This window comes from Sulfurisphaera javensis (assembly GCF_041154675.1).
GTDB classification, from domain to species: Archaea; Thermoproteota; Thermoprotei_A; order Sulfolobales; family Sulfolobaceae; genus Sulfurisphaera; species Sulfurisphaera javensis.
Genome location: NZ_AP031322.1, coordinates 1,720,055 through 1,950,740 on the forward strand (window position 1 = coordinate 1,720,055; position 230,686 = coordinate 1,950,740).

At 31.4% G+C, this 230,686-nt stretch carries 237 protein-coding genes, 4 tRNA genes and 2 pseudogenes (2 of these 243 cut by a window edge); 117 read left to right on the plus strand and 126 right to left on the minus strand.

Going from position 1 to position 230,686, the window contains the following annotated elements:
* Positions 1-355, plus strand: partial view of a right-handed parallel beta-helix repeat-containing protein gene (locus ACAM25_RS09570; protein ID WP_369609503.1) — the 3' portion only. The gene continues 581 nt to the left of window position 1, outside the view; the window shows 355 of its 936 coding nt (coding positions 582-936); its start codon lies beyond the left edge, outside the window; it ends in the stop codon at positions 353-355.
* Here ACAM25_RS09570 and ACAM25_RS09575 read toward each other — a convergent pair.
* Positions 332-565: a HypC/HybG/HupF family hydrogenase formation chaperone gene (locus ACAM25_RS09575; RefSeq protein ID WP_369609504.1), complete on the minus strand. Its 234-nt coding sequence runs from the start codon at positions 563-565 to the stop codon at positions 332-334. The genes ACAM25_RS09570 and ACAM25_RS09575 overlap by 24 nt on opposite strands.
* Positions 566-608: 43 nt before the next feature.
* Between ACAM25_RS09575 and ACAM25_RS09580 the strand changes: the two genes are divergently transcribed.
* Positions 609-1,775 carry a nickel-dependent hydrogenase large subunit gene (locus ACAM25_RS09580; RefSeq protein ID WP_369609505.1) on the plus strand — a complete coding sequence of 389 codons (1,167 nt, stop codon included), beginning with the start codon at positions 609-611 and terminating at the stop codon, positions 1,773-1,775.
* Here ACAM25_RS09580 and hypF read toward each other — a convergent pair.
* Positions 1,772-3,994, minus strand: coding sequence for a carbamoyltransferase HypF (gene hypF, locus ACAM25_RS09585; RefSeq protein ID WP_369609506.1), 2,223 nt, complete (start codon positions 3,992-3,994; stop codon positions 1,772-1,774). The two genes, ACAM25_RS09580 and hypF, sit on opposite strands and share 4 nt — an antisense overlap.
* A 160-nt stretch (positions 3,995-4,154) precedes the next feature.
* Here hypF and ACAM25_RS09590 point away from each other — a divergent pair, with 160 nt between their 5' ends.
* A complete protein-coding gene (locus tag ACAM25_RS09590; protein ID WP_369609507.1) occupies positions 4,155-4,667 on the plus strand; it encodes a hypothetical protein in 513 nt (170 codons plus the stop codon).
* Here ACAM25_RS09590 and ACAM25_RS09595 read toward each other — a convergent pair.
* The 4 genes from ACAM25_RS09595 to ACAM25_RS09610 form a co-directional block, all read right to left on the minus strand.
* Positions 4,659-5,015, minus strand: a complete 357-nt coding sequence (locus tag ACAM25_RS09595; protein ID WP_369609508.1) for a winged helix-turn-helix transcriptional regulator — start codon at positions 5,013-5,015, stop codon at positions 4,659-4,661. The genes ACAM25_RS09590 and ACAM25_RS09595 overlap by 9 nt on opposite strands.
* A 20-nt stretch (positions 5,016-5,035) precedes the next feature.
* The gene (locus tag ACAM25_RS09600; protein WP_369609509.1) at positions 5,036-6,547 is read right to left on the minus strand and encodes a nickel-dependent hydrogenase large subunit; all 1,512 of its coding nucleotides are present in this window, start codon (positions 6,545-6,547) and stop codon (positions 5,036-5,038) included.
* Positions 6,540-6,989, minus strand: a complete 450-nt coding sequence (locus ACAM25_RS09605) for a hypothetical protein (RefSeq protein ID WP_369609510.1) — start codon at positions 6,987-6,989, stop codon at positions 6,540-6,542. Before ACAM25_RS09605 ends, ACAM25_RS09600 begins: the two co-directional genes overlap by 8 nt.
* 126 nt (positions 6,990-7,115) lie before the next feature.
* Positions 7,116-7,514 carry a hypothetical protein gene (locus tag ACAM25_RS09610; protein ID WP_369609511.1) on the minus strand — a complete coding sequence of 133 codons (399 nt, stop codon included), beginning with the start codon at positions 7,512-7,514 and terminating at the stop codon, positions 7,116-7,118.
* A 44-nt stretch (positions 7,515-7,558) separates the two neighbouring features.
* Between ACAM25_RS09610 and ACAM25_RS09615 the strand changes: the two genes are divergently transcribed.
* The 8 genes from ACAM25_RS09615 (at position 7,559) to ACAM25_RS09650 (ending at position 12,181) form a co-directional block, all read left to right on the plus strand.
* Entirely contained in the window at positions 7,559-8,086 is a 528-nt protein-coding gene (locus ACAM25_RS09615; protein WP_369609512.1) for a CPBP family intramembrane glutamic endopeptidase, read from the plus strand.
* 90 nt (positions 8,087-8,176) lie between these two features.
* Positions 8,177-9,232 carry a hydrogenase expression/formation protein HypE gene (gene hypE / locus ACAM25_RS09620; RefSeq protein WP_369609513.1) on the plus strand — a complete coding sequence of 352 codons (1,056 nt, stop codon included), beginning with the start codon at positions 8,177-8,179 and terminating at the stop codon, positions 9,230-9,232.
* Positions 9,233-9,244: 12 nt separating this feature from the next.
* A complete protein-coding gene (locus ACAM25_RS09625) occupies positions 9,245-9,499 on the plus strand; it encodes a hypothetical protein (protein ID WP_369609514.1) in 255 nt (84 codons plus the stop codon).
* Position 9,500: 1 nt separating this feature from the next.
* Positions 9,501-9,779 (plus strand): HypC/HybG/HupF family hydrogenase formation chaperone, encoded by a 279-nt coding sequence (locus ACAM25_RS09630; RefSeq protein WP_369609515.1) that lies wholly within the window; start codon positions 9,501-9,503, stop codon positions 9,777-9,779.
* Positions 9,772-10,902 carry a hydrogenase formation protein HypD gene (gene hypD / locus ACAM25_RS09635; protein ID WP_369609516.1) on the plus strand — a complete coding sequence of 377 codons (1,131 nt, stop codon included), beginning with the start codon at positions 9,772-9,774 and terminating at the stop codon, positions 10,900-10,902. The genes ACAM25_RS09630 and hypD overlap by 8 nt, the downstream gene beginning before the upstream one ends.
* On the plus strand, positions 10,899-11,630 hold the full coding sequence (locus tag ACAM25_RS09640) for a class II aldolase/adducin family protein (protein WP_369609517.1): 732 nt from the start codon (positions 10,899-10,901) through the stop codon (positions 11,628-11,630). The genes hypD and ACAM25_RS09640 overlap by 4 nt, the downstream gene beginning before the upstream one ends.
* Positions 11,602-11,907, plus strand: coding sequence for a hypothetical protein (locus ACAM25_RS09645; RefSeq protein ID WP_369609518.1), 306 nt, complete (start codon positions 11,602-11,604; stop codon positions 11,905-11,907). Before ACAM25_RS09640 ends, ACAM25_RS09645 begins: the two co-directional genes overlap by 29 nt.
* On the plus strand, positions 11,870-12,181 hold the full coding sequence (locus ACAM25_RS09650; RefSeq protein ID WP_369609519.1) for a hypothetical protein: 312 nt from the start codon (positions 11,870-11,872) through the stop codon (positions 12,179-12,181). Before ACAM25_RS09645 ends, ACAM25_RS09650 begins: the two co-directional genes overlap by 38 nt.
* Here ACAM25_RS09650 and ACAM25_RS09655 read toward each other — a convergent pair.
* The 4 genes from ACAM25_RS09655 to ACAM25_RS09670 are packed head-to-tail and all read right to left on the minus strand — an operon-like array spanning position 12,159 to position 14,900.
* Positions 12,159-12,389 (minus strand): HypC/HybG/HupF family hydrogenase formation chaperone, encoded by a 231-nt coding sequence (locus tag ACAM25_RS09655; RefSeq protein WP_369609520.1) that lies wholly within the window; start codon positions 12,387-12,389, stop codon positions 12,159-12,161. The genes ACAM25_RS09650 and ACAM25_RS09655 overlap by 23 nt on opposite strands.
* 5 nt (positions 12,390-12,394) lie before the next feature.
* Entirely contained in the window at positions 12,395-12,883 is a 489-nt protein-coding gene (locus tag ACAM25_RS09660) for a hydrogenase maturation protease (RefSeq protein ID WP_369609521.1), read from the minus strand.
* Complete coding sequence (locus ACAM25_RS09665; RefSeq protein WP_369609522.1) at positions 12,880-14,403, minus strand: nickel-dependent hydrogenase large subunit; 1,524 nt, start codon at positions 14,401-14,403, stop codon at positions 12,880-12,882. The genes ACAM25_RS09660 and ACAM25_RS09665 overlap by 4 nt, the downstream gene beginning before the upstream one ends.
* A 2-nt stretch (positions 14,404-14,405) precedes the next feature.
* Entirely contained in the window at positions 14,406-14,900 is a 495-nt protein-coding gene (locus ACAM25_RS09670; RefSeq protein ID WP_369609523.1) for a Ni,Fe-hydrogenase I small subunit, read from the minus strand.
* A gap of 409 nt (positions 14,901-15,309) precedes the next feature.
* Here ACAM25_RS09670 and ACAM25_RS09675 point away from each other — a divergent pair, with 409 nt between their 5' ends.
* From ACAM25_RS09675 to ACAM25_RS09690, 4 genes are all read left to right on the plus strand, one after another.
* Entirely contained in the window at positions 15,310-15,741 is a 432-nt protein-coding gene (locus ACAM25_RS09675; RefSeq protein WP_369609524.1) for a HEPN domain-containing protein, read from the plus strand.
* A complete protein-coding gene (locus ACAM25_RS09680) occupies positions 15,719-16,069 on the plus strand; it encodes a nucleotidyltransferase domain-containing protein (RefSeq protein WP_369609525.1) in 351 nt (116 codons plus the stop codon). The genes ACAM25_RS09675 and ACAM25_RS09680 overlap by 23 nt, the downstream gene beginning before the upstream one ends.
* 813 nt (positions 16,070-16,882) lie before the next feature.
* Positions 16,883-17,587 carry a hypothetical protein gene (locus tag ACAM25_RS09685; protein ID WP_369609526.1) on the plus strand — a complete coding sequence of 235 codons (705 nt, stop codon included), beginning with the start codon at positions 16,883-16,885 and terminating at the stop codon, positions 17,585-17,587.
* Between the two features lie 1,536 nt (positions 17,588-19,123).
* Positions 19,124-21,172, plus strand: coding sequence for a thermopsin family protease (locus ACAM25_RS09690; RefSeq protein ID WP_369609527.1), 2,049 nt, complete (start codon positions 19,124-19,126; stop codon positions 21,170-21,172).
* Positions 21,173-21,576: 404 nt separating this feature from the next.
* Here the strand turns inward: ACAM25_RS09690 and ACAM25_RS09695 are convergent, their stop codons facing one another.
* The 8 genes from ACAM25_RS09695 to ACAM25_RS09730 form a co-directional block, all read right to left on the minus strand.
* Positions 21,577-21,786 carry a hypothetical protein gene (locus tag ACAM25_RS09695; RefSeq protein ID WP_369609528.1) on the minus strand — a complete coding sequence of 70 codons (210 nt, stop codon included), beginning with the start codon at positions 21,784-21,786 and terminating at the stop codon, positions 21,577-21,579.
* Positions 21,761-22,117, minus strand: a complete 357-nt coding sequence (locus tag ACAM25_RS09700; RefSeq protein ID WP_369609529.1) for a hypothetical protein — start codon at positions 22,115-22,117, stop codon at positions 21,761-21,763. Before ACAM25_RS09700 ends, ACAM25_RS09695 begins: the two co-directional genes overlap by 26 nt.
* 84 nt (positions 22,118-22,201) lie before the next feature.
* On the minus strand, positions 22,202-22,498 hold the full coding sequence (locus ACAM25_RS09705; RefSeq protein ID WP_369609530.1) for a hypothetical protein: 297 nt from the start codon (positions 22,496-22,498) through the stop codon (positions 22,202-22,204).
* Between the two features lie 148 nt (positions 22,499-22,646).
* Positions 22,647-23,180, minus strand: coding sequence for a hypothetical protein (locus ACAM25_RS09710; RefSeq protein WP_369609531.1), 534 nt, complete (start codon positions 23,178-23,180; stop codon positions 22,647-22,649).
* A complete protein-coding gene (locus ACAM25_RS09715) occupies positions 23,162-24,727 on the minus strand; it encodes a phospholipase C (RefSeq protein WP_369609532.1) in 1,566 nt (521 codons plus the stop codon). Before ACAM25_RS09715 ends, ACAM25_RS09710 begins: the two co-directional genes overlap by 19 nt.
* Before the next feature lie 45 nt (positions 24,728-24,772).
* A complete protein-coding gene (locus tag ACAM25_RS09720) occupies positions 24,773-25,759 on the minus strand; it encodes an energy-coupling factor transporter transmembrane protein EcfT (RefSeq protein ID WP_369609533.1) in 987 nt (328 codons plus the stop codon).
* Positions 25,734-27,299, minus strand: a complete 1,566-nt coding sequence (locus ACAM25_RS09725) for an ABC transporter ATP-binding protein (RefSeq protein WP_369609534.1) — start codon at positions 27,297-27,299, stop codon at positions 25,734-25,736. The genes ACAM25_RS09720 and ACAM25_RS09725 overlap by 26 nt, the downstream gene beginning before the upstream one ends.
* A 10-nt stretch (positions 27,300-27,309) precedes the next feature.
* Positions 27,310-28,047, minus strand: a complete 738-nt coding sequence (locus ACAM25_RS09730) for a hypothetical protein (RefSeq protein ID WP_369611656.1) — start codon at positions 28,045-28,047, stop codon at positions 27,310-27,312.
* A 310-nt stretch (positions 28,048-28,357) separates the two neighbouring features.
* Between ACAM25_RS09730 and ACAM25_RS09735 the strand changes: the two genes are divergently transcribed.
* A complete protein-coding gene (locus tag ACAM25_RS09735; RefSeq protein WP_369609535.1) occupies positions 28,358-28,813 on the plus strand; it encodes a helix-turn-helix domain-containing protein in 456 nt (151 codons plus the stop codon).
* 339 nt (positions 28,814-29,152) lie between these two features.
* Here the strand turns inward: ACAM25_RS09735 and ACAM25_RS09740 are convergent, their stop codons facing one another.
* Positions 29,153-29,731 carry a TenA family transcriptional regulator gene (locus ACAM25_RS09740; RefSeq protein WP_369609536.1) on the minus strand — a complete coding sequence of 193 codons (579 nt, stop codon included), beginning with the start codon at positions 29,729-29,731 and terminating at the stop codon, positions 29,153-29,155.
* 93 nt (positions 29,732-29,824) lie between these two features.
* Here ACAM25_RS09740 and ACAM25_RS09745 point away from each other — a divergent pair, with 93 nt between their 5' ends.
* The 3 genes from ACAM25_RS09745 to ACAM25_RS09755 all read left to right on the plus strand — a co-directional run bounded on the left by ACAM25_RS09745 (position 29,825) and on the right by ACAM25_RS09755 (position 32,181).
* Positions 29,825-31,081 carry a hypothetical protein gene (locus tag ACAM25_RS09745; RefSeq protein ID WP_369609537.1) on the plus strand — a complete coding sequence of 419 codons (1,257 nt, stop codon included), beginning with the start codon at positions 29,825-29,827 and terminating at the stop codon, positions 31,079-31,081.
* A 291-nt stretch (positions 31,082-31,372) separates the two neighbouring features.
* Positions 31,373-31,771 (plus strand): nucleotidyltransferase family protein, encoded by a 399-nt coding sequence (locus ACAM25_RS09750; protein ID WP_369609538.1) that lies wholly within the window; start codon positions 31,373-31,375, stop codon positions 31,769-31,771.
* Positions 31,765-32,181 (plus strand): DUF86 domain-containing protein, encoded by a 417-nt coding sequence (locus tag ACAM25_RS09755; RefSeq protein ID WP_369609539.1) that lies wholly within the window; start codon positions 31,765-31,767, stop codon positions 32,179-32,181. Before ACAM25_RS09750 ends, ACAM25_RS09755 begins: the two co-directional genes overlap by 7 nt.
* Positions 32,182-33,040: 859 nt before the next feature.
* On the opposite strand, the gene ACAM25_RS09760 is transcribed toward ACAM25_RS09755, so the two are convergent.
* The 3 genes from ACAM25_RS09760 to ACAM25_RS09770 form a co-directional block, all read right to left on the minus strand.
* A complete protein-coding gene (locus ACAM25_RS09760; protein ID WP_369609540.1) occupies positions 33,041-34,171 on the minus strand; it encodes an arginine deiminase family protein in 1,131 nt (376 codons plus the stop codon).
* Between the two features lie 61 nt (positions 34,172-34,232).
* A complete protein-coding gene (locus ACAM25_RS09765) occupies positions 34,233-35,777 on the minus strand; it encodes an APC family permease (protein ID WP_369609541.1) in 1,545 nt (514 codons plus the stop codon).
* A gap of 226 nt (positions 35,778-36,003) precedes the next feature.
* A complete protein-coding gene (locus tag ACAM25_RS09770) occupies positions 36,004-36,984 on the minus strand; it encodes a metallophosphoesterase (RefSeq protein ID WP_369609542.1) in 981 nt (326 codons plus the stop codon).
* Between the two features lie 340 nt (positions 36,985-37,324).
* Between ACAM25_RS09770 and ACAM25_RS09775 the strand changes: the two genes are divergently transcribed.
* The 6 genes from ACAM25_RS09775 to ACAM25_RS09800 are packed head-to-tail and all read left to right on the plus strand — an operon-like array spanning position 37,325 to position 41,928.
* A complete protein-coding gene (locus ACAM25_RS09775) occupies positions 37,325-37,984 on the plus strand; it encodes an urease subunit gamma (protein ID WP_369609543.1) in 660 nt (219 codons plus the stop codon).
* Positions 37,981-39,654, plus strand: coding sequence for an urease subunit alpha (ureC, locus tag ACAM25_RS09780; protein WP_369609544.1), 1,674 nt, complete (start codon positions 37,981-37,983; stop codon positions 39,652-39,654). Before ACAM25_RS09775 ends, ureC begins: the two co-directional genes overlap by 4 nt.
* A gap of 11 nt (positions 39,655-39,665) precedes the next feature.
* A complete protein-coding gene (locus tag ACAM25_RS09785) occupies positions 39,666-40,145 on the plus strand; it encodes a hypothetical protein (protein ID WP_369609545.1) in 480 nt (159 codons plus the stop codon).
* Entirely contained in the window at positions 40,132-40,728 is a 597-nt protein-coding gene (locus tag ACAM25_RS09790; protein WP_369609546.1) for an urease accessory protein UreF, read from the plus strand. The genes ACAM25_RS09785 and ACAM25_RS09790 overlap by 14 nt, the downstream gene beginning before the upstream one ends.
* On the plus strand, positions 40,725-41,354 hold the full coding sequence (gene ureG, locus ACAM25_RS09795; RefSeq protein ID WP_369609547.1) for an urease accessory protein UreG: 630 nt from the start codon (positions 40,725-40,727) through the stop codon (positions 41,352-41,354). The genes ACAM25_RS09790 and ureG overlap by 4 nt, the downstream gene beginning before the upstream one ends.
* Complete coding sequence (locus ACAM25_RS09800; RefSeq protein ID WP_369609548.1) at positions 41,332-41,928, plus strand: urease accessory protein UreD; 597 nt, start codon at positions 41,332-41,334, stop codon at positions 41,926-41,928. The genes ureG and ACAM25_RS09800 overlap by 23 nt, the downstream gene beginning before the upstream one ends.
* Here ACAM25_RS09800 and cynS read toward each other — a convergent pair whose 3' ends face one another.
* The 4 genes from cynS to ACAM25_RS09820 all read right to left on the minus strand — a co-directional run bounded on the left by cynS (position 41,929) and on the right by ACAM25_RS09820 (position 45,802).
* Complete coding sequence (gene cynS / locus ACAM25_RS09805) at positions 41,929-42,375, minus strand: cyanase (protein ID WP_369609549.1); 447 nt, start codon at positions 42,373-42,375, stop codon at positions 41,929-41,931.
* A gap of 47 nt (positions 42,376-42,422) precedes the next feature.
* Positions 42,423-42,875 carry an Lrp/AsnC family transcriptional regulator gene (locus tag ACAM25_RS09810; protein ID WP_369609550.1) on the minus strand — a complete coding sequence of 151 codons (453 nt, stop codon included), beginning with the start codon at positions 42,873-42,875 and terminating at the stop codon, positions 42,423-42,425.
* A 350-nt stretch (positions 42,876-43,225) separates the two neighbouring features.
* Positions 43,226-44,452, minus strand: a complete 1,227-nt coding sequence (locus tag ACAM25_RS09815; RefSeq protein WP_369609551.1) for an MFS transporter — start codon at positions 44,450-44,452, stop codon at positions 43,226-43,228.
* A gap of 24 nt (positions 44,453-44,476) precedes the next feature.
* On the minus strand, positions 44,477-45,802 hold the full coding sequence (locus ACAM25_RS09820) for an aspartate aminotransferase family protein (protein ID WP_369609552.1): 1,326 nt from the start codon (positions 45,800-45,802) through the stop codon (positions 44,477-44,479).
* A gap of 155 nt (positions 45,803-45,957) precedes the next feature.
* On the opposite strand from ACAM25_RS09820, the gene ACAM25_RS09825 reads away from it, so the two are divergent.
* Together ACAM25_RS09825 and ACAM25_RS09830 are read left to right on the plus strand one after the other, a co-directional pair.
* A complete protein-coding gene (locus ACAM25_RS09825) occupies positions 45,958-46,677 on the plus strand; it encodes an FAD-binding oxidoreductase (protein WP_369609553.1) in 720 nt (239 codons plus the stop codon).
* Between the two features lie 221 nt (positions 46,678-46,898).
* Complete coding sequence (locus tag ACAM25_RS09830) at positions 46,899-47,156, plus strand: hypothetical protein (protein WP_369609554.1); 258 nt, start codon at positions 46,899-46,901, stop codon at positions 47,154-47,156.
* 344 nt (positions 47,157-47,500) lie between these two features.
* On the opposite strand, the gene ACAM25_RS09835 is transcribed toward ACAM25_RS09830, so the two are convergent.
* Positions 47,501-48,160, minus strand: coding sequence for a hypothetical protein (locus tag ACAM25_RS09835; protein ID WP_369609555.1), 660 nt, complete (start codon positions 48,158-48,160; stop codon positions 47,501-47,503).
* Positions 48,161-48,385: 225 nt separating this feature from the next.
* Between ACAM25_RS09835 and ACAM25_RS09840 the strand changes: the two genes are divergently transcribed.
* On the plus strand, positions 48,386-49,990 hold the full coding sequence (locus ACAM25_RS09840) for an APC family permease (protein WP_369609556.1): 1,605 nt from the start codon (positions 48,386-48,388) through the stop codon (positions 49,988-49,990).
* Between the two features lie 122 nt (positions 49,991-50,112).
* The gene (locus tag ACAM25_RS09845) at positions 50,113-51,294 is read left to right on the plus strand and encodes an MFS transporter (RefSeq protein WP_369609557.1); all 1,182 of its coding nucleotides are present in this window, start codon (positions 50,113-50,115) and stop codon (positions 51,292-51,294) included.
* A 174-nt stretch (positions 51,295-51,468) separates the two neighbouring features.
* On the opposite strand, the gene ACAM25_RS09850 is transcribed toward ACAM25_RS09845, so the two are convergent.
* The gene (locus ACAM25_RS09850; protein WP_369609558.1) at positions 51,469-52,752 is read right to left on the minus strand and encodes an MFS transporter; all 1,284 of its coding nucleotides are present in this window, start codon (positions 52,750-52,752) and stop codon (positions 51,469-51,471) included.
* A 255-nt stretch (positions 52,753-53,007) separates the two neighbouring features.
* Positions 53,008-54,480 carry an NCS1 family nucleobase:cation symporter-1 gene (locus ACAM25_RS09855; protein WP_369609559.1) on the minus strand — a complete coding sequence of 491 codons (1,473 nt, stop codon included), beginning with the start codon at positions 54,478-54,480 and terminating at the stop codon, positions 53,008-53,010.
* Positions 54,481-54,748: 268 nt separating this feature from the next.
* Between ACAM25_RS09855 and ACAM25_RS09860 the strand changes: the two genes are divergently transcribed.
* From ACAM25_RS09860 to ACAM25_RS09870, 3 genes are all read left to right on the plus strand, one after another.
* On the plus strand, positions 54,749-55,474 hold the full coding sequence (locus tag ACAM25_RS09860; protein ID WP_369609560.1) for a polysaccharide deacetylase family protein: 726 nt from the start codon (positions 54,749-54,751) through the stop codon (positions 55,472-55,474).
* Positions 55,475-55,878: 404 nt separating this feature from the next.
* Positions 55,879-56,055, plus strand: a complete 177-nt coding sequence (locus tag ACAM25_RS09865) for a hypothetical protein (RefSeq protein WP_369609561.1) — start codon at positions 55,879-55,881, stop codon at positions 56,053-56,055.
* 120 nt (positions 56,056-56,175) lie between these two features.
* Complete coding sequence (locus tag ACAM25_RS09870; RefSeq protein ID WP_369611657.1) at positions 56,176-56,571, plus strand: hypothetical protein; 396 nt, start codon at positions 56,176-56,178, stop codon at positions 56,569-56,571.
* A gap of 450 nt (positions 56,572-57,021) precedes the next feature.
* On the opposite strand, the gene hydA is transcribed toward ACAM25_RS09870, so the two are convergent.
* Positions 57,022-58,416 (minus strand): dihydropyrimidinase, encoded by a 1,395-nt coding sequence (gene hydA / locus ACAM25_RS09875; RefSeq protein ID WP_369609562.1) that lies wholly within the window; start codon positions 58,414-58,416, stop codon positions 57,022-57,024.
* 182 nt (positions 58,417-58,598) lie between these two features.
* Here hydA and preA point away from each other — a divergent pair, with 182 nt between their 5' ends.
* Genes preA through ACAM25_RS09890 form a run of 3 tightly spaced genes read left to right on the plus strand, consistent with a single transcriptional unit; the run spans position 58,599 to position 61,866 of the window.
* The gene (gene preA / locus ACAM25_RS09880) at positions 58,599-59,648 is read left to right on the plus strand and encodes an NAD-dependent dihydropyrimidine dehydrogenase subunit PreA (protein WP_369609563.1); all 1,050 of its coding nucleotides are present in this window, start codon (positions 58,599-58,601) and stop codon (positions 59,646-59,648) included.
* Entirely contained in the window at positions 59,641-60,477 is an 837-nt protein-coding gene (locus tag ACAM25_RS09885; protein WP_369609564.1) for a carbon-nitrogen hydrolase family protein, read from the plus strand. Before preA ends, ACAM25_RS09885 begins: the two co-directional genes overlap by 8 nt.
* A complete protein-coding gene (locus ACAM25_RS09890; protein ID WP_369609565.1) occupies positions 60,478-61,866 on the plus strand; it encodes a cytosine permease in 1,389 nt (462 codons plus the stop codon). It begins immediately after the preceding gene.
* Positions 61,867-61,874: 8 nt separating this feature from the next.
* Here ACAM25_RS09890 and ACAM25_RS09895 read toward each other — a convergent pair whose 3' ends face one another.
* Positions 61,875-63,098 (minus strand): M20 family metallopeptidase, encoded by a 1,224-nt coding sequence (locus tag ACAM25_RS09895; protein ID WP_369609566.1) that lies wholly within the window; start codon positions 63,096-63,098, stop codon positions 61,875-61,877.
* Between the two features lie 70 nt (positions 63,099-63,168).
* Between ACAM25_RS09895 and ACAM25_RS09900 the strand changes: the two genes are divergently transcribed.
* From ACAM25_RS09900 to ACAM25_RS09910, 3 genes are all read left to right on the plus strand, one after another.
* Complete coding sequence (locus ACAM25_RS09900) at positions 63,169-64,242, plus strand: PLP-dependent aminotransferase family protein (RefSeq protein WP_369609567.1); 1,074 nt, start codon at positions 63,169-63,171, stop codon at positions 64,240-64,242.
* Between the two features lie 140 nt (positions 64,243-64,382).
* Positions 64,383-66,239, plus strand: a complete 1,857-nt coding sequence (locus ACAM25_RS09905) for an APC family permease (RefSeq protein WP_369609568.1) — start codon at positions 64,383-64,385, stop codon at positions 66,237-66,239.
* A 93-nt stretch (positions 66,240-66,332) separates the two neighbouring features.
* Positions 66,333-67,880, plus strand: a complete 1,548-nt coding sequence (locus ACAM25_RS09910) for an amino acid permease (RefSeq protein ID WP_369609569.1) — start codon at positions 66,333-66,335, stop codon at positions 67,878-67,880.
* Position 67,881: 1 nt separating this feature from the next.
* Here ACAM25_RS09910 and ACAM25_RS09915 read toward each other — a convergent pair whose 3' ends face one another.
* Entirely contained in the window at positions 67,882-69,174 is a 1,293-nt protein-coding gene (locus ACAM25_RS09915) for an aspartate aminotransferase family protein (RefSeq protein ID WP_369609570.1), read from the minus strand.
* Between the two features lie 163 nt (positions 69,175-69,337).
* The gene (locus ACAM25_RS09920) at positions 69,338-70,933 is read right to left on the minus strand and encodes an APC family permease (RefSeq protein WP_369609571.1); all 1,596 of its coding nucleotides are present in this window, start codon (positions 70,931-70,933) and stop codon (positions 69,338-69,340) included.
* A gap of 122 nt (positions 70,934-71,055) precedes the next feature.
* Here ACAM25_RS09920 and speB point away from each other — a divergent pair, with 122 nt between their 5' ends.
* From speB to ACAM25_RS09935, 3 genes are all read left to right on the plus strand, one after another.
* A complete protein-coding gene (gene speB / locus ACAM25_RS09925) occupies positions 71,056-71,967 on the plus strand; it encodes an agmatinase (protein WP_369609572.1) in 912 nt (303 codons plus the stop codon).
* 59 nt (positions 71,968-72,026) lie between these two features.
* Complete coding sequence (locus ACAM25_RS09930) at positions 72,027-73,577, plus strand: APC family permease (protein ID WP_369609573.1); 1,551 nt, start codon at positions 72,027-72,029, stop codon at positions 73,575-73,577.
* A 289-nt stretch (positions 73,578-73,866) separates the two neighbouring features.
* Positions 73,867-75,210, plus strand: coding sequence for an aspartate aminotransferase family protein (locus ACAM25_RS09935; RefSeq protein ID WP_369609574.1), 1,344 nt, complete (start codon positions 73,867-73,869; stop codon positions 75,208-75,210).
* On the opposite strand, the gene ACAM25_RS09940 is transcribed toward ACAM25_RS09935, so the two are convergent.
* The 11 genes from ACAM25_RS09940 to ACAM25_RS09990 all read right to left on the minus strand — a co-directional run bounded on the left by ACAM25_RS09940 (position 75,207) and on the right by ACAM25_RS09990 (position 88,806).
* Positions 75,207-76,532, minus strand: a complete 1,326-nt coding sequence (locus ACAM25_RS09940; RefSeq protein WP_369609575.1) for an aspartate aminotransferase family protein — start codon at positions 76,530-76,532, stop codon at positions 75,207-75,209. The two genes, ACAM25_RS09935 and ACAM25_RS09940, sit on opposite strands and share 4 nt — an antisense overlap.
* Before the next feature lie 43 nt (positions 76,533-76,575).
* On the minus strand, positions 76,576-77,874 hold the full coding sequence (locus ACAM25_RS09945) for a nitrate/nitrite transporter (RefSeq protein ID WP_369609576.1): 1,299 nt from the start codon (positions 77,872-77,874) through the stop codon (positions 76,576-76,578).
* On the minus strand, positions 77,861-79,231 hold the full coding sequence (locus ACAM25_RS09950; RefSeq protein WP_369609577.1) for a hypothetical protein: 1,371 nt from the start codon (positions 79,229-79,231) through the stop codon (positions 77,861-77,863). The genes ACAM25_RS09945 and ACAM25_RS09950 overlap by 14 nt, the downstream gene beginning before the upstream one ends.
* Positions 79,232-79,313: 82 nt before the next feature.
* Positions 79,314-81,242: a molybdopterin oxidoreductase family protein gene (locus ACAM25_RS09955; RefSeq protein ID WP_369611658.1), complete on the minus strand. Its 1,929-nt coding sequence runs from the start codon at positions 81,240-81,242 to the stop codon at positions 79,314-79,316.
* 28 nt (positions 81,243-81,270) lie between these two features.
* Positions 81,271-81,717, minus strand: a complete 447-nt coding sequence (locus ACAM25_RS09960) for a globin domain-containing protein (protein WP_369609578.1) — start codon at positions 81,715-81,717, stop codon at positions 81,271-81,273.
* 99 nt (positions 81,718-81,816) lie between these two features.
* On the minus strand, positions 81,817-83,019 hold the full coding sequence (locus ACAM25_RS09965; RefSeq protein ID WP_369609579.1) for an FAD-binding oxidoreductase: 1,203 nt from the start codon (positions 83,017-83,019) through the stop codon (positions 81,817-81,819).
* Positions 83,000-83,650 (minus strand): hypothetical protein, encoded by a 651-nt coding sequence (locus ACAM25_RS09970; protein ID WP_369609580.1) that lies wholly within the window; start codon positions 83,648-83,650, stop codon positions 83,000-83,002. Before ACAM25_RS09970 ends, ACAM25_RS09965 begins: the two co-directional genes overlap by 20 nt.
* Complete coding sequence (locus ACAM25_RS09975; protein ID WP_369609581.1) at positions 83,637-84,701, minus strand: saccharopine dehydrogenase C-terminal domain-containing protein; 1,065 nt, start codon at positions 84,699-84,701, stop codon at positions 83,637-83,639. The genes ACAM25_RS09970 and ACAM25_RS09975 overlap by 14 nt, the downstream gene beginning before the upstream one ends.
* A 197-nt stretch (positions 84,702-84,898) precedes the next feature.
* Positions 84,899-86,146 carry an amidohydrolase family protein gene (locus tag ACAM25_RS09980; protein WP_369609582.1) on the minus strand — a complete coding sequence of 416 codons (1,248 nt, stop codon included), beginning with the start codon at positions 86,144-86,146 and terminating at the stop codon, positions 84,899-84,901.
* A complete protein-coding gene (locus ACAM25_RS09985; protein WP_369609583.1) occupies positions 86,136-87,353 on the minus strand; it encodes an amidohydrolase family protein in 1,218 nt (405 codons plus the stop codon). Before ACAM25_RS09985 ends, ACAM25_RS09980 begins: the two co-directional genes overlap by 11 nt.
* Before the next feature lie 4 nt (positions 87,354-87,357).
* Positions 87,358-88,806, minus strand: a complete 1,449-nt coding sequence (locus ACAM25_RS09990; RefSeq protein ID WP_369609584.1) for a cytosine permease — start codon at positions 88,804-88,806, stop codon at positions 87,358-87,360.
* A gap of 266 nt (positions 88,807-89,072) precedes the next feature.
* On the opposite strand from ACAM25_RS09990, the gene ACAM25_RS09995 reads away from it, so the two are divergent.
* The 4 genes from ACAM25_RS09995 (at position 89,073) to ACAM25_RS10010 (ending at position 93,767) form a co-directional block, all read left to right on the plus strand.
* Positions 89,073-90,317 carry an FAD-binding oxidoreductase gene (locus ACAM25_RS09995; protein WP_369609585.1) on the plus strand — a complete coding sequence of 415 codons (1,245 nt, stop codon included), beginning with the start codon at positions 89,073-89,075 and terminating at the stop codon, positions 90,315-90,317.
* 134 nt (positions 90,318-90,451) lie between these two features.
* Positions 90,452-91,390: a Rieske 2Fe-2S domain-containing protein gene (locus ACAM25_RS10000; RefSeq protein WP_369609586.1), complete on the plus strand. Its 939-nt coding sequence runs from the start codon at positions 90,452-90,454 to the stop codon at positions 91,388-91,390.
* A complete protein-coding gene (locus ACAM25_RS10005; RefSeq protein WP_369609587.1) occupies positions 91,390-92,631 on the plus strand; it encodes an amidohydrolase family protein in 1,242 nt (413 codons plus the stop codon). The genes ACAM25_RS10000 and ACAM25_RS10005 overlap by 1 nt, the downstream gene beginning before the upstream one ends.
* Before the next feature lie 17 nt (positions 92,632-92,648).
* A complete protein-coding gene (locus ACAM25_RS10010; RefSeq protein WP_369609588.1) occupies positions 92,649-93,767 on the plus strand; it encodes an FAD-dependent oxidoreductase in 1,119 nt (372 codons plus the stop codon).
* On the opposite strand, the gene ACAM25_RS10015 is transcribed toward ACAM25_RS10010, so the two are convergent.
* The 7 genes from ACAM25_RS10015 to ACAM25_RS10045 form a co-directional block, all read right to left on the minus strand.
* Positions 93,764-94,558: a carbon-nitrogen hydrolase family protein gene (locus ACAM25_RS10015; protein ID WP_369609589.1), complete on the minus strand. Its 795-nt coding sequence runs from the start codon at positions 94,556-94,558 to the stop codon at positions 93,764-93,766. The genes ACAM25_RS10010 and ACAM25_RS10015 overlap by 4 nt on opposite strands.
* Positions 94,559-94,589: 31 nt before the next feature.
* A complete protein-coding gene (locus tag ACAM25_RS10020; protein WP_369609590.1) occupies positions 94,590-96,185 on the minus strand; it encodes an APC family permease in 1,596 nt (531 codons plus the stop codon).
* A 59-nt stretch (positions 96,186-96,244) separates the two neighbouring features.
* A complete protein-coding gene (locus ACAM25_RS10025) occupies positions 96,245-96,709 on the minus strand; it encodes a hypothetical protein (RefSeq protein WP_369609591.1) in 465 nt (154 codons plus the stop codon).
* A 1-nt stretch (position 96,710) separates the two neighbouring features.
* The gene (locus ACAM25_RS10030; protein ID WP_369609592.1) at positions 96,711-97,661 is read right to left on the minus strand and encodes a metallophosphoesterase; all 951 of its coding nucleotides are present in this window, start codon (positions 97,659-97,661) and stop codon (positions 96,711-96,713) included.
* Between the two features lie 75 nt (positions 97,662-97,736).
* Positions 97,737-98,795, minus strand: a complete 1,059-nt coding sequence (locus ACAM25_RS10035; protein ID WP_369609593.1) for an amidohydrolase family protein — start codon at positions 98,793-98,795, stop codon at positions 97,737-97,739.
* 1 nt (position 98,796) lies between these two features.
* Positions 98,797-100,707 (minus strand): xanthine dehydrogenase family protein molybdopterin-binding subunit, encoded by a 1,911-nt coding sequence (locus tag ACAM25_RS10040; RefSeq protein WP_369609594.1) that lies wholly within the window; start codon positions 100,705-100,707, stop codon positions 98,797-98,799.
* A 95-nt stretch (positions 100,708-100,802) separates the two neighbouring features.
* A complete protein-coding gene (locus tag ACAM25_RS10045; protein ID WP_369609595.1) occupies positions 100,803-102,320 on the minus strand; it encodes an APC family permease in 1,518 nt (505 codons plus the stop codon).
* 105 nt (positions 102,321-102,425) lie between these two features.
* Between ACAM25_RS10045 and ACAM25_RS10050 the strand changes: the two genes are divergently transcribed.
* The gene (locus ACAM25_RS10050) at positions 102,426-103,739 is read left to right on the plus strand and encodes an amidohydrolase family protein (RefSeq protein WP_369609596.1); all 1,314 of its coding nucleotides are present in this window, start codon (positions 102,426-102,428) and stop codon (positions 103,737-103,739) included.
* Between the two features lie 318 nt (positions 103,740-104,057).
* On the opposite strand, the gene ACAM25_RS10055 is transcribed toward ACAM25_RS10050, so the two are convergent.
* From ACAM25_RS10055 to ACAM25_RS10065, 3 genes are all read right to left on the minus strand, one after another.
* Positions 104,058-105,416: an AAA family ATPase gene (locus ACAM25_RS10055; protein ID WP_369609597.1), complete on the minus strand. Its 1,359-nt coding sequence runs from the start codon at positions 105,414-105,416 to the stop codon at positions 104,058-104,060.
* Positions 105,391-105,927, minus strand: coding sequence for a plasmid protein (locus ACAM25_RS10060; protein ID WP_369609598.1), 537 nt, complete (start codon positions 105,925-105,927; stop codon positions 105,391-105,393). Before ACAM25_RS10060 ends, ACAM25_RS10055 begins: the two co-directional genes overlap by 26 nt.
* 91 nt (positions 105,928-106,018) lie before the next feature.
* A complete protein-coding gene (locus ACAM25_RS10065; RefSeq protein WP_369609599.1) occupies positions 106,019-106,270 on the minus strand; it encodes a hypothetical protein in 252 nt (83 codons plus the stop codon).
* A 138-nt stretch (positions 106,271-106,408) separates the two neighbouring features.
* On the opposite strand from ACAM25_RS10065, the gene ACAM25_RS10070 reads away from it, so the two are divergent.
* Genes ACAM25_RS10070 through ACAM25_RS10080 form a run of 3 tightly spaced genes read left to right on the plus strand, consistent with a single transcriptional unit; the run spans position 106,409 to position 108,702 of the window.
* The gene (locus ACAM25_RS10070; protein ID WP_369611659.1) at positions 106,409-107,008 is read left to right on the plus strand and encodes a molybdopterin-dependent oxidoreductase; all 600 of its coding nucleotides are present in this window, start codon (positions 106,409-106,411) and stop codon (positions 107,006-107,008) included.
* A complete protein-coding gene (locus ACAM25_RS10075; RefSeq protein WP_369611660.1) occupies positions 106,995-107,468 on the plus strand; it encodes a hypothetical protein in 474 nt (157 codons plus the stop codon). Before ACAM25_RS10070 ends, ACAM25_RS10075 begins: the two co-directional genes overlap by 14 nt.
* A 55-nt stretch (positions 107,469-107,523) precedes the next feature.
* Positions 107,524-108,702, plus strand: coding sequence for a DNA double-strand break repair nuclease NurA (locus ACAM25_RS10080; RefSeq protein ID WP_369609600.1), 1,179 nt, complete (start codon positions 107,524-107,526; stop codon positions 108,700-108,702).
* Here the strand turns inward: ACAM25_RS10080 and ACAM25_RS10085 are convergent.
* Complete coding sequence (locus tag ACAM25_RS10085) at positions 108,659-110,491, minus strand: DUF87 domain-containing protein (RefSeq protein ID WP_369609601.1); 1,833 nt, start codon at positions 110,489-110,491, stop codon at positions 108,659-108,661. The genes ACAM25_RS10080 and ACAM25_RS10085 overlap by 44 nt on opposite strands.
* 315 nt (positions 110,492-110,806) lie before the next feature.
* Between ACAM25_RS10085 and ACAM25_RS10090 the strand changes: the two genes are divergently transcribed.
* Complete coding sequence (locus tag ACAM25_RS10090) at positions 110,807-112,816, plus strand: serine/threonine-protein kinase (protein WP_369609602.1); 2,010 nt, start codon at positions 110,807-110,809, stop codon at positions 112,814-112,816.
* 33 nt (positions 112,817-112,849) lie between these two features.
* Here the strand turns inward: ACAM25_RS10090 and tenA are convergent, their stop codons facing one another.
* Positions 112,850-113,500, minus strand: a complete 651-nt coding sequence (tenA, locus tag ACAM25_RS10095; protein WP_369609603.1) for a thiaminase II — start codon at positions 113,498-113,500, stop codon at positions 112,850-112,852.
* Positions 113,501-113,991: 491 nt separating this feature from the next.
* Between tenA and ACAM25_RS10100 the strand changes: the two genes are divergently transcribed.
* Entirely contained in the window at positions 113,992-115,413 is a 1,422-nt protein-coding gene (locus ACAM25_RS10100) for an MFS transporter (protein WP_369609604.1), read from the plus strand.
* Positions 115,414-115,514: 101 nt separating this feature from the next.
* Here the strand turns inward: ACAM25_RS10100 and ACAM25_RS10105 are convergent, their stop codons facing one another.
* From ACAM25_RS10105 to ACAM25_RS10125, 5 genes are all read right to left on the minus strand, one after another.
* Positions 115,515-115,697: a hypothetical protein gene (locus tag ACAM25_RS10105; protein WP_369609605.1), complete on the minus strand. Its 183-nt coding sequence runs from the start codon at positions 115,695-115,697 to the stop codon at positions 115,515-115,517.
* Positions 115,698-115,901: 204 nt separating this feature from the next.
* Positions 115,902-116,036, minus strand: a complete 135-nt coding sequence (locus ACAM25_RS10110) for a hypothetical protein (protein ID WP_369609606.1) — start codon at positions 116,034-116,036, stop codon at positions 115,902-115,904.
* A gap of 70 nt (positions 116,037-116,106) precedes the next feature.
* Complete coding sequence (locus ACAM25_RS10115; protein WP_369609607.1) at positions 116,107-116,970, minus strand: hypothetical protein; 864 nt, start codon at positions 116,968-116,970, stop codon at positions 116,107-116,109.
* 14 nt (positions 116,971-116,984) lie between these two features.
* A complete protein-coding gene (locus ACAM25_RS10120) occupies positions 116,985-117,167 on the minus strand; it encodes a hypothetical protein (RefSeq protein WP_369609608.1) in 183 nt (60 codons plus the stop codon).
* 572 nt (positions 117,168-117,739) lie between these two features.
* On the minus strand, positions 117,740-118,297 hold the full coding sequence (locus ACAM25_RS10125; protein ID WP_369609609.1) for a hypothetical protein: 558 nt from the start codon (positions 118,295-118,297) through the stop codon (positions 117,740-117,742).
* Between the two features lie 174 nt (positions 118,298-118,471).
* Between ACAM25_RS10125 and ACAM25_RS10130 the strand changes: the two genes are divergently transcribed.
* The gene (locus ACAM25_RS10130) at positions 118,472-120,100 is read left to right on the plus strand and encodes a glycosyltransferase 87 family protein (protein WP_369609610.1); all 1,629 of its coding nucleotides are present in this window, start codon (positions 118,472-118,474) and stop codon (positions 120,098-120,100) included.
* On the opposite strand, the gene ACAM25_RS10135 is transcribed toward ACAM25_RS10130, so the two are convergent.
* The gene (locus ACAM25_RS10135; protein WP_369609611.1) at positions 120,087-121,733 is read right to left on the minus strand and encodes a hypothetical protein; all 1,647 of its coding nucleotides are present in this window, start codon (positions 121,731-121,733) and stop codon (positions 120,087-120,089) included. The genes ACAM25_RS10130 and ACAM25_RS10135 overlap by 14 nt on opposite strands.
* A gap of 175 nt (positions 121,734-121,908) precedes the next feature.
* On the opposite strand from ACAM25_RS10135, the gene ACAM25_RS10140 reads away from it, so the two are divergent.
* Positions 121,909-122,046: a hypothetical protein gene (locus ACAM25_RS10140; RefSeq protein ID WP_369609612.1), complete on the plus strand. Its 138-nt coding sequence runs from the start codon at positions 121,909-121,911 to the stop codon at positions 122,044-122,046.
* A 181-nt stretch (positions 122,047-122,227) separates the two neighbouring features.
* On the opposite strand, the gene ACAM25_RS10145 is transcribed toward ACAM25_RS10140, so the two are convergent.
* The gene (locus tag ACAM25_RS10145) at positions 122,228-122,800 is read right to left on the minus strand and encodes a hypothetical protein (protein WP_369609613.1); all 573 of its coding nucleotides are present in this window, start codon (positions 122,798-122,800) and stop codon (positions 122,228-122,230) included.
* Positions 122,801-122,977: 177 nt separating this feature from the next.
* On the opposite strand from ACAM25_RS10145, the gene ACAM25_RS10150 reads away from it, so the two are divergent.
* Positions 122,978-123,337 (plus strand): hypothetical protein, encoded by a 360-nt coding sequence (locus ACAM25_RS10150; protein WP_369609614.1) that lies wholly within the window; start codon positions 122,978-122,980, stop codon positions 123,335-123,337.
* A complete protein-coding gene (locus ACAM25_RS10155) occupies positions 123,307-123,693 on the plus strand; it encodes a clan AA aspartic protease (RefSeq protein ID WP_369609615.1) in 387 nt (128 codons plus the stop codon). The genes ACAM25_RS10150 and ACAM25_RS10155 overlap by 31 nt, the downstream gene beginning before the upstream one ends.
* A 23-nt stretch (positions 123,694-123,716) precedes the next feature.
* Here the strand turns inward: ACAM25_RS10155 and ACAM25_RS10160 are convergent, their stop codons facing one another.
* From ACAM25_RS10160 to ACAM25_RS10185, 6 genes and pseudogenes are all read right to left on the minus strand, one after another.
* A complete protein-coding gene (locus ACAM25_RS10160) occupies positions 123,717-124,499 on the minus strand; it encodes an aldose 1-epimerase (RefSeq protein WP_369609616.1) in 783 nt (260 codons plus the stop codon).
* Positions 124,500-124,530: 31 nt separating this feature from the next.
* Positions 124,531-124,971: an STK_08120 family protein gene (locus tag ACAM25_RS10165; RefSeq protein WP_369609617.1), complete on the minus strand. Its 441-nt coding sequence runs from the start codon at positions 124,969-124,971 to the stop codon at positions 124,531-124,533.
* Between the two features lie 67 nt (positions 124,972-125,038).
* Positions 125,039-125,454 (minus strand): annotated as a pseudogene (locus ACAM25_RS10170) (type II toxin-antitoxin system VapC family toxin).
* On the minus strand, positions 125,441-125,695 hold the full coding sequence (locus ACAM25_RS10175) for a VapB-type antitoxin (protein ID WP_369609618.1): 255 nt from the start codon (positions 125,693-125,695) through the stop codon (positions 125,441-125,443). The pseudogene ACAM25_RS10170 and the gene ACAM25_RS10175 overlap by 14 nt, the downstream one beginning before the upstream one ends.
* Before the next feature lie 125 nt (positions 125,696-125,820).
* The gene (locus ACAM25_RS10180) at positions 125,821-126,165 is read right to left on the minus strand and encodes a nucleotidyltransferase domain-containing protein (RefSeq protein ID WP_369609619.1); all 345 of its coding nucleotides are present in this window, start codon (positions 126,163-126,165) and stop codon (positions 125,821-125,823) included.
* The gene (locus tag ACAM25_RS10185; protein WP_369609620.1) at positions 126,143-126,574 is read right to left on the minus strand and encodes a HEPN domain-containing protein; all 432 of its coding nucleotides are present in this window, start codon (positions 126,572-126,574) and stop codon (positions 126,143-126,145) included. The genes ACAM25_RS10180 and ACAM25_RS10185 overlap by 23 nt, the downstream gene beginning before the upstream one ends.
* 92 nt (positions 126,575-126,666) lie before the next feature.
* On the opposite strand from ACAM25_RS10185, the gene ACAM25_RS10190 reads away from it, so the two are divergent.
* The 7 genes from ACAM25_RS10190 to ACAM25_RS10220 all read left to right on the plus strand — a co-directional run bounded on the left by ACAM25_RS10190 (position 126,667) and on the right by ACAM25_RS10220 (position 132,897).
* Positions 126,667-127,671 (plus strand): hypothetical protein, encoded by a 1,005-nt coding sequence (locus ACAM25_RS10190; RefSeq protein WP_369609621.1) that lies wholly within the window; start codon positions 126,667-126,669, stop codon positions 127,669-127,671.
* A gap of 105 nt (positions 127,672-127,776) precedes the next feature.
* The gene (locus ACAM25_RS10195) at positions 127,777-129,021 is read left to right on the plus strand and encodes an AAA family ATPase (protein ID WP_369609622.1); all 1,245 of its coding nucleotides are present in this window, start codon (positions 127,777-127,779) and stop codon (positions 129,019-129,021) included.
* A 583-nt stretch (positions 129,022-129,604) separates the two neighbouring features.
* Positions 129,605-130,753, plus strand: coding sequence for an AAA family ATPase (locus tag ACAM25_RS10200; protein WP_369609623.1), 1,149 nt, complete (start codon positions 129,605-129,607; stop codon positions 130,751-130,753).
* Between the two features lie 5 nt (positions 130,754-130,758).
* A complete protein-coding gene (locus ACAM25_RS10205; RefSeq protein WP_369609624.1) occupies positions 130,759-131,130 on the plus strand; it encodes a hypothetical protein in 372 nt (123 codons plus the stop codon).
* A 61-nt stretch (positions 131,131-131,191) separates the two neighbouring features.
* The gene (locus ACAM25_RS10210; protein ID WP_369609625.1) at positions 131,192-131,611 is read left to right on the plus strand and encodes a hypothetical protein; all 420 of its coding nucleotides are present in this window, start codon (positions 131,192-131,194) and stop codon (positions 131,609-131,611) included.
* Positions 131,612-131,735: 124 nt separating this feature from the next.
* The gene (locus tag ACAM25_RS10215; protein WP_369609626.1) at positions 131,736-131,906 is read left to right on the plus strand and encodes a hypothetical protein; all 171 of its coding nucleotides are present in this window, start codon (positions 131,736-131,738) and stop codon (positions 131,904-131,906) included.
* Positions 131,884-132,897 carry a hypothetical protein gene (locus ACAM25_RS10220; protein ID WP_369609627.1) on the plus strand — a complete coding sequence of 338 codons (1,014 nt, stop codon included), beginning with the start codon at positions 131,884-131,886 and terminating at the stop codon, positions 132,895-132,897. Before ACAM25_RS10215 ends, ACAM25_RS10220 begins: the two co-directional genes overlap by 23 nt.
* A 533-nt stretch (positions 132,898-133,430) precedes the next feature.
* Here the strand turns inward: ACAM25_RS10220 and ACAM25_RS10225 are convergent.
* The 5 genes from ACAM25_RS10225 to ACAM25_RS10245 form a co-directional block, all read right to left on the minus strand.
* Entirely contained in the window at positions 133,431-133,706 is a 276-nt protein-coding gene (locus ACAM25_RS10225) for a hypothetical protein (protein ID WP_369609628.1), read from the minus strand.
* 7 nt (positions 133,707-133,713) lie between these two features.
* Entirely contained in the window at positions 133,714-134,103 is a 390-nt protein-coding gene (locus tag ACAM25_RS10230; protein WP_369609629.1) for a hypothetical protein, read from the minus strand.
* Positions 134,096-134,362, minus strand: a complete 267-nt coding sequence (locus ACAM25_RS10235; protein ID WP_369609630.1) for a hypothetical protein — start codon at positions 134,360-134,362, stop codon at positions 134,096-134,098. The genes ACAM25_RS10230 and ACAM25_RS10235 overlap by 8 nt, the downstream gene beginning before the upstream one ends.
* Positions 134,363-134,573: 211 nt before the next feature.
* A complete protein-coding gene (locus ACAM25_RS10240; RefSeq protein ID WP_369609631.1) occupies positions 134,574-135,098 on the minus strand; it encodes a hypothetical protein in 525 nt (174 codons plus the stop codon).
* Between the two features lie 98 nt (positions 135,099-135,196).
* Positions 135,197-135,355, minus strand: a complete 159-nt coding sequence (locus tag ACAM25_RS10245) for a hypothetical protein (RefSeq protein ID WP_369609632.1) — start codon at positions 135,353-135,355, stop codon at positions 135,197-135,199.
* Positions 135,356-135,509: 154 nt separating this feature from the next.
* Here ACAM25_RS10245 and ACAM25_RS10250 point away from each other — a divergent pair, with 154 nt between their 5' ends.
* The 3 genes from ACAM25_RS10250 (at position 135,510) to ACAM25_RS10260 (ending at position 138,753) form a co-directional block, all read left to right on the plus strand.
* Positions 135,510-136,148, plus strand: a complete 639-nt coding sequence (locus tag ACAM25_RS10250) for a hypothetical protein (protein ID WP_369609633.1) — start codon at positions 135,510-135,512, stop codon at positions 136,146-136,148.
* Positions 136,148-137,800 carry a hypothetical protein gene (locus ACAM25_RS10255; protein WP_369609634.1) on the plus strand — a complete coding sequence of 551 codons (1,653 nt, stop codon included), beginning with the start codon at positions 136,148-136,150 and terminating at the stop codon, positions 137,798-137,800. Before ACAM25_RS10250 ends, ACAM25_RS10255 begins: the two co-directional genes overlap by 1 nt.
* 575 nt (positions 137,801-138,375) lie before the next feature.
* Positions 138,376-138,753, plus strand: coding sequence for a cupin domain-containing protein (locus ACAM25_RS10260; protein ID WP_369609635.1), 378 nt, complete (start codon positions 138,376-138,378; stop codon positions 138,751-138,753).
* A 1-nt stretch (position 138,754) separates the two neighbouring features.
* On the opposite strand, the gene ACAM25_RS10265 is transcribed toward ACAM25_RS10260, so the two are convergent.
* On the minus strand, positions 138,755-139,144 hold the full coding sequence (locus tag ACAM25_RS10265) for a hypothetical protein (protein ID WP_369609636.1): 390 nt from the start codon (positions 139,142-139,144) through the stop codon (positions 138,755-138,757).
* A 112-nt stretch (positions 139,145-139,256) separates the two neighbouring features.
* Between ACAM25_RS10265 and ACAM25_RS10270 the strand changes: the two genes are divergently transcribed.
* A complete protein-coding gene (locus tag ACAM25_RS10270; protein ID WP_369609637.1) occupies positions 139,257-139,469 on the plus strand; it encodes a sulfocyanin in 213 nt (70 codons plus the stop codon).
* Between the two features lie 37 nt (positions 139,470-139,506).
* Here the strand turns inward: ACAM25_RS10270 and ACAM25_RS10275 are convergent.
* A pseudogene (locus tag ACAM25_RS10275) lies at positions 139,507-139,937 on the minus strand (type II toxin-antitoxin system VapC family toxin).
* A gap of 592 nt (positions 139,938-140,529) precedes the next feature.
* On the opposite strand from ACAM25_RS10275, the gene ACAM25_RS10280 reads away from it, so the two are divergent.
* Positions 140,530-141,138, plus strand: a complete 609-nt coding sequence (locus tag ACAM25_RS10280; protein ID WP_369609638.1) for a trimeric intracellular cation channel family protein — start codon at positions 140,530-140,532, stop codon at positions 141,136-141,138.
* A 26-nt stretch (positions 141,139-141,164) separates the two neighbouring features.
* On the opposite strand, the gene ACAM25_RS10285 is transcribed toward ACAM25_RS10280, so the two are convergent.
* Entirely contained in the window at positions 141,165-141,464 is a 300-nt protein-coding gene (locus ACAM25_RS10285) for a DUF4898 domain-containing protein (protein ID WP_369609639.1), read from the minus strand.
* Between the two features lie 216 nt (positions 141,465-141,680).
* Here ACAM25_RS10285 and ACAM25_RS10290 point away from each other — a divergent pair, with 216 nt between their 5' ends.
* From ACAM25_RS10290 to ACAM25_RS10300, 3 genes are all read left to right on the plus strand, one after another.
* Complete coding sequence (locus tag ACAM25_RS10290) at positions 141,681-143,222, plus strand: APC family permease (RefSeq protein WP_369609640.1); 1,542 nt, start codon at positions 141,681-141,683, stop codon at positions 143,220-143,222.
* A gap of 80 nt (positions 143,223-143,302) precedes the next feature.
* Positions 143,303-143,932 (plus strand): hypothetical protein, encoded by a 630-nt coding sequence (locus tag ACAM25_RS10295; protein ID WP_369609641.1) that lies wholly within the window; start codon positions 143,303-143,305, stop codon positions 143,930-143,932.
* A 77-nt stretch (positions 143,933-144,009) separates the two neighbouring features.
* Complete coding sequence (locus tag ACAM25_RS10300) at positions 144,010-144,762, plus strand: P-loop NTPase (RefSeq protein ID WP_369609642.1); 753 nt, start codon at positions 144,010-144,012, stop codon at positions 144,760-144,762.
* Positions 144,763-144,869: 107 nt separating this feature from the next.
* On the opposite strand, the gene ACAM25_RS10305 is transcribed toward ACAM25_RS10300, so the two are convergent.
* A complete protein-coding gene (locus ACAM25_RS10305; RefSeq protein WP_369609643.1) occupies positions 144,870-145,163 on the minus strand; it encodes a hypothetical protein in 294 nt (97 codons plus the stop codon).
* Positions 145,164-145,321: 158 nt separating this feature from the next.
* On the opposite strand from ACAM25_RS10305, the gene ACAM25_RS10310 reads away from it, so the two are divergent.
* Positions 145,322-146,071 carry a tetratricopeptide repeat protein gene (locus ACAM25_RS10310; protein WP_369609644.1) on the plus strand — a complete coding sequence of 250 codons (750 nt, stop codon included), beginning with the start codon at positions 145,322-145,324 and terminating at the stop codon, positions 146,069-146,071.
* 35 nt (positions 146,072-146,106) lie between these two features.
* A complete protein-coding gene (locus tag ACAM25_RS10315; RefSeq protein WP_369609645.1) occupies positions 146,107-146,697 on the plus strand; it encodes a hypothetical protein in 591 nt (196 codons plus the stop codon).
* On the opposite strand, the gene ACAM25_RS10320 is transcribed toward ACAM25_RS10315, so the two are convergent.
* The gene (locus ACAM25_RS10320) at positions 146,637-147,008 is read right to left on the minus strand and encodes a GIY-YIG nuclease family protein (protein WP_369609646.1); all 372 of its coding nucleotides are present in this window, start codon (positions 147,006-147,008) and stop codon (positions 146,637-146,639) included. The genes ACAM25_RS10315 and ACAM25_RS10320 overlap by 61 nt on opposite strands.
* Positions 147,009-147,098: 90 nt before the next feature.
* On the opposite strand from ACAM25_RS10320, the gene ACAM25_RS10325 reads away from it, so the two are divergent.
* Positions 147,099-147,422, plus strand: coding sequence for a helix-turn-helix domain-containing protein (locus ACAM25_RS10325; protein ID WP_369609647.1), 324 nt, complete (start codon positions 147,099-147,101; stop codon positions 147,420-147,422).
* Here the strand turns inward: ACAM25_RS10325 and ACAM25_RS10330 are convergent.
* Genes ACAM25_RS10330 through ACAM25_RS10340 form a run of 3 tightly spaced genes read right to left on the minus strand, consistent with a single transcriptional unit; the run spans position 147,414 to position 148,907 of the window.
* Complete coding sequence (locus tag ACAM25_RS10330; protein WP_369609648.1) at positions 147,414-147,971, minus strand: hypothetical protein; 558 nt, start codon at positions 147,969-147,971, stop codon at positions 147,414-147,416. The two genes, ACAM25_RS10325 and ACAM25_RS10330, sit on opposite strands and share 9 nt — an antisense overlap.
* The gene (locus ACAM25_RS10335; protein WP_369609649.1) at positions 147,971-148,255 is read right to left on the minus strand and encodes a winged helix-turn-helix domain-containing protein; all 285 of its coding nucleotides are present in this window, start codon (positions 148,253-148,255) and stop codon (positions 147,971-147,973) included. Before ACAM25_RS10335 ends, ACAM25_RS10330 begins: the two co-directional genes overlap by 1 nt.
* A 34-nt stretch (positions 148,256-148,289) precedes the next feature.
* The gene (locus ACAM25_RS10340) at positions 148,290-148,907 is read right to left on the minus strand and encodes a hypothetical protein (protein WP_369609650.1); all 618 of its coding nucleotides are present in this window, start codon (positions 148,905-148,907) and stop codon (positions 148,290-148,292) included.
* A gap of 38 nt (positions 148,908-148,945) precedes the next feature.
* On the opposite strand from ACAM25_RS10340, the gene ACAM25_RS10345 reads away from it, so the two are divergent.
* Together ACAM25_RS10345 and mvaD are read left to right on the plus strand one after the other, a co-directional pair.
* Positions 148,946-149,890 carry a phosphomevalonate kinase gene (locus tag ACAM25_RS10345; protein ID WP_369609651.1) on the plus strand — a complete coding sequence of 315 codons (945 nt, stop codon included), beginning with the start codon at positions 148,946-148,948 and terminating at the stop codon, positions 149,888-149,890.
* Positions 149,880-150,857: a diphosphomevalonate decarboxylase gene (gene mvaD / locus ACAM25_RS10350; RefSeq protein WP_369609652.1), complete on the plus strand. Its 978-nt coding sequence runs from the start codon at positions 149,880-149,882 to the stop codon at positions 150,855-150,857. Before ACAM25_RS10345 ends, mvaD begins: the two co-directional genes overlap by 11 nt.
* Here the strand turns inward: mvaD and ACAM25_RS10355 are convergent.
* Positions 150,844-152,040: an HD domain-containing protein gene (locus ACAM25_RS10355; protein WP_369609653.1), complete on the minus strand. Its 1,197-nt coding sequence runs from the start codon at positions 152,038-152,040 to the stop codon at positions 150,844-150,846. The genes mvaD and ACAM25_RS10355 overlap by 14 nt on opposite strands.
* Positions 152,040-152,753 (minus strand): purine-nucleoside phosphorylase, encoded by a 714-nt coding sequence (locus ACAM25_RS10360; protein ID WP_369609654.1) that lies wholly within the window; start codon positions 152,751-152,753, stop codon positions 152,040-152,042. The genes ACAM25_RS10355 and ACAM25_RS10360 overlap by 1 nt, the downstream gene beginning before the upstream one ends.
* 144 nt (positions 152,754-152,897) lie before the next feature.
* On the opposite strand from ACAM25_RS10360, the gene ACAM25_RS10365 reads away from it, so the two are divergent.
* Complete coding sequence (locus ACAM25_RS10365) at positions 152,898-153,098, plus strand: hypothetical protein (RefSeq protein ID WP_369609655.1); 201 nt, start codon at positions 152,898-152,900, stop codon at positions 153,096-153,098.
* Positions 153,099-153,126: 28 nt separating this feature from the next.
* Here ACAM25_RS10365 and ACAM25_RS10370 read toward each other — a convergent pair whose 3' ends face one another.
* Positions 153,127-154,437, minus strand: a complete 1,311-nt coding sequence (locus ACAM25_RS10370) for a glycosyltransferase family 4 protein (protein ID WP_369609656.1) — start codon at positions 154,435-154,437, stop codon at positions 153,127-153,129.
* Between the two features lie 51 nt (positions 154,438-154,488).
* On the opposite strand from ACAM25_RS10370, the gene treH2 reads away from it, so the two are divergent.
* Complete coding sequence (gene treH2, locus ACAM25_RS10375) at positions 154,489-156,258, plus strand: alpha,alpha-trehalase TreH2 (RefSeq protein ID WP_369609657.1); 1,770 nt, start codon at positions 154,489-154,491, stop codon at positions 156,256-156,258.
* The gene (locus ACAM25_RS10380; RefSeq protein ID WP_369609658.1) at positions 156,230-156,760 is read left to right on the plus strand and encodes a hypothetical protein; all 531 of its coding nucleotides are present in this window, start codon (positions 156,230-156,232) and stop codon (positions 156,758-156,760) included. Before treH2 ends, ACAM25_RS10380 begins: the two co-directional genes overlap by 29 nt.
* Here ACAM25_RS10380 and ACAM25_RS10385 read toward each other — a convergent pair.
* Positions 156,750-157,922, minus strand: coding sequence for an FAD-dependent oxidoreductase (locus ACAM25_RS10385; RefSeq protein ID WP_369609659.1), 1,173 nt, complete (start codon positions 157,920-157,922; stop codon positions 156,750-156,752). The two genes, ACAM25_RS10380 and ACAM25_RS10385, sit on opposite strands and share 11 nt — an antisense overlap.
* A 349-nt stretch (positions 157,923-158,271) precedes the next feature.
* Between ACAM25_RS10385 and ACAM25_RS10390 the strand changes: the two genes are divergently transcribed.
* Positions 158,272-159,795, plus strand: coding sequence for an APC family permease (locus tag ACAM25_RS10390; RefSeq protein WP_369609660.1), 1,524 nt, complete (start codon positions 158,272-158,274; stop codon positions 159,793-159,795).
* Between the two features lie 178 nt (positions 159,796-159,973).
* The gene (locus ACAM25_RS10395) at positions 159,974-160,117 is read left to right on the plus strand and encodes a hypothetical protein (protein WP_369609661.1); all 144 of its coding nucleotides are present in this window, start codon (positions 159,974-159,976) and stop codon (positions 160,115-160,117) included.
* A 321-nt stretch (positions 160,118-160,438) separates the two neighbouring features.
* On the opposite strand, the gene ACAM25_RS10400 is transcribed toward ACAM25_RS10395, so the two are convergent.
* A tRNA-Thr gene (locus tag ACAM25_RS10400) sits at positions 160,439-160,532 on the minus strand.
* 122 nt (positions 160,533-160,654) lie between these two features.
* On the opposite strand from ACAM25_RS10400, the gene ACAM25_RS10405 reads away from it, so the two are divergent.
* Complete coding sequence (locus ACAM25_RS10405) at positions 160,655-160,849, plus strand: hypothetical protein (protein ID WP_369609662.1); 195 nt, start codon at positions 160,655-160,657, stop codon at positions 160,847-160,849.
* Here the strand turns inward: ACAM25_RS10405 and ACAM25_RS10410 are convergent.
* The 3 genes from ACAM25_RS10410 to thrS are packed head-to-tail and all read right to left on the minus strand — an operon-like array spanning position 160,836 to position 163,668.
* Positions 160,836-161,522 carry an NDP-sugar synthase gene (locus ACAM25_RS10410; protein ID WP_369609663.1) on the minus strand — a complete coding sequence of 229 codons (687 nt, stop codon included), beginning with the start codon at positions 161,520-161,522 and terminating at the stop codon, positions 160,836-160,838. The genes ACAM25_RS10405 and ACAM25_RS10410 overlap by 14 nt on opposite strands.
* A 53-nt stretch (positions 161,523-161,575) precedes the next feature.
* Positions 161,576-162,049, minus strand: a complete 474-nt coding sequence (locus ACAM25_RS10415) for a methylated-DNA--[protein]-cysteine S-methyltransferase (protein WP_369609664.1) — start codon at positions 162,047-162,049, stop codon at positions 161,576-161,578.
* Positions 162,046-163,668, minus strand: a complete 1,623-nt coding sequence (thrS, locus tag ACAM25_RS10420; protein ID WP_369609665.1) for a threonine--tRNA ligase — start codon at positions 163,666-163,668, stop codon at positions 162,046-162,048. The genes ACAM25_RS10415 and thrS overlap by 4 nt, the downstream gene beginning before the upstream one ends.
* A 37-nt stretch (positions 163,669-163,705) precedes the next feature.
* Between thrS and ACAM25_RS10425 the strand changes: the two genes are divergently transcribed.
* The 4 genes from ACAM25_RS10425 to sucD are packed head-to-tail and all read left to right on the plus strand — an operon-like array spanning position 163,706 to position 167,236.
* Positions 163,706-164,665, plus strand: coding sequence for a glycosyltransferase (locus ACAM25_RS10425; RefSeq protein ID WP_369609666.1), 960 nt, complete (start codon positions 163,706-163,708; stop codon positions 164,663-164,665).
* A 23-nt stretch (positions 164,666-164,688) separates the two neighbouring features.
* The gene (locus ACAM25_RS10430) at positions 164,689-165,384 is read left to right on the plus strand and encodes an endonuclease III domain-containing protein (RefSeq protein ID WP_369609667.1); all 696 of its coding nucleotides are present in this window, start codon (positions 164,689-164,691) and stop codon (positions 165,382-165,384) included.
* Positions 165,381-166,394, plus strand: a complete 1,014-nt coding sequence (locus ACAM25_RS10435; protein WP_369609668.1) for an ATP-grasp domain-containing protein — start codon at positions 165,381-165,383, stop codon at positions 166,392-166,394. The genes ACAM25_RS10430 and ACAM25_RS10435 overlap by 4 nt, the downstream gene beginning before the upstream one ends.
* Positions 166,391-167,236: a succinate--CoA ligase subunit alpha gene (gene sucD, locus ACAM25_RS10440; protein WP_369611661.1), complete on the plus strand. Its 846-nt coding sequence runs from the start codon at positions 166,391-166,393 to the stop codon at positions 167,234-167,236. Before ACAM25_RS10435 ends, sucD begins: the two co-directional genes overlap by 4 nt.
* On the opposite strand, the gene ACAM25_RS10445 is transcribed toward sucD, so the two are convergent.
* Positions 167,214-168,257 carry a hypothetical protein gene (locus ACAM25_RS10445; RefSeq protein WP_369609669.1) on the minus strand — a complete coding sequence of 348 codons (1,044 nt, stop codon included), beginning with the start codon at positions 168,255-168,257 and terminating at the stop codon, positions 167,214-167,216. The genes sucD and ACAM25_RS10445 overlap by 23 nt on opposite strands.
* 40 nt (positions 168,258-168,297) lie before the next feature.
* A tRNA-Ile gene (locus ACAM25_RS10450) sits at positions 168,298-168,386 on the minus strand.
* Positions 168,387-168,505: 119 nt separating this feature from the next.
* Between ACAM25_RS10450 and ACAM25_RS10455 the strand changes: the two genes are divergently transcribed.
* Both ACAM25_RS10455 and ACAM25_RS10460 read left to right on the plus strand, forming a co-directional pair.
* Positions 168,506-168,910, plus strand: coding sequence for a HEPN domain-containing protein (locus ACAM25_RS10455; protein WP_369609670.1), 405 nt, complete (start codon positions 168,506-168,508; stop codon positions 168,908-168,910).
* A complete protein-coding gene (locus tag ACAM25_RS10460) occupies positions 168,882-169,286 on the plus strand; it encodes a nucleotidyltransferase domain-containing protein (RefSeq protein WP_369609671.1) in 405 nt (134 codons plus the stop codon). The genes ACAM25_RS10455 and ACAM25_RS10460 overlap by 29 nt, the downstream gene beginning before the upstream one ends.
* Before the next feature lie 270 nt (positions 169,287-169,556).
* On the opposite strand, the gene ACAM25_RS10465 is transcribed toward ACAM25_RS10460, so the two are convergent.
* The gene (locus tag ACAM25_RS10465) at positions 169,557-170,684 is read right to left on the minus strand and encodes a hypothetical protein (RefSeq protein ID WP_369609672.1); all 1,128 of its coding nucleotides are present in this window, start codon (positions 170,682-170,684) and stop codon (positions 169,557-169,559) included.
* Positions 170,685-171,328: 644 nt separating this feature from the next.
* Between ACAM25_RS10465 and ACAM25_RS10470 the strand changes: the two genes are divergently transcribed.
* From ACAM25_RS10470 to ACAM25_RS10485, 4 genes are all read left to right on the plus strand, one after another.
* The gene (locus ACAM25_RS10470; RefSeq protein WP_369609673.1) at positions 171,329-171,481 is read left to right on the plus strand and encodes a hypothetical protein; all 153 of its coding nucleotides are present in this window, start codon (positions 171,329-171,331) and stop codon (positions 171,479-171,481) included.
* A gap of 152 nt (positions 171,482-171,633) precedes the next feature.
* Complete coding sequence (locus ACAM25_RS10475) at positions 171,634-171,771, plus strand: hypothetical protein (protein ID WP_369609674.1); 138 nt, start codon at positions 171,634-171,636, stop codon at positions 171,769-171,771.
* A 272-nt stretch (positions 171,772-172,043) separates the two neighbouring features.
* Positions 172,044-172,117 (plus strand) — tRNA-Ala (locus ACAM25_RS10480).
* Between the two features lie 110 nt (positions 172,118-172,227).
* Positions 172,228-174,546, plus strand: a complete 2,319-nt coding sequence (locus ACAM25_RS10485; protein ID WP_369609675.1) for an STT3 domain-containing protein — start codon at positions 172,228-172,230, stop codon at positions 174,544-174,546.
* Here ACAM25_RS10485 and ACAM25_RS10490 read toward each other — a convergent pair.
* From ACAM25_RS10490 to ACAM25_RS10525, 8 genes are read right to left on the minus strand one after another with little or no spacing between them, the layout of a single operon-like run.
* The gene (locus ACAM25_RS10490) at positions 174,543-174,713 is read right to left on the minus strand and encodes an RNA-protein complex protein Nop10 (protein WP_369609676.1); all 171 of its coding nucleotides are present in this window, start codon (positions 174,711-174,713) and stop codon (positions 174,543-174,545) included. The two genes, ACAM25_RS10485 and ACAM25_RS10490, sit on opposite strands and share 4 nt — an antisense overlap.
* Entirely contained in the window at positions 174,710-175,501 is a 792-nt protein-coding gene (locus tag ACAM25_RS10495) for a translation initiation factor IF-2 subunit alpha (protein ID WP_369609677.1), read from the minus strand. Before ACAM25_RS10495 ends, ACAM25_RS10490 begins: the two co-directional genes overlap by 4 nt.
* A 1-nt stretch (position 175,502) precedes the next feature.
* Positions 175,503-175,703, minus strand: a complete 201-nt coding sequence (locus tag ACAM25_RS10500; protein WP_369609678.1) for a 30S ribosomal protein S27e — start codon at positions 175,701-175,703, stop codon at positions 175,503-175,505.
* Positions 175,700-175,987, minus strand: coding sequence for a 50S ribosomal protein L44e (locus tag ACAM25_RS10505; RefSeq protein WP_156014437.1), 288 nt, complete (start codon positions 175,985-175,987; stop codon positions 175,700-175,702). The genes ACAM25_RS10500 and ACAM25_RS10505 overlap by 4 nt, the downstream gene beginning before the upstream one ends.
* On the minus strand, positions 175,984-176,424 hold the full coding sequence (locus tag ACAM25_RS10510) for a hypothetical protein (protein WP_369609679.1): 441 nt from the start codon (positions 176,422-176,424) through the stop codon (positions 175,984-175,986). The genes ACAM25_RS10505 and ACAM25_RS10510 overlap by 4 nt, the downstream gene beginning before the upstream one ends.
* Positions 176,414-177,385, minus strand: a complete 972-nt coding sequence (priS, locus tag ACAM25_RS10515; protein ID WP_369609680.1) for a DNA primase small subunit PriS — start codon at positions 177,383-177,385, stop codon at positions 176,414-176,416. The genes ACAM25_RS10510 and priS overlap by 11 nt, the downstream gene beginning before the upstream one ends.
* Positions 177,351-178,091, minus strand: coding sequence for a DNA polymerase sliding clamp (locus ACAM25_RS10520; RefSeq protein ID WP_369609681.1), 741 nt, complete (start codon positions 178,089-178,091; stop codon positions 177,351-177,353). The genes priS and ACAM25_RS10520 overlap by 35 nt, the downstream gene beginning before the upstream one ends.
* 26 nt (positions 178,092-178,117) lie before the next feature.
* Positions 178,118-178,882: an ATP/GTP-binding protein gene (locus tag ACAM25_RS10525; protein WP_369609682.1), complete on the minus strand. Its 765-nt coding sequence runs from the start codon at positions 178,880-178,882 to the stop codon at positions 178,118-178,120.
* Between the two features lie 49 nt (positions 178,883-178,931).
* Between ACAM25_RS10525 and ACAM25_RS10530 the strand changes: the two genes are divergently transcribed.
* From ACAM25_RS10530 to rnz, 3 genes are read left to right on the plus strand one after another with little or no spacing between them, the layout of a single operon-like run.
* On the plus strand, positions 178,932-179,807 hold the full coding sequence (locus ACAM25_RS10530; protein ID WP_369609683.1) for a ribose-phosphate diphosphokinase: 876 nt from the start codon (positions 178,932-178,934) through the stop codon (positions 179,805-179,807).
* Positions 179,804-180,724 carry a TRM11 family methyltransferase gene (locus ACAM25_RS10535; RefSeq protein WP_369609684.1) on the plus strand — a complete coding sequence of 307 codons (921 nt, stop codon included), beginning with the start codon at positions 179,804-179,806 and terminating at the stop codon, positions 180,722-180,724. Before ACAM25_RS10530 ends, ACAM25_RS10535 begins: the two co-directional genes overlap by 4 nt.
* Entirely contained in the window at positions 180,721-181,605 is an 885-nt protein-coding gene (gene rnz, locus ACAM25_RS10540) for a ribonuclease Z (RefSeq protein WP_369609685.1), read from the plus strand. Before ACAM25_RS10535 ends, rnz begins: the two co-directional genes overlap by 4 nt.
* On the opposite strand, the gene ACAM25_RS10545 is transcribed toward rnz, so the two are convergent.
* Both ACAM25_RS10545 and ACAM25_RS10550 read right to left on the minus strand, forming a co-directional pair.
* On the minus strand, positions 181,583-182,023 hold the full coding sequence (locus ACAM25_RS10545) for an RNA-binding domain-containing protein (protein WP_369609686.1): 441 nt from the start codon (positions 182,021-182,023) through the stop codon (positions 181,583-181,585). The genes rnz and ACAM25_RS10545 overlap by 23 nt on opposite strands.
* The gene (locus tag ACAM25_RS10550) at positions 182,020-182,547 is read right to left on the minus strand and encodes a nucleoside monophosphate kinase (protein ID WP_369611662.1); all 528 of its coding nucleotides are present in this window, start codon (positions 182,545-182,547) and stop codon (positions 182,020-182,022) included. Before ACAM25_RS10550 ends, ACAM25_RS10545 begins: the two co-directional genes overlap by 4 nt.
* A gap of 42 nt (positions 182,548-182,589) precedes the next feature.
* Here ACAM25_RS10550 and thpR point away from each other — a divergent pair, with 42 nt between their 5' ends.
* The 5 genes from thpR (at position 182,590) to ACAM25_RS10575 (ending at position 185,766) form a co-directional block, all read left to right on the plus strand.
* Complete coding sequence (gene thpR / locus ACAM25_RS10555; protein WP_369611663.1) at positions 182,590-183,186, plus strand: RNA 2',3'-cyclic phosphodiesterase; 597 nt, start codon at positions 182,590-182,592, stop codon at positions 183,184-183,186.
* Positions 183,134-184,375 carry a CCA tRNA nucleotidyltransferase gene (cca, locus tag ACAM25_RS10560; protein WP_369609687.1) on the plus strand — a complete coding sequence of 414 codons (1,242 nt, stop codon included), beginning with the start codon at positions 183,134-183,136 and terminating at the stop codon, positions 184,373-184,375. The genes thpR and cca overlap by 53 nt, the downstream gene beginning before the upstream one ends.
* Positions 184,363-184,965, plus strand: coding sequence for a serine/threonine protein kinase (locus ACAM25_RS10565; protein WP_369611664.1), 603 nt, complete (start codon positions 184,363-184,365; stop codon positions 184,963-184,965). Before cca ends, ACAM25_RS10565 begins: the two co-directional genes overlap by 13 nt.
* A gap of 198 nt (positions 184,966-185,163) precedes the next feature.
* Entirely contained in the window at positions 185,164-185,334 is a 171-nt protein-coding gene (locus tag ACAM25_RS10570; RefSeq protein WP_369609688.1) for a hypothetical protein, read from the plus strand.
* Between the two features lie 335 nt (positions 185,335-185,669).
* Positions 185,670-185,766: transfer RNA gene (locus tag ACAM25_RS10575), tRNA-Pro, on the plus strand.
* A gap of 47 nt (positions 185,767-185,813) precedes the next feature.
* Here ACAM25_RS10575 and ACAM25_RS10580 read toward each other — a convergent pair.
* The 6 genes from ACAM25_RS10580 to ACAM25_RS10605 form a co-directional block, all read right to left on the minus strand.
* Complete coding sequence (locus ACAM25_RS10580) at positions 185,814-187,883, minus strand: kelch repeat-containing protein (protein WP_369609689.1); 2,070 nt, start codon at positions 187,881-187,883, stop codon at positions 185,814-185,816.
* 115 nt (positions 187,884-187,998) lie between these two features.
* Positions 187,999-188,736 carry an SDR family NAD(P)-dependent oxidoreductase gene (locus ACAM25_RS10585; RefSeq protein ID WP_369609690.1) on the minus strand — a complete coding sequence of 246 codons (738 nt, stop codon included), beginning with the start codon at positions 188,734-188,736 and terminating at the stop codon, positions 187,999-188,001.
* A gap of 41 nt (positions 188,737-188,777) precedes the next feature.
* Positions 188,778-189,461, minus strand: a complete 684-nt coding sequence (locus tag ACAM25_RS10590) for a TatD family hydrolase (RefSeq protein WP_369609691.1) — start codon at positions 189,459-189,461, stop codon at positions 188,778-188,780.
* 24 nt (positions 189,462-189,485) lie between these two features.
* The gene (locus ACAM25_RS10595; RefSeq protein ID WP_369609692.1) at positions 189,486-189,896 is read right to left on the minus strand and encodes a hypothetical protein; all 411 of its coding nucleotides are present in this window, start codon (positions 189,894-189,896) and stop codon (positions 189,486-189,488) included.
* A gap of 77 nt (positions 189,897-189,973) precedes the next feature.
* A complete protein-coding gene (locus tag ACAM25_RS10600) occupies positions 189,974-191,131 on the minus strand; it encodes an MFS transporter (protein ID WP_369609693.1) in 1,158 nt (385 codons plus the stop codon).
* A gap of 92 nt (positions 191,132-191,223) precedes the next feature.
* Positions 191,224-191,970 carry an SDR family oxidoreductase gene (locus ACAM25_RS10605; RefSeq protein WP_369609694.1) on the minus strand — a complete coding sequence of 249 codons (747 nt, stop codon included), beginning with the start codon at positions 191,968-191,970 and terminating at the stop codon, positions 191,224-191,226.
* Between the two features lie 79 nt (positions 191,971-192,049).
* Between ACAM25_RS10605 and ACAM25_RS10610 the strand changes: the two genes are divergently transcribed.
* The 3 genes from ACAM25_RS10610 to ACAM25_RS10620 are packed head-to-tail and all read left to right on the plus strand — an operon-like array spanning position 192,050 to position 193,551.
* The gene (locus ACAM25_RS10610; protein WP_369609695.1) at positions 192,050-192,499 is read left to right on the plus strand and encodes a hypothetical protein; all 450 of its coding nucleotides are present in this window, start codon (positions 192,050-192,052) and stop codon (positions 192,497-192,499) included.
* 24 nt (positions 192,500-192,523) lie between these two features.
* Positions 192,524-192,919 (plus strand): hypothetical protein, encoded by a 396-nt coding sequence (locus tag ACAM25_RS10615; RefSeq protein ID WP_369609696.1) that lies wholly within the window; start codon positions 192,524-192,526, stop codon positions 192,917-192,919.
* Positions 192,916-193,551, plus strand: coding sequence for a hypothetical protein (locus ACAM25_RS10620; protein WP_369609697.1), 636 nt, complete (start codon positions 192,916-192,918; stop codon positions 193,549-193,551). The genes ACAM25_RS10615 and ACAM25_RS10620 overlap by 4 nt, the downstream gene beginning before the upstream one ends.
* On the opposite strand, the gene ACAM25_RS10625 is transcribed toward ACAM25_RS10620, so the two are convergent.
* Genes ACAM25_RS10625 through ACAM25_RS10645 form a run of 5 tightly spaced genes read right to left on the minus strand, consistent with a single transcriptional unit; the run spans position 193,534 to position 201,319 of the window.
* A complete protein-coding gene (locus ACAM25_RS10625) occupies positions 193,534-195,648 on the minus strand; it encodes a malto-oligosyltrehalose synthase (RefSeq protein ID WP_369609698.1) in 2,115 nt (704 codons plus the stop codon). The genes ACAM25_RS10620 and ACAM25_RS10625 overlap by 18 nt on opposite strands.
* Positions 195,649-197,796 (minus strand): glycogen debranching protein GlgX, encoded by a 2,148-nt coding sequence (gene glgX / locus ACAM25_RS10630; RefSeq protein ID WP_369609699.1) that lies wholly within the window; start codon positions 197,794-197,796, stop codon positions 195,649-195,651. It lies immediately after the preceding gene.
* A gap of 31 nt (positions 197,797-197,827) precedes the next feature.
* The gene (gene treZ, locus ACAM25_RS10635) at positions 197,828-199,495 is read right to left on the minus strand and encodes a malto-oligosyltrehalose trehalohydrolase (protein WP_369609700.1); all 1,668 of its coding nucleotides are present in this window, start codon (positions 199,493-199,495) and stop codon (positions 197,828-197,830) included.
* Positions 199,482-200,054 carry a hypothetical protein gene (locus ACAM25_RS10640; RefSeq protein WP_369609701.1) on the minus strand — a complete coding sequence of 191 codons (573 nt, stop codon included), beginning with the start codon at positions 200,052-200,054 and terminating at the stop codon, positions 199,482-199,484. The genes treZ and ACAM25_RS10640 overlap by 14 nt, the downstream gene beginning before the upstream one ends.
* On the minus strand, positions 200,051-201,319 hold the full coding sequence (locus ACAM25_RS10645; protein ID WP_369609702.1) for a hypothetical protein: 1,269 nt from the start codon (positions 201,317-201,319) through the stop codon (positions 200,051-200,053). Before ACAM25_RS10645 ends, ACAM25_RS10640 begins: the two co-directional genes overlap by 4 nt.
* A 34-nt stretch (positions 201,320-201,353) precedes the next feature.
* Between ACAM25_RS10645 and ACAM25_RS10650 the strand changes: the two genes are divergently transcribed.
* From ACAM25_RS10650 to crn1, 3 genes are read left to right on the plus strand one after another with little or no spacing between them, the layout of a single operon-like run.
* The gene (locus tag ACAM25_RS10650; protein ID WP_369609703.1) at positions 201,354-201,728 is read left to right on the plus strand and encodes a putative metallopeptidase; all 375 of its coding nucleotides are present in this window, start codon (positions 201,354-201,356) and stop codon (positions 201,726-201,728) included.
* A 24-nt stretch (positions 201,729-201,752) separates the two neighbouring features.
* A complete protein-coding gene (locus tag ACAM25_RS10655; RefSeq protein WP_369609704.1) occupies positions 201,753-202,841 on the plus strand; it encodes an S-methyl-5-thioribose-1-phosphate isomerase in 1,089 nt (362 codons plus the stop codon).
* 29 nt (positions 202,842-202,870) lie between these two features.
* Entirely contained in the window at positions 202,871-203,422 is a 552-nt protein-coding gene (crn1, locus tag ACAM25_RS10660) for a CRISPR-associated ring nuclease Crn1 (RefSeq protein ID WP_369609705.1), read from the plus strand.
* Here crn1 and ACAM25_RS10665 read toward each other — a convergent pair.
* Both ACAM25_RS10665 and ACAM25_RS10670 read right to left on the minus strand, forming a co-directional pair.
* Positions 203,411-204,310, minus strand: a complete 900-nt coding sequence (locus ACAM25_RS10665) for a S1C family serine protease (RefSeq protein ID WP_369609706.1) — start codon at positions 204,308-204,310, stop codon at positions 203,411-203,413. The two genes, crn1 and ACAM25_RS10665, sit on opposite strands and share 12 nt — an antisense overlap.
* Positions 204,311-204,347: 37 nt before the next feature.
* Positions 204,348-205,058: a hypothetical protein gene (locus ACAM25_RS10670; protein WP_369609707.1), complete on the minus strand. Its 711-nt coding sequence runs from the start codon at positions 205,056-205,058 to the stop codon at positions 204,348-204,350.
* Positions 205,059-205,155: 97 nt separating this feature from the next.
* Between ACAM25_RS10670 and ACAM25_RS10675 the strand changes: the two genes are divergently transcribed.
* Both ACAM25_RS10675 and ACAM25_RS10680 read left to right on the plus strand, forming a co-directional pair.
* Positions 205,156-206,241: an acyl-CoA dehydrogenase family protein gene (locus ACAM25_RS10675; RefSeq protein ID WP_369609708.1), complete on the plus strand. Its 1,086-nt coding sequence runs from the start codon at positions 205,156-205,158 to the stop codon at positions 206,239-206,241.
* Complete coding sequence (locus ACAM25_RS10680; RefSeq protein WP_369609709.1) at positions 206,241-206,657, plus strand: hypothetical protein; 417 nt, start codon at positions 206,241-206,243, stop codon at positions 206,655-206,657. Before ACAM25_RS10675 ends, ACAM25_RS10680 begins: the two co-directional genes overlap by 1 nt.
* Here ACAM25_RS10680 and ACAM25_RS10685 read toward each other — a convergent pair.
* Positions 206,647-207,999 carry an ATP-binding protein gene (locus ACAM25_RS10685; protein WP_369609710.1) on the minus strand — a complete coding sequence of 451 codons (1,353 nt, stop codon included), beginning with the start codon at positions 207,997-207,999 and terminating at the stop codon, positions 206,647-206,649. The genes ACAM25_RS10680 and ACAM25_RS10685 overlap by 11 nt on opposite strands.
* Before the next feature lie 4 nt (positions 208,000-208,003).
* Positions 208,004-208,501: a hypothetical protein gene (locus ACAM25_RS10690; protein WP_369609711.1), complete on the minus strand. Its 498-nt coding sequence runs from the start codon at positions 208,499-208,501 to the stop codon at positions 208,004-208,006.
* An 83-nt stretch (positions 208,502-208,584) separates the two neighbouring features.
* On the opposite strand from ACAM25_RS10690, the gene ACAM25_RS10695 reads away from it, so the two are divergent.
* Positions 208,585-209,448: a zinc ribbon domain-containing protein gene (locus tag ACAM25_RS10695; RefSeq protein WP_369609712.1), complete on the plus strand. Its 864-nt coding sequence runs from the start codon at positions 208,585-208,587 to the stop codon at positions 209,446-209,448.
* Here the strand turns inward: ACAM25_RS10695 and ACAM25_RS10700 are convergent.
* Complete coding sequence (locus ACAM25_RS10700; RefSeq protein WP_369609713.1) at positions 209,441-210,889, minus strand: sugar porter family MFS transporter; 1,449 nt, start codon at positions 210,887-210,889, stop codon at positions 209,441-209,443. The two genes, ACAM25_RS10695 and ACAM25_RS10700, sit on opposite strands and share 8 nt — an antisense overlap.
* Positions 210,890-211,263: 374 nt before the next feature.
* A complete protein-coding gene (locus ACAM25_RS10705; protein WP_369609714.1) occupies positions 211,264-211,923 on the minus strand; it encodes a hypothetical protein in 660 nt (219 codons plus the stop codon).
* Between the two features lie 174 nt (positions 211,924-212,097).
* Between ACAM25_RS10705 and ACAM25_RS10710 the strand changes: the two genes are divergently transcribed.
* On the plus strand, positions 212,098-213,033 hold the full coding sequence (locus ACAM25_RS10710) for a sulfur oxygenase reductase family protein (RefSeq protein ID WP_369609715.1): 936 nt from the start codon (positions 212,098-212,100) through the stop codon (positions 213,031-213,033).
* A 228-nt stretch (positions 213,034-213,261) separates the two neighbouring features.
* Here the strand turns inward: ACAM25_RS10710 and ACAM25_RS10715 are convergent, their stop codons facing one another.
* Both ACAM25_RS10715 and ACAM25_RS10720 read right to left on the minus strand, forming a co-directional pair.
* Positions 213,262-214,722, minus strand: coding sequence for an MFS transporter (locus ACAM25_RS10715; protein ID WP_369609716.1), 1,461 nt, complete (start codon positions 214,720-214,722; stop codon positions 213,262-213,264).
* 308 nt (positions 214,723-215,030) lie between these two features.
* On the minus strand, positions 215,031-215,483 hold the full coding sequence (locus ACAM25_RS10720) for a hypothetical protein (protein WP_369609717.1): 453 nt from the start codon (positions 215,481-215,483) through the stop codon (positions 215,031-215,033).
* Positions 215,484-215,810: 327 nt separating this feature from the next.
* Between ACAM25_RS10720 and ACAM25_RS10725 the strand changes: the two genes are divergently transcribed.
* Positions 215,811-216,497, plus strand: coding sequence for an ABC transporter ATP-binding protein (locus tag ACAM25_RS10725; RefSeq protein WP_369609718.1), 687 nt, complete (start codon positions 215,811-215,813; stop codon positions 216,495-216,497).
* Here ACAM25_RS10725 and ACAM25_RS10730 read toward each other — a convergent pair.
* The 4 genes from ACAM25_RS10730 to ACAM25_RS10745 form a co-directional block, all read right to left on the minus strand.
* The gene (locus ACAM25_RS10730; RefSeq protein WP_369609719.1) at positions 216,490-217,623 is read right to left on the minus strand and encodes an ABC transporter permease; all 1,134 of its coding nucleotides are present in this window, start codon (positions 217,621-217,623) and stop codon (positions 216,490-216,492) included. The two genes, ACAM25_RS10725 and ACAM25_RS10730, sit on opposite strands and share 8 nt — an antisense overlap.
* The gene (locus ACAM25_RS10735) at positions 217,623-218,789 is read right to left on the minus strand and encodes an ABC transporter permease (protein WP_369609720.1); all 1,167 of its coding nucleotides are present in this window, start codon (positions 218,787-218,789) and stop codon (positions 217,623-217,625) included. The genes ACAM25_RS10730 and ACAM25_RS10735 overlap by 1 nt, the downstream gene beginning before the upstream one ends.
* Positions 218,786-221,239 carry a hypothetical protein gene (locus tag ACAM25_RS10740; protein ID WP_369609721.1) on the minus strand — a complete coding sequence of 818 codons (2,454 nt, stop codon included), beginning with the start codon at positions 221,237-221,239 and terminating at the stop codon, positions 218,786-218,788. Before ACAM25_RS10740 ends, ACAM25_RS10735 begins: the two co-directional genes overlap by 4 nt.
* Before the next feature lie 369 nt (positions 221,240-221,608).
* The gene (locus ACAM25_RS10745) at positions 221,609-223,198 is read right to left on the minus strand and encodes a hypothetical protein (RefSeq protein WP_369609722.1); all 1,590 of its coding nucleotides are present in this window, start codon (positions 223,196-223,198) and stop codon (positions 221,609-221,611) included.
* A 478-nt stretch (positions 223,199-223,676) separates the two neighbouring features.
* On the opposite strand from ACAM25_RS10745, the gene ACAM25_RS10750 reads away from it, so the two are divergent.
* The 7 genes from ACAM25_RS10750 to ACAM25_RS10780 all read left to right on the plus strand — a co-directional run.
* Complete coding sequence (locus ACAM25_RS10750) at positions 223,677-225,128, plus strand: hypothetical protein (RefSeq protein WP_369609723.1); 1,452 nt, start codon at positions 223,677-223,679, stop codon at positions 225,126-225,128.
* A gap of 975 nt (positions 225,129-226,103) precedes the next feature.
* Entirely contained in the window at positions 226,104-226,508 is a 405-nt protein-coding gene (locus ACAM25_RS10755; protein ID WP_369609724.1) for a hypothetical protein, read from the plus strand.
* Positions 226,499-227,326: a hypothetical protein gene (locus tag ACAM25_RS10760; protein WP_369609725.1), complete on the plus strand. Its 828-nt coding sequence runs from the start codon at positions 226,499-226,501 to the stop codon at positions 227,324-227,326. Before ACAM25_RS10755 ends, ACAM25_RS10760 begins: the two co-directional genes overlap by 10 nt.
* Positions 227,323-228,156, plus strand: a complete 834-nt coding sequence (locus ACAM25_RS10765) for an ATP-binding cassette domain-containing protein (RefSeq protein ID WP_369609726.1) — start codon at positions 227,323-227,325, stop codon at positions 228,154-228,156. The genes ACAM25_RS10760 and ACAM25_RS10765 overlap by 4 nt, the downstream gene beginning before the upstream one ends.
* Positions 228,143-228,745, plus strand: a complete 603-nt coding sequence (locus tag ACAM25_RS10770; protein WP_369609727.1) for a hypothetical protein — start codon at positions 228,143-228,145, stop codon at positions 228,743-228,745. The genes ACAM25_RS10765 and ACAM25_RS10770 overlap by 14 nt, the downstream gene beginning before the upstream one ends.
* A 544-nt stretch (positions 228,746-229,289) precedes the next feature.
* Positions 229,290-230,324: an ATP-binding protein gene (locus ACAM25_RS10775; protein WP_369611665.1), complete on the plus strand. Its 1,035-nt coding sequence runs from the start codon at positions 229,290-229,292 to the stop codon at positions 230,322-230,324.
* Positions 230,325-230,402: 78 nt separating this feature from the next.
* Positions 230,403-230,686: the 5' portion of an SPFH domain-containing protein gene (locus ACAM25_RS10780; protein WP_369609728.1), read on the plus strand. It continues 235 nt past the right edge of the window; only the first 284 of its 519 coding nucleotides appear in the window; it begins with the start codon at positions 230,403-230,405; its stop codon lies beyond the right edge, outside the window.

The following is a 230,686-nucleotide window of genomic DNA, read 5'->3' on the forward strand; positions in this document are numbered from 1 at the left end:
TATAATCCTTATCCTTTCAAATATAATTAAATATGATCTAGTTGGCGTTTATATAGGAGATGGTTTAGAAAACTTTAGCTTGATAAATAATATAATTCAAAACTCTAGGTTTTTTGGCATTTTAATTAAATATTATCCTGAAGAATTTGAATATGAAGAGAATAGTTTTCTTAATAATACAGCTAATCTTTTTTATGAGTATAATAGTACTTTACCTAAACAACAAGTTATAGGAGCAGTTCCTCCAACTACTACATCAGAAGAAATAAACAGGACTAATTATCTTTATTATTTTTTAGTTATAGTTCCAGTATCTCTCATCATAGCATATCTACTGAGGAGGAGAAGAAAGTAATTCCCTCATTTCTTTTTCATATTTAATCATCTCAAGGTATTCTTTCTCACTAATTTTACTTACAATCATACCATAGCTTACTACTACATAATCTCCTTCCTTTATGTCATCCTCATTATTTATAACTGGTTCTACTATACCATTTCCATAATCAACAAATGCAATCATTCCCTCAATTTGTACAACTTTCGCAGGTAAACTTATGCACATAAAATAATAATATTTTTTATACTTTTAAATCTTCATATATTTTATGAGTTTATATGATTTAGAGATTATTGACCTTGATGTCTTCGTTAAAGAGGGAAAAGTAGTTAAAGCAAAATGTTCTGGTAATAAAATTAGAGGATTTGAGAAGTCTTTTATAGGAAAGGAAGCTAAAATATTTTATGAAATTTTACCTAGAGTTTTAGCAACGTGTAGTCAATCCCACTTATATGTATATCTACAACCTCATATGAATACTCCAATAACTGAAATACTTATGACCCTCGAAATAGTTGATAGCCATTTAAAGCATCCCTATGCCTATTGGTTTCCTCATTTAATAAAAGATGAGCAGTTCTCTTTTCCATCCGGTGATAAATTTAAAAGAGTTAGTTTAATTTCAAGAAAGATAAAAGAATTAATGGAAAAGATAGGAGGAAGATGGCCTCATATTGACTATATAAAAGAAAATAAAGAGATAAGATTAAGAAAAGATGATATAAAAGATATTACAAGTTTCATAGAGAATGAATTATTGGGAATGAGTATTGAAGATTTTTTAAGCGTAAAAAACATAGAGGATTTTTCTGGCGATATGAAGTTATTGATTGAAAAAGGAATTGAAGCATTAGACTGGAATACTGGTCTTAGAGATCATTTAGTCGTAGGATATCCATTTTCTGGTAATTTTGATTATAATAAAATAGAGGATAAAGGTATTGAAGTACTCTATGATGGTAAAAAAGTAGAAGTAGGGCCTTTGGCTCAAGCATTAACTTTTGATCAACTAGTTAAAAATTATTTTAATAAATATGGACCTTCTCCTCTTTTAAGAGAAATATCTAGAGTGAAAGTCCTTGCAAAATTATTAAATAATATTAGAGATACTGAGTTAAAAAGTGAGAAATTCGAACCTCAAGACGGACATTTTATTTCATTTGCTGAATCAATAAGAGGGTCACTAATTCATGATTACATAATAAAAGATGGTAAGATTTTATCGTATAAAATTATTCAACCAACAACATTTATAGCATCACCTAATGGTGCTTTAGAAAAATCAGTGGTAGGATTACATATTAAAAATCCTAAAGATCCAGTTGAATTAGCATTAACTGTTTCTTCATTGGATACATGCTTCGTAACAAGAGTTAAAGTATTTGATGATAATAATAATCTATTAACAACAAAAAGAATTGGAGGTTTTTGCTAAATAAATGTTGCATAATATGCCTGGCCAAGAGCTATTCCACCGTCACCAGCTGGTACCCTTTTTGGAGTTATTATTTCTACTCCTTCAGAGTTCTCTATCATCCCTTTCAATATATATTCATTAACTGCAGCACCTCCCGAAACTAAAATTCTTTCGGGGTTAAGTTTTAATGCAGCTTTTACTAAACTTTTACCAAGCTTATATTGGACTGTAATAGCTAAATCATTTAGAGGTTTATCTCTGTTTTCGAGTAACCATTTAAAAATTAATGTTGTGTCTATCTCTTCCCCTACAATAGGGATTTCAAGATCTAATATTTTTCCTCCTCTAGCTACTGCTTCTAATTTCATTGCTGGCTCACCTTCATAAGTTCTATGGTCACACACGCCAAGAAATGCTGATACAGAGTCTAATACTCTACCAGTACTTGAAGTAAATATAGTAGCTTTTTTAGATAATTTTTCAAGGATATTTAGTTCCCTTTCATCTAATTTAACAATATTTTTTATTTCTTCCCAATCCATAAATGTTGATAAAAATAAAGCTAGCATCCTCCTAGGTTTAATTGCATTTATATCTCCACCTATATAAGGAACATATTTTAAGTGATATTTTCTCTCATATTTTTCTCCACTAAATTTAATTATTTCTCCTCCCCATCCGTTTCCGTCATCGCCATAACCTATTCCATCTATAGCAATTCCTACACCATCTTCATAACCATAATCTGCAGCAACGCTTAGTATGTGAGCATAATGATGCTGTACTTGAATTAACTCTGCAGAGAACTTTTCAGCCAACTTGGAAGCTAAATAAGTACTTTGATATGCTGGATTCTTATCAGCTACCACAACCTTAGGTCTTATGTTATACCAAGAAATTAGTAAATTTAAATATTTATCTAGATCATTTAAAGTTTCTAATTCATCTGTATCTCCTATGTATTGTGTTAGAACTACTTTATTATTAAAAGCTATTGAACCAGCATTCTGTAACTCGGCTCCTACAGTAACTACTGGTTCCTTAACATATCTCTTTAACTTTATCCACGTTGGTGCATAGCCCCTACTCCTCCTTAATAAAATTGGCCTTCCAGCAGAGACTCTTACAACACTATCATCAACTCTATTTACGATCTTTCTATTATGATATAACACATAGTCAACTATTCCCTTTAGTTTCTCTCTAACACAGTTTTCATCTATACACATTGGAAATCCATGTTTATTACCACTAGTCATAATTAGTAAATGAGTTTTTACTTCATTTAGTAAGAGATAATGAAGAGGAGTGTAGTACAAGAAGAACCCTTCTTTATCTAAACCTGGAGAGATATATTTAGATAATTCGTAAGGATCTTTTTTATTAAGGAGAACTATTGGTCTTTGAGGAGATAAAAGTAAATCTTTCTCAATAGGTGATATGATAGCATATTTTTCCACTATAGGTAAATCTAATGCCATTACTGCAAATGGCTGTTGTGGTCTGTTTTTTCTTTCCCTTAATTTTAATACAACATCGTCATTAAATGGATCCGCAGAAATATGAAAACCTCCAATACCTTTGATTGCTACAATGTATCCCTCCATAAGTAGTTTCGCTGTAGTAACTATTGGATCTCCTTCTAATCTTTCTCCATCTATTGTTTCTAAAAACAATGAAGGTCCACATTTTGGACAACTAATTCCTTGAGCGTCAAATCTTCTTTCATCAGATGGATTATAATATTCAGCCTTACAATCTTCACATAAAGGAAAATCATTCATCGCTGTATTTTCTCTATCATAAGGAAGCTTATATATCATTGAAAATCTAGGTCCACAATAAGCACAGCTATTAAAAGGATATCTATATCTTCTATTTTTTGGATTAAGCACTTCTCTCATACATTCCTCGCATACAGAAAAATCTGGTGGAATCTCACTTGGTTCTTTGATTTCACTTCCACTAGGTAAAATTTTAAAGTCAGAAAAAAGTTTAATATCTGATTCTTCTATTTCGATATTTTCTATTTTCGCTGTTGGAGGCAACTTAGAAAATAATAATTTAATGAAATATGCTATTTCTTCTCTTTCACCTTCGATGTGTACTTCAACTTCACTACCACCCATATTTTTTACATATCCTTTTACATTAGATTTTATAGCTATTCTATATATGAATGGCCTAAATCCTACTCCTTGTACTATACCACTTATAATTATCCTATAAGCTTCCATATTTTATCATATAACAAGGGTGATATATAACTTTAAATAACAATAATGAATTTCATAAAACTTCTAAAAAATTACTTATAATTTAATACTTTTATCATTTTAAATTGCAAAAAGTATCATATAATCAAATTTATATTTTGAAGAAATATACATTGTATCTATGAAAGAAAACAATTATGAGGAAGATGAGGAGTATAAAGAGGGAATTAAGAAATTAGCAGAAATTGTTATTTATTTAAATAGTAGTGGCATCCTTGATTCAATACTTGACTTACTGAAATCTGGTAAATTACTTAAAATAATTAGATCTCCTACATTTAGGGCAGTAATAGAACTATTAGGAGACTTGCAACAAATGATTGATTCTGGAGAAGTGAATCCGGACGATTTTATTAATGGCATAATAGCTATTGCTAAACATTTAGATAAGATAGGTAAAATAGTTAGTACTTTAGAAAAACATGGAATACTTGATGTAATGACCAATGGATTATCAAAAGCAGCTGAAAAAATTGTTAAAGAAAATAGTGAATCTAATATTGTACAATTATTAGCTTCTTTTGATGACCCAGATGTAAAGATGACACTCGCTTATCTTCAGTATATGTTAAAAGAACTAGGAAAATCTACTCGGCCTTTAATAGAGAAAAATAATAATGGAAGCTCAACATAAATATGCGTCCTTGTTATTATCAAGTAAGTTTATTAAACTGATTAATATCTGAAGAGCATTCTTTACTGCCTTTCCTTCGGTAGTTATTGAATAGTAAACCTTTATAGGTTCTGAGGAATCCACTTCTCTTTTAACTAACTTAGCTTTCTCTAACTCCTTTAATCTTATTGATAAGGTCCTTTGAGTTAAACCTTTAATCTTCCTTTGAATCTCATTAAATCTCATTTTTCCATATTTATCTAAAATAACTAAAATTGCGTACGTATATTTTTTCATTATTAATTCCAGTAATTTAGAAGAATATAAAAAACATAATTCTTTATCTTCAGCTATGCAACATTCAACCATAACAAAATATTTGAAAATTACTAAATAAGCTTTAGCATGTGCACATTACATACCATACAAGCATCATGAGACCTAACTATATGATAAACCTCAATTGGATTATCTACATTAGAAACTTCAGTACCTATTAAAGCTAAAGGTAAATGACTCTTATTACCTAAAGGATCCTCTGGACCCATGTTAATTTGAGTAGGAGTCACAATTTGATAATTTAAGATCTTACCACCTTTAATTACTATCCAATGACCTAATGCACCTCTTGGAGCTTCAACTAACCCATATCCTTTTCCTTCAATAACATCGTTCGGTTTCTTATAAGTAGGCTTACCGAACTTAAAATTATTTAACTCATTAATCATAAGTTCATTATAAATTATTATTCTTATTATCCTGGCAATTATTCTTGAAAGTACACTTGGACCAATCTTATCGACCATATCAAAGACTATAGGATTTTTTGAAATAGTTAACATTGCTAATGCGCCAACTTCTGGTGCCAATAACTTACCATCATATTTATATCTAAAGCACTTAGTCAATGAATATTTTCTTTTATCATCTGTTAAGTTGGGATTTGTCTCACCTTGAAAAGGATGTAAACCAATATTATCTCCTAAAGTATATGTGTAATATGAAGAATTAACGAATTCTAGTATATTCTCTTGATTAAATTCCTTAAATTCCTTCTCTTTTACAAAGAAAATACCAGGTTTAAAATATTTCTTCCTTGGAACTCCTACATATTCTTCTGATGGTAAATGACCATAACTGAGGAAAATTCCAGAACCATATCCCAATTTATGCCAATTAGCTTCTAATCCAAATTCGATTATTTTTGATAAGTCTCCTTGTTTATAATCTTCAGCCCATTGTAATAAGTCTTTATAACTTTTAACGGTGCTCATAAATTGCTCTACTGGTCCTCCTAAGATAGTTTTTTCTAAATAATTTTGTTTAATATTTATCAATATTGATATTGCTTTATTTATCTCATTAGGTAAAGGATCTGATGTGACCCCTCCAGGAATTATAGCTGAACCATGAGGCCATTGACCTCCAAAAATAGCATAAACTTCAGTATACTTTTTTGACCATCTAAAACATTCTTTGTATGATGAACCATTAATAGGGGCCCATCTCTTTAAAGCTTCATCAAAAATCGCATAATCTTGGTATTTTCTGTTCACAACATCAATTAAAAACATAAAATAAGTATGCCTTAAATCATTTTGACAACTTTCAGCCATACTCAATACATTTCTTATCCTTACAGCATTTTCTGGGACTTCAGCATTATAAATCATATCTAATGCTGAGGCTGATGCATATAAATGAGAGGCTCCACATATACCACAGACTCTTGGGGTTATAACTAAAGCGTCTAAAGGATTTTTACCTTTAAGAATTATTTCTATACCTCTAAATAATCTTGAGATTATTTTAGCATCAACAACTTTATTCTTTTCAAACTTTACCTCAACATCTAAATCTCCTTCAACTCTATTAAATGGAGAAATAATTTTATTACTCAAGCCACTCCACCTTTTCATCTTTCTTGTACAAAGGTTTCACTAAGAAATTAGGCGCAGAAGCTCTAGCTATAGCTGAGTAAGTAGTATAAGCACCTCTACTCACTCCTAAGGGTAACCTCTTCGGTAAACCACTTCTGTTTTTTTCAGTTACGAAAAAGTTAAATGTAGGGAAATCAAACTCTGTACACCCAAAACATGGAGTACCAACTCTAGTCTTACTACTCTGATTATTCCAGAGAATTATATTACATGGACTTTTAGTGAATGAACCCCTACAACCTAAGTCAAAATATAAACATCCTTCTCTATGTCCGAACTCTTTTAAAGATATTTTATATGAGAAGTATAAACTCCTTGGACAACCAAATTGTGTAGTTGTACTATAAATTATTTTTAATCTTTGGTACTCATCTAAATCCTCTTCAGATAAGCTATCTGTCAATATTTTAGATAATGTTGTAGTAATCCACTCTGGATGAGCTGGACATCCAGGAATATTTATTACTGGAAAATTCTTTCTAGATCTGTAATCTTTCCCTAAAAATCCTCCTTTTTCTTTTTTATGAAATTATAAACCAGTAGATTCTGTTGGATTTGGCTCAGAAGCCGGAACACCACCAAAACTTGCACAATCTCCAACAGCTACAACATAATTTGCTACTTTCGAAATCTCATAAACCCAGTCCTTCATAGGCTTTCCAGCAAAAATATTAAACTTTCCAGTACCATTTGGACCTAAAACTACAGTACCTTCAAATATAAATACGTCTAACTGAATTTTCTCTTTAATAATTTGTTGCAAAATTTCTCTTACTTTATCACCAGTTTCTAAAGATAATGATGGATGCCATAATAACTTTGCATTATACATTTCGAAGAACTCTAATACATCTGGATTTTCTGCATTAAGAAATGAAAGTGTGTTACCACCACATGCTCCTCCTTGAAGCCATAAAATTGTTCTCATTATTTAACTTTATATAATTAAAGTATAAAACTTTATATATATATATGAAAATAGAGGAATTATTTGCAGGAATTATACTTCCTCTTATCGTTATACCAGAAGAATTTTTTGTTTACTCTGTCATACATAATTTTACAGCAATTTACGTTGTTGGTATAATAGTAATTATAGGTGAAATAATATCTGCATTTCTGGCTAAAATTCTGACTAAGAAAAAATTAAAAATAGAAATTAACAAAGGCCTAGTCTTTCTAGTCCTTATAATACCTTTATCATTTTTCCCCGGGTTAACACAAACTTCTTCCCCTTCTTTTTATACTATCTTAATACCGGCTGGAATTGTTGGAGGTATTTGTGAAGAAATAATTTACAGAGGTTATGTTTTATCTGATACAACTAGTATATTTATCCAAGGAATTTTATGGGGGATTCTTCATATATTTGACGGTTTACTATTCTTCCTATGGACAATTGTTATAGGTATAATTTTTGGTTTCATAGCTAAACGATATGGAATTTTACCTACAATGTTAATTCATGTAATTTCAAATATTCTTCGAATTTTATTGTAATTTTATTTTATATTATTTATTTTAAATTTTCAATATTTTAAATTTTGAAGGGAAATCTTTAATATATGCTAAATCAACTTTAATATTGATATGAGTGATCCAAAAAGTGTGATAACTCTCTTACATGGTGCTGGAGGAGCTTATATGCATAATCTCATTAAAGAGTATTTTTTAAAGCTTGATGACAACTTTGGAGAAGTCGGTTTAGGTGTGTTAGATGACGCAGCAGTAATAAACGGAATAGTGTTCACAACTGACTCATATACAGTAAGGCCTATATTCTTTAGAGGTGGAGATATTGGAAGATTAGCTGTCAGCGGAACTGTTAATGATATAGCAATGATGGGAGGAGATCCTATAGCTTTAAGTTTAGCAGTTGTTATAGAAGAGGGTTTCTCCAAATCGGACTTAGCAAAGATTGTGGAAAGTATTAAAAGAACATGTGAAGAAGCTAACGTTCATATAGTAACTGGGGATACTAAAGTTATGGAAAGGAACTCACTTGATAAAATAGTAATAAACACTGGTGGTATTGGTATTGCTTCAGAGGAGTTAAAACATAACTTTAATGTGTTAAGAAAAAGTAGGGAAGTAAAATATGAATGGCTAGTTCCAATGAATATTAGAGATGGCGACAAAATAATCGTATCCGGGACAATAGGCGATCATGCAATAGCAATACTATCATCAAGAGAAGGTGTAGAATTCGAATCCAATATCCAATCAGATGTTATGCCTTTAAACAAAATGATGAAAAAAGTTTTAGAGGTAGGTGGAATAGCAGATGCAAAAGATCCTACGAGAGGAGGATTAGCCGATTTATTAAATGATTGGGCCGAAAAGTCAGGCTTAGGTATATATATAAAGGAGAGTGAGATACCAGTTAAAGAAGAAGTAAGTAGTGCGATTGAGTTTTTAGGATTGGATTTGTTAGAACTTGGAAATGAAGGAAAAGCTGTTTTGGCTGTATCACCAGAAATGGCTAGAGATGTATTAGAGACTTTACATAGCACACCATGGGGTAAAGATGCCTCAATAATTGGGGAAGTAAGAAAAGATATTGAAGGTGTGATATTAGAAACTGTTGTAGGGGGGAAGAGATTAGTAACAAGACCAACTGGAGACCCCGTGCCTAGAATATGTTAAATGGTGAGTAAAGTGGGAAAACTTGTATGTTTAATATGTGAACATGAAGAGGAAGTACCTAAACATTGTGGAGTTGAAATGGATTATATTCTAAAAGGAAATTTTAGAAAAATAGAGTATTTAAAATGTAAGATCTGTGGAGTAGAAAGGGAAGTCCCTAGGCATTGTGGTGTTCCTATGCTCTATATTGACGAAGATTATTTCCCTGTAAGTAAGTTAACTAAATCAGAAATAGAGGAGATGAAAAAGCTTTATTCAGGTGAGTGAAATGTGTGTAGCCTATCCTGGGAAAGTAATTGAAATACATGGTGAATTTGCAAAAGTAGATTTCGGTGCGGGAACAATTAGAGATAATATACTCATAAGTCTAGTTAATGTTAAAGTTGGTGATTATGTTCTAGTTCATGCTGGATATGCTATTCAAGTAGTGGATGAAGATGAAGCAAGAAAGACTATTGAGATGTGGGAGGAGATGACTAAAGAATTAGATGAGGAACAGAAGAAAAAAGATTTATATGAAGCTATAGGTAGTGGTGCAAATGAGTGAGAGACTACCACAAATTTTAAAATATTATAGAAATCCGACACTTGCCAAAAGCATAACAGAAAAAATTAACGAATTAGCAAAGAAAATTGAGGAAAATATATCAATTATGCACGTTTGTGGTTCACACGAATGGACCATAACACATTACGGTATTAGAGCATTATTGCCAGATAATGTTCAAGTAAGAGCAGGACCGGGATGTCCAGTATGTATAACTCCAGCAAAAGATATTGATGATGCAGTAAAGTTAGCATTAGACGGAATTGTTGTGATGACATATGGAGATATGAGCAGATCTAAAGGAACTAAAATGAGTTTACAAGATGCAAAAGCTTTAGGTGCTGACGTTAGAGTAGTTTATGGTGTACAAGATGCTGTACAAATGGCAAGAAAAGAACCAAATAAAGATTTTGTATTCTTTGCTGTAGGAATGGATACTACAGCACCAGCAACTGCTTATGAAATACTCTCTGGCGTTCCACCTAATTTAAGCTTCTTGGTATCTTATAGATATACTCCATCAATACAAGGTTCTGTGATGGAATCTAACGTTTTAGGAATTGACGCTTTTATCTCCGCTGGCCATTCAGCTACAATTACTGGAATGAAACCGTATTACGAATACTTCTTAAGAACAAAAAAACCGGTAGTATTTTCAGGCTTTGAACCACTAGATATATTGCTTTCTGTTTATATGTTACTAAAGCAAATTTATGAGAATAAACCTAAACTTGAAAACGAATATACAAGGGCTGTAACATGGGAAGGAAATGTAAAAGCACAAAATGCAATGGAAAAAGTGTTTGAACTTGAAGACGGTTATGTAAGAGGAGTAGCTGTATTTCCAAAAGCTGGATTTAGGCTTAAAGATGAGTTTAAACATGCAGATACAAGGGAGAAATATGGCTTAAAGAAAGGGATTTCGACAGAAGATGAATATGTTACCGGGGCAAGATGCGGAGAAGTTGTCATGGGACTTATAGATCCGCCAGAATGTCCATTATATATGACTGTTTGTAAACCAGATGATCCTAAAGGAGCACCTATGGTATCTCAAGAAGGTACATGTTGGATTTGGGCACATCACAAAATAACTAACCTTGTGCCTAAGTGTAAGAGGTGACAAAAATAGTCTACATGATTGGTAATACATATTGTAAATTATGCCAAACAAATGAACAACAATTAAAGGAAGAGCTTGTTAAAACTGTAAAAGCATTTTATTATAAAGGATTAGTAACAAATGCTGGTGGAAATCAGAGTGCTAGATTACCCGGAAGTAACAAAGTTTGGCTAACTCCTTCTGGCTATCCCAGAATGAGTTTGTCTCCAGAAGATTTAATAGCAGTTGATCTTGAAGGAAATGTTATAGAAGGAGATTTAAAACCCTCTATTGAAGTTTATGCTCATCTAGAAGTTTATAAGAGAAGACCAGATGTAAATGCAGTAATTCACGCACATGTACCTTATGTAATGGGAGCAACAATATCTGGATTTTTGGAAATAACCCATGGAGAAGCGGCAGCAATATTAGGGGAAGTAAAGATTATCCCATACTATCACCCAGGGACTAAGGAGTTAGCTAAAGCTGTAGGCGAAGCATTTCAGGGTACAGGAATGAAGGTACCCAGAGTAGTAATAACATTAAACCACGGTGCGTTTTCAGCTGGAGCATGTATTCATGAGGCTAGAGCTTTTATGGAAATTTTAGATGAGTGGGCTAGGTTTAATATTGCAGCTAAGGCGTTAGGAGGAATAAAACATAAATTAACGTTAATCGACTTAAGAAAACCAGGAGCAGGGTACATTAGGGCGGTAAAATTTGGAGGAAGAGCAGGTAAAGTGTCTTGAGAATTTAAAGAATGTAATAGAACCAGAAACTGGGTTACCAATAACAGAGTTAGGACTTGTGAGAATTGCAAAAGAAAATGGAGAATTAGTTATAACTTATATACCAATTTCAGCTTACTCTCCTCAAATCTTAGTCATTTCTGTTGGAATTCAATTAGTAAAAGAATGCAATGCTAAGGTTAAAATAGAGAATTATTATTTAGAAGAAGAAATAAATAAAAGACTGGAGGAACTAAGGAATGAACTCTCACGTGTACTTAGCAAAACATCTTCTTGAATTATCAAAAAACTCAAGTGATAATATAATTAAGCTTCAAGCACTTCTTAGATGCGTAGAGGAGTTAGCTATATATAAGTACAAAATTGATGATTCTATGGAAAATTATCAGAAAATAACAATAAATTTCATTAAAAATGATAAGGAATTATATGATTTATATTCTATTGTTCTCGATCTAATATTTTACTATTTATTGGGAGGAGAAAATATTAATGTTAGTGAAATAGAGGAAAAAATAAATGAGAAGATCAATCAGATAAAAGAGATTTAATCTTATCTTTCAAATCTTCTTCTATCTCATTAGGATTTAGAACTTTGATTGCATATCCAGCATGAACTAAAACATAATCACCAACTTTAGCATTAACTAGAGAGATCTTAACCCCTCTTATTATTCCGTTAAAATCAACTTTAGCCTCATCACCTTTAATTTCTATTATACGTCCAACATATGCCATATCATAAGGATCATATTCCATACTTTCTATTTATCTTCCAAAATATTTAGACATTTCTCTTTTACCAGTTTTTCAATATCTGAAACCTCTAAATTTATTTTTACACCAAATTTCTCCATAAAAAGTTTAAATATAGGAAATAATTTTACCATTCTATTTATACATTCTTCCGATAATCTAAAGTTAATATCTACAATATATGGCTTACAAGCAACTACATAAAATTTTTTATCCTCATATAGTTTTAAGACTAGATTTAATCCTAAATCATGTAATGAAAAATCATAATCTGAACTCCTTTTCACCTCATATATCCCATACTCTGAATCAATATTAGCTATATCTAAAAGGACTACTATATCATATTTATTTATATCAATATTAAGTAAATTTGATGTATCAAGATCTATTACCTCAGCTCCTAGTGTGTTATCTTTAATAATTTCAGCTAAACAAGAACCAAAACCATCATCTCCCATCAACCTATTTCCAACACCTACAATAGCCACTTTCATAATAATTTCTCTAATATATGGTCTTTAGTAATTATATGAACTGCGCATGCTGAACAAGGATCAAAACTTCTAATAATTCTTAAAGCATCTAAGCCACTAACCTTTTCAACCTCTTCAGTAACCTTTTGTCCTATTATGCTCTCTTCTACTGGGCCACCATTACTACTAAAGTTCCTATCCGTGGGAGTAATTATTTGATATCGAGATATAATCCCATCCTTTTGAAGTATCCAATGAGCATTTCCACCTCTAGGAGCATCATGAGCCCCAACAGCTAAATTAGTCCCTTTACCTTTATATTGATTAATTTCCTTACTCTCCTCTAAATTCATAATATAGTCGTAAAGTAAACCTACAGTAAACATTCTTGCAAAAAGCCTTTCTACTACATCATTGGCTATATAATCCCATTCATAGTTAAATGCCTTTGGCTTTCCCCTTTGTAATCGATATGAGTAAAGCCTGGCAATATCACCAGTAGTAGGCATAAACTCCTCTGAAGAGAAAACTTGTTTGACAGTAAATAAATAATTACCAGACAATTGCTTTAATTTAGTCTCTTTATTCCATGGATGATGCAAATCAACCTTATTTCCTAAAGGATCTTCAGATACTGTTTGCTCCCAATTGTCATAGGCAGTTCCTTCAGTGTAAACTCTCACACCCAAAAGAATATCAATTAAATTTCTACTTAGAAGCTCTCCTTTACGTATTAACGCTGGAGGAATAAATCTCTTTATACCCCAATTATTCATATCTTCATAATTAGCATTATAATCATGTGAATCTAAGAGTCCGTAAGTTATGAAATTTGCACCTAGATCTTTATAAATATTTTTATAAAATTCTCTTAATTCCGCAGTTACATAGAATAACTTTTCTATATCCTTCTCTATTTCTTTAAGTCCTTGCTTAATCTTTGTAATAACATCTTTATCCCTAATCTCAATACCTCCGACTTTTAAAGAAAGTGGTTGAGGATATCTTAACCATATTAATGTTGCTAAGTCCCTTAATTTCGTTGATATCTTTAGTGCCGTTTTGTAAATTTCCCCTTTGTAATATAAATTATCCATTATGTCTGAAACTTTAGTATATCCATGAATATCACGATATATACTATAAGTATTCAAAGCTTTTTCAAATTGAGACGGAGTAAAAGATGCAACTATAGGTGAAGAGAAATCAATACCTTCAAATATAAACGCAACAGTCACATTATTATACATAATATCTGCTAAAGCATAGGCAACATTTCTTAAATCAATCACACCAGAAGAAGGGTAAATACCAGAAGCCATTTCTAAAGCTTCAATGGAAACTAAAGTATGAGTAGCACCACAAACACCACATATTTTCCCAGCAATATTAGGTGCTAAGTTCAGCTTCTTATTCTTTAAAAGTAACTCAAATCCTCTGAACATTGTTATTTTAACTTTGGCAAAAGTATAATATCCATTCTCTATCTTGGTTTCAATTCCTAAATGACCTTCAACTCTAGTAATTGGCTCTATCTTCATTGCTAACCACCAGAAGTTAAAGCATAGTAAATTGCTGCAATCATCATTTTATCCGAAGCTGGACAACCAGGCACTTCATAAACTCTTTTACCTAAAAATTCGCTTACTCCTACGTAACCTAATTCCCTTATAATTCCCCCATTTACAGCACAAGAACCTACAGCAACAATTGCCTTAGCTTTTTCAGCTAATTTTTTGATTAACTCATTACAAGTCATATCTCCAACATAACAAAGTCCATCTTTATCCTTTGGAATCGCTCCTTCTATCACTAGAACAAAATCTTTTTGTGAAAGAATTTCGTCTAAGTATTCCTTCCCACATTTCTCTTCACAAATGTTAGAGTAAAGTTTGAACGGAGAAGAATGAAAGAAAAGATTTTCCAAAGACTTACAGCCACTTTTCAGTATATTTACACTTTCACCAGAACATGATTGAGCCTCAATCCAAACTATATTACTCTTTAATACTTTCTCTAACGCTTCACAATAATCCATAATAACTTTTTTACATAAAAAAATATATGTTTTTCTGAAGACTTTCATCTAGGTATCAGATAAGCATATATTGTATTTAAAAAGAACAAAGAAAAGAAAAATAATTAATGATTAGAGATGATAATAAATATAAACATAGAAAAATTTCAGCACTTTACTAACTCTTTTCTCTATAAATAGAATAACAGAAATCATTAGCAGAATAAATGAAACTGTAAGAAGAAATAGAAACAACATATACAGAGAAGTAATGTTAGTATTAAGACTTCTCTTTTATTTAGTTAACATTAAATAAATCGTTTTTAACCTACATGTATGGATCTTATTTATTTGATCTTATGAAGAGATAAACTTATTTTGCGTCAATAACTAGGATAAAAATATAATCTGAAACATTACATTTCTCTCCATGAGTGGTTATAAAGTACAAATAATGAAGAAAACTGCCTTACAGTTTTTGAAAGATGCAAAGAGAGACTTAGAGGAAGGAGGTTATAATAATGCAATATTTTATACTGAGGAAGCAGTTCAATTATACATAAAGGCTGTGCTATTTGAGCTTTTTGCTACTGAAATTAGATCTCATGACTTACGTTCTCTACTTTCTTCTCTTTCCTTAAGCTTAGAGGAAAGTGGATATACAAGATTTTCCCAAGAAATTAAGGATTTGACACGAATTTACAGAAACGCTTTAATAGACCTTGAGGATGCATATATTGATAGTAGATATGGAGGGATAGAATATAGTAAAGAACAAGTGGAAGAGTTAATTGAAATTGCCGAAAAGATTATTAATAAACTGGAGGAAATAAGCAAAAATGTCAAGCTGGGTAAAGAATAAATTTAAGCACTTAGCCAGATGGAGAGAATATGCTGAAATGATTTTACGCTCAGCTAAGGAATTTGATAACAACGTTAAGGTTTACGTCTTTGGTGGAGTAGCTGAGGATAGAGTAACAGTGCTTAGTGATATTGACATATTACTTCTCTTTCCTGGAAAGCTGACAGATAAGGAAATAATAGAACTTAGGAGAAACATATTTTTAAACGCTGTAGATAAATACGGTTTACCCTTTGATGCCCCAGTTGAACTTCATGTTGTTGATGAGGAAAGAGCTAAGGAGTATTTTAGAATAGCTAAAAAAATGATTTTAATTACTCAAGATTAGTAAGTGTATCCATAACGTTCAGTAATAAATCTTTCGTCAAAAATTTTGGATACTTATATAAGTATAATCGTTAAGGTATAAATTATTTCTATAACTTTTCAACATACTTTCATTTTAGTCTTGTCTTTATATAGAGATTCTAATGCTCTGAATTTATACGACACTATGACAGTTTGAAGTGCATATCAAAAATACAAGGTCGATAATGCTATTTTAGTCTTAACTGGGAACGGTCTAAAATCACTTCTTTTCTAAAGATCATCTCTTTGAACTTATCATGTTCATCTTTCCTTAAATAAACTTCCCTTTCATTACATTCCTTAGATTGTCAGATGAATATCAAGACATATTAATGTTATACGGAGTTACTATAAAGCTCTATTGTAAAATTACCAAGAAGATATTTATAAAAAATACCTAAGTAAGTATATAGTTTTATCCTTAATAAGTTCTCTTTAAGGTTTATCTTCTCTTGGATATAAATCAGTAAAGAATTGAATTTCTTAATAGAATAAAAATCAATGATATAATAAAGGATAAGAGTAATTTTATTTATCTTCTTAATATAATTAGTATTACATTTGCTATTATAATTAACAACTAAGATAAGTATATTTCTTACTTATTCATTAACATTTTTAAAGCTACATATATAATTTCTATCATGGGATTAAATTTAACTGTTTCAGATATGAAAATTCTTGCTTATGTATTGCACAAAATCAATACTGATGGAGAAGTAAAATTAGATAGTTGAAAGAGAAGTTTAAAAGCAAGTCTCCCCAAAAGATCGAGAATCTAATTAAGGAGTGTATGGAAGCTAATGGGACTGTAAAAATTGAGGATGGAAAGATTAGAAAAGGCTCAGTTTTCGAAAGGTATGAGAATAGGAAAATAGGATATTATTTTTCATATAATATATCCTTTGTTGTTGATGTTTCAATCTCTCCAGAAGGTAATGTGGGTAAAAGTTATGACGTAATTGGAATACCAGTTCATTCAACTACAAAGCTTATTGCAGTAGAAACTCTATATTATAATAAAGAAATTAAAGAAGTTCTAGCTAGATGTAAAAAGATAAAAATATTAGATCCATTTAATTTAGGTATTCCTAATGTTGATTGTGAGGTAAGTAAGGATAAAGATTCTATCAAAGTTATATACTATCCTAATCCTCCTCTTCAACCTGGGCATATAATAAAATGGGGAGCATACTTCTGGCACAAAGGAGTATACTATAATAAATTAGAAGAAATTTTAAATGAACAGGGTGTGGATTATGAGGGATCGGGTGCAGCAATATCTGATCCAACTTATTATTTAAAAATTAGAGTAGAACTTCCATGGACACCAACTTGGGTTGATGCAAATGAAGCTACGATATTACCCGTAAATAGGTTAAGTCTTGACAACATAAAAGCTAAGCATAATTTTACTCAACGGGGAAACATACTTATTCTTGAGGTTATAAATCCAGAATTTTTACCGTATATTATCAGATGGAGACCTCCCTCATAGTCATTTTGTGAAAATCCTAATGAAGAGTTAATAATTATTTAACTAGTAGTGTTTATAGTCTGATGAGTAGTGATATAAAGAAAGCAAGAGAATTAATTAATCGAGCCAAATTGATGAACCGGATACTCCTAAAGAGCTTGAGGAGATAATAATTAAAGCTTAATCCAAATGATAGACCAACAGCTTATAAAATTAAGCTAAAAGATGCAAACAACACTCAACTTCCAACATAAAATTAAAAGTTAGTATGAAAAATATTAAATTTGAAAGTTTTTATTTCAATCTACTATTTAGAAATTAGAACTTAATTTATCTAAAATTTGAATTTATTTTAAATTTATGTACAGCTTTACTTTGTTAATTTTAAAACTCTATGCATACATAAATTTAAAACATTAAAAGTACATAGGACTTTCTCAAAAAATTATGAGGATTTTAAAATTACATTTACTATAGACATTACACTATTTAGTGAATTAGCCCTACATTGCCCAATAATTTATTGACGAACTACCATCAGTAGTTATTATAAATTCACCATTATATAAGATGTTCCTCCAGAATTATATGAACTTTTAAATAATCATAATTTAATATAAGTTATTTCTTTCTCTTCTTCTACATTTATTATAGTAAAGAATTGAAAAGTGATAGTGTTAATGTAGAAGCTGATGTAATATATGAAGAGGAAAAAAGATAGCTGAGATGCGTAAAGTCTACTAATCTACTAGCGAGGAAAACAAGATCCCGGAAAAATAATACAACTCTTTGATGCACTTGAGCAAAAAGTAGAGCTCATGTTAAATCATATTAAATCTAATACACTAATTTTAGATGAGTCTTTATGTAGAATTATTTTACGAAATAGGTTACTCTTATCTCGGTATTATGATTGAACAAAACCCCATCTAGTTAGCTTAAATACAAGAAATTAACAAAGTACGTATAATACATAACTTAACTAACACATCAGGATTTTATAAGTTAAGACTTCTCTCTTTTTAGGAGTAAAGACTAAACAAATAGTTTGCTAGACTATAACAACGAACTACTAATCATTTCTTATAAGGCAAAGTTAGCTACATACGACAAAAGATTGAGAAAAATAGCAATAAGCAAGAAAATTGAGGTCATTCCTTGATTAATTAAAAGAGGTATCTTCTGTCTCTGTTATTGGCCAGCATGAATATCTTGAGGGTCTTTTCATAAAATCAGATAAAGGCAGCCTATTTAGTCACTCATAAGTTGAAAACTAAAATAATAAGTCAACATGTACATTTATTTCTAACAGTCAAATTTATTAACTCACTATAATTTCATCTTTACTAGATCTAGTTCTAAAATAGTTTTTCACATTCAATTATCATGATTTCAAAGAAAACATTATGTCATTTTTCATGAGGTATAATGTGAATAGGATTTATTCTAAGGAATATTTAACGTGAATAAAGATAAACCCCAAGAAATAGACGCATTTAAAAGCAATACCTAGAAAGAGATAGAAAGGTTTTTAAAAAGCCTTCCAGCTTTTCACTTATGCGATGGTTAATCCTCATCATGTTAGGCCTAGTCTCTGTAGTAACCTATGCATCATATCCAACCGGAATATCAGCCCATAATGGACCAATATTTACTAATGCTGTACTAGGATTTGTTGCAATTCAAAGTTTGCTTGCATATAATTCGTCATTCACATCCTGTCCCTACGGTGCGTCTGTCCAGTTGAATGTAGTATTACAAGTAAATACAACAAGCGGAACATACTATTATTGGTTGCAAGATGTTGGATCTTTTTTAACAAATATGTCAGAAATGAACTTCTGTGATAATGTATGGAACTCTACTGCACCTTACGCAAACATAACACAAATTCAAGGATATGGAAGTATATATCAGGCCACTTATAATGTAAATGGAGGTCACATAAATGTATCATTCTACGCGTATGGGACTAATTTCATATATTATGAGCCACTTTATTCGTTCTACTTACTTATAAACGAATCATATAACTCCTCTGGCGTAAAAGTTAGTTTCGGATACTTGATATTAACCAATGATAGTAAACCAATCCCACCACAATTAGTCATTTACGATAATGTTTTCATCCCAGTAAAAGGAATAACTTCAGCATCAATCATTATAAACGATTCGTATACTCCTTGGGGAGGTCTAAAAGATGCAGAACTTGTTTGGGGTGGATATGCTGGCGGTGAGCATACTACTTTCCTAAATATGTCTTCATGGTTAGCTTTGTATTACAACGAAAATAATCAGTGGCGCTCGTTCAATTTAGTTTATACATATGGAAATGACACTGCGGAATCTGCAGATAACTTGCACGTTACTATTTCACACGGCTTTGCTTATGTAACTACCGGTACACCTAATCCTACAAGTTTCACTGTTAACTTTGTTCCTCCATACTTAACATATGTTAACATTACCTCACCAGTTCCGTTTTACATTAATGGAACCTTAGTAAATAAAACGACAATTGCTGGATATGTTGATGAACCAATAACTATACAGTTTATCAAGAACTATACAGCAAACTCTTCAGCATTTGCAATATTAAGTGGACCACAAACATTTACAATTTATCCTTCTGATTTACTTCCGACTCAATACTACATAAAGGCCAATTACACTTGGTATTACTTAGTCAACGTTTACACGCCAGTACCAGTTAAAGCACTTGTTAACGGAATAAAAGAGCAACTTAAATCTGGTTACTATCCAGAGGGCACAATAATAGAAATATATAATCAAACTTACTATTATTCACCCACGCACAGAGTAATAATAACTCCCAAAACAATAACTATTAACTCACCTACTAACATCACAGTTACTGGAACAACTCAATATTATGTAAATGTTTCGTCGCCAGTACCAGTTTACGCTCTTGTTAACGGTAGTAATGAGACACTAACATCTGGTTGGTTTAATGCAAATACAACCATTCAGATCTTTAATCAAACTTACTATTATTCATCCACTCACAGATTCATAGTTAAGCCAATGACCGTTACTGTTACATCACCTACAAATATTACTATTACTGGAGTAACACAGTATTATCTGAATGTATCATCACCAATACCTATTTACGCATTAGTTGACGGTAAGAACGAAACATTAAACTCTGGATGGTATAACGCAAACACGTCAATTAACGTAGAAAACATAACATATTATCCGGAAAATGGCGAAAGATATGTAATAGTTTCAGTCTCACCGTCTTTTACATTTACTTTTAACTCGTCAATATCACTTAACGTGAAAGTTGTCAAGCAATACTTAGTTACAATCCAGTCCTCATACCCAGTAACAATTAATGGTGTTACAACTAATCAAGAATGGGTAAATGCTGGGTCAGCCATAACTCTAAACGCTAACTTGCCATTTTACTTGACAGGAAGTTTCACTGGAACTGAAAATGTCCCATTAGGAGGAAGCATAGTTGTAAATCAACCAGTAAATGAGACACTTACCGCTTCAGTAAGCATTGAATTCATCGCCCTTATTCTGGTTATAGTCCTTGTAGTGATAGGTGCTGTTGTTTTGGCAAAGAAAAAGTAATGAAAAACTTTTCAGTTTTTAAGTTAATGCATATCTTTTTTCATCAGTCTTGGCTACATTAACGAAAAGGCACTGAAATTAAAGAACCCAATGAGGACTAAGAATATTTCGTTAGGCACTTTCAGAAACACTAGAATTGATATAACCCCTCCAAGTGTTGAAATTGCGTAAATTATTCTCCTTCCAACCCTATCAGAGAGCAACCTAAGTAATGGTTGTCCTATTATTGCAGCAGCTAAAGCTTATTACTTCACCTAATTGTACGTTGTAGGAATACCCATAATTCTCAACAAGTAGTGTTGGTAAGAACTAAGATATTCCTTGCCCAAATATACTTCTTAATAAGGAAATAACTATGAGGAGAATAATTACGCCAAGCGTTGCCCTACTCATTTGGGAATTTGCTAGTTTCTTGGGATCAGCCCCTCTTCAAGAATTTTCACTTTTAGCATAAAAGAAGGTAAAGCTGCTATAACTGATACAATTCCTAAAATTATTGACGCTAAGCACATGTCGTTATGGAGAATTGCAAACAATATCAACGTTAATGTTAGGTAAATTGCCCTTCCTAAGCTTCCCATTGAGCCGTTAAATACCAATATAAGGACCACCATAACCACTAATAGCCTCCCAACTAGCTTCACCTTCTAATTCAGTATATAAAGATAACAACTGATAATTATCGTATTTATTTACGTTATTGCTTACTTGTATAAAATTGAGTGGTACTGAAATATTTACGAAATAAATGCCAAAATATTCAGGCAAATATTGTACTCCATCAGCATAAAATGGTGGTAGTGATTTGTTATATACAGTTATTATATTCATTTTATAAGCATAAACTGGCCTACTACCAGCTGATGAATTAACAAAATATGCATTTCTCTTGCTTGCCAATTTCATAATTTCTTGGTTTATTGCTGTATTATTTATCTTTATCATTTTTGGTATAACATTTATTACACCAACAATTTGTATACCAACATTGTTTATAATCCAAGATCGATTGTATTCGATTTCTTCAGCCTAGAAATAAGTCTTATTTCCGTTGATATAAGTAGCTATGACTAATAAAGAAGTGTTAACTTTGCCTAACCAAGGTTTCCATGGAGATATGTAAGGTTTAATCTCTGAGAAAGAGATTTTAAAAGAATTAGTATAAGACTGTGTTAAGAATTTAACCGTGTGAGGTAAATTAACAAAGACTGTAATCAATGTAGGAGTTAAAGTACCATCAACGTAGGATTTAATAATAAATGAGGGGTCTGATGATTTAAAGTATTCAACATAACCATCACTTGTAGTATAATAGCTAAACAACACGGGGTGAAATAAATAAAATATACCAAAAGAAGAGTAAGTAAAACAAGAAAAGTAATTAATAAACTGAAGCTTTTGTTATTAACTCTAAACTTCACATTCTTTCTTTCTCTATTCTTATATTTAAAATTGTCCAATATATTCTCTTTTTTCAAATGATGCCACTAGTTAAAATAATAAATGCCACAGTATATAGTATTCCTACAGCAATATACTTCATAATTTTCCTTGATATTTTTAGAACTATCTCCTTAAAGATTATCAAAGACCAAATAAAACCGATTAAACCACCAACAATACCCATATAACTTCCAGTCATAATCCAGGAACTAACTGAAAATAAATCAACTTCGATTCCCTCAGCAATTATCCCTAAAAATGAAGTAAGAAAAGCAGTTTTAGGTTCTGGATAATCATCTTTGTATAAGAAAAATGTAGCCAGAGAAATGAAGATAAAGCCTAACAAAAGCTTAAGAAAATATTCGCTAGTATCAGATATTAAAATTGGTAGTATCAGATACGTAGAATAGAGCATTAAAACTACTGCAATAACCCCAGAAAGAGCACCTATATTTGCCATTCTCTTATCTTTAATTGAACTTAAAGCCCAAAACATTGACATTTCAAATCCTTCAAAACTGCAAGGTAAAAAAGAGGAAATAAAAGCTACCTCTGACGTATCCATCTCGATCTACCTTTCCTTAAATAAATTACACTAGAAGCTAAGAAACCAATTAGTGAAGAATACATATAATATTCAGCTATGAATGAGTAAACATTGTAAACGTTATTGTAATATGCTGATATTCCCAAACTAACTAGGAAAAGCAAAATTGAAGGTATTATAAGCCTTGTTCTCTTGATTCCAGCAAACAGAAGAATCAAGGCTAAAAGCTCCACTGGAAATAAGAAGCTCATAGCTGGTGCTGGGTAAACTTGAGCATAAGATTTATAATCATTAGGAACCTTAGCAATATAACCATAATGAACAGGATATTGTAATTTCAAAGGATAGCTCCAGTTTTCTGGAGTTAAAATTATTGGAGGCCTTGGTGAGGAGGAAAAGTTAAACGCTTGTAAAAGACCTTGAACATCGCTATTTTCAACATAAGATGTTAGCCATGGTAGATGCCAATTATAATCTATGAAAGCTAACAAAGTATAACCACTTAACGTATAGTTATCTATCCATCCCTCTTTAGCATAAGGAGAAATTATTAACAATGGAATTCTTTGACCTAAACCATAATAGTTAATTGATGGAGGTGTAATACTATCATAATATCCTCCACCCTCATCAAAAGTTATGAAAATCACGGTAGAATTCCAATAAGGACTTTCCATAACGGCATTTATAACCTTAACTAACTCTACTTCTCCAGCAGTGATATTGTAAGGAGGATGCATATCGTAATAGTCATCACCACAACCAATGAACATAACCCAACTTACTGCAGGTAAATTACCATGCTTTAAATCATAATAAAAGTCATTAAGTGAATGGACATTATTCAAAGGCATTCCTATAAATGCATTTAAAGGCCATGGTGTACCTCCATAGTAATCATATACAAAATAACCCCAACTTATATTATGTGAGGAAAGTTGATAGAAAATGGTTTCATTATAAGGAATTACCTCAGAAGCTTCATCGCTGTAAAAGTTTGGAGGAAAGCCAGTCAAATAAGCAACTCTATTTGGTTCAGTTAACCCTAAGACTGGGGCAAAGTAGTTATCAGCTAAAACGTATTCTTCTGCATAGTCCCATAATATCCAGGCTTGTTGGTAAGAGAAGTAAGCCATTGATTGTGGACCAGAATAATAGACGAAACCTAATGGCTTACCAAACCAATAATCACCATGATATGCACTCCACCCTTCATAGGGATCTACAGTATCATATGCATTAGCATAATATGGATGTGAAACACCAGCAAAAGGTAGCCAAGGAATATTTGGAACACTAATCCACGTTAATGTACCGTCTTTACTTTCTTCTAACTGAGTATAATTTTGATAAAGCCCTTCAGGCCACATTACTGAAAGTGTAATGTTATTTACTATAGGAGGCCATCCAAAAGGATATGTTCCAAATAAGTTATCGAAAGAGTGATTCTCTTCGATAATAATTATTACATGCTTTATTGGTGTTGCTGTTTCTGCATGGCTAATATTTACTGTTGGAAGGAGAAAAAGAAAGGTTAGGAGTAAAGTAATTATCATTCTTTTCATATATCATCACTATAGAAATTAAATTTTAGTTTAAAAAATTGTGTTTCATAAACCAACATAGGGTATACTTCTACCAAAACCTACCATATTAGTAACTATTGCAAGAATTATTAGAGAAATTATTACTCCAAACATTATATAATCATATTTTGTTATAGGTGGTTCTTTATACAAAGTCCTACTTTGATATGCCCTAAATGCTCTTGTATCAGCTGATATTGCTAAACTCTTAGCTCCCCTAAATAGATAAACCATAGTTGGAACAATTGCCATAATTCCACCATATATTAAATAAAAAGTTCTTATCACTCTAGGTTTTCCATAACCTAATCCCCTTAACATTTGCATTTTTATTGAAGTATCCAAAAGTTCAAAAATCTTAGGAATAGTCTTAAAACCGACCATTAGAGAGAAAGTTATTGCTAAAGGCACTTTAATTTTAGTAAATGATCTGAATAAGTCAGACACAGAAGTAGTTACTACAAGGAGGAGAGCAGCAACTAAAGTTGCAGTTACTCTAAAGGCGGTTTGTACACCATATATTAAAGCTTGTAAAGTTAAATCTGGTACATAACCCATTGCTGAGAAGTAACTTGGCCAAACCCATACAACTATTGGTTGCTGATTTGGGAAAACTTGTTGAAGAATATAAGGAGGAGTATAAGGAGCTATAGCCCATGTTGAGCCTACTAATGAGGAAATTGTTAACATCACTACATAACCAAACTTCTTTAAACCGTTATTGAGAGTCAAATAGAGAGGAAGGATTGTTAAAGTAAGTAAAGCTCCTATCCACCAAATAGTTACTGAAGCCACTATCATTACTACGATTCCAAAAGCTATTTTCGTTATTGGGTTTACCTTATAAAGAAATGTTGTTCCCTTTTCATACTTAGTAAGCTCTACAAACCCTTTTAAGCCAATAAGCCAGAAAATCAGTAAAACCGGTAACGCTACTCCAAATAAGACTAAATACCAACTAATAATATTTTGGAGTAAAGGATTTTCATATAAAGAAGTTAATAGAGCCATATTTACTCACCAAGTACTCTGTTGGAGGATGAATACCTAAATCTTCCCTTACAAATATTTCTTCAGGTTTACCTTCAGCTATTATCTTTCCTTCATTCATAACTAAAACCTTGTCACAGAATTTATCTACAAAACGAGAATCATGAGTAACTATAAGAAAAGTGAAACCTTTATCTCTTAGGTTTTGAACTTCTTTTCCTAACATGTATCTATGATACCAATCTTGACCGCTAGTTGGTTCATCCATTAATATTATATCAGCACCAGATGCAATAACTGAAGCCATAGCTACTCTCCTCCTTTGACCCATAGAAAGCAAAAGTGGATCTTCTTTCCTTATTTCGTATAAGGAAAACATTTTTAGTATTTCCTCTAATCTCTCTTTAGAGTACATCTTTCTACTTTTCATTGGGAAAGATACTTCATCCTCAACAGTTCTTTTAACTAACATTACGTCAAAGTTTTGAGGCAAATATGCAATATACATTCCTCTATCCATGATACTAGCTTTTGACAAGTCCTTACCCTTAACAACCAGTTTAGCCTCATTGCCTAACTTTCTATCATCTAATATACCCATTATTGCCTTTAATAATGTTGATTTTCCAGCTCCGTTATTTCCCATAAGAGCAACAATTTCCCCTTTCTTAAGTTTAATTTCAGAATCAACTAGAACTTTTCCACTTCTCTTAACCCAAACTTTAACCTTAGCATAAAGAATTTCTTCTTCTCCTTCTTTTCTAGCTGGAGGAGAGTACTTATAATTATCCAAAGAACCATATTTCTTCATATAAAGATAGTACTCTGGGATTTCAACTCCGGCTTCACTTAAGATATCAGATTTTTCAACTAATTCATCTTTCAGAACATCAAAAACTATCTTGCCTTTATCAACTAAAATCACTCTATCTATAAAAGGTAAAACTCTTTCTAATTTATGTTCAACTATAATTAATGTCCTTCTCTCCTGTCTGAAAAACTTTATTAAATTAAATATTTGGGCTGTTCCCTTAGGATCAATATTTGATGTTGGCTCATCTAAAATTAAAGCCTTAGGTTCCATTGCTAAGACAGAAGCAATAATAGTTCTCTGTATTTCGCCACCAGAAAGAGTTAGCGTATCTCTATCAAGCAAATGATAAACCCCAGCAATTTTTGCAGAATTTTCAACTCTTTTTCTTATTTCCTCCTTAGGAAGCATTAAATTCTCAGGTCCAAAAGCGATCTCATCTTCAACAGAATAATTAAATGATTGCATCTCCGGGTCTTGCAATACTGTGCCTATATATTTGGAAAGTTCAAAAATAGGAGTTTTCCTAGGATCTTTACCAAAAACACTTATCTCTCCTTTAACATCAGCCAAAATCATATTTGGGATTACTCCATTAAGAACATTAACTAAAGTTGATTTTCCAGAACCCGACTTACCAACAATAAGTATTGATTCTCCTTCCTCAATTATTAATTCATCAACAGTTAATGATGGATTTAGCCTACCTTGATAGGTTACTTTTAAGTCCTTAACTTCAATACTACCCATTTATTACACCTTAATGCCCTACAGCCTTCACAATTCTTAAAGCTAGTATACTAGCAATTATTCCAAACACAACATCTCCCGGAATAAATGCTTCAAGATGAAATGTAATTTTTGCCCAGTTTGGTGCATAAGCGTAAATAAATGGTCCTATAAAGCCATCGTAAAATATTGGATCTGGAATTGCCCACAAAAATCCTAAAATTCCTCCTTCAACTACAGCAAGAACTGTAGTTAACATAGTAGCTCTTTGTATATTATCACCATTTCCTTTAGGAACGTATCCTATTCCAAATAATTTACCTCCAGTTATAGCAATCATTATATCTACAAAAAGACCGTAAGTCAATGATTCATATATGAAAAACATTGGTTCTCCTCCAAAACCATAATGGAATATATCACTAAGAAGATCAAAGATAAATAATGTTAGCATTCCGCTTCCAACTTTTCTCACTAGTGCCGCTACAATAAATACTATTACCATTCTGCCCCAAAATCCAACACCTATAAACGGTGTACTTGGTAAGAATCTACCTATAAATGAACCAATGTAAAATTCCCAGACTACAGCAAATGCAGCACCTATTCCAATGTAGACTAAATCTAAAGTGGTAAATGCTTTTAGTCCTCCACTTTTCTTTCCATAATAAAAGGCAAAGAGTAATGCTAAAGCAAAGTAAATAACTACTATTTCCCAAGGTATTTCTCCTGGTTCATTAACTGCCCCAGTAATTCCATTAAATCCCATCTTTAACCACACGTTATTTTAATTTATCCATTATATAATAATTTCGTATATACTCTATATACATTGTTAAATTCAACATAGATCTAAATAAACTATATATAACTATATATGTTGTTCTGTATGAAGAGATTTTAACAAAATTTATCATTATAAATATTATACAAATTGTAGTTTTAAAATACTTTTACCCATTAGGGAGATTTATACTTTTAAAAATGTAGAATAGTATAATATTTATATTGTTTATATTTAAAATTATAATTATCAAGCGGAGAAAGAAATTTAAGTAAGCAATGAAAGATAAGAAAATATGGATAAAATAGATATACCAAAAGAGCTCAAACCTCTAAGCTTCGTATACGACTTAAATGAAAGAGAGCTTGAAATTTTTCTTTACTTAGCTAAATCAAAGAAGGAACTAAACGCTGATGAAATATCAGAAGCATTAGACATAAGTAGATCTTGCATAATGGGATATATTAAAAAATTAGAAAATAAAGGGTTATTACTAAAGAAGAGAGACGTAAGAATTACTAGAAGAGGTAAACCACAATACGTATATTTCGTAGATAATAAAAAAGTAAAAGAAAAAATCCTTGAAGATATTATAGAGTTAACTTATGAATTAAGGAAATCACTAGCGAATTATATAGATCTTAAAGATCGAATAGCAATGGCTTGGCCTAGTAAAAATAATAATGAAAACGGTAACTTACCTAAAAGAACTAAAAGTACAACTGCTGTAGAACAAAATAATGAAGCATAATTTAATCTCTTCACACGATAATCACTGTATATCCAATAATATTCAAAACTTAAACCTATTAAACCTGCAATTAAAATCAAATAACCTACTAAAAAGAGAGGATAAAACACATAAGATAGTACTATTAAAGGAGAACCAATAATTATAAGAAAAGATGATAAATAACCAACTTTATGGCCAGCACTAAGTCTTAGAAATCCTTGTCTGAAACTAATTCCAGCTAAAACAGTAAGAAGCATTGAAACAACTAACAAGACGTTTATATAACTAGATAAGCCAAAAAGCACAGCAAAGGCAAATAGGAATAAAGCCCCCCTGCTAATATATTTAAAGCCTACATTATAAACTCCCTTTTTCCTCGACATTTTTCAAACCCTCCCAGAATTGTAACTCATAATATTGAATCATTTTTGCTATTTGAAAATATCTACTATTATCATACCTTTTCATTATCTCCTCAGCCTTATTTTCATCCACACTTACATTAGCAAATAACTCCAAAAATCTTACATCATATTTTCCCTTAAATCTGTCAGCTAACCTTTTACAATTATAAGCCCAAATTGGCAAATTGACAACTAAAGCTAAAACTTGCTCACCTGGATTTGCATAGTTTGCTAGCCATGAAAGATAATGAGTATAAGACACAACTAAAGGGATAGGCTCTCTTTTCTTCTCTGCTACTTCCCTCAAGATCTTTAACCCCTCATAATCGCCTTGCATTGCATTAATAAAAAAGTCCAATTCATCTTGTTCTTTTGCTCTTGAAACCATAATTGCTAAGGATCTTAAATCATGATTAACTATATACCACTGTTGATCGTAAAATAACTTAAGAGTTTCAACAGAATTGAAGAGTTGATGAGAGTAAATAAGCGAATTAACATCTGATATTTCCTTTCTTATCTCGTTTAACATAATTTATTATACTCTTTCTATTTTTAAAAATTTTATTAAGCAAAATCACATAATGAGTTCAAATATTTTTACCCCCGACTCTGAAATGTACTTATGAAAGTTCTGATAGTCACATTTTGGGACCATATAAATTTTGCTAATAGTAAATTTACTGTCTTTGATGAAAAAGGAGAGATAACATCAGTTACCTATGAAGGAATTAATGAAACTTTTGCTGAAGCTGACTTTTTAAAAGAAAACAAAGTGGATGTAAAAATTTCAGCATTTTTACCTACAACGCTTTCATACATTTTAAACGATCCTCCTCCAGATTATACTCAATTAGTAAGTGTTCTGGAAAGTGAAGTCAAAAATACTGTGCCTAAAGTCGATTACATACATATTCTTCCATCTGAAGGAGAGTTCAAAAATCATTTTCACAAAGAGAGACTAGGTAATTTTCACTTTTTCTTTTACAATAAACTTTATGAAGATTTAGTAAAAGAAACTCCTGATGTAATACTTTTAGACTTAAGTAGAGCTTTCTCTTATTTTCAAGCTTATGCTACATCAGCTACTCAGTTAGCAGTAGAAAATTATGTAATAACTACTAACAAAAGAGATACATTACTAATTGAATTCACTAACGTAAATAATATTCTCACTCCTCTTTTCATTAAAGATTTTAAGAAAATAGACTTTTATAATTATTTAACTAAAAATATTAAATTATCTACAGCGAAAGGCTTTAGCACGCAAGGTAAATCAGAATTATATGGTATTGGAAAATCTCTAGAATTAGGTTTTCCATTAGCGTTATTTTACCTTCTTAAGAACGTAGAGAAACTTATTTCACCAGAAGAATTCGAAAAAATGATTTTGAACTCAATCAAAGTTAACAAAAGTGAGAAATACGAAGTTATTGCTGATTTTGAGGCTCACGTTACGGCTCCTTATTATTTCATTGGATATCACTTTGTAAATCAATATAGAAAATTAGCAGAAGAAGAAGTTACAATAGATCTTTTAGAGAAATTTTACGAATTATTTAATGAGCCACAAAGGAATCTGATTTCTAGAGAAATCCAGATACTTAAAGACCTCAGCAAAATACCTAAAGAAGAGGGAGAGTATTTACTTGATTATTTAATAAAGTTAGGAAACACTAGGCTCATAGATTGGCTAAAAGGTGAGATAAATGAAGAAGAAAGAGAAGAATGTGAAATAAATGAGAAAGAAATGTATTCACATGCTGGTTTAGGTAGGAAATTTACTAAAATAGAAGTAAAAGAGGGAAAGATTGTTGTTAAATATACTGAAAGCTGTTTAGATGAAATACTTAGTTGGGTAAAAAATATCGGAAAAGAATAACTTTTTCTGAATATAATTTTATATTATAAACACTACAATTTTATAACTTTGTGCTCGAAAAATCAATTACTAAACCCTTCCAGTAGTTAGGCTAAAGCCTTAACAACTTCTTCAGCAACTTTATCTAAAGCTTGAATAGCACCACCCTTGTTTATATATTCTTCACATCCCTTTCAGCTAACTCAATTCTCTTGAAATAGCAGAGAGTAACAGTTCCCCAACGTCAATAACCTTTTTAATCAGCTCTTCCATATAAAGATAAACTAATAATCTACCTTGATGATTTTATTTGTGTTTAAACTTTCAGAAGTTTACGACAAATTAAAGAAGTTTAATTGGAGTGATTATAACATTTATTATGCAGTTTTATTTGGTTCTCTCGCTAAGAAAGGCGAAGGGAATGATATTGATATCGCAGTTGAATTTAAAAATACAGACCTTGAAGCTTACACAAACCTCTTTATCTCTCTAACTGATTATTTACAGACAGAAAAAGTAGATTTAGTAATGGTTACTGACGATACAAGTTGTTATTTAGTTCATGAAATATTTAATGACTCTCTAATCCTCTATTTAGAGAATTACGATAGAATACATAGAAAGGCTTCAATTTGTGAGGATTTCCTTATTGACGCTAGAAAACTAAATTTAATAGATAATGCTGGAAAAGTCCTACTAAGAAAATGGTAGTTCTTGATAAACTTCTTTTAATCATTGAGGACATTGTTCAAAAGTTAGATGAATTAGTAAATGAAGGATATGATATAAACGATTGGAGAGACCAAATGGCAATTCTTCATGCCCTTCAAGTTGAAGCACAAGCAATGATCGACTTATGTGAGAGATTATTATCTAATATGGGAGAAACAAGTGAGGGATATAAGGATTCCATTAAGAAATTAAGAGAAAAGGGAATCTTAACGAGCGAAGAAGAAAAATTTTTGTTAAGTGTAATTGGATTTAGAAATATTGTAGTACATGAATATGCTGAGATAAACTTTGATTTCGTAGAAAAGATACTTTCAAGGAAGGACTATAAGAAGATTCTTGAAATAGCTATGAAAATTAAGGAGAGAGCTAAAGAATATTGGGATCCTTAACATTAAGCTAAAGTGAGCTCATTAATTAACTTTCTAATTTCTCGTAGAAGATTTTTCATATCTTTCTCTCTTTATAACATTCTTAACATATTTAATTAATCTTAACTGGCTGGTAACATTAAAGTTTTTTATGATCTACCTTGATTACAATAGGGAAAACAAATTATGAAAATTGAAAAGATAATTGTTTATTTAATATTCATTATAGTTTACCCAGCTTCATCATATTTATCAATCTATTTCTCTTAAGTATATTGAATCTGTACCAATTGTGACCAGGGGATATCCTCACAGCAATATTTCAAATAGACAAAGTATTAATGAAAAATATGTATCTAAAATAATGGAAAGTAACCATCAATTCAGCTATTTTTTATTTATATATAAGTTTCTGAAATAAAACATTTTTACTAATAACACTAGAAATTTTTATTCACGTTAATTTAGCTACCTTACTTAGTGACTTTTTAGGCTAACAAGAAAGAATTACGCATATTAGCAAGAAATTTAATAATATTAATCTGAACAGTTTATAGTTAAATAAAATTTTATCCATAGAACTTATTCTTTAATTGACTAATTAATTAGTTGTGCTAAGCCGACTTAAAGCTTTAGTTAGAAATTATTAAAAATAGAAAGCTATAGTAAAACCTGTAAAATCCTTATATATATTATCTTAGTTCGAAGTTTAATATAACGATATAACAATTCGAAATTACATTAGTTCATTGTTAGCTCTGAAAGCCCTAATTATATTTAGACCTTAATCTGCAATTTATCCTTATAAGAGTAGATTATTAAAGCTCCTATCGAGATAAACCAATAAAAAGGGACATAGATTTAAAAAGGAAATAAAGAGCTACACTTTTATCAAAGGCAATGTCATACACCTTGGCCCACTTCTTTCACCACCTTCTTTAATTATCTCATTACCCTTGAAAGTTATTACTTTAATTCCAACCTCGGCTAACAGTTTGTTAGTTATCCTATTATGCTCATAAGCTATTATCGTATTCTTATCTACAACTATTATATTACTAGCTAATAACCAATGTTCACGTTCTTCAGAATAATATTCTGCATTACCAATTGGTACGACTTTTAAATCCCTAGCTAGATAATCCTTTAACACTTCCCTTAAAGGTCTTTGATCTCTAACAGTCTCTCCACCCTTATAAATGAAAACTTTCATCTTGTCTAAATACGACTGATAATAAATTATAACGTCTTTTGCAGGTATACCCATTACAGTATCCAAATGACCAATTCCCTTATTAGGATGAAGCTCTGGAGTTTCCAATCGAACGAGTATAGCCTCATCTAATACTCCTTCAGCCTTAAGCTTTGGCAAAACATCATTAACTCCTAGTGCACTAGATCTAGTACCAAAACCCATTAATAGTTTCCCATAACCTATAGGCATAAAATCTCCACCCTCAAAATATCCTTTCTCAGCCTTAACTACTTTCTCCGGTTTCAGTATTTTTACGTAAACCTCTGGTTCTCTTCTTCTAGACTCCCATCTCATTTTACCTTGTACATATACATTTCCCATTACCATTCCAGGATCTCTGGTGAACATTATGTTTACTAATGGTTTTACACATAAGTCTTGAGGATCACCAACAATATAATTCCTTAAAATTCCTTTTTCTTTAGCCTCTGTAACTGTTAACCCAGAGATTAATATATCTGCTAATTCGTCTCTAGTTATAGAAGATGTATCTAATAAGCAGTCAGATACTAATAATTCTAGCAGTTCATCTTTACTTAATTTCTTTATTTCCTCCCTTAAATCTATAACCTCTGCACCAGCTTCCTTTAACTTTATTTTAAATTCATTATGCTCTCTCCTTAACTCTTCTAAGTCTGGGATTTCAGCATATTGTAATTCATATAATGTATATGGAGTTAATCTTTCTTTTTCCTTTGAAGGTGTAGCTACAGCTACCTTTTTGAGGGGTGAGAATTCGGCTTCTAATAAGACCATAATATAATATTTGAAAAGAAAAATAAATATCTTTCGGATATTAAAGGAAGAGGAAAAAGATTTACTCTGGAGGAATTTCTTTGAAAGTTAAGTTTATATCAATTCCTTCTTTGCTTAATCTATATTGTCTCATAACGTAATATATTACTATACCAGCAATAAACGGAGAAGCTATTAATGCCCAAGTCTCAGCATTCATTACAATTCCTAAGTATATAGTAGAGAAACCGAACCAGTAGTATGCATAAATGGAGAGCACTATAAGATCTATTATACTTAAAGCTAAAATTAGCTTTTGGTTACCAACAAGTTTCTGAACATCTTTCCTAAACACTGACACAATAGATGCGATAACGACAATAATGAAACCAAAGAGTAAAGCCATAGCATCAGCAGTATCCATACCATAGAAGAATGCAGAACTCAATGGGGTAACAGTAATTATTACTAAGCTAGAGATCGTTATTATCTCATCTATTAAGTGAGCAACAACTGGAGAGTGGAACTTCTCACTTACATAGGAAACTATTGTTGGTAATGCCTTATCAAAAGCAACAGCCATAAAATATCTAGAGACAAATAATGCCACAGCGAACATTATTGCAATATACCAGAAGTAAGAACTTATTACTAAGAATAAATCTAAAGGTAAATTATTTGTTGCTAATACCACATCATAAGTTGGATTTAATAAACTTGAAGCACCAGCAATTCCAGCTCCTATGAAGAATTTAGTTCCTAAACTGCTTAAGCTCATTCCTATGAAGTATGTTATTAATATGCCAGAAACAACTAAAGCCATCAAAACACCACGAGAAAATGCTTTACTACCACCTTTAACTTCTCCAGCAACAGATGTAGCACCATTAACAAAAGGTAAGAAAGATGCAGTAAATACCATTAATCCTATGGTAGCTAAACCTACGTTAGAAAATAATGGAGTAGCTTTGCTAGCCTCACTAACTATTTGAGAATAAGTATAACCAGATAAGGATATTACAGAAGGAGATACAGTAGTCATTAATGCCCCAGTTAATATGTAACTAACTAAAGCAATTATTGTAACTCCTCCCATAATGCTATTTACATATTTAGGTGCGAATATATTTAATAAGATAACAATTGTGAAAGTTACTGCACCTACTAATAGTATTTCTACTGGAGAGGATAGAAAAGAAGCTATAGATGAATACACACCACCATACTTAACTCCTAAAGCGGCAAAACCTACCTGAAGTTGCCCAACACTATCATAAACTATTGCAGCATCAAATATCATCTGTGAAATTCCAAAAACTAAACCAACACCTACACCTATAGCTGGATGAAGCGATCTGCTTGCAAAAACATAATCTGCAGCAGTCCTTTGATATGTTTGACTTATTTTAGTCCATAAAAAAGAGTGTGGAAGCAAAACTATCCAGCTTAGTAATGCTGCTAGTAAAGCTAAACCATTTGGTGAGACGTAAAGCCCAGATAAAAAAGAGACTGGAAGTACATAAAAAGCTATAAATCCCATTGATATGAACATGGCTGTTAACCAACTTATTTCCCTTACTAAACCAGAGGATTCCCTTGCGAATAATTTACTTTTTTCTTTCTCCATATGAGAATCTAACTTAAAACAGTATAAAAATATTCTTCATAACTATCATTGAAACTTTTCATTTTTAAAAAAGAAATTTTAAAACATGTTAAAAAGAGGAGGAAGAAAGTAGATGACAAATTATGATAACTTTTATCAATTTAAATAAAACTGATAAGACAAAAATAAAATTTGTATATCATAATTATCAATTGAAAGAGAAGAAAGCGTTTAAATAAATAAAAAATTATCCAGTTATGAACTGATGAGCTTTTATCTTATTTCCTTCAACTAATATGTAAAGACCATGAAATACGCCAGCCGAGTATTCACTTCCCGGATTAAATACTAGAGTCCCAGCCACTTTATCAAATGCTTTTGATTCATGTATATGCCCATGTACCCCCATAAGTGGTTTATATTCTTCAATTATTTTTCTAACACTTTGAGAACCCACATGTGTCATAACTATATCTCCTCCTTTTACGACTGGTTTCAAGTTTTTATCTAACAAAGGAGCATTATCTAAGTTAGTTCCATAGGGCGGAGCATGAGTATTTAATATCACTTTAGATGGATCAGAGACTTTGTTCATAATCTCTTTCAAATCTTTATAAATCTCTTCCTCATTTTTCTCCCTATAAGTATTCCAAGGGGTAGGATTAACATAACCATAAGATATCATTTCTAAATCCCCAATTGGTATAATAAATCCCTCAGTCCGTTTAAATATTGACTCTTCTGGAACTATATCAAACATGTACATAGGATCATCATTACCTAGGTTAAAGTATATTGGGATTTTAGTATCCTTATATCTTTCTTCAGCTAACTGTATCCATTCCTTTAATCTTTCTTGAATAGCATTCTTAAAAGCCTCATCTACTTTCCTCTTATCTTGAACCATCTCATCATATTCTTTTTTATCAACAATAACGTAATAATTGCCATTAGCCTTAATTTGTTTAATTACAGTCTCTAATCCTTCCTTACCAACTTGAGTACTATCAACCTCATATTTTCCATTTCCTATATCAATTATAGGAATTAAAGCCTTTCCGGCCAAATCACCACCTATTATCATAACATCTGCCTTTATCATCTTACCAACATTTAAAAACTTTCTAAAAGCAACATCCGATGCATGAAGATCGCTTGTAAACAAAATCTTTAATTGGCTTTTCTTATTATCAACTCCTTCTGGTTGCTTTCTCTTGAACAGACCCATACATAACAATCAATTATTGAAGTATATAAGTTTGAATTTAAATAATCGCCAGCTATAACCTATTAAGAGCTACAAACTTTACATTTTCTCATAATAATTAAAAATGATAGATTCCATTAATGTTCATCTATTCACTCTATTCATTAAACTATGTTTAAATTCTCTTCCTTAAATTTATCCAATTTTAATTCATTGAAAAAGTTTCATTATTAACGATTTAAAATTATCATTATATAACGTTCTTTGATCATTTTAGTATTTAAAAAAGTGAAAAGTGTTTATCATTTTACGAAAAAGATTTAAATATCAATTTACAATATTCACGTCTGTGATATGAAAAATGTTTCTAACGCCAAGGGAACAAGAAAAATTGCTAATTTCATGGGCAGCCGAATTAGCTAGAAGAAGAAGAGCAAAAGGTTTAAAACTTAATTACCCAGAAGCAATGGCAATTATAATTGATTATATTCTAGAAAAAGCCAGAGAAGGAGCTAAAATGGAGGATATAATAAAAGGAGCTCAAGAGTTATTAACAGAAGAAGATGTAATGGAAGGAGTACCAGAATTATTAGATATTGTTCAAGTAGAAGCAACTTTCCCGGACGGTACTAAATTAGTTACAGTAAGGAATCCGATAAAGAGTAATAAAAAAGTTCTCAACACGTACGTAATAAAAGAAGGAGAAATTGAGATAAAAGGAGACGAAATAGAACTTGAAGTAACAAACACTGGAGATAGACCAATACAAGTAGGATCTCACTTCCATTTCTTTGAAGTAAATAAAGCATTAAAGTTTGATAGGGAAAAAGCTTTTGGATATAGATTAGCGATACCAGCTGGCACAGCAGTTAGATTTGAACCTGGACAAACAAAAGTAGTTAGATTAAGGAAAATTGGAGGAGGAAGAAGAGTAGTAGGATTAAACGGTTTAACTGAAGGTTCTTTAGATCATAATAAAGATCAAGCTTTAAAAAGAGCTAAGGAGAGGGGTTTTGCTTGAAAATATCTAGGGAAAGGTATTTTGAACTTTATGGACCAACCGAAGGAGATAAGGTAAGACTAGGAGATACAAACTTATACATAACAATAGAGAAGGATTTGATAGCTAAAGGTGATGAATTAGTTTTTGGTGCTGGAAAAACAGCTAGAGATGGTTTAGGACTATTACCAAATGTGAAAGAAGAAGAAGCAATGGATGTAATTATAACCAATGTAATTATCTTAGACCCTCTCTTAGGGGTAATTAAAGCTGATATTGGTATAAAAGATAGTATAATCGTTGGAATAGGACACGGAGGAAATCCATTTACTATGGATGGGGTGGATTTTGTTTTAGGCTCTTCTACAGAGGTTATTTCTGGAGAGGGATTAATAGCAACACCAGGATTTATAGATACTCACATACACTGGGTTGCACCACAACAAATTTTTGACGCCTTATCAGCTGGATTCACAACTTTAATTGGAGGTGGTACTGGGCCAGCCGAAGGAACAAAAGCTGTTACAGCAACTCCGGGTAGTTGGAATTTAAAAATAGTTGCTGAAGGTCTAGATCCATTCCCGGTTAACTTTGCGTTAACAGCTAAGGCATCATCAAGTAGGATTACAATGGAGGAAGTAGTAAGGAATGGTGCCTCTGGATTTAAAATCCATGAAGATTGGGGTGCTATGCCAAGAGTAATAGATGAGACCTTGACAGTTGCTGATGAGTATGATGTACAAGTAACTATACATACTGATACTGCAAATGAAAGTGGTTATTTAGAAGATACATTAAATGCAATTAACGGCAGGACTATTCATGCCTATCATGTAGAAGGAGCTGGTGGTGGTCACGCCCCAGACATAATAAGAATATGTGCTGAGCCAAACGTTTTACCTTCATCGACTAATCCAACTAAACCTTATACAATTCACACTTATGAAGAACATTTAGAAATGTTAATGGCAGTTCATCATTTAAATCCCAAAGTGCCAGAGGATGTTGCTTATGCTGAGTCAAGAATAAGGGAAGAGACTATGATGGCTGAAGATTACTTGCATGATTTAGGAGCAATAAGTATGATGTCTTCAGACTCTCAAGCTATGGGAAGAGTTGGTGAAACTGGAATCAGGACATTTCAGCTTGCTCATAAAATGAAGGATTTAGGATTAATTCAAATGAGTGATAATGAAAGAGTCTTGCGCTATTTAGCTAAAATAACAATAAACCCAGCGATAACTCAAGGGATATCAGATTACGTTGGAACATTAGCCCCAGGTCATATTGCTGATATTGTATTGTGGGATCCAAGATTTTTCCCTGTAAAGCCTTACATGGTAATAAAAGGAGGGGCAATAGCTTGGGCATTGATGGGAGAAACTAACGCTTCAATAGCTTATGCACAACCAGTAGTTTACAAACCAATGTTTGGTTACTATTCAGCTAAAGAAGTTTCCTTCTTCTTCTCAGCAAAAGATGGAGTTGAGTCATTATCAAAAGTAGTTAAAAGGAGAGTTTTACCAGTTAAGAATACTAGACACCTCACTAAGAAAGATATGAAGTATAATGATGCTTTACCAAAAATTGAAGTTAACCCAGACACATATGAAGTTAAAATAAATGGAATAGTACCTAAAGTTCCACCTTCTAAATCGCTTCCTTTAACACAGTTATACTTCATGTTTTAGGTGAGATAAAAATGCAATTAGTAAAGAAATTAGGAAAAGAGGAAGAAGTAAAGGAGATAATTGAAAAAGCTAAAAAGATGGGAGTATTTAGAATAGTTGAAGTTAGTAATGAATGTTTAGAAAAACAAAGGTGTAGGGGTAAAAGTGATAAAGGTGAAGAAGTAATAATAAATATGAAAGGTGTTTTAATTTCGGATGGAGATGTATTTCAGGCAGATAACGGTTATATTGTACTTCTTAAAGAAAGAGAAGAAAAAACATTAGAGTTTGAAATTAACGATTACACTTCATTTCTCCTAGGTTATATTATAGGTAATTATCATATGAAAGTAATGGTTAAAGGAAATAAGGTTTATATACTGGCTGAGTTAGGAGAAGAGTACTTGACACAAAGGTTTAAGAACTTTAATCCAGTTGTGAAAAGAGTTAAGTTTAATCCAAATGTTGAAATGCCAGTACAACCTGTGGTGATAGATTTTGCTAACACCTAAAATTTTCCAAATATTTGACAGTGCCTTACCTATAGGTTCATTTAATTACTCTTACGGAGTTGAAGAAGCTTACATGAGAGGGTTTGAAATTAAATCATTTATTAAAGATATCTTCTTTAACGTTATATTAAAAGGTGATGTTGCAATAATAGACCTTGCCTATGAGAAACCAGAGGAAGCTGATGAAATAGTTTATGCCTCAAAATTACCTAAAGAGTTAAAAGAGGCTAGTATAAACATGGGGATCTCGTTAGCCAGATTAGAATTATGTGATGATGATTACATAGAAAAAGTTAACAGAGGGGAAGGGATAGGAACTTATCCAGTAATAATAGCTAGATGTTGCAAGGCTTTAGGGATTAAAGCTGAAGATTGCAAAGCTGGATTAGCATATGCAGAACTTTCCCAATTAGTTTTTAGTGCTGTAAGGTTAAGGGCAATTGACTTTATTGAAGGACAAAAACTCATTTCTGAAATCTTATCTGAATATAAAGATGAGAAAGATTTTTCTCCCTTTAGCCCAATCTTGGATATACTTTCCAAACTTCATGAAGAAAGGGAGCCAAAGGTGTTCATGTCATGATCAGGATCGGAGTTTTAGGTCCAGTTGGATCTGGTAAAACCACATTAATAGAATTTTTAACAGAATATTTAGTGAGGAAGGAGGGATTATCAGTAGGAATAATAACCAATGATGTAGTTTCCTCTCACGATGCGCTAAGAATATATCAAAACTTAGTTTTAAAACAAAGACTTATCCCTAAAGAAAACGTTATAGGAATTGTTACTGGTGGTTGTCCTCATACTGCAATAAGAGAAGATCCCTCAACAAACTTAAGGGCATTAGAGACTTTAATGAAGAGGACCAGTCTTGACGTTGTGTTTATAGAAAGTGGAGGAGATAACGTTATGTCAACTTTCAGTCCTTTGTTGGCAGATTATACAATCTTCGTCTTAGACACTGCGGCAGGAGATAAATATCCTGGAAAGGGAGGTTTAGGAATACAAGAAAGTGACTTATTAGTAATAAATAAGATAGATTTAGCTCCATTCGTAGGTGCAGATCTAGAGAAAATGAAAAAGGATGCTGAAAAGATAAGGAAAGATAAGCCTACAGTATTTGTGAGCCTAAAGACCGGTGATGGTTTAGACGATCTAATAAAAATCATAAGGAGTGAATTAGAGCTTGAGGGGCTTATTAGAAGTTAAAGGAGAGATTATAAGAAGGAAAGGTCCATTATCTTATCTTGAAACTAATGGGATTGGAATAATTACAAACCCTTCAGAAGTTTTAGCAAACGATGACGAAATAGAGATACTCATTGAAAAGGAGAGTGCAAAAATAACTGACCAAGCTTACACAAAAATTCTTTCTAAGAGTAACGTAAAGATAAATATTAAAATCTCTTCTCAAATCCTCTTTTACTTTCCTCACCCTGTAATCTTTTATGATAAAGCAAAAGCTAATATTTTAACTGAAATTGAAATTAGTAAACATGGTAAAATAGTTGAAGCTTACGTTTTGGGAAGAAAGTTTCATAAAGAGACTTTCAAAGATGGAGAAATAACTTCAGTTACAAAGATTTATTACAAAGGAAAATTGTTAATATACGACGTTTTTAAAGTGATAAACGAAAATTATAAAAGCAAAAACATTATGGGAAGTGAAGCTTTATTAACAGTTTACGAAATAAAGGATGGAGAATACGATTTTCAAAGATATAGTACTACTACGGAAAAAATAGATACCTTATGGAGGAGTCTTACTGGTATCTGGTTTTGATTACCATTTAGAATAATATAGCCATTTTCCATTAAAAGTCAAAACCATTCTTGGATAGTTATTTTCTATCACCTTGTCAACAAATATCTTCACATCTATCATGCTCATTATTCCGTCTCCGAAAATCTCGTGTGCGACATCTTTTATAACTGGACCATAAAGTAGTACTCCTTCATAAAGTCTATAAATAAAAGGGTCAGTTGGTGGCCATGGTTGTGCTGGAGTCCTCATAGGGGCATCTAATAATACTGGTTTCATTTCTTTAGGTAAATCCAGTAAACTAATTATTTTTTCTGCCTCCTCTTCTGTTGCTTGAGCATAGCCGTAAAGTAACATTGCTGAATATACTTTATCCCTTCCTAAATATTTCCCTATCTCCTCCCATGTTAACCCTTTTTCCCTTTTCTTCTTTAAAGCTATTTCCCTTAATTCTTTCTTATCTATCATTTAGATATAAATCGAGAAGGAAATATATAAACCTTTAACTAATCACGTTAAAAAATAACTATGTTGGGAGACTCCTTTATTATCTTAACTACGACTTGCGTAGATGTCCTTTCAACTTCTGGTATACTCATAACTTTCTCTAGAAATTTTTCCATAAATTCTTCTCTATTTTTATACCTAGCCATGACTATAAAATCGTTCTCTCCTAAGACAAAATAAACTCCCCAAACTCCCGGAATTTGAGCTAACTTATTACCTAATTCAACATGATAATTTTTTCCATACTTCGCTTTTACAGAAGATATAATTATATAGTCTAAGTTTAGAGAAGCTGGATCTATATGAGCATAATAACCCTTTATAATCCCTTCTCTTTCCATTTTCTTTATCCTATAAGCAACAGTAGATTTTGGAATTTTTAACTCTCTAGCTATTTCATCCAATGAATATTTTGCATCTGTTTGAAGTATCTTTAAAATCTTAAGATCAAACTCATCCATAAGTTATATATAACAAACAATATTATAAGCCTTAACTTAAACATTATCCAAGATCTTTAATAGATTATAATAAAAAGTCATAATTTGTCCATATTAAAAATAGTACAATGATTAACTTAAACGGTAAAATACCAGCTCCTATGATTTTAAAATAGCCTCTTTAAACTTGAGACTTAAAGTAAAAATTGTTAAACTAGCTGAAAAGAAGGATTTCTTATTCTTAAATACTATAAAGGAGAAGGAAAAGATAAGTATGTTTTTCGAAGAATCGAAGATTTAGTTTAATAATTGCAGTTAAGAATCTTAGGATGAACTTTCTTAATTTATATTGAAGAAAAAAGCTAATAATATTATTTGCTAATTATTTTCCTTTCCTTAACGTTAATCAATCCTATAAATGTGATAATTATCGTTACTATTGCAAAAACAGGATATAACACATAACTTATTGAGCCTAAAAAGTCAGAAACGTAACTAGCTGGACCACCAATAAAAGAATTACCGAACTGGTAACCAGAAGAGGAACCGGAGTACCTTACCTTTGTAGGAAACATTTCAGATAATAATGAAGCTAAAGGAGAATAGCCTAAACCATGAGCAACACCATAAGAAGCTATTAACCAAATTATAGCATCAGATTTTATGTAAAATGAGGGATAAAGTAAAACTAAGCCTAAGAGATTAGACACAAAGAGAAGAAGTTTAATACTCAAAAAGTCAGAAAGATAGCCACCAATAAATACAAACACTAAATCAAAGAACCCCATTAATATTGTTGCTAAAAACCCTTGCTGTGGCGTTATTACATTATGCTCTTCCATGACACTTGGGACTAAAATCGCACCAACATAGAATATAGTTCCCAGAGAACCAGCAAAAAATGTTCCTAAAATAACTTCTTTCCAATATGATTTAAATAGGTCTTTTGCGGGAAATTTCGAAATTTCGTTCCTTTTTAAAGCTTCTTGAAATTCTTTAGTCTCTTCAATTTTAAATCTAATGAATAGACCAACAGCAGTCATAAGAAATGATAAGAGAAATGGAATCCTCCAACCAACAGAATACATAAACGATGTTGTAGTTAAAGAAGAAATTATCAAAAAGACTAAACTACCTAATATTAAACCAATTCCAACAGTCGACTGAACGAAACTTACCCAAATCCTCTTTTCAGTATTTTCAGTAATTAAAAGTACTGCTCCTCCCCACTCTCCACCTAAACCAAAACCCAAAATTAGTCTTAAAATAACTAATAAAATAACAGTTACTATACCTAATTGAGCATAAGTAGGTAAAACACCAACTAGTCCAGATGAAATTCCAGATGCTAAAAGTGTAAATAGTAACATTGTCTTTCTTCCAATTTTATCGCCATAGTGACCAAAAACTAATGCACCTACTGGTCTAGTTACGAAACCTAATGCAAAAACTAAGAATGTATTTAATAAAGCTATAGTCTTATTGGTTGACGGAAAAAGTTCAGATGCAATGTAAATACTGCCAGTACCAAAAATGAAAATATCATACCATTCAATTATTGTCCCAATCATTGAAGCAAAAACTACTCCTCTTCTCATAACATAAAATATCAATAAAACTTTTTAAACGTTATTTAATATGTCTTTCAATATCTCTATTCCAGTAAACAATAATTTTTCTGGGATCGTTAATGGTGGCATTAATCTAATTACATTGTCCCACCTACCAGCCTTATAAACTAATAAACCTCTCTTCAAACTCTCCTCAATAGCCTTTTTGACACCCTCACTTAAGGGGTCCTTATTGCCCTTTACTAACTCAATACCAATCATAAAACCTAAACCCCTAATATCACCAACATGAGGATTGCTGATTTCCTCTTTCAACTCACTCAACACCTTCTCACCCAACCTTTGAACCCTTGAAAGAATATCAAACCTCTCAATGAATTCTAAAGTAGCTAAACCAGCTGCTAAACCTAAAGGATTACCCCTATAAGTTCCTAAATGAAAACCAATTGGTAGTTTATCAAAATCCTCCCTATAGGCAACCATTGATAATGGAATTCCCTCACCAATAGATTTGGAAATACAGACAATATCTGGAGTTATGCCTTCCCATTGATAAGCCCACATTTTCCCTGTCCTACCAACACCAGTCTGAACCTCGTCAACGATAAGAGGAATAGAATACTTATCAGCAATTTCCCTTAAGCCTTTAAGAAAACCTCTCGGTGGAATAACATAACCGCCCTCACCTTGGACGGGCTCTACTAATATACCAGCTACCTCACCACCTAAATAGGCTGGGTTTGATATTGCATAATCAATTAGAGAGAGTATATCATTAACGCAATCCTTAAAGGGACATCTGTAAGGATAAGGATAAGGAAATTTTGCGACAAAGGAATCGAAAATTGGATTAAATTCCTTAAACCTATTAGCACCAGTAAAACCTAAAGTGCCAGAAGTTATACCATGATAAGAGCCTTCAAAAGCTATTATAACTTTCCTCTTAGTAACCCACCTAGCTATCTTAACACCAGCTTCAACAGCATCAGCACCTGTAGTAGTAAAGAGAAGTTTTGCTTTAAACCCAAGTGTTGAGAGAAGTTTTTTAGCAAACATAACTCTAATTTCTGTAGGTATTTCAAGAGTATGCCAAACCTTATTTAGTTGCGTCTCTACATATTTCTTTATATAGGGATTATTATGACCAAGATTAACTACGGATATTCCAGTAACCATATCAATATAAACATTGCCATCAACATCAACTATTGTTGATCCCTGAGCTTTATCAATCGCTATTTTAAAATATTTAGGATAGTTTAGTGCTGATGTTTCGTACACTTCTTGTTGTTTTAAAATTGCTAATGATTTTGGGCCTGGAGGTGTAATTAAGATCTTAGGAGCATCTAATATACTGCCATCTAAATTATCTTCCATAATTTGATGTATTTCTTACTACTTATATTTCTTTTTCCTTTTACTTATTCTTACTATTAAATATGAAATAGATAACGCAAAAACTAAAACCACTATAGTAGCTATTAATTGAGGTAAAATCATAAATTTATATCCCTCTTCAGAGATATATAACTATGCTTTTTGACTATTTTGAAAAAGAAGGAATACTATATACTACTGAATACGAGATAGTTAAAGAAAAATCAAAAGACTGGAGTTTTACCTCACCAATTTTAAGAAAGATAAACAAAGTTGCAGATGCAGTAGTTTTTCCCAGAAGTGAAGAAGATATAATAAAAATTGTTGAGTTTGCAATTGAAAACCACATTCCTTTGATCCCAAGAGGTTCTGGCTATGGAACAGTTGGTGGTTTAATACCTTTAAAAGGTGGGATAATAGTAGATATGAGTGGATTATCCGGAATAATAGAAGAGGATGAAGATACAATAACAGTTTATTCTGGGACTAAGTTTTATGAAAAAGGTAAATTGATATTTAACCCTAGAGTTTACCCTACAATTTATCAAAAAGCAAGTATAGGTGGTTATTTCTCTGGGGGCTCTTGGGGAATAGGATCTTTTATGTTTGGTCCTAATTGGGATCAGGTTGTTGAAATTAAAATGGTAAATCCTAGAGCAAAAATAATAAGTCTAAAAGGTGGTGATATCAAAATTGCAGCACATGCAGAAGGAACTACAGGTATAGTCACTAGATTAAAAATTTTGAAGTTAAATGAAAGTTTTATACCACAGCTTTTACTTTTTGACACATTTTCTGAGGCAATTAAGTTTATACAAAAAATTTACGATACACTACCAGAAGTTTATCACATAACCTTAAGGTCACAGAAATAACTCACTTAACAAAGGAAATAACTGGTTTTGACACTGATAAGTGGAGTGTTTTAGTTGTTGCAAAAGAAAAATTCGATAACTCTATTGATGGTTCTATTCTGTGGAATAAAAGAAATGTTTTCTTCGCTGGCGTTTATGCAAACTTAACTTTAAAAATTAATAACCTCTATTATACCCAGTATCATATAGAAGTTAATAAGCTTGAGGAGACCTTAGCAAAGGTGAGAGAATACAACGTAATAACTGAGGCAGAGTTTGCGAATGATGGAAAGGCTCACACATATTTTATGGTATTCGACGAGAAAACTTTTTACAAAGTTGAATCAATCTTAGGCAAGACATCTTTTGATCTTCATTCCTTGCAAATAAATAAAAGATTAGAAAGACAGCATCTACAAAAAATCGTGATGTATAAAAAAGCATATGATAAGGAAGATTTGTTTAACCCTGGCAAAATTAATATAGAAAGACTTCTTTAAATATAGAATTTAACTCATTGTCTTTACTTAATTTTTTATATACCAATCTAATTACTTCTAATTTACATCGAGTTTTCAACTTAGAATTTTCATGTTGTAGCGTAATTTATACCAATTTTTCTTATTTATATGTAATTAATATTAGAAACTCTAATTGAATAATTGACAAAATAACAATAGATTACCATATGTAGTAACTACTAAGATTGTCTAGTTACTAGCAATTTAATAAATTACTTAAATATGCTTAATTTACTCACTAAAAGCAAACATTAATTTATGTAAAAAGTTATAGAAAGATAATTACATGTATTTAATTTTATAAATAATTAATTAAAATTTTATTATATTAATGTTAACGAATCAAAACCATTTTTCACATATTTAATTTTTCTTAATGCCATAAATAAACTAGCTAGATTTGTTGATATAACTGGTATCCCAAAAACTCTAGGTAATGTCTTCACAGCTTTATAAGTTATCAAATTACTTCCATAAATATATATTGCTTCAGAATCCTTACTTACTCTACTTTTAAGTAACGCTATTGATATAGTTTTGTAGTCAACATTTTTTAGCCCTATTTTATCATTAATATTTAGATAGGTATATCCTGTTACGCTAATACCGTTAACTGTAAGATATTCTACTTCTTCAAGTGCTCTCTCAACTGTATAAGGTGTGAAGAGCCAAATCTTACTTATCCCTAATTCCTTGAAAAGTTCTAACGCAGATTCTTCTGCCAAAACATAAGGTTTCTCAAACTGCTCAAGAACTTGCCTTATATCTGAAGAGATGTTATGGACCTCGTAATCTTCTTGATATACAAAAATGTCAACCAGCGATTCTAACTTAGAAGCTTCCTTGTATAACTCATCTTTTAAATTAGCTATTTTACTTATTCTAGCAGTATGAATCGCCAACCCTTTAGGTGCCATTTTCCAAAAATCATATTCACTGCCACCATCTATATCTGATATTAATAGTCCTATTCTTTTTAACATAAGTCTACATTTTAGTGAATAATTTAAAAACTTTTACCTAATGATAACTTAAAAATTTTCAATGCTAAGGTTGTAATTTATAACATTTTAATCACGAATAATAAAATAATTTTACAAAAAAGAAAGAAAGATAAAGATTAACTAAAATTTTAAGATACTATTGAGTAAACATTGTTTAATCAAAGCTATAAAACATTTTTTAATAAGTTTACTCACCCTTAATGTATGCAAGAAAAAAAGAAAGCTTTCGTTAGGGAATCCTCTGGACTAGTAAGAGAAATGGATGCCAAAGACGCATTCTCAATGAACTTCTCATACTTAGGACCAGCAGCTGGTGTTGCATATCCATTAAGTTTTGCCTCAACATTAATTGGGGCTAGTTGGATATTAGCTGGGTTTTTAGGAGCATTATTAATGTTACCAGTAGCAATAATGTATTACTTCCTTTCAAAATACATACCAAGATCTGCTGGTGACTATATATACATATCAAGAACATTAGGACCTAGAATTGGGTTTATTCAAGCACTATCAAATATATTCATTTTTGCTAGCGGTGTACCAATTTTAGCTCAGCTTGAATTACCATTAGTTGTAGAACCCTCATTACAAATTCTTGGAGTAACATTTCATGATTCTTCATTAATCTCATTTGCTAATAATTTCTCATTCAGTAATGAAACTTCCCCCGTATTCTTTGCAAGTACGCTTATAATTATTGCCTTAGTTACACTAGTAGTAATAGCTAGAACTAAATACTTTGCTAGAATCATAACCATCTTAACAGCCATCCAGATTTTAGGTACTATAGCAATGATTATAGGCTTAATAATAGTTGGCCCTTCCTACTCATCGATATTTACAAAAGTTTCTGGATCCTTTGGTGGTCCGTCCTACTCGCACTTAGAATCTCTATGTACAATACCTACTAGTGGAATTAATCCATTAACTACTATAGTATTAATGTCAGCAATAACATCATTTCTCTTTTTATATAATAATGCCCCAACTTATTTTAGTGGTGAAATAAAGAGAGCTGAAAAAGGTGGTTTATTTTATGGTATCATTGTCTCATATATCGTAACTGCTATTATGGCTTTAGCACTTCTTGCTGAATTACAAAACTTCATTGGTGAGAAGTTTTATGATTACACTTCCTTTAACGGTTGGGATTACTCAAATGGATCTGGAATTCCTATAGCAACAACATCAATATTAGCTTATGTATCTATCCCCTTCTTAAATAATCCAGCATTAATAATACTTTTCGTAGCCAGTGCAATTACCTGGTATATCTTGTATGCTATAATTAATTTAGCTATACCAACTAGAACATTATTTGCAATATCCTTTGATTGGTTAGCTCCCACATTTTTCACTAAAGTTCATGAGAAGTTCAGAACCCCTATTTATGCAACACTTTTCATTACCGGATTAAACGTAATTTTTGATATTCTTGAAATATATTTAGGTTTCAGTGAAAGCGCTATTACTACTGTAATTGTTTTCATGCTTTACCAATACTTCTTGGCTGCAATAGCTGCAGTAGTTATTGCCAAAAAGAAACTTTATGGGATAAATGACAACAGAATAGGAATACTTGGAATAATTTCAGCAATAGTACTCATTATTCCGGCTTTCTTCCTTATTTATTATGGTATAATATCTAGTAGCTTCGCATCATTAGTATTTCCTAATCTAACTCTTAATTTAGGAATAATAATTGGTGTACCAATAGTAGCTTTAGTATTATTTGAAGTAATAAGAAGAATAAGAGAGAAACAAGGAATAGACTTATCATTAACGTTCAGTGAAATACCACCAGAGTGAAACTAACTAAAGGCAAGCATAGTATATTTTGTCAATAATAAAATTCTAAATATATAGATTTTTCTCTTTTTTACGAATTTATAAGGATTAACTTTTTAAAATTAGAAAAGAGATTACTGATTATGAAAGATTATATACATGCAGTTACATCCTCTACATTAGCATGGGCAGGGAACATTTACGATTTAGTATTAATAACTTACACATACCCATTTCTTCACAAATTCTTTGGATTAACATACTTTGAACTCACATTGCTCTTTTCATTAGGTTTAATAGGTAGAGTTATAGGAGCATCAATTTTCGGAAAATTAGCTGATAAAAAGGGAAGGAAAATTGTTTCCTTAATTGGAACGGCTGGTTATAGTTCATTTCAGGCACTTTTCACATTCTCATCAGCATTTGTGTTGATGGCTTTATTTAGAACTATAGAGGGAATATTCATGGGTGCACAATGGACTGCTGGAACTGTATTAGCTGTTGAAAAAGCTCCTAAAGAGAAAATACAATTTGTTAACAGCATAGTTCAAGCTGGTTATGCATTAGGTTATGCATTAACTGGGGTAAGTTATTATTTCCTTTCTTCTTCCCTAAACTCAATAACTGGTTATTACATTTTCATGCTTACTGGTTCAATTCCTTTAGCTTTAGTCCCTTACATTTACTTTAAAGTTACTGAAAGTTTTAAGCCAGTTGCAAGACAAAAAGTGAGAGTTAGTGAATATAAGGACTATTTTATTAAAGCATCTTTAGCAATGTCCGGAATGTTTATAGCTTATTTATCAGTTTTTAGTATTTATCCAGATTTTGCTTATGCTGAGCATTTTCCACCATCATTTATAGGAATTTTAATGGCAATAGCTAACATAATTCAAGCTTTATCTTACATTTTCTTTGGAAGGATTTCAAGTTATGTAAGTCCCTTTAAATTAATTTACACGGGAATTATAGGATTGCTTATTGCAGTATTTTTAGCAATGCCGTTGTTTTCCTCCTTTTATATAATTCCATCAATGTCGGCTGGAGTATTTTTATATGCATTTTCAGTAGGTTTTTGGCCATTAATTTCTGGTATTGTAGCTAGTAGTGTGCCAACTGAAATTAGGGCATTCTTAACTGGGACTAGTTATAATATTGGTGCAGTATCTGGTGGTGTTATTTCAGCTATCATAGGGGAAATAATAGTTTTATACGGTATGGGAAGATTACCATATTTCGTTGATCTCATAAACTTTGCTTCTTTAGCTGTAGTTTTCATTTCAATGTATACTTGGCCTAGAAGAATAGCAGTAAAAGAAAGTTAAACTAAATGTGAGAATGACTCTTTCTTTGTTTTATGCTATATACTTATTGCCTTATATCTAAAGAGAGAATGAGTTAAAAAGAAAATGGACCTTGAGAAAATTAATTTAGATACTGAGAGACCTTTCTAGACGAAGCATAAATTGAAATAAAAACTACTTTTTTCTCATACTATCCTAATGTTCAACTTTTTCCTGCCCTTCAAAGACAGTTCCTTTAGTCTCTTTATAAATTAAATACGCGACTAAAGTTGCAATCATTCCTCCAATTCCCCAAAATACTGGAGCAAGTTTATAACCAGTTACGTAAATTAAGTAGGTTGCTATAAATGGCGTAGTGCCTCCAAATACCGCAACACCTACGTGATAATCAAATGACACAGCGGTATACCTAACTTTTGTGGGAAATAGCTCAGTTAATGCAGTAGCATATGAGCCGGTTCCAAATGAACCAACTATAGCAACTAATGTTTGTGCTAATACTATCAATAAGAACTGACCAGTGGATATTAAATAGAAATAGGGATATACGAGAATTAGCAGACCCACTGCAGCAGTAATCATCATCGGCTTTCTCCCTACCTTGTCAGCAATCCTAGCAAAAACGAGTATAGATATAGCCTCAACTACATAACCTATTGTCAACGCTAGGGACACTGTCTTAGCTGAAACACCTATAATTGTCTCTAAATATGAAGTAGCAAAAACACTGGTAGCATATGTTAATGTTGTTCCTCCAACTATAAATCCTAAACCTAACAATATTCTTCTCCAGTGGGTTTTAAACGCCTCAACTAATGGAACTCTGGATATTTGACCATTATCTTTAATTCTCTTAAATACTGGAGATTCCTTTATCCTTAGTCTTATTATTACTCCAATTACTGCTATAAAGGCACCTATAACGAACAGAAGTCTCCATCCGATTGACGAGAATGTAGGAGGTGCCATAATACTGCTAAAGACGAATATTAGCCCAGTAGCCATTAATGGTCCGATTCCCTGTGCCATTTGAGCGATTCCTACATACAAAGCTCTGTTAGTTGGTTTAGCAAACTCTGCAGCTAACGTTATTCCTCCACCAAATTCTCCCCCTAGTGAAAAACCCTGGAGTAGCCTGAGTATAGTTAGTAATATAGGTGCTAAAATACCCAATGCAGCATATCCTGGTAACAGACCAGTAAACAAAGATGATAACCCCATCAATGTCATAGTTATTATTAATGTATATTTTCTACCTATCTTATCTCCTAGATGACCGAAAACTATAGCTCCTAAAGGTCTTCCGGCGAAACCGGTAGCAAATACTGCTAATGTGTCTAATAGAGAAACTAATTTATTGTGGGAAGGAAAGAAAAGTTCAGCTAAAATACCTGATAAAAAACCAAAAATTAGAAAGTCATAAAATTCAAATGCTATTCCTATCATAGCAGCTATTGAAACTTTAATTTCCTCTTTCATATTATTTTTCTTTATTTTGAACCTTTATTTATATTTTATAAATGGGAGATTGAATGGATTTCTGATTTACTCACAGGAACTTTAGATAAGGTTCAATTTACCAAGTTATAAGGAGGTTATTTCTCTATATAAGAAGTTAAATTTTTTCCAATATATTAGTCATACTTAACTTATGTATATATGTAAAATGATAATTAACACGTGTAAAGCGATAAATTAGAAAAAATTAGTAACTTTAAGTGAACATATATCTGTCTACTTCCACTTCTTTTCGAAAATTATGTATATTATCATGCTTATAAATACAGCTAAATACCAGCCATAGTCATACAAGAAGCTAAGTGCTGGTATTAAAAATCCAATAACTGGCAATAAGAAGCCTATAGCCATAGCCAATAAGGCTTTAAACTTATAACCGTCTGTGTACCAATATTTTCCTCTTGGCATAAACAAGTCTACTAGGCTTATATTAGTTTTTCTTAATATCCAATAGTCAGCAATCATTATACCAGCTATTGAACCTAATCCAGATCCTATTATTCCTAATATATCAAAAATTGTTCCAGCGTTGTTATACCACAACCATGGAACATATAAGAAACTGATTAGTGCAGCTATTATTGAAGCCTTACTCCAGGTTGATATCTTCTTTGGAAATAGACTAATTAAGTCATATACTGGTGATACAATATTTGCGGCCACATTTACAGATATTGTAGCTATTACTAAACTAGCACCAACTAATAAGGAAAGATATGGGTTTTTTGTAAATAAGTACATGATATTTACTGGATTAACATAATTAATTGCTTGTGACGATGGGATATGATATAAGTAAATCATTGTTGATACTATACCTATAGCTATGAACGAGAATAAGGTAACAACTATTGGTAAACCTATTGCTTGTCCAATAAATTGATCTTTCTGAGATTTAGAGAATCTTGTAAAATCGGGTATGTTTAATACTAATGTTGCCCAAACTCCAGCCATTGAGGAAATAGCTAACATAATGTTTGACACAGAAGGTGTTTCTGTACCGCTAATAGAGAATAATGGACCAAATCCGTGGGCCACAGATACTGCATAAGCAAATAAACCGCCTAAAGTTGCAACAATTAAAGGACCTGCTACTAGTTCAAAATCCTTAACTTCACCCATACCCTTAAATAATACTACAACGTTTAGCACCCAAAAGATAAACATTGAAATAGCAACATTTTCTGGCATCCCTAACACATTAGCAGTTAATGAGTTCCATGGAGGATAAAATATGCCTATGACAGCGTTAATTAACGTACCACCAACATATGTTTGCACGGCAAACCAGAATAGTGCTACAATCGCTCTCATAATAACTGGTACCCTTGCCCCTTTTATTCCAAACATTGGTCTAACTGAAGTAGGATATGGAATACCCCATTTAGCCCCAATATGTCCATTCAAATATAAGGCAATAAGTAATGTGCCATAAGCAAATCCTATTATAAAGAGGGCTAAAGGGGCACCAAATTCAAAAGTCAATAAGCCGGCTAATTCAAACGCTACTACGTTATGAGACATTCCAGCCCATATTGTAGTGTAGTTTATCCAATTCCATGTTTTTACTCCTTTAGATAATGGTGCTATGTTAGGATTATAAAAAGTGTCTGGAACAGTATGTACACCTTGCCCATATTCATTAACATCTAGCTTTATATTCCCACTACTTATTTTACTTTCTTCCATATTTTAGAGCTTAATTAAATAGTATTTAAACTTTATATGATAATAGTTTGCATATCGTTCAAAAATTTAATAAATGATAGCCTTTTATGTTAATTTATTTGAACGATATATTCTAAGCTTATATGATGAAAACAAAGTATTTTTATCTTAAAAATTCTAATTATTGATATTATTTAGTTTGTTTATAATTATCTTCATGTATTAGTTTGAACTATATTCAACACATAAATAAAAAAGACTTAAATATAGTACATTAACAGAATTGATTATGATATATGTAAGTGTGACAGTAGATGTAGACGCAATGGCCGGATGGATAGGAAGTTATGGAGGAGAAAATTCTCTTTGTGACTTATCAAGAGGAGAGTTTGCAGGTAAAATAGGTGTAAAAAGACTCGTATCTCTATTTAAAGAAACAAAAATAAAAGCTACATGGTTTATTCCAGGTCACTCTATAGAAACTTTTAAGAACGAAATATATGAAGCTGCGCATGAGGAACACGAAATTGGTACACATGGATATTCTCATGAAAACCCATTAAGATTAACGAAAGAAAAAGAAAAGAAAATATTTATAAAAAATATAAGATTAATAAAAGAGATTACTGGAAAAGAACCTAAGGGAAATAGACAACCGTGGTGGGATATGGCACCATGGACCGTTGAAAATTTAGAAGAATTAGGATTCACATACGATAGTAGTTTAATGGGGGATGAATTTCATCCTTATTATTTGCGTAAAGGAGATAAATGGTATCCAATAGATTACTCTAAGGATCCAGATGAATGGATGAAACCATATGAATTTGGTAAGCCTACTAAAATAATTGAATTTCCAGTATCATGGTATCTAGATGATTTACCTCCTCAGTTATTCATGAAACATCCATATTATAATTATGGATGGACACATCAGATATTGTATATAATGTACTATTTAGAGAACATTTTGATTACTTATATGAAATCGAGAAAAATGGTATACTTACGTTAACAATTCATCCAGATGTAACTGGAAGAGTACAAGGAATAAGACGTTTCAGAGAATTAATTTATTATATAAAATCAAAGCCAGGAGTTGAGTTTATTACTTTAGAGGAAGCAGCCGAATTATTTAAAAGAGGTGAACTAATTTAAGATTAGACAGTTTTCAAAAATAAAAGAGTAAGTTATTTTAACTAATAAATTATTATTTAAAAAGATCAACTAACATAAGATGATTGTTAATAAGTTAGATTAGATTTTTAGTTTATTTCAAAATATAAAGGCATTAAAACTTTAAGAGTTATTAATTATCTTTTTACATTAGATAAAAATATCATTATTAACTGCTTAATTATATATTGTACAATAAACTGTAATAAACATTTATAAACAATACAATAAATTCATGTATCTATGATAAAAAGAATAGGATTAATTGTAGTAGATAATAATGGTGGAAGTGAATACGATTTTTGGAAAATGGCACAAAAAGGCGTAGGTATCTATACAGCGAGAATGAAAATGAAAAAGAGCATCTCTTCTAATCTTCATGAACCCGCAAATATTAAAGAATTCAAGAGAGATTTATAGGAAGAAGTTTCTAAGATAAGTGCATTAGTAGATGTTATTGTATATCAAAGAACTTACGGAACTCATAAAAATATCAAAGTAATAAAAGAGATATTAGGACTATTCAAAAAACTTTATGTTATAGCTGAGGAGTCTGCCGTAGAATTACTAAAAGAATTAGGAATGAGAAAAATCTGGGTGTTTACTCCTTATAAGTTGGAGAGAACATTAGAGGAAGTAGAATATCTTACCGAAAAGGGTTTTGAAGTTACTGGCTATACATACTTAGGCTTCAGTAATGGACTAGAATATACTAATGTTGATTATAAAACAATTTATTTAGCCTTACTTAAAAGTAAAGTGAGTAAAGATTCTGAGATTATCTATCTACACTGTACTAATATAATAACTTATAAAGCGATAAAGTATTTGCCTAAAACATTTGGCATTCCGGTAATATCTGAAAATTCTGCCAGCTTGTATATGACATTAAAGAAATTAGGCTTAACTGTAAGAAAAGAAAATATATTAGTTTAATTCAATTTTATCAAACTAATTATATTTCAATGATATATCGTATGTAGGTTTTAAAATTTATCAGAAACAATCAGATTAATATATTTGATTTTTTATAAAATAATTAATGAAACATAGATTTAAATTTATAAAAATTATTAATGCTAAAAATATTGACTATTATTTTCATAATGGTAATTGATTACTATAAGAGTATTGTCTAAATAGATAGAGGGAAGATTTTGACAATTATCAAAAGCTACTATTATTGTGGAAATATAATTATTGAATTACAGATTTATTAATAGCATAGATATCGAATGTTGTGTATTATGCAACATTAGCTTGCTTGGCATAGTTATATTCAGTTGTGAGAAATGTAAAAATAGGTGGCAAATATGGACTTGACATTATGAGAAAATTCAAATATAATAAATCCTTTTCATAAAATAAACATAGAAAAAGGAAAAATCATACCATAACTGGTGTCTTACCTGGTATATACGTTCCACTACCTTTCTTAGCTATTACTTGACCCTCTTCGTACACTATTTCTCCTCTCCTTATCGTCATTATATTCCATCCTTCGACCTCAACATCATCATAAATACTATAATTAATATTGCTATGGAGTACATCAGCTGATAATTTAACCCTCCTATTAGGATCTATTACAGCGAAATCTGCATCAGCACCCGGCATTATACTACCTTTCCTTGGATATAATCCAAATAACCTTGCTGGATTATATGAAGTAACTTCTATAAATCTTTCCATACTTATTATTCCTCTCTTTACTCCAAAGTAAAATAGTAATGGTAATATAGTTTCAGTACCTGGTACACCATTAGGAATTTCATGGAAAGGTGGTACATCATCCTTATACCTCTTTTTCTGTGCATCTGAATAAACGCAATGATCACTACCTACAGTGTATATATCCCCAGAGGCTAATCTCATCCATAACTTAGTTCTTTGTTCATCACTTCTCAATGGTGGACTCATTACAAATCTATAACCGTCTGGTCTTTTTAAATACTCTGTGTTTAGCATTAGATAATGAGGAGCTGTCTCATTAAAGAATTTAAATCCTTCTTTTCTATATGACGTTATTATGTCCACTGCTTCTCCCGTAGATGTGTGAACTATATACATTTTTACATGTTTACCTACTAAGCTTGCAATTGAAGCAATTCTATTTGTTGCTTCTATTTCTAAAATATCTGGCCTTGAATAGTAATGATATACAGATTCAACTTTGCCTTCTCTAATAAATTCTTGAATAAGTTCGTTTATTATTTCACCATTTTCGGCATGAATTCCAATTACTCCTCCATAATCAGATATTTTTTTAATTAATTGATATAGTTCAGAATCATTAAGCATAAACTCATTTTTATAAGCCATAAATAACTTGAAACTTACTACTCCCTTAGCAATCATGTCTGGAATATCTTCAAGTATCTTAGGACTTATTTCTCTAATTATACTATGTAAACTGTAATCAGATATAACCTTTGGATCAGCTTTTTTCCTCCACATTTCATAAGCTTCTCCAAGACTAGAACCTTTAGGTGGTGTAATAAAATCTACAATGGTAGTTACTCCTCCAGCTATAGATGCTTTAGTACCATAATAGAAGTCATCTGCTGTAACTTCACTCATGAACGGGAATTCCATATGAGTATGTCCATCTATTAATCCCGGTATAACATATTTACCAGATAAGTTAACAACCTTATCCGCTTGGTCTTGTATATCTCCGCTTATCTTTGTTATTTTTCCATCTTTTATTGCCACGTCACCTTCAAAAGGTCCTGCTACTGAGAATAGTTTTACATTTTTTAAGATTAAGTCGTATCCCATATATTCTCCTTTTCCTACTCATTTTAAAAATATTGATCACATTACAATTGAACATAATTTAAATTAAGATAAAGAATTATTTGGATCATAGGAAAAACTTTTAGTTTCTTAAATCTGAAATTGAACTTTGTACATATTAATACTGAGTAATAATTATAAATTGTACAACAGAAATAGTTGATATGGTAGATATATCAACTAAATTAGCAGATGTAGAGTTTCCAAATCCTTTTTTAGTTGGTTCTGGACCCACATCTGGGAATCCTCAAAAGATAATATCAGCATATAAGGCAGGCTGGGGAGGAGTTGTACTTAAAACAATTGGTGATAGCATTGTAAGGAAATCAGTTAGACCCATGTATGCATCTTTAAAAAGAGATAAAGAAATTATTGCATTTGAAAACCTTGAGTTAATTACTGAAGATCCTCTAGAAACATGGGACAAATATATGAGAGTAATTAAAAGTGAAGTTAAAATACCAATAATTGCTAGCATAATGGGTGGCCCAGATTATTCTGAATGGGTTAAGTTAGCAAGATGGGTAGAAGATAGAGGGGCTGATATAATAGAATTAAATTTTGGATGCCCACATGGAGAACCAGAAAGAAGAACTGGTGCATTTATCGGTCAACATGCTGATTTAGTATACAAGTATACTAAAGAAGTTGTAAGTTCCGTTAGTATTCCAGTTATAGTTAAATTAACACCTAATGTAACTGATATTACAGAAATAGCTAAAGCTGCTAGGGATGCAGGAGCAAAAGGTGTAACAGCAATAAATACAGTATATGGAGTCATTGATGTTGATATAGAGACAGCACAACCATTACCTAGCGTCAATGGATATTCTACATACGGCGGAATATCCGGACCAGCTATAAAACCTATAGGATTAGGAGCAGTATCTAGGATTTACAATAGATTAAAACCTTATGGAATTAGTGGTGTTGGAGGTATATTTGATTGGAAGGATGCAGTACAATATATAATGATGGGGGCAAATAACGTTCAAGTAGTAACTTATACAATGCTTAGGGGATTTGAATTTGTTAAAGAGTGGAAAAAGAGTTTGGAAGAGTTTATGACTAGAAAAGAATATTCTACTATCCAAGATATGATAGGAATTGCTTCCGAAAAAATGAAATCTTATGAGTACCTCGAAAAAGTTACTAGAAGAAGAACTACAGTAGATGAGGAAATAGAAAGTATTAGGGGTGAAATTTATGGTTAAGATCGGAATGATCCAAATGGGTAGTGTTGAATCTAAGAAAGCTAATATTGAGAAAGCATTAGAATTAGCAAAAAAAGCTATTAAAGATGGAGCTGAATTGATTGTTTACAATGAATTATTTACTACACAATATTTTGCTGCAACAGAAGATCCAAAGTTCTTTGAATTAGCTGAACCAGACGATGGACCTACTGTAAGAACATTTTTAGAATTTTCAAAACAATTCAAAGTAGGAATGGTTATTACGTTTTTTGAAGAAGACAAAAAGATTAGGGGGACATATTATGATACATCAGTATTTATTAAGGATGGAACTTACTTAGGAAAATATAGAAAGATTCATTTACCTCAATTACCTGGGTATTATGAGAAATTCTATTTTAAACCAGGCAAAGGATATCCTGTATTTGACTTTGGAGAATATAAAGTTGGAGGTATTATTTGTTACGATAGACACTTCCCGGAAGGCGTTAGAATACTTACACTAAAGGGTGCTGATATAATTACAATACCTACAACTACAAACTTCTACCCAGAGACTTGGGAATTAGAATTAAGGGCTCATGCAGCATTTAATACAGTTTATGTTGTTGGAGTTAATAGGACTGCAGAATATTTCCAAGGTAGGGAAATAGATTATTATGGAAAGAGTCTAGTAGCTGATCCAATGGGTAGAATAGTTAAGGAGATGAACTCTGATGAAGGATATGAAGTAGTTGATGTTGACTTAGATTTTATAAGACAAAGGAGAATTAAAGCCCCATTCTTAAAAGATAGAATACCAGAAAACTACAGCGAAATTTCAACAATTCATATTGAGGAGGTATAAGTGAATAGGGATAAGTTAGAAGAAGTAGGGCAAGAAGAAGTATATATGGAGAAAACTAAGTTTGAAATTATAGGCGTAAAGCCAATACCTAGGAAATATAGGTATATGAATTCATCAAAGATATTCATTTTTTGGGCTATGGCGAGTGCTTCAGCTACAACTCCACTAATTGGTTATTTACTTGATAGTTTAGGTCTCATAGATATTCTCATTGCATTTACTATTTCATTACTAATCGGTTTAATTCCGGCTGGTCTTTTTTCAGAAATGGGCAGGCAATTTCCAGTTCCAGCTTTAGTTGTCTCAAGAAAGACTTATGGTTATCTAACCTCAAATGCGTTGTCTTTCCTTTACACGATAGTTAATGTAGGATGGTTTGGATTAAATGATACTACTGGAGGACTTATAGTTGCTTCATTAACACATACAAATCCAATACCTTGGTATATATTTTTTGGGATTATTCAAATTCTCTTAGTTTTATACGGAGCTAGACTTTTAGATTATTTTTATAGATATACTGCAATTATCCTTATTATAAGTTACTCCATTTTAACCTATTTTCTCTTTGCATACTATAAAATTAACATAAGTGAGATACTTTACCCAACTAGTAATGTAAATTGGGGTTTAACAATAAGCTTAGTTTTATCATTCTCAATCTTATCGTGGACTTACAAAATATCAACAGCAACAAGATTTGCAAAACCTTATGAAGAAAGTAAAAGAGCGTCCTATTTCATTGCAGCTCCTTTAGGTATTATGGTCCCAGTATATCTTATGGGAGTTCTAGGGTTAATATCACAAGATATTACTGGAAATTGGAATTTACCAGCTGTGACGTTTCCAGTAAGTAGTACTGTACTATCAGTAATCGTAGTATTTGCGTCTGTGGGTGCTTCATTAGCTATTTTACATACAAATGCTATGAACCTGTATCCAGCTGTAGCAGATATACTTACTGCATTACAGCCAGCACTTAGAAACCTTGAAAAGATATCTCAACCGATATCTACAGTAATTTTGGGCGTAGGTGGCGTAGTCGCTGCAATAATGGGTATATTACAAAATGCAACTAATTTCCTCCTCTTTGTAGGCGATATAATCTTTCCTTATACTTTCATAGTTTTAATAGATTGGTATTTAAGAATGAGACACCAAATGATTAGTGGGAAATTAAAGATAACAGACTTTTACACAATATCTAAGAGTATTAAAGATAACTTTAATGTTTATGCCGTAATAGCTACAATTATAGGGACAGTATTAAATGTTATTACAATACTGAATCTTACTACACTTTATAACTACTTTCCACAAAATCTCTTTGGATCTTTAATAAGTGCTCTTATATATTATTTATTTATAAAATTAAAGTTAGTAAAGTGAAAAAATCTTCATATTTTTCCTAGTTCTAATAATACTAATGCTAGAACTTTAATAGAGTCATAAAAGTCTTTTAACTCCACATACTCATCTGTAGCATGGGCTTGTTCAATCTTTCCTGGACCATAATTTATTGAAACTATACCTTCCTTAACAGTAAACCTAATGTCAAAAGTCCCTGGAGATAGAACTAGTTCCGGTTCTTTACCTCTAACTTCCTTAACCTTCTCTTTGAATATCTTATATATTTTGTCATTTACGTTTGATGCAATTGTATCTATTGCATAAAACTCATCATAATCGTACCTTATCCCAGTCCTTTTATTAACATCATCTAAAACGTGAAGAATTTTATCTCTAACATCATCAAGTCTCTCTTCTGGTACTAATCTTCTTACAATAGTAAACTCACAGTAATCAGCTACAATATTCATCCAAGAACCACATTTTATTGTTCCAACTAAAATAGAAGGCTTTTTAGCAACTGAAGGAATTATATTATACGAGGAAGTTATATCTGGTACTGAATTATACAACTCATTTATAATTTGTACTGAAGCTTTTACAGCATCAACACCTAATTGTGGCAATCCCCCATGGCTCTTTTTACCATAAACCTTTATTATTGCCCATAATGCTCCTCTATGGCCATAACAAACATTATCTGGACCAGTTGGTTCAGTAAAAATTGTATAATTTACGTTCTTAAGAACACCTTTTTCCATAAGATAATAAGCTCCAGCATTTATATTCCCTACTGTCTCTTCATCTGGAACGAAAGTCTGAATTATTTGTAAAGATGAAGGTAGTAATTTTTCTCTTCTTAAAAGTTCAACAGCATATAACTGTGCAACTAAGCCAGATTTCATATCGGCAGATCCTCTACCATACAATTTTCCGTCCTTTATTACACCCTCATAAGGGTTAACACTCCAACCTTCACCAGCTGGAACAACATCATAATGGGCATTAAACGCAATTTTTACATTTCCATTACCTAAATATCCAACTAAATTTGGTCTATTACCTTTACCAAACTTAACTAACCTTTTTAACTCTTCTTCTGATGGATAAAATATTTCAGTTTTATATTCAAACTCTTCCATTTTACTTTTTATTACTTCAACTATTTTATCATAATTAAGCCCAGGAGGGTTTTCAGTAGGTATTCTTATAATTTCTTTTAGAAAGTGTAAGGCTTCTTCTTTTATCTCATTTAAAGTTTCATCAATCATGAAAAATAATAACAAATATCGAAATATAAATCTAGCTTAGACTTAAATGTTCGATCTTCATTATACTGTTATGGAAATAAATTTTAATTGGGGAATTCCAGATCCCTCAACTTTCGTATGGAAAGAAATCGTTGAAATAACGAAATATGTACTTGAAACACAACATGAGAAAGCATTACAATATGCTCCAGCTCAAGGAATTGAAGAGGTGAGATATGAAATATCAAAATTTTTAATTAAAAGGGGTTTCTCATTAGACGAAGATTATATACTTTTAACCAATGGCGCTAAGGAAGGAATATTTATTCTTTCTGAAGTTTTTTCAAATGTTGTATCAGAGGAGCCAACTTATCAAGGATTTATCAGTACGATGAAATATAAAGGAATAAACGTTTACCCTATTCCTTGGGATAATGAAGGACCTAGAATTGATTTATTAGAAAAGATTGTAAAAGAAAAATCTATAAAATATTTCTACGTTACTCCAGTTAATAATCCAATGGGAAGAGTAATGTCAATGGAGAGACGTAAACAACTCCTTGAACTTGCAAGTCAATTTGATTTTAAAATAATTGAAGATGATATTTATGGTTTTTACGTTTATGATTCTCCACCTTTACCAGCTATAAAGTCATTAGATAAAGAGGGAAGAGTAATATACATTTCAAGCTTTAGTAAAATTATTTCTCCCGGGCTTAGAATAGGTTTTATTGCACATGAGGAAATAGAGAAAATGGTTAAAATAAAGAATGAAATAAATCATCAAGTTTCTTCTCTTGATCAATTTATAGTAGGGGAAATTCTTAAGAGAGAATTAATAGATAATATCATAAATTATGCTAGAGTGCTTTACAAGAAAAAAAGGGATATTATGGTTCAGTCAATAAAGGAGTATTTTCCTCAAAGTGTTGAATGTACCTATCCGCAAGGGGGATTTTTCATGTTATGCGAAAATAGTAAGTTGGACTCTTTGTTACTTCTTAAAGAGGCAAACAGAAGAGGTGTAAAGTTTGTTCCTGGTACAGAATTTTATTATTCAGAAAAGGGAAAAGGTTCATTTAGGCTTAGTTTTAGTTATGAGAATAAAATTGCTGAAGGGATTAAAATATTGGGAGAATTGTTAAGACAAGAAGTTTCATTGTAAAAATTTTTTACACTTTAGAAAAAATGAATCATGAAGGTCTAAACGATTTAAACATTACTATTTTTCTTTTAATATTTTAATTCGTCTCTTCATAAAGATTATGATTTTGTTTTTATATTAATTTTCTCTAAGATAAAATTATGGGAGAGAGTAGACTAAAGATATTAGATCTAGGTTTAGAGACTGACAAAAAACTTAAGAAATCACTTTCTAAATTTGAATTACTATTCATTTCTTTACAAGGAGTGATAGGCTCTGGTTGGTTATTTGCATCATTATATACGGCAGCCTATGTAGGAGGGGCAGCAATAATCTCATGGATAATTGGTGGAATATTACTAATCTTCATAGCATTAACTTATTCAGAAATAGCGTCAATGCTTCCTAAAACTGGTGGGGTAGTTAGATATCCTCATTATACTCATGGTGGGGTAGTTGGATATATTATCTCATGGTCTTATTTTGCTGCTGGTGCAACTGTACCTGCAATAGAAACTACAGCCATTGTAACATATCTTTCCAGTTTATTTCCATCATTAACTGTAAACGGTTATTTAACAACTGAGGGTTTAGCTGTAGCTTATGGTTTACTTATACTTTTCTTTGTTGTAAATTACTTGGGAATTGAATTACTAGGAAAAGTTTCTCACGGTGTTGGTTGGTGGAAGTTAATAATTCCTACCCTCACAGTAATTTTACTTCTTGCTTTTTCATTTCATCCATCAAACTTTACAGCAAATGGTTTCTTTCCTCCATCTACATATTTAGCTTCCCCATATTCGGGCTGGGCCTCTGTATTGTATGCAATACCAACTACTGGAATAATATTTGCTTACACTGGTTTTAGGCAAGCTATTGAATATGGCAATGAAGCTAAGAATCCTCAAAAGGATATTCCATTTGCTGTAGTTGGTGCATTAGGAATTTCCTTGGTTCTTTATACTTTGCTTCAAGTAGCATTTATAGGAGGAATAAATTGGGATGCAATCGGAGTTAAATATGGTAATTGGACTGGTTTACAGTATTCAGTATTATCCTCTGGACCGTTTTATGAGATCTTTAAATATTCCGGAGTAACTGGACCAATACTCTTATTGTTTGAAGCTTTCGCAATATTATTACTTATAGATTCAGCAGTTAGTCCATCTGGCACTACCTTAGTAGGAATGGGAAGTGGCACTAGGGTTCTTTATGGTTTAGCTTCAAACGGTTATTTACCAGGGTTCTTCTTAAAGCTTGGAAAGACTAAGGTGCCAATAATATCACTAATTACAGTATCTTTACTTGGAGGAATATTCTTACTTCCATTTCCAGCTTGGATAGCTTTAGTTGGCATTGTGTCTTCAGCAGCAGTATTTACTTATATCATGGGTGGGATAGCATTAGAAATTTTAAGGATTAAATTACCTGAAGCTAAAAGACCATTTAAATTACCTTTCTATAAAGTCATTGCCCCAATATCAACTATTGTAGCTTTATTAATAGTTTATTGGTCCGGGTTTGCTACGCTTTTTGAAGTAGTTACTATAATTTTTGCTGGTTTACCATTATTCTTTGGATATTATGCTAGAAAGAACTGGGGAGTAAGTACTTTCTTATCAACAATTTTAAGCGTAATTGATGCTGTAGTTATTGGCTTAATAGATTATTATTTCATAATCTCAACTAACATTCTGAATGTTAGTAATAACGTGATATTTACAATATATATGATAGTTATGACTGCATTAATATTTAGTAATTTATTTGTAATTTATTCAAAGTATGAAAGGTCAAGGATGGAGATAAAAATGGGACTATGGTTAATAGCTACTATTTTAGCTATTTTACCATTATCCTATTTTGGCAGTTTTGGCTTATATCCTGTTATTCCATTCCCATGGGATTTAATTGGAGTAATAGCTTTAGGCTTAGCATCTCATTACTCTGCAATAAAAAGCGGTTTAATAAATGATGGGATTGAGGAAATAATCAAAAACACAACAGGATTAATATAAATTCCAGTTTACATTTACTGAGACTCAAATGAATTGTACATTTTCCAAACTATCAAGGTAAATGTTTTTTAAATAGTTTAACGTAATCTCTTTATGGAACAGAAGAAAATATTCTTAAGGGAATCATCTGGATTAGTAAGGGAATTTAGTTTATTAGATTCTTTATGGTTTAACATTTCATTATTAGGGTTGTTATTCTCAACATACTATATAGCTTCAACAGGACCTTTAGTTGGTGGAAATCCAATAGCTGGACTAATAATACCTTTAGTAGGATTTTTATTAGTAGGATATCTTTTCTCTTTTATAGCAACTAAAGTGCCTAGGGTTGCTGCTGATTATGTATATGTTAGTAGAAATCTTCATCCAGCATTAGGATTTGTAGGAAATGCTGGATATTTCTTAGCTACAGTACCACTCTTTATGGGAATAACTGGGATAACATTACAAACTTTTGGTTTAATACCATTATTGACAATTTTAGGTTATTATACTCATAATTACTCTTTAATCTCCTTAGGTGCTACAATAGATAGTAATACATATTTAATGATGGGAATAGGTGCAGCAGAAATTATAATTATGTCGTTAATACCAATCTTTGGTAATAAGGTTTATAGAATTATGCAATGGGCTATAATACCATTAGTACTTTTAGTTGCTATATTAATGATCGTTATTGAGGCTACTGTACCCACAAGCTTAGCAATTCAAAGACTAAATAACTTTGCATTAGTTTATGCAAACGTAACTAACCTTTATAAGAACGTTACAGCATCAACAGTTCCAGTACCTGCTTATAATAACTTAATTAACACAATATCGCTAAACCCAGTTTTTGTAGTTGGTTTCTCTTACGTAATAAATACAGTATATATAGCTGGTGAAGTTAGAAATCCTAAGAAGAGTATGCCTTTTAGCATTCTAGGAACTTTACTAATTTCTGGTATCATATTTACTACTGCCTTAGCACTTGAGTATTATCAATATGGTTATGTCTTTACTTCTAAGATGCTTTATCTTAGTGTAGTTGAAGGAACATTACCAATACCTACTCCATATTTAGACCTCTTAGAGGGAATTGCTAGCGGAAATATTGTTTTAGGAGTATTATTTGCTTTAGTTAGTTTGTTACAGCTTTTAATGTACTTAACAGCAGCCTCTTTTGTAGGTAGTAGACTTTTACTTTCTTATGCAATGGATAGAATTATGCCGGATTTTGTTGGTGATGTAGACGAAAAGAGACATATTCCAATTAAAGCAATATTACTTTCAATGACAGCTGGATTAATAGGGCTAATCATGTTTAGTTTGCCAGTAACTTCTGCCGTAGCTTTCTTGTTATCAAGTGTAGCTACTGCATTACTTATGTTATTCCCAATGAGTGTTGTAAGTATAGCTGTAATTAAAAATGAGAAAGGGATAATGAGGGGTATAGCGATAGCCTCCCTAGTGTATTTGCTTTTCACATTTTATCAGTATTTAACAGTTCCTGCAATAGGTGCTAATACACTAACTGGCTATGCAATACTTGCTGGATCAATAGCTGTTCTTTTCATAATATTTTATACAGCAAAATTTGTGAGAGGAAAACAAGGGATAGACTTTAACTTAATCTTTAAGGAAATACCCCCAGAATAAGTTATCCACTTTTTATTTTTCTTAAAACTTCTTCAGCTACTTCTAAATGCTTTATGATATCTTCCTTATTGTGCTGTGTTGATATAGTCCATTCCTCATCGTAGTCAGCCATTGGGATAATTCCTTTTGAAAGCATAAGCCAAAAGTACTTATACCAAATCCTTTTATCAATTCTTAAGAACTCTCTGTAATTCCTCGGAAGATAATTAGAGAAGAAAATAGTACCGCTAGCTCCCCAAGTTACAGCTGTTATATCAATGTCTAAATCCTCAACTAAATCCTTATATCCCTTACTTAGCAATGAGTTAAGTTTATAAACTTCATAAAAACTATCTTGAGTTAATATTTGAGTTAACGTAACTATTGATGCTACAACTGATAATGGATTAGCATTAAATGTTCCACCATGAGCAGTCTTTTCTGGACCAATAACACTCATAATCTCTTTTCTCCCAGCAATTACTGATAATGGTAAACCTCCAGCTATAGCTTTACCTAATGTAATTAAATCAGGTTTTAATCCGTAATATCCTGAGGCACCAGAATAATATTTTCCTCCAGTTTTAACTTCATCAAATATTATAAGTATTCCGTATTCTTTAGCTAAATTGAAAATTCCTTTTAGAAATGACACATCTGGCTCTATTATACCCATGTTCATTGCTACTGGTTCCATTATAATCGCAGCAATATCATTTCCATCTTTTCTGACTATCCTTTCCACAGAATCATAATTATTCCATTCTGCTACTAAAGTATATTTTACAATATCTTCTGGTATTCCATGAGAGCATACAGACTTTTCTCCTTCTTTATCTGGGCTAACATTTACTAATAATTGGTCATGTGATCCGTGATAATGACCTTCAAATTTTATTATTTTCTTTCGTTTTGTATAAGCCCTAGCAATCCTTATTGCGTGCATTGTTGCCTCAGTACCAGTAGAAGAAAACCTAACCATATCAACGTTGTACCTAATCTTTATAATTTTAGCAAGTTTAATTGTATCTGCAAATTCAAATCCAAGAATTGAACTATTTTCAAACCTTTCTTTTAAAGCCTTTACCAATTTTGGATGAGAGTGACCAATTCCTAAAGCTCCATAAGCCATGTTAAAGTCAATATAAACGTTTCCATCTACATCCCATACTTTACTACCTTTACCTTTAACTAAGTATAATGGGTATGGTGGTAAGTATCTATAGTTGCTGGAAACTCCATAAGGCATCATTCTGGAAGCAATTCCGTAAAGAGAAAGAGATTTAGGTGTCTTTTTGACGTATTCTGATAGCATAATTCTCACACTCTTTTTCAATCTGAACTAAAACTTTTTCCTCAGAACGTTTTCGCTTTCGAGATCTCAACACCTCACCCTAAAAAATCGTAATATAAATCAATTTATATACTTTTTCGCCGAAGAGATTATACAATTTCCAATTAAAGAAAAAAGAAATATCTTATTCAGGTGGGATTTCTTTAAATGCTAAGTCTATCATTATCCCTCTTCTTGAATTATAGAATTTAGCTATGTAGTATATTGCAAAGCCAGAAGCATACATTAGAATAACCGATAATATTGTTGGCAAGTTAACTGGTAAGATTATTGGATTACCCCAAGTTATATATGTTGCATAAACTAAGAAAGCAAAGGTCGGTAATCCTATCCAAGTTATTAGTGGTATTTTTAGTATTTTCTTCTTAATTACAATAGAAGTTTCATAAACATCTTTTCTTATATAGGGCATTAATGCTGTTGATATTGCAAATATAGCATAACTTATTTCAAATGTAACTGTTACATCAACTAGAGAGATTACTGGAACATAAGCATAAAGGATTACTCCTAAACCACTTAATGTCATAATAAGCAAAATCGACTTTATTGGAGCATGAAGTTTTTCATTTACATCTGCCATCCATGAGGGCATTATTCTATCAAAAGACCATGCAAATAAATATCTAGATAATCCAAATACTAATGGTGGACCACTGTAAAAGTTTGGTAACCATATTGCTATAAACATTAAAATGTATAATACTGGATTTCCTAGGACAAGTAATGCAAAGAATGGTGTAAAAGTGCCCATAGAAGATAGACTGTTGACTACTGTATCATTAATCCCTTGGCAATATACATAAGAATAGGCTGTTAGGAACTTCTCACCAAATGCCATAACGTTTAACTCAGTAAAGAGAATATAGTAAATTGCAATCATTATAACTCCTCCTACTATTGATAGAAAAACGTTAAACCTAACTTTTCTCATTTCACCAGACCATGATGCTGGTAAATTATACCATGTATAATAATACCATACTGCTGGGATTGCTAATAATGCACCATAAATTGGACCAACAAATACTAATCCATTAGAAGTTGCGTCAGAAATTACTTCTTGATATGCATCCTTTATTCCGGTAAACGATGATAATGCTGAGGCAAAAGATGACGGGTTAATAGTTAATAATGCACCAAACATTATAGCTGTTGCTATTAAACTAATTATTCCAGCAATTTCCATGAACTTCCAATGAAATCTTACTGGTACTGCTATGAAGCTAGTTATTATTGTTCCTACGATTAATCCCCAAGCAATTCTTCCTAATTTTGTTCCGAAAAATCCTCCAATGCTTAAAAGGAATGAACTGTGATAATACATTCCTAATCCAGTAAGCAAATAACCAATCCATGATGCTCCTAAGTAAGAGTAATAACCTTGTGAGAGAACAAAGGCTATAAATAATGCCCAATAATTTGCAAAACCCAATGCTGGATGTGTTGCCCTACTATTAAATACGTAATCTCCACCAGCTCTAGGCATTGATGCTGCTGCTACATAAAATAAAAATGCCATACCTAGAGTAGGGAGAAGAGTTATTAAATACGCCAACGCCCAGTTTGCTCCTGCTCCCAACCATAGCCATGAAATTATTAACGTTGGTACTCCACCAGTTACTAATGCCCATGTTGCTAGTAATGATGACCATGGGCTTACTTCCCTCACCAAACCGGAGGACTCTCTTAAAAATACTGTTGTTGCTTTCTTTTCCATTTGGCTTTATTAATATTTAAACAGTTTATAAATATACTTCTCTCTAACTCTAAATTTTGTTTAAAAATTCCATGAAAACATTGAAAGATTAGTATATTAACTATTGAGAGACAATTACTTTTATGAGACAAATAGACTCCCTCAAATCCCCACGCTTTACACAAATTTCAACATTCGCTAGATTACCAATATGTAATGAGAAAGAAGAAGTGAAGGCAGTGTTTTTAGGAATTCCATTTGATGATGCAACAACTTATCGACCCGGAGCTAGATTTGGACCAATGGGGATAAGACAAGGATCTAGGCTTTTAAGACCTTACAATCAATTTCTAGATGTATATCCATTCGAAACTTTAAATACTTGTGACAAAGGTGATGTTAACATAATCCCGGGTTATATTGAAGACACAATGAGAATTATTGAATCTTCTCTTCAAGAAATAGTTTCTAAAGGTATAGTTCCTTTTATTGCAGGTGGTGATCATTCAATAACATTACCAATCTTAAGGGCTATGTATAAGAAGTATGGTAAAGTTAACCTAATACATTTTGATTCACACTTTGACTTTTGGGATTCATATTGGGGAAAGAAATATACTCATGGAACATGGCTGAGAAGGGCTAGAGAGGAAGGACTTCTAAAAGATATAGTTCAAGCCGGTATAAGAGGATCAATATACTCAAAAGATGATTTAGTAGACAAGGACAAGTTACAAATAAGGAGCTTTACTATTAGGGATTTAAAATACAATCCAGAACAAGTAATGAAGGAAATTAATTCTCTTTCTGGTCCGACATACATTTCAATAGATATAGATGTTGTTGACCCAGCATTTGCTCCAGGTACTGGGACTCCAGAAGTTGGTGGTCTAACTAGCTTTGAAATTATTGAAATAGTAAGGAGTTTGAAATTAAGGATAGTTGGATTCGATGTAGTTGAAGTTTCTCCATCTTATGACGTTAGTGAGATAACTAGTATGTTAGGGGCTAACATAATTTATGAGGGAATGAGCGTTTTGTCAAAATCTCTTTAGACTTTATTCAATTTTTCCCTACTCAAAACTTTAAAGCTGTCTAAAAGTAAATTATCTCTATGGTAGAAAAGTCAGTTTTTATTAGACAATCTTCTGGTTTAGTGAGAGAAGTTAGTCCTTGGGCTTCCTTCTTTGCAACATTTGGTTTGGTTACTGGAGGAGTGCCAATGCTAATTTTATCATGGCTTTACTTATCTCCGGGAGCTAATTGGACATTGTCTTTCTTAATTACTTTGATACCAACATTAGGCATGGGATTTTTATTTTATTTAGCATCTATTTACTCTCCTAGGAGTGGAGGAGATTATGTGTTTTTAAGTAGAGTTTCAAATCCTATTTTGGGTTTTGTAAATTATTGGGGATTGTTTATTGCATTTGCATTATCTTTGGGACTTTATAGTTATTTAGGTGCACAATGGTTCGCATACCTTTTTACCGGAATAGGACTTTACTTAAATAATTCTTATTTAGTTAATTTCGGTAGTTTCTTTACTACAACGACTGGAAGTGTTATTGTAGGTTTAATAGTATTACTTGCTATTACTTTAGTTTCTTTAACAGGTAAGCATGGATGGAAGTTTATTTTTATTTCTGGAATAATTTCCATTATTTCAACTATAATTACCTTCGTTACTTTAGCAACGATAAATCAAGCTCAGTTCTCTTCATCTCTTTCATCTTTTACTGGAGTGCAAAGTGCTAATAATGAAGTCATTACAGCTGCAGAAAGTAATGGTTTGTCTTTTCTTTCTCCTTTTTATGGAGCATTATATGCAATTCCAATAGTCTGGTATTATTATGTTTGGTATAATCTTCCAGCTTCGTGGTCCGGAGAGATGAAAAAAGTTAAACTTAACGCCTTAGTATCTATAGTAGTTGCTATTTTAACCATTGGTATTTATTATATTCTATTTGTAAACCTAAACTTTCATGCCTTTGGTGAAAAATTTCTCACATCTTGGTCTTACATTTATTCAAATGGAATAACTAACAGTACAGTATTTAATGATTTAAGTAATATAGGCACTTTTTCACCTTTCTTCGCTTTATTAGTTACTCACAGTTTACCTTTATATATTATAATGTGGATTGCTTTTTGGTTACCTAATTTTTACAGTTTAGCCCCATTAGAAATTGCTCTAACTAGGTACTTGTTTGCTTGGTCATTTGATAGGATCATGCCAGAAAGATTTGCTGATGTTAACGAAAAATTCCATATTCCTACAAAGGCAACTCTATTAACTTTCGGATTAGGAGTTATTGGAGTACTACTTTACGCTTATGTCACTGAAATTTCTATTGTAGATGTGACAATTGTCTTTGAGATAGGCTATGCTATATTTGCTTTAGCTTCGGGTATCTCGATATTGAAGAAAAGGATATTTAACAAATGGATAAGTTTAGTGAGTTTTTCCGTTTTTGGATTCCTACTTTACGCATTATTCATAACATGGGGAAATCCAGTTCTTTTGCCAATAAACTTACCGACAATTCTTTCTTTATTGGTTATTTACGGGAGTGGTATAGGGATATATCTAGTCTCATATCTTACAAATAAGAAAAAGGGAATAATCTTAGATTTGATATTCACTGATATTCCACCAGAATGACTAGGTTATTCAAGTTTTATTACTATTTTTAATAATTTCAACTAATTATAAAATAAAGAATTAAATGAAAATGCGTACACGTAATTACGAAGTCGCGGTATTTATGAGACACGAGGCATTGCATTATATTCACAACATTATCCCGTTACTTATGAATAATAAAATACATAAGAATTTTTTACTATTATTACAACTGGCATTCTAGCTCTGAACCACTTAAAAACCTTGTAATCTTTCCAATCCCTACCTATAAAAAATTTATATACAATACAAAGAGAAAATACCATAGGTGGTCGAATTGGTAACAGATATTTTATCGGAGTATGTTAGTAAAACTCAAAAGTCAAAAATAATTTTTGAAGAAGCAATAAAATATCTTCCTCTAGGTGTTTCGAGTAATTATAGGTTCTTTGATCCTTATCCCATTTATTTGGTTAAAGGAAACGGAGGTAGAGTTTGGGATGTTGATGGAAATGAATATATAGACTTTATTTTAGGATTTGGAGCTTTAGAAGTAGGTCATGCAAATCCTAAAATAATAAATGAAGTAACAAAAGCACTGCAAGATAGTTCTATTTTAGGCTTTGAATATTATAAGACTGTGGAATTAGCTAAAATAATCTCAAAGCGATATAACGTTGATATGGTTAGGTTTTCTTCTACTGGTACTGAGGCAACAATGCACGCAATAAGGATTGCTAGGGCTTATACAAAGCGAAAGAAAATAATAAAATTTGAAGGTCATTATCACGGATCACATGACCAACTCTTAATTAATATAAACCCTATGGTCCAAAAGGATAGAGTTCCTTCTTCTTTAGGAATACCAGAGGAAACATTATCAAACACTTTAGTTGCTGAGTGGAATAATTTAGAGTCTGTTGAAAAACTTGTGAAGTCTCAGTCCAATGATATTTGTTGTGTTATTATGGAACCAGTAGCAATGAATATGGGATTGATTCCACCAGAGAAGGACTTCCTTAAAGGAATATTTGATCTATCTAAAGAATACAATTTTTTGGTTATCTTTGATGAAGTTAAGACTGGAGGAAAGATGTATTCTGGCGCTTTAGGTTATTATAATGTAAAACCAGACATAATACTCATGGCAAAGTCAATTGCTGGCGGTTTTCCTTTATCAGTAATAGCTGGCAAAAGGGAAATCATGGAGTTAATAGGTCCAAATAAGGTTGCTCATGGAGGAACTTTTAATGCTAACCCAATCTCAGTCATAGCATCTTATGTTACCTTAACTCAAATCCTTACTGAAAATGCCTTTTATTATATGGAAACTTTGAGTGATAGGTTAGAAAGAGGATATAGAGATATTGCTGATGATCTAGACGTTGACTTAAAAGTAACTAGATGGGGTCCTAGCGGTATGATTTACTTTAGTAAGGAAGTACCAAGAAATTACAAAGAGTTATTAAAGACTGATATTCCAAGATGGTTCACTTACTTCTATTCAATGCTAAATAGTGGAATTTTACCAATGGCTGGATTTAATGAACAATGGACAGTTTCTGTAATGCATACAAAAGAGGAGATTCAAAAACACATAGAGAAAGCTTACGATGCTGTGAAAAAAGCAAAAGAAGAAAGACTTAACCTTAAGCTATTTGAAGCTTTTTAACCAATAAACTCCTTATCAGCCTCTTTTAATACTTCGTCTAATGCATTAACACCTAAATCTATGTCTTCCTTTTGCGATATTAATGGTGGTGATATTACAAACCACGATGGACCACTAAATACATAAACTCCTTTTTCTAATAGCTTCTTAGCTAAATAATCTGTAAATATAGGCCTTCCCTCATACTTATCCTCATATGTCCCAAATGGTGTATTCTTACTATCCTTAACTAACTCTATTGCCCAGAAGAAGCCAACACCTCTAACATCACCAACACTTTTATGCCTTTCCTTTAACTCTTGAAGTCTTTTACCTAAATATTCCCCTAAAGTTTTCACATTTGATAATAAGTTTAACCTTTCATATTCCTCAACTACTGCTGGAATTGCTGATAAAGAAACTGGATGAGCTTCGAATGTGTGCCCATGAGCAAAAACGTGATCCTCAAAGAATTCACCAATTTCATTACTTACTCCAGTAATTCCAATAGGAACGTAAGATGCTGAAGCTCCTTTTGCTGTCGTAAGTATGTCTGGTTCAACACCCCATAAGTTTACAGCAAACCACTCTCCAGTTCTCCCCCAACCGGTCATAACTTCATCTGCAATAAATAATACGTCGTTTTCTTTAGCTATTTTCCTTAATGTCGGTAAATACTCTTTAGGTGGAACTACTACACCGTTAGTTCCAGTTATAGGTTCAACAATTATTCCTGCAATATGTTTTTCTTGTTTAATTACGTAATCAACATAATTTACACAAGCTAGGTTACAATCTGGATATTTTAATTTAAGTGGACATCTAAAGCAATAAGGTTCTGGAAATCTCACTACTCCAGGCATTGTATGTGGTTCAACAAACCATCTTCTATAATCTCCGGTTAAGCTTATTGAACCTTCAGTTGCACCATGATAAGACCTATATCTGGCAAGAATTTTATATGATGGAGCCTTATAAAACCTTGTAATCTTTATTGCCGCTTCATTAGCTTCTGTACCAGAGGTTGAAAAGAAGAACTTAGTTATACTTTTAGGCATCACTTTTAATAACGCTTTAGTAGCTTTTGCCCTAATTTCTGTCCCTAAGTTTGGGTTAATATATTGTAAAGTATCCAATTGTTCTTTTATTGCGTTAATTACTTTTTCATTACCATAACCTAAGTTGACGTTAACAAATTGAGATGAAAAATCTAAATATTTTTTACCTTGAGAATCATAAAAATAAGCTCCTCTTGCTGTAGTTACTAAAATGGGTTCCCATCCTTTTTGCTTACTCCATGTCTTAAATGTATGTTCTTTTATTATTTTTTTATCCTCTTCCATAATATTGCATATGATTAAACAAAATATAAACTTTTACGACGTTTTATTGTATTATATTCATATCATCTGAACGTCTTTTTAAGATTAATGTAAAAATTATTGAAACTAAGCTAAGAGATGTAAAAACTATAAATCCATAAGCAAAGCCAGATATTCCAATGACGTTTACTATATAAGCCATAATCGGAGGCAATAATAAACCACCAAAGCTACCTAAACCACCAACTAATCCTGACGCTCCACCCACACTTCTATAAGCATATTTAGGGACTAACTTAAACACTGCTCCGTTAGCAATACCCATCCCTAATGCCATTATAATTTCACCTATTATTGATTGAGTAAATTTGAAGCTGTCTAACGTAATTAATGAACCTAAAAGTAATATAATGTAAGCTACTAAAGATACGTTTTCCCCACCAAATATATCACTTAACCATCCTCCTAACACTCTAATCAATGCTGCAATAAGGGAAAATAGCACACCTACTAATAGTCCTGCTTCTACAATATTTACGTGTAAAAATTCTTGCCAATATGTTGGTAACCATTCCGTTAACGCTTCAAATCCTCCAAAAGACGTTAAATACATAATTACTAATAACCAAACTTTCCAAATTCTTAATGCATTTGATAAAGATGTTAAGGCACTATCAGTTGGTATAATTTCTTCACCTAATTTTTTAGCTTCTTCTAATGTTTTTTCTTTATAAATCTTTCGTAATTGAAAGTAATAGGCATCAATACCAAAAATGGCAAAAATTGTAAGCCCAACAACGAGAATTAAGGACCAAATAACATAAGCTCCTATTAATCCAAGACAGATTAATGCAATAGGCAAGATAGCTGTAAAAATCCCTGGAGCTGTGTTTCCTATTCCAGCAAATAAACCTAATGCTAGACCTTGTTTTCTTAGTGAAAACCAATAAGATACGTACGTTATACCAGATGAGAATGCTGAAATCCCAGTACCAGCTAATGCACCAAATAAGATTAGCATGAAGTATCCAATATAGAGAATTTTGTGAATAAGGGTTAAAGTTATCACTATTCCTATCATACCTATTAACGCTATAATTAATTGTATCAGAATTATCCTCTTTCCTCCATATTTTTCTACTAAAGCACTAAATGGTATCCTAAGTAAAGATCCCGTAACAAGAGGTATTGCAACTAACCAACCTATCTCAACTATTGATAAATGTAATATTGAAGAAATCTTATGTGCTGTGGTTCCAAATAATGCTACTGCAGCAAATCCTATAAAAAAAGCTAGTGTACCAGTTATTAAAGCTTGAGATGGGGAACCTTTTACTTCTTTTAAAGCTTTATTTCTCTTCATTAACATCTCCTCTAAAGGATTTAATTTCTTTAATTTTCTCAGTAAGTGCTTGTTCATCAAAATTCTTAATATCACTTATTTTATCTACTAACTCAACATAATCCTCCGCATCAATCTCACCTATCATTTTTCCAATTTTATAATTACCTCCCCCTACATACACTTTAAACACCTTTTTACCATTTTTCATTGCAGCCCCTAAACCTATATCAGCTATTTGATGCCTACCGCAAGAATGAGAACAACCACTTATATATACTCTTAGCTTTGACCCCTTCTCTTTTAATATCTTTTCTATATTTTCAGCAACTGTAGTAGTTGATAAAACTGCGGGGGGACAATAATCGTCTCCAATACAAGCTTCTACTAACCTAATTTTTGGTGGAAATGAATCTAAAACTTCATAATCAACACCTTTTATTTCAAACTCATTTTTCTTTAATGGAATGAATATAGTTTGCATATTGAAAAGTACGACAAAATCATAGTTTTCCTTAGCAACTTTTATTATTTCGTTAACTTGATCAGTTGTTAACCAACCCCCAGTTGTCCTTACCATTATTATCTTGACATAGTTTAAATAATCTGGATTTTCACCCTTTATCTCTAACTTGTTTTCAAGTTCCTTGATTTTTTCGTTAATTAATTCTTTAGTCTTTTCTTCCCCATACTTATTAAGTACCCACTTAAATCCCCTCTTCTCATTCTCTTGTTTAAGTAAGTCAGCTACTGCAATTGAAATGGCCATTGCTTCTCTTGCGCTAACATTTTCAAATAATTTAACTGATTGAAATTCATGGTCTCCAATTCCTCCACCAATATAAACGTCAAATTTATCCTCTCCTTTTGCGACAATCCCAACATCCATTATTCCGGGTGTTGCACAACCTATCTCGCAAGCTGATACTGTTATTTTTACTCTTTTTGGAAGTTTAGGATATTCATACTCTTGGTTATGCCTAAATAACTCGGCAATACTCATAGCTACTTTAACTGCGTTAGTTTTAGCAAATGGACATAAATAAGAAGGACAAGGCATAACATTTCTTACGGAGGCCCCACAAGAGTCTTGAGGATCTAGGTCAGCCTCTTTTAGTATTTCTAAAACTTTATTTAAGTTAGACGCGCTAATTCCGTAAAGTTCTACATCACCCCTAGTTGTGAAATGTATTTTGCCATTACCCATTGTTGATGCTATCTTAACTAAAGCTTCTAGTTGATAAGTATACCACTTTGATGGATCTCTTCTATTAGCTTGCCTTATTCTTACTGAAACTAAATCGTTGTCTCCTCTACTTGTGTAAATACCTTTAAATCTTATGGGATAGTATTGTTTAAATTTTTCGGAATATTTCATCAAAAATCCTTCATTATTTTATACATTTTATATATTTCGAAAATGAAATGTGATAAGTGTTTAATTATAATGATAGATTTCATTAACTCATAAAGGGTTCTATCCTCGCTTTTAAATGCTTATATGCTGGTTCTTTACTCTCTCTATCTATTTTCCAATCCATTATTTTATTTGTATGTCCCCAGTGGAAAGGCATAAATGCTATATTACCTTTTATCCAATCTACACATTTTGCTGGGACTACTGTGTAACCCTCACCAGTTATGATTTTCACATCATTTCCGTCTTTTATGTGTAATTTATTACAGATCTCTATATCAAGGAAAATGTAGTCATCATCGCTAATTACGTTTAGTGACCAACTTTTAGAAGACCTAGTTCTAGTATTCCAATGCCCTTTTGTTCTTCCCGTAATTACTATAAATTCATTATCCTCAATTAAATCATACTTCTCAAACTCAACTGGTCTTGTCCTAAAAATTTTTGGTTTCACAGGCCACCTATATCCTTTCTCTAATTCTTTGTATGTTAAATTTGATATATCGTCTATTCTATTCTTCGTTAATAACTTAAATTCATTGAATATATCTTCTATGTTTGTATATTTAAACTCAAAACCTAAATAATTAGCAACATCTTGAATTATCATCCAGTCGGGTCTTGCTTCTCCTTTTCCTTCTAATATTTTACTTAAATATCCTACAGTCCTATCACCTGCTGTATGAATTCCCTCTCTTTCACCCCATGAGAGTGCAGGAAATATGACATCAGCAAATTTCGTTGTCTCTGTAAAATAAGCATCTTGTACTATAACTAGGTCTAAGTAAGATAAGAGATCAGCAAATTTTCTTGCTTGAGGCAAAGAGACAACTGGATTAGTACCTATAATCCATAGTGCCTTAATTTTCCTTTCCTCTATTAACTTATACATTTCAGTAATTGTATAATAATGTCTTGGAATGGAATACTTCGGTAAATTCCAAAACCTCTCTACTTCCTCTACCTCTTCTTCATTGTCAACATATCTTAACCCGGGAAGCATACCGGCTAAAGCCCCAGCCTCTCTTGCTCCCATAGAATTATGTTGTCCAGTTAATGGTAGTACTCCAGAACCTTCAATATCAACGTTGCCAGTCAGCATTGCCAAAGTTGAAATTAGTATTCCAGTATCTACAGCCCTTTCTGTTTGATTTACTCCCATACCCCACATGAATAAGGTTTTAGATTGAGCTATTCTATCTGCAATATATGAAATAGTATCTTCTTTCACATTAATAATTTTTGAAATTCTCTCTGGCTGATATTTCATAACTACTTCTTTAAATTCTTTGAAATTCTCTGGTTCTATTCTTATAATGTTTTTCTTAATTAGTAAGTATGCTATTGAGTTAAGCAATAATATGTCTTTACCGGGCGGTATTCTAACATATAAATCAGCTTGTTGTGCAGAGTCAGTATATATAGGATCTATTACAATAATTTTAGCTTTTCTCTTTAACTTATTCGAAATCATCCTATTCCATAAGACTGGAAAATTTGAAGCTGGATTTACTCCAATTAATAAATATGTTTCAGCCTTATCAATATCGTCATAAGAGGCTGTAGGTGAAGGGTCTCCAAAAGCGTATTTTAACGCAAATGCAGCACTAGCCATACATAGTCTTACGTTAGAATCAAATGAGGCTGTGCCTATAAATCCTTTACCCAATTTCACAGCAAGATATTGATCTTCTGTAGGTATTTGTGCTCCTATATAAATTCCTAATGAGTCTTTACCCTTTCTTATTATTCTTTTCATTTTTATCGTTGTATATTCCAGTGCTTTTTTCCATTCTACCTCTTTATTATCCAAGTAAGGGTATAGTATTCTGCCAGAATTAACAGTTTCCAACAATGTTGATCCTTTAATACAAAGCATTCCCTTATTAGTAATATAATTTTCAGGCAAAATTTTATCTTTATTTAATTTTAATCTACAACCAACACCACAATAAGGGCATATTGTACTAATTTTTCATCACCATAAAAAAAGGTAAAAATTATTCACTTTTATAAAGTTCACACTCTATCTTTATTAACATATCAGCTAAAAACCAGTAGGCCTTTTCCCATGTCTCTATTATTTCTCTTTTATTAGTTAGATTTAATTTATCTAAATATTCATCTAAAGAATCTTTTAAGCATTCCCATACTAGTTTATAATGTTCTGGTCTTACACCCCTATTCACATGACTTCTCGCTATGGATTGTAAAATTGGCATTAAGGAATCTAACTTTTCAATATTCTCTGCATAAATTAACAATGCCGAAGCCAGACCTTTAGAAACATCCTTAGTGAACATTTGTTTAGTAAATGGATATCTTTCGAATAATAATTGGTACATCCTAGAAGTTATTTGCACTCCGTACTCTTTAAGTACTGGTATGGTAGACTTTATAATTTGTATATCTTTCTCACTTAGATCTCCTACTTTTTCTTTCAACATTTTTGTTCAGCATATATTTCATTTAAAAAATTAATAAGTATGTTCATCTTTACTGTTTAAAACCATATAAATATAATTATAATTAAAAAGAAACATAGTCTACACTATTTTACCAGGGTTAAATAAATCCTCTTTATCATACATTCTTTTATAAGTCTTTATCTTTTGAAGATGTTCTGGTCTTAATCTATTATTTATTGTAATACTATGTAAGTCGAATCTAAAAACTTGATAAGTTGAGAGTAAATTATTCAAATAATCTATCTTGCTCTTCTCTTCGTTTATAAAAAATGGATGAACTAACTTACCTTGTATGAATTCAAATTCCGTAACATACTCCTTGTAGTTTATTCTATCTAAAAATTTATATAACTCATCTATATAGACGTCAAAAGTAATGTAAAAAGTTGTGTTAGGGTTTTTATCATAAAAGGTTTTTATTAAACCACCATAAAATGTATCTCTTCTATTCCAAAGCTCACTACCATTAATTCCATCAAAATCTAAAAAGTCTGGATAAGCAATTAATAAATTCCATTTAGAAAAGGGCATAACGTTAGTTAATTTTGATGCCTCTGGAGATCTTAAAGTCACATGATATACTGGCAATGCTTCATCGTATAAAGTTGAAACAAAATCTATTGCCTTTTCAAGAGTATCAAAGAGAATTATTTTCGATTTTATTTTACCTTCATTGTAAGTTAGCATTTTTAATTTAGTAATTATTCCCGTAGTCCCTTCAGCATGAGCTGCTATTAAAACATCTCCACCCTTTAATCTAGTTAATTTTCCTTTAGGATTTACCATATCAACTTCTGTAGCTTGATACCAAACCCTACCAAATCTAAATGCACCAATACCTCCGCAACCGCCTTCATAATTTCCTCCAACAGTTACACCATCCTTATAAGTTGAAGGATAAACTCTTAACTTATTATAAACATCAATAATTTTAACACCAGATCCTAAGGTAATTTCCTCACCTTCATCCTTTATTTCATAAAGTTTTTCAGTCTCAACTATTATCCCTTTCTTTAATGGAAGAACACCACCTATATTATTCTTTCCGGCACCCCTAGGAATTAAGGGAACATGTTCCTCAATAGCTATTTCAACTAGTTTCACGACTTCCTCTTCATTTTTAGGAAAGGCAATGCAAATAGGTTCTTCTTCCTTTATTTTTATTAATGGAGACATATAAGTTAAATCACTTGATTTCTCCTTAATTACCTCTGGTTCTGTTGAACAATATATTCCTTCTTTTCTAATTTTATCAATTACGTTAATTTTTCTCCCCTCCAATTAACGTACTTAATATTATTGGAAAGTCTGCTTTATAAATTTCCTCATAATTTATCCAATTTTTACCTTTATAATTAGCAATTATCAAAGCTGAAGCACTCTTTATTCCATAATTTGAAGATAATAGAAAAAGAGTTCCAGTCTCCATATCAATAATTTGATTTATATCTTCTTCAGCATAAAAATCATCACTTTGAAAAATCTCACCATAATAAACTTCTTTTCCATTATCTTTCAAAGCCTTATAAAGATTGTAAGCTAACTCTAGGTCGGGGAAAAGAGAATGTATAACATCACCTCTAACTCTTTGGTAAAGAGAGCTCGAGAAATATCTAGCAACGCCAATAGGAATAAAATAACTTCCAACTTTGTATTTTTCATTTGGCGAACCACAAGTTCCATATCTTATTGCCTTCTTAACTCCTTGCCTAATTAACTCATCAAGGATTAAAGCTAATGAAGGACCTCCAACCCCATGAGTTGATATTACAACTTCATCTGAAATATATAAGTGATAACCCCTTTTAACTATCTTCTTTTTAACGCTTATAAAAGAGGAAAGAAGTTCAGCAATCTCTGGTTCTTCAACAAGAATAGCATTTTCCGGTAATTTTTCATCAACTACTAACATTACTTAACTCCCTCTCGTAAATTATAAATCCTCTCTTTTTAAGCTCTTCAAAGAAAACATCCTGGTTAACTACTTTTTCTGGTGGCAAAACTCCTTCACCCTTTACCTTCATTTGAACCGCTATACTAGCTGGAACACCAGCACCATATTGAGTACCATCAAAACCATCTTTTGGCGGAATTAACACTTCAATTTCCCTGACTTTCTTTTCATATTCAAAAATTACCTTTGCTGATTCCCACTCATCACCCTGACTTCCTAAAAATCCCTTTATTTTAAGCAATTCTTTTAAATAATCCCTCGATTTCACTCCCATGACCTCAACATTATCACCAAAAAGTTTTCCTAAAACTATAACTCCATCAAAGCCATCTCCTCCTTCCATCCAATCAACATATTTAACTCCATCAAATGAATATGGAAATGTTGCTAATTCACTATGAATAGTTAAATATGTTTTTACTACTCCAACCGGTTTAGAAAACTCTATAATTTCACTTTTACTTAACGGCTCATAATAGACGTAATTACCATTTTCCCAAACTGGAGCTTTCATTGTAATTTCATCCATTTGAGTATCAACACTCCAATTGAATTTAAACCCAGAAGACCTCCACCCATTCCTTATCTTTATTTTTTCTGGCAAACTGTACTTCTCGTACAAATACTTTGCTGATACATTAGTTATTCCAGGCTCAGCACCCATACCTATAAGAGCCAATAAACCCTCTCTTTCAAAATCTTTATTCATCTCCAATTGCTTTCTAGTCATCCAAAACAATCCACCTAAATCTACATAGTTAACACCAGCTTTTAATGATGCTTGCATTGCTTTCAAATTGAAATAGTATTGGGCTGTATTTATAACGTAATCACATTCCTTAATTTTACTAACAATATCTTCAACATTGTTTAAATCACCTTGAACATATTCAACGTCAAACTTTGGTTTCCTTAAATCAATAACTTTTACATTAACATTATTTTGTATTAAGTCAAAAACTGTAGCTGAACCCACTTGCCCAGAACCACCAATGACGCAAACTTTCATATGATAAATTCTTTGGAAAATTTTATATTATTTTCTTAGCTCTAGTTTGTATAAAATTTAACAAAGAGGGAAGACTTAGGTTGATACATCTAACCATCCGTGCTTTCCCAAGTAATATCCATCTTGTCCCTTAATAAAGTATTACCAAATTAATTTAAATTAATAAAAATATTATTGAACACACAAAAGACAAAAGATTAAAAATCACTGTCTAGCAAATTCTCTATCTCGCCAGTAACATCTTTGTCATTTATCTTAAATTCTATCTCATTCTCTGCTATATTTTCACCAGAAACAACTAAAGCTGGAGGTAAAATATTCCTAATTGCTTCATATTCATTTTTAGCATTTAGAACAACGAACTCAGCCTTTCTCCCGGGTTTTATACCATAATCATCTAACATAAGTATCTTTGCTGGGTTGTAAGTTACTAGTTTTAACATTCCCTCAATATCCTTACTTGTGAAGTGATCTACTAAGAAAGCTTCTTGTAATACTCTTAACATATTACCATCTCCTAGAGGATAAATTAGATCTCCTATGTTGTCTGTCCCTAAAGCAACATTTATCCCACTTTTTAACATATCCCTAATTCTAGCTATTCCTCTTCTTTTTGGATAATTATCATATCTTCCTTGAAGATGTGTACTAACCACTGGATTTGATATTACATTAACTTTAGCTAATTTCATTAAATCTACAAGCTTTCCAAAATAATCAGATGGATAAGAGTGAGAGGCTGTCATATGACTAATAGTTGTCTTTTCTCCCCACTTTCTCTTTAACGCTTCATAAGTAACATATTCAACAAACCTTGAGTTAGGATCATCATTTTCATCTATATGACCATCAACCATTTTATTATATTTTAAGGCTAAATCGAAGGCAATTTTAACTGACTCTATTCCTAACTCTACTGTAGGTTCTTGATTTGGAATTAATCCTACTACTTCAGCTCCTTCACTTAAGGCTTTTTCCATTTTTTCGATTGTGTCTTCAAAGTAAAATATTCCCGGAGATGGAAATGCGACAATTTGCAAATTTATTAACTCTAACTTTTTCCTAGCTTCTAAAACATAAAATATTAATGGCATTATCTCGTGACTCCTAACATAAAGTACACCATTAACAAAAAATAGTTTCTCTAACTTTTTAAGCCTCTTCTCTATGTCATCAAATGTAATCTTAGGCGTTATTTCTTCCCTTGTTTTAATAACTCCTTCCCTTAATGTTCCACTTTCATTTACGCTTCCATAATTTAAAGTTAAAGCATATCCTAAATGGGAATGAGGATTTACAAAAGGTGGGATTAACAATCTTTTCTTACCATAAAAAACGTAATCATCTTTCTTACCTTGACAATCTATACATCGAATAATTCCGTTTTCAACATATATATCATGAACTTTATTATCATCATAAAATCTAACTTCCTTAATCAACATTTACCTTCAACTCCTCATTTATATTACTTTCATAAACTATTTTACCTTTACTTATAACCATTCTTCTAGGCTTTATTTCTCTTAAAGCATCTAAAGGATTTGTAGAGTTGTAAATAACTAGGTTTGCATCTGCTCCTTCATAAATACCATAATTTTTGATTAACTGCGCTTTTGCCCCATTATAAGTCATTAAGTCAAAAATTGTTTTTGCATAAGAAGAGAAATACATATAAGAGGATATTGCTAAGATAAAACCTGATTGTAACATATCACCAACACCATAGGGATTTAAATGATTCTGTATATCATCATGACCTAAAGCGACATTTACACCTTCTGAAATTAAATCCAAAACTCTAGCTATACCCCTTCTCTTAGGATAATTCTCGAAAGCCCCAGATTCTTCAAGTGCAGTTATTGGTGCAACAATTACATTTATTTTACTTTCCTTTAACCATTTTAAATACCTCCTAAAATAGTCTTCGTTGTATGAATGCATTGCAGTAACGTGAGATAAAGAAACTTTACCTTGCATTTTTCTTTTTAAAGTTTCTGAGATTATTACCTCACTAAACTTTGTTTCAGGATCATCAGCAAAATCTGCATGAAAGTCAAGTAACTTATCTTTTCCTTCAACACTATCAAAAATTTTCTTTATCATTCCTATTCCATCTTCTCTTGATGGTTGTAAATGTGGTTGTCCTCCTACACCGTCAGCAATTTCTAGAGATTTATAAATATTTTCTTCAACGTTATCATCAAAATAAGAGTAACTTTGAACAAAACCAATTATTTGTATCTGAAGAATATCCTTAAATTCTTCCTTTAATCTTGCAATATATTTTAACCTATCTAAAGTGTCATCAATCATTATGTGAGTTCTTATGTAGAGAGTTCCGTGAGAAATGTAATAATAAAGAGATTTTTTAGCTAGTTTATAAATCTCGTCTGCTGATAATTTAGATTTACACTCTAATAAAGCTTTAAGAGCTTCAATAAATTTTGGCGTTTCAGCTTCTTTACAAACATCTAAAAGAAAATTACTATCTAAGTGTGCATGAGAGTCAACTAATGCTGGGGTTACTAATTTTCCTTCCATATTTTCCCCTTCTGATGTTATTCCATCATAAACCTTTGCAATTTTACTTCCATTAATTTCTATACTTATAATTTTTCCTTCAACAGTCTTAAGGTTTTTCAAAATCATTATATCACCAATATTTAAACAATTTCATAAACAATAAATATAACAATATCCCTAAAGGTAAACTTAACATTGGTCCTAATGAATATAAAGGAGAAGACACACTTAAGCCTAAAACGTACGAATATCCTGGCAGTATCGAAAGAGTAAAGGCTAGTATCGAAGCTAAGTTTATACCATGATAGTATTTATAACTCCCATTTCTAACGTATAATGATTCAACGTCTATGGTAAATTTCCTGACAAACACATAATCAGCAACATTAATTCCTACTATTCCACCTAGAGCTATTCCATAAGTGTTTAACCAATTTATCATAAACCCATATGCACTACCTAAAAAGCTCCATGCACCAATTAATAAACCTATTATTGTAGCTATTATAACCCCAGTAAACCAGTTTATTCTCTTAGGATAGAAATTGCTTATATCATAACCAGGAGGTAAAAGGTTTGCTAATGTATTTACTCCGAATGTTTCCATTAATATTGGTATTAAAATTATTAAAGAAAGATAAGATGGAGTAGTTAAGAGAGTTAATAGGACTGGGTCTATTACAGTGGCATGAACGTTTGAAATTGCCATAGTTGTACCTAAAACCCCTAAAAGCCCAGCAAAGGAATAAATAAATGGTAAAATTATTTGTCCTAACATTTGTGACCTTTGAGATTTAGCAAAACGAGTTAGATCTGGCATAGATATTGCCATGGTTAACCAACTGGACATATTTCCAGCTAAGAAGGCTAATAACAGAAAGATATTGGAAGTTGATACTGTGAATTTTCCCAAATTTGATAAGTTCCATCCTGAAGTTTCTCCTTCATAAAGGAAAAGGATTAATAAACTAATAATTGATAAAGGTCCAACTATTTTACTCATTTTCCTTAACGGCTCTTGGCCTTTCAATATGGGAGATATATATAATAGTAGAAGCTCTGAGATTATCACAATAGCAAATGTTATCCAAAATAGTTGAGGCACTGCTAAGGAAATTGTGAAAGAATTTGCTGAACCATTTGAAAGTAATGGTATAATTACTTTATTCAACTGACCAGAGAATTTCAAATATAGTCCTACTATTATCTCAGTTATTATAAAAACATTAATTCCCCACCATCCAGCACCAATTATAGCCCTTACTGCTGAAGGAAAGAAAGCACCCCATATTCCCCATCTACTTCTCGTTATTTGCGGCTCAGCAATACCATATTTTGCACCAGCATGAGATTGAATTAACATTGGAATTAGAGTAATTAAATTTCCTAAAAATACTAGAGAAACTGAAAGATACCATGGAATACCTAAAAATATTCCAAACCATGGATATTCCCAAGCTAAGACTCCTACGGTCATAGTTACCCATGCCATGGAATAATCTAATGCACTCCATTTCTTAATTTCTTTAGGAATAGGTAAAATCTCCTCATTACTTAATATATCGTCTTTACTTTTCATAAATAGATCTCTCCTAAGGAATTTAAAAATTTTGCAAATGAATATTTTAAATTACGTTTAATTGATAAATTTTTATATGAAGGAAGATGCTTATAAACATAGTTCAATATAATATTAATGTAAAGTTTTGCAAAACTAGTTTATAATGATAAAAATTCATGATAAAATGAAAAAGTATTTGTTATCTGTCACAACTTAACGTTTTTTGAACATTATACAATAGGGAATTGGGAAAAGCTTAAATTAAAATACTTTATTAATTAATCGTGTTATTAAATAAATTAGAGAAAGAATTTGGATCAAAGTTTGTTTATGATGAAGAAGTGTCTAAAAGACATATTCAGCAATTAAAATGTTATCTTATCGATCCTTCAGTAATCAGCTTAAGTAAGAATCCTATAGGTCTATTGAAAGTAAAAGACAAGGAAGATATAAAATATCTTTTAGAAATTTGTGACCTTCATAGAATTCCAATAGTCCCTAAAGGTGCTGGAACAACAAATTTTGGCCAACTTATACTCTTTTACCCTTCAATATTGATAGATATGCAATACTTTGAGAAAAAAGTTGAGTTACTTGACAACAATTATGTAAGATTTTCAGCAGGGATGAAAGTAAATGAGGTATTAAGTTATTTAAGAAAGAAAGGAAAGGACTTAAGGGTATATCCCAGTAGTTTTTACTTCTCAACATTGACTGGGTTTATTTCTGGGGGAAGCGGGGGTACTGGGTCATATCAATATGGTTATTATTTTGAAAATAAGGGTTTTAGATGGGCTAAAATAATAGGTCCAAAGGGTGAATACGAGCTAGAAGGTAAAAGAGCTTTAGCCGTTTCTCAAGCATCTGGTACTAATGGAATAATTCTTGAAGCAGAATTAGCTGTTATAGATTATGAAGATTGGAGGGATCAATTAGTCAAATTTAAGGATCTTGAGAGTGCTATAAGATTTATTAAAGAAGTTGAGAAAGATAAAAAGTATGTAAGAAGAATAGCAATTGAAGATAAAGACACATTGTCAATAGTAATGAAAGGAAAGATTGAGACCGATAACTGGAATGTAATAATTTCAAGTACTAAAAGTTATGGAGAGGAGATTGATTCCTTAAAGGTAATAGAAACCTTAGCTGGTTCTGGTATTTATGTAATGATTAGAAATATGAAAATATTCTATAATTATTCTCATGATGCATTAATGCACATCCCTATAAATAAGTTCTATAATGTTATTCAACCTATAAAGAAAAGATTAGGAGATAAGGTTTTAATTCATGGAGATGTAGAAACGATAAAAGGAGAAGTAATAATAGATACAACAATTATGTCAGAAAAAGAGAATTTTGACTTTATTGATTCTATTTTGCAAAAAGAGGGTATAAAAGTGCCTTTTAAACCGCCAACAATAGTGATTAATGAATGGCTAAACGATAAGGAAAAACTTGAGTTAATGAGAGAGTTGAAGAAAATGATAGATCCGCATAATATACTAAACCCTGGAAAATTAATATAGTGAAAAATGTTTATTTTTATCATTCTTCTAATATACAGTTTAGGTATTCAAAATGATAAATAAGCGATGATAAAATAAAAAGAAAGATGAATAGTACCGCAACCCTTATATTGTTAAAAAGAACTATTTAAACTATGTATAAGGAATGGTTACCCGTTGCTTTTTCTGATGAAATTAAAGAAATTTACGAAACAAATCTCTTAGGACATGAGATTTTAATAATTAAAAGAGATAACAAGCTTTACGCTTTAAGTAATAGATGTCCTCACAGATTGGCAAAACTTTCAAAGGGTAAAATAACTGATAATGAAATACAGTGTCCTTATCACGGCTGGAAATTTGACCTTGAAGGAAAATTGACTCTTATTCCCTCTTTAGGGAAAACGTTAAGTGTAAGGCTAAGAAAGTATTATGTTAAAGAGAAATATGGGATAGTCTGGGTTTCGATAGATGAGCCAGAGAAAGATTTACCAGAAATTAAAGAGTGGGAAAACTTTAGAAGAATAAAATGTGGTCCTTATTACATTAACGCTAATCCATTTAGAGTATTGGAAAACTTACTTGATGTTTCTCATTTTCCTTACGTTCATGAGGGTTATTTAGGTGATCCAAAATATTCGATTATCCCAGAATATGAGGCCGAACTTACTGACGATTACGTAATAGCAAAAAACATAAAAGTTTACCAACCTAATCCAGATGGTAGTAATAGTGGAAAATATGAAACTTACACTTATATTATTTACAGACCTTTATTTCTTTATTTCACAAAAAGCAATGAAAAAGGAGAGACTTTTTCTATGATATTCTCTATAAAGCCTGAGAGTAAAAGTAAAAGCATTGTTTTTGCATGGATTTTTATGAATTATGGTTATGATGTTAAAGATGAAGTTATCAGAAAATTTGAGGATACAATTATAATGCAAGATAAAGAAGTACTAGAAACTCAACCTGACTTTTATTATCTAGATTTATCTAAAGAGATTCATGTGAAAGCTGATAAAGCTTCAATTCTTTATAGACATTATTTGAAGAGAAAAATTGGAAAATTTGAGGAATTGGGGTTAATATAATGATCATTAAGAACGTTAAGATTGCAACAAAAGACGGAATTACAGAAGCCGAAGTACAAATTGAAGAAGACAAAATAGTAAAGGTGAAAAAGGATATTCCTTCTTTAGATAAAATAATAGATGGAGAGGGAAAGTTACTTTTACCCGGTGGAGTTGATAATCATGTACACATATATAAAAGATACTTAAGAGTACCAACATCAGATACTGTTGAAAAGAGTACTTTAGCATCTGCATTTGGAGGAACTACTACGGTTATCGATTTTGCCTTTTCTGATAGATCGCCAAACATTGATGAAAGAATAAGCCAATTTTCAACCTCTTACGTAAATTATACATTCCATATATTTGCAAATGATTTAACTGAAAACTTAAAAAGAGCTTTTGACATGGGATTTAAGTCAGTCAAATTTATGATGGTTGAATATGCTGGGATGAAAAGTAATTTATTAGGCTTAAAGAGGATTAACGATTTTGTAAGAGAGAAAGAAGGATATATTATGATCCATGCTGAAGACGAGGAATTAATTAATACATTAGCCTATAATCTTAAAGGTGCTCCAAAACTTCATTTATTAACCCGACCAGAAGAGAGTGAACTTTCTGCAGTAATTAGAATTTTACCAATAGTAAGTAAGGGTTTAATTGCCCATGTAAGCTGTGGAAAGACATTGGATTTATTACCAGAAAATATTAAGGCTGAAGCTGTTCTTCATCACTTAATATTAAGCAAGGAAGTATATGACAGAAAAGACTCATATCTTTACGTTACATCACCTCCAGTAAGAGAACCAGAAGAACTATGGAAGAGAATTGATAAAATTTTCGTCATAGGAACTGATCATAATTGGTTTGATAAAGAGATAAAGGAAGAACATCAAGAATTCCCAGACCTAGTTCCTGGTTTACCTGGTGTTGAATTACGTGTCCCTATGATAATTACTGAATTTATAAAGAGAAATTTACCTTTATATAATGCTATAAAATTGCTATCAGAAAATCCAGCTACTTTAAACAATCTTAACGTAGGTAAGATAGAAGAAGGGTATAGGGCTGACCTAGTTATTTATAATTTTAAGGAAAAATGGAGAGTATCAGTTAATAATATTCATATGGCTGATTGGACACCTTATGAAGGTTATGAAATTATAGGAAAGCCAGAAACTGTGATAATCAATGGCGAGATGGTAATAGATAAAGGAGAGTTAGTTTCCACTCCTAAGGGAAAGCTTTTAAAATAGTTTTACAATATATTTTTATGGAGTTCCTTTCAAAATACTTTAAAGAATTTTATACTTCCAGAGATATTCTTGAAAAATATTCTATAGACTATGCTTATCTTTCGCCAATATTATCATCGAAGAGAAAATTGCCAAAGGCCGTGGTAAAAATAAAGAACGAGGAAGACGTTAAAAAGATAATAGAATTAATGAAAGAATACCATTTCCCAATTATAGTAAGAGGAAATGGAACAAACACTTTAGGGGCGACAATTCCTATTAAAGAAGACACTATTGTCCTAGATATAACTTCTTTTAAGGGATTTGAAAGAAAGGGTGAAAGTATAACAGTATTTCCCGGGACAGAATTTAATGAAGTTGGAATTAATGATTTACCTTTAATTCCAACAAGTTTCTACATGGCAACAATAGGTGGTTTTGTTGAAGGAGGTTCATTAGGTTTTGGTTCTTTAAAGAACGGTGCAGTTTGGGATAATGTTTTAGAAGTTGAAGTTTATACTTTAAAGGGAAAATATACCTTGAACGGAAGTGATGTTTACTCAGTTGTTCAGTCAGCTGGTACAACTGGAATTCTAACAAAGGTCAAAATTAAGTTAGTAAGAAAGAGGGAGGGCATAGAGATATTAAAGAAATCGTTCAATTCTCTTTCTGAGGCATTAGATTTTTCCTTAGATCTTTTAGGAGAAGCAGAATTTATAAGCATAAGAAATTACCCCATGGCTAAAGAAATTGAACCTGAAACTACATGGGGTAAATGGAATGTAATTTATGGAATTGATAGTGAAAAAGGTTTTCAGTTAAGAGACATTGTGACTACATTTGCTGGAGCTTATTTTACAGTAGTAAGTAAAACTAAATTGCCTTATAATTCTGTTGATATACCCTTGGAGAATTTAAACAAAATTGATACACAAGAGTGTTATATTGATGCTGAATTGTCAAAAAGTTCTGGTCAATACTTCTCTCACACTTACTTTATTGGCTGTTCAAATATTCCTATGATAGGTAAACAATTTAATTTACATACGTATAAGATAAATGATAGGGTAGAAGAAAAAAGACTAAAATACATATTAGATTTCAAAAGAAAAGTTGATCCAGATGATCTCTTTAACCCTGGCAAAGTAGATTTTTAAAGACCATAACTTTGAAGCCTCTTTTTCAAGAACGGTCTTTTTATCCTTGCATTCATTACTTCATCCTCTGAAATATCTGCATAAAGTATTTCTTCACTCTTTCCAGCTTTACTAATTATTTCTCCCATAGGTGATATTATCATACTTTCTCCAAAGTATTCTTCTTTTTGTTGAGGATACTCCTTTCCAATTCTATTTATCCCAACTACGTAGACAGTGTTAAATACCGCATGAGCCCTTAGTTCTAATTCCCATATCTCTTTAAATGCCGCTACTGAAGGAATGAAAATTAACCAAGCACCTTTTACTACTTCACTTCTAACAGTTTCTGGGAAATGTCTATCGTGACATATTACAATACCAGTATTTACACCTTTCAAGTTAAATGTGGGAAAACCTAAATCACCAACTTTGAAGTAATAGTATTCATTAAACCATTCCTCTTGAGGTAAATGAGTTTTCCTATATTTACCTATAACCTTACCGTTGTCAATAACAAATGCAGTATTGTAAAAGAAGTTGTTGTCTCTCTCAAAAATAGGTACTATTAAACTAACTTCCCTTTCTTTGCTTATCTCTTTAAATCTCCTTATTGTCTCATCTTTCTCAGTTTCAGCCCATGCAAAGTATTTAGGATTTTGCTCAAAGGGAAAATATATTGTGTTACTGAGCTCATCTAAAGAAATTATTTCAGCTTTATTATCTATTGCTTTATGAACTAATTCTATTTGCCTTTCTATATTATCCTTTTTATCCCAACTCATATACGTCTGAATAATAGCTATACGCATAATATATAATCTTAAAAAAAGTAAATATATCTTACTCAGGAGGAATCATCTTAAAGGCTAAGTTTATGTCTATACCTTGCTTAAGCCTATATTGTCTTGCCAAGAAGTAAAGTAAAAGTCCAACTGGTGGTATAACCCCAATTATTATGTAGTCAGTTAATAAGTTGCCAATTACCATAGATGCATAAAGACTATTTATACTAGCATACCATATTGAAAAGAATACTGAAATTACTAAGACTATTGAAGCTAAAGAACCATAAATTAAGAACTCCTTCTTGTCTTTATCACTTAATTCTTCACCAGAAATGCCCTTTATTCCAGCAACAACTGCTGAAATAGCAGCTAACAAGAACTGATAAAGGAAAAGTATTCCTATTAATACAATTGTTGAAACTACCAAATAACCATTTATAGTAACATACTCAAAAATTAATGCTAATGCTAATACGAAGATTGAACTTACTAAAGGTGTCTTTAGTTTAGGATTTACATAAGCAAATTTTTCTGGAATCAATCTGTCAAATGCCATTGCTAATAACACTCTGCTTGGAATTGCTAACGATAAAGGTGTAGCAACAAATTGTAAACCTAAATTAAGTATTGCAACAAAGAATGCTAATATTGGTGAGCTTATTGCCAATATTCCAGCCCAGGCTATAAAACCGGAACCAGCTTGTAATGGTATATTTGATCCCCATCCATTTAATGAAACGTAATTAAAGAATGGTATACCCATGGAATATTCAGTAGCAAATACTAATCCAAATATTATTGCTGAAGCAATAGCATAACCAGCTATCATACCAAGCTTTATAGACTTACCAGGCATTTTATATTCACCAGCAAAGTATGATGGGGCAAAGAACCAAATAAACATCCACATTATCATCAAAATCATCCATATTAACGTTTGTAAAGGATTTACTATTGGTGAGTAGTATGCTAATCCAGAAGAGTAAAGTGAAGCATAAGTTGGTCCTTTATACATTGCTGAAAGAGAATTAAAAGCTAATTCAAATGCTTTAGGTCCTTGAGCAAGTAATGCTAGAATTAGTAATCCTCCAATTACTTGCATAGTAGCAATCCCAAAAAGGAAGTTTGCCATATACCTTGGTGGAAAAATACTAATTATCCACATTGCAATTAAGTCTATGAAAGCTGAAATTTCAAAGACAGTTGGATTTACTAGCATTGCAGTTCCCAAATTTAATAAAGCTGAATTGTGGAATGCTAAACCCAAAAGCTGAAATGCAGGAGCAATACCAGCTGAAATCTCTATTTGAGAAAGTATTGCCGCTAATAATGGTGTTGAGAATACATTTGCAACAGCTTGTATTCCGCCTAATGCTGGATGTAATATTCTAGTAATATAAATGTATTCTCCAGAAGATCTTGGAATATGTTCAGCTAATTTTAGATAAGTTAAGAAGATTGGTAATGCAACTATTGCCGCTAAAACTATTCCTAAGCTCCAATCAGCACCGGGTAGAGCTGGAGAATAAACCATTGTATAATATACTGAAATTGGTACTATCATTGCTAATACTTTTGCAAATGCATGTCTACTACTCATTTGCCTTACAAGCCCAGAGGATTCTCTAATGAATATTTTCTTTTCACTCATATGAGGTATTTAAATAAAAGGAAATATAAAAGTTTTAATGCAAAAAAGAAAAGTTTTTATTATGAATCATAAGTTTTTATTCCTAGCGAAGCAAGAAATGGCTCTATGTGATCATTAATTACGTGACTCATCAATTCTGATTGTGTTCTTCTTCCCAATAATCCCTTTTTAATTGTAATATTATCTATAAACACTATACTCCTTTCTTGTATTAAAATTTCAAGATCTCCTTGAACAGTGTTATCAAAAGTCTCTATATGATAAAGAATGCCAGAAAATTTTGGAGTAACGGTCATTGTTCCCCTATTAAATTCAGCAGTTTCATGATCTAAGACTATAAAAATTTGAAATTTTGATAGGTCAGGCTCTCTAGCTTGAGTATATACTGTATAAGACCTCGTAGATCTGTCATAAACTTTACTTATTAAAATATGTCCAGTTATTCCAGTGAAGATGAATGGATTAAAAATATACTGCTTTAAATCTACTTGTTTAGTTAAAGTTAATTGATAGCTGTTAACCATTTTAACCCTTCCCTAAAAGAATACTCTTAACCTCAAACTTCTTTATATAAGCTTTACCAAAACCTTTTGCTTCTTTTTTGATAATTACATAAGCATAATTTAATATGCCATCTTTATAGTTACTTCCCGGATTAATAACTTTAGTATTTCCTATTTTATCACTTGCTGGAGATTCATGAATATGACCATGTAGACCTAATACTGGTTGGTATTTCTCTATTAGTTCTCTAACCGTTTGAGAGCCAACATGAATATTTTCGTCTTTTATTCTAGCTATATCAAGTTTAGTATTATAAGGAGGAGCATGAAAGTTAAATATTGTATACTCTGGTCTTTCAAGCTTCTTTATTTTATCCTCTAGTTTGTTATATAACGTAGATTCTGGTAATTCCCTATAGGTATTCCATGGAGTCGGATTTACATAACCAGAACTCACGAGAATAAGATCGCCTATTTCTATGTATTCATTTTCGGCAACCTTTATCCCGTGACTTTCTAAATAATTATCAACCTCTAAGGGATCATCATTACCAGTATTCCAAATAGTAATAAATTTAGCGTCTTTGGTTTTCTCTTCAAATATTTTAACCCATGAGTCAATCTGACCTTGAATAAATTCAAGAATTTTTTCCTTCCTAAAATGAGGATTAGAATTAAATTCCTCTAACTCATCTTTTGAATCAAAAAATAAGGGAGCTAAACCAGATGTCTTATATATTTTTTCTATTTCATCAAGAGAGACCTCTTCTTCACCTTGATAGATAGAATTGCCTTTCTTAAGATATAAAGCGAAATCTTTAGATACTAAATCCCCTCCTAAAATGAGATAATGAACACCAAACATTTTACTTGCATTTAAAGCTTTTCTAAATACTACCTCTGAACCATGAATGTCCGAAACGAACAACAATTTTATTTCAATTCCCATGACATTAGCATCTATGATTTTCATTATAAGCTTAAATTACGAAAAAGAGAATTAAAGTTTATATTTGTCATACTATATATATTTGAGTTTAAATTAATATTATAATGAAGTATTAAAATTTTCTCCTTTTAATTCCTCAATTAGAGAGAGAGGATTTAAATCTAAAACTTTCATTTCAATAGTAGATTTAGCAACTATCTTTCCTTTTCGTATAACAGCTCTTCTAGGTATTAAAGTCGAAATTAGTTCTTCAATTGAATTTACATCTACAAGAATATAATCTTCATTCTTATATCCAAATTCTTTTTCAGCATTTCTAGTTATTAAATTAATCCATGAGGGATCAAATTCTTTTTCAATATTCATTGCCATCCAAAGGACTTGTAACATGTCCCCTACACCACTAGGATAAAATGGATTTTGAATATCATCATGACCAAGACAAACGTTTATTCCCTCTTTTAACAACTCTTTAATCCTAGTTAGACCCCTATACATTGGATAAGAATTTCCTCCGTTAAGATAAAAGGCTGTTAATGGAGAGCTAATGACAGAAGCATTTTTCTCTTTAATCGTTTTTATTAATCTTTTTGCATATTTATCTGAATAAAAATGTAGAGCTGTTAAATGACTTAAAGCTAAATGAGTTTTAGCAACTCTCAACATATATTCACTATGTTTAGTTTTAGCGTCATGTTGATCTATATGAACATCAATATGTTTGCCTAATTTAAAAGCCAACTCAGAGATAAAATCCATATGCTCTTTAGGATTTTCATCCACCTCTGGTTTACCACCAATTATATCAGCTAACTTGGCATAATTTATGAAGTCTTCTTTTGAACAGTTAAATATTCCTTGTTCTGGAAATGCGACTATTTGAAGATCAACATATTCTTTTAATTCTTCTTTAGCTAATATTGCGGCCTTTACACTATTTTTGGAACAAGTATCAGCATGAACTCTAATATGAGTAGTCCCATAAAATAACTCAACTAGTGCAGCTTTTTCAATTCTCTTTTTTAAATCCTCAAGTGACATCTTATCCCTAATTTTACTCCATTTCTCTACAGCTTCTTCCAGACTTGAAGCATTACCACCGATAAATGCGTTTTCTAGATGAGAATGCATATCATAAAAAGCTGGTATTTTAAGCATCTTAATCTCTCCTCAATGGTATTTCATAGACTGGTATAAAATCAGATATTGCATTTGCTATTGATGCATAAGCCCCGGAAATGCTGTTTTCCCCAATTCCTCTAAACCCACCTGGAGTATTAGATGGTGTGTGAAGCAACTCAACCTCAATTTTTGGTACCTCTTTTGCTGTTGGAATTAAGTAGTTATAAGGATCATTAACGTCTTCATAAAGTACACCTCCAAGTGCCTGAATTATTCCTCCTATTATTTGGCCTCTAACTTTTTCTTCATCTCCAGCAACCCCAATATCTACAATCGTATAATTCTCTATAACTTTGAAGTTTACTCCATCATAACCAACCACGGTAACTTGACCACTCACTGCACCTACAGAGTCCTCTGGCTCATAGCACTTTATTGAATAAATTTCCTTATCTTTAATTTCCCATGGGAACTCATTAAGCAATTGTAATACTCTGTTTATTCCTCCTAAACTCTCAATCTTTTCTTTTAACTCTTTTACAGCTAAAAGCGTAGCATTCCCAGCAGTTAAGACACTTCTGCTTGCCCAACTTCCAAACCCATTTACATCTTGAGAACCAGTATAAACTACTACCTTGTCATAATTTAGTTCTTTAGCTACAATCTTTTTTAAGACATCAGATATCCCTTGTCCCATATCAACAGTAGTGGTCTTTACTTCAATTATCCCACTTTTGTTTAATCTTACTGAAACGCACTCATAACCTCCAACAAAAGATTTTTCTTCTCCGATTAAGATTTTTGATGTTGGAGAGGCATAATGAACGTATAAGGAAACACCTATTCCTATCTTGTATTTCTCTTTGAATTCTTCATACTTCTTCCTCACTTTTTCAATCACTTTCTTTACATTACCTATATCTTCAATGTTTGCTAAATTCTTTTCTCTTATATCTATTGGAGAAAACTTTAATTTTCTAGCTACTTCATCCATTATCCTTTCTATTACAAAGAAAGCTTCTGGCCTACCAAAACCTCTAAAAGCACCTTGTGGTGGATTATTACTCGCGATAACTTTAATATTAGTTCTTATTTTAATATCATATATGTTCCTTAGGTTTATTAAAGTTACGTAAAGTGGAGAAATGCCAGTCCATGGTAATGGGTAAGCTCCCATGTCATATGTTATATCATCTATTATCCCAGTGATCTTTCCGTTATTATTGAAATATACTTTAACATCATGCTCTTGGCCTCTTCCTTGAGATGTCATTATATGTTCAGATTTTCTTTCGATCCATTTTAAATTCTCTCCAGTAACATAAGAAAGAGCTATAACAGCAAGTTCCTCGCTTACTATATCCTGTTTTGCCCCAAATCCACCACCAACCCTAGGAACTCGTACCTCAACTTTATCTTCTGATACATCTAACATGTCTGCAACAATTTTTTTAACTACAGTAGGTGCTTGAGTTGAAATTCTTATTACTATCTTCCCATCTTCATGAGTAACTATTACTGCTCTTCCTTCTAAGGGAGCCGGAGATTGCCTATTAAACTTTAATTTTAATGAGAGTGAATCTTCTCCTATCTCATATTCTCCTTTAGAAAAAGAAAAAATAACGTTATCAGGCTCATATATTGGCCCTTCTAAGTCTTCATATTCTACCTCAACTTCATCTTTTTTATCTTCAGCATCATATTCATCTTCACCTATAACCATTCCTATTGGTTGCCCTACATAAAGTGCTTTATCTTTTGCTAATAATGGTATTTCAATATCCTTTAGTTTTCCTTCACTTTCAAAAATCTTTGGTACTCTAAAATCTATATCTTCCCATGTAAATGCCTTACCACTAATCTTAAACCTAGCGTACGGTTTGGTAGATCGTATAAATGAAACTACTTTATATTTTCCTTTGATATCGTCTACATAGTGATAAAACATTAAATAAATAAAGGAGGCGAATTTTTATATCTTTTTATTAACTTAATTAAATAACTTAAGAGGAATGAAAGAAGGAAAAAATTTACTTACTTAAGTTAATCTGGAGGTATTTCTTTATAAATCATGTTTATATCTATTCCTTTACCTAAATTAATTTGCCTAGCTACTATGTATATTATTGCTCCAACAACAAAACTACCTATTACAAACCCTAAAGTTATTGGATTAGGCACCCCATTTGGTTGAGCAAAACTAAACACTGGATTTGTTACAGATTCATATGTCAAAAATACAAAGTAGCCAGCTTCAAATATACCAGCACCTATTAATGGAATTATTTTGTTCTTTATTCCATAAATTACTCCCGCTACACTTACTGTAAAGAAATAAACCATTCCAATTACTATTGCTCCATAAAGTGCTAAGGCACCGTTAAATGATATTACTGGTAAGGCTAAAAATGCTAAGGTTAAAATTAAGTCAAATAAATGAGTATAAACTGGAGATCCATATCTATTTAATCTAGTAAATATTTCTGGAAATACTCTGTCAAAAGCCATTGCAAATATGTATCTAGAAAAGACAATAACACCATAAGCTAAAACTGCAAACTCCCAAGTCATTAACCCAATTCCTATAATCCACTGTAAAACTGGATTACTTGTTAATCCAATTGCAACAGTCCAGAAAGTGTAAACGAAAGAGCTTGCAGAGTTTGTAAACATGTAAGTTGTGAAAGTATAACCTCCTGCCAAATACATTAAACCAAATCCTAAAGTCACCAAAATTCCAGTAGCTAATAATGGAATAATAACTCCGTATTGAACATATTTAACTTTCTTTGCCTCAGATGCAATAGCTGGAGTTGCTTGCATCCACGGATAAGTAAATATTGCAAGTAACGGGAGTATGCCAGTTAATGAAACTATTAAGTTAGGCGGAGGAACTGTAGATGCATAATTAGATGGTGGAACTATTCCTTCTCTTTCTAGGAAAGGAATTATAGCAGTATGAAAATCTGGGATATTAATTCCAATGACTATCATAGCTATTATTGTTGTAATAAGAGAGACTAATGTACTTACAGTTACTAAAGTATAACCCCATTTAGCTCTAAATATGTTAAAAGCTATTATTACTCCAAAAAGTACTGCTCCTAATATGTAGGAAGGAATTGGGGCTGAAAGAGATGATGACAAAGATACTAATGAGGATATTCCATCCATAGTTCCTATAGTTCCTACAACTGTTCCAACAGCTGAAGAAAAGAAATATGCTACTAATGCAAAAAATGCAGTAGATTCTATCATTAAAGCAAAAGCCATCGTTACTCCTACACTCCCATGCAAAATTCTAGATAACCAAATATAATCACCCCCTGTCTTTGGAATCTTACCAGCTAGAACCATGTAAATATATGCTTGTGGCAAAGTTAGTATTAATCCTATTAATGAAGCTATCCATATTACTCCACCAGGTGGAATATAAGGTGATATTGAATTAAATAATGCTACTCCAGCTGACATATTGCCTAAATTTAGCATTATAGAGTCTAATGCACTTACATTTTTAACTAACCCAGAACTTTCTCTAACGAATAAACTTTTACTCATAAAGTAAAGCATTGTATAAGAATTTAAATATATTTTGTTATATTATACTAATTCTATAACTTAGAAATTCACAATGCTTATATTTCTCCAGTACTACATTTTATTATGATTTTTAAAAACGCAAGAGTCATAACTCCTCAAGGAATTATTGAAACAGACTTTGAAGTAGAAGAAGGAAAAATTGTTAAAATAAAGAAAGAAATAACTGGGGATGGAAAAGATTTATCCGGTTATTATATTCTACCTAGCGTCATAGATGGACATACGCATTTTAATTCTAGGTATTTAGGAAGTAAAGAAATTATTCCTACAGCTGATGATTATAAAAGTGGTAGTGAAGTTGCATTAGCTGGTGGGGTTACTACAGTTATTAATTTTATTGATCCATTAAATAGAGGAGTTATTGAAGCTGTTAAAGAGGAGATCGAAAAAGCTAAGACTACTGCTGGCTTTGATTTTTCTTTTCATTTAATAGTAAAGAGAAAGGAGCAAATTAATTACCTTGATGAAGTGTTCAAGCTTGGAGTAAAAAGTGTAAAGATGTTTATGGCTTATAAAGGAAGTATGCAAGCTGATGATGAAACTATTTACTTGACTATGAGAAAAGTTAAAGAACTTGGTGGCACTGTAGCTATTCACGCAGAAAATGGTGACGTTATTGAAGCTTTACAAGAAGAATATAAAGATAAAAAAGAGGCAATTTATCATGCAATAACTAGGCCTATTGAAGTTGAAGAAGAAGCTGTAAATAGAGCATCTATGCTAGCCTATTTAACTGGAGTCAAAGCTTATATAGTTCACATTTCTTCACCAACCTCACTTGATATAATAAATTTCTGGAGAAAGAAAGGGGCAAACATTTATGGAGAAACTTGTCCTCATTACTTAATATTTGATGAAAGTTACTATGAAAGACCGGACGGGTATAGATTTATAATGTCACCTCCATTGAGGAAGAAAGAGATGAGAGAGGAATTAGTAAGGAAAATCAACATGGTTGATACTTTAGGCAGTGATTATTCCGGTTTCATGTCAGTGTATAAGGATAAGGCTTTAAGTTACATTGAAGTTCCTAATGGTGTTTCATCTACAGAATTTCTTGTACCAACGATTATCAGCTTTATGTTTCAAGGCTTAATAACTCCAGAAAATGTTGCTAAAATAACATCTGAAAATCAAATAAAACTATATAATATAAAAGAAAAGGGTTTTAAAGTTGGTAGCGATGCTGATTTTGCTGTAATAAAAAGGGAGGAATGGCAAGTTAAGGATTGGCATGGAAAAATGGATTATTCTATCTATGAGGGAGTAAAGTTTAATGCAAGAGTTGTACAAACTTACTTAAGGGGCGAATTAGTGTTTGATGAAGATTATAAGGGAAGTAAAGGATATATGATAAAGAGAGAAGAAATTACATAACGTTTTGCTCATTTAATAATCTCGCTAAAAACTTCATAAAAGATTTAATCATTATAGTTAAGATTATACATTATTCATGTTATACACGTTATAATTAAATAATGTTAATACTAACAACAAGAGATATTTTCTCTCCTCTCTTTTGAAATGATAAATTACACTGACAAAATAAACAAATTTTGATAAACGGTAACGGCTTACTATGACCAAGCTACGATATTTACTTTTTACTTATTGGCTTATTATCTTACAGTAATGTTTACATATATTCGTAAATGTATGAAATTAGGATTAAAATTTTGCTTAAAATTTTGTAAACTATTCGTTACTTATTTTAAGATCCCTAACTATTTTTCCTACTAAATTGTTTCTAGCATCTATGTCTCCATTTAATATCTTCTTTATTGTATAATTATCAATATAAATTAATATGAAACCCTTTAGATCAACATTCGGTGTATTTGTTATAATAAATTTTACTACTTTAAAGCTGCCTTCTTTTTCATAATCTTCCAATTTTTTCATATTTCCAACGTTATCAAGTACGTCTTTATTTGAAAGTTTTACATCACCGATATAGACTGTTTCTCCCTTTCTAAAGTATAAGTCAACTATGACAGACTTTTCATCAATTCTTCTTCCCCTATCATGAACATATTCTATGCCATATACTCCTTTCAGTTCAATTAATCCTTCGCGTATTTTCTTTTCTAGCTCTTTCGAAGCTTCTTCTATATTTTCTATATAGAAAGCACTCCTAATGTAATCTCTTATGCAATTAATTTGCTTGTAATCGTTTTTGCAATATTGAAAGGCTTGTAAATATGCATATCTGGCTAAATCTAATACTGCACTTAAAGTTCTAGCTTCCTGAATTTCCTTAATTTTATATATTTCTTCAGCAAAATCATCACAATATGTTTTAAGTATATCTAATTTATCATCATTAGATAATTTAAGTTCTATCTTAATTTCAGAAAGTCTCCTTATTAATGCCCTATCTTTTATCTCACTTACAACATCTGGAACCATTGTTACAATAATTGGAATATTTGTTTCATTGATTACCTTATGAAGCTCGGTTAAGTGTCCATCCTTAGCTTTAATTTCATCTATTAGAAGTGCTACAGTGTCTAATTTAGAAAGGTCATTTAAGAATTCAATTAATCCTTCTACGTTTTCCTCATAAGACATACAATAAAGTTTTTCAGCGTAGGAGAAATTATTATTCCAATTCTTCTTTTCACAAATATGCCTTAAGAAATTACTAAACTCCTTGGAAAACTTAGTTAGTCCTTTATAGCCAATATCTTTTTGGTGTTGTAAAAGTATTTCAAACGCTTTTTCTCTTATCTTTTCATATACTGAAGTGTTCTTTATTACATACCATGCAGAGTAGGATAGGCTAGGACTATTCACTAAATCTAGGTAGAGTATAAAGCTATATTCCTTTAAATCTTTCTTAACTACATTAAGAAGAGTTGTTTTCCCCATGCCCGGTTCTCCTATAATTGATATTACAGTATTCTTTCTAGCTAGTATAGCTTCTTTAATCTTATTTGACGTCTCTATCCAAAGTCTTCCAGCGATTTTAACGTTCTCGTCTTGGTATTTTGATACTGTATACTCTGGAAAGTTACAAACCATTGTTTCACCTCTTCTTACGAACAATTCCATATAAAGCCCCTCGAATTACAAAGCCCTCTTTTCCTCCAGAAATTAATTCATAATTCTGTAATATATAGTCAGAAAATTTTCCCATAAACTGTTCAAGACTCATGCCTAACTGTTCTCTTAAGTCTTTTATTGAAGCATAACCCAAATCATCCTTTACTCTTTCATAAACTTTATCAAGGTCTTCAAAACTCTTTGGTCTTCCAAAATATTCAGCTAGAACCTCACGTAAGGCTTCTTTTATATCTTCTAAGTCCTTACTTTTAGTTACTTCTTCTCTTTTAGTTTCCTCTTTTATTTCTATCTTTTTAGCTAATACATAATATTTACTTCTACCAACTGTCCTATTAAGCTTTATAAACCCTTCTTTTTCTAGTTCATCAAAGATTTTATCAATTGTTTTACTACCTTTTGCACTTAAGAACTCTCTAACTTTACTTCGTGTAAACTCTTTTGAAGTATCCCCTGCAGTAAATTTGATTATAACATTTATTACATCATCTTTAGTAACCATATAAACTTTTTATCATTATGAATATTTAAATTTTAAGCATAGAAGATGAAAAATAATTAGTAGTTTTAAAAATAAAATTCTACCTTAACTTTTATCCTCCCCACGAATATCCACTTGAAGAAGAGGACGTAGTGGAACTACTAGATGAACTACCACCCATCATACTCCCAGATGATGTATTACTCATTCCGCTCCCAGTGGAAGTGTTACTCATTCCAGAGTTCATTGAAGTCATTCCTGTTGATGAGTTGTGAGGAGTTAATGCTACTACAACAACTACTCCTATTATTACTATAGCTATTACTCCGCTTATTATTGCTATCAACTTTTTATCTAGTCTCATCGTAAAAACCTAGATTATATCCTAATTTAAACTTTTTCCCAAAATAAAGTAATTCAATGTAACTTTTGATTCGGGTAAAATTTTTTAAAACATAAAGATGAGTAGGGCAATGTGAAGAGAAGGGATTTCCTTAAAGCAATGATAATTTCAACGTCGATTCTAGTCATAGGAAGACTTTCTGCTTACGAATATCAACAGTACCAACATGCACAAAATTCAATAACACCTTTTGGTTCATGGTATGTTGTTCAAATTTCTTATACTCCAGACGTGTTAATAAATAACTACGTTCTTACTGTTGATGGAGAAGTGGAAAACCCGATGACATTTACATATCAAGATTTAGTTAAATTACCTTCTATTGAGATTAAGGATACGATACAATGCGTTTCAGACCCTTATTTCCTAAAAGCAAATGTTGTATGGACTGGTGTCCCTTTAAAATATATTATTGATATGGTTAAACCAAAGTCAAATGTAATAAAGGTAGTTGGTTATGGGGCAGAAGGATATACTGCTGATTTACCTGTTTATAAAGCTATGGAACCAAATGTTATTTTGGCTTACATGGTTGATGGCAAACCTTTACCCCAAGTTCATGGATACCCAGTGAGGCTAGCAGTTCCAGGTTGGTGGGGATATACTTACGTTAAATGGTTAGTTAGGCTTTATTTTACTTCTAAAAACATTTTAGGTTACTGGGAGTCTAGGGGATATCCAGATGTTGCGAAGAAGTGATTTACTCAGTTTTTCAGCATTTCTTCCTTTCTTTTCCTTTATATTTCAGCCAATCTGGGTATTTGGAATACCAATTATGGTCACTTCAATAAAGACTTTTGACCCAACTTTTAAAGACTCAATTTACACCCCGCATTTCAGAAAGAAAACGTCATTAGTCCTCTTAGTCCTTTCAATATTAGAAGGAATAACAGGGTTTGGAGCAGGTCCAACAACATCAAACTTCATAACTGAAATAACTCTTGGGTTATTAAATAGGGGTTTATCACTAGAACTACATTTAGCCTTAATAACTCCATTAGCCTTATTCTTTGTCTTACATACTGTTTCTGGCTTTGGGTCTATGTTGATCTCCAAAGGGATAAAAAATCAGATAGTGTATAAATATGTAATTCCGGTGACATGGCTAGCCATGTATTTAGTTGCAATATACTTAGACTTAAGTTATTTTATACCTTAGATTTCTTGTCTTTATAAGATTAAAGAATTTTAAATCAAACTTACAGTTATTAATTGTGGCACAATCACTTTATGAAATTAAGAGGAGAATCCAACTCTTAGGAGATCAAATTAGAAAATCAAAAGATAAACTTACGGAGGCAATAGATAATGTAGGAAACCCAGATCATCCTCAAACAGAAAACGAAATTAAAATACACGTAGAAAGTATTGAAAATAAAATAATTGCCGAAGAACCTTCCCCTAAAAAGGAAAGGATAAGTATTGCCTCCTTAGACTCTTCATCCAGATACTTGAGGGATCCTAGTATTAACATAGTAATTGTAGGCTTAGGAATTTACAGCAATAAACTAGGAATAAAAGTTGGTCCTTTTGATATTTCCACAAACTTTATGAGTGTAGGAACTTTTGAGGACATTTTAAAAAGCATGAACCCAATTCCAGGAGTTAGAGTAAAGAACTATGTAGATAAATACTTTAGAGAGGATTATAAAATAGACGATATTGCTGATGAGTTAAGGTTAGAGAACGAGAACATTGGATTAAAGGAATTTAGAGATCTTCATGAACTAGTTATTGTTGATGGACCTCTTTACCCTACACCATTAGAGTTAAGTGAATTTGAGTTACAATCTGAAGGAAGAAAGAGGCATCAAGAGGCTTACATTGAGTTAGCTAAAAAGAGGATTAGTTTGTTGACAGATAATGTAATAGGAGTTGTAAAGAGGTTAGAAACTTCACAAAAGCTGTATAGAGAGAATAAAATAAAGGAAATGCTAAAAATAAACTTTCCAATAAACGATGCTGAAGTATTAAATCAAATTAGAATGAAGATGTGTAAAGAAGGAAAGTGTAACAAAAATCTTTTAGTAGGCCCTTTCAAAATAGAATTTTCTTCTCAGTACTTTTCAGCCCCATCACGCTATGCTTACTATCTTATCATAACTAATCCCTTAGGAATGGCTAGTTTCTTTAGAATAGAGAGCTTATCATTGGATAAGCTAAATGACTTTTTGCCTTACGTTATAGAAAGAGTTTCTGAGAGACTTATTCCTACGTATATTGAAATTGCAGATAATTTAAGCAAAAGGGCTTCAGCCTCACTATTTGTTTTAGCTTTTCAAGTACTGAGTACAATGCTATCAATAAATCACGATGATAAATTAAGTTATTACAATATTCAAAATGAGCTTACGGGAGCAATGTCCTCATTACAACATCTGAGAACTTTATAGACCTTATTACCCCTAAACCAGCCTGTGCTGTTAGTAAAATATCGGCATAATCTTCAAATCCTAATTTTTCTAAAACGTTTTCCTCATTTCTCATAACTATTTTTGTGTTTGAAAGTTGAAGTATAAGGGGATTAAGATCCTCTGGCATATGTGTTGCTAGAACTACAGCCACTTTTCTAACTCTTCCAAGCCTCATTAATCTATTAATTAGTCCTTCAATTGTAGACTTAGCTTCTTCATCCTTAGTTTGTGGGAAATATTCGTGAGCCTCATCTAAGGCTAAAATAGTTAGCTCCAGATTTCCTCCTTTCTTGTATATACTATCTTTATAATTGTAGAAATCAGTTAGCAAAGAATAAGCTATAATTGCAATTGCATCTATTGAGGCTGTAGCCTCTAATACCCAGCTCAAGTCTACAATAGTTTTCTTGCCTAGTTTTTCAAAATTAACATCAAAAGTACCTTTTACGTTGAAAATTCCAAACTCACTTAGACTTCTCAAATTCCTAATTATTGCCTCCTTAGTTTGAGGTGCAAGATTTAATTTATTAGAAAGAATATTATTCTCAAAGATTGAATGAATATTGATTGAGAGTATATGCTCATTTTTAATTGGTGTTATATATGTAGGAAGTCCAGTAAGTTTAGCCATATCAATATCTTCATTAACTTCTAACTTTATAGTCTCTCCAAGAAGCGATGAAGGAGTGATCTGATCAAATATCTTACTATATGTTAATGTGGACTTTAACTGAGGATATTTATTAGAAATATTAATTAAATTCTTTATTTCTTTTCTTAAATTCACTACTATGACAGGCCAAAAAGTTCTAGCTTGTGCAGACATATTTGGCAATATCTTATGGAGAGAATCAATTACTTTACTAAATTTTATTGAATAAGGAACTAAATGAACTATCGTACCATTACAATCTAAAATTACCTCACCATCCTTTATATCATCAGATATAGGTTCTTGACAACCATACCTATGAGAAAACTCAGAAGCTAAAATTAATGTGGCTTGTTTCCCTCCTTGCACATCTTCAATATCTTCAACCATCATTCTCACACTAGGCATCACAACACTAAATTCATCCCCTTTAGATATCAAATAGCGAACAAAATCGCCTTGTCTATCAAAGTAAAGTGCTGAAGGAGCTTGAGAAAGAATATTTTTAAGTAAAGTAGTTTTACCAGAGCCAGTAGTGCCAATAATTAATGTATGATGCACTAAGGTATCTTCATCAAGTCTAACATCTGCATCTATTGTCCTACCACCAGAGTAAATTTTACCAATAACTATTCCTTCTTCTGGAATACCTAAAACCTCTTGTAAGAGCTTAGCTTTTGGTCTAAACACTGGTGATTGAGGATCTATTGGAGAAACAGCTGGTCTCTTTTCGTTTCCTTCAATTTCAGCTATAGGTTTTAATTCAAGAAAAGTCTGAGTCATAATAGTAGTTGGATCTCTAGGATAACTAACCTCTCTAATGTTAAACTCTGCTAACATATCAGATCTTGTTATAGAAACTACCTGCCCAACAACTACTACTGGCTGAACTATGGTTCTAATCGCTAAATACTCTCCATTCTTAATATTACTTGAATAATAATCAGAAAAAGCAATATCAATACCTATGTAATTCCTTTCACCTAATTTAATCGTCTCAAATCTCGTAACTCTACCTATAATTTTTCCATCAGAACTATTCTCATAAGCAAAATTTTCGGCTTCCTCTAGTTTTTTAGATAAATCTTGAATTATTGTTTCAGCATCTTCGTTCATATAAAAAATGTAGGTTTAAAAATATTTAAATCTTGAAGAGTACATTCGTCCCTAGTATTGCCTAAATGGCTAGATAAAAATCTGTTCTAGCATTGTTCCTTGAGTCAATTAATTTCTTTTTCCAACACTGGAATCCGTGCAATTAACTTTTGGGGTTTGCATCTAATATGAATAAAATACTTAACCTAGTAATATTCGACATGTCATAAAAAATATACATAATTGCATTTATATGGAAAAGTCTGTCTATTAGTTATATTTTTCTCCATTGCATGAAAAGAAAAATATTTAATCACTAACATAGAGATTCTAGCAATGAAAATTAATGTTAATATGCTTTACGATTTTATTATATATTCAATTATTTTCACAATAATATATAAACACGATCCCACATTACCAATATTTCCTAATCTCTCTTTCCTCACAATAGCTCTTCCTTTAGCTTCTTTACTTATTAATGGACTTTACCCCAACTTAAAGACTTTCAGTATTGGTATAGTTATTACTTTGTTAAGCATAATATATTTCTGGCCTGCTTTATCTACTGCTGCTGAAATAACTGGAATATTAGTTTTTCTTGAAATTATTGGTTTATTCATATTTGGTCTTATTCCATTCGTAGTCGAATTAATTTTAGCTTATGCCCTTTATCTTTCACCTCCACCTTCTTCTACTTACGCTGTAGATAATATTCCAATAATTCTCATATTCATCTTATTTACAGCATATATTAGGGGAATTGCCCTTTCTAGGAAAGGAAAACTTTTCTTTGAAATCAAAATAAGAGTAAGAAATTCTCCTACTTCGAAACATAAACCAAAAAGCTCCATGATAAGAGGCTTAATAAAAAGCTCTTCTTCATCACAAAAAAGTCAATACAAAAAAGTCTTAATAACTGGTTTGCCTACGCAAAATATAAAAGTTCAGGTTGATAGTTATCTTGTGGATTTACCAATAGGGCAAGAAGTTTCTATTAAAGCCCAACAATTAATCTTTTGCCCACAAGAGATCAATGGAATTACTTATGTTCCAAACATACACATTACGACTAGTGACAAGGTTAGAGTAACTTATAGCATAGGAAATCCAAGCCCCTCAAATTTTAGAAAATGTTATATAAGATTTCGAATAAATAACTACAACAGCGATTGGTTATTAAACGTAGATGGAGTAGTTTATAAGCTTCAAGGGAATGATACTTATTTTCCTTTATTTGATAAAATGATGATTAATTGGAAAGCTAGTCCTTTGGGTAACTTCAAATTTAATCCTAGCGGGGGGCAAGCGTTTAGAGGAGATTATATAGTTATTGATACTTTACCAACACTTCAACCTGTTACATTTTCTCAAGCTACTCCACAGCAATGGAATGCTAATTTATGGGTTGGTAAGAATTTGTATGGGTATAAGATAGTTGATTTTATTGGCGAGGGTGGTAATGGTTATGTATTAAAAGGAGAAAGTGGTGGTACTTATTACGCTTTAAAAATTCTTAAACTTGAACAGACTATTGGTGGTACTAGAACTCAAGCTAGTTTATCCTCATTTGACGTTTTATTCTCAGAAGGTGAAAATTTGAAAAAATTATCTCAAAATCCACGGTTTGTTGAAATTTATGGAATTTATGTAGATAGAAATAATATTAAGAGAATTTTAGACGGAGATTCTTCAATATATTTGCAATTTCCTCCAGCAATTGTAATGGAATTCATGGAGGGAGGAAACCTTGAATCCTTAATTCAAGATAGATTCGTTTATTCTCAGTACTGGTACGATATAGTTAAAGAAATAATTAAGGAAGTTGCTGAAGGACTTGCATATTTGCATTCTTCTGGATACGTTCATCTTGACATAAAACCAGCAAATATCTTCTTTTCCTCTAAGCTAGGAAATTCTCCTTATGAAGTCTATCAAAATGTAAAGGGAAAAGTGAAAATTGGTGATTTAGGCTCGGCAGTTAAAGTTGGTTCTCAAGTTACACAAATAACTCCAGCTTACGCTTCACCAGATCAATTAGAAGCTTTAATAACAGGAAAAGGGGCTTCACCATCAATGGATATATTTTCTCTTGGTGTTACTTTATACAAGATGTTAACAATGAGTTATAGCCCTATTGGTGACTTATTAGATCAAGCCTTTACTCTTTATGCTAATGGTGATATTCAAGGAGCATTAAATTTAATTAACCAAGCAAAAAGCCAACTTCCTATAATCCCACCATCAAATATTCCCAGAGAATTCCAAGAAACCATAATAAGAGCTACTGATCCTAATCCCTTAAAGAGAATCACTGCAAAAGATATACTTGCGATTTTACAATAGTGGTAGATGTAACAAAACGGAAGGATAAAAATTTTAAAAATCGAAAGGAAATTTTTCCATTTTATATGCCATATCCCAGAACATATATTCAAACATAGAAGCTAGTCTGAAATGCTTCTTTACAGCTTCTTTTTGTTCTTCAGTTAATCTAAAGGAGTTAAGAATTTTAATGACAGACTTTACTCCTTTTTCGTATTCTTCCCCACCGTAAGTTTCAATCCAACGTCTATATAAGGGGTTTGGAGAACTCTTTTTAAGCAGTTCTTTTCCAACTTCCATATAAATCCAGTAACAAGGTAAAACTGCTGAAACGCCTTCATAAAAAGGTCTAGAATATACTACAGAAAGAAGATAAGAAGTATAAAGAAGATTTGTAGGAGATGGCTTAGCTTTACTTGGATCAATTTTCCACAAAGAGATAAAATATTGATGAAGACTTCTTTCAACTTCTAGAACATGAGAAACATGAGTAGCAAAAAGTAATGAGTCTTCTTGCCTTTCAGCCTTTGCGGAAAGGATTGCTAAGGACTTACTAAATTCTCTCAAATACAAAAAGTCTTGTATGATATAGTATTGAAACTTAATTTCCTCTAAACTTCCATCGGTTAAACCCCTAATAAAAGGATGTGAAAGAATTGCAGAATATATATCTGAAATTGAATCCCAAAGTTCATCAGAGAGCATAAGAGTAATTATTCTTGTAAATTAAATTTTTGACTATCTAAAACTCTTCTTATTCACTTTATCGTTATATAACTTCTGAGGTTAAGGGGTGAGAGCCCCCATCCTTAGGTTGGATAACCCCTTATATAAGGGATAAATAGCAAGTTATCTCAGAGTAGTCATATAGGAAAGTTTTGGAACTATTTTAGGTCTTTCACGATCTAATAATGATTAAAAACTTACTGGACTTAATAAGGAAAACTAAGGCTGGTCAATCCTTAAGGGCGGAATAGTTCACTTAGACGATGGATAACAAGTTATACCATGTTTTTACTTTTTTGTTTTATAGTTGAAATCAGAAGCTAGCTATAGTATCCTTATTTAATGAAAATATAGTAAGGTACTCATAAATAAAATATTTAGTGGAAATCTCTATCAAGAGACTTAAAACCTAAAAGGAAGAATTAGATATATCGAAAACTTTAATAGCTTTAAACTATGTTTATGTGATCATGGATTATAAATCAAAGACGTTGCTTATACTTTCGGCAATGTTATTAATTGTAAATTATGTTGAAACAATGGTTATTCCAGCTTTACCTACAATAGAGAATGATTTTTCAATATCTTCAACCTTAGCTGGTTGGATCACTTCAGCCTATATGCTAGTAGCTGCAGCTACTTCACCATTAATGGGAAAATTAGCTGATACTTATGGTAAAACTAGGATGTACATAATTTCAATTGCTTTCTATATAGTTGCGGTTGCGTTAGCTGGTTTTTCTCCTAATATTTGGGTTTTAATTGCTGCTAGGGCTATTCAAGGAGTTGGTTTCTCTATGTTCCCTATAGCAATAGCAATAATAACTGATATTTATCCGAAAGAGAGAGTTGCATTTGCCCAATCAATTTTAAGTGCAACAATAGGTATTGGGCCAGCTTTAGGTTTACTTATAGGCTCTTACATAGTTGAAGATTTAGGATGGCCTTATGCTTTTCATACTGCAGCAATACTTTCTCTTATTATCTTTTTCATTTCACTTAAATACCTACCTCATACTGGAACTAGATTAAAAGAAAAGGTGGACTATATAGGTGCAACATTAATTGGCGTTGCTACAGCCTTAGTTTTAGTTTACGTTACTGAAGGTCCAACATTAGGTTGGTTAGCTTTAGATAATTTATGGATGTTAGTCGTTGGCCTTGTACTTTATGGCGTTTTTATCGCTTATGAAAGAGTTATATCGGAACCATTAATGAAATTAAGTTTGTTTAAGATAAGGAACTTTGCTGTTGCTAATATTGTAGGTTTAATTTCTGGAATAGGAATGTTTGCAAATTTCATTTTCTTAGTTTATTATTCTCAGTTACCAAAACCTTATGGTTTAGGTCTTTCAATTATTCAGTCTGGTTTATTAATGTCCCCAGTAGCATTAGGAATGATAATATTTGGTCCAATATTAGGTAGACTTATGCCTAGAATAGGACCAAAGCCTATAATGATATTAGGCGGTATCCTAACTGATCTTTCTTACCTTCTTTTACTTATATACAGAAGTACACCTTTTGATGTTTTATTAGATGGCTTTATTTCGTCTGTTGGTTTAGTGGCATTTATTATACCTTTAGTAAATATGGTCGCATTGTCTTTACCAGACCAATATAGGACTACTGGAATGGGAATGAACACTCTTTTAAGAACTCTAGGTGGTTCAGTGGGTCCAGTTGTTGCAACAGTATTTATGCAAACTTATCAAGATCCCATAATTACTATGCTAAATAATCAGATTTACGTCATGGGGTTTATCCCATCAGCGACAGCATTTAATTATATAGCGATATTTGGAATGATAATGATGACATTAGCGTTAATTGTTGCTTTATGGACTAAGAACTATAAGTTTAATGTAAGAATGAGAGTTTCAGCACACTAATAACTTAAAATTGATAAATTCCAATTAAGCTTAAACCTCAATAATATACGAACACATTCTATCCTTATTATTACAATTTCTTTTTTAAAAAAGAAATATATTTATCTTTTTCTTCTTAATAAGACTACACTAATAGCAATTACTATTATTACTATTACTATACCCACAATAATTAATGGATTCATTGAAGATGAAGGAGTAGTTGAAGAGAGAACTGAGGAAGATGGTGTAGTAGAGGTTTGCTTTGTGGTTGTTGTTACTGGGGTAGTTTGTTTAATAATCATCAGGTTTATCGAAGTAGAGTTAGAACTTTTAACTACATATGTAACATAATAAGTACCACTCACATTAGTAACAAGAACCAGTGGAACTCCTCTAAATGGGCCTCCCCCACTAATTATAAAAGCCTTGGGTATAATAGAGGAATAAATTATGGTTCCATTAGATCCAAATAAAGCAAAGCTAACCGTCCCATTTTCTAATGAAATTTAATACGAATTAAATAAGGCAGTAGATACGCCAACACCTAATAATGCAGCAGAAAGTGATTGTGATACTACTGAAGCATAAGCAGCTGAAGAGAAATTAAAATTAGATAAATAACTATAAGCCTTATTTATCATATAAACTGATACGTTATACGTTGTACTATTTAATGGATTAACAACTAATATGTAATTATCATTGCTTGCTTCAAAGAATAAAGTCGCTAAAACAGTGACATTCCTTTTTTTCCATTTCTATTCCTTGAGGAGTAGGTACTGGCTCCATACGAGTTATTGTCTTATATTTTAAAGGTATCTTATACAATAAAGTCATGTTGTTACCCATTCCTATACTATAAAGAGATAATGTGTTATTCTCACTCTTTATTATTACTAAATTGTTATCAAGAGGTAAAAGTGAAATGTGCGAATTATTTGAAATGTTCAGAACTGAAGAAATTTCTCCATTAGGTATATAAATCTTTACTAACTCACTAGTATATTCATTAGGATAAGTTATACCAGTATAAGATAAATTGATTACATAAAAGTAATTACCAACTATAGCATATACAGAACCTATTGGAGGACTTGACGAGAAGCCAAAACTACTTGTCTCAAAATCAAAAGGTGCAATGGCTAAGTTTAATGTTTTGTTGTATACTACATTCCCATTCCAATTTATTAAAATCAATGATGAATTGCTTGAAGAGGTTTTCAAAGTGGAAGATACAGTATTAGAAGGAGTAGTTGGTGTAATAAGATTATATACTATATTATGAATTTCTGCTACTAATACTCCTAGATGTGTTGGTTTTATAATGGGTACATAATTAATAGAAGAGACATTAAAACTTACCGATTTTCCATTGGTAAATAATAACGTGATATTTTCGGTAGAATATGATTGCGAAAAAGATTCCATTAGTAATGCTGAGTTATTATTATAACTAATTGAATAAAAAAGCGTAAATTCGTTAAATACTTTCTCGCCTACGATCGTACTTCCATTATACTCATAAAGATAAATATGGAATGCTGGTGAATAAGCTGATGTAGCACTAGGGTTCACAAATGAGAATAATTCTATATATAGAGTATTATTAAAAGTAAACATTTCTGGGATATAGATGGTTTTTCTTGGGCTGATTCTTCAAATACTGTATATGTTGAATTTGATGAATACTTTACTATGTATGTTGATGAAGAATTTGTAGTAACGTTAATTACATCATATGCAATATAAAGTGAGCCTTTATACCAGATCATGGAAAGTGGAAAAACTTAAGCATTACTTACTTTAACTATTGTAGACGTTGATACAATAAAAGTAGCTGTAGATAATAATGCTGAAATAGAAAATAAAAACATTACCACTAGTACAATTAATTTATTTTTCATATGAGTTGGTCAGAAAATTCCTATAAAAGTTTTATCATAATAGTTAAGCATGAGGAAACTATTAGTAGTTAACTTTATGAAGTGATAGATTCTACAATGAATACTATAAAATTTGGATTTATTTCTCTTCAAATATATCATAGAAATTAAATTTATGTTAGATTAGAATTTTAATGAGAATGCTCTATAAATATAATTTATTACTATCACTTTATTTGAATAATGCTTACTAACATTACTTGATTTTATCGTAATAAGCTAAAAACCAACTAAACTATAGCGTTATTATGTAAATTAAAAGTAATTATGCCTCTATGGAGAGACTATAAGATGATAGTTGTATGAGCCAAACAACTAAATAAATGGAAAAAGATACGGAAATAATTTATTGTTTAACGATGATATAAGAAATAAAGTAACAAGAAGTAAATAAAAAAGATTTAATATGTATAGGTTACTGTTACGGTCTCAGTAGCTCCATTAAAGAAGTTACTATTACCAACCTCAACCTCAATTTCTCCTGGCAAAACTGGAAATACCACAGTCCCAGAAGTCCCCACATTATAAGTCTGACTTGTAATAGTTTGCCCCATGTTAGTATATTCTACAATTGTAACTGTTGTTTTTGTTGTAGTTGATGATAAAACGTTAACAGTAACGTAACCAGCATAATTTGCTGTGAACGAGATAGTAGAGTATTGACCAGCAGGTTGATTAACAGTATAATCATTTGCTATTGTTCGGGTATTTTGTAAATTTACAATAGATTGCAAATTATTAACTTCAGATTGTAAAGCTTGATTTTCAGAAGTTAAATTACTTATTTGAGCTTTAAGACTTGCAATTTCTTGTAGCAATACGGTAGTATTAGAATTACTTGAAGCTACAACATTTGGATTATTTTGGTTTCCGTGTATAAGAATAAAATACATTACACTTGGCACAGTTATAGCTACTACTACAGCAACTATTATGCCAATTAAAATAGGTGTTTTCATCTCATTTTAGTTTTCCAGTGAATTTGTTTTATAAATATTTGTACTTTTTCAAACTTACTAAAAGATCTCTTTCAATAAGTAGAACGTTTTCGTTAAAATCAGAAAATTAAAGTTAGTTTATATGATCTTTCATCTTGTGACAAGATTTATAAATTATTTTCCTTAAGGCAATATGTGGAAAAACGATACAATTTAGCTATTCGCTCAAACTTCATTCAGTTGTTTCTTGCTGTACTTTATTACTTATCTGGACTATACTACTATTACACAAATATTACTTTTGACATTATAAACATCATTTTATTATTGCTTATTGGATTACTATTTTTCATCAAAATCAACATAAAATATGCTAAACTAATCATATTGACTGAAGTATTAATAGCACCATTAGAGTATTTTTACTTCTTTGGGAGATTGTATCTTCTAATAATTCCTTATATAATATTATTATTAGGATACAAAAGAAACGAGAACCTAACTTACCTACTGATATTCTTCGTTTTATCTACCGCAGTATTACCAATAACTACGTATTTCGGCACAGACGAAATAATAATTGCTTATTATTCGGATCATCTTCTTCTTCATGGTCTAAACCCCTATAATCCTCAACTTACTAAAAATGTATTTTCTGTTTACCCGGAAAATACTTCCATATGTGGAACTCCGTATACTACGGGAGGTGTAGTAACAAATCTGAATTATCCAGCTTTATATATTCTCTTATATTTACCTTCTTATATTTTTAGTTTCTCGCCAAACTATATAGTCTTTTTCTTCTATTTGTTATTGCCAGTTATAGTTTATTTAAGATTAAAAGAAGCATTTCCCTTTTTTATTTCTGGATATATGTTATCTTATTATTATCTTATCTTCTCAGTTCATGGAGTTGATGACATTATCTGGGTTACATTTCTTTTGTTAAGTTTCTTAATCAAGAACAAGTATTTAAAAGGAGTTTTTTATGGTCTTTCAGTATCCTATAAGCAAGATCCTTTAATATTTCTGCCTTTTTACTTAATACAACTAAAAAAAGATTCTTACCATTTTCTTTTAGCATCTTTTCTCACATTTGTATTAATTAATGGATATTTCATTTTCCTTTCACCATATTATTTCTTTTACGATATACTAACGCCTGTTACAGCAAACATAATACAAATAGGTAGTGGAATTGATCTACTTTCTATCATAGGAGTATTTTACGAATATCCTCTTTTTTATATATCTTCACAAGCTATTATTCTTCTTGTTGGCTTATACTTTACTTGGAAAAAAGAGCTGAAAAGTGAATCGACAGGATTCGTTTATTATATCATGCTATTCATGTATAGAATGCTATACAATTATATCTCATATCTCCCTATATTCACTTACGTAGAAGAAGGGGGAAACGAGAGACGCATTAAGAGAAACCAAAAAATAATAATACCAATTGCTATTCTGTTAATCCTATCTCTCGCACTGTTTTTCCATTATGGATTCTCACAGTATTATAATACGTTGCATATTCAATTACTTAAAATATATAGCAAAGATGGAAAAGTTTATGCCATGCTATTTAACGTTAGTTTTAATGGTGAAGGAAAAATAAAACCATTTTTCAGAATATTTTCCAGCGGAGGATTATATACTGGAAATGGACTTTTATGGGAGTCAAATTCCACATGGCTAGAAAAAGGAGAATCAGAAATAGTATTAGTTTATACCAATTATTCTTATCTCACATTCACTTACAACTCTTACACAATTATTAATGCTTATTATAGTTATTATAATGCTTATTTTACGATACATTAACATATAAAAAACCATTTACATCTTCATAATAAGCGTTTATTATTATATATCCTCCCCCTGCAATACCAAGAATATTTAAAGGAGACTTTATCATTACTATCTCCCATTCACCTCTTTCTAACCAAGTAGAATTAGATATCCACAATAAACCATTACCACCATGATAACTATTAATAGCAAAAAGTCTAAACATGGGTTTTATCTTATTTAAAGGACCTTCGTAAGATACGTTAACTAACATTGCAGTTATGTTACCATCTGTTTTGAACACATGTAAAACTTCAATCTTAATGCTATTATAATAAGAGAAATAAGCATAATGGAATATCAAAGCAAATGAAAATATAACAAGAGAAACTAAGAAGAGTGGTTTAATAACATCCTTCCTTAAGCTTATTTTATTTTCAACCTTATTATCAAGGTAATTAAATATAGGAATGTACATAACATAATTCCACAACATCCTATACATGAAAAACATGAAAAAATAAATTGAACCTATGTAGTTTGAGATCTTACGTTTAATGAATAAGTATAAAGAGACAGAAAAAATAAACAACTGTGTAAAAAAGAAAAAGTCCTTAAATTCATAAAAGAAACCATTAACCGAAAAAATGTCAAGACCGAATCCAATTTCTAATAAGTTACTAAATAATGGGGTCAATAAGTCAGTAAAATAATAATGTGGCGAAATAGCAATAAAATATCCGTTTAGAATAAAAAAAGTTACAATAGCTCCAATTAAGAACTTACTCAAATTCTTTTTCTCTCTATAAAGTTCAATCATATAAAAAGGTAGGAAAATCAAAGGATCTTGCTTATAGGATACTGAAAGACCATAAAAAACTCCTTTTAACCACTCATCCTTAACTAGAAAAGAAATTATGAGAAATGTTACCCACACAATATTATCAATTCCACCAGTTGAATAAAGAAAATAATAGACGTTAAAGAAATAAGCAGATATAAAAAGAAGAAATGAGCTATTATCTAGTTTAAATTTCATTATCAAAGGCAAAATTACGTAGAAAAACAGAAGAATATAATTGGGATTAAAATGAAAAAGAACAGCTGGTATAAGAAGAAGAAACGATAGAGAAGGGTAATTTAAATTTGTCACAAAACCTCCAGTTGTATAAGGAGTTCCATAAATATATGGTGAAACATGATAAACAAAGAATACATTATTTGTGACATTTGGATTATAAGGATTTAACCCATGGAGAAATTGATAAGCTGAATAATAATCAATCATAAGTTCGTCAGTACCAAAAGAATTATACACAGGTTTAAAAATCCCAACAACGAAAAGGTTTACTAATGATGCAATATCTAATCTCTTGGTAAGAATACCAATAATAAGAATCAGATAAAGGATAGGTATGATGAGCATCTTATGAAATAAATAATAATAGAAGATTGGAGAAATGAAGAGTTCCGAATAAACTATAATTTTAAAGAATTTAAGATCACCTTTAATAAAAAGAAGAATACCAGAAATTAAAAGAAGAGAAACTATTAATATATCACTCCAAAATGATGTATAATAAAATTCTGAAAATAGAAGCATTGATGCCCAAATCAAAACTATAGAAATATTAGTAGTAACTGAAAACGTATATAGTTTTTGCATCGTAGAATTTGATTACTAAAGCAACGTTTTAAAACTATTCATTACACTAATGATCGTGTTTAGCAATTTCGTTTTCCCCTATTTAGAAGAAGAAAGAAAACTATCATTAAAATATTGCTCTAAGAAGTTGAACAATAATATAAGAAAAGGAGAAGCTCATGCAGAACTTTGAGAAATGTTTGAAATTAAAGTAGATATGTATTATATTTGCGTCTCAGCCTATTCTAAATCTTTTCCTTCTTACCATGAAAATAATGAGACTTCAGTAAGTACACCAGTAAATATAACAGTATACTTCTATACTTTTACATAAGGTATTACGATAATAAGTATTACCCCTAGAGTTTAAAGCATATGAGATAGCCCAAAACTGATAAGTTTTTGTAGGAATAAAAATTAATAAGAAAGAAAAATCATAGCCAGTTTCAATCACTACAAGAAAAAATTCCAAGTGCAATTTTAAAACTGATAAGAAAATACAGTCTAATCAAAAATTATGGCGTAGAATTTGTTATATTGTCTTGTATTCTCTTTAAGAATTCTTTATGATCTAATGTTCTTATAGGAGAAGTTTTCAAATGAGAATAAAATTGACTTACTTCAAGCATTAATCTACCGCATATCGGACATCTATATCCGTTTTCCTCAAGAATTTTCTCTAATTCTGGATATATAACTTGCCTCAAAAATTGCCTTTCTATTGATTTTAAGTTTCTATCTCTTTTTTCGCCTTCTAAGGATTTTAGATATTCTCTTATTGCTCTTTGCCCTCCAGCTTCAATTCTCTTCATCGTTTTCTCATAATTTTCCAGTTCTTCCTTTGCATATTCAAGACCTAAGGAAGCTAAATACTCTAACTCTTCCTTACTTATTGCTAACCTTAAAACTAGACCATGCAATGCTGCTTTTTGACTGTGGTAAGTTGCAGATCCAAAAGGAGTAAATATTTCCCATTTAACATCATATCCTTTATAATGTACAATTATTGTAACTTCTCCCCTTTGCAATGTTCTAGGTGCAACATGCTCGAAACCAATCATCATCAAAGCTTTAAATAAACTGACCATAACCATTAAAAGAAGTTTATAATTAAATACTTATGCGCCGTTATATCCTTCTGCCTTTAAAAGCTAATATTAATGATGTTGTAGTTCTCAAGACGACATTAATACTGGAATCATAAGAGAAAGAGTTATTAAAAGAGTGCAGTTAAACTTTATTATCTCGTTTAACAAGTTTAACTTATGGAAGTTCTAATAAAAAACATGAATGAAGAACTATATAAAGAACTTAAGGCAAAGTCAGCACTGTTAGGTATTACAGTATCTGAAGCAATCCAAATAGCAATACGATTTTGGCTTTCCTCACTTGATTCTTTAGTTGACGAGAACAACATTGTATTGAAGACTGATAAGAGAGCTATTGAGAGTTACGAGGAGGGAAAGTATGTTTTAGTCTGTGATGGAAAGTTCATAGGAGGTTTTGAGAGTGAAGAAGAAGTAATAAGAATTGCAAAGAACTATAAGAAATGTACTATAAGTAGTAAAAACTATCCTATAAATCCACAAGGAGAATGGCTTTGGTCCTCAATTGCTTCAGAATAAATAATAGACCAGAAGTTGAAGTTGAACTTATTGACCCAGTAAAGGAAATTTCTGAGAAAATTAAGGCGATAATCGATACAGGTTTTTCCGGATGGGTTTTAGTACCTGGTAGTATTTATTCTCGCTTAGCTTCTCTTGAATTGGCGGAAGATAATTGGAGAACATATTCTACTCTTTCTGGAAATATTAAAATGAGAACTGCAAAGTGTATCATTAAAATTGGGGATGTAAGAATAATGGGATATATTGAATCACCTACTTTTGGTAGAGAAATGACTCTACTAGAGAGAGAAGTATTAAAAAAGCTTAAAGTCGAAATTAAAAAAGGAGAAGAAATTTGCATAGAAGATCCTTAAATTAGTAATAGGCTGAATTAGATTTATGAAATTACTTCTACTTTAAAGGAAAACTTCATTTCTTCCCCCGGGTTAATTATCTTTAAGCCTAAACCGTTGTGATAAGCATCTGGTGCTCCACTCATTGGCTCTATCGCTAAAGCACCTTTAACACCACTGTATATTTGAATAAATGGTAAATTTTCCCTCTTTATTAATATAGAAGAATGAGAAGAAACTAACTTTACATCTTCCTCAACTAAAAAACAGTCATCATAATCTTTGTGAGATAGAGTGGAGTTAATAATTTCACCAGTAGGTATATTGTTTTTCATTATACACTGCTTAACCTCCTTAGGATAAATATCCCAATCGTTAGAAACTATAAAGTAAGGATGAGCCCCAACTGTTAATGGGGCTTTTCTATCTCCTATATTCTTTACTAAGAATGTAGTCATAAGACTAGATTCATTCACTTCATATTTAATCTCTATATGAAGTTTTGTAGGATAACCATTATGAGATAAGTCATAAGAAAGAGTAACAAAATCCTCACCTATTTCTTTAATAGTGAAGATCTTATCTAGTACAAGACCATGAATTGCATTACCCTCCTTATTTTTAGGCAAAGTGTATTTTACCCCTTCAAATTCATATTCTCCTCCTTTTACTCTATTAGCAAAAGGTATTAGAATTGCCATTCCTCCTCTAGTTAATCTGTAAAGATTACCACGAAGAAGAATATCTTTCCCATTTACGGAAAAAGAGTATAAATAAGCACCCTTTGTTAATACGTCAATTTCCATATTACCTTTTCTTAACTTCATAAAGAGATTACGAGTAACAAGAATATATTTTTTATGATGATACAGCCTGTCGAACTAAATTATTAATTTCTTTCTCAAATTCTTTTTCCAACCTCCTATAATACCCTTCAGCTAAGAATTCTACTAAAGTACCTAAAGATCCTTCATATACAAATAAAGATTTGATAACGTACTTTTTGAGGATCCTATTAGGTAAAATTATAAACCTAATATAAGAGGAACCTTTTATTTTACCGTCTTGCTTTTCAATAAAATAAATCACCTCATCATATTTTAGTATTCTCCTCAGAGTTAACCTTGCTTTATAAAATAACCATTTAGCTTCTAATTCCCAACTATTATCGTCAAGTTGTTTAACGCTTTTAATAGCCTTCATACTCTCAACTAGCTTGACTGGATCGGCAAAGTATCTCATAATAATAAATCTAGGAACTTCACAATTACATTCTAAGTCATATTGTAATTCTTTCATTGTGGTATATTATGTAAATAAGTCTATATTAGATTTTCCCTCCATTTCACAAATATTAAAGATAGAATCACATGAATTTAAAGTCTTTAATATGAATCATAAATGATAAATCATTCACTTCCTTAATAATTTCTCATCAGCAGTATATACTTTATCATTCAACACTTTTCCTAAAGCTATATATGATGCATCATAAATTGTTATCCCATATTTACTCGAAAGATAAGATACTTCATCAGATATCTCATCAAAAGGATGCAAAGTTATTTGAAAATCTGAAAGAATTTTACTTACCTCTTTTAACTCATTCTCACCTAGACTGTAAGTGTATTTAAGTCCATTAAGAACTTCAAAAGGTAAAATGCATGGAGCATGAAGATCTTCTATCCCTTTAACATATGCCTCCTTTAAGAGTAAAGCTTGCTCACTGTAATTCTCCTTAGCAAACCATTTTATCACAACGGAAGCATTACAATTGCCAATTTTTATCCCTAAATTCCCTTATTGTCTCTTCACTTCTTTTACCACCATAAATTTGATAGAACTCCAGCGATCTAAGGGATGCTTCAGCAATCCTTTTATAATCTTTCTTTTCCTTTTTCCTTTCTTCTTCCTCAATTACCTCTTTAATTTTACTCCTAATTACTTCACTCCAATTAATATAACTTAACTCATCCATCTTCTTTTTCAAATCATCATCAACTCTAATACTTATTATAGCCATATGTTATTTTTCACGTGAAAATTTAAAAATATTTACGCAGACGTATTACATGTATTAACGTGAGGAAGGCAAATCGAGTTAAGAGAAAAGCATAGAAACTACTTCAATTAGCTAGTTGACTATCATTATGCAATTTCAATCATTTTCTTAGCATGAGCGAAATAACTTTTTGCCCTTTCCTCATCAACAACGTGAAGCTCAACTGGAGCATCAAAAGGTAAACCATATTTATCCATAGCCCTTATCATTATTTCTTGTTTTAGAAAAAGTCTTTCCTTACTAGTTAACGGTCTTGAAATTAGAACTAAAATGTCAATATCGCTAAGCACTGTCACCCTATCTTCAGCAACTCCACCAAAAACGTAAACCTTAGCTTGTGGGTCTAACTCTTTAGAAGCCTTGGCAATAATCTCAGCATATTCCCTCCATCTTCTTAAGTGAGCAAATTTATCCTTTACCCAACTTGACATCTTTAGCAATCTCCTCTAACTCATTTATAATCTTTTCTACAACATCTACTGCTTCTTCAGCTTGTGATTTATCATATTCCTCTTCTCCATATCTAGCTTCACTATAAGAGTCTTCAAGGTTTATTAGAATTCTTCGATATTCAACAGAAAGGGAATCTATCTTGTCAGCAAGAGTAGAAAATTCGTTTTCTCTCAGAAGCTGAGATAAGCGGGAAAGTAAAGTTCTGACATCGTAAGACCTAAACTCAATTCCAAAAAGCTCAAAAATTACAGCCTTGGTATATAGTTGTAAAGCTTCCTCAGCATGAAAAATTGCAATATCATAAGAACCTCTGTTTATATCATTTTTAGCATCTGTTAGAAAATCTAAAGCTCTCCTTTTCTGTCTTTGTACTTTAATTCCACTCACACTTTTAACTTTCTCTCCCATTTTTAAAATTTGATAAGGTAATGAGAAATGAAAATGAAATTTGGAAAATTATTAACTCTTACCCCCTTGTTATGTACTTAATAGAGGAAGGAGAATACAAAAGTAACGAACTTTATGAGAAATTACAAGAAATTGAGAAATTAGTTTATCCTTCAAGAGAGAACGATTATGTTAGAGTTTATTCCTATCTGTTTTGCCCAGTAAAAGTTAAGAAAGAAATAAAGTATGTTCCAATCGTTTTGATTTATCTTAAATGTTTTGATGAATACGAGATTAGAATACTTGATAAAAAGATAGTTATAAAGAAAGGAGAGAGTGATGAACTAGATAAAAAAGTAAAGTCATTAGTATACAGGCTTTATGAATTTGTTAAGCTTCAACATGATAACCCCGTTCTTATCGATATAGAATTAATTGACAAGCATTACGCAACTGGTTGGGTAAAAAGGAAATACGTGGTAAAACCAGAAATTACAAAAGAAGAAGCTAGGGAAGTTTGGAATGCGTACAAAGACAATCTAAAGAATACTTTACCGTCTGAGGAAATAACGTTAAGAGATTATTTAGAGGTAACAAAAATAATTTATGAAGCATTAGGATTAGATACTTCGGCCGATTTAAAATCTCTTTACTTAAAGTATGCTGATGGAAGAGATTGTGGAATGATGGATTTGCCTCTTGATGATGCAAAGGCATTTAAAGAATGGTTACATACAGAATCTAATTGCGGAGGGCATTCTTTTGAAATAACTAGGGGAGGATTACACACATATGGAATTCATTTATACCCACCAGATGAGAGGAAAAGGTATATCGTTTCTGCTGGTGATTACTACGTTAGTTATTATAAAGCTGTAAAAGAATTGATAAAGAGGAAAATACCATTTATTGCTTCTGATTTAAAATTTACGTTAAAGTACTTAACTGGTGAAGTTAAGTTAAGAGTAAATGAGTTAGATAATCTTTTCCTTTGGGTATCTTACTATGACGTCATACGTAAAGATAAGATTGAGTGGGATGAGTTTAGGGAAGTTGAATATAGAAGAGGAAATAGTTGCAGACATTTGCATGCGTAAGAACTCATATTTTGCTAACTAGTGGTTTGTCTTATGCTATTATATTCAGACGAGATCCATGAGACTAGTAATGAAACTTATAACTCTTGAAAAGTAATAAAGATGATGAAACTTATAGTTCATAAACTTGGTCCTTTAAAAGAGACTGAAATTGAGATTAATACACCAATTACTATCCTATTTGGAAGATCTAATACAGGGAAATCTTACGTTTTAAAGGCTTTATACTCACTACTTAGCTTTCTTGATAAAAGTAATGAAGAAAGGATAATTGACTCTATCTTAGGTAATATTAATTTTCTTGAAAATAAAATGTTAGAAATAGATTTTGCTACTCACATCAGAACAGTTATTGATTTTCTAAGGAATAGTTTGGTTGGAGAATCTAATGTTGAATTGTATTTAAACGGAAAAAGAAGCGAGGATTTGATAAAAGAATTGGGAGAAAAAATAAGAAAAATTGATTTTAAAGAGGAAACTTATGAAGAGAAGGATATATACTCATCTTTTCCTCAACCACAGAGAGTCAGTGTGAAATTACGCGATGGAAAGCTTTTGTTAAACAAAGCGACAACGCAAGCGAGCTATTCCTTAATAAGTTTTCTTGCAAATAGCGTTAGAAACTACTTGTCAGATGTAGTACTTCCTATTATAGAGAAAAAAGCCAAAGATTTATTTGAAATTCCTAGTGTAAGGTATTTAAATTATGGTAGATTTGTAGCATTGTATGGTAATTTAGATGACCCTTATTTCAGTAGTTCTTCATATTGGATAAAGAATGGTAAGAATCTAGTAAAGCAAGGTAAAATAAATAGTGAGATTGAAAAACTTTTCAATTTATCTATCAAGATTAAGAAAGAAGAACTTACTATAAATGGGTATTCTCCAGCTCATTCATCTGCAAGTCTTGTTGAATTAAGCTCATTATTCTTAGCTGTAGCTGATGGTGAAGGAGGATTACTGCTTATTGAAGAACCAGAGACGCAGTTAGATGTTTATTCACAAATAAAAATTGGAGTTATACTTTACTTACTTTCAAAAAGATTTAAGATCGTATTTTCCACTCATAGTGAAATACTATTACTTACAATGGCTATGTTATCAAGATTTTCAGAATGTGCAAAAGACGTTCTTATATCAAGGATAAAGGAACTTGTAGATATTGAAAATTTGGACAATTTAGATCATGTAGATGTTAACTTTTACTTCTTTGACAAAGGAAAAGTAGAAAAACGTAGTGCTAAAGAAATATTAGCTAATGCTGAAATCTTTACTGATTTAAATAATAAGTTACTTGATAGTATAACGGAATTAGTATTAGCGTGGGAAGAAAAATGCCAACAGAGATAGTCATCAGAGAAAATAATTGCTGTCTTAAAACTGATTGCGTGTTAATCATATCATTCGAGAACAGGAATATCCTCACTGGTTCTCACCCAGAAGGCATGTGCATTAGATTTAATAGAAATGATTTAGAAATTGCCTATATTGAACTTAAAAACGTGAAACAATTAACGCAAAATATTATTGATGATATTCGAGCAAAGATAAACAATCTTATACTTTCTAAAGATGGTTATTCACCTAATCTAGTTAAATGCCGGCAGTTTGCTAATCTTTTTAAGTTCATTTCAGACTTAAGATTACGATATCAGAACACAAAGTTATCTTTTTACTTAGTCCTACCTGAGGGAGTGGCATCAACGTTTTCTAAAAATAACAGCGTCAATAGACGACTAAGAGAACTTATTATGAGAAAAGTAGACGATCTTAAACTTATACCATGTGGTGATCATATCAGTTAATCTAGCCTTCGTCACCTTTCGGGAGGTTGGGTGGTCATCACGACAAAAAGAGTTTTAGAATTTACCTTTTTATATTTTCCCGCCTCGTTTTATAATGCATTTATTTTCCCTTGACAAAATTTACTCATATGAAATTTGAGGTTAAAAACGTAGGTCCGATAGTTCACGCTAATTTAGAATTCAAGGATAAGGTTGTAATTGTCGGGCAAAACTCATCTGGGAAAACTACATTAGCCTCTTTATTTTACTTCGTGATTTACCCCTTTCAACTCGATCCTAATTCATTTTTACAACTTATCCAGAGCTTGAAAGTGGATGAAAATGCTATTACCTTAGTTAACGAGCACACAATAACTGTTAATGTTAACAAAATCATAAATGATAATAGAGAGGCGTTCACGTCAGCATTAAACAAAAACCTCAAAACAGTAATTGATAGTTCAATGATCAATGAAAACTCTGAAATATCAACTGATAAATTCGTATACAAAATAGGAAAGAATGAACTTGAAGTAGTTGGTAATGGGGAAGTTTCTTTACACTATGATTATGTTAAAAAAGAAGGAGATAAGATTACTCTAGTTCACAGGGCGCTAAATATGGAACTTAAAGTTACTAACACACAGCAAGTAACATTCAATGAGCTAGTTTTGGAGGCTATTTCAAAATTTTTCATAAGTGACTGGTATCCTGCAGTTTTCTTAAGTACTGAACGTGTTGCAATACCTCATTTACTTCCACTTATATACTATGGCACCTTTTCAGTCACTAACGTTAAGCCGTTTAAGCCTCAAATATTAGACCCTTTAAGATGGGATATGAGTGGAGAATATGAGGTGTTAGGTCATAAAGTAGTCATAAAATATGATTTACTTGGTCATCTGGAGATTTTAGTATACAAAGATGGTAAAGAGCTTGGTAAAGGGGTTGCTAGTGGAATATACCAATACGTGTTTATTAAAGCCTTCTCTACAAAGAGTAATATGAGAAGTTTAATAATCGAGGAACCAGAGTTAAATCTACACCCAGATGCACAAATTGAGGTAGCTAAAGAGATTGCTAAATTTAATAAGAAACTCTTCATAACCACTCATTCAGAATGGATTTCCATGGTTTTGGCTTATTTATTAAGATCTGAAGTGAAAGTTTATGAGATTGTGAATGGAGTTACAGAGGAAAGGACTATTGATGAAAATGGCCTTTTAGAAACGCTGAAGACAATTATACCAGTTGAAACGGAAAGTGTGGAAAAGATGATTGAAGGAAAGTTTTTGTGATATTTATGGTATCTCCGATTTTGCAAAATGATCACTATATTTGCGTTAAAGTTGATTGGATATGTGGTAGGGGAGTAGATGCATATTGTGTAAAGAAGGATGAAAAAGACTCTTTATTAGTTGAAGTGAAAGAAAAAGGAGATCAATCAAAAATTAGAAGAGCAGTAGATCAGATAATAGCTACTTACAAAACAATAAAAGAAGGAAAGCCGAAAAGAGCAATAATAGTAGTTCGTGAAGAAATGCCTATTCGTACTCAAATTGATAAGTACAAGCAAGGATTAGACGTTAGTCTAAAGATAAAAGTAGATATACTTAAGGATGACAACCCTAATTTAAATGAACTCAGAGATTTAATAGATGATATTAGCAAATAAATAAGCAACTTTACTCATGTTATTATGAAAAACTTATTAGCACTGTTTTTATCTTCCTATTATGGAAAAAACTGTACCAATAGTAATTGGAGTTGCCCTAGCAATAGTTGTCTCAGTTGTAGTAGTAGCATTTATCTTAGCATCAAGCCCATCAAGTAAACCCCCAATCTCTTCATTACCCCCAATTACAAGTTATTCTGGATCACCAACAGTAACTCCAGTAATTTATCCTAAGAACATTGGCGTATCTTTTGCTTCTACTACCTATATAAGTTATAAGAACACTTTTGAATACGCACTCGGTTTATATGATAATTCACCATTACCCTTGGTTCTAAAGGAGATTTATCCTTATCCTTCACACTACAAATGCCAGCAGTGGAATAATAATTCCCCCTGGAGAAGAAGTAACAATAAGCATAAATGGTACATTTCCTTATGCTTACAATTTCACAATCTTTCTAGTTTTCCAATATGCTAAAAATCTAAGCCAAATATTCCACGTTAACATAGACTATTTAGTTGACGCAAGCTCATTTATTAATAATAATTCCGAAGCACTCTATGTTATATATGCAAATATAACTTACGATTGTGCTTACTCAATGTACCTCTATTACCATAACTTTTACTTAGTTACTAATGAGGGTAACTATTCCTCAATAACATTCGGAAGTTGGCCTAATGAAATTCCTGGAAAAGAATTAGCTGGTGAATTAAGCAATAGAGAAACGATTAGTGGATTCGTAACATTTGAAGGTTCCAAAAGGAGCTAAACCCGAATACTTAGTCTATCAATGTAATGAAATTAATTTTGAGGGAACACTTTTCACACAAAAATTACCTTCAGTAAATGACTACTTATCATATTTCTCAAGTGTAAATGTTAACTCATTAATACCAAATGTTAATGTAAACGATAATATTTCATTCTTCTTCCTTGGTAAAGTTGGATTTACAAATCAGCCATTTATACTCGATATTCAGCTTAACAACTATAATCCATTTCCAGTAAAGGTTACTGGCTTTCTCATTTCTCCACAGACTAGTTATGCTACTAACGTAAGTAAAATTATAATTCCGCCTAATGGTGAGGTTTACGTTTTACTTAAAGTCTATTTCCCAGGCTATAGTTACAGCGGAAGTTTAACAATAGACGTTTTGGGCAATTTCAGTGTTCCTATATATCCATTTATTGAAAGTACTGGTTGGTTAACAAAGCCTTATTACTTAAACAATGTGTTAGTAATCAATTCCTCAAATGCTAGCTACTGGGGACAATATATAGCTTGGCATTATGTTCCAAACTCTAGCATAATTAACGTTACAATAGTAGTCGATCAATTTCCATTACACGCTCAAGGTACTAATCCCGGGATTGAGTTGTTTTCTTTCGGAGTAGGAAATTACACAACTGATGGTGATGGAGGCTTTTACTCATTAGTAGTAGACTTCTACGATAATCAAATACTTTACCATAGTTTTAATCATCAAAATGGTAGCGAAGATGACGTTTGCTATAATGATCTACCTCAACCAAATCCAAACTATCCATTCACATTTTCAGTTATCTTTATGAATAATAGCGGTTTCGTAGAAATATATGAAATAGGCATAAACGGAACATATTATCAAGTAGACTATACTACACAATTCCCATGGCAGTACATTAGTTACATAGGAATAAGGGGCGATATTAATGACATATTTTATGTTTCTTACTTCGCTGTGACTTCTAATGGAGAAACCACTGTTTATGTCACTTGATTTTTTAACTTTTCATTTTTTATTCCTAAATTTTCTTACCTCTTTTGGTATAGCTCTTTCCTTTTTTCTCTTTCGCGTATTACTAATGAGGGTATTACTTTCAATTTCTCTCATGATATCAGTAACCCGTGCTTCAGCTAAACTTTACGTGTTTTATTTCTCTTTCTAGGAACTAAGTATTACTTTGTACAGTTAACTCCGACTTAACTTGTCAATTTTACGAGTTTTTAACTTAACGTAAAAATTAAAGGGAGAAAACGTATAAGCCTTATTCCCCATAAAAAGTAGGGAAAAGAAGAGTTCAAGTGGAGGTTTTGTTTTGACAACGTGAAACGAGTAATAATCAAAAAATCTCTGGTAAAGAAGAAATAACGAATAAAAAGCTTAATCTCAAGAAATAATGAAATAACAAAAAATACATGAAAATAAAGCCCTAAAATTAACGTAAGAAGAGTCTAGAGATAATTGTGTAACAGATTTTATTCTATTGAAGAAAGAAAATGATTCATTTAATTTCAGTGAATAGAGATTATTTAACAAAACTTTTCAATTGTACTACGCTTGTTTGTAGGGAAAAGAGTAATTACCTTAATTACGTCTACCTCTATTTTGAATATTATGACTAGGTAAAGTTCATCAATACTTAATTTCATACATGAAGAATATGTACAGTCTGGTCTTTTCTTTCCATCCGGATTATTTGCAAACTCTTCTAATTTTCTATCTATTTCACCGTATATTTGAACTCCATATTTTATTGCTAACGTTTGTTCTCTAAGTAACTTTTGTTCTTCAGCGTGCTTAGTCAAAACAAGTTTAATACATAGTCACCGTGCTTATTACTATGCAAGGAGAGCCAAAATTATCCCTATAACTGTCGTAGATAGAAATATTAGTAACAAGAATTTGCACATTTACCTCTTTCTCTTGAATCTTTAACACTAGTGAGGGTTTTCTAATTTCTTTTATTTCTATAACATTTGCAGAACGGGAGTTCAACATAGAAGGATTACATAAAGGTCCAAAGGATGGTTTATCCGTAGTAGTAGCTATTACATTATTTACTACAATTCCTAACTTATTATCTTCTTTATACACCTTTGTGACTATTGGGATAATCTTGATAGTAAGAGTTTCCTTTTCAGTTTTAATCTGATAAACTCCTTCATGAGATTCAATAACTTGGTAATCAGTAACCTCAAGCATTTTTAATCTCCTTAATGAGATTCTTTAAATCTTCATCGTCTGGAATTATTGAAATATAAGAAAGCCTTCCTTCTTCATCTACCCCTATTATTACAAATGCTTCTCCTTCCGCATCCTTAACTGGCTTCCTATCTTTAAATTCAACTAACAAATTACCAAACTCATGATCAGCGATAACTTGAACTGGGTAATTCATGTACATATTACTAGAGATTACAAGAGTAGAGCTGTATGACATATTGAAATAAGTTTGTTCCATGTTTACAATATAGTATCCCGAATTTAAATAACTAAATGAAAAATACCATAAACGAGCGTGCTATGATCAAATATTCCTAACAAACAAGGATTGATCTCAGGACTTTTCATATGCATTCTAATTACAAAGTTTCGAATATGCTCAGCGTGCATATTAAGAAAAAAGTATAAAACTATTGAGAGACGGCACGTATAAGAATTGGGGTTTATTCTCAAGCTGAGTACCAAGTTATTGTAACATCAAATGCTACAATACTATGCCATGTATCTTGCAGAGAAACTGAATTCCAGAAATTACCTTCAGTAGCATATTGAAATGTAAAGCTTCCGCTTGGACTATCAATAACTGCAATAGTTGACCAGATCCACTGTTTTTGAGCCCACGAGCCAGCTCTGGATTTGTTAAGAGCCCAGTCCCAAATTCTAATAGTATTTAAATTAGAAGAAGGAGCCGTTCTCCCTATTAATATATATGTAGAATAGTATAGTGATATATCGGCTGATGTAGTAACTCCGTTAGGACTAGTCAGAACCACTTCCATTGAAATATTAGATTGACCTGTTGGAGGATCTATCCAAATATTCCTTGGACAACTCTCATAAATAAATGACCCATCTGGCTTAGTTATATTTATGTACTGTACCATTGTTGGTCCATTAGGATCTGTCATTCCACCGTCATCTTCATACCAAGGTGAACTAGCTTGTACTAAACCTTGGTTTAGTATGAAATACAAATATTTCCAACAAAAGTACCATTAGCTCTATAAACAGTTAGTTTATCCCCGGTAACTGTTTTACCCGATTTAAAAACCCAGTTTACAGTTAATACGGGTTATAGGTTTTGTACTCTAGTTATGGTTACATCAGCATGTGTTTGTATTGATAGGATGGATAAAGGTAATGCTATTATAACAATTAAAAGTAACGTAGTGACAACTTTTTTAATAAATGTTGTCTTCTCACATGATATCGAGTTCATCTTTCTTTTCATAGAAATCTCTCGATATTACTTATATATAAAATTTTTCAATGTAGAATATTAATAATTGAAATAAAATAGAGTGATAAATAGTTATTTATATTGTTTATACTGTGAAAATATTTTTATATTAGCTCGAGAGTAGCAGTAACAAGATAGTGATTATATGAATAAAAAGATAGTTATAATATCTTTAATTTTCCTCATCATTGTACTAGCAATAACAATTGGATTCCTAACAAATTTAAGTAAAATGAATAAGTCGTCCCCATCAGCAACTAGTAGTACAACAACTTCTTTTGTAAACTTAACTTTTGTTCCCACTACAGTATACAATCCACATCCTCTAGTAAACTCTTCCTCATCCTTTATAATAAGTTCTGGAATATTAAATACAAGTGGTATAGTTAAGGCATATGTTATCTTAAATTTAAGTAAAACAAAAGTCGGAGACTATTTTTACATTTACATACCAATAAACAAAAGAGCAGAAGTACAAAATGCCTTATACAAAAATCCCCTTGTTAAAGTAGCAATAACAAATAATACTGTATATACTGATTATGGATCAAAATATCTTTCCTTTGATATCGAAGTTAATCTCATTAGCATAAATTCTACTGGAAGTGGAGGAGCTACATCACTTATATCACCCATAAACGTGAATGGAAAAGAATCATATTATATCACTAACGTAAATGCCACTAGTACATTGACATCTGACGCTACTTTATACGTCACATTTTATTATAATTATGCTGAGAACCCCACGGAATATGAACTAGAATTTTGTGTGGGGCCTTAATGAAAGGGGTTATTCTCCTATCACTCCTTTTACTTTCTTTAGTAATTGTTTTAAGTTCGACCGTTGTTGTTAATGTGAAGAATGAAAGTATTATCCCAACATCAATCGTATGGTATAAGGGTGGCTTATATATTTCTTACATTACTTATAATCCAACAAATCATACTGGTTCTCTATATATGGTAAAATATTATAATGGGGAAACATCTGAAATAATAGCCAGTATACCACCAGTTGTAAATGAAACAATGATTGGGTTCCTTGAAGTGGCTAATAACACACTATTCTTAGTAGATTGGATATCCCAAGAACACTATAATCATGGCCATCCATATTTTACATGTAGTTCCGTAATTTATGAATACAATGGAAATAAGGTAATAAAAACAATGAACTCTAATGGAGAACAAACAATAATTCAACAAGTAAGTTATGGTAATAAATCAATTCCGGTACTAATAACTTCTAAAGCCCCCTTTGCCGACTCTTCTAATTATCAACTTACTTTCTTATTTCCTAATAAGAAGGATGTTAATATATCAATATATCCAATCAGTTACATTAAGGCTGATAAACAAGGTATAGTTATATTATCACCACATCCCTCAATATTTGCAAGTAATGTATATAATTATTCTCTAACGGTAGTATCTTGGAATGGTAGTATAATATTAGATAAGACTATTTTGTTAGGAATAGGTTTTAGGTCATTAATTTCAGAAATAAGTTCTCTCAACTATACCGAAGCTATGGAGACCAATAACACACTGTTAGTGGTGAACAGTACGTATATTGTCAAAAATATTAGTTACTATGGTACGACTTACGAGGAACCTGTATGTACTGGGAAAAAGTTAATTGAGATAAATCTCTCTAACGGGAATATTATATCATCTAGTACAATAAGTAATAACACTTTAGGCTTCACATACTTACAAAATACTCCCATTTTACTATTAAAAGAGAATAACACATTAATTGGAGAAACCTTTAGCGGAAAGACGATTTTTAAGATTCCTCTAATTTATCAAAAATCTCAAACTAGTACTAATAATCATATTATTATAATAAGCTCTACGAGCAGTAATTTAATTTCTCGTATATATTATATAAATGGTAAAATCTTAGTGGTTCAGCCTTATAATTCATCTACCTTCAACGTGACTATTTACACTCTCCATGGTTCTTATTACTATCTAACTGATTATAATTATACATCACAAGTTTCATCTTTATTTTCTATTTTTTCACGTTCCGCATTTACCCATTTATCTAACGCTTTTATAGCAAGGGTAAATTCGTCATCTTACATTGTAGTTCTTAATAGTAATGGAAGTATAAAGGATGTGTACAATCTTCCACCTTCTCTATATACACAATTTGGATTTGTTAGCGTTTTTGGTACTGAGGTTAATGGAACTTATTATTTTGTTTATCCAACAGCTAGTAGTGGTTATTATTCAATCAATTTGATTAGTACTGCTACAACGACAAACAATTCAACAACATCCATGAGTACACCGAGTACATCAAATAATACGTCTATCAAACCTTCAACTTTAAACTATTCAATACTAATTATAGGTGTAGTTATCTTAGTTATACTGGTTGGTATAGTGTTCCTATTAATAAAGAGAAAACCTACAAGGTAAATCCTATTTCTTTCTCACACATTTCAAACTCTGTTATAAATGTACATTGGATTTTTATTACCTTTAGCTTAAAATATTTACATAAAACGATAAGAGTTTTACATCATGTTAACATTCAAGAAAGTTAAGACTATCAAGATCTTTAACAAAGTAAGAATAGACCAAGACGAAAATTGCATATTAGCTTTTAATACATATCAGCCTAAAACAATTTGTGACTAGTAAGGGGCAAATGAATTTTTGAGAAAGGCTGAAAACTATCTTAAGTTAACGAGGATGAAGTAAATGGAATAAAATTAGACATCAAGTAATATGTTACAATAATAGAAACACATTTTTGTTAGAAACGTATTAGCAAAGAACATGTGGTAATCACTGATGAACTTTCCATAGCTTAATTTTAAGGGCTTCTTTATTAATCTTTTTAAATTTTATTTTAGTCTCTCTAAAGCACGTCAAACCAATGAATTTAGTCGTTTGTTAAATACTATGTTTATTACTTATCAAAAGTTGATTCTCTTTCTAGGTAAAGATTGAACCTTCACTTTTAAATCTTAGGAATCTATTCACATAACATGGACTATTACTTATCAAATGTTTCGCAAGTTAAAAAAGACCTAGTTCCTATAAAGGGAAGTAAAGGAGCTTATATCCAATGGTTAGTAACAAAGGATCATGGCGCACATTATGCAGTAAGAAAATTCACATTAGAACCTTATGGAATTATTCCTATGCATTATCATAAGTATCAAGAAACTGTAGTAATTACTAAAGGAAAATGTAAAGTATGTGTTGCTGATAAAACTTACGAGTTAAAGGAAGGAGACTATATTTTTATAGATGCAAACGTTAAACATGCATTTGTAAACTATGAAGGAGAACTAGAGTTCTTTTGTATAATAGACTATCCAGACGATATGAGTATACATACATTAGATGAAAAATGTGAATAACTTATTCCCTTATCATTAAATAAAATACAGTGGATAAGATAATTAATAGAATATCTAAAACAAAAGCTATTAATGCTGGTCCAGTTGTTGTGGGCAAGGGTTTTCCAATTAATGGAGCAGGAAAAACCCTAGTTAATGTTAGTAATAGGTAGTTTATCCACCAATATACGACCTCTAGTAAATATATTATTTTGATGGTAAATAATCTGAAGGATAATATAAAAAGTATTCCAGCTACTATTGATAACACTGAATCTAATACAAAGAAAATTCGAATCCCAAATGGCAAGAAACTTAGATTATACAAAGGAAAATGGTCTGCACTCCATGCAAAACTTAATATTCCTGTAATTGCACCTAAGCCTATTATTGCTGTTGAAGCTCTTTTCATAATTTAATAACATTTTCTTAGCAATTTATAAATTTTTGCCCAAATCAAAAGTTACATTGAAAAATCATTTATTGGGAAAAAATTTTTATTCAATAAATAAGATAAGAAAAGTATGAAGATAGATAAAATAGGTCTTATATTAATTGCCCTCTCAGCAATAATCCTTATAATTGGTGGAATATTTTTTGCCATGGCAGCAATACCTCACACTACAGTATCAAGTAGTCATACAAGTATTAGTAGCACTACGACATCAACAACTACATCAACAAGCACCAGTACTTCATCCACAACAACCTCCTCATCTTCACCAGTATGGGCTTAAAATCTCTTGCGTTATTTATCTAATTCGTAATCAAATATTAAGTACAGTGTAGTCTTTTATTATGGATACTAAAGTCTAATTCTTTCACTTTCCTTAAAAGCTTCTCATCTACTGTATACACTTTTTCTTTCTTTTTCATACCTAATGCTATGTAGGAGGCATCGTATATTGTTATACCATTTTCTGTGGATAAACCAATAGCTTCTGAAAATATCTCATCAAAAATATGTAGAGTAATTTGAAAATCATTTAATATTTTACATATTTCCTCTATTCCTTTTCCCTAAATTATAAATATACTTTAGACCATTTTATGACTTTAAAGGGTAATATGCATAGAGCTGATAAATCTTCAATACCTTTCACATAGCTTTCTTTTAGAAGTAAAGCCTTATCACTGTATTGTTCATTAGCAAATCATTTAATAACTACTGAAGCATCAACTACTCCTAATTTATATCTCTGCATTCTCTTATGTTTTCTTCTGATCTTTTACTCAATAATTTAAGAAAAATTAATAAGACTCAACTGACGCTTCGGGGTTTGGGTCTCATTGAATTCCATATATTTTGTATCCATTCTCTTTCCTTAGATTTCGTTGAAGTCATGGTTATCTAATCATTTTTCTCTATACCCTTCACGGGAACCCTATGAGAGAAATCCGCACACTTGAGTTTCTAATATTATTCGGGAATTTACCATCCACATCTGGAGTATGGGGTCTAAAAATAATTTGCACTAAGAGTATTTAAATTTCATGCTTTTAGGGAAATTGTTTTCTATGACAACTCTTTTGTAATCTTTCTTTCTATTTCTCTTTTTTCTCCTCCTCTTTTTTGACTTTTTCTATTTTCCTCATTATTACCTCGCTCTAATTAATGTAACTTAGCTCATCCATTTTTATTTTTAATTCATCGTTAATTATTACACTAATACTTAATATACGAAAATATTTGTTTGCATATATTATAAAATTTACGTACTCGTAATAAATGTGTTAGCTCATCTTTAGGAAAATTACACCAATCACTTTTTATCCTCTTTGTCCTCTAATCATTTCGTGATATTGGAAATCGCAAACTACATAGGAATAATAGCTTTTGCAATATCTGGTTCAATGAAAGGAATAAAAAAAGGAATGGATCTACTTGGAATTTTAGTTTTAGGCTTTTCAACTGCATTAGGCGGGGGAGTAATTGCTGACTTATTGCTCGGTAAAACACCACCAACAAACTTAACTTATTTACCTTATCCTCTAACTGCATTAATATCGAGTTTAATTACATTCACCTTTTATAAGATATTTGCAAACGTAGGTAAACCATTATTATATGCTGATGCTATAGGATTAGGTGCATTTGCTGCTTCTGGAGCCTCATTAGCTTATTCAATAGATCCTTCACCTTTACTTGTTATAATGATTGGTAGTGTAACTGCAGTGGGAGGAGGAGTAATTAGGGATCTTCTTTCGAATGAAATTCCATTAGTTTTAAGTAGAGAATTTTATGCAACTGCTGCAATTCTTGGCTCATCTATCTATTTTATCTTAAGATTTGAAGGAATAAGTAATTATTATGATATAATAATCTCCTTTATAGTGACATCATTACTAAGAATAATTGCGATGAAAATGAATTGGGAATTACCTAAAGCTATTAAGAATAAGTAATTATTAAAGGAAAGAAAATATCTATTTTAATTCTGTTTTATACAAACTAAGAAATTAGACTCAGCTATTTTATCACTAAGTAAAATAGTAATAGAAGCCTTATGTTGGTTTGCTATTTTTCTTATATGATTGATTAATACATCCCTATCTTCTCTTGATGTTGGTATTATTATGCTTAATTCTTTATTCCTCGCTAATAAAGCCAAAATAAACTTACTCAAATCATTGACCCATTTAAAATTGTAAAGCCAGCAAGTATTAAAACCAAGCCTATCATTGATCTCAACAATGTTTTCTTCAACTAATCCTTTAAGGCTAACTGTCATTACAAGTCTGTTTTAATTTGTAATTAGAGTATTTAAAAGTTTTTACTACTAAAGTCTAGGTAAGACCAAATTAAACTCTGTTAACGGAATTTAATAATTTTTCTAAAATTTCTAGTTTTAGATAATGTTTATACGTTTTATAAAGAGACTGTTTGCTATGGATTAAAAAATTATCTGAAAAATAAGCTTTAAAAACAAACATTTTTCACTTTATACATGGCTGAGAAAAAATCATTGTTCATCAGAGAAAGCTCAGGTTTAATTAAGCAAGTAAACCTCCTTGATGCTATAATGCTAAACTTAGGTAATATGTCTGCCGGCGAAGCCTTATTTCAATCAATATCTCCTTATGTTAGTAATGGTGCAGTACTCTGGATAGCAAGTGTTTTAGGATTCATTCTTTCAATACCACAGATTATTGTATATACAATAATGACCTTAAAGATTAGAAGAACTGGAGGAGATTACGTTTGGATATCAAGAGTGATTGATGGTAGACTAGGATCAATACTTGCATTATCATATCTTATACAATCAACAGCGTTCTTTGCAATAATTGCTTTTTTCTCAGCTTCATCAGTAAACTCGGTTTTATGCACAATAGGAATTATGACTCATAACCAAGGTTTGATAAGCCTTGCTAATAATGTCTTTGTAAATCCTTATGGTAATGTTACTTTAACTCAGAGGATAATATTTTATGTAATATCTGCTATCTTTTTTGGAATAGTAATAGCCATTAACATAAGGAAAGCAAAATGGGGATTTACTTTAGTCACGTCTTTCGGAGTGTTCTCTATTCTAGCTTTAATCATAGCAATGATTATAATTGGGGCAAACAGTAGTGATTTCTTTGTTAAATTAACTCCATTCTTGAACGCTTACAACATATCTGTTCCATCTGGAGAAAAGGTCTTCTTTCCTAGTAACTTCAATTTGTTAGCTACACTTTCCCTTTTACCTTTATTTGCATTATATACTTACCCATGGATAAATGCCGGACCATCAGTATCTGCTGAATTTAAGAATGCTGATAAGGTAGCGAAACTAAACATTATAATTGCGTCTCTTGTCACATTCCTCTTAGTAACTTTAGGTTTTATGGAGATGGATTTAGTTGCTGGATATAACTTTAATATTTCAGCTTATCCAACTTTTGTCTATAATTTCTGGACTGTTGCAATAGCCTTAGCAAGTAATCCAATTTTACAATGGATAATAGGCTTAGGACTAATAATGTGGAACTTTTATACTTTATCTTATGGCGTTGTAATGTTTTCTAGGTATGTTTTTGCTCTTTCATTTGATAGAATCCTTCCAGAGAAGTTCTCTGAAGTTAATAAATATGGCTCACCAGTTTATGCTCACTTACTTGACTTAACAATAACTCTTCTACTCTTGTTAATCCCAGTCTTTTCCCTAAATGCAGCATTAGCACTATATGGCACAACGATATTAGGGGCTATATATCTTTTCTTTGGAGTTCTAGCTGGTACAATATATGGTTTTAGAAATAACGAAAGAATTTTGAAGATCTTTGGAATATTAGCTGTTGGCTATTTAGGTTATTTAACTTATGAAGCAACTACTAATCCACTTATAGGTTTTACTACATCTCATGGAGTTAACACAATTACTTTAGGATTTGTAATTTCAGCATATATATTTGCAGTTTTAGTATTCTTGGCATCATATTTAAGGCATAAGAGAGAAGGAGTAGATATTAATATAATGTTTAAGGAAATACCACCAGAGTAAACTAGTTAGTATACTAGTAAATTAACAAGTATACTCATTAAGTGATAATTTTTTTATTTTACGTTTGTTTTTAGAATCTCATGGACTTAGGTGTGTTCTTCGCCTCATTAGGGATTTCTTTACTCGAATTGTCAGAAGCCGGTGCAATAGCTGCTATTTATCACAATATTTTGAAGAACAATATACCATTTCTTTATGCAATATTAGGTGTATTAGTAGTATTAATACCTACTTTTACTTTAGGAAAATTTATTTATCTAGTACCACTTAGCTATTTTCTTCTAGCTGCTTCAGTTATTTTATTCTATTTTGGATACAGACTATTAAGAAGTGCAAGAAGATATTTTAAAAAACAATTTAAGAAAAAAGGAGAAAAGGAAGAAAAAGAAGGTGTTGGAGTTGTGTTTACGGTTTCAGCAGTAGAAGGATTAGAAGCTTCATTAGTAATTTTAGCTTTACTTCCCCAAAGTTATTCCTCAGCATTATTAGGAGCTATAATTGCAGGAGTTGCGGTGGTTATTTTGACTGCAGTTTTGAAGGCCCAAATAGCTAAGATAAGGTTACCTCACTTAAAGTTTATACTTTCGGCACTTTTATTTAGCTTAGGTACGTTGTGGCTGGGTGAAGTTTTTATTGGGATCGATGAAATCTTCTTACCATTGTTTCTTCTTATTTACCTAGGAGTTAATTATATTATAATAAAAGGATAATAAGGAGGTATTCTTCCTTAGTTCGCTAAAAGTACTTAATGTGTTATTTTTATATTTAGTCTCATAATTTGTATATTGTGAGAATCTCTTTTGTTGGAATAAAAGGAGGGATAGGAAAATCAATAATGGCACTCATGACTGCAAAAGAATTAAGTAATAGAGGTTACAATGTACTATTTTTAGATAGGGATTTATTCTCTTTTGCATCCCAAATTGCCAAGGTTGGAAACAGTTTATTCTCTCAGATAGCAAAAGGTGAAGAACCTAAAAATTATTTTATTGATATAGGAAATCTTACTATAGTTAGACTTTTTGGAGAAGGTATAATATTTTATAAGGATGTAGAAGAAATTCATAGGGATAGTAAAAAACGAGATATTCTAGAAAAAATTTACGAAGAATTAGTCAAAAGAAAAGATTACAAATTCTTTATAGTAGATAATCCACCCTACGTTACTATGAAAAGTGAAGTTGTTGAACATGAACTCACAATGTTTACTAAGCTTTTTCCTAACGTGGAAATATATAGGGTTTATCTTACTACCGACTTAGTAGAAGATACGGAAACAACTAAAAAATACATTAACGAATTAGAATCCACATCAATAGGTAAGCCTTTAGGCTTAATTGTTAACATGAGTACTAATAAGGAAAGAGGCATTAACGTCCTTAGATCTTTATTGGATGACAGATTTTTAGTAGGTGTTGTTATTCCTTTCATAGACGAATTGTATCAATTTAACGGTAGATTAGAAGACTTACCGATTGTTCCCCAAATAAAGGAGTTTGTTAATGCAATACTTAATAAAGAGAGAAAAATAATATCTTAAATACAATTTCGAATATAATTTAACAATTGATATCACATAGGTTCTACTTTAATGAATATATATATATAGTTTTCTAAGATAGTAAATATAAAAAACAATTTAACTTATTACCATGCTTTTACTTTTTTCCATTTTCTTTTCTGAGTAGTACTTTGCTGTATAGTGTTGTAATCTCTTATTCTAGCTAAAGCCTCCCTCCAATCTTTCACACCTTTTAACATCTCCGCTAAAGTACTATTTCCTATATACTTTAGCCATGTTACAATATGTCCTTGCTCAAGATGCCAATTTACACATGCTGGATCTGTTGCACCTATTCTTGCTATTTCCTTCTCTAACTCTTTAACATCATGTGCTACGCCCACAACTCTTTCATAGGATTTGAAATAAAACGGCTCCATGTGTTAACCATTAATTATTAAATTTTTTAAGGAGTTAGGGTTTAAAGAAAGTGAAATGTTTATCTTAGTCTTCCTTAAAAATTAAGGTTAGAGAAAATAGTATTATTTTTCTTCATAAAGATTAAATGTTAAATACTCCTAAAGAATAATATAAATTTGTGAATGATATAAAAGAAATTGAAGAATACTATGCTCAAGGAAATTTAGTTTCTGCACTTAAAAAAGCTGAGGAGGTTATTAAACAAAATCCTTCAAAAGATGCTTATAATTTATTAGGAAAAATTCTAAAAGAACTCGGCGAAGATGATAAGGCAATAGACGCCTTTATGAAAGCGGGGAATTATGTTGAGGTAGCAAAAATATATATTTCAAAAGGGATGTATAAGGAAGCATTGAAAGCACTTTCTAATGTTAATGATAAAGAGGCTAGATTGTTAAAAGCTTTAGCGTATTTAAAGCTTGAAGAATATGAGAAGGCAAAAGAGGAACTTAATGGATTAGAAGATTCTTCTCCTTTATTTTACAAGGTGAAGGGAATTATTGATTACTATACCGGTGATTCTTATGACGCTTTAAGAGAATTAAGTATTGCTGTTTCTCTTTATCCACTAGATGCTGAACTATATTATTTTAGAGCTTTAACTAAAATGAAATTAGGATTAAATGCTGAAGACGATTTAAATACTGCAATGAACTTAAATCCTTACTTTGCAGAGGTTTACTTTAGTAAGGGGGTTCTTCTAGAGAATGAAGGAAAGTTAGAGGAAGCTATTACATATTATTCTAAAGCAATTAACTTAAACCCCGAGTATATACAAGCTTATGTAAGAAGAGCAAAAACATATATGAAACTAGGTAAAGAGGAGGAAGCAATAGAAGATATAAAGAAAGTTTCGGATAGAAAATGAGGGAATTTTATTTATTTTCAATAATTAAAGATATAATGTTAAAAACTTTACAATCAGTATCTCAAAATTTTTGTTATACTTATAAGTTTGAATTACTTTCTCCTTTTACTGCTTTAGGTTCTTCTGGTAGTCTAATATTAAAAGGGATGACAAAGGATAATAGGGGCGTAATTTACTCAAATTTTAAGAGAAAAGTTTCCTTCGTCCTAAAAGATAATTATATAGTAATAGGCGAAGAGAAATTTAATCCATTTAACTTTAGTTTTCAAGATAGGATTATCAATAAGTTGTCTTATTACGAGAGGGAAGCTCTTTGCGTTACTCAGAGAAATAAGGTTAAAGTAAAAGTAATTGAGGGTAAGAATGTATTGCCTTTTCTTAGTGAAGATATAAAAAACGAGTTATCTTTAACTCTTTTTAATTATTTTAAAAAAGAAATAGGCTTCACGTTAGATAAACCTATCATGATATATAAGGTGATATTAAGTAAAAGTAAAGTGTACTTACAGTTTCTCTCTAATTGGAGTTTCTGGTATGTAGATATGGAGGAATTTGGAAAAAGAAATTATTCGCTTATACCCCTTATTAGACTAAGTAAGGAGATTAAAGAGACTTTAAATAAGTGAGATGGATTTTGCTTATCATCTGTAGAACCAAAACCTTTTACATAATCAAAGTTCAGTAGAAGAATTTTTACTATATCCCTTTCTTTTAAGGGTAATATAATTGCAAACAAGGGCTCACAGAAATCACTCAAGTAATCAACGTGCCAATGTTTTTTCTTTCCCTTCATTAATAAATGTCTACTAATTCTTTTTCCACAATTAACTCCACATGAACCTACATACGCATAAAAACCTGATTTTATTACAAATTTGTAAGTTTTAGTTGTAATAATGCCTTCATCACATTTAAACACTACTATATAACCTTTCACATATTTATAATATTTTAGCTAGAATTAAAAGTAGTTGAAACACAAAAAATTTGATAAAGTTTTATTACTGATTATTCAATAATTAAGTGTATGAGTGAGAAACTAAAGGACGCTAAAGATGTTATAAGGTGTTGTTATAAGCTTAGTGATACAGATATTGATTGTCTATTTAAGCTTATTGAACTTAATAGAGCAGTAACTTCAGATGAGCTTTCCCAAATAATGAAAGTAAGCAAAACAACTATTGAGAATAGTTTAAAGAGACTAATTGATGTTGGACTAGTTGTAAGAGATAAAAGTGATGATAAGAAGATTGGTAGACCTAAATATTATTATTCAGTTATAAAAAACGTTACAAACAAGATAAAGGAAGATTTATTAAATTGTTCAAAGAAAATGCAAATTTCACTCTAATAATAAAGTTTTTAATTTTCTCTTTATTTTTTCAATTTTCTCTATGTTAACATAGGAATTAAGTAATAAGTAGAGAGAATTAATGCCAAGACCTAATGAGACTCCTAATAAAAATAAAGAGAGAGGAGTAACTATACTTAATAAAATGATAAGTAATGATATATACGACATTATCATACCAAGTTGATTACTTTTCTTAGCACTAATATAATATGCATTTAAAAGATCTGTAATATTAAGCGAGTCTAATAGAGCCTTTAAACCACCTTTTAGCGACTTTAGTTTTTCTTCAACGTTGTTGCTTAATAAATCTATAGAAGGAGTCATCCTAAGTCCTACTAGTAGCTCTTCTAATAATTCTTGAGCTTCATCAGCTGAAACAACATCTAAATAGTTTTTAAAAGAAGATAATGATGCAATTGACTTTAATGTAATCCATTCGTTTTCAATCTTTTTCATTTTTATTTTGACTAACAAATACTGTAAAATTATATTAATGAGTGAAGTTAATAAACCAACAAATATCAGCAAATAAATTTGATTTGCCATTATGATAATTCTTTAGAAAGCTCATTAATAAGCTCTGCTAATTGAAATTCTAGTTTTCTAACACTATTTAATCTATTTAATAAGTCTAGTCCTTTATCTGTGATTATATAAGAATTATCTTTTTCTTCTATGTAACCCTTCTCCTTTAGATAATCAAGATATTTCCTTAAGATAGAGAAACTTAAGTTAGCATTTTTCATTAAAGCTGATTTTGAGCCATAACCTTGTCTGACATTCTCAAGGATATCGGCCATTATTTCAAATTGATCTCTCTTAACTCTCATACAATTTTAAATATGATTAAAGGTTTAAAAAGATTTATATAGACTTATCTTTTTTTGTTTCTTCGTTTTTCTCTATTAACTCTTTTAATAATTTATAGTCTCTTTCTCCCCTATATTTCTCTATAATTTTTAGGATGGCCTCTGTTTCTTCTTTACTAAGTGGTTTTTCCACTATTTTGTATAATTTCTCTAAAACTTCAACCAAAGGCTGTATAGATTCTATATACTCAGGTATTGTTAATTCTGGCAAGGAATTAGATAGGTTAATAATTCCTATGGATATAATATTTAATCCTTCTATAACTATCTTCCTTAATTCTTCTATTTGCTGATTCTTATCTTGTAGCTTTAATATTTCATCCTTCTTATTATTTAGTTCCTTTACGTATTCGGCAATCTTTAACTTTTGTATATCTAAGGATATCATTGCATCCCTCACTGATTTTGATGTAACATATCTTATTTCACCTTGGCCAAGGTTTACTATCTTAATTAGATCTTTTACCATTAATTCTTCTATGCTTTTCACTAAACTTTCTTTTGTCATCATGGGTGAAAGTAAAGAAAATAATGTAGAACTATCAATTCCCGTAGGACCAGATTGCGATACTGTTGTTAGAACTATCCTATCTCTTTTACTCATGAATTCCATGGAAGACAAAAATAAAATGAAGCTAAAAAATTCATCATGTGATTTCAGCTCCAGGAAAAGTGCTTTGGATTGGAAGTTATTCAGTAGTCTTTGGAGGAATTTCGCATGTCATTGCGATAAATAAAAGAGTAAGATGTGAAGTCAAAGAGGGTGAAAGATTTCTCTTTGAGACAACTTATGGCACTTTTAAAGATAAAGGAAATGAATTAATAGAAAGTGTTTTAACTGTATTTAAAGAAAAATATGGAAAATTAACTCCTTTACACGTGAAACTATTCAATGATCCAGAATTTCAGATCAATGGTAAAAAAACTGGATTAGGAAGTTCCTCAGCCTCTACAGTTGCTTTAACTGCTTGTATATATGAATCTCTCTTTAAACAGATTGATAAAGATGAGGTTTACAAATTAGCTCAAAGGGCTAACTATATCAGACAAAGAGGTATCGGAAGTGGATTTGATATTGCCTCTGCTGTTTATGGTTCAATAGTCTATAGAAGATTTAAAGATATTGAAAAAGTTGACAGTGAAATAAAACCATTAAAAATTGGCAATTATCAAATGCTCTTAGGATTTATAGGAGAAAGTTTCAGTACAGTAAACTCTGTAGCTAAATTCGTAGAAAAGAGCAAATCTGAGGAGTTTAAAAAAACTATGAAATATATAGATGAAGAAAATACGATGGCAATAAAACTTATACAGATTGGAAAATTGGATGAGGCTGTAGAACATGTGAAACTAGCTAGAAAATATCTGAATGGATTAGCTGAAAGAATAGTGGGAATAAAGATAGAAGATGATAGAATTAAAAAGCTAATTGAAATTGCTGAGAAAGACTCTTTGATAGCTTTATCCCCTGGGGCTGGCGGAGAATCTGTTTTTGCATTAGGAGAAGATTTAACTAAAGTAAAAGAAAAATGGGAGAAGGAAAAGGTTATAGTTATTGAGTTAAAAGAAGATGAGGGACTAAAAATTGAAGCTTGAAGCAGAAGCTATTGCACCTTCAAATATAGCAATTGTTAAATATTGGGGTAAAAGGAATGAAGAATTAAATTTACCTCTAAATTCCTCACTCTCTATTTCATTAACCAATCTAGAAGTGAGAACAAGAGTTGAGTTTTCCAGTGAATACACAAAAGATGAAGTTTATATTAATGGTGAAAAAGCGAAAGATGAGGAAATTAAGGAATATAGTGGAAGAGTCTTAGAAATTTTTAGAAAATTATATGGAGAAAAAATATATGCTAAGGTTGAATCGTGGAGTAATTTTCCAAAATCTGCTGGTTTAGCTTCCTCAGCTGCAGGAATAGCTGCTTTAGTTTATGCTGTGAATGAAGCCTTAGGCTTAGGTTTATCTCAAAGAGAGCTATCTAAAATAGCTAGAATTGGATCTGGAAGTGCTTGCAGAAGTACTGTGGGTGGTTTTGTCATTTGGGAAAAGGGAGAAAGAAATGATGGAGAAGATTCTTTTTGTTATCAAATATTCCCAGAAACTCATTGGCCTGAACTTGTTGATATTATAGCAATAATAGATGAAAAAAGTAAAAAGAGATCTTCAAGAGAAGGAATGATTTTAACTGCTAAGACTTCTTCCTTAATGAAATGCAGATTAACTTTCATAGAAGAATCTTTACCTAAAATTATAGATAGTATTCGTAGAAAAGATGAAATTGAATTCTATTATTGGTTAATGAGACATAGTAATAGTATGCATGCTGTAATTTTAGATTCTTGGCCATCGTTCTTTTACTTAAACGACATTTCATTTAAAATAATGGAATGGATACAAGAGTTTGGCAAAGCTGGCTATACTTTTGATGCTGGTCCTAATCCACACATTTTTACTACTGAAAAGTATAAGGATGAAGTTCTAAATTTTCTTGAAACCATTGGTGTAAAGAAAGTCCTTATAGCAAAAGTGGGCAAAGGGCCAAGAGTTAACAAGATTTGAGAATTTCAACATACTTCTTAACTTTATCCTCCATACTTACGTGGTAAACTATTATTGCTTTTTGTAAATCTTTTACAGCAGTTATTAAATTTGAGAACCTTGAAAGTTGGGATATTTTTTCACCATCATAAATATAAACAGCTTCACTTTCCTCTCTATAGGGAACGTCAAAGAATTCATAGTATATTATTTTTCCTTCAGTTTCCCTCATTAAGTTATTAATTTCAGCCTTATCTATTAATGACATACATTCTTGTGTTATATCTTTTTTAATTCTTTTGTAACCTTTCCTAAAGAGAATGGGATCTCTAAATTCTGTTTCTTCAATCATGTTAAGAATCTTGATATCTGTTAAATTTTCTATGTTATTAAGATCAATTTTACCTTCTCTTATGAGCTTTGAAATTGCATGCGATAAGATTGCATTGTACATTCCTACTACACTGTGAAAATAAACGTTCTCATACATATACATTCTAGCTAATAGAAATTGTTCAACTATCGGGATAGCTTTCTTCAATACAGCTATTTTCTTATCTACGTAAACTAAAACTCTCTTTAATCTTTCTATATCATAACTTCCATAACCTACACCAGCATAATAAGAATCTCTAAGCAAATAATCTCCCCTATCTGCATCAACAAAATTAGATATAATTTGGGATGCTAATCTTTCTTCCTCAGTTTTAGGCGTGTTGCCAATAACGTTAATTAGGAACTTAATGGGATCTGATATATTGCTCTCTTTTCCTAATTTATCAAAAAGTGAGGAATTTTTAGATATAATCTTTAAACCGTATTTGACATGTGTTTCTTTTCCATAATACTCTATGTTTTCACCGTATACTTCTTTAGTTACTTGTAAAGCCGATTCAAATGTGTGAGAGAATGCAACATGACCAACATCATGTAGTAAAGCAGAAACAGAAACAAGAGTTTTATATCCTTCTGTTAGAAAATCTATCTTATTATTCATAGAAAGATAATTTAAAAATTCTTTGGCTAAATGCATTGCTCCTAGGCTATGTTCAAACCTTGAATGTCTCATTCCAGGGTAAACCATATAAGCTAAAGCTGTCTGAGAAATGTATCTAAGTCTTTGAAAAAATTGAGATGAGATTATCGGTAAAACCTCATCATTAACCTCAATATATCCATGTATAGGGTCTCTGATAATCTTCATTAAGTAAAATTAACTAAAGCATCTAAAATAGCTATTGCACCTTCATTTACTTTTTTCTCTAATTCTTCTTTACTAATCCACCCACCTTTAACTAGACTATCACTCACGATCAAAACAGCACCACTTTTTATTTTTCTTAATTTACTTAACATGAATAGTGTAGCACATTCCATTTCCACTGCAATATTTCCTCTTTCTGACCACTTTTTAGTAAACTCCTCATCTTCAGCATAAAACGCATCACTACTAAAAACGTTACCAACACTAACCTTTAACCCTTTACTTTTAAAGGAGTTATATAAGGCCATAGTTAGTTCAAAATCTGGGGTAGCTGAGACACAAGCTTGTTCCTTAAAATATTGATAAACTAAGCTTGTTGGATTATAAGATGCTCCAGTTACTAAAACGTAATCACCAATATTTAATTCTGGGACTAATGCACCAGAAGTACCATACCTTACATAAATTTTTCCTCCAAGCATTGTAAGTTCTTCAAGGACTATTGCAATTGATGGCCCCCCAATTCCATGTGTTGCGATACTTATTCTTTCACCCTTATATTTACCAGTATAAATAAGGAAACCTCTATTTTCATTTACAAGTTGAGGATCTTCAAGAAACTTAGACAAGCTTTTTACTCTCCCTGGATCACCAGCGATAATTACTTTTTCCGCTATATCACCCTTTTTTGCTAAAATATGAACTGGGTTCATGCATAAATATCAGTCATCCCATTTTTATATCATTAATCAATACAGCCGGCGCTCATCATTCACTTAACAAATATAAACAGTAATATTAAAATGTTAGGAAAATTTGGAATAAGGTTTAAAAAGACAGAAGTAATATTTCATCTTATGAAAGAGAGAGTAGTAGAAGCAAAAAGATTAGTAGGGAAAAAGACTGTGAGGGGGAAGACCTATGAGTATGAGTACTATACATTGCCATTAAATCTATATATACCGAAGTCTATGATAGAAAAACATGGTACTAAATATATTTTACAAGTTGATGAAGATTCTGGTACAATAACAATAAAACCTACTGAAGGCAAATAAAACTAGAATACTCCCCCAATGATCTAAGTTAAATTTTTCCATAATCTTTCATTGTATCCACAAATATTTCTTTTATAAATTCATAACTAGAATCAACAGAACATTTTTTAATAGTATCTCTTCCTAATGAGTACTTTTCTGGATCTTTTAATACAATATTTATTTTTTCTGCTAAATCCTTAGGATCTCCTCTCTTAAAAACATATCCATTTCCACCGTCGATAACTAATTCGCTCACTCCAGCACCATTACTTACAATTGCAGGCTTACCATACACCCAACCTTCACATACTGTTAATCCAAACCCTTCGATATTAGATGGTAGAACAATTACATCAGAAGCTTCATATATTGCATAAAGATCCTCATCTGGTATATAGCCAGTAAAAATAACCTTATCCCTTACCCCTATTTCATTAGCTAAACTTTGTAACTTTTTAGCCCAAGAGTTAGCTTTTCCAGTTCCTAAAGCACCACTTGTGAAACTTCCATTTCCAACTAAAAGCAATTTCGCATTTTCTATGTATTTCATAGCTTGAATAGCTATATCTTGACTTTTCATAGGATCCATTCTAGCTACAACAGTAACTATCTTTTCGTCTCTGATCCCATATTTTTCTTTTACTTTCTCAACTTCTTGCCTTGAAGCCCTCTTATATTCATTAGGATCTATAAATGGGTAAATTTGTTTTACCCTACCTTTCATTCCTACTCTAAGCATTCCCTCTAAATCCCTTTTAGTACTAACAACTACTCCATCAAATCCCTCAAAAGTTCTAATTAGAAATTCCCTTACTTTAGGTGATAGATATTCCGGAACAAAAGGAATATGATACCATAAGACTGCTGGAGCTGAAGGTCCTATTATTCCTCCAATCAAAAGTTGTTGAAAATCATTTATAAAATAAATATCAGTATCTTTAAAAAATTCTAAGAGCTTTTGAGCTGAAAGCCAATTATAAGTTGCATATGCAATATAATCTTCTGGTTGAATTTCATACTTATATATTCCATGCGCCTCGTTATATATTCCTTCCTTAAATCGAGTGTAACCTTGAAGATCTTTTGGATTTAAGTCAACAAAGTAAATTTCTAAATCTTTAAACTTTATTTCAGGTGGATAACCTGGCCCTAATGAAACCCATCTCACTTTTTTAAACTTTTTACTTAACGAAAGCATCATTTTAGCTACTCCGCCAACAGAGACATAGTAATCCGAAGGGTCTAAAAGAGAAACATCTATTGGAAATTGTAAGAAGCCATATTTATCGACAAGATCCCTATAAGTATACCTAAATCTAATTGGTGGTGTTTGTGTGTTAATGGCGACAGAAAACATATGAAAATTTTTACGCTTATATTTATAAAGTTTTTAGCGTAATTATGCTTCGTGAATTATGCATTCTTATCTAACGGAATAACCTCTGCCTTAGAGACTGAAGGGAGTATTGAGTGGTTCCCAGTACCTAGATTTGATTCTCAATCTATTTTTACTAGAATATTAGACGCTGAGAAAGGAGGCTACTTCTCAATTAAACCTATAGATTTTGAAAAGATTCAAGAAGAGTATATTGGATATTCACTAGTGTTAAAAACCACTTTTAAAAAAGGAAATTTGACAAGCACAATAATAGATTTTTTACCTTTGTCCTTACCAGCAATTATTAGACTTTATGATACTGAAATTCCACTTGATGTAAACATAATTCCTGTATTTAATTATGGTTTGATAAATTCTGGGACAGAAATAGTGAAAGATGGCATAATTTTTAGGAATCCATTGTCTAAAGAAGGGGTCGAATTACTAATTTATGGTAATTATGAAATAATTAGCCCCTACAAAATCTTAATTAAACCTGGTAAAGGATATTTATATCTTCTATATTCAAAAGATTTAAGATATGGTTTATTTAGCCAAAAAGGTTTTGTGTACTCTAGGCCTTATGAAGCTTTCTCAAAGCTTATTACATTTAATGAAAAAGAATTAAATAAAGCTAGAAAGCTTAATAAAATTGATAAATTTAAGAATATTTATTATCGTTCTTTGTCAGTAATTTTAGGACTCTTGTATAGGCCCTCTGGAGGAATTATTGCTTCGCCTACAACTTCTTTACCAGAAATAATAGGGATGGAAAGAAATTGGGATTATCGGTATGTTTGGATAAGAGATGCTTCTTATGCTACTGAAGCCTTAGTAAAAGCTGAATTAATAACTGAAGCAAGAAGATCTTTAGATTTTCTTATAAGTGTGATAGATCCCTCATCTAAAAGCTTTGACCATCCATTTTACACTATTGATGGTACTCCTCCACCCGCTGAAGAGAACCTTGATTGGTTAAGTGGTTTTAAAAATAGTAAACCAGTTAGGGTAGGAAATGCTGCATATTTGCAAATTCAAATGGATGTTGAAGGTGCATTTATGCATACATTGTACGAATATTACAAAGAAACACAAGATGATGATTATGTGGATAGAAATTATTGGGCAATCGAAGCTATTGCCACATGGGTAAAATCATCCTGGAGAGATCCAAGTACAGACATTTGGGAAGAGAGGGGAGTAACTAGACATTATGTTCATACTAAAGTAATGTCTTGGGTAGCCTTAGATAGAGCTGCAAAGCTTGCTGAAGCTTTAGGCTATAGAAAAGATTCTGATGACTGGAAAGAAGTAGCTAAAGAAATAAAGAATGATATACTGATAAATGGTGTAAGAAACGGTAGTTTTGTAAGGTATTATGGTGGAGATGAGATTGATTCAGCATTACTAACATTACCAATTTACGGATTTATTGATGCTTCTGATAAAATATTTTTAAACACTCTTGAAAGAATAGAAAATGAATTAAAAATATCTGATGGTTTATATTTGAGATACAAAAAAGATTTTCTAGGAAATGTTGTTCACCCATTTAGCTTGGTTACTCCATGGATGGCTAGAGTTTATATAAGGTTAGGCGAAATAGAGAAAGCTATAAAATTAATAGAAAGACTTGATAAGTGTAGTAATTCTCTCAAGTTACTTGGAGAGCATATAGATAAAGATACTTGTGAAGCAAGAGGCAATTTCCCCCATTCATTTCCCCACGCGGGTATAATTTTAAGTATAATAGAGTTAGAGGAAAGAGTAAATGCAGAAAATTCTACAACTAATAAATGAAGCTATAGAAGAAATAGAAAAATATAACTCTTGTGAATCAGCATACTATCTGCTTAAATATATTGCCTCTCATGGAGAAAAATTTGTAGAAGAAAAAGCTACAAATTATGATTTTACCGTTGATAATTTGATTTTCCTTTCCTTAAAGGAAGAAATGCATAAGTATAAACTATTTGTAATCTCCTTCTTTATCTATGACTATTTAAGTAAAAAGTTCCAAGTGCAAGAACCTCTCTTTATCTTCAGATGGGGAAAAACTTACTTCATATATAGCTATAGAATTGAGTCTAGATTACAGATGTTAGCAAAAAATCAATTTATCCAAACTAAGAAAGGAATTGTAAGACTGACAAAGAAAGGGAAAGAAGAAAGTGAAAACATTTACAAGTTCTTAAATCCTATAGACAGACAAAAAGTAGAAGAAATAATCAGCAATATAAACAATATGAAATTAAAAGAACTAAGGATTTACACAAAAAAATATCTTTTCTCTATTCAATAGCTTTATAATTAAATAACTTGTTAAGATAAGCTTGTTCCCAATTATCTTTTTGTAGAGTGTAATCTCTTTTCATAACTGGATCTTTTGCAGCAGCCGGTGGCTGTTTTGTTAAATCTAACTGGAATTGCAAACTATAAGTATCTAACTTGCCTTCAAGGTTTCCTACATATGCCCAACCAACAAACGCATATTGTACTGGAACTTTTTCACTTACTCCCTCCATTTCTAAGATTTTATTTGCAGCAAATTGTGAGCTTTCAAAAGCAATCTCTTGGTTCTTAGGGAAGGGTAATTTTGCAGCATCACCTACTACTAAAATATCATCATACTTTGGTGTCCTTAAATCTTGAGGACTCCTAACATCAGCAAATGGTGCTCCTAAACCAGCCTCCTCAATGAATTTTGGAACTCTGTTTGGTTCTAACATAGCTAATATGTCATAATTATATTTCTCACCAGATTTAGTAACTACATAATTCTCTCCTATTTCAGTAATCTCTTGATTTGTAACTAACTCTATTCCAGCCTTCTCATAAATCTGCTTAACAATATCAGCAATAACTGGAGGTTGTGTTTTATCATTAGCGTCTATATGTATAATCTTAAATTTATCCCTTACACCTCTATATGAAAGGATTGTATGAGCTAACATTGCAGTTTCAGTTGGAGCTGGTGCACATCTGTAAGGAGCTTTAGGAGCATAAATTATTACAGTGCCTTTTTCAGCTGTCCATAATCTTTCTTTTAATACATTTACTCTTCCAGGGTCATAGACAGTTGCATTTTTCCACCAGAATTTATCATAACCAGATATTTTTGAACCATCAAACACAATACCAGGTGAAAGAACTAAATAATCGTATGAAATTTCTTTTTGAGTATTAAATGTAGTATCACTAAGATAAACTTTTCTATTATCTGGATCGATTTTGTAAACATTACCTACTACAACATTTATCCCAAGTTTTCCAACTTCTTCGTATCCTCTAATTATTCTTCTGTATTTTTGTTCATTAGTTAATAGTAATGGTCTACTAGGACCTGCAAAATAAAAAGCTTCCTTATTTATTACAGTGATATTCACATTTTTTAACTTTTGAGCTAAAGTAGTCGCTACTCCCATTCCTCCAATTCCGCCGCCAATAATAACAATGTTCTTCATATGTATAATCTAATTTAACAAAGTTTAATGAAATTTTGTATAACTGAATAAAGGCAAAAGATTTAAATTCATAAAATGTAAAGATATTAGTTTTGCAATTATTTGTAATTTTTGATAATAAAAATCTTATATAATGAATTAAAGTTAGTAATGAATATCTTGCCTTGAATGTTCTATACAAATTTCATTATAAAACATAAATAAGTATAATATATTTAAAATTGTATTCTTGTTTCAAATATGTAAAGTAAATACAAAGCTTAACTTGTTCATATATTTTGAGCTTTTTTTAAAAACTATTTAATTCTACAGACCAAAGAATTAATATAAGTTAGCAATATAAAATGTTATGGATAGGGGAAAAGAATCTCTTCGTAAAGAATTATCACTATTAAACCTAGTTATAATTGGAATTTCTGGCGCTGTAGGTACCGGAGCATTATTCAGCTCTGCTGGTATGGCTTCAAATGCCGGACCAGCACTAGTTATTTCTTGGATTTTAGGAGGAATTTTTTATTTCTTTATAGGATTAACATATGTTGAATTAAGTATAAATTTTCCAGAGGCTGGTGGGCCAGCTAGATATCCTTTATACTCTCACGGAAAAGTTACTAATGTTATTAATGCATTCTCTAGCTTAATTTGGTACCTTTTTGTACCTCCAATAGAGGCATTAGCAGTAGTTTACGGTCTTAATTTCTTTACCAATAATCTACTGATAAACTCTCAAGGTATCCCTACTACTTTAGGTGGAATAATAGGTGTTATAATTATGTTACTTTTTGTTCCCTTTAATTATTATTCTGTAAAATTTTTCGGAAAGTCAACTACTGTTATAGGAATTATAAAGCTTATATTGTATCTTGCTGTCGGTTTAGGATTCATACTTTTATTCACTCATCTACAAAATCTAACAGCTTATGGAGGATTTGCACCATTTGGCTTCTTAGGAATATTTTCTGCAATCCCATTAGCGATGTTCGCCTTTGGAGGAATTAGAGTTCTACCAGATTATGCTGAAGAGACTAAAGACTATAAGACGCTTGACAAAGCAATAATATATACTGTCATTGGACAAACGTTATTTTACATTCTCTTTTCATTAGCATTTGTCTTATCTATTGACTGGAATAAGATTAGTATTACTCCGGGTAACTGGGCAGACTTATCTAATATTCCTGGAAATCCATTCATATCAATAGCCTCGACTTATAACGTTTCATCACTTCTTATATTAACAGTTATAATTGGAATTATCGGACCTTTCGTTACTGGTTATATATATGTTGGCGGTGGAATGAGAGTTTTATTTGCTATGGCTAGGTCGAAACTTATTACAGAGAAAATGAAAGAGCTAAATGAATATTCGGTTCCTTTCTGGGCATTGATTGTCTTCGTAGTCATAGGAGCATTAGTTTCCTATCTTTCTGCCCCAATTCCAACAATTTATGGATTAATAGAAGATTCAGTAGTTGCTGGTTATATTGCATTTGCTGCATCACCAGTTTCACTTACATCATTAAAAAGGGAAGGGAAGATAAAGGAAATAATTCCCGGGACTGATATTATATCTCCTTTAGCTTTCATTTTTGCATCCTTAATAATCTTTTGGAGCGGATGGCCTTCAGTACCATATTCAGTATTATTATTAACTGTAGCTAGTGTAATTTTCTCTGTAATTTACAAAATTAAAGAAAATATAGTAAATTCTTTATGGTACATAGGATACATAGCGTTTCTTTTATTTATGACTTATATAGGAGGTGTAGGTGCTTTGTCCATTATTAATTTCTATTTCAGCAGTCTGATTGTTGCTATTATATCATTAATATTTTACTTTCTTGGTGTAGAAAGCAGAATTAGAGAAAGATAAGGGAAAAATTAATCTTATATTTTTTATTACTATATTTTTATAGTATATCTTATGAAACTGCAAATTAAAGGAAATTATGTAAGTATGTGGGATAAAGAGTTAAAGAAATAAAGAAGATTTTACATTGGAAGAATAGAGAACCTAGGAAAAATATAAAGAGTTACTAGATTTTGTTAGCATGCTTAAAGTATCTAACGAAGAAATTGATAACTATATAAACTTCTATCTCGATAAAGAAACAAATCTAACTAAATTCGATTATGTATTATTATCTTTAATTATCAGTGAAATAGTATGGAATAGAAAATCTGCTAAACCTTGAGGAAAGTAATAAGAATAATTAAGAAATTTTACCCAGAATACGCGTTGATAGGAAGATATGCAAGAAATTTTTTATGCGCCACCAGAAATCACATTAGATATAGATTTCTTGGTTAACTTAGATGACATATAAATCTTGGCTGAACTTATTAACTATATAAGATCACAAGGATATGAAATTCATCCAGATAATGAAGTCTATTTTCTAGAAAATAAAGAAAAACCATTATGCTTAGAATTAATACAAAATAAAAATTAATTTGCATATTTTACACTATAATTATATCTAAGGTTTGTATACTGTTGACCATAAAATGTGTAAAGCCGCGGCCGGGATTTGAACCCGGGACCTTTGCCTTTCAGGAACTTTAGAATCTTACCAGGGCAACGCTCTAGCCAGGCTGAGCTACCGCGGCATTAAATATTAAGACCTTTCGGCATATAAGTTTTTTGCAACAGCATTCGAAGATTATTTACATTTAAGAGTGTGATTTGTTATTTTCATTTTAGTCTCCTATTTTTAAACGCTATTAATAACATGGAATCTCAAAAAGAAATAGATTTAGTAGAACTTGCTTTTGAAGTAATTGAGGAAAACGTTCCTATAGATTGTGAAGACGTTATAAGGGAAATAAGAAGAAAATTCTTTAAGGACGTAAGAGACTTGGGATTTGAGGAAGCGTTGAAAAAATGGTCAAAAAGTGAGGATGATGTCGAGGTTATACTTTCTTAAAAATTTCTGGTATTTCTACTGAGGCTTCTTCATAATCTTTTATCGTATCTATTGATCTCCAATAAACATTCTCAAACGTAACTCCTTTAAGTAAACCTTTTTCAGCTAGCAAAGGGAATGTTGTTTTTTCGATATCTCCTTTTTCTGGTAAGTATTCAAAAATTTCTGGCTTCATTAAATACACTCCAGCATTTATCCAATACTCTTTGAGTATTGGTTTTTCCACAAATCTAGTTACTTTTCCATCTTTATCGATTTGTACTACACCATAAGGACTTCTTAGAGGAACAAGAGCTATTCCAACAATGCATTCATTAAGCTTAATTCTACTTACATCTAAGTTAGTTAATATATCACCATTAGTTACTATAAATTCCTCGCTGATAAAATCTTTTAACCTTTTTATAGCACCACCAGTACCTAAAGGTTCTTCTTCAGTCATTATAGCTATTGAAACTCCTAATCTTTCCTGGTTTTTAGATACCCATTCTATTAAGACATCTTTCCTATAACCTGCAAGGATGAAAAAAGAAGAAATACCAAATGATTTAAGCCAAATAATTTGCCATTCAAGAATAGGTTTTCCAGCAATCTCAACAAGAGGTTTTGGTTTGTCATCAGTAAGAGGTCTTAATCTTTTCCCAAAACCACCAGCTAAAATAACAGCTTTCATTGAAATACTAAACATCTAAATATTAATAAGTTTTTTCAAATGCCATAATTATTCTATTTTTTCTTAAGAATTTTTTCTATGTCTATACCTTCTAATTCTAGTAATTTCTTTTTTAATTCTATCCCTCTTGAATAACCTCCTATATCTTTTTCGCCTATAACCCTATGACAAGGAATAATTAGCAGAATATTATTTTTTGATAAAGCAACACCAATTGCCCTAGGAGAAGATTTCACAGCATCAGCAACTTGCTTATAAGTCCTTACTTCACCCCATTTTATCTTCATAACTTCTTTAAATACTCTCACTCTAAAATCGTTAAACGTCTTCAAATCAACTGGTTCTGTCAAGTCTACCTTTTTTCCTTCAAAGTATAAATCTAGTTTATGAAAGAAATCAGTAAAATAACTGTTATCAAGAAGATCTCTTTCAGCACAATCACAAAAATCTAATAAAACGAAACCTTTCTCATTTCTTGCAACTGTAATTGGTCCGAAAGGACTATTATACAATCCGTAAACTATCATTTCAATTTACTTAATGCACTCTGGTTCAAATCTCTATTTCTTATCTCTTCCAATAAAGCTCGCAGGAAATCCTCAAACCTCACTCCTCTTATTTCTACATTATTTCTACCTCTAACAGTAACCTTTCCTTCTTCTCTTTCTTTTCTCCCAAGTATTATCATGTAAGGAACACCTTCATCATAAGCTTTCTTTATTCTCTTAGATAGAGTTTCATCTGACATATCAAGTTCAGCCCTTATCTTATTCTCTTTTAATTTCGCTAAGACATTTTGGGCATAATCTTCTACATCCTTACTTATTGGCAAAATTCTAACTTGAATTGGAGATATCCAAGTTGGCAATTTACCTCTAAAATGTTCTAGTAAAATTGCCATAAATCTTTCTATTGAACCGTAAATAGCCCTATGTATCATAACTGGTCTTTTTCTATTACCATCCTTATCAATGTACTCTAATTTGAATCTTTCTGGAAGATTAAAGTCAACTTGTATAGTAGATAATTGCCACCATCTACCTAGACTATCCCTGATATCGAAATCTATCTTAGGACCATAAAATGCTCCTTCCTTCTCTTTTACGATATATCTAATTCCTAGTTCCTCTAAAGCTGAAGTTAAAGCTGAGGTTGCCTTATTCCACAATTCATCACTTCCAATGCTCTCATCTGGCCTTGTGCTAAGATTAATTCTTACATCATCACCTTTAAAACCAAATATTGAAAGAACATCTAAAGTCTTCCTTACTAACATTTTTACTTCGTCTTTTATTTGATCTTCAGTTAGGAAAATGTGACCATCGTCTTGTACAAATCCTCTAACTCTTAATAGTCCATAAAGTTCTCCTCTTTTCTCCCATCTGAAAACCAAACCAAACTCTGAAAACCTTATTGGTAAATCCTTATAACTTCTGGTCTTGCTCTTGTAGATTAAAATATGAGCAGGACAATTCATAGGTTTTAATCCTAATTCCTCATCCTCCATTTTAAATAAGACCATTTTATCTCTATAATAATCATAATGACCACTAATCTTCCATAGTAAAGTTCTATAAATTTCTGCAGTATAAACTTCTTGATATCCCATGCTTTCGTTTATTTCTTCCATAAATTTGATTAACTCTTTTCTTATTATTTGTCCTTTTGCGTGAAAGAGAACTAAACCTGGTGCCGTTTCATCTGGAAAACTAAATAAATCAAGTTTCTCTCCTAATATTCTATGATCATATTCTGAAACCTCTTCTAACCATTTAAGATATTTATCTAGTTCTTCTTTGCTTTCAAAACCTACTCCCCTTATTCTTATATATTGCACATTCGGTAAAGGGTGATGAACTGAGATATTGAGTATCTCAAAATATTTTGGCTCAACATTAGAAGGCTCTCCTATTATTCTAATTTTATTTCCTTTAAATTCTATGTAGCCATCCTTAAGCTGATAAGAGTATTGATTATATGTAGCGAACTTTTTTGCCTCATCTAATGTAAATGTTAAATCGCTCTCGACATCAACGTAAAAATCTCTTTCCCCTAATCCAACTTCTACTGGTTTATAACCTTGAGAGGCCAAATTTAAGGCATATATAATACCAGCCTTAAGCCAGACGTTTTTGTATTCTTCCATGATAGGCATTTTTATCTAACAAAATAAAATAGTTTTAGTGTCAGATTTACTTATAATTGCGAGCGGGGGAGGACATACAGGATTTGGAAGAGCTATTGCTGAGTATCTTCCATTTAAGCCAGATTTTGTTATACCAGAAGGGGATAGGAATAGCGAAAGTATGATAAAAGACTACGCTAGAAAAATTTACTATGTGAAGAAAGGTAAGGAACCTAATGAGGGAAACTTTCAGTTAGTTAAAAACCTTATTAAGATAATAAAACAGTCCTCAAAAATAGAAAAATACAAAGTTGTTATAGCAACAGGGTCAAATCATTCTTTGTTTCCTTCCTTTGTTCAATTTATAAAAGGGGCAAAGATTTATGGAATAGAAAGTCAAGATAGAATAATAACTAGAGGTAAGGCAATCCAACTAATTTCGTATTTTGGAAAAGGAGTATTTCTTCATTGGAAAGAACAGCTTAAACTTTATCCTAATAAAGGGATTGTAGTTGGTCCTATAGTTGAAAAGCCAAAGTACAATACTGAAAAAGGTGAGTATATTCTAGTAACTACTGGAAGTCAAGGGTTTAAAAGGCTCTTCGACGTTCTAGTTAGATTAGATCTTGAGAACGTAGTAGTTCAAACTGGGAAAATCAACCCAGAAGAGTATCAAAAGAAAAAACCTAATTGGAAGTTCTTTTCCTTTGACCCAGACTTAGAAAAATGGATAGCCAAAGCAAGAATAATTATTACTCATCAAGGTAAAACAGCTATGGAATCAGTAGTTATGTATAAAAAACCTACAATAATTGTTTATAACAAAGATTGGATTTATGCAGCTACCAAAGAAGATAGTAGGCTTTATGCCAACATACTAGGGGCAAAGTTCCTTGATGATCCATCAACATGGGAAAATGAAGAAGTTTTAATTAATGCAATTGATAAAGTTTCTGAGCCTAAAGATTTTGAAATAGGTACTAAAAAGTTAGTAGATATAATTTTGAATGAACTATGATGAAACGAGCGCACCCTGATAAGATGAAGACGTCACTGCGTGCTGATGATCTTATTTTCAAACTTTTAGATGCTTTTGAAAAAAATAAAGAGTTATTAAGAAAAGCTGGTTGGATTGTTACTGATGTGAATTCTTATGAATGGTGGGATAATTTAAAAACAGCTGATGAAATTCTAATTTCATCTATCTTAGTACAAATGACAAAATGGGAAATAGTTAAGAAAACTATCGAAAAGCTAAGAGAGTTAAACCTCAATAGACTAGATAAAATAGCAGAATTATCTGAAAATGAAATAGAAGAACTTATTAAAGGAATTAATTTTTATAAGACTAAAGCTAGAAGATTAAAGAAATTAGCTGTTATAGTCAAAGAAAAAGGCCTTGAGAACCTCCTAAAAGATGAAAAGGCACTTAAAGATATTGAAGGAATTGGAGATGAGACAGCTGAAGCCTTGCAACTTTTTGTAGCTAATCTCCCAGTTTTCCCACGTTCCACTTATGCATCTAGAATTTTAAGCAGACTTTTAGGTGAAGAAATAAGTAAACAAGAAGCTAAAAAAATTGTAGAGAATACTATACATGACGACGTATATAAACTAAAACTCTTACATGCTGGTATAGTAACTATTGGTAAAACTTATTGCTTTAGTAAACCTAAATGCAATAGTTGCATATTTAAAGATTTGTGTGCATATTATAAACATGTGGTGAAAAGTTGAAACTTTACGAATATGAGGGTAAAGAACTTTTTAAACAAGTCGGAATCCCAGTTCCAAGAGGTATTGTTACAGACAAACCGATAAAATGGGAGGGAAAAGCTGTAGTAAAATCACAATTACTTGAAGGTGGTAGAGGAAAAAGAGGATTAGTTAGAGTAACTGACAATGTAGAGGAGACAATAAAAGAGTTAATGAGCTTAGGAATAAATAAGTTCTTAGTTGAAGAGTTTATTCCACATGAGAAAGAGATCTACTTATCAGCCTTAATAGATAGAGACTCAGCTGAACCAATAATAGTAGCTTCTCCAGAAGGAGGAATAGATATTGAAAGCAGCAAGAACGTTAGAATTTTCCAAATTCCCATAGAAAGAGGGGTTAGATCGTATGATGTGATAAAAATTGAAAAATATCTAAATGTAAAAGGTCTAGAACCAGTAATAAAAGGATTATATAAATTAGTTACAGAGTATGATGCTGAATTAGCTGAGATAAATCCCTTAGCTATAACTATTGACGGAAGGATTTATGCCTTAGATTCGAAGGTCATTCTAGAGGACAATGCACTCTTTAAGCATCAAGATATAATTGAAAAGATCGGAAGATCACCTAGTAAGGAAGCGTATGTCGAACTTGATGGAGACATTGGAATAATTGGTAATGGTGCTGGATTAACTATGGCTACTATGGATATGGTGAAATTAATGGGAGGAAACCCAGCTGATTTTTATGATGTAGGCGGAGGAGCCGATAGAGAAAAAGTAAAGGAAGCAATTTTAAAAATTGGCTCAAATTCAAAGGTTAGGAAAATCATAATGAATATTTATGGTGGAATAACTAGATGTGATGAAGTTGCATTAGGAATAATTGAAGCTTATGATAAAGTGAAAAAACCAATTTATGTTAGGCTAGTTGGAACTAATGAAGAAGCTGGAAGGAAGATCCTTCAAGAAAAGGGTATACCTTATTATACAGATGCATTAAGTTGTATAGGTGATGCTTTACGCTCATAAATAGAAATTCTAGAGTACTGGTTCAAGGAATTACTGGTAAAGAAGGGTCTTTCCATACAAAGCAAATGTTAACTTATGGTACAAAAATAGTAGCAGGAACTAGCCCAGGGAAAGGAGGAACTGAAGTTCATGGGGTTCCAGTATATGATACTGTTGAAGATGCATTAAAAGAACACGAAATAGATGCTAGTATAGTTTTTGTCCCAGCTAAATTCGCACCAGATGCAATTTATGAGGCAATAGATGGTGGTATTAAACTAATTGTTGTAATAACTGAGCATATTCCAGTCTTAGATATGTTAAAAGTTGTAAAATATGCTAAACAGAAAGGTTCAAGGATAATAGGCCCTAATTGCCCAGGAATTATAGTTCCGGAAGAAAGTTTAGTAGGAATATTTCCCCCTAGACCTTTCAAGAAAGGAAAAATTGGTATCGTTTCAAGATCTGGTACATTAACATATGAGGTTGCTGAAATGGTTAAAGAACTAGGGCAATCAACGGTAATTGGTATAGGAGGAGATCCAATAGTCGGTACTAGTTTGGTTGAAGTAGTTAAGATGTTTGAAGAAGATCCAGAAACAGAAAGCATAATAATGATAGGTGAGATAGGAGGTACAATGGAAGAAAGAGTAGCAAAAATGAAAAAAGAAGGATTAATTAAGAAGAAAATTGTAGCATATATTGCTGGGATGACTGCACCTAAAGAAAAAAGAATGGGACATGCCGGAGCAGTAGTTTATATGGGAATGGGAACTTTCGAAAGTAAAATTAAGGCATTGCATGAATCTGGAATTCCAGTAGCGACAACACCATACGAAATCAAAAAACTCCTCGTTTTTTAAGCACAGCAACAATAACTAAAATAACCGCTATTGATATACCACCTATAAGGATATACTGAGAAAAGTCTACTGGAGTAGTATACGTTACACCAACTATTTCACCTCCACTATTAATAAATATTATAGATATATCGCCACCTTCAGGGAAAAACATAACATAATAGTGACCTATCATTGCGCCTATAAACGGAAAAGATTTATTCTGATATTCATAAGTAGTACTCCAATAGAAATATCCGTCAGAAGACAATTGTTGAAGTAAAATAGAATAAATGCTACCATTCACATAGATATTGCCACTAGGCTCAATATATGGAAATTCACTTATGGGTAGAATAACAGCAACATACCCATGAGCAGAAATATTTAAGGCAGGAAAAGTTTGATTCCCCAATTTAATATTGCCATATGCAAAAGAAGAGGAAGGAGAAATAACATATACTTCTTCATATTTATGTTCAGTACCAATTAAGAAATTCAATTTCACTTTATAAAGATTTGAAGATTTAACAAAATTTAAAGGTGAAGGAGATTGAATATAATTAAGTCTCACACTGAAATTAAACTTAATTCCATTTTCAAACGTTTTATTGTAAACTGATATCGGAAAACCATATTGAGCAGAGACTATCATATATCCTCCACCATTATCATAAAACTTTATTGCAGGTACAGTTACATTACTACCATTAACATTAACTGGATAATTTATGATACTGAAATTCGAAAGCACAGCTATAATAGGTAAATAATAGGGAGAATAGTAAATATCATAATATGTCAGAACATTATAACTACTAACCGAGACATTGTGATAAGGAGGCAATTTTGGCGATATAGTAGTTACAGTGAGATTATTAAAAACTGTCATATTAAAATGAGTATCCTCCCATTTCATAAGTATACTATCATTATAATAGAAATATTGATTATGTGAAACATATAAGGAGCTAGAGGATAATGTATATGAGAAAATCATTCCAGGGATTAAAAAGGCAAACAAAATTATTGAACTAACCATAGGTAAAGAGTTTTTGTAAGAGTTATTAAAAACTTTCATATGGGCCCGGTGGGACTTGAACCCACGACCTCCCGGTCTCTGCCGGGAGTGTTATCAGCCGGGCGCTCTACCAAGCTAAGCTACGGGCCCAATAATAACATTATAACTAACCTTTTTAAGACTTTTGTTAAAATCTTAATGAGAATGATGAACGATGGGCGGCTTGAGATGGTGATGAAAAATAAATTTACTGAAAACAGTTTTTTTATGTGAGTATTGAAGAAGTGAATAGATTGCTTAGAAGAGCCCAAAAATTTAAGGAAGATGCAACAAGATCTTTTGAAGAAGGATATTATGATTTTACTTGCTTTTACGCTGAACAAGCTATTCAATTAAGACTTAAAGCCTTCGTACTCAGATACTTAGGTTTCATTCCAAGAACACACTCAATTAGGGACCTACTTTCTTACGTTTACAAGTACACAAACAATGAACAAATCAGAGAGTATGTGGAGGGAAAAAGGAAACTTATATCGGATTTGGAAAGAAGTTATACGGACGCTAGGTATGGGGATATTGATTATGACAAAAATGATGGAAATGAGTGCTTAAATATTCTTAATGAGATATTTTCTTTGTTAGAAAATGAAGAAAGCAGAAGAAATATACATTGAATTTGCTAGGGAAAAAATAAAGATCCTATCTTCCTTCGACACTTATGCTAAACTTTTGTATGAGAGCCTTCTCCGCGTCTTATCTAGATACGGAATAAGAGGAGAAGTTTATTTCTTTGGATCCGTGATTGAAGGAAAATATACTGTCTCAAGTGATATAGATGTTGCTATAGTGACTGAACAAAGATTAAAGGCTGGACTACAAGCTGAAATACAAGACGAAGTCATAAAAGAAATGGAAAAGTTTGGTTACCCTTGGTGGTTCCCTTTAGAACTTCATTTCCTTTCACCACAGCTATTTGAAGCAATGAAAAAGGGTGGAGCTAATTTTGTTAAGGCTGAGGAATATCTAGAAAAGATTGAAATGATTATGTAAAACAATTACAATAAAACTTGGAAATATATGTTCTCTCCCTGAAATTAAACAAGAAAAAAGTAGTTATAAAAATAGAAAGATACAATAGTTTAACCCTCCCTATTTATTTAAAAAATGGGAAAAATGTCAGACACACAGTGTCATCATTAGGATCTGAATTATTTCTATAACTTTCTTAATGTTTAGCTTACATAAATTTTCATTTCTACTAGAGATAACTAACGTCATAAATTTATGCCTAAAAGACAACACTGTGAGATACATATGAAATCAGAAAAGGCCTTTAACCATATTGTATATTTCTGTCGCTACATTTTCAACTCCTTTTTCAACAGTTTCAGCACCAATCTCTATATCTTGACCAACCACTTCCCATTCCTCAACAGTAGATCCAGTTTCTTGAGCAACTTTTTCCAGAGCAGATTGAATAACAGCTACAGCATCAGCAGCAATATTTAAAGCCGAAACATCTTGACCTTGAGCTTGTGCCCAAGCTACAATATCATCCCATGAGTAAGAGCGGGGTGGAGGAACCATTAAATCAGCCTTGTATTGATATTCACTCCAACTACCGGGGGCAGGAAGTTCTGGTAATAATTGTTTACTGACAAAACCAATTAAAGCCTGAGAATCGTCACACTCAGTAGTACACATTTCAGAACCTAAAACTGGAGCACCAATAATAATAGGGAAATTGGATAAACCATTTTGTACTTGAGATGCTAACTGAATAACAAAATTAAATGAAGGTTCACTTGTATAATCCAATGTCATAGGTTTATTAGGCAAGGCAAGTATAGTAGGCATGCTAAACATATCTTCTAGTTTTCTCAAAAAATTAAAACCTAGAGTCATAGAGGGTGGCATATCACTAATTGATCTTAAATAGTTGGATATTGATGGATTTAATATCCAATAATTAGAAGTAGCATTATAGGTTATAGTTCCGTTATGTTTTGCAATAAAATCGAAAGAAGTTAATAAATATGCTTGTATTTGCAGCACATAATTCATTATGCCTGCGAATGTTACTACATTTATTAATTTAGAAAACTCTTGAGGTGCTTGCATAAATACTTGCACTATCCTTTGCCAAACCGATTCATAAACTAATTCTTCAATCTCTTCGCCCGCTTGATTTAATTGAATATTTCTACAAACTTGATGAACTGGATCTCTAAAGTTAATCCAATATTGGTTGCCCTCGGCTGTCGTAGGTATAACAACTAAACCAGAGTTAGAATTAAATATTTTAGGAGCTATTGAGGAGGTAAACTTAGCCTTATACGCATTTCCACCATTATAAATTCTTACTGAGTAAACAGAATTTGCCCATCCTTCATCATACCCTCCAATAAATACAAGAAATGTTTTATCACCACGGCTAGTTCTTACCAAAATCCCGTGTCTAACAATATGATTAATATCATTAAAGTAACTTCTCATAGAACCCGTATTTGGGTTAACAGCACTAGCACTAAACTCATAGGGCGAAATAAGAGATGGATAAATAGCATATACCTCATTTGAACCAAGGTACTTATTAATTAGATTTCCAGCATAGTTTGTTACACATTGCTCTTGTTGTGTTATTTGATATATAGTATTTCCTATATAAGATAGTATTCCAAGACCTTTAATACAGATTCTAACGCAGATTGACCAACTTCTAATGCCATAAATTATCTATGCAAAATATTTACTTTATGTTTTTAAACTTTTTCAAAAGAATAGATGAAATGGTAAATAACAAAAATCAGTCAAGAAAATTTAGGTTTATTAAATAATATTCTAATGCAAATAAAGGTAATTCCTTAAAATTAAATTATTCTTCTTTTATTTCTTTCAAGCGTAATGTGAGTTTGCAAAAATTGATGTTTAATTTCCCTCTGCTAGTGAGAGTGAAAAGTTATATATTGCAAATCATAAATGGATAAGAAAATTTAGAATTAGTTTGTACATAAATGGAAAATAACGTGCAGAGACTCCTGCGAAAATTCATTTATATCGTCTTTCTATAAAATATAATGAAGGTGTACAAAATGGATTTCATAGATCTCACAAAGAATATTGATATTATTGAAGACGTCGTTAAGAAACGTGAAGAGTTTAAAGATAAGTTAATCAAAGGACAAAGAGTTGAATTTGAAGTGGTGGACCGCATTCAAGTTGATAATTATTCCTTCGCTTTGTAAAAACTAAAAATGGGCGTAAAGGGTATGAGATAATAGTAAAGAAAGATAATGAAGAATATCATTTCATTGTAGCTGAAGAAAATAACGGATTTATACCAATCTTAAACGTAATCAAAAAGATTAGTAGAGATGGTGATAAAAAGATTGCAACGGTGGAAAGTTATTACATGAAGGAAAACCAACTAATCAAAGTTACTTCTGGGACATATGAAATAAAAGGAAATCCAATGAAACAGATTCTAACAAACTATGAACCAGAAAAAATTGAAATTAAAAAGATAAAAGAATAAATAATCATCTATGAATTTACAACAACAGTTTATTTTCTAAATCTTTTAATAGTATGAATTCTTTTTTGTTATGTTTATATATGTTTTACCTAAAATTCCTATTCCAATAGAAACAAAAATGATATATCACTAGAATATTCTAAGAAGATTGGTGTTAGTAAACTTTAAGATACTCTTTAAAATTTTAATTTCATTAACCATTAGTATCGATCTTCCACTCGTTCTATGACGACAAAAATTTTAAATTACGTATTGCAAACTATTTATTGACTGGGCCGGTAGCTCAGCCTGGAAGAGTGCTCGGCTTGCAACCGAGAGGTCCCGGGTTCAAATCCCGGCCGGTCCATAATCGTTCCGTAAAAATTCTAATTTCAATTTACCATTAGATTAAATAAAACGGATTTGTCCTTCGTTTCTGGATTAAGCTTATATAACCTTAATCGATAAGGTATTTCGATGCAGTCCAATTTAAAGACTATTCCTAAGTTTGACAAATTTAAGTTCCTTGATGTTGCAGTAGTTTCTGCTCTAGTGATAATATCTATATTAATTAGAATAGTAAACGTAATAGCATTCCCTCAAAGTGTTAATGAGTTTGACCCATGGTACTTGTTCTATAATGCATTATTAATTGCACAATCTGGCGGAAATTGGTACGCTGTACCTCCAGATGTTCATGGATGGTTCCCATGGGGTTATTTTATTGAACTAGGAAATACTATTGGTTTACCATGGCTAGTCTCTTTAATATCTTTACCGTTCTACGGACAATATGGTGCAAATGCTGTCTATACAGTAGCCGTTCTTTCTGATGTTTTATTAGATGGTTTAGGAGTTGTTGCTGCATTTCTAGCTATTGATGTAATAACTGAAAATAGAATTGGAGCATATATTGCAGCTGCTGTTATTGCTGTTTCTCCATCATTAACATATAAGAATCTTTTGGGTGGTTTACCTAAGACTTCTTGGGGAGCTGTATTTGTACTTTTTGCAATTTATTTCATAACTTTATCTATAAAGAGGAAAAATCCATTATATAGTATTCCAGCAGGTATAATGATTTTCCTTGCAAATATCACATGGGGAGGATATACCTATATTGATTTGAGTCTTGCTATTGCTGCGTTCTTGTTAATACTTTTAAACAAGAATGATGAAATTACAGCAAAATCATTGACAATCCTAGCAGTAACTTCAGCTTTTCTTACTTCTTTTGCCCCAAATAATATAGGTTTTATGTCTGGTTTAGCTCATGGTTTATCACTCTTAATAATTCCACTTTTCCTATATATTGAACTTTATATTAGAGAAGTTATTCCTAAGGAGATTGCTGATTCAAAGAACATTCTGATAGGGGCAGCAATTGTTTTCATCTTAGCTTTAGGGATTTTAGGTTTAGCGGCACTGGGTAAATCTCCAATTCCTTCTAGGTATTATGCCATTGTAAATCCTTTCTTCCAATTCTCTGTCCCTATAGATAGGACAGTAGCAGAATATATCCCACAGCCAGTAACCGCGATGATTCAAGATTTTGGCATTTCATTATTTCTCTCTATAATTGGAATGTATTTTGTAATAACAAGAAGAGCTCAACTTCCGGGATTATGGTTATTAGTTTTAGGCGTAGCAAGCATATATGGTACTTCTGAACAACCTTATCTATTTAATTACACAGCCTATATTGTTGCTGCTCTAGCAGGATTAGGTGTAGCTGAGATTGTAAACAGATTATCAGAAAGCAAAATTAGAACAGTTAGTAGGATTGCACCTATATTACTATTAGCAGTTATAGGTGTTTCTTTACTTGCAGATGCTGGTATATCAATGGAGATTAGTTATGAGCCAACAGCAATATATAATTCAGCTACCTCTTACTTAATTACTAATTACGCATGGATTTCGGCATTAGGATGGATTAATCATAATACTCCAACGAATTCCTTTATACTTAGCTGGTGGGACTATGGTTATTGGATTGAGACTATAGGTAATCGTAGTGTTATTGATGAAAACAATACGTTAAATGGAACACAAATTAAGCTTATGGCTGAAATGTTCCTTAATAATGAGAGTTTTGCTGTTAATGTATTAGAAAATGATTTTCATCTGTATCCTTATGGTAGTCCAAATTATACTATTCCAGTTTATATTGTTGCTTATGATGCAGTAACACAATATATATCAACATCTGGATCGACTTCGGGAGAAAGTGTATGGTTCATAGGTTATCCAACTGATTTCCCTGGAACATTTATAGGATATACTACAAGTTTAGGCGATATAGCAAAAGCCATGGGTGCTATGACTACTATTGCTGGCTATAATATGTATAGCTACGTTAACTTTACTTACGTTAATGAAACTGCAACAGCCTTAGCTGAAGCTGGTGAGACAAACTTAGCTTCTATTATTGGAAATTCATTACCAATGGCATGGACTCCTAAAGCATACAATTCTCTAATCGTTAATATGTTCATTGAGGGATTACAAACATTAAATCAAGGACCGGTTCAAGCACCATTCTCTATCTCTTTAAGTCAATTATCTTCTCCTAACGCTACTTTGATTAATCCAAATGGATTTCTACCAAGAGTTATTTTGCCATATTTTAGACCCGTATACATCTCATTATATCCAGTAACTGCTGTGCCAGCTGTTGGTGGTGAGGCAGTAGTATATATTGTAGTCTTAGTCTATCAATTTGTAGAACCTAATGTAATATTACCTTTAACAATACAAGAAAATGGGACAACTATAGCAACAACTACTTCTTAACAGTTTAGTTTTATTCCTTTTTTTAACTCTATCCTATATTTTACATACTTATCTATTGGTGAAAATCTGGGTGGATGAGGAATGATAGTTTGGGAACCGCAAATAGGACATTTATCCCTTAAAGTATAAGTAAAATCTTTGGGACATTTTCTTATTTTCCATTTCATTTCTTAACAACACCAAAATCAACTTTTTCCTCTTTACTTACTTCATTTATAGTATTAAGTATTTCTTCCATGACCTTTGAAAGGGTCTTAGGGTCAGTACCTATAACATCTATTCTATATCTAGGAGCTCCAATAGTGTAAATCCTTATATCAACATCAGCGTTTTCAGCTATTTCTACTGCAGAGCCTAATACTTTTCTTATCTTCTCAATGCCGGCTGGATCACTACTTCTTAACGTAACAATTTCACTTATCTTTACTCTTTTTTCCTCAATATGTTTGCCTATTTCTTCCATTAATGGCTTAATCCAGACTTCTGGTACTCCAGCATCTCTTAAAATATAATCTCCTTCTTTCACGGCTTTAACTAATGCCTCATAAGCGTCTCCATACTTATCCTCTAATTTCCAAGCAACTTGTTCCCATCCTTCTCTTTCGCTCTTATTTATCTTCTTTGAAACAATTTCTAATATTTTATCCACTTTTTGTATCTTCTTCCATTGAGCGTTTTTCTTTCTTTTTTCATCTTCTGTAACTTTCTTCAAAGAAACGTCTATTGTTCCTTTTCTTCTATCTACTCTAATTACTTTAACTACAATCTTTCTTCCTTCTTTTATAACATCCCTAATATTCTTTACCCATCTACTGCTTATTTCACTCCAGGGCAAAAAAGCTTGTAAATTTCCATATTCATCTAAAGTTACATAACTACCATAATCAAAAACTTGCTTTACCGTAGCAATTAAAACTTCTCCTTCTGAGGGGACGGGATTTTTATTGTATATCATTTTAACCTAGTATTCTTACTACTTCACCGACTATTTTAGCCTTACCGCCTCTTGAATATATTAATTGTGTACCACAAGAAAGGCATCTAACTGGAAAAGTAGAATGACTAAATATTGTTTGCTCATTTCCACAATTGGGACACTTAACTCTAAGGAATTTGCTTTTTGGTTCTGGGATTAAAACTTTAAACTTTGCCTTCATTTGACCACCTCAACTAGTTCTATCTTTTTCATTCTTAATCCTTCTCTCATTATTGTATAACCACATTTTTGACATTTTAATACAAGTGTTTGTTTCTTTGTCGTCTTAGCGAATCTTTTTTGTTCTGGTTTTCTTTTGCTTCCATAACCTAGATTCTTTCTGTCATATCTTCTCTGACCTTCTGAAAGAGTCCTTCTTTTTCCTCCTTTATATAATGATACTGAGTGCTCAGTATGAGTTTTACACTTTGGACAGTATGTAGTTATCACTTTGGGAACTTTCATTCTACTTCTATTGGAGTTATATAATCTAAGGTTATTAAAGCTAAAACTTGCTTTAACGGAAGCAAAATAAGGTCTCCAGGGTATAAATTCATATCATTTATAGAAAATTTTACCTTAACTAAACATAATATTTTATCTTCTTGAGTGAAATACTTACCAGAAATAAAGTTGACGTAAATTCTTTTCATTTGATTTAAAATATCTAAAAACTCTGAATCAAATCCCTTAATGTTAATCCCTTCAATTAGTTTACTGCTTCTTAACTCAAAAAGAGATTCTGCTAATTCCTCATAAACTGAAAGTTCTTTTTTGTGTAAGTCATCAGAGTATTTTCTTCTTATTTTCCTTAACTGGGAAATTAATTGGTATAAGTCTTTAAGTTGAATTTCTGTGCTCTCTTCTTTTAAAGTCTCATTTAATACTATTTCATCTAACATAAGCCTTAACCCTTCCTAATCCTTTTAGAGATAAATAAACTCCTATACTTATAGGTATTTTGATAGGCGAATCTTTTTTAAGAGTATACTTTTCATCAAATACATTTATAACACCAGAAATATAAGGTAAGAATACACAATTACCTTCAAAAGGAGATAACCACTCCCCATATTCGAATTTGTCATTTTTAACTTCAACAACCTTTAAGCCTGCTTTGCCGTTTAATGACCCAGGAATTCTTACAAGCCTTCTAATATCAATTGTTACTTGCATATCAATGTTTACACCATCAATACCTTTAGCTAATCTACCCGACCAACCTGGATTTTCTTCATGAATATACGTAGGTTTAGGAGATGAGATGTATTCAGCTATTTCCTTTCTATCATCAGAATCTAACAATGCACAATCGCCATAACAAGTTACCCTTAAATGAAATCCTCTATTTCCAGAAAAATAGATATTTGCATTTAACCCAAAATCTTCCTTAAGAATGTCCTTTATTAACAAAGCTTTGTCAAATACTTTCATTATACAATCTTTTGTGATTTCTGGATATTCTATTGTTGGTTGACTTTCACATTCTGTAGCTAGAGTTTCTAACCCGTCTTGAGGGCAAAATCTTCTAACTCTAATCTCACATATTTCATCAGCATCCAAATCAAAAAGTAAATCGGAACCTAACCAACCTTTTTCTTCCATATTCTTTGCTGACGGTAATTGATATCTTGCTGAAGAATAGTATAAGTGAAGTGGAGGATTTTGTAAGATGTATTGTCTTAACTCTTGTAATGAAGTAAAAGACAAATGCCTGACATAAGTTTCAGAATCGAATGGTTGATAAGCAAATTCTCTTAATTCCATATCCTCTGGTAATTCTAATTCAGCCTTTTCATAATATTCTGAAAAGAGGAGCTTGAGTATCTTATTCTGCTCTTGGTGCGATATAGAAATCTGCATAACCCCCTTGAGGCAAATTGTATCTAAGCTTGAGTGGTATTTGAGAGCCAAATGCTATTTCAACAGTATCAGAAGGCTTTCTCATTTTTGTTGTATTTACCACATATTCAAGTCCATAAACGCTTTCTGCATCTCCTCCTTCACTTTCTAAAAGACCTCCATTTTCAGTTGATAACTCTATGGTGGAAGAACCCATATCAGAGTTTGCTGAAATGTAAAGTTTCCCTCCTTCAGATTTAAATGTAATTGAATCTCCTCCTATATCCTCAATTTCATCTATTATATCAGTGAATGTGACTGTTAATGCTTTTGCCTTAAATGGAAACTCTAAATTAAGGTTAGGTGTTTCTATTTCTGATGCGACTATTGAAGGGAAAGAAAAAGTTCTTTCATAAATACCATCTAACGTTACTTTTATGTTATTATTTTCATCAGTTTCTAAATACAAATTGTCATTTTTTGTAACTGTTTTTAAAACATCGTTCAAATCTTCTAATTTAATTCCAACTTTTTCTTCGTTATTTACACTATATTCATCGAAGTAACCAGAAGGTATCAATATATCAATAAATGTTACTCTAGAAGGATCTATACCTTTAATTTTTAAACCTTCAGAGGTAAAGTAAAGTGTAATTTCATCTATAAATTCTTCCAACGTCCTAAAGATATATGAAAAAGCATCCGCATCAATTACTTTAACTTTCATGTATAAATCCTTATTTAATAAAAGTTTTAAAGCTTAGGATTAGGTTCTTCTGTTAAATAATCTTCTCCACCAGCAAATATCCTCTGAAGTTCAGCATACAATTCATCTAAACCATAACTGTTTATAGCAGAAATTGGTATTGGTATATTATCTAAGTTTTCTATGATAGTGTTTGCAAGCTCATAAGAGTATTCATCTATAACTCCTAGATCATCTATTATACTACCTTCTTCTACCCAGCTCCTTATTTTCTCTAATTCTTGTGGCGTAAGCAAATCTGCTTTAGATAAAACTAAAACTTGTGGCATCATTAATCTGAATTTTATAGAACTCGATAATAAAAGAAGTGAGATATAACTTCTAGCTTCTTTAGCCAAAAACGAATCCATCAAAAATACTGATGCTGATTTATTTCCTTCACTTATTAGTGAGGAAAGAATTTTGCCAGTTTCTCTATAGGCAAATAATTCTATTTGACCCGGAGTATCCACTATCACATAGTTTGCTTCTATCTTGCTTATCTCCTCTTTAATTTCTTTAGCTTTTGTCAGAATTAAATCTATAGAAGCAATTAATGATGAGTTTGGACCTAAACCATATTTTTCCATTACTTCAAAAGCATCTACATATTCTCTAACATCAACGTCTGGTTTATAAGGAATTTGTTCCACTGCAGGATCTAAGTTTATAATTGCAGTATCCATTTCATTATCTAATAAATAATCTTGAAAACTCTTGACTAACGTTGTTTTACCAGATCCGGCTGTTCCTAAAATAAATATGAAGTACATGTTCTTCCCGAGTTTAATCTTAAAAACTACTCCCTAAATTAAATAGTTAATGATTATTATAGGAGGAACAGCAACAAACGGAATAGATGAAAACTTATCTAAAATTACGTCAATTCCATTAATAAAAGTAGAACATAAAATTTTCCCAGATGGAGAATCATACATTAGAATACCACAGCACATTACTAATCAAGAAATTTTAGTTGTTCAATCCCTTTATCCTCCACAAGATAAGCATTTCGTAGAGCTTCTACTTATTTTAGAAACTTTAGCTGATATGAAAAATAATAAAATTACAGCAATAATTCCTTACCTAGCTTATGCTAGACAAGACAGAAGATTCAAGGAAGGTGAAGCATTAAGTATAAAGACAATATTAGGTGCAATTTCAAGAGCCGGGGCAGATGCATTAATTGTCATTGAGCCTCATAAGGCTGAAGAACTTTCCTATTTTGGAAAAGAAGTCAAAATTGCAGATCCAATACCTGAAATAGCTAAGGAGATTAAAAAGAAAGTAGAAAACCCCTTCGTCTTAGCCCCAGATAGAGGGGCTCTAGAAAGAGCTAAAAGGCTAGCTGAGGAGTTAAACGCTGAATATTCATATATTGAAAAGGAAAGAGACAGAGATACTGGAGAGGTTAGGATAAAGAATTTGCCAGAGTTAAAAGTGAAAGGAAAGGATGTGATTATTATTGATGATATAATAAGTACTGGTGGGACTATGATCCAAGCTGCAAAAGCTGCATATGAATTTGGTGCTAGGAAAGTTATTTCAGCAGCAGTTCATTCCTTGTTTTTAGAAAATGCTTATGAGAAAATGGTAAATGGAGGAATAAGGGAAATTATAACTACAAATACCATTCCTCAAGATCCTTCTAAAGTTACAATAATTGATGTAGCACCATCCATAGCGAGAAAACTATGAAATCTTATGCTTTACTAAATCAAAATAACTTATTTCTCTCTTTAGAGGAATTGAAGTCTATTATTGGTACTGACAAGATAGAATATTATCAAGGTGTAGGATTATTTGATGGTGAGCCATACAATGTTGCTAAAAGATCAAGTTTGATAAAATATTCTGGGAAAGTAATCCAAATCTCATCTGACGTAAAGGAGATTATAGAGGCACTCAAAGGGGGATGTTATTCCATTAACCCTAATGTAATATCAAAGGAATATAAAAACGAATTCCCTTCTATCTATGAGACTATTACTAAAAATGTAAAACTATCAAAAAGATGTGATAAAATAGATTTGATTTTGACAGAAGGACTTATAATAGCTGGCCTTAGGGTTGAAGAAAAAGATAACGAAAGTCTTATAAAACACCAGAAAAAGCCTTATTCTCAATCTGGTACATTGTCATCTGATATAGGAAGACTTATGATTAACTTATCTAAAGCTAAAAGACAAGTTTTAGACCCTTTTGTGGGTACGGGAACTATACTTATCGAAGCTAAATGGTTAGGATTAAATTGTATAGGTCTTGATATTGATGAAAAAATGATAGAAAAAACTATAACTAATCTAAGATTTTTTAATTATGATTGTGAGGTCTTGCATGGAGATGTAACTTTTTTACCCTTTAGAAAAGTTGAAGCAATTGTCACAGATCCTCCTTATGGAAGATCAATAAGTGTTAAAGAAGGTATAAACAACTTATACGAGAACTTCTTTTACTCTGCTAGTGATGTAACTTCTCAGTTAGTTTTCACAACAGACTCTAAACTTGATTGGAGGGATAAGTTAAAAGAAGCTGGTTTTAAAGATATTTCGATACATTTTATTTATGAACATAAAAGTTTAAGCAGAGCTATATACGTAGTAAGAAAGAAATGATTACCACTTATTTCATCGGTACTGGTGGAGGAGCTCCTAATAAGAGGGGTTTACCAGCTATCCTTATAAGGAGAGAAGGATTTGATGCCTTATTCGACTGTGGTGAGGGAACTCAGTGGAGAATGATGGAACATAATCTCAGTTTCATGAGGATAAAGCTTATAGGAATTACGCATATGCATGCTGATCACGTATTAGGTTTGCCTGGAATGATAGAAACTATGGCTATGTATAATAGAAAAGAAACTCTCCTTTTAATGGGACCAAGAGAATTAAAGGATTTCCTTGAAGAAGTTTTTAAAAGGACTCATTTTTATCCTAGCTTTGATATAAAGTTTGTTAGCAACTATGAAGATGAAAATATAAGAATTAGAAGTTTTGAAACTTGCCATACAATAGAATCTCAAGGATATTTATTTGAGGAAAAAGATAGAGTAAACATTGACGCTGAAAAACTAAGAAGAGAAGGAATTAAAGACTGGAAAGTTATTAGACAACTAAAAGAAGGTAAAAGAGTAGAAATTAATGGTAAAGTTCTACTTCCAGAAGATTATTTGATAATTAAAAAGGGAATAAGAGTAGCTTATACTGGAGATACTAGACCTTGTGAAAAGGTCATAAATGCTGTAAAAGAAGTGGACTTATTGATACATGATTCTACATTCTTAGATGAAAAAGAAGCTCATGAATATGGACATTCAAACAGTAGTGATGCGGCTGAGGTTGCTTTAAAAGCAAATGTAAAGAGATTAGCTTTATTTCATATAAGTGCAAGATATGACGATACTACAGAGTTATTAAGAAGAGCTAAAATAATATTCGAAAAAACTTTCGTATCAGAGCCTTTATCTTATTATATTATTCATCATCAGAAGGAATAGGATTTTCCCATAATGGAACTCCCTTAGCAGTTCTTGGAGTTAACCAATCTATAACAGCTTGGGGGTCCTTATGCTCTATCGTTACTTTTATTGGACCTAAAGGAGATTCGTTTTCGCTGTCTACAAATGAGATTCTTCCAACTGCGGCAGCTTGCTTATTTAGCATAAAAGTTATGATATTTCCTATCGTACCTTTAGTTAAATATTTTCTAGCAGCATCTAGTATTCTTTCCTCCCTAAGTCTTTTATAAAATTTTTCTAGGCTTTGAAGTGAATGTGATTCTGCTAAAATTATTTTTATATATCCCTTATTTTCCTCTCTTAAGTTATCAAAATCAAAGAAATTTCTAATTGCTTGTAAAACCTTATTATAATCTTCTGATGGTCTTACTTCGACTTCAATAGTTATCTTAGTCATAATATCCGTTTAATTAATTCTTCAGCCTTACTCTTAAATTCCTCTATTGTCGAATCATTAGTTAAAACGTAATCTGCCAATGCAATTACGTTTCCTATTCCCATCTCTAACTCTTCCCAATCTCTTTTTATTAATCCTTCCATTGTTAAAATGTCGTCTTTTCTAGCTCTTTTAAGAAGTCTCTCATACCTTAACTTTGGAGGAGAATGAATTGCAACAATTATTACTTCTCCAACTTTTTTGAATTCTTCAATTTCTTCCCAATTCCTTATTCCATCAAAGGCCACAATATTACTTCCTTTTTCAATCTTTTCAACACAAAGTTTAGCTACAACACCTTTGCCATAAAGTTGTCTCATCCTTTTAGCAAAATCCATTAGCCTCTCTCCACTCTTAGCCTCTTTCTCATATTTTTCTCTCAAAACATCACTCATAGTGATTACTTTAATACCTTTCTCTGAAAGCAATCTTGCAAATTCCCCCTTTCCTGAGCCCGGCATTCCAGTAATGGCAATTATTTTAATTAGTGACCACCAATTATCTCAATAATGGGGATATAAAAGTTGATTAGACTGTTTACAGCTATAGACATACCACAATTCCCTAAAATTCTCGAATTTATGGATGCTGTAAAAAGAAGCGGAGCAGACGTAAAGCTTGTTGAACCTTATAATATTCACATTACCCTTGTATTTATTGGGGAAATTCCAGAGAACAAATTGCAATTAGTTAAAGATTCTGTTTCGCATATTAATTTTCATTCTTTTAAGATCAAACTTAAAGGTACTGGGGCGTTCCCAAACTTATCCAGACCAAGAGTTGTTTGGATAGGTATAGAAGAAGGATTACAAGAGCTTAGAAGCATAAGAGGTATGTTAATGAAAGAGCTTTTAGGTAAAGGCATAAGACCAGATGATGAAAAGGAATTTAGCCCGCATTTAACAATTGGAAGAGTAAAAGGACCCTCTAATATAATGAATTTAATTAACGTTATTAATGAGTATCAAAATGTTGATTTTGGAGAAATGACTGTAAATAAAATAATTTTATTTAAGAGCACTCTAACACCGAAAGGTCCTATTTATGACTCTCTTTTAGAAGTGACCCTAAATGAATTTGGAGGAGGAAGTACTTCAGAAGATAAAGCCAAGCAAAGAGGATGAAGAGAATCTAAGAAATAAGGCACAAATAATTTTAGATAGATTAAAGGATTTTCACGCAGAAATTGAAGGTTCATTTAGGAAAGGAACATGGCTCAAAGGAGATACAGATATTGATATCTTTGTATTTTTTCCAAAAGAAGTAGGAAAAGAATATTTGAGAGAAAAAGCGTTAAAAGAACTTATCGAAAGAGTTAAAGATTTTAATTATACTATTGCATATGCTGAACATCCATATCTTATAGTTTACGTAGATAATATAGAAATTGATATAGTACCTGCTTTAAAGATAGAAAAAGGAGAGGATGCAATAACTGCCGCTGATAGGACTCCATTTCATTCAAGCTACGTTGTTTCACATTTAGATGAGAAAGGAAAAGACGAAGTGAGATTATTAAAGAGATTCTTAAAGGGAATTGGGGTTTATGGTGCCGAAATAAAAGTTAAAGGATTTTCTGGTTATGTCGCAGAACTTTTGATTATTTATTACGGTTCTTTCAAAGAAGTTTTAAAAAATGCCTCTAAGTGGAGACCACCAGTAACAATTAAGTTAGTAGAACCTAAAAGAGAATTTAATGAACCATTGATTATTCCAGATCCAGTTGATCCAAAAAGAAATGCATCCTCAGCAGTTTCTCTTAAAAGTCTAGCTACTTTCTCTTTAGCTTCAAAAGTTTACCTTGAAAGACCGTCAATGGAATTTTTCTATCCTTCAAAGAAAAATAAAGAACAAATTAAGGGGGACGTCTTACTAGTTAAAATAGAAATTAAAGAAAATACTATTGAGGATATTGTCTGGGGACAAGTATGGAGAAATGTCGAAAAGTTAAGAAAGTTAATTTCTCAGAATGGTTACAAAATAATAGACATATCAGCATGGGGAGATTCGCAGAACATAACTATAGGAATTCAATTAGAGAATAAAGATATTGGAGAGTATTATTTAAATATTGGACCTTATTTTTACCTCAAAAATGTTGAAGAGTTCATAAGTAAAAATGAAAACGTATGGGTAGGAGAAGATGGTAGGTTGTATTCTATAAAAAGGAGAAGATATACGATTGAAGAGATTATAGAAAGAAATTTATTCTTTAAGCAAAAGTTTAGTTATGAGTTACAATGGTTAACTGAGGAAGTTGATGACCCTTGGATAAACTCATTCTTGAGAAAAACGCCAAGCTGGTTAAAGTAAAAGATTTTATTTTCCCTAAATATGACGAAAGCATAGAAAAGGAGTTAATTGAAAACGGTATAAACGAACTTTACTCTTTTGGTCCACTGCAATTAGGAAAAATAAATGTGATTGGTAAAGGAAAAACTGGGGTAATTGCTTTACTCGATGAAAATAGAGTAATAAAAATTAGGAGGAGTGATGCTCCTAAAGAAACTCTGGAAATTGAAGCTAAAATACAAATTAGTGCCTACCCAGTAGCTCCTAAGGTTTATGCTTATGGTAAAAATTTCATTATAATGGATTACATTAAAGGGAGAAATTTAAATAGAAATGAGAAGATAGAAGTTATAACTGAACTACTAAGAAAAGCAAAAATGCTTGAAGATAAAGGAATCGAGCATAAAGAACTAGTTAGACCATATAAAAATGTGATAGTCTCTAACGAGAATAAAGTGTTCATTATTGATTATGATTCAGCAAGTTATAAGGAAGATCCCTTGAACGTAACTTCTATTTTAAGTTGGTTAAACTTGCCTTTGCTTGCAATTATGTATAAAAGATTTAGGAACATTGATGATATAATTGAATTAATCAAAATGAGAGAATAATTTTAAAAATTATTACCTTAATAATACGAATACTTTCGGCTAACTCTCTCTAACTCACTTATGACCAATTTGTATAAAGGTTCTAATGATAAGAACGACGTAATATAAGGTATATGGAATATATTAATAGGTGTCATAGTCTGATAATGGTGATTTACAATTCCAATAAAATACGTTTGTAGAAAATGTGGATATGTTTTGTACAAGTTCGATAAGGTAGGACAAGATTTTTATGGTGTAAGAACACCATCTGAAATAAAGACTATCTTTGGAGGAAAATGTCCTAGATGTGGTCACGAGCTTTCAACACCTACCTTAGAAGATATTAAAATAAAAGTAAAAGCTAAAATTACTCCAGTAATTGAATAGTTTTTAGTAAATTTAACTGAAAGATAAATATATTTTAGCTAAGGTCTTTATTTCAATTGCTCTTATTTTTTATGTTATATATCTAGGTCTCCTCTATATACATAAAAATTAATTCTAGGTATTTTATCATGAACTCTCTATTATAAATAAAACTCTAGTTAAATTATCCTTGAAGTTACTATTTATTCTTAAATATAGTAAATACACTCTATTAACTACTGAAAAACTATTTAATGCACGTAAAGCTAGAACACTACGTTCAGAATACTACATTCTACATAAAATATACACCAACAAAAAATTCAAATACTACATTATTGATATAACCATACACAGGGGCCGTCGTCTAGCCTGGACTAGGATGCAGGCCTGGGGATGAATCCCCAACCACCAGTTCGCCTGTGGTCCCGGGTTCAAATCCCGGCGGCCCCATAATTTTTACTTTATAAAATAATGTAAAAATAGATAAAAATAAAAAATTACCAATACTTATCGTTTCTTTCTTTAACTATAACTAAAATCATTAACAATGCTAAAACGAAAACCACAACAACTATAATAGCTGACTTTAAATCAGTGCTCGTACTTTGTTGAGGAACATCTGTGTTTTCTGCGTTACCAACAGTAACTTGTGGTACTGTAACTAAAATTTCTGTAGAATTTATAATAACTATATGATTCGTTACATCCGATATTATATAAGGTGCAGACATATAGTAATTATTTGCCGCATAAACTTCAATTTCATTTTTGCCTAAGGACAAATTAAAAGCGTAATTTAAGGCAGACGTATTTGCAATTAATTTTCCATTATCATAAATTAGATAATATTCAGCTCCTATACTTTTTGTCCAATTAAGATATATGGTAGTTAGTGAGATTGCCCAAGTGACGTTTGGAGGAAGAGGTGGTATATAGTAAATTAACGTAAATGAATATTTAGTTACACCAGCTAGATTAATTGCTTCTAATGATACATTATATATTCCAAATGGAGCTTTTACAAAGTATGAGGTATTAGTTGTAGTAACATTTACTAATACCTTATTTTGATGAGAAACAATTAGCTTATAAGTGGCATTAAATGTAGAGTTCCAACTTAACAAAAAGCCGGTTATTTCTTTAGTAATAGTCACTGTCAAATTAGTCTTCGCAACGGCTACGAAAGATGTAGTTGCAATGCTACTATTCCCGAATTTATTATAAGCGATTATACCAATTGTGTATAATTCTCCCGCAGTTAAGTTAGTTAATACATATGAAGTAACATTACCTAAATTCATACCTTTTCCGTTTACAAAGAGATAATACCCTTCAATAGGGAATCCTCCATTAAAGGTGTCTATCCAACTTAATGTCGCATTCTTATTACCAATTTTTACTTTTATAAATGGCGGATTTGGTACTGAGTATGGGGTAGCTGAAACAACCTCTGATGGAGTTCCTTTGCCTATTGAATTATAGGGAGTTATTTGAATATAGTAAGTTTCGCCATCTTGCAAACCTTTCAAAGTATACGACGTTACATTACCAACGTTTATAGTTACTTTATTTGTATAATTAGACCAATATGTCAAGTAGTAACCACTAGCATTTATATCGTACCACTTAACTGTTATAGTTTCATTTCCACTAATTACAGAAACAATCTGAGGTTTAGGTGGTGGCAAATATATTGAAACTGCTTGCATTGCATTAGTCTGCAGACCACTTTGACCATATCCTCCTAAAATTATTAGAGTGTTCCCTATTTCAACACTTGCACTAAACATTGTTGCTTGTTCTTCCATAATCCCTGCATTTCTCCATGTTCCATTATAGTAGAATAGAATCTCTCCCTGTTGTGGAAGTCCATTTACGTCGTATAATCCTCCAACTAGAAATAAATAATTCTCATAATAACCTAGTGCTCCACCAACTAATGTTCCAGGTAAAGGAGATAGACTACTCCAAGAATTATTCTCTGGATAATAAATATAAGCTAGATCTGATGCTTCTCCAACTGCAACATATCCCCCAACTACAAATAAGGCTGAACCATTAAAATAATAGGCTGAATACCCTAGTGGTTTTGGTGCATTACCTATTATTTCCCAAGTATTTGTCTTTATATCGTAAACCTGAATATAGGTTACTGGAGGAGAAGGAATAATTCCATTACTATCGTAACCACCTATTACATAAATCTTGTTATTATAAGAGAAAACAATTGCACCATATACTGGATAAGGCATTGAATTAGTTATAATTTTCCAGCCATTTCCTGTAAATTCAAGAATGCCACCAAAAATAGATGAGGAATTCTCGCCCCCTACTACATATAAGTTACCATCACAGACTACTGCCCCCGCTGACATCAAAGGAAACGGCAAACTTGGACCTAAATACCAACTTCCATTAGAATAAACATACACGCTACTTACAACAGAACCCGCAATATCAAGCCCTCCTATAAGATAAATTTTACCATCATAAAAAGCAGCTGCTGAATAAGCTAAGGAGTCTGGTATTGCTTGATATATAGAAGATTTAAATTCTATGTTGGCCATACTTAGTGTCGAAAATACTAATAATACAAAAACCAAAGCCAGGAAGGTATTCCGTTTCATGATTTATTAATCTGTCGAATAATACTTTATAAATCCTATCAGATATACTAATAGATTAACTAAAGTATTTTGAAACAATCCAGTAAGTAAAGTCTTGCATAATCATAGATAATTTAAGGAAGTAGGGTTCTATTTTCAATTTTGAGGGTACATAAATTTCTCTTTTTCCACTCTTTATAGCTTTTATTACAGCATTTGCTACCTTCTCCGGTTCAACAGCATATTTACTGAATTTGTCTTCAGAGTTCTTAAAAGATGGATGAGACGTAAAATTAGTCTTTACTGGACCAGGATAAATCCCACTGACTTTAACATTATATTTTCTAGCTTCAGCCCACAAAGCGTTAGTAAAATGAGCTAAAGCTGCCTTAGCAGCAGAATATACAATTAACTTAGGAGTAGCAACATACGCCGCTTCTGAAATAATATTTATTATATTACCTTCTCTTTGTCTAACCATAATTGGATAAACTGCTTTTATAAAATAAAGTGGTGCATTAAACAACGTCTTTATCATGTAATCTTCTTCGTCAATTGAAGTATCTAGAAAGGAACCATAAATTCCAAAACCAGCATTATTGACTAAAACATCTATTCTGCCAAATTTATTAACAATTTCCTTAACTATTCTAAAGTCGTTCTCTTTATCAGTTACATCAGTTTCATAGATTATATCTCCAACTTCAGATTTAGTTCTAGAAATTGCTATAACATTATATCCTTCATTTTTTAACCTTACCGCAATAGCTTTGCCAATTCCTTTTGAAGCACCAGTAACAATAGCAATTTTCATATTTTTTCCTTAGATTAAGTAATGATAAACTTTTGCCAAATTTAACTTATAAATGCTTTCATAAAGTTCCTCTCAACAATTTTGTTTACTTCATCTTCTTTAACGTTTTTTAGTCTAGAGATTTCCGAAATTGCTTCCGGTATATAAATTGGTTCTAACATTCTTCCTTTATATTCATATCCACCATCACTTTCAGTTAGAATAATATCTAATGGAGCCTTAACAACTATATTTTGATGTTTTTTCTGAAAAGTCACTGAAGGATTTACTGTTATAAAATATCCTGCTCCTTCTATGTCTTTTAATAATTGTTCTGGCCCAGTATACCAATGAAAAATAGCTTTTTTCACATTATATTTTTGTAAAATGTTAAAGGCATCCTCCCATGCATCTAATGCATGAACGTTGATTAATTTATTTTGTAGCGAAGCTAATTCAGCAAAGGTCTCAAAATATTTTACTTGAAGCTCTTTACTTGCTTTTGCATATCTATAATCTAAACCAACCTCTCCAATAAAGTCAGCTTTCTTTACTAAATCAACAACTTTATCTAAGTTTTCTTCATGTACTTTCCAGGGATGTATACCTACACCAACAAGAACGTTCTCAGCCTTTAAAAGAAGTGTGTCTATAGAAGAGGAGTAATCCATCGAGACAGCTGCAATAAAAAAATTATTATACTTTTTCTTTAAATATGAATAATGACAATGAGCATCATAATACATATAAAAATGGGGTAAAAGAAAAAATTAATATATTTCGCTTAGGTTTATGTTAACTTCTCCAGTGAAGTTGTAAAACTGTAGCTCTAATTCTCCCCCAGCAAGAAGGAACTTATGAAGTGTTAAACCTCTGTATTCTCCTAAGAACGTATTATTATCATAAATTTTTACACAAAATGGAACATGAGAGGATATAGTAATAGATACATTTCCATATGTTGGAAGACTTATAGGATAATTATATATACCAGATGTATTAGAATATATTGTTAACTCTGTAGAATAATTGTAATAATGTATAATTTTTTCCATAGGTCGAGAAGATGTAGTTATTACTGCATTCGTAGAAGGATGGACACCAAAATTACCTATATAATATTCGTATCCTATTACAGCTATTAGAACTAATACAGCTATTATCAATATCTTACCTATCATATTTTTTAACTCCTAATATTAGGCTTTATAAAAGGGAGAACTAGCTATTACGGATTGTTAAATTTAGAGAGCAAGGTTCATTTAACTTTCGAAGCACCAGATTTCCATGTAGCCAAAGTTAGGAAAACTATTGATAACGAGAAATATCCTAATATTAATCCCCATTTACCGGCAGAAGTGATACCATAAAGATCGACTAACTCACCCATAATTATGCTACCTATACCCCCAATTATACTACCTAAATTGTATGTTAAACCTGTAAGCACTCCCCTTACTTCCATAGGAACTGATTCAACAATTAGTAAAGGTGCCAAAGGCCAAAACCCAGTAGCAATGGTATATAACATTAAACCAAATGTTACTAACGTTTCCTCATGTAAAACAGCTAACATAAATGGTAAACCTATCATTTCTCCTATAACACCATACATAATTAACTTTCTTTTACTAATTTTATCTGCAGCTCTGCCAAAACCAATGAAAGAAAACGCTAAAAAGATATTAGACACTAGCATAAGCAAACCAACTAAATACTTGCTTATTCCCACAGCTTCTAAGAACTCTGGATATACAGCAAAAATTGAGTAATAAGAGAAAAACATGCCTGCAATAACTATTGTACTTCTTATTAATATTGAGGCATATTCAGAAACCTTAACTTTTGGAGTGTTTACGTTTTTGAACATTTTAACATCACTAACTTTCAAAAGTATGTAGGGAACAAGGAATATTGGAATTGATCCAGTAAGTAAAAAGAGTCTCCAATTTTCTGATAAGAAAATGTAAGCTATTCCAGTTAAGGCGTAACCTAACCCATAACCTGCTTGAACTATTCCGTTAACTAATCCTCTCATGGATGTTGGCGCATTCTCATATGCTATAACTGTACCAGCAGTCCATTGCGCACCCATAAATAGACCTTGTAAGCTTCTTGCTATAAGTAAAACAGCAATGTTTGGTGATAGTGCTAATAGAGCTTGCGATAATGCATATCCAGCAGTTCCAATATTTAGGACAATCTTCCTGCCTTTGAGATCAGCTAATTTGCCAAAGGTATATCCGCCAATTACTCTAAAGATTAAACCTAAACCAAAAAGAAGAGTACCCACAACAGTTGGAGCATTGAAGCACTTATATAGTTCTTCATAAACATACGTAACAATAAGTAAATCATATATATTTCCAGCCCAGGCTAAAGTTGAGGCTATGGTAGAGTGAATCCATTTATCCATAGATTAAAAATAATATTTAGATTTAAACTCTCTTCTCATCAAAATTAAAACAAAAATTTAAACATTTTACTTAGAAAATGGTAATTATAATGTCAAATTGAATGAGTTAAATTATCTATCCTTCCTCCGTCGGCAACAATTACTTGCCCAGTGATATATCTTGCTTTATCGCTTGCTAGAAATACTACAATATTAGCTATGTCTTCAGGCTTTCCAGTAGTATGCAACATAGTCTTATTTCTAAAGATTTCCCTTAGCTTCTCTTTTTCTTCTTCACTTTTACCTCCTAATGTCATATCAGTCTCTATCCATCCTGGTGCTACAGCATTTACTCTTATTCCATATTTGCCTAATTCAAATGCTAATCTTCTTGTAAGAATTATAATTCCAGCCTTTGTTATTGCATAAAAAGTAGTCCCTTCAGCAGCTGTACCTATCCCAGCATTGCTTGCAATATTTATTATAGACGCTGATTTTGACTTTTTAAGCATTGGAAGAAACTCATAAGTTACATAAATTGTTCCATTTAAATTGACTTTAAGCATTCTTTCGTATTTCTCCTCATCAAACTGTTCAAATGGCATTAAATACCATATTCCTGCGTTATTAACAAGAACATCAAGTTGAGGAAAAACTTTTGAGATTATTTCCTTTGCTTTTATCACCTGATTTCTATCTCCAACATCACATTTTACAGTTACTACACCCTTACTTTCCAATTCTTTTGCCCTATCTTCAGCACCATGATAAAGAACTGCAACTTTATATCCTTCTTTAATTAATGCCTCAGTTATAGCTCTTCCGATGCCTCTTGTTCCTCCGGTAACTAAAGCATACATAAAAGTTCGTTCACAAACAAAAAATATAACGTGATCGTATAGGAAATTTTATAAAAGTGAGATAATAGTTAGGTGATAAATGAAGGTTATAAAATATAACGTCAAGGTCAAGCTTGAGACAAAAGATCCAAAGAAGGAGCTTAATAAAGTTGGAGGAATTCTTATAGGAAGATTTACTAAAGATGAGAAGAAGTTTAAAGATCAATTAAATAGTATACTTCAAGGTAAAAGTAAAGTAATTGAACTTGATGGAATAAAAGCCAGTTTATCAGACTCTTCAATAGAAGTTGAAGGTATAAAATTTAGGAAATTAATAAATGTTAGAAAGTTCATTAATGAAATAGCAGAAAAATATGAAGCAAAATGCGGACAATTAAATAAATCAGAAAATTTAATGACAAAACAATGTGAAGGAGAAAATGTAAAAGTATACTTTGAAATAAAGCCAGAGAAAATTAAGCCTCAAAAGAAAGAAGAAAGTAAGAAAGAGGAAGAACAACAAAAGAACAAAACTGAAAGCAAATCTTAAATTTAGTTTTTACATATCTTCTCTATGCCTCATATAGGTGGAATTTTAGGAATAATCATAGGATTTATAATAGGATGGATAATAGCTTCAATTCCAGTCTGGTTAGCATCAAAAATAGTTAGTAGACACTCCTCCTTTGGGAGAGCAATGTTAGCCACGTTAGCTGGTTATATAGTATTTATAATAGTAGTAGGCATATTTACCGGAATAAGTGCTCTCCTAGGAAGGCCAATAATTGGGATTTTCGGAATTATAATAGCCTTCATAGCTCTTCTTGGAGTATTTAAGATATTATTTGAAACAGGTTGGGGAGGAGCATTTCTAATTGCCATCCTTTCAATAATTATAGCTTTTGTGATAGCCTTCATTCTAGGTTTAATAGGAATCTCAATACTTTCATTACATGGAGTTCCAATATGAGAAAGGTTATAGACTCATTAACTTATTATGGTATAAAACTTTACAGTTATGTTAAAGAATTAAGATTGAGTTATGAAAATTTTGAAATAGAAAAGATTGTGCTTAACCCACTTTATAAGTACTCATGCCAATGTTGTGTAGATGGTTTTTATCAGCAATATTTATGGAGTAAGGGAAGGGATTATGTAATTAGACTTGGTATATACAATCCTAAATGCAGAGTTCCACCTGAAATTGAACTAGGTAGACAATATGATCATGAGATAAGAGGAATTGTTTTACATCCAAACCATCACGGTTTTTCTCTTCTAGATAAAAAATTAGAGTACGTATACGAATTTGCTGAATACCATGATTTACCTTTAGTTATTCATTCGCCAAATGAGAGAGAAATAAAGAAAGTGTTAGAATATAAAGTAACTATAATCGTTGTTTCTTCGTCAAATAATTTTTCACTTAGTATCCCAAACGTATATTACATTAAAGATAAACCACTCAACGAAAGAGATATTTACGGTAGTGGAAGTCCTTATAACAACAAAGATTTGATAGAAAGCTTAAAAGAAAATTCAAGTTTTTACAATGAGAGAAGTTTTTATTATTTAGCAAAAGAATTATTTGACAAGAACTAAAGGAAGTTTGCCTACTTTAACCTTGCCTTTCACCTTTTTATTAGTTATAACATCAGTGTACTCATCTTCAATTGTAACTTCAAAATCTCTATTCAATGTTTTTACAATCACTAAAACCTTGTCTCCCCTCATAAATCCACATAAACCTTTAGATAGTTTCAATGGCTTATATTCTCCCTTAATAAATAAATCACCGAAGTCTCTCCTTAAAGAAAGCAAAACCTTTGTTACGTATGCCTTTATTTTTCCATTTTCAAATAATTTATCGTCAAATTTTTCTGGAATCTCTCCAAAAGTCACTGGCCTTCTATTATCTGGATCTGTCAACAGATATCTAAAGTTCTCTAAACCTTGATAAAAGTCAGCTACCCCTGGAGACATTACTTTTAAAGTTAATAGGGAAAGTGACTTTACCTTTCCCATGTCGTCAATTTTATTTTCAAATTCTAAGAAACTTTCTTTAAATTTCTGATTCTCAAACATTTTATCTATTAAACTTGTTATCTTATTTTCATAGTCTTTATTTGGGTTTATCCAATCAGTGTTAACTTTAGCCTCTCTTAATGCCTTTATCATATGTGCCTTTAATCTTTCTTTGTACTCCTCATTAAATCCTTCGAAACTACCTACTATAGTCTGATACAGCCTATACTCATCATTTTTATCAATATTAGGATTAAGTATACTATGCCACTCGTTTACTTTTTTACTCCACTCATCCGGGATCTCTGAAATAGCACTAATTCTCATTCTCACGTCTTCACTAAATTTCGTGTCATGAGTAGAAGTAGCATTAAACGATAAAGTACCGATTCTGTTGATGTTAAATTCATGAAACTTCTCACAAGGAATTGAATAATAATGAAGATCACTTCCAACCTCATTTAACGAGATTAATCTAGAATAAATAAACAAAACTGTGTCCTCATATGATTTAGCGAATACTGCAGGCATATATTGCTGTAACTTCATGAAAGCCTTAATATTATTCTTCATTTTTTCATATATAGTTTGATTGCAATTCTTTACTATTATTTCATCTCTCCTGTCCTTTTCTGTGATATATGTTCTATAAACTTTCAAACATGAGAGAAATTCTTTTAGTTCCTCATAACTTACGTTTAACATTTTAGCTAATCTTTCTATGTCATGTTTAAACATTATATCAATAATTTTTTTCTTTGTTTCTATAATTAATTTATCTAAGTCAATTTTTATTATTTCCTCGTATATCTTGCTCATTTTTTCTTCGTTAGCTGTGAATAATAAGTTGGAATAATTTAGAAAATCATATCCAGTAGTCCCTTCAATGAAGTCCCACCTTAGCTTCTCGCCAATCGAAAGTATCTTTTCAACAAAAATCAGCTTCCCTTTTGATTTAGCTTTTAGTTTCCTTAAATATCCCTCTGGGTCAAATAGCCCATCTATATGATCTACCCTATAAGCATCAACATTAAATGACAAGATTTTTGAGTGTGACTCATCAAAAACCCAATCCACTTCTTGCCTTACGGCTATGAGTTCATTAACTGCGAAAAACCTCCTATAACTAGGATACTCTTTCCAATCGACAAGTTCATAATACTGGTTTTGTAAAAGTGTATTGATATCGTTTAAATATCTCTTACTTTCATCATTAATAGGAAAAAGATTCCCGTAATAATCTATGAAAGGTTCACCATTAACATAAGTAATTTTGAAATTCTTATCACCTAAAATTGGAATCCTTATTTTCCCTTCCTCTTCATAAAAATCAAAATACTCATAATAACGACTTTTCTTTCCATTCTTTAATACATCCATTAACCTCCAATTAGTATGATGAACAGCCATATGGTTTGGGACAATATCTTGAATTATCCCTAAGCCTTTTCTTTTTGCTTCTTCAATAAGTTTTACATATTCTTCTTCTCCCCCTAACTCATCATTTATAACACTATGATCAACAACATCATAATCATGTGTGCTTCCTGGTCTAGCCTTTAAGACTGGAGATAAATAAAGATGAGTAATTCCAAGTTTTACAAAGTAATCAAGTTTTTCTCTTATATCTCTAAATTTCATTGGCTGTAATCTATAAGTGGAAAGTAATTGCATTTAATACTCAATCCTCCTATAAACTAATGCTGTTCTTCCCTCAATTTCTAATTCCTTTCCTCCTTCTACAATTTTTTCATCATCTCTAATATCCCGTAGGTAAGAAGATACAACTAAACTCCATTTACCATGAGGAAACTTGAACTTAACATTATTCGGAGAACCATTTAGTATTATAAGAAAAGTATCATCTGCTATTCTCTCTCCTTTCTCATTTATTTCATCCATTACGCTTCCTTCAAGAATATATGCAATGAAATTTGTTGGTGATTTCCATGTTTGTTCGTCAACCTCATTACCGTCAGGTTTAAGGAAAGTTACATCCTTTAAAGGCATTCCATGAAGCTTTTTGCCTTGAAAATATCTAGCTCTCCTAAATATTGGATGTGCCCTATAAAAGTATATCATGTTTCTTACAAAATCATGAAATTTTAACTTCCTTTCATCTAAATTCCAGTTAAACCAACTTATTTCATTATCTTGACAGAAAGCGTTATTATTTCCTTTTTGAGTTCTACTTATCTCATCTCCTCCTAAAATCATTGGTGTACCTTGACTTACAAATAAAGTAATTATGAAATTTCTCTTTTGTTTTTCTCTGCAAAATACCACATTATTGTCATTTGTATCTCCTTCAGCACCGCAGTTCCAGCTATAATTTTCATTCATTCCATCTTCATTATTAAGTCCATTAGCTTCATTATGTTTCTGATTATAACTTACTAAATCCTCTAAAGTAAATCCGTCATGGGAAGTTATATAGTTTATACTTGCAAAAGGTGTCTTGTTGTTTCCAGCGTATAGATCTGGAGAACCCATAAGCCTATTTGCTAACTCTTCATAGGGAATTGCCTCACCTCTCCAAAACCTTCTTATAATATCTCTATACTTACCGTTCCATTCAGCCCATTGATAAGGAAAATTACCAACTTGATAACCTCCTGGTCCAACATCCCATGGTTCAGCAATTAATTTTACTTGAGAAAGAACAGGGTCTTGTTGAATAGCTACGAAGAAAGTTGACAACATATTAACACTATATAACTGTCTAGCTAATGCTGCTGCTAAATCAAATCTAAAACCATCAACATGCATTTGTAATACCCAATATCGTAAACTATCTAGCACCATTTGCAAAACTCTAGGATGACTTAAGTTCAATGTATTTCCCGTACCAGTAAAATCTAGATAATATCTCTTATTCTTAGGATCTAGCATATAGTAAGCTAAATTATCAATACCTTTAAAAGAAATAGTTGGACCTAAATGGTTTCCTTCAGCAGTGTGATTATAAACTACATCAATTATTACTTCAATTCCAGCATTATGCAACTCATTTACCATTTCTTTAAACTCTTTCACCTGCTCTCCAAGACAGCCGGAAGAGGAATACCTACACTCTGGTGAAAAATAATTTATTGGATTATAACCCCAGTAATTTCTTAACCCTTTCTCAACAAGAAATCTTTCATCGACAAAGTGATGCACAGGCATTACCTCAACAGTGGTAATGCCTAAATCTTTTAAGTATTCGATCATTTGCTTTGACGCTAGACCTTTGTATGTACCTCTTATATTTTCCGGCAGATCCATTCTTAGCTTAGTAAAACCCTTAACATGGACTTCATAAATAACCATATCCTTCAGCGAGATTTTTTTCCTTCTAAAGAAGTGATCATCATCCCAATCAAAATTTGGATCAATAACAACACTCTTTGGAACAAACTCGTCATCTGGTCTTTCATCAAAGGATAAGTCTTGATTTTGATCACCTATCTTATATCCAAATACTGCATCATTCCAAACTACATTACCATTTATAGCCTTAGCGTAAGGATCTATCAGTACTTTGTTAGGATTAAATCTTAATCCCTCTTCTGGTTTGTATGGACCATAAACTCTGTAAGCATAAAGTTGACCAGGCATAATACCGGGTACAAAAACATGCCATATATCTCCAGTTCTTTGTTTTACTTCTATAACCTCTTTTGGATACTTTTGATTAGTCTGTGAATATAGTAATAGTTCAACTTTTGTTGCATTTTCAGAGAATAATGAAAAGTTAACCCCGTCTTCATCTTCAATCCATGTTGCACCCAAAGGGTAAGGTTCTCCAGGTCTTAAAGGTATGTCCTTATATATAAACATACTGAAACTTTAGATAAAGGAATATTTAACGTTATATTAAATAAACCCCAACGCCTTTATTTACAGTTATTTTTTGACCTTTTCCTACTTTTGCAGGAAAATTAGTTGTTGAAAGAATAAGATTTCCTTTAGCTGGTGAAACTAACTCCGTGTTTGCAAAGGAAACTAAAAGCATTATTTTCTCCATAACTATTGATAACCAGTTTTCCCCTTTATTCACTTTTACATTCCTAGAACACTTATTACCAAACTCCTTCCTTATATTAATTAATTTCTTATAATATTCTAATATTTCAATATCTATATTCCAACTCAACTTACTCTTTTCAAAAGCTTCATCAGATTGAGGATCTATAGTTTGCCCATTCTCCCTAAGTCTTCCTTCTCTTACTCCTTTTATTAAAGTCGGGTCAGAAAAATCTGAAAAGAAAAGAAAAGGGTTCTTTTCATAATACTCTTCACCCATAAAAATCATGGGAATGAAGGGTGATAAAATATATAGAGCTGAGGCAATTTTATAACTTTCCTTGTCTACTAACAATGAAATCCTTTCTCCGTTTCCTCTGTTTCCAACTTGATCATGATTTTGAATATAAACTACAAATTTACAAGCATCTAAGTTTCCCACTGGCATACCATGAGTCTTTTTCCTAAAATTAGAATATTTACCATCATAGACAAAAACATCCGTATATGCTTTCACTATATCATCAAGACTTCCGTAATCACTATAATATCCATTCTTTTCTCCAGTTATATAGGCATGAATTGAGTGGTGAAAATCATCAACCCATTGCGCATCAATATTATATCCACACTCCTTCCTAATGATTTTAGGATCATTAAGATCGCTTTCAGCTATTACAAACTTTCCTAAACTATGGGCTATTTCACTAATTTCCTCTAGTATATGCTTTGGAGAGAAATCATATATTGCATGAACAGCATCCAGTCTTAGGCCATCTACGTGAAAAATCTCTAGCCAGAATCTGACATTTTCTAGTACAAATTTCCTAACTTCATCACTATAAGCGTCATCAAAATTAAACGTCAAACCCCATGGTGTTTTATATCTTGAGGAAAAATAAGGGCCTAATATTGTCATATAATTTCCTTCTGGACCTACATGGTTGTAAACTACATCTAAAATTACAGATAGTCCTCTCTTATGAGCTTCATCAGTAAATTTCATGAACGCATAAGGGCCTCCGTAAGAGTTTTGGACAGCATATAAGTAAACTCCATCATATCCCCAGTCCTTTTTGCCCGGGAATTGAAAAACTGGCATAACTTCTACTGCTGTTACTCCTAAATCAACTAAATAATCAAATTTTTCTATAGCAGAATAAAAAGTTCCTTCTTTTGTAAAAGTTCCAACATGAATCTCATAAATAATCAAATTTTTAGGGTCAATCTTTACGTCTTTACTATCCCAATTATACTGCAGAGAAACTAATTGAGATTTTCCATGAACGCCTTCTGGCTGATATCTCGATGCTGGATCTGGAATTTCTCCTTTGTTGGTAAGAAAGGAATATTTGTCTCCTTCTTTAGCTTTAACTGTAGCAGTAAAGTAACCTTTTTCGTCTTTTTCCATTTTATATTTGTTACCATTTATCAAAAGGAACACTTCTGACTGATAAGGAGCCCAAAGAGTAAACTCTACTTCTTCATTATCCAAAAATTTAGGTCCGAACATAAAATAAAGTATGAAACATAAAATATAATTCTATATACGAGAGAGGAGCTAAAAACCATGCTGAAATTATTTGAGAAAAAGTGTGTGCTTTTAATTTATATCTAGATATCGAAATAAGTACACCAAAGAGATAAAGAGGGATATAATAAATGCCTAGAATAAAGACAAGTAAAGTTATTCCACCAACAGTAGTACTTACATGGACGCTAATTTTAAACTTCAGTGTTATCAGTAGAATTATTATAGTATTTATAATGTAAATTAGAAGAATTTTAAACAAAACATCCTCTTTTACTAAAATTAGTCCAATTATGTATGAAAATATTGAAAGAGAAATGGGAATAAACCTCTCCTCTTTTCTGCTAACATAAATGTCAGTAACCTTTTTTGCTTTTACCATAAAAAATACAATAAGAAAGGGAATTATTGAATAAAAAATTGTAATTATCAGAAGAGAATAATATTCTAAGTGCAAGAAAGTTACTGTAATAGAAAACACGATAAAAGTTACTACTGAAGGATGAAATAAAGCTGATAGAACTTCATGTAGTTTTTTCAATTCTCTCCCTTCAGATAATTTTCAACTAAGCTAATAAAATATGGGTAATTGTATTTCTCTTCTTGATTAATTAAGGATAATTTATCTTTTCCATACATTCTTTCTCTCTTTATAGTGGCATAGACTTTACCATTGATTTCTAAGTCTATATCAGCAAAATATCTTAAACAATAAATTAATTCCTCAACACTTCCTTTACCATTCCTAAGTTCTTTTAATAATACAGTTTTAATCTTTTGATGAGCAGAGTTATAAACACCTTGATCACAAGTTAGTAAAATCACATTTGGATAATGTCCTTTTAAATCCATTGCCTCTTTAATTAATTTAATATCAGATCCTAGTTTTTTATTAACATACCCTGCTGGAATTGTATTATGGATTTTCTTAAAACTATCCATTCCTAGATTACCTATATATAACTTTTTATCATTTTTCTGAGTAGTATTAAGCATATTTTCTAGCTCAGAATAAGTTGATGAAGAAAAAAGAATTTGATTCCCATTCTTTATGAGATTACTCAATCGATTACCTAGATTAATATAAACGTTTACATCTGCTATAAAGTAATTATCTTTATCACTTGCTAGTCTTTTTATATTATCTTCTGCCTCATATACAAAAAAGCCAGACCTAACTAAGCATGTCTTATATTCATTAGCAAGTTGAGAAATCTCCGAAAGTTTATTCCCATCGTAAGTTAAGGAAATGCTTCCTTCTTCACTTTTTAAATTTAAAACAATTTCATTACCTAAAAGCAAGTAAAGATTTAGAAGAGCCCTTATCCCTTCTCTTCCTAATTCCACATTTTTATTACCACCTTTGATGGTTTGCGGAGGATCATAAGAAATCAAGGAACTATTCCTAAGATCATAAATTCTCACATCAGTAAAAGGAGCATAACCAAATATCCTATATCCTTCCTCCTCTTTCTCTAGATAAATATACCTAATTTCATGAGCATTTGAATAAGTATATACAGCTAAAGCCATATATTTTCTTCCTGGCGTAATATCAGCAACATCTATTTTTAAGTCCTTCAACTTATTTCTCCATTCTTCTATTCCTCTACCCATAATCTTTTCTGTTACTTTAGCATTTATCCCTAAAACTTTCAGTATCTCTGCAATTTTACTGTAATCCCTTTTTGATTGTTCTTCGGCTAATATCACAATTTCATCTGGTTTAAGTCCAGTAAAGACTTCAGTTAAAATAGCATTAGTAGTTGTCACAAGCTTATTAGAGCCTAAGGTAGCTAATATCATATATATTAAACAATACTTCAAAATATAAAACATAATGAAGTTTGAATACGCTGAAGATGTTAGAAAATTAGCCGAAATAATAAATGAAAAATTTAATTTAGGATTAGATTTAACCAAAGTGATATTTATAAGAAGTCAAGGATCAAAAACTAGAGCAATCGCCAGAACCTTAATGCTACCTTCACAATGGAGATTTGTCTTATCTCCAAACATACTTTACATAATTGAAGTAATTTCAGAAAAATATGATAAATTGTCTTGTGAAGAAAAGGCTTACGTCACCCTTCACGAACTAACACACATACCAAGAACTATGAAAGGAGGATTAAGAAACCATTCGCACTCTCAATTCAAAAAGTTGAAGAAGCCACCTTATAAAGAGCTAAAAGAAATATGCAAACATATTTAATTTTCTAACTGAAAATGAAAAACAATGGTCTCATTAGAAGAATTAAAGGCTATTTTTAAACCAAAATTAAGACCAATAATTTGGAAAGAAGATACTTTAACCCTTTTAGATCAATCAGCCTTACCATTTCAAACAGTCTATATAGACGTTAAAACTCCAGAAGAAGTAGCTAGAGCAATAAAACTAATGCAAGTCAGAGGAGCACCAGCCATAGGAATAACAGCTGGATATGGAATGGTCTTAGCATTAACATCTTCAAAACCATCAACACTTAATGAAGCTATAGAAACTTTAGTAAAAGCAAAACAAATAATGGATCAAGCTAGACCTACTGCAGTAAATTTAAGCTGGGCAACATCAAGAATGTTAAACTTTGCAAAAAAGAAAATTGATGAGGGCGAAGCAAAAAACGTGAATGAGCTTATTCAGTTGATGAAGGAAGAGGCTAACAGAATATTTGAGGAAGAATTGGATGCTGAACTTAAAATAGGTATGTATGGTTTAGAAAAAATAAACGAAGGAGATACTATATTAACTCAATGTAATGCTGGTGGTTTAGCTACTGGGACTGGTTTAGGTACAGCATTGGCTCCAGTAAAATTAGCTCATTATTTAGGAATGAAAGTTTCAGTAATTGCACCAGAGACAAGACCTTGGTTACAAGGCAGTAGATTGACTGTTTATGAGTTAATGGCAGAAGGCATACCAGTTACTCTAATTACAGACACTGCAGTTGGATTAGTTATGTATAAAAACATGGTGAATAGCGTTATGGTTGGTGCTGATAGAATATTAAAAGATGGACACGTGTTTAACAAAATAGGCACATTTAAGGAGGCTGTAATTGCACATGAACTTGGAATACCATTCTATGCTTTAGCTCCTTCATCTTCTTTTGATTTAAAGAGTAAGGCTGATGAAATTAAGATTGAGGAAAGAGATCCTAATGAAGTGAGAACTATAAGAGGCATTCCAACAGCACCAGAAAACGTAAAAGTATATAATCCCGTATTTGACGTAACTCCACCAAAGTATGTTACTGCATTAATAACGGAGAAAGGAGTCATCTACCCACCATTCGAAAAGAACGTGCCTAAAGTACTTGGTCTATAATTTTTATGCCTCTGCTCAATCTTGATTATATGGTAAAACTTATAGCTACACTAGGCACTAGTCCTGGAGGCGTATTTGAGACCTACACAAACTTAATCAACGGGAACTATGAAAGTGATAATCCAAGTAAAGTTGAAATAGATACAATCTATCTAATAAGAACTTTAGATAAAGACGTTGAATTTGCCTTTAAATTAGTAAAAGCATTATTCATTTGTCAAAAGATTCCCTCAGAAGTTGTAGAAATTAAGATAAATATCTCTGACATAACTAATAAGCAAGAGTATGAACAGTTCAAGTCTCAGATATTTCAAAAAATAGGTAAAGGAGATTTTGTTGATTTTACAGGTGGAAGAAAAGCTATGTCGGTAGCTGCAGCAATTCAAGCTCTAAAAAGAGATGCTTATCTAGTTACTACAATTATTCCACAGTCAGAATACAACAGAATTCAAAATAAATTGAAAGAGCTAAAAAATAAAGAGAATGAAATAAATGATATATTAGCAAATAAAAACCTTAGTTTATGCCCTGAATTAAACGAGCTAATAGTTCATGGAGCAAGAACAATACTACTCAGCTAATGCTACTGGAGTTACTTTTATTGTACCTTTATTCTTGCCTCTGATAATTTTAATCTCTATCTCACTTATTCCAGCTTCATCAATTCCAGCAACCAAATCTAACTGAGATTCTACTTTTTTGCCATTTACTTCAGTAATTATATCGCCTCTCCTAACTCCGGCTTCAAAAGCAGGACTATCTTCATCTACAGCAACTACTAAAACCCCAGTATCTGAAGGTAAATTGAAATATGTACTTATTGCCTTATTTAATTTTAAAACCCTTATACCAAGGTAAGGCCTAATATATTTTCCATTATTTTTCTCAATATTTTTTAAAAAACTAATAACTAATTTTGAAGGAATTGCAAATCCTATTCCTTGCGCATAAGGTATCATAGCAGTAACAACCCCTACAACTTCTCCTTTAGTATTTACTAAAGGACCACCACTATTTCCCGGATTTACTGCAGCATCAGTCTGCAAAACATATAAAGGATTTCCTAAAGGGGATTGAATAGTCCTATCTACACTACTTATAATCCCTAAAGTCACGCTATCTAAACCTAATGGACTTCCAACCGCTAGAACTCCCTCTCCTACCTTAACTTTTTCTTGTAATTTTAGTGGCTTTAAATCCAGCTTAACATAAAGTAAAGCTAAATCATTAAAGGGATTTATTGCAACAACATCAGCCTCACTACTAAAACCATCTCTTGAAACAACTATTATATTCCTAGCGTTTTGAATAACGTGATAGGAAGTGACAACAAAATTTTTTGAAACACTAAAACCAGAACCTAAACCTTCTGCAACTGATGGCATAAGAAATTCATCTAAAGTTAATTGTTTAGTCAGTATTGTTACAACTGACTTTGAAACTTCTTCCACTACTGCCGAATAGTCCATGAATATTAGTCGAACATGAAACTTAAAAAACCTCGTTCTACCATATTTCTACTGAAGAACCGTTAATGACAATTTTTCTAGCCTCATACTTTTCCTCAAACTCTCTTATTTTGGATATAACATCTAACTTAGGCTCTTTTATTTCATATCTATTCTTTAAAAATTTTGAAGAGATAAAAGAGAGCAAGTTAACGTCTGGTGGAGAAATCAAATTCCCATCAACATAAACTCTATCATTAAGTATTGCTACTATCCCTCTATTGATGAAATAACTAGCATAATATATTAAATTACAATTTCCAATTATTAGTGGTCTGAATAATTCATGCAAATACATAAGTAATGTAATAAGGCCAGATTCACCACAACTAAGATTGTAGACTAAATTGTTAATAACTACCCATCCATCCTTTTCTATTATTCTTAACTCCTTAACGGAAGTATGTTTTATTATGAAAGAAAGAAGATCCAAATCTTTTCCGTAAAAGAAAACCTTCCTCTCATTTAATAATTTAGAAATGTATACTATTTTATCAAAATTTTGTAAGAGAAAATCTTGTGAAGAATAAATTGTAAGATTTCCTATCTCAAAAAAGTTATTATATAAGTATACTGTTACATCACTCTTTTCAATTTTCTCCAAGAGTTCGTCCATAGGAATAACATCTCTACATACAACCTTACTTTTGCCAAAATCAATTTCAAATTCCCTAATCTTAACATTATATTTCTTTAGTAGTCTTTCCACACTTAATTTATATACTTTTTCACTTTAAAATAATTCCTTCATTAAAGCAAGTTTTATATTGGAAAATTTTAAAACCATATAAAAATCAACAAAATATATGTCAGAAGAGGCAGAACTTATTGTTCAATCTGCAAGTGAAATATCAAAACAACTTGATTCTACAAGTGAAGAACAAGGAATTTTTCCAACTAAAAACCTTGAATTACTAGCACAGCAAGGTTTTATGGGAATCTTAGTACCAAAACCTTATGGATTAGGATTACCGGCAAAAGTATTCGTTGATATAGTTAAAACGATAGCAAAAGCCTCTCCTTCAACAGCATGGATTTATGTAACTCACGTTGCATCAACAATAGCACTTAACACTTTTGCAAACTCACAATTAAAAGACAAGTACATGAAAGATCTTGTTGAAGGAAAGTTACTCATTGGAGCTGCGGGAACTGAAAGCGTAGGAGGAGCTATAAATGCTGTACTGAATACAATGGCAGAGTTAAAAGGTGATAAGTATGTGATAAATGGTACTAAAACCTTCATAACTGGTGCGGGAAAGCTTGATTTATATTTACTTATTTCAAAAGTTCAAGGAGCTCAAAAGCCTGGCGTGTTTTTACTTGAAAAAAGCCAAATAAAGGAAGGTCAAAAGTTCGTATCTTTAGGAATGAAAGGAATTTCCTGGGGAGAACTAATAATTGAAAATGCCGAAGTTCCTAAAGAATATATGATAGTTGATGATGCTGTGAAGTTCCTAGGAGTATTAGGAAGAGTAGGAATGCTAGGTGCTTCAGCTATAGCTTATGGATTAGCTGAAGGTGCTTATGAAGAGGCATTAAATCATGTTAAAAATAGGAAATTAGGACAAAACACACTTTCATCTTTTGAAGGTGTACAAATATACTTAGCTGAAATGTCAGCAAAAGTTGAAGCAATGAAACAAATGGTTTATAATGCTGCTGATCAATATTCATCACAAAATCCATTACCTGCAATACTTAAGGCTAGAATATTTAATACTGAAACAGCATTAGAAGTAATTGATAAAGCACTAAGAATTACCGGTGGTCATGGATTTAGTAATGCACTTAAAATAGAAAAATATTATAGAGATGTAAGGGCAACGATGTTACATTTCCAGACTTTAGAAATATCAAAGAAGGTTTTAGGAGGGCTGTTAATAGCATAATGCCCATAAGAGATGAAAGAACCTATGCAAAAATGAGTTTTAATGATTTTTTAGTTTCATACGAAAGATTAAAGAAAGGTGAATTAAAACTTTCAGCCTTTAGAGCATATAAAGCTGAAAGAAGAATGTTACAGTCTTTGGCTATGAAACATAATTTACACAGAAATGATACAAAATGTGCTGTGCCAAAAAAGGAAATGTTAAAAGTTGCAAGAGAATTAGAGAATCTTTATCAAGGCATATATTTAATGACTGAAAAAGCATTAGAACTTTTTGATGAGTGGAAAAATAATAATGCAAAAGAAGAAGATATAAAAAATCTTCTAGTAATGCTTCCATATGAATGGTTAAATATACATTTGTCAAAAGAAGAAATTAAAAAAATAAAAGAACTTCAAGATAAACTCAAGTCATAACAACCTCATTCCCTCTATTCGAAACGACTAAACCTTTCAATATGCTTCTAACTTTTTCCTCTAATATTTCATTATCACCTTGCAAAATTCTAACAACCTCCATTGTTGACATCTCAACCTTATTAACGCCTTGTGGAACTTCTAGTGAAGAAGAATTAGTAATAACAAACCTATGTTTTACTACGTATTCTCTCTTTTCGTGTTCTACAGTCGTAACATAACCTAGGAGCTTAAGCTCATCATCTTCTATATTTTCATTATTGTAAAGTTTTACTAAACCTATATAAGCATCATTATCTACAATGAAGAACAAACCAACCACAAAGCTCTTACCCTTTATCTCAATTCTCTTCCCTCTAGGGTGAACGTATGTAATATTAAATTCTCTTGAAAGAGAGGATAACGAATCTCTTACAAGTTTCTCTAGATTTTTAGAGTCTTCACTAACATCCCTTAAACTATAGGAAGTTCTTATTTTATTTTTAAGACAATCAAGATTATCATTACAGTCTTTATTTGCTTTCTCTATCTCACTTCTCATAAACTGTAAAATACTACTAACAGTATTTAATTCCCTCCCTTTCCATAATGATAGAACGATAGGCAATAACTCTTCTGATAATGGTTTACAATAAGCTTCAACAATTTCCTTTATATCATCGGAAGTTAAAGAATCTAAAGATATTCTGCTCTCGTCTAGTCTCCTTCTTATGGCTAAATCTGTTATCTTACTATAAGCATCTGTAGGAATTGCCATAAGAACTGAAATTCCTAAGCCAGAATTTATAAGCCTATGAATTTTTGGAATGTGCGATTCTCTAACCTCATCAATAAGCAAAACTATCTCTGAAAAGGATTTAAAATCGGATATGAAGTTTAACATACCATCATAACTACGCTCATAATTTAAACAATAAAGTCTTAGCATTTTATCATCTTTAGCGATAATTTTGTTACATAAGGAATCTATGTGAGACCTAAAAGAGACACCAAATAATCTCTTTAGGAAAGAATATCCATATTTTTTCTTATCTTTCTCTAACATAGGATAAACAATATTTCGTACTTTCTCACCATTTACCTTACTCCAAAATTCATCTTCTATCTCATTCTTGCTAGCTAAGTCTAGGTAAAAAACGTTATGAGAAGTTGTCAAAGATTCTTCAACCTTCTTTAAAATTGTTGTCTTACCCATTCCAGGCTGTCCAATAATGGAAGCAACATCTTTGTTCTTAGCCGATTCCAATGCTTTATTTAAATATTGCCTATAAGTTGGACCAACTAAAAGGACTCCCTTAGAAGACCATGTAGTAACAGAAACTTTAGGTATATCACATATCATACTTTCACCTCTTCTTAATTATGCCATAAACTGAACCTTTCCTTACAAAACCTTCATCTCCTCCTGCAATAAGCTCATAATTACTTTCAACATAAGACCTAAACTTAGAGTAAAACTCCTCCTTAGATAATCCAAGTTCTAGCCTTATATCAGAAAGCTTCGCATAACCTAAACTGTCTTTAACTCTCTCATAAGCATTATCAAATTCGGAGAAAGACAACTTCTGTCTCTCTTCTATCATTTCTTCTAATTTTCTAATTTCTTCTCTTAACTTTCTTATTTCTGAAACTATAAGAGAAAATGGATCAACATTAAATATTTCATAAGCCTTACCTCCACCTACCTCATATTTCTTAACTAATCCTTCCCTTTCTAACTCATTTAAAACCCTTTCTAACTCCTCTGGGTCAGCTTTGATCTTTTTCTTTATTTTCGAAAAAGCAACAGGTTTGCCATCATAAAGTTCTTTAATGACAGAGATCACATCTTCCTTAGCAATCATAGCTAATTCCTTTACTGGTTTGTTTTAAATACCCTATCCCTCATGATAAAACATATTAATATGAAGAAATAGAGTTGTAAAAAATGAAAGTTTGCCCACGATGCGGTACGGTAAACGTTAATGAAGCAAGATATTGTAAAAAATGCGGATTTTATATAGAGAAAGTTTGCCCTCACTGTGGTTATTTGAACGTGAAAGATGCAATATTTTGTGCAAAGTGCGGTTCACCATTAGGAATCCTATGTCCTAGATGTGGAAAAGTTAACGTATATGAGGCCAAATTTTGTGCTAAATGTGGATATCCATTAACTCAACAAACAAGGAATATTAAAGTCGATACTGCAACTACAACGAGAAAAATAGAAGTGCCTATGACACCAACAATAAATATACAACAAGCAATGAAAATAAGAAAGAAAGAGAAACAAAGACTAAGTATAATCTCAGCTGTAGCAGTAGTAATAGTTGCAGTTTTAATAGCTTCACTCATTTTCCATGGTATAAGTGTTCATGACGCAGTAATAGGCGTCAGGCAAATGTCTATCACTGAATTAGATTCAGTTTTAGGCGGAAATTGGATTGCTTTATCTCCAGTTTATACGACTAACATGAACGTATTTGATAAGATATTCAATTACTCCATTCAAGGAGGGATTAATGGCTATTATCAATACTATGGTTATTCTAATTTTACAGCCTTTGTAGCATACATTAATTTTACTAGTTCGAACTACGCTAAACAATTTTACGATAGGTACTCTGGTATAGTAACTACAATTAATACTTATTCAGTTAAGATTATTAAAGCAAGCTACGCAATAGTCGGAGTTACAGCTTTCGGAAAATATATTATATATATAGAGATTTATGCTGACGAAAAAAATATTATAATACCTTATAATACAACTCAAATCGAAGAACTAATTTCTTATATGGAGATCACCTGATTGCTTCATGTTCTCCATTTATAACCAATTCCCTTCCTTCTTTCATTTTAGTTAATGGAACCTCATTAAACATCCTTACAATTTCCTCTAATGATAACCCTTTAGTCTCTGGTATAAAGAAGAATACAAAGATTAAAGCTGCTAAATCAAGAGCTGAAAAGATAAACATTGAGCCAGCTAATCCTACACTAGACAACATTACTGGAAAAACTTCAATGAGGGCAAAATTAGCTAGCCAATCAATCAAAGCACCTATAGATGCCATCCTCCCTCTAACTCTCGTATCGAAATATTCAGCTTGTATTAACCATCCAGTACCTCCAACACCATAAGCAAAGAAAATAATAAAACCAGCAAAAGCTATTAACATACCAATATTAAAACCATACAGTGCTGAGATACCACCGATTACATCAAACGCTAACATACCAATATAAGCAGAAATTCCTAGATTTCTTCTCCCTATTTTATCTATAAATTTAAACGCAATGAAAGTTGCGGCAACATTAATCACAGCCAATATAGTAGATTCAAGAACACCATCAATAGCTGAATAAACTGGATTAGTAGTAGAACCAAAAATATGAAGTTTAGATAAAATTATTGGACCATAATAGAATGGAACATTTATTCCAGTTATTTGCTGAAAAACTAGCCACAAGCCCACCAGCAGTAAAGCTTTCTTAGTTGCCGTATCTAGTTTCATACTCATTTCACTTTGAATTTCCCTCCTAGTTCTTTCAAGCACATCATCAGAAACAGTTATCCCAAACTTGCCTAAGTCCCTCTTTAACCTATCAAACTGACCAGAATAAATTAACCATCTTGGGGACTCTGGCATCATAAATCTAAATATTAAACCTAATATGGCTGGAATCGCAGCTAGACCAAGAATTAATCTCCAGTCTACAGTATAAGCTAATGAGGGTAAGAAGAAAAGAATAGTAGAACCAATTAAATAAGAACCTAAAATACCTATAGTAATCATCCACTGTTGCATAATGGCTAAAGTTCCTCTTTTATCCTTTGGAGCATATTCTGTAATATATGCTGTAGCAACAGCAGAATCTGCTCCAATTGCTATTCCAATAATTGTCCTCATTATAAGCAACATTGTTCCATTTATTGTTAATGCTGAAAGAATAGCGGCTATAGTATAAATTGCTGCATCAATAATTAATAATGATTTCCTTCCGTACCTGTCTGTATAAAAATATGCAATTATTGTTCCTATTGCCGCACCTAAGGAAGCACTAGCAATTTCGTAACCCAATAGAAAACCTGTATAGCGATAGGGAGCAAACTCTGCTGCCGTACCTATTACAGCAGTATCATACCCAAATAGAAAACCTCCTATAGCTGCCAAAATGGTAATGATCCAATACAATCTTGTTACCTTTCTTGAATCTAAAATTTTCAAAAGGTCTTCATAAGAGGACATTGCAAAAATATATATCACTTTAAGCTATATAAAAATTAGTAGATTAATTAAATACATCATTTAGCAATATGAATAATATAATTCTATTTAAATATTAGAATTTTCTACTTTAAACTATTATTTATATTAAAATAACTAAAAATTAAGAGTTTAAATCTATGATTTATATAAAGATAAAACAGCCATAGTATATGTTATAAAATTTTGAGATTAGTTTTTAGTATGTACAACAATAATAAGGCAATACATGATTATATGTAGTTTAATATAATGAAAATAAAGGGGATATGATTAAACTTAATACTACTCACTCTGAAATTAAGTCCCTTTAATATTATAAATCTGATACTTAAAAAGACATAATATCGAAACAATTAACTCAATACCTGAATTACCTTCTTCCAGTCTTTGTCATAAGCTTCAGAAAGTTGTTTAAACATTGGATTATTCACTATTTCTTTCACAGCTTGTATATCTAAGTTCTTAATTATCCCTTTTTCTTTTAACTCTAAGACTAGATAAAGCACATTTAATTTAATATGATAATTTAAACTTTTATCTTTAAGTAAATCAACTATTAATTTTTCATCGATATCCTTAACTAAATCTAGCTTAAGCATTTCTGGTAAAAGACTCCATGCTCCTAGCCTAGTTAAAGGATCAGAAGATAAAGCCTTTTTATAACTCTCAATTTCGTTTTTTAGCAAAGAAAGATCTATTACTCCTTCTTTATATAAATCTATTCCTATCCACCATGCATTTATATCTCCTTCCCTTAATGCTTTTACAAAACATTTATCATCAGCCTCACTTCTTTGAACTAACCCTAATTTCAAAAGTTTAGGTAAAAGTTGCCATGCATGTAATACTATATCTAAATCCTTGTCGCATAGAAGACTTATGAAAAAGTTTATTTTACTTTTAACCTCATTAATGCCTAGTACATTTACAAGATAATCTACTTTAAACCATGCATCAAGTCTATCGTATTTATTTTCACTAATTAGTAAACTCTTATATACTTCTGTTATCATATATATAAATAGATATACTTTTAACTATATAAAATTATCTTGTAATTTATGATATTTAGATTAGATAAATATTTTTTATAATCCTCACATTTACAAAATTTTGATATAAGTGTTTTAATAAGATTTAGAATATTACATTTAAATTTGATAAATGCAAGTATCTATTTGAGAACCATGCCAAAACCCTATGTTGCAATAAACATGGCAGAAGTTAAAAACGATCCCAAAACATTAGAACTCTTCGGAAAAGTAGGACCAAAAGTATGCATGGTAACAGCAAGACATCCAGGTTTTGTAGGATTTCAAAACCACGTACAAATAGGAGTAGTTCCTATGGGAAATAGATGGGGAGGGGCTAGCTTAGACATGAGACAGAACTTAAGTAGTATAATGTTAATGCAATACACTTTCTGGAGAGATTGGAAAGATCATGAGGAAATGCATAGGCAAAATTGGGCTAACTTATTTAGACTTTGTTTACAATGTGCTGATCAAATGATATGGGGACCTTATGAACCCTTATATGAAATAGTTTACGCTGATATGCCATTAAACACAGAAATGACAGATTTCACAGTAATGGTAGGTAAAAAGTTTGCTGCTGGGGAAGCTGTTTCAATACCACCAATATCACAACCTTTTGGAAAAAGAGTAGTTGCATTTGGAGAACATGTAGTTAAAGAGGGATTAGAATCTCAGTTTGAAGAAGCTGCAATAAAAGTCTTACAAGCGTTCAAAGCAGCTCCAGGGTTCTTAGGAGGGATGATACTTAAAGAAATAGGCGTATCACCATTAGGAAGCCTTCAACTTGACTCAAAAGGATTCCATCAAATTTTAGAGACAGCAAACGGAATGGATGTGCCAGAACCAAAGACAATTTATGAAGCACCAGAATTTAGAAATAAACCACAGAGATATATAGTTCATACAGAATGGAGCAATACTGATGCATTAATGTTTGGATTAGGAAGAGTGCTAATTTATCCTGAAGTCAGACAATTACATGATAAAGTTCTTGATACTCTAGTATATGGACCTTACATAAGAGTGTTAAACCCAATGATGGAAGGAACATTCTGGAGAGAATATCTAAACGAATTTCATCTTTAAATCTTTTTCTTCTCTTCCTACTTTAAATTCTTCAACTATTCTGATATTAATAATAAAACTCTTGGGATTATAATTATTAATCATAACCTCTTTAAACTAACTTAAAATCTTGTAAGAATAATTCAATGAACTAAAACCTAAGACTATAAATGATGATCTCTTTAAAATTAAATAAATCTCAATTTTATTCTATTCATTATTTAATAATTTTATGATTAAAAACAAGCGTTAGCCTACTTTTTGTCCTTGATTAATCTTTATATCCCTAGTCATTGATCCAATTATTACCATCAATAAACCAGCAACAGAAGCAATTAGGAATGTTAACTGGAAAGCAAAATCGGAAGGAATTTGTATTGGCATATACATGATATCACCATTAACTGGCATTGGATAAATCATGTAAGTGTAAAAAGTTGAAAGTAAAGAACCAGCAACAGAAGGACCAAAAGCACCTCCAATAAGTCTAAATACAGTATTCATTCCAGTAGCTACTCCTAAAACTCTCCTATCTACAGAGAAAGTCAGAATGTTTATTAAAACTACATTAAGCATTGCTGCTCCCAATGTAGCTAGTGAGGAAAAGAGTATGACATTCACTATTCCAGCCTTAGAACCAGCAGAAGCTATGAGAGAAAGAAAGAAATAGAAAACTGACAGAATTACTGAAGCTAAAACAATTACTAGTTTAGTCCCACTCCTTACAATAAGTCTTGATGCAGTAAGTGCACCAAATATTTGCATAAATGATACAGGCCACATTAGTAATCCCGTGGTCAAAATATCGAAACCAAAACCTACCGGAGAAGGCAATTCAAGAAGGTAACTTAAAGCTTGATAAGCCATAAAAATACCAAAACCAGCAACGAAAGCAGCTAAATTTGCAGCAAAGACATTTTTCTCCTTTAATAACTTTACGGACATTAATGGAAATTGTACTTTATTCTCGTAAAAGATAAAAGATACGAATAAGCCTAAACCCAAGAAAACAGTTGCAAAGAAAGGAAAAGAAGTCCAACCCCATGTTGGAGCTTCTGATAAACCAGCAACTAAAAGGGCTAATGAAGTCCCTAGTATTCCTGCACCAACATAATCGATTCTTGTGTTTGGATTTGTATATCTACTTTCCCTTATGTATTTTGCTGTTAGATAAGTAAGTAAAATGACGAAGGGAATAACAAAATGATAGTTGTATTGCCAACCAAGATCTTGTGCGACAGTAGCTGCTATAGGCAAACTAATAGCTGAACCAATACCAAACATAGCACTAACAATTCCCTGAGCCCTTGGTACTAAATAAGGTGGAAATTCTTCTCTAATAAGACTAAAAGCTAAAGGAAACATTCCTAAACCTATTCCTTGAATAGTCCTAAAGATCACAAACAGTGTAAAGTTTGGAGCAAACCCGTTTAGTGTTACAGCTATTGTATAAAGAATCATGATGTATACTAACACTCTTTTCTTTCCATAAATATCACCAAGCTTACCAACAATAGGATTAGCTACAACACCACTAATCAAATAAGCTGTTAAAACCCAACTTACAGTTGCTGAATTTACATTATAATCTTGTGCAATAGTTGGCAAAGATGGTACAAGCATTGCTTCAGTATACATTACAGCTATTGCAATAGGTGCAAGTATCATCAAAGCCCGATAAGCGTACTTCAAGTCATAATTTTCGGACATAGGTGATATATCTAGTCAGATATTAAAAAGTTGAATTCAGAAAAATTAAACAAAGAACTTTTAAGAGTCGTAAATGAAGCATATACTACAATTTCCTTTTTATAAGCCTATATAAACTACTTGTCTTCTCTTATTTGAGAATACAATCTTCTGATTTTAGGAATTGTTAAACTCATTCATCAATAATAAATCTCTACTTACGAGAAAACAGTATTTTTATATCCTCTGTAGTGTAAAAATAAACACTAGGCTGAAGGAGGTTAAACCATTCGTCAACGTTTTTACAATATTCTCCTACCAATTTCCCTTCAATACACAAAAGTTCTTCTCTTATAACTCCAGCAATAAAGTCTGCTGATGAAACCCAAATCCTTTCCACCTATATTCACTTTTATTTTACTCTTCACACCTTTTATCCACTTATGAAAATTATTAATAATGAACATCTTTTCACTATCAGTAAGTAAGGGATTCCTATCGTAAACTATGGTAACGTCGCTGGGTTTAAACGTGAGTAATATTTCATTTACGTGATAAGCCACTAACTTTCCCCAGATTGTTACGGCAAGCTCACCCTTTATCTTCTCATATTTTTCTATTATTATTCCTACAGAAGTAACGTAATTAGAAAGAAATTCTATGAATAATCCCTTTGCATTAGTTCCTTCAAGCCTATTCGCTTTAGGTAAGCTTTCTGAATATTTCAAGACTTTAAATTTTCCAAACAACTTCTTTGGTATTTTGGCATTAGTTCTTTTCATACTCCTTTTCTTTTAAGATAGCAGATATTCCTAAAATATAAGGGTTTTCATCTGATGGGTTTCCAGACTCGTCTACAGCAATAATCACGAGAATAAGTAGAAATTGGAATATAAAAATGCATCATCCTGTCCGTATACCCGGACAGTCCTCAATTATATATTTTCCGAAATGTTATAAAAAGCTTTGTTTGAAATCGTGCCGTTACTGTGACTTTTAATTTCTAGCATTTATAAATTGTTTCATCTTTATATAGAGATTAATAATGTCTTAAATCCTAATGTCGCACTCATGAAAAAGCTTATTTTTTCTCTTTTCACCTTTTTCTTGTGTATATTGTAGAACTTTACAATGTAAAGAAGATTTATAAAAGTGGGAATAGGGAATGGATTGGATTAAATGACGTTACTCTAAAAGTAGAAAAAGGAGAATTTTTAAGCATTATTGGTCCTTCTGGATCTGGAAAAACAACACTCCTTAATATAATTGGTTTAATGGATTCTCCTACTTCTGGTCATGTGATAATTGATGGAAAAGATGTTACTTATACTACAGAAAAGGAAAAAGCATTGCTGAGAAACAAATACATTGGTTTCGTTTTCCAATCTTACAATCTAATATCATTTATGACAGTTTACCAAAATGTTGAATTACCTCTTATAATTGCTGGGATTGGTGAAAAAGAAAGAAGGGAAAGAGTAATGGAAGTTTTAAAAACTGTACCAGGTTTGTTAGAGTTAAAGGATAAAAAACCTAACCAACTCTCTGGAGGACAACAGCAAAGAGTTGCAATTGCTAGAGCCCTAGTTACAGACCCACCCATAATCTTAGCTGACGAGCCTACAGCTAATTTAGATACTACAACTGGACAACAAATAGTTGAATTATTCCGTGATATAAAAGAAAGATTAGGAAAAACGATAATTATGGCAACTCACGACCTTGAAATGTTAAAGTACTCTAATAGAATAGTTTACATTAGAGATGGAAAAATAGAAAAAGAAGAAGTTAAGTAACTCTTATAGCTTCTACTGGGTTTAACCTTAGTATTCTTATCACAGGATAAATTCCTCCCACAATAGAAATTAAAACACTAACTCCTAAAATCTCCAGTAATTGGTTAACATATATTATTGGCGTATAGCTTATTTTAAGCAAAATTATTTGATTAGTAATATAAAGACCAATAAGTATTCCTAGAAAGCCACCAACAATACCTATAATCACGGCTTGAAGCAAATACACTACACTTACTCCTCTTCTTGTCATTCCTAAAGCTAACATTATACCGATTTCCCTAATCTTTTTATTAAAAGTAATTACTAGTCCAGCAAAGTTAGTAATAACACTAGTTAAAAAACCAACAACAACTATACCATATAAGTAAACTGAAAAATAAGTATATTGACTTGCAATTTCAGAAGCATAAACACCTGGTGAATACACCGTAACGTTATATATATTTTCAATCTCCTTAATAACTAGGCTATCATATTGACTACCTTCAGTCACTATTACTATAAATGAATAGTTAGAAGTATTGAAAACCTTCTCTGCTAAAGTTAGAGAAGAATAAATATAAAGCGTAGTAACCGGGATAGAATAAGAGATTTTGCCAAATCTCTCAAAAATAGTTCCACTAACATTTATAACTCCACTTACAAAAGTTGTTATAGTATTTTTACCTTCAATTTGAAGAACCAAATTATTAGAAACAGGGACATAGAAGTTTACTGGAACATATATTCCTTCACCTAAGTTAGAAACGCCAGAGAGTAGAGTATAAGACAAAATTATGCTTAAGTTGTCTATTCCGAGAAGATAAGCCCGATAATTTTGACCATTTAACTTTAAATAAACTGTACCATTAATAGCTGGATAAGCGCACTTTACATATTTTAAACTAGAAAGGATTGAAACTTGTTGACTTGTAAAACTACCTTCGTTAGGATAAACTATAATTACGTTAGGCCTTAAAAAAGCGTATATTGATTCTATACTCTTAACCATTCCCTGAGACTGAGAGATAACGATTACAGTACTTGAAATACCTACAATTAAACCAAAAATTACAATCACTAAAATTAATTTTCTTGATGTTAAATCTTTTAACGATATTGAAAGAATATCTTTAACTTTCATTACTCAACCCTCATCATATCTGCTGGTGTCCTCTTGGACAACCAAATAATAGGATAAGTACTACCTAATATAGATACAGATACGCCGATAAGGAAAATCTCAAAGATCTGATAAAGAGAAATATAAGGAGTATAAGATGAAAAGAAGTAAGAAAGAAGATAACCAGCTAAAATGCCAACTACCGAACCTATAGCACCAGCAATAAATGATTCTAAAGCCTTCACAGTAACAACAAGACGAATTCCCATACCTAAAGCTCTAAATATTCCAATTTCCCTAACTTGATTAAAAACAGTCAAACTCCTTATAATACTAATTACAAACACTGAGATAAGCGAAGTAATTAGTGTAATTATATAAGCATAAGAAACACTTATATCCTTACTCTTTAAGTAAGCCTTTGCTAAAGATTCAGCAGAGACAATTGCAAGATGAGAAAAGACCACGTTCACCGAGAATTGGTTAAACTGAATGATTGGTAAAGTCAAAGTATAAACATAATTAGCTACATAATTATCATAAACTGGATTATCAGTCTTTATTATAACTAAATTATATACGCTTCTACCAAGAATAAGTTCAGCTAATTGAAGAGGTATAATAACAGAGTTATTAGAAAAAGTCATGTATAATAATGTAGTTGTTGGATATGATATTATACCAGATACTTGAACGTTATAAGTAGAATGATTATATGCAATCTTAACATACTGATTAACTAAAGAAGGTGAAGGAAATAAAGTATATGGTAATAAAATTTGATTTGTAGTAGGAGTTGAGCCATAATTAATTGTATAGTTAGGGAAAATTGATAGAGTTGGAGTACCTATTATAGTAACATTCTTCTTAACACCAGCAATATCTAAACAAGCAGTAAAAATCATAACTGGAATAACCTTCTTCACGTGAGGAATGTGTTGAAAATAGCTTACCAGAGTTGAGTTTAAAAGAATCCCACTCTGGTAGTTTAATTCTTCTACAACAACAGTATTAGGACCAAGATAGAGAATAGAGTTCTCTACATAATTTATTAAGCCTTGAGAATTAGAAATCATATAAGATGAAATACCAGAAGTTATTACAACTATTAGTATAAGGAGAACTCCCATAACTTTATCAGAAAATAAAGAGGAAAAAGAAAACGAAAAAATATCCTTTATCCTCATTTTTTACCCCTTCTAATGCCCCAAATTATAGAAATAATCAACGCAATTGCAAGTCCGGCAATAATTATATCATACATAGATAAAGTAAAACCGTGATGAGTCACAGTTACTTGGGGTGCAACTAAATCAACATGAAAGTCATATGTATATGAAACTAGCTGACCATTTCCTTTGTAATACGAAATAGTTACTGGAATAGTATAATTACCAGGTTTACCAATAATTTCAACACTTTCACCTTGGGTTACAGAAGGTCCTACATCTCCAACTCCAATTACAGCTGGTGAGATAATCGAAATTCCAGGTGGAGTTTGAAAAACTATATTAACTCCCTCAGCTTCACCTAAACCATTATTAAATATGTCAAAGCTAAGAGAAGCCTCAACTAAGGAAGAGTTTCCCTTAATTATTGTGTATGTTGGAGCTTCAACCTCAATAAATGGTTCACCAACTCCAAATAACGTTATTGGATATGTATAGTTTAACAATACTCCATCATATATAAAAGTTAATGTAACATCTAAAGTGTATGTGCCAACACTACCATTACTAGGGGGCATAATTTCAACATGAAGTTGCTTTGTATAGGTTGCAAATTGTGATAGTGAAGGAACGATAAAGTACGTTGGAGTCACACTAACTGAAGAAGGAGTAGATATTGAGACTGTTACAAAGGTAACCTTAGAAGGAGAATAACCGAAAAGGTAATATGCATTATACGTTATGCTTAGCGTTAAGTTATTTTCCTTACCATACTGCACTGATGATGGAGAGATAGAAACAGTAAATAAACCAGCCAAGCTTGATCTAGATACCACTTCATAATTATATGATATAGAATAACTCTTTTCCACTCCATCCACATAATAAGTAAATGAATAAGTAATTGTTAATGAATTCCCTACACTTGATGGAACAAATATCTCAAAAGTTATACTAAGTAAATGATAAGGAAGCCATGAAGTAAAGTAAAAGTAATTATTCCCTACTATACTGCCAATTTGTGGCTTAACTGTTACATTTACATCATAGAGAGGAACACCAGCAGTATTATTAAATGATACTATTACAGAATTTTCAAATCCTGCAAATAATGATTGTTGCTGAAAACCTGGATCAACTAACTGAATTGGTGGTGGAGGAGATAAAATTTCTACTTCTTCTGGGTAAACTAAAGTTAAAACTTCATCTAAGGAATTTAGATATGTAAGTGTTATATTTATAGAAACAATTTCACCCTCCTCATTATAAGGTGAATAAACAGTCAAAGTAACTACAGCCTCATTACCAGGATATAAGACTGGAACATAACTAGAAGAAATTAACGATAATCCTTCCTCACTAGCAGTCAAATTATATATTGGTGAAGAACCAACATTTTTAACAGTTAAATTAATTTCTCCATTCTCTCCAGCAAACAAGGATGTTGAAATACCTAATAATTCAATCTCTGTTTGAGGATAAACTGAAACAGTAAAGTTCTCCCTTTGCGTTACAATTCCTGAATTAGTATACCATGTTAAAACAATTGGTATCGTATAAATTCCCTCTTTACCTTTAACATAAAAGTTAAAAGTTACAACCCCAGACTGCGAAATTATTTGAGTAAATGAATATAATTCATGACCTCCAGATCCATTATATAAGGTTTGAGGCAAGATAGCTTGAATTGCTAAGGCATTTAATTTAAAGGGAGAAGAATAAACAATTTGTAAAGTCATTTTTGGATCAGAATATAATGGCTGAATATAACTAGTTATTGAACGATTAGAAGAAACTAGAATAGGAACAGTAAAGTTATGATACAAGCCTAGATAATATGCTGAAACTTCAATATAATATACACCTGAGGAAATTGCCTTAACTTCAACTGGCAAAGAAAAGGAATATGATTGCTGAGAAGATATACTTGGAATAGTTACAGTACCAATAGGAAAGCTAAAGAAAGTAGAATTATAAACATGAAATTCAACAATTTGAGTAGGAGCATTGCCAAGATTAGTTAAGGTAAAGTCTATTGAATTATAGCTTAATACTCCATTAATACTTAGATTAACATAACCGTTTATATAAACTTGAATAGGAACGTAAATATAAAGGGGAGAAATTAAAGCATAAATTGTATAAACACCATCTCTTGCTGTAGGGCTAATATTTACAAAACCGGTAATTTGAATTGATTGACCAGGCTCCCAATTGGTAACATAATATGGTTGAAACGACCCACTGAAAGGACCGCTAAGAATAATTCTTATACATACAGTCTCATTTATTAATTTCCCCTCATTAGTTAACGTTATTGTTAAAGGCTGTAAAGTCATACCCGGAGCAACGACTTGATTTTGCCATTGAGAAGACCCAACAATATTATTACCAGCAGCAGAAAGAAATAACATACTAACAAAAGGTGATAAAAGTAAAAGAGATAATATAAGTAGACTTCTCTTCAATTTTCCTCATTACATAACTTATATGATTACTTAAAAACTTTATCATAAGACTAATCATTTATAAATCAACCATAGAAAAATTAACACTTACATTCTTTCTGGATAAATAAAGATAATAAAATTACATTGATTGAGAGTTATCATTACTTTATCTCATAAAGATATAAATTCTAAGGCATTACTGATCTATATCAAGATTGAATAAATGTTTATATTCGCTAAATAAGTAAACATTGAAAAGTTATAGAAATAATTAATACCTTAATAATGACACCACGCTTCCATTATTGCTTTCTGCACAACTTGCTTGATTAAAAAACATAAACTTACGTTTTGTAAAATTCATCTCTAAATTAAGATTAATTATCTTTACTTTCTCTTTTTCAGCATGAGCATTATTACTATTAATAAAACTACGACTATAGCTATACCAACATATAATACTGGGAATGAGGATGAAGGCGCTGTTGGAGTAGTTAAAGAAGGCGGTGCAGTAGTAGTAGTAGAAGAAGAAATCTCTACGAAGTTTAGAGTAGTGTTTAGTCCTTGTTTTCCTAAATAAACAACATAATATACGTTTGAATTCTTAGTGAAGAGAACTTCTAAAGGAGTTTTTGTATTATTTAACTCAACTGTCCTAGTTACATTTCCTAGCTTATTCAGTAGGATAAAGAACGTTTTATTACCATAACTTCCTAACAACACGTTAGGTATGTAATATGCATCGTTTGCAAAATAACCTAATACAATTTCAGCAGGAACTATATACGAGAAATTATAACTTGTTTTATAATGATAGGATTGAGAGAGAGTATATACAGTAACCTCATGGTTAGATAAATTCTCTATTAAAATATATCTATTATTAAAGAATACTCTATCTAGCATAACTGTCTCGTTAGTTGTCACATTTTCTATTTTACCATTAATTTTCTGAGGCTTTGTTACTTTTACAGTCTTAATATACAAAGGAATTTTAAATGCTAACTTTACACCGTTAATTATCGTATATATGTAAATGAAATTATGGGATTCAGTTATTAATACTGGCTCATTATCAAAATCAAGTAAGCCAACTATAGAACCATTTACAGCTTGTAAACTATATGCTTCTTCAACCTCACCATTCATCAAATTTATTTTTAATATTTCACCTTCTACTGGAAATACTGATCTTGTAGCATTTATAATATATAAAGTGTTGTTAAGAGCTAGATCCCATGTAACATTATCAAAAATCAATGGGACAAATTGGATGTGAGAGAGAGATAAAGTGTAAGTACGATTCCAAACAATACTACCGTTCCAGCCATAAAGAACTATAGAATAGTTTGCCAATTGAATAGGTCCAATTGGTTGAAAAATATGTTTATTAGAAAGTGCATCAATTACAATTATTCCGTCTTTTGAAAATAAGGGTGGTAAAATATTAGTACTGAAACTTATGTTCTTACTGTTAATCTCTACAATATATTTTCCTATAAACGGCCCAGATATATTTGCATATACTATTCCATGATGATTATCATAATTTAATGGATAAACATAATAAAAGCCTTTGATAGGTTGTAATTCAGTTATTCCAGTCCCATTATAGATATATATTGTTGTAGTTTCTTTAAAATTAACAAATAATTCCCTAGAAAAAGTTACAGTCTCTATATACAATTTACCATTTATTACATAAAGGTAACTATTGAAAAAAGCATATTTGTAAGGAACTTGTTGCTTTAACAAAATTAGTGGTTCATTTCCCTCTATCTTGACTACATAAAATGTTGAAGTATCTGAAGTAACGTTATATATGTTATAAGCAATGTAAACAGCATTATTATACCAAACTATTGAAGTTGGTATAATTTCCTCATTGGTTGAAACTATAGATAAAGTCATTGAGTTAACAACTTCAGCTGAAAACAAGAGAAATAAAATAGCTAAAATTAAGATTAAGCTTTTCATATATGTTAAAAATAATTTTGAATATATAAACCCTTTTGTAAAATAGTCTAAGAGACTTCTACATTAAAGATGTTTTTATTAATTCATAGATTATATGTGACTATATATTCTATATAGATTAGATCTATGTTACTCCTTTCAGACAGTTTCAAAACTCTTCAATTTAAGAATGCAAAAACTCACGAACATATTAATAATCTATTTATGGAAGAATAATTTATAACTAAGAAGCAGAATATTTATAGAAAAATAAGAAATTATTTTTTAAAATAAACTTATCTAAGAATAAAAAAGTAATAGATTAAGAATCGATTAAAAGTCTACACAGAAATGTTATTCGCTTTAATTTATTTAAAGAAGTCTTTAAGATTACTTTCATTAGCCAATTATAGTCATATATATTCTACTTTTAACTAAATATTCTATATAAATAAACCTTATATAAATCTTATGTATAATAGTATAATAGTGAAAATAGATGATAAATACCTTAAAAAGAAACGCTGTAATATTAATTATCTTATCAATTATTTTAACGTCAATAATAGCATATGAAGCCTACACGATTAATGAAACTTTTTCTCATAGCGTAAATATCTTCTTTTTGAGAAATAATCAACTTCTTCAAGGAGTTTCAGTAACATTATTTGCCTTCTACCCAACTTCTCATGGCACTGTTATAAAAAAGATCTATCAAGCTAGAAACGTAAAGTATGTAACATTACCTTTATCAAATCTAACATCATATGCAGAACATTGGATTAAATATTATAGATATAGAATCATACCCTCATTATTAGGATTTGCAACCTATACAGAAAGAAATAACAATAATACAATAACAGTTTATACTCAACCTTTTACGATACCTATATCACCTTATAATGTAACTCATGGAATAAGCGAGAGTTATATTATTCCATTCATAAATCCAATAGTAAAAACTGTTAAATTAAATTCATATGTTAATTCCTCTAATAATAACAATAAAGATTCATATACTTTTACAACCGTAACCACTACTGTTCCAAAAAACGAAATTACAGGACCAAATACTTGCATTGTCTTAAATAATGTCTGGTATTATCCATCACAGAATAGTTTAGGTCCAGTACCGTTAGCAGCTGTATATGTAACAAATTCTAACCTTCAAGATTATAGTGGAGCTTTAGCAGTATGGGAAAGTTCATCAAGTTCTAGCGGTTTTAGAATATCTTTTGGAGTAACATTTTTTGGAGGAGCAGCAAATCTGCAAATTATTGGAGCCTCAATAACTACAAGTAGTTCCTCAATGAGTTTGACTGTTGTTAGTCATTTTGGTGATATTAGCAACTCACAATTTGCTGAAATCTATACTTACGGTCAGATAGCCGTAGCTAACTTTACTGAATATCAATACTGTTATCTTCCTGGATTTTATTGGTCTCAACCTATAGGTAGTATAACTGAAGTATTCTTTACTGCTTTACAGCTTAATGGAACTAATTCAAATTACGTTCCAGCATTATATTCTACAAATACACCACAAATTCCAATACAAAAATTCTTCTCTTTTACAAACAATTATGTTCTCGTCAAAAATGATTCTATATCAGGTTTTACTTGCATTTACGATACGGCCAGTTCTTATCCCTATACTTCTTATGGCTATCTATCAGGTGGAATCTCATTAAGCCTAATCGTTACTATAGCTAAAATTATAGGACTTGCGGTACCTAGCTGGGTATCAATACTTGCGTTTGTAATATCACCGTATTTATATATAGGAACCTTCACACAAAGCATTAACTCCTTTGTAACAACACTATCTATTACTATTTTAGAACCTAGTGGAACATATAATATTTATATGCTATACTCAAATGCAACATACAATATAAATGACAATAATTATAGTATTCCAATAAATTACTTCTACATAAAAAATTAAAGAGCTACTATATTAATAAGTTATATTCTTTTTTATACTATATTGATCAAACTCATTACTAATATTTATCATCCTACTATCAAGTAGGATTTAGATATACGATATATAACATACAAAGTATAACCACTAATATCAATTTATGAATTCAAGTCGTTAAATATTAAGGAACAATACACATAGGATTTAACTTATACGATTTAACATCAACTCAACATCATTCTACTCGTTCAAATGAAAAATGACATCGATAAAATCATTGAAAGAGTAAGCGTAAATATCAGTAAAAAAGGTTAAACATAAGTGCTAGTTCTTTTTTCTATTAGTTAAATTTCAAGTGTTTCAGTTGATATATTAAAAAGGATAATAATGATAAAAGCTCAGATAAAATTCCAAAAAGCACTGGAGGGAGAAAAATTTTGAAACTATCTAGAGTTCTAAGATACCTACTAGTATTGCATAAAAGAAGAGTAAATTAAAACGAAGCTGGCAAAACTCCCTAAAGAAAATTCTTCGCTCTATATAACAATACCCTCCTTTATGTCATCTTTCAATATACTCTTTAACTCATCATCTTTCATTTAACACAACAAATACTCCATCATATAATCCTAAATAATCTCTTTTGACCTAAAGATCTATCATAAATATTGTTGACATAACTACAAATAACTAGTATATATAAATAGTTATATAAACTAAAAGTATAGAGCAAAATTTAAAAAGATTAATGTTTTAGCTATACTTGGGTTAGAGTTGATAAAAGGAAAGATTTTTGTATTTTTAATTATGTTTCTCCTTATCTTTTCAATCGTTTTCTTTATATTTTATTTTTATGTAACGTCGTATATAAATACTACATTTCATTTTAAATACATTCATGAAATTAAGTATACTCTTTATGGAATTTTTTATCCAGTAAATATTACTATCATTAATGAATCTAACACGTATCTTTATTGTTATAGTGATAAAGTAATGAGTATAAAATACAACTCTTCCAATCTAACATTAAGATTAGTAACAGAAGAATATAATGGAACAATTAAGCTTTTGAATAAGTCAATTAACCTTATTACAAAAAATATTTCAGTATCATCACATGCTTTAGTTTATCCAAAGGGTAACAAGTTCTTTTATTCAAGAATATCATTTCCTTTCATTTTCATACCAGTAGAGCATGGGACATTATATTATCTTCCAATTAAGCATGGAGAATACTTACTAATCTTCTCTGTTTCTCTTCAACTTGACGAATATTATGGCCCTGTTTCAGATTCAGTAGTACCAATACCTATAATAGCAGTATTATCATTTATATTATCACTTATTATTTCTCCTTTAATATATATAATAATAAGGAGGGTATTAAAATGGAAGTGACAAAAAGAAGGTATTTTATTTTTGAGTTGAAAAGAAGCCTTACATCTCTCCCTTCTCTCATATTTTACGCCTATATTATTCTTATGATAACATTTAATTTAATTGAAAGAATAACAGATCCTATAGGGGGTTCAAGTACAGCTTTAACAGATCTATACAATTTTATCAGCAGTAATGACGCTATAATTCAGCTCATTTATGTATTGCCTCCAGTAGTAGTATCTTTATACTATTTTAACTATGATTTTTTTAGAGGAGTAGAATTTAATTTAACATATCATTTTGGTATAAAATATAATGAATCTTTCTCTATCAAACTTTTTGCATATATAATAACACTTATTCTACCAGCTATTGCCTTTACATACTTTAGTAATGTAATACTTAATGGAAATTATCTCGTCGTACCACTAGTTAGAGAAATGCTATTATTTAATTTACTATTTACCTTTACATCGGTAATCTTTTTCATCATAATCTCAATCATTATTTCAATTTATATAAAAGCTAATATGGCTGCAATTGGTGCTCTATTAAATATAATTATTTATGGAGCCCTTCCATTTATTTTACTCAGCATAGCAATCCGCAATTTCCATAATTTAATTCTCCTCAAATATCTTGTCATATTATTTCCCTTCGTAGTTTACGATTACTTAAATGCCTATGAATTCTATGTCGAAATTTATCATGTATCATTTTTTGAATCGAAATTTTTCTCCCTTATCCCATACTTTATTGGAAATATTATTCTAGTTATCCTACTTTACTTCCTCTTTTTCACTATTAGTAGAAAAATAGAGGTGATAAGAAGATGATTGAATTAGTTAACTTAACTAAGAAATATGGTAAAAAAATAGCTTTAGATAGAATTACAGCAAAAATTGATAAAGGAATAGTAGGCGTTATAGGACCTAATGGTGCAGGAAAATCTACATTGTTTGGTGTTTTAGCTGGTGTTTTAAACTATGAAGGAGAATGTAAGATCTTTGAAATAGAATGCAGAAACACTAAGAAAGTTCATCAAATAGCTTCATTCTCTTTAGATAATCCATACTTCCCAAATGTAAAAGTCAAGGATTTATTACAATTAGCTGGGGTAGATAAAGAAATTATGTCAGAATTTCAGGCTGAAGAATTACTGAATAAGAATTTTAATTCTCTATCTATGGGACAAATGAAAATAGTGACTTTAGCTATAGCATTAGGTAAAGATGCGGATGTTTATATTTTAGATGAACCAACAGCAAATCTTGATGTGGATAAAAGAGATATTTTCTATCGTCTGTTATTAAAGAAAGCTAAGAATATAGTTATATCAAGCCACGAATTAAGCGAAATAAGCAATATATTAAATAAAGCTTTAATAATTAGAAATGGGAAAATTCTCTTTAATGGGACTTTACAAGAACTAATACAAAAGTATAAGAATACCTTTGTTATAAAAACCGATACCCCAGATATGATAAGAAAAATTTTTGGTGATAATGCATCAGTTTTCGGAAACTTAGTAATCATAGAAGGTTTATCAAGCATAGATGAAGTCTGGGAAAAACTAAAGAAATATGATGTAAATAATCATATTTTTGGAGTAGAAAAAGCTGATCTAAATATAATTTATAGGCGGATGGTTAATGATAACATTTGAAATCAAGAGAAGACTCCTAGACTCATATTATCCCTTAATAGTTTATCCCTCTACTATCATCTTTGCGTATATTATAGAAAGAGAATATATTGAAAATACCTTTGACTATTTAATATACTTTTTATTAATCATTCCGTCGGCAATCATATTTTCTTATATTACAACAGTTGAGATAGAAAATGGTGTTGGATTTACAGTAGTTTATGTATATGGAGTAACAAAAAGGGAATTCCTATTTTACAAAATATTATCCCTCATTATATTTCCAATAATCCCACTCCTTATTATTAATTCAATCTTTGATGAAATCCTAAACCAAACATTATCCAATTTACTTTATATTACTATACAAATCTTACTTATAGGATTCATAGGAACATTTTTCGGATTATTAGCTAGGAATTCAATGGTATCATTCCTCATATCAACTTTCCTTTCAATCTTTTATTTTTTCATCCCTAGCAAAAACATAATTTTAGATATATTATTCCCGTTCTTTGAGCAGAGTTACTTAAGTTTCCCATTACTCATTTTGTTACTCATTTTACTTTACTTATTGACATCAAGAATAGAACTAAGAAGACGTTAAAAAACTTGCAAGTTTATTACGCAATAGAAAGATTGTTAGTTAAGGTTAATTATACTATTTATGATAAGCATGAGGTTTATAATAAAAAGTGACAAACATTGCCTTAAAGAGTGTGCCTATATTATCGTTACTTAGGGTTAGAAGGCTAAAACAATAAGGATAAGATTATAGAAATAATTAATGATATTCTACAGAGATATAAATGTATTATCCTTCGTTCATAACTACATTATTACTCCTCTAGAGAACTTGGTTTCCTTATCACTTGGTTTATGCTCCTATGAAATCATAATATACACACTCTATAACCTGAATGTGCCAAACATTTTTGTTTTTACAAAATTTATTAAATAAATTAGGGATAAGAAAAACTATTATGACTTACTTTCTTCTATTTTTATAATCTAATTTTTTTACTTTCAAGTTCTATGTAGAGAATATAGTTTTCCACTCTTTAGTGCAATAATAAAATTGTTGGACACACTCATCTTAGATAAACATTTATATCTCACTGGTGATACACCAGTAACTGGTGATACACCAGTTGTTATTCGACCTTCACCCAAAAGAAAACAGAAAAGAACTATTTGGCAGAGACAAAGAAATTGAATATGCAATATCGCAACTTTATCACGGAAATTGGATAGTTATCTTAGGACAAAGAGAAATAGGGAAAACCTCATTAATGAAAGTAATTATTAATGAAATGAAGAAAAGAGGAATAGAAGGAATTTACTTAAACTTAAGAGGAATAAAAAGCCTAAACTCATTACTTTCCCTTTTACTTTCAGAAATAAATAAAGGATTAACATGGAAATTTCACGTTAATATAAACTTTTTTGTAACATCAGCTGGACTAGAAGTAAAGAAAGGAAGTAAAATAACACAAAGCTTACTTGAACTTTTCCTTTCAACAGATGAAATAGTAATTGGTCTTGATGAAGTACAAGAATTATCACAAGTTTCAAGACAACTGTTAGAAGTATTAGGAAACGTATATATGAGTAATCCAAAAGTCCATTTCATCTTTTCTGGTTCATACGTTGGTTTAGTTCAAAACTTACTTAACCCCTCTTCTTCTTCACCTCTTCACGGAAGACCACCAGTAGAAATTAAACTTACCCCTTTTGATAAGGAAACATCAATTGCATTTCTTAAGAAAGGAATGGAAGAATTAAACGTGAATTTTGATAAATATGAGGAAGTAATAGAAAAACTTGACGGAATCGTTGGTTGGCTATCATTATTTGGAAACTTTTACGCAGTTAGAAAACTTGAATTTATTGAAGCATTAAAAAAGACAATTGAAGAAGGGAAAAAGATTATGTGGGATGAATTTTCTCACTTCCTTGAAGATAAAAGAAGAAAAGAGTTATACTGTGCAATAATGGAAAGCTTAAAAATAGTATCAAGGTGGAAAGAGATAAAACTAGGAGTTGAAATAAAAGTTGGAAAAATTGATGATAAGGAGTTATCTTTAGCACTTGAAAACTTAATTAACTACAATTTCATAAAGAAAGAAAATGAGGAATACCACATAATAGATCCAATACTAAAAGATCTTGAATATAATTGCTAATTTAAGGAAAAATAACTAGAAATATATACACACTCTTAGGATTAGTTTTAAAAAATATGTTAATTAATTTTATTTTTGATGAGTGACGCCACGACAATATCGAGATATTTGATTAAAAAAGAGATAATAGAGAGCACACCAACAAAACTTACCCTATACGTTAATCAAGGTGAAAACGCATTAGTAATAAGTCAAGGACAAATATTAGCTAACCTCCCCCCAGGTAAGCATGAGATAAAAATCGCAAACCCAGTTAAAGTATTAAAATCAAAATTACTACACGAAAATTCCCGCATATTTATATACTATTACTCAACTGAAGAACATGAAATCACACTGAAAGTGGAAAATTACGATAGCGA

Excerpts from the sequence above, each read along its gene's own strand:
- ACAM25_RS10680 (WP_369609709.1), top strand. The coding sequence starts at position 206,241 with ATGCCCATAAGAGATGAAAGAACCTATGCAAAAATGAGTTTTAATGAT.
- ACAM25_RS10085 (WP_369609601.1), bottom strand. The coding sequence starts at position 110,491 with ATGAACGAAGATGCTGAAACAATAATTCAAGATTTATCTAAAAAACTA.
- ACAM25_RS10160 (WP_369609616.1), bottom strand. The coding sequence starts at position 124,499 with ATGAAGTTAAGAAAAGGTAATATGGAAATTGACGTATTAACAAAGGGT.
- ACAM25_RS09655 (WP_369609520.1), bottom strand. The coding sequence starts at position 12,389 with ATGGAATATGATCCTTATGATATGGCATATGTTGGACGTATAATAGAA.
- ACAM25_RS10770 (WP_369609727.1), top strand. The coding sequence starts at position 228,143 with ATGATAACATTTGAAATCAAGAGAAGACTCCTAGACTCATATTATCCC.
- ACAM25_RS10295 (WP_369609641.1), top strand. The coding sequence starts at position 143,303 with ATGGACTTAGGTGTGTTCTTCGCCTCATTAGGGATTTCTTTACTCGAA.
- preA (WP_369609563.1), top strand. The coding sequence starts at position 58,599 with ATGGTAGATATATCAACTAAATTAGCAGATGTAGAGTTTCCAAATCCT.
- ACAM25_RS09580 (WP_369609505.1), top strand. The coding sequence starts at position 609 with ATGAGTTTATATGATTTAGAGATTATTGACCTTGATGTCTTCGTTAAA.
- ACAM25_RS09945 (WP_369609576.1), bottom strand. The coding sequence starts at position 77,874 with ATGAAGAGAAATAAAGCTTTAAAAGAAGTAAAAGGTTCCCCATCTCAA.
- ACAM25_RS10210 (WP_369609625.1), top strand. The coding sequence starts at position 131,192 with ATGGAAAAAACTGTACCAATAGTAATTGGAGTTGCCCTAGCAATAGTT.
- ACAM25_RS09950 (WP_369609577.1), bottom strand. The coding sequence starts at position 79,231 with ATGAAATATTCCGAAAAATTTAAACAATACTATCCCATAAGATTTAAA.
- ACAM25_RS10290 (WP_369609640.1), top strand. The coding sequence starts at position 141,681 with ATGGCTGAGAAAAAATCATTGTTCATCAGAGAAAGCTCAGGTTTAATT.
- ACAM25_RS09770 (WP_369609542.1), bottom strand. The coding sequence starts at position 36,984 with ATGGGTCTGTTCAAGAGAAAGCAACCAGAAGGAGTTGATAATAAGAAA.
- ACAM25_RS10755 (WP_369609724.1), top strand. The coding sequence starts at position 226,104 with ATGAGTATAAAATACAACTCTTCCAATCTAACATTAAGATTAGTAACA.
- ACAM25_RS09900 (WP_369609567.1), top strand. The coding sequence starts at position 63,169 with ATGGAAATAAATTTTAATTGGGGAATTCCAGATCCCTCAACTTTCGTA.
- ACAM25_RS10520 (WP_369609681.1), bottom strand. The coding sequence starts at position 178,091 with ATGAAAGTTAAAGTAATTGATGCGGATGCTTTTTCATATATCTTTAGG.
- ACAM25_RS10165 (WP_369609617.1), bottom strand. The coding sequence starts at position 124,971 with ATGAAAGAATTACAATATGACTTAGAATGTAATTGTGAAGTTCCTAGA.
- ACAM25_RS10525 (WP_369609682.1), bottom strand. The coding sequence starts at position 178,882 with ATGTACTTCATATTTATTTTAGGAACAGCCGGATCTGGTAAAACAACG.
- ACAM25_RS10535 (WP_369609684.1), top strand. The coding sequence starts at position 179,804 with ATGAAATCTTATGCTTTACTAAATCAAAATAACTTATTTCTCTCTTTA.
- ACAM25_RS10215 (WP_369609626.1), top strand. The coding sequence starts at position 131,736 with ATGTACCTCTATTACCATAACTTTTACTTAGTTACTAATGAGGGTAAC.
- thrS (WP_369609665.1), bottom strand. The coding sequence starts at position 163,668 with ATGGAAGAATACAAAAACGTCTGGCTTAAGGCTGGTATTATATATGCC.
- ACAM25_RS10650 (WP_369609703.1), top strand. The coding sequence starts at position 201,354 with ATGAAGTTTGAATACGCTGAAGATGTTAGAAAATTAGCCGAAATAATA.
- ACAM25_RS10015 (WP_369609589.1), bottom strand. The coding sequence starts at position 94,558 with ATGCGTATAGCTATTATTCAGACGTATATGAGTTGGGATAAAAAGGAT.
- ACAM25_RS10735 (WP_369609720.1), bottom strand. The coding sequence starts at position 218,789 with ATGAGGATAAAGGATATTTTTTCGTTTTCTTTTTCCTCTTTATTTTCT.
- ACAM25_RS09760 (WP_369609540.1), bottom strand. The coding sequence starts at position 34,171 with ATGGTCTTATTAGAAGCCGAATTCTCACCCCTCAAAAAGGTAGCTGTA.
- ACAM25_RS10175 (WP_369609618.1), bottom strand. The coding sequence starts at position 125,695 with ATGGCTATAATAAGTATTAGAGTTGATGATGATTTGAAAAAGAAGATG.
- crn1 (WP_369609705.1), top strand. The coding sequence starts at position 202,871 with ATGGTAAAACTTATAGCTACACTAGGCACTAGTCCTGGAGGCGTATTT.
- ACAM25_RS10060 (WP_369609598.1), bottom strand. The coding sequence starts at position 105,927 with ATGGTTACTAAAGATGATGTAATAAATGTTATAATCAAATTTACTGCA.
- ACAM25_RS10050 (WP_369609596.1), top strand. The coding sequence starts at position 102,426 with ATGATTTTTAAAAACGCAAGAGTCATAACTCCTCAAGGAATTATTGAA.
- ACAM25_RS10760 (WP_369609725.1), top strand. The coding sequence starts at position 226,499 with ATGGAAGTGACAAAAAGAAGGTATTTTATTTTTGAGTTGAAAAGAAGC.
- ACAM25_RS10665 (WP_369609706.1), bottom strand. The coding sequence starts at position 204,310 with ATGGACTATTCGGCAGTAGTGGAAGAAGTTTCAAAGTCAGTTGTAACA.
- ACAM25_RS10430 (WP_369609667.1), top strand. The coding sequence starts at position 164,689 with ATGAAGACGTCACTGCGTGCTGATGATCTTATTTTCAAACTTTTAGAT.
- ACAM25_RS09745 (WP_369609537.1), top strand. The coding sequence starts at position 29,825 with ATGAAAGTTCTGATAGTCACATTTTGGGACCATATAAATTTTGCTAAT.
- ACAM25_RS09920 (WP_369609571.1), bottom strand. The coding sequence starts at position 70,933 with ATGGAAAAGAAAGCAACAACAGTATTTTTAAGAGAGTCCTCCGGTTTG.
- ACAM25_RS10230 (WP_369609629.1), bottom strand. The coding sequence starts at position 134,103 with ATGCTTGAGGTTACTGATTACCAAGTTATTGAATCTCATGAAGGAGTT.
- hypF (WP_369609506.1), bottom strand. The coding sequence starts at position 3,994 with ATGGAAGCTTATAGGATAATTATAAGTGGTATAGTACAAGGAGTAGGA.
- ACAM25_RS10315 (WP_369609645.1), top strand. The coding sequence starts at position 146,107 with ATGTTAAAAACTTTACAATCAGTATCTCAAAATTTTTGTTATACTTAT.
- ACAM25_RS09845 (WP_369609557.1), top strand. The coding sequence starts at position 50,113 with ATGAAAGATTATATACATGCAGTTACATCCTCTACATTAGCATGGGCA.
- ACAM25_RS10245 (WP_369609632.1), bottom strand. The coding sequence starts at position 135,355 with ATGAAAAGAAAGATGAACTCGATATCATGTGAGAAGACAACATTTATT.
- hypD (WP_369609516.1), top strand. The coding sequence starts at position 9,772 with ATGAGTGAGAGACTACCACAAATTTTAAAATATTATAGAAATCCGACA.
- ACAM25_RS10410 (WP_369609663.1), bottom strand. The coding sequence starts at position 161,522 with ATGAAAGCTGTTATTTTAGCTGGTGGTTTTGGGAAAAGATTAAGACCT.
- ACAM25_RS10595 (WP_369609692.1), bottom strand. The coding sequence starts at position 189,896 with ATGATAGGTAAGATATTGATAATAGCTGTATTAGTTCTAATAGCTGTA.
- ACAM25_RS10655 (WP_369609704.1), top strand. The coding sequence starts at position 201,753 with ATGGTCTCATTAGAAGAATTAAAGGCTATTTTTAAACCAAAATTAAGA.
- ACAM25_RS09865 (WP_369609561.1), top strand. The coding sequence starts at position 55,879 with ATGATAAAAAGAATAGGATTAATTGTAGTAGATAATAATGGTGGAAGT.
- glgX (WP_369609699.1), bottom strand. The coding sequence starts at position 197,796 with ATGTTTATATATAAGGACATACCTTTAAGACCTGGAGAACCTTACCCT.
- ACAM25_RS09960 (WP_369609578.1), bottom strand. The coding sequence starts at position 81,717 with ATGTTGAAAGAAAAAGTAGGAGATCTAAGTGAGAAAGATATACAAATT.
- ACAM25_RS09660 (WP_369609521.1), bottom strand. The coding sequence starts at position 12,883 with ATGAAAGTGGCTATTGTAGGTGTTGGAAATAGGTTGATGGGAGATGAT.
- ACAM25_RS09610 (WP_369609511.1), bottom strand. The coding sequence starts at position 7,514 with ATGAGAACAATTTTATGGCTTCAAGGAGGAGCATGTGGTGGTAACACA.
- ACAM25_RS10745 (WP_369609722.1), bottom strand. The coding sequence starts at position 223,198 with ATGAAAAGCTTAATCTTAATTTTAGCTATTTTATTTCTCTTGTTTTCA.
- ACAM25_RS10720 (WP_369609717.1), bottom strand. The coding sequence starts at position 215,483 with ATGAAAAGAACTAATGCCAAAATACCAAAGAAGTTGTTTGGAAAATTT.
- ACAM25_RS10700 (WP_369609713.1), bottom strand. The coding sequence starts at position 210,889 with ATGTCCTCTTATGAAGACCTTTTGAAAATTTTAGATTCAAGAAAGGTA.
- ACAM25_RS10620 (WP_369609697.1), top strand. The coding sequence starts at position 192,916 with ATGAGAAAGGTTATAGACTCATTAACTTATTATGGTATAAAACTTTAC.
- ACAM25_RS09665 (WP_369609522.1), bottom strand. The coding sequence starts at position 14,403 with ATGAAGATAGAGCCAATTACTAGAGTTGAAGGTCATTTAGGAATTGAA.
- ureG (WP_369609547.1), top strand. The coding sequence starts at position 40,725 with ATGATCAGGATCGGAGTTTTAGGTCCAGTTGGATCTGGTAAAACCACA.
- ACAM25_RS10065 (WP_369609599.1), bottom strand. The coding sequence starts at position 106,270 with ATGAGACTAGATAAAAAGTTGATAGCAATAATAAGCGGAGTAATAGCT.
- ACAM25_RS09930 (WP_369609573.1), top strand. The coding sequence starts at position 72,027 with ATGGTAGAAAAGTCAGTTTTTATTAGACAATCTTCTGGTTTAGTGAGA.
- ACAM25_RS10355 (WP_369609653.1), bottom strand. The coding sequence starts at position 152,040 with ATGAAGATTATCAGAGACCCTATACATGGATATATTGAGGTTAATGAT.
- ACAM25_RS09850 (WP_369609558.1), bottom strand. The coding sequence starts at position 52,752 with ATGAAAGAGGAAATTAAAGTTTCAATAGCTGCTATGATAGGAATAGCA.
- cynS (WP_369609549.1), bottom strand. The coding sequence starts at position 42,375 with ATGATAGATAAGAAAGAATTAAGGGAAATAGCTTTAAAGAAGAAAAGG.
- ACAM25_RS09860 (WP_369609560.1), top strand. The coding sequence starts at position 54,749 with ATGATATATGTAAGTGTGACAGTAGATGTAGACGCAATGGCCGGATGG.
- hypE (WP_369609513.1), top strand. The coding sequence starts at position 8,177 with ATGAGTGATCCAAAAAGTGTGATAACTCTCTTACATGGTGCTGGAGGA.
- ACAM25_RS10200 (WP_369609623.1), top strand. The coding sequence starts at position 129,605 with ATGAAATTTGAGGTTAAAAACGTAGGTCCGATAGTTCACGCTAATTTA.
- ACAM25_RS10710 (WP_369609715.1), top strand. The coding sequence starts at position 212,098 with ATGCCAAAACCCTATGTTGCAATAAACATGGCAGAAGTTAAAAACGAT.
- ACAM25_RS10385 (WP_369609659.1), bottom strand. The coding sequence starts at position 157,922 with ATGAAGAACATTGTTATTATTGGCGGCGGAATTGGAGGAATGGGAGTA.
- ACAM25_RS09710 (WP_369609531.1), bottom strand. The coding sequence starts at position 23,180 with ATGGATACGTCAGAGGTAGCTTTTATTTCCTCTTTTTTACCTTGCAGT.
- ACAM25_RS10380 (WP_369609658.1), top strand. The coding sequence starts at position 156,230 with ATGCAGAAAATTCTACAACTAATAAATGAAGCTATAGAAGAAATAGAA.
- ACAM25_RS10460 (WP_369609671.1), top strand. The coding sequence starts at position 168,882 with ATGAAGAAAGCAGAAGAAATATACATTGAATTTGCTAGGGAAAAAATA.
- ACAM25_RS10125 (WP_369609609.1), bottom strand. The coding sequence starts at position 118,297 with ATGAAAACACCTATTTTAATTGGCATAATAGTTGCTGTAGTAGTAGCT.
- ACAM25_RS09775 (WP_369609543.1), top strand. The coding sequence starts at position 37,325 with ATGTTTCTAACGCCAAGGGAACAAGAAAAATTGCTAATTTCATGGGCA.
- ACAM25_RS09615 (WP_369609512.1), top strand. The coding sequence starts at position 7,559 with ATGAAAATAGAGGAATTATTTGCAGGAATTATACTTCCTCTTATCGTT.
- ACAM25_RS10715 (WP_369609716.1), bottom strand. The coding sequence starts at position 214,722 with ATGTCCGAAAATTATGACTTGAAGTACGCTTATCGGGCTTTGATGATA.
- ACAM25_RS10365 (WP_369609655.1), top strand. The coding sequence starts at position 152,898 with ATGAAAGAGAGAGTAGTAGAAGCAAAAAGATTAGTAGGGAAAAAGACT.
- ACAM25_RS09785 (WP_369609545.1), top strand. The coding sequence starts at position 39,666 with ATGCAATTAGTAAAGAAATTAGGAAAAGAGGAAGAAGTAAAGGAGATA.
- ACAM25_RS10415 (WP_369609664.1), bottom strand. The coding sequence starts at position 162,049 with ATGATAGTTTACGGATTGTATAATAGTCCTTTCGGACCAATTACAGTT.
- ACAM25_RS09675 (WP_369609524.1), top strand. The coding sequence starts at position 15,310 with ATGAGTGGTTATAAAGTACAAATAATGAAGAAAACTGCCTTACAGTTT.
- ACAM25_RS10495 (WP_369609677.1), bottom strand. The coding sequence starts at position 175,501 with ATGATATACAATAAAAATCCCGTCCCCTCAGAAGGAGAAGTTTTAATT.
- ACAM25_RS10675 (WP_369609708.1), top strand. The coding sequence starts at position 205,156 with ATGTCAGAAGAGGCAGAACTTATTGTTCAATCTGCAAGTGAAATATCA.
- ACAM25_RS09810 (WP_369609550.1), bottom strand. The coding sequence starts at position 42,875 with ATGGATGAGTTTGATCTTAAGATTTTAAAGATACTTCAAACAGATGCA.
- ACAM25_RS10260 (WP_369609635.1), top strand. The coding sequence starts at position 138,376 with ATGGACTATTACTTATCAAATGTTTCGCAAGTTAAAAAAGACCTAGTT.
- ACAM25_RS10615 (WP_369609696.1), top strand. The coding sequence starts at position 192,524 with ATGCCTCATATAGGTGGAATTTTAGGAATAATCATAGGATTTATAATA.
- ACAM25_RS10335 (WP_369609649.1), bottom strand. The coding sequence starts at position 148,255 with ATGAGAGTTAAGAGAGATCAATTTGAAATAATGGCCGATATCCTTGAG.
- ACAM25_RS09650 (WP_369609519.1), top strand. The coding sequence starts at position 11,870 with ATGAACTCTCACGTGTACTTAGCAAAACATCTTCTTGAATTATCAAAA.
- ACAM25_RS10090 (WP_369609602.1), top strand. The coding sequence starts at position 110,807 with ATGAAAATTAATGTTAATATGCTTTACGATTTTATTATATATTCAATT.
- ACAM25_RS10690 (WP_369609711.1), bottom strand. The coding sequence starts at position 208,501 with ATGATTGCTAAGGAAGATGTGATCTCTGTCATTAAAGAACTTTATGAT.
- ACAM25_RS09685 (WP_369609526.1), top strand. The coding sequence starts at position 16,883 with ATGGAAGCTAATGGGACTGTAAAAATTGAGGATGGAAAGATTAGAAAA.
- ACAM25_RS09940 (WP_369609575.1), bottom strand. The coding sequence starts at position 76,532 with ATGGAAGAGGATAAAAAAATAATAAAAGAACATACATTTAAGACATGG.
- ACAM25_RS10750 (WP_369609723.1), top strand. The coding sequence starts at position 223,677 with ATGATAAATACCTTAAAAAGAAACGCTGTAATATTAATTATCTTATCA.
- cca (WP_369609687.1), top strand. The coding sequence starts at position 183,134 with ATGAATTTGGAGGAGGAAGTACTTCAGAAGATAAAGCCAAGCAAAGAG.
- ACAM25_RS09595 (WP_369609508.1), bottom strand. The coding sequence starts at position 5,015 with ATGGTTGAATGTTGCATAGCTGAAGATAAAGAATTATGTTTTTTATAT.
- ACAM25_RS10010 (WP_369609588.1), top strand. The coding sequence starts at position 92,649 with ATGGAGTTCCTTTCAAAATACTTTAAAGAATTTTATACTTCCAGAGAT.
- ACAM25_RS10135 (WP_369609611.1), bottom strand. The coding sequence starts at position 121,733 with ATGCAAAAACTATATACGTTTTCAGTTACTACTAATATTTCTATAGTT.
- ACAM25_RS10360 (WP_369609654.1), bottom strand. The coding sequence starts at position 152,753 with ATGAACCCAGTTCATATTTTAGCAAAAAAGGGTGATATAGCGGAAAAA.
- ACAM25_RS09840 (WP_369609556.1), top strand. The coding sequence starts at position 48,386 with ATGCAAGAAAAAAAGAAAGCTTTCGTTAGGGAATCCTCTGGACTAGTA.
- ACAM25_RS09970 (WP_369609580.1), bottom strand. The coding sequence starts at position 83,650 with ATGTTAGTAGTTGATGAAAAATTACCGGAAAATGCTATTCTTGTTGAA.
- ACAM25_RS10685 (WP_369609710.1), bottom strand. The coding sequence starts at position 207,999 with ATGATATGTGATATACCTAAAGTTTCTGTTACTACATGGTCTTCTAAG.
- ACAM25_RS10270 (WP_369609637.1), top strand. The coding sequence starts at position 139,257 with ATGAAGATAGATAAAATAGGTCTTATATTAATTGCCCTCTCAGCAATA.
- ACAM25_RS09825 (WP_369609553.1), top strand. The coding sequence starts at position 45,958 with ATGCTTTTTGACTATTTTGAAAAAGAAGGAATACTATATACTACTGAA.
- rnz (WP_369609685.1), top strand. The coding sequence starts at position 180,721 with ATGATTACCACTTATTTCATCGGTACTGGTGGAGGAGCTCCTAATAAG.
- ACAM25_RS10070 (WP_369611659.1), top strand. The coding sequence starts at position 106,409 with ATGATAATTTCAACGTCGATTCTAGTCATAGGAAGACTTTCTGCTTAC.
- ACAM25_RS10340 (WP_369609650.1), bottom strand. The coding sequence starts at position 148,907 with ATGGAATTCATGAGTAAAAGAGATAGGATAGTTCTAACAACAGTATCG.
- ACAM25_RS10055 (WP_369609597.1), bottom strand. The coding sequence starts at position 105,416 with ATGGAATTGTTCGTAAGAAGAGGTGAAACAATGGTTTGTAACTTTCCA.
- ACAM25_RS10250 (WP_369609633.1), top strand. The coding sequence starts at position 135,510 with ATGAATAAAAAGATAGTTATAATATCTTTAATTTTCCTCATCATTGTA.
- ACAM25_RS10105 (WP_369609605.1), bottom strand. The coding sequence starts at position 115,697 with ATGATTATTAAACAAACTACCCCAGTAACAACAACCACAAAGCAAACC.
- ACAM25_RS10405 (WP_369609662.1), top strand. The coding sequence starts at position 160,655 with ATGGAATCTCAAAAAGAAATAGATTTAGTAGAACTTGCTTTTGAAGTA.
- ACAM25_RS09575 (WP_369609504.1), bottom strand. The coding sequence starts at position 565 with ATGTGCATAAGTTTACCTGCGAAAGTTGTACAAATTGAGGGAATGATT.
- ACAM25_RS10390 (WP_369609660.1), top strand. The coding sequence starts at position 158,272 with ATGGATAGGGGAAAAGAATCTCTTCGTAAAGAATTATCACTATTAAAC.
- ACAM25_RS09755 (WP_369609539.1), top strand. The coding sequence starts at position 31,765 with ATGGTAGTTCTTGATAAACTTCTTTTAATCATTGAGGACATTGTTCAA.
- ACAM25_RS10490 (WP_369609676.1), bottom strand. The coding sequence starts at position 174,713 with ATGAAATGGAAAATAAGAAAATGTCCCAAAGATTTTACTTATACTTTA.
- ACAM25_RS10205 (WP_369609624.1), top strand. The coding sequence starts at position 130,759 with ATGGTATCTCCGATTTTGCAAAATGATCACTATATTTGCGTTAAAGTT.
- ACAM25_RS09630 (WP_369609515.1), top strand. The coding sequence starts at position 9,501 with ATGTGTGTAGCCTATCCTGGGAAAGTAATTGAAATACATGGTGAATTT.
- tenA (WP_369609603.1), bottom strand. The coding sequence starts at position 113,500 with ATGCTCTCTGATGAACTTTGGGATTCAATTTCAGATATATATTCTGCA.
- ACAM25_RS10505 (WP_156014437.1), bottom strand. The coding sequence starts at position 175,987 with ATGAAAGTTCCCAAAGTGATAACTACATACTGTCCAAAGTGTAAAACT.
- ACAM25_RS10005 (WP_369609587.1), top strand. The coding sequence starts at position 91,390 with ATGATCATTAAGAACGTTAAGATTGCAACAAAAGACGGAATTACAGAA.
- ACAM25_RS10605 (WP_369609694.1), bottom strand. The coding sequence starts at position 191,970 with ATGTATGCTTTAGTTACCGGAGGAACAAGAGGCATCGGAAGAGCTATA.
- ACAM25_RS10765 (WP_369609726.1), top strand. The coding sequence starts at position 227,323 with ATGATTGAATTAGTTAACTTAACTAAGAAATATGGTAAAAAAATAGCT.
- ACAM25_RS10255 (WP_369609634.1), top strand. The coding sequence starts at position 136,148 with ATGAAAGGGGTTATTCTCCTATCACTCCTTTTACTTTCTTTAGTAATT.
- treZ (WP_369609700.1), bottom strand. The coding sequence starts at position 199,495 with ATGTTCGGACCTAAATTTTTGGATAATGAAGAAGTAGAGTTTACTCTT.
- ACAM25_RS09590 (WP_369609507.1), top strand. The coding sequence starts at position 4,155 with ATGAAAGAAAACAATTATGAGGAAGATGAGGAGTATAAAGAGGGAATT.
- ACAM25_RS09855 (WP_369609559.1), bottom strand. The coding sequence starts at position 54,480 with ATGGAAGAAAGTAAAATAAGTAGTGGGAATATAAAGCTAGATGTTAAT.
- ACAM25_RS10445 (WP_369609669.1), bottom strand. The coding sequence starts at position 168,257 with ATGGTTAGTTCAATAATTTTGTTTGCCTTTTTAATCCCTGGAATGATT.
- ACAM25_RS10590 (WP_369609691.1), bottom strand. The coding sequence starts at position 189,461 with ATGTATTATGATGCTCATTGTCATTATTCATATTTAAAGAAAAAGTAT.
- ACAM25_RS10305 (WP_369609643.1), bottom strand. The coding sequence starts at position 145,163 with ATGGAGCCGTTTTATTTCAAATCCTATGAAAGAGTTGTGGGCGTAGCA.
- ACAM25_RS10265 (WP_369609636.1), bottom strand. The coding sequence starts at position 139,144 with ATGAAAAGAGCTTCAACAGCAATAATAGGCTTAGGTGCAATTACAGGA.
- ACAM25_RS10030 (WP_369609592.1), bottom strand. The coding sequence starts at position 97,661 with ATGAAAATCATAGATGCTAATGTCATGGGAATTGAAATAAAATTGTTG.
- ACAM25_RS10110 (WP_369609606.1), bottom strand. The coding sequence starts at position 116,036 with ATGATAAATAAGGCTTATAGTTATTTATCTAATTTTAATTTCTCTTCA.
- ACAM25_RS10610 (WP_369609695.1), top strand. The coding sequence starts at position 192,050 with ATGAAGGTTATAAAATATAACGTCAAGGTCAAGCTTGAGACAAAAGAT.
- ACAM25_RS10195 (WP_369609622.1), top strand. The coding sequence starts at position 127,777 with ATGAAACTTATAGTTCATAAACTTGGTCCTTTAAAAGAGACTGAAATT.
- ACAM25_RS09695 (WP_369609528.1), bottom strand. The coding sequence starts at position 21,786 with ATGGTGGTCCTTATATTGGTATTTAACGGCTCAATGGGAAGCTTAGGA.
- ACAM25_RS09910 (WP_369609569.1), top strand. The coding sequence starts at position 66,333 with ATGGAACAGAAGAAAATATTCTTAAGGGAATCATCTGGATTAGTAAGG.
- ACAM25_RS10035 (WP_369609593.1), bottom strand. The coding sequence starts at position 98,795 with ATGCTTAAAATACCAGCTTTTTATGATATGCATTCTCATCTAGAAAAC.
- ACAM25_RS10625 (WP_369609698.1), bottom strand. The coding sequence starts at position 195,648 with ATGCAATTACTTTCCACTTATAGATTACAGCCAATGAAATTTAGAGAT.
- ACAM25_RS10150 (WP_369609614.1), top strand. The coding sequence starts at position 122,978 with ATGGAAGTTCTAATAAAAAACATGAATGAAGAACTATATAAAGAACTT.
- ACAM25_RS09885 (WP_369609564.1), top strand. The coding sequence starts at position 59,641 with ATGGTTAAGATCGGAATGATCCAAATGGGTAGTGTTGAATCTAAGAAA.
- ACAM25_RS09765 (WP_369609541.1), bottom strand. The coding sequence starts at position 35,777 with ATGGAGAAAGAAAAAAGTAAATTATTCGCAAGGGAATCCTCTGGTTTA.
- ACAM25_RS09730 (WP_369611656.1), bottom strand. The coding sequence starts at position 28,047 with ATGGGATTTAATGGAATTACTGGGGCAGTTAATGAACCAGGAGAAATA.
- ACAM25_RS09915 (WP_369609570.1), bottom strand. The coding sequence starts at position 69,174 with ATGCTATCAGAATACGTCAAAAAGACACCTAAATCTCTTTCTCTTTAC.
- ACAM25_RS10600 (WP_369609693.1), bottom strand. The coding sequence starts at position 191,131 with ATGGATAAATGGATTCACTCTACCATAGCCTCAACTTTAGCCTGGGCT.
- ACAM25_RS10330 (WP_369609648.1), bottom strand. The coding sequence starts at position 147,971 with ATGGCAAATCAAATTTATTTGCTGATATTTGTTGGTTTATTAACTTCA.
- ACAM25_RS09980 (WP_369609582.1), bottom strand. The coding sequence starts at position 86,146 with ATGTTGATTAAGGAAGTTAGATTTTATGATGATAATAAAGTTCATGAT.
- ACAM25_RS09680 (WP_369609525.1), top strand. The coding sequence starts at position 15,719 with ATGTCAAGCTGGGTAAAGAATAAATTTAAGCACTTAGCCAGATGGAGA.
- ACAM25_RS10370 (WP_369609656.1), bottom strand. The coding sequence starts at position 154,437 with ATGTTTTCTGTCGCCATTAACACACAAACACCACCAATTAGATTTAGG.
- ACAM25_RS10120 (WP_369609608.1), bottom strand. The coding sequence starts at position 117,167 with ATGATCTGGTATAAAGGCTCACTTTATATTGCATATGATGTAATTAAC.
- ACAM25_RS10485 (WP_369609675.1), top strand. The coding sequence starts at position 172,228 with ATGCAGTCCAATTTAAAGACTATTCCTAAGTTTGACAAATTTAAGTTC.
- ACAM25_RS09670 (WP_369609523.1), bottom strand. The coding sequence starts at position 14,900 with ATGGATTATTGTGAAGCGTTAGAGAAAGTATTAAAGAGTAATATAGTT.
- ACAM25_RS10395 (WP_369609661.1), top strand. The coding sequence starts at position 159,974 with ATGCTTAAAGTATCTAACGAAGAAATTGATAACTATATAAACTTCTAT.
- ACAM25_RS09725 (WP_369609534.1), bottom strand. The coding sequence starts at position 27,299 with ATGGGTAGTATTGAAGTTAAGGACTTAAAAGTAACCTATCAAGGTAGG.
- ACAM25_RS10145 (WP_369609613.1), bottom strand. The coding sequence starts at position 122,800 with ATGGTCAGTTTATTTAAAGCTTTGATGATGATTGGTTTCGAGCATGTT.
- ACAM25_RS10730 (WP_369609719.1), bottom strand. The coding sequence starts at position 217,623 with ATGAAAGTTAAAGATATTCTTTCAATATCGTTAAAAGATTTAACATCA.
- ACAM25_RS10500 (WP_369609678.1), bottom strand. The coding sequence starts at position 175,703 with ATGAAGGCAAAGTTTAAAGTTTTAATCCCAGAACCAAAAAGCAAATTC.
- ACAM25_RS10705 (WP_369609714.1), bottom strand. The coding sequence starts at position 211,923 with ATGATAACAGAAGTATATAAGAGTTTACTAATTAGTGAAAATAAATAC.
- ACAM25_RS09815 (WP_369609551.1), bottom strand. The coding sequence starts at position 44,452 with ATGAGAAGAGGAGTAGTTTTTGCTTCAATGATTGGGACAATAATTGAA.
- ACAM25_RS10285 (WP_369609639.1), bottom strand. The coding sequence starts at position 141,464 with ATGACAGTTAGCCTTAAAGGATTAGTTGAAGAAAACATTGTTGAGATC.
- ACAM25_RS10235 (WP_369609630.1), bottom strand. The coding sequence starts at position 134,362 with ATGGAACAAACTTATTTCAATATGTCATACAGCTCTACTCTTGTAATC.
- ACAM25_RS10155 (WP_369609615.1), top strand. The coding sequence starts at position 123,307 with ATGGCTTTGGTCCTCAATTGCTTCAGAATAAATAATAGACCAGAAGTT.
- ACAM25_RS10645 (WP_369609702.1), bottom strand. The coding sequence starts at position 201,319 with ATGATATTAGCTACCTTAGGCTCTAATAAGCTTGTGACAACTACTAAT.
- ACAM25_RS09895 (WP_369609566.1), bottom strand. The coding sequence starts at position 63,098 with ATGATTGATGAAACTTTAAATGAGATAAAAGAAGAAGCCTTACACTTT.
- ACAM25_RS10470 (WP_369609673.1), top strand. The coding sequence starts at position 171,329 with ATGGATTTCATAGATCTCACAAAGAATATTGATATTATTGAAGACGTC.
- ACAM25_RS09905 (WP_369609568.1), top strand. The coding sequence starts at position 64,383 with ATGGGAGAGAGTAGACTAAAGATATTAGATCTAGGTTTAGAGACTGAC.
- ACAM25_RS10040 (WP_369609594.1), bottom strand. The coding sequence starts at position 100,707 with ATGTTTTATCACTATGTAGACGATATCAAAGGAAAATATAAAGTAGTT.
- priS (WP_369609680.1), bottom strand. The coding sequence starts at position 177,385 with ATGCAGATTTCTATATCGCACCAAGAGCAGAATAAGATACTCAAGCTC.
- ACAM25_RS10025 (WP_369609591.1), bottom strand. The coding sequence starts at position 96,709 with ATGGTTAACAGCTATCAATTAACTTTAACTAAACAAGTAGATTTAAAG.
- ACAM25_RS09990 (WP_369609584.1), bottom strand. The coding sequence starts at position 88,806 with ATGAAAAGTAAAGACGATATATTAAGTAATGAGGAGATTTTACCTATT.
- ACAM25_RS10190 (WP_369609621.1), top strand. The coding sequence starts at position 126,667 with ATGTACTTAATAGAGGAAGGAGAATACAAAAGTAACGAACTTTATGAG.
- ACAM25_RS10100 (WP_369609604.1), top strand. The coding sequence starts at position 113,992 with ATGGATTATAAATCAAAGACGTTGCTTATACTTTCGGCAATGTTATTA.
- ACAM25_RS09820 (WP_369609552.1), bottom strand. The coding sequence starts at position 45,802 with ATGGAAGATAATTTAGATGGCAGTATATTAGATGCTCCTAAGATCTTA.
- ACAM25_RS09700 (WP_369609529.1), bottom strand. The coding sequence starts at position 22,117 with ATGATAAAGATAAATAATACAGCAATAAACCAAGAAATTATGAAATTG.
- ACAM25_RS10045 (WP_369609595.1), bottom strand. The coding sequence starts at position 102,320 with ATGAGTAAAAGTTTATTCGTTAGAGAAAGTTCTGGGTTAGTTAAAAAT.
- ACAM25_RS09715 (WP_369609532.1), bottom strand. The coding sequence starts at position 24,727 with ATGAAAAGAATGATAATTACTTTACTCCTAACCTTTCTTTTTCTCCTT.
- ACAM25_RS10585 (WP_369609690.1), bottom strand. The coding sequence starts at position 188,736 with ATGAAAATTGCTATTGTTACTGGTGCTTCAAAAGGAATTGGCAAAGCT.
- hydA (WP_369609562.1), bottom strand. The coding sequence starts at position 58,416 with ATGGGATACGACTTAATCTTAAAAAATGTAAAACTATTCTCAGTAGCA.
- ACAM25_RS10580 (WP_369609689.1), bottom strand. The coding sequence starts at position 187,883 with ATGGCCAACATAGAATTTAAATCTTCTATATATCAAGCAATACCAGAC.
- ACAM25_RS10180 (WP_369609619.1), bottom strand. The coding sequence starts at position 126,165 with ATGTCAAGTTGGGTAAAGGATAAATTTGCTCACTTAAGAAGATGGAGG.
- ACAM25_RS09835 (WP_369609555.1), bottom strand. The coding sequence starts at position 48,160 with ATGTTAAAAAGAATAGGACTATTAATATCAGATATAGATGGTGGCAGT.
- ACAM25_RS10020 (WP_369609590.1), bottom strand. The coding sequence starts at position 96,185 with ATGAGTGAAAAGAAAATATTCATTAGAGAATCCTCTGGGCTTGTAAGG.
- ACAM25_RS10140 (WP_369609612.1), top strand. The coding sequence starts at position 121,909 with ATGTTTGAAATTAAAGTAGATATGTATTATATTTGCGTCTCAGCCTAT.
- ACAM25_RS10325 (WP_369609647.1), top strand. The coding sequence starts at position 147,099 with ATGAGTGAGAAACTAAAGGACGCTAAAGATGTTATAAGGTGTTGTTAT.
- ACAM25_RS09975 (WP_369609581.1), bottom strand. The coding sequence starts at position 84,701 with ATGAAAGTTTGCGTCATTGGTGGTTCTGGGCAAGTGGGTTCAGCTACA.
- ACAM25_RS10695 (WP_369609712.1), top strand. The coding sequence starts at position 208,585 with ATGAAAGTTTGCCCACGATGCGGTACGGTAAACGTTAATGAAGCAAGA.
- ACAM25_RS09740 (WP_369609536.1), bottom strand. The coding sequence starts at position 29,731 with ATGTTAAACGAGATAAGAAAGGAAATATCAGATGTTAATTCGCTTATT.
- speB (WP_369609572.1), top strand. The coding sequence starts at position 71,056 with ATGAGACAAATAGACTCCCTCAAATCCCCACGCTTTACACAAATTTCA.
- ACAM25_RS10510 (WP_369609679.1), bottom strand. The coding sequence starts at position 176,424 with ATGTTAGATGAAATAGTATTAAATGAGACTTTAAAAGAAGAGAGCACA.
- ACAM25_RS09690 (WP_369609527.1), top strand. The coding sequence starts at position 19,124 with ATGCGATGGTTAATCCTCATCATGTTAGGCCTAGTCTCTGTAGTAACC.
- ACAM25_RS10530 (WP_369609683.1), top strand. The coding sequence starts at position 178,932 with ATGATTATTATAGGAGGAACAGCAACAAACGGAATAGATGAAAACTTA.
- ACAM25_RS09735 (WP_369609535.1), top strand. The coding sequence starts at position 28,358 with ATGGATAAAATAGATATACCAAAAGAGCTCAAACCTCTAAGCTTCGTA.
- ACAM25_RS10545 (WP_369609686.1), bottom strand. The coding sequence starts at position 182,023 with ATGACTAAGATAACTATTGAAGTCGAAGTAAGACCATCAGAAGATTAT.
- ACAM25_RS09720 (WP_369609533.1), bottom strand. The coding sequence starts at position 25,759 with ATGGCTCTATTAACTTCTTTATATGAAAATCCTTTACTCCAAAATATT.
- ACAM25_RS10000 (WP_369609586.1), top strand. The coding sequence starts at position 90,452 with ATGTATAAGGAATGGTTACCCGTTGCTTTTTCTGATGAAATTAAAGAA.
- ACAM25_RS09985 (WP_369609583.1), bottom strand. The coding sequence starts at position 87,353 with ATGATTTTGAAAAACCTTAAGACTGTTGAAGGAAAAATTATAAGTATA.